Below are 224,372 nucleotides of genomic sequence, written 5' to 3' on the forward strand. Positions count from 1 at the left end.
CTGCGCAAGATCGCCCAGGAAGCCTGGTCCGATTTCGCCTCGCAGTCCGATCTCGCCAAGGAAGTCTACGACGCACACATCGCGTTCATGGAACAGGCCGGCCTGCTGTAAGGCCGCCATCGCCGCGCCCGGATCAACCGGGCGCGGCACCACCCGGCCGGGAGGAGGCCGGGCATCAAGGACCGACCCGGACCACCGGGCACGAGCAAACCACAACAGACAGACGAGGCGGACGCCGGAAACAATCCGCGCCGCGTGGGGGGAGAGGGGCCAGCTATGAGCCGCGAATACGAAGAGCGCCTGCAGGACGCACCGCTTGAAGTGGCGGGCGATGACCCAATTCACGAGGAAGAGGGCCTGTCGCGCGCCGATTACACGCCCGTGGATCACGTCAGCCACCTTGTCGGCATCATGATCTCGGTGTTCTACATGGCCGCCGCGCTGGCCACGCTGTACGAGGTCTTCTCGCGCTATCTGCTGAACGCGCCGACCTACTGGGCTTTCGAGACCGTGATGATGCTGTGCGCCGCGGCATGGATGCTGTCGTCGGGCTACATCACGATGAAACAACGCCACATCGGCATCACCGTCTTCCACAACATCGCGTCCGACAACACCCGCTGGTGGCTGGACCTGTTTGCGATGATCGTCGGGGTCGTCGCGCTGTACATGCTGCTGACCGACGCCGCGATCCGCGCCTATATCTCTGTCGAGCGGCTTGAGAAATCGGGCTCGGCGTTCAACTCGCCGCTGCCGATGATGCTGAAATCGCTGATGGTCGCGGGCGCGTTCCTGTATCTGACCCAGCTGATGGTGAACCTGCATCGTCACTTCGCCTCGCCCGTCGCGCGACTGGTTGTGAAGGCGGTCGGCGTCTACTTCGTGATCTACTTCGTCTCGGCCTTCCTTGCGGAAGCCTTTGGCGTGTCGATTGCCGAGACGATCTCGGGCTTCTTCAGCAATGTCGGCGCATCGCTGGATCCCTCGAAGGCGCTGAACATGCGCGCGATGGATCTTGGCACCGTGTCGATCATCATGGTCATCCTGCTGATCGCGCTGATGATGACCGGCATGCCGCTGGGCATCGTCACGCTGATCGTGTCGGTGATCATGGCCATCGGGTTCTTCGGGCCGCGTGGGCTTTTCCTTGTCTCGTCCAACGCGGCGGGTCTGCTAGAGCACTACACGCTGGTCGCGGTGCCGTTCTTCGTGCTGATGGCTTCGATCCTTGAACGCGCCGGCATCGCCGAGGACCTGTTCGACGCGATGTCGATCTTCGCCGGCAACCTTCGCGGCGGCGTCGCGGTGCAGACCACCGTCGTGGCCGTGATCCTTGCCGCCATGTCGGGCGTCATGGGCGGCGAGATCGTGATGCTGGGGCTTGTCGCCCTGCCGCAGATGTTCCGCCTTGGCTATGACCGCAAGCTGACTATCGGCCTGATCTGCGCCTCTGGCGCGCTGGCGACCCTGATCCCGCCGTCGATCATCATGATCGTCTACGGTCTGTCGGCCGAGGTCGGCATCGGCGACCTTTTCATGGCGGGCGCCACGCCGGGTGTCATGCTGGCCGTGTTCTATGCCGGCTATGTGCTGCTGCGGGTGAACCTGAACCACAGCCTTGCCCCGACCGCCGCCGAAGTGGCGCAGATGTCGGGCAAGGAACAGAAACTGTCCAAGGACCGTCTGACCGCGGTTATCCTCTGCATCCTGCTGATCGGCGCCGTGATGGGCTCGATCTATGGCGGCGTCGCCTCGGTGACCGAGGCCGCGGCGGTGGGCTGCATCGGCTCGCTGTTCGTGGCCGCGGTGCGCCACCAGTTCAAATGGGAGGTCATCTCGGCCGCCCTGATCGGGTCGATGACCACCGTCGGCACGATCATCTGGCTGGTGCTGGGCGCGGTCAGCTTCATCGGGATCTTCAACCTTGTGGGCGGCGGCGACTTCATGCGGTCACTGTTCCTTGATCTTGGCCTGTCGGCGATGGGCACGATCCTTGTGATGATGCTGATCCTGATGGTGCTGGGCACCTTCATGGAATGGATCGCGATCGTGTTCATCACCGTGCCGGTCTTCGCCCCCGTGGTGATGACCCTTGCGCCGGAACTGGGTCTGACCGAGGATCAGGCCAAGATCTGGTTCGGCATCCTGTTCGTGATGAACATCCAGATCTACTTCCTGTCGCCGCCCTTCGGACCCGCCTGTTTCTGGCTGAAATCGGTCGCGCCGAAGGACGTCACGCTGCAGGAGATCTTTCTGGCGGTGCTGCCCTTTATCGGGCTGCAGATCTGCGGCCTCATCCTTGTGATGATCTTCCCGCAAATCGCCCTGTGGCTGCCCGAACTTTTGAACTGAGGAGACTGACATGATCGGAAGAGACAGCCGCGATGACATCGACGGATACGGCAAGTGGCCCTGGATCGCCGGTGTCATCCTCACGGTGGTGCTGATCTACACCCTGCACCACTTCGCGACGCCGATTTCCTGAGGAAACACCATGAAAGACGACAAGACCGGCAAGCGCTACGAAGACCTGCGGTCCGCCCGCTTCTTCGCCGCGAACGACTTCCGCAGCTTCGGGCACCGGTCGCGGGCCATGCAGATGGGGCTGGGGCACGAAGACTGGGAAGGCAAGCCGGTCATCGGCATCATCAACACGTGGTCCGAGGCGCAGCCCTGTCACATGCACTTCAAGGACCGCGTGGAATGGGTAAAGCGCGGCATCCTTCAGGCGGGCGGCCTGCCGATGGAACTGCCGGTGCACTCGCACTCGGAACAGTTCCTGAAGCCAACGTCCATGCTGTACCGCAACATGGGCGCGATGGAGGTCGAAGAGACCCTGCGCGCCCATCCCTGCGACGGCGCGGTGCTTATGGGCGGCTGCGACAAGTCCACGCCGGCGCTTGTCATGGGCGCGCTTAGCTGGGGCTTCCCGTTCATCTACCTGCCCGCCGGACCGATGCTGCGCGGGAACTATGCGGGCAAGGTTCTGGGGTCCGGCTCTGACGCGTTCAAGTACTGGGACGAGCTGCGCGCGGGCACCATCACGGAAGAGGAATGGAAGGGCATCGAGGGCGGCATCGCGCGGTCCGACGGCCACTGCATGACGATGGGCACCGCGTCGACCATGACCGCGATTGCCGAGGGGTTCGGCCTGTGCCTGCCCGGCGCCTCGTCGATCCCGGCCAATGACGTCAACCACAAACGCATGTCCGCCGCCTGCGGCCGCCGCGCGGTCGAGATGGTGTGGGAAGACCTGACGCCGGACAAGATCGTCACTAAACAGGCGGCAGAGAACGCCACGACGGTCGCCATGGCGACGGGCTGTTCGACCAACGCAGTGATCCACCTGATCGCGATGGCGCGCCGCGCGGGCATCGACTGGGGTCTGCCCGACTTCGACCGGCTCAGCCGCGAGGTTCCGGTGATCGCCAACGTCCGCCCGTCCGGCAAGGAATATCTGATGGAGGATTTCTTCTACGCGGGCGGCCTGCGCGCGCTGATGAAGGAACTGGGCGACAAGCTGGACCTCAGCGCCATCACCGTCACCGGCAAGACGATGGGCGAAGGGCTGGAAGGCGCGGTGAACTACAACACCGATGTGATCCGCCCGCTGTCGAACCCGGTCTATGCCGAGGGCTCGCTGGCGCTGCTGAAAGGCAACCTTGCCCCCGATGGCGCGGTGATCAAGCCCGCCGCCTGCGATCCGAAGTTCCACAAGCACAGCGGCCCCGCGATCGTTGCGGACAGCTATCCGGAAATGAAGAAGATCATCGACGATCCCGACTACGACATGACCCCCGACCACGTGCTGATCCTGCGCAACGCGGGTCCGCAGGGCGGGCCGGGGATGCCGGAATGGGGCATGATCCCGATGCCCAAGGCGCTGCTGAAGCACGGCCACCGCGACATGGTGCGCCTGTCGGACGCGCGCATGTCCGGCACCAGCTTCGGCGCCTGCATCCTGCACGTCGCGCCCGAGGCCTATATCGGCGGTCCGCTTGCGTTGGTGAAGACCGGCGACATCATCGAACTGGACGTGCCGAACCGGTCGCTGAACGTGAAGATCAGCGACGAGGAGATGGCCGAACGTCGCGCCGCATGGACCCCGCCGCCGCCGCGCTATGAACGCGGATACGGCTGGATGTTCAGCCAGCACATCGAGCAGGCCGACAAGGGCTGCGACTTCGACTTCCTGAAAACGGAATTCGGCAAACCCGTAGACGAACCGGTGATCTTCTGATGGCTCTTGACCTGTCCACCCGCCGCATCGCGGCCCGACAACCTTTCGGCGGCGCTCCTAAAGGCAAGGCGACGCAGGACGCGATCAAGGGGATGACCCTGTCGCACATCGTCCTGCCGCTGGAAAACCCGCTGTCGGACGCCAAGGTTCTGACCGGCCGCCAGTCTCCGCTGGCCGCCGTCGACATCATCTCGTGCGAGATGGTGTCCGAGAACGGCCATCGCGGCATGGGCTTCGCCTATACGCTGCGCGCCGGCGGCTCTGGCATGTTCGCGCTGGCCTGCGAGATCGCCGACCGGATCATGGGCCACGACCCCAACGACATCGGCCGTCTTTGGGAACTGCTGCGCTGGCAGACCAACTCGCTGGGTCAGGGCGGCATGTCCTACCAGACCATCGGCGCATTCGACACCGCGCTGTGGGACATGAAGGCCAAGAAGGCGGGCCTGCCACTGGCCAAGCTGCTGGGCGCGCACCGGGATACCCTGCGGATTTACAATTCGCAGGGCCAGTACCTTCAGGCGTCGATTGACGAAATGAAGGCCGCCGCCGATCGCTCACTCGCCCTGGGCATCGGCGGCATCAAGATGAAGGTCGGCCAGCCGGACGGGCAGGAAGACCTGAAACGCATCATGGCGATGCGCGACCATCTGCCGGACAACATCGCGTTCATGATCGACGCGAACCAGCAATGGGACCGCGCCTATGCCCTGCAGTTCGGCAAGATCGTCGACGAGGTCGGGCTGGAGTTCATCGAGGAACCGCTGGACGCGCTGGATATCGAGGGCCACGCCGAACTGGCGCGCAATCTCGCCACGCCCATCGCGACAGGCGAGATGCTGACCTCGCCGACCGAGGCGATCCAGCTGGTGCAGAAGGGCGGCTGCGACGTCAGTCAGGTCGACGCGCTGCGGATCGGCGGCGTGACCCCGTTCCTGAAAGCGATGACCATGGCCGAGGCGCACCGCGTGCAGATCGCACCGCATTGGCTGATGGAACTGCACGTCCACCTTGCCGCCGCGTTCCCGGAAGAACCGTGGATCGAGCATTTCCACTGGTTAGAGCCGCTTTTCGACGAGCGCCTGGAAATCTCGGACGGTCGCGTCGCCGTGCCGGACCGGCCGGGCCTTGGCCTGACCCTGTCCAGCAAGGCGCGGGACTGGACGGTTTCGACGCAGGACATCGGCGAAAGAGGCCGGGAATGAGCGAAGTCCTCACAGACGCCCAAAAGGCGTTCTACGAGGAACAGGGGTACCTGATCCTCGAGGATCGGGTGCCCGCCACGATCATGGACCGGATCCGGCAAGAGATCGCCCGGTTCACCGAAGTCGCCCGGGGCATGACCGCCTCGGACGACAAGATCGACCTTGAAGACAGCCACACCCCCGACGATCCGCGCATCCGGCGGGTGAAGCTGCCGCACACCCAGTCCGAGGTGGTGAACGACCTGCTGCGGTCCGACCACATCCTTGCACCTGTCCGCGACCTGATCGGTCCCGACGTGCGGATGCAGACCACCAAGCTGAACATGAAGTCGGCGGGCTACGGCGCGGCGGTCGAATGGCACCAGGACTGGGCCTTTTACCCCTATACCAACGACGACGTGCTGGCCGTGGGCGTCATCATCGACGACATGACCGAAGCGAACGGCCCGCTGATGGTTCTTCCAGGCACGCATCGCGGCCCGGTTCTCGACCACCATCACAACGGCTATTTCGCGGGTGCGGTCGATCTGGCGGCCGAAGGCATCGACATGGCCGACGCTGTGCCGCTGATGGGGCCCGCCGGGTCGATCTCGATCCACCACGGGCGCATCCTGCACGGCTCGGCGCTGAACACGTCGACGCAGGACCGCCGGATCATCTTTTTCGAGATGATGGCCGCCGACGCGTTCCCGATCTTCGGGCAGAACACCTTCCCCGCATCGCTGGAAGAGTTCGATGCGCGGATGCTGTGCGGCGCGCCGACCCTGGAACCGCGCATGGCCAAGGTGCCGGTGCGCATTCCGCAGCCCCTGCCGCCGACCAAGGGCTCGATCTACGAAATCCAGAAAGCCATGGGCAAACGCTCCTTCGAGGTATTGAAATGACCGATCTGAAAACCGCCCTCACCGGGATTTCCGGAATTCTTGCAACCCCTTACGACGCCGACGGCAACATCGCCCCCGAAAAGCAGGGACCGATTGTCGAGCGTGCGCTGAAAGCGGGCGTGCACATCCTGACGGCCAACGGCAACACGGGCGAGTTCTACTCGCTGACCACGGAAGAGGCGATCGCGATGGTCACCGCCTCTGCCGGTCACATCCGCGGACGCTGCCCGCTGATCGCCGGTGTTGGCCGCGCGCTGCCCGACGCCTGCCGCCTGGCCAAAGCCTCTGCCGCCGCCGGCGCGTCGGCGTTGATGATCCATCAGCCGCCCGATCCCTTCGTCGCCCCGCGCGGCGTGGTCGACTACGTCAAGGCGGTGTCCGAGGCGGGGAACAACCTGCCCATGGTCCTGTACCTGCGCAACGACGGCATCGGCACCGACGCCATCGCCGCGCTGTGCTCGGTTCCGGGTGTCGTGGGCGTGAAGTGGGCCACCCCCAACCCGATGAAGCTGAAGGCGGCGATGGAAGCCTCGCCCGAGGAAATCATCTGGGTCGGCGGGCTGGCCGAGGTCTGGGCGCCCACTTTCTATGCCGTCGGCGCGCGCGGCTTCACCTCGGGGCTGATCAACGTGTGGCCGGAACGCTCGGTTGCGATCTCGGCTGCGCTGGAGGCGGGCGACTACGCCAAGGCGCGCGACCTGATCGCCGGGATGCAGGTGTTCGAGGACATCCGCGCCGAGGAACAGGGCGGCGCCAACGTGCCGGGCGTCAAGGCGGCACTGGCGATGATGGGCGAGGACTGCGGCGGCGTCCGTCCCCCGGCGGCATGGCCGCTGTCGGACGACCAGACGTCGCGGCTCAAGGCATTCATGGACGACGCGGGCCTTCTGTCCCGCGCTGCAAGCTGAGGAAGACAATGACCGACGTGAAACCCGAAACGCTGGAAAAGCTGAAGACCGTCAGCGTGGCGACCCTGTGCACCGCGCTGTACAAGCGCGGCCTGCGCAACCAGGTGATCCAGGACGTGCACCCGGTGAAAGCCAAGGGCGAGAACATGGTGGGCCCCGCTTTCACCCTGCGCTACATGCCCGCCCGCGAGGACCGCAACACGCTGGCCGAGTTCCGCAACCCCGAGCATCCGCAGCGCAAGGCGATCGAGGAATGCCCGCCGGGCCATGTCTTCGTGATGGACAGCCGCCGCGACGCTTATGCGGCATCTGCCGGTGACATCCTGATCACCCGTCTGATGGTGCGCGGCGGGGCCGGAGTCGTCACTGATGGCGGTTTTAGAGACGCAATGCGCATCGGCGAGCTGGATATGCCGTCGTATCACAACCGCCCGTCCAGCCCGACCAACCTGACCATCAACGAAGCCATCGACATCAACGTGCCGATCGGCTGCGGCGGTGCGCCCGTGTTCCCGGGCGACATCGTGGTCGGCGACGACGACAGCGTCATCATCATCCCCGCGCACATGGCCGACGAGGTCGCCGACGAGGCGGTCGAGATGACGGCTTACGAGGATTTCGTGGTCGAACAGGTCAAGGGTGGCGCAACCATCATCGGTCTGTACCCGGCGACGAAGGAAGAGAACCTCGAAAAGTTCGCAGAGTGGCGCAAGGCGAACGGTCGCTGAAGCCAAACGCAGGTCCGGGCATGACCCGGACCGATCCCAAGGACAGAACATGCCGACAGAAACGCTGACACGAAACCCGGTCATCCGGCTCGACCCCGCGGACAACGTGGTGGTCGCGCGCGATGACATCGCGGCCGGCGTCTCGATTCCGTCCGAGGGCGTCACGACAAACCACGACATTCCGATGGGCCACAAGGTCGCGACGCAGGCCATCTCCAAGGGCGACCCGGTGCGCAAGTACGACACGATCATCGGGTTCGCAGGCGAAGACATCGTCCCCGGCGACTGGCTGCATACGCACAACGTGCTGATGGACGATTTCCAGAAGGACTATCGCTACGCGCAGGACTACGTGGCTGCGGATGTGCTGCCCGAGGCCCAGCGCGCGACCTTCCTGGGCTACCCGCGCGCCGATGGCCGCTATGGCACGCGCAACATGATCGGCATCTTCATCACGGTGAACTGCGCGGCCACCGTGGCCCGCAAGATCAGCCGCTATTTCGACGAGGAACGGTTGGCCGAGTACCCCAACGTGGACGGCGTTGTCGCCTTTATCCACGAACAGGGCTGCGGGATGGAACAGTCCGGCGAACCGCTGGACCTTCTGCGGCGCACGCTGGCAGGCTATATCCGCCATCCGAACACGGCGGGCGCGCTGGTCTGCTCGCTGGGATGCGAGCGGAACAACCTGCAAAAGTTCATGGAGGCCGAAAGCCTTGCCACCGGCAAGATGCTGCGGACGGTCACCATGCAGCAGATCGGCGGTACGCTGAACGCGGTCGAGGAAGGCAAGGCCGTCATCCGCGAGATGCTGGAAGACGCCAACCGCATCGAACGCGAACCCGCCAGCGCCGAGCACATCATGATCGGTCTGCAGTGCGGTGGCTCGGACGGCTTTTCGGGCCTGTCCGCGAACCCCGCGCTGGGCAAGGCGGTCGACATCCTCGTGCGGAACGGCGGTACCGCGATCCTGTCGGAAACCTCCGAACTGTACGGCATCGAGCACACCCTGACGTCCCGCGCGAAATCCGAAGAGATCGGCCGCCAGTTCATCGCCCGGATCAACTGGTGGCTGGACTACAACAAGGGCCGCGACACCCAGATCAATGGCACCGTCAGCCCCGGCAATCAGGCGGGCGGGCTGGCGAACGTGATCGAGAAATCTCTGGGCGGGTCCAAGAAGGGCGGCTCGACCGGCATCAACGCGGTCTACGAATACGCCTATCCAGTGACTGAAAAGGGCCTTGTCCTGATGGACACACCCGGCTTCGACCCGGTCTCTGCCACTGGCCAGATCGCGGGCGGCGCGAACCTGATCTGTTTTACCACGGGCCGCGGTTCCTGCTTCGGCAGCTACCCCGCGCCGACGATCAAGCTGGCCTCGAACTCGACCATGTTCACCCGGATGGAAGGCGACATGGACATCAACTGCGGCAAGGTCATCGACGGCGAGTCGTCGCTGGACGAAATGGGAGAAGAGATCTTCGCCAAGATCCTCGCCATCGCCAGCGGCGAGGCGTCGAAGTCCGAATTGCTGGGCGTGGGCGAGGAAGAATTCGCCCCGTGGCAGATCGGGGTGCTGTCATGAAACGACCATGTGAGGTCGCCTTGCAGACACCTCCGCTATTTGAAAGGGTCCGCCCGAAATGCGGAGGAACGCAATGGAACTGAATGAAAAAGAACAGCGGGGCCTTTGGCTTGGCCGGGTCCAGCTGGACGTCGGCCCGGCGGTGGTCACGCTGCGCGACGGTCGCCTGATCGACATCACGTCGAAAGAAGCGCCGACCGTTCGCGACATCATGGAGATGGACGACCCCGCCGCCTATGTGCGCGGTGCGACCGGCACCGACGTCGGTGCGCCGGGGGACGTGACCCTGCTTGCGCCCTGCGACCTGCAGGCGATCAAGGCCTGCGGCGTGACCTTCGCGCAGTCGATGGTCGAACGTGTGATCGAGGAACAGGCCGCGGGCGATCCCGACAAGGCGTCCGAGATCCGCAAGCGCGTGTCCGAGATCATCGGCGACAGCCTTGACCAGATCGAAGCGGGCTCGCCCAAGGCGGCCAAGGTCAAGCAAGAGCTGATCGAGCTTGGCATGTGGTCGCAATACCTTGAGGTCGGCATCGGCCCGGACGCCGAGGTGTTTTCCAAGGCGCAAACGCTGTCCTCGGTCGGCACCGGCGCGGACGTGGGCCTGCACCCGATGTCGAACTGGAACAACCCCGAGCCCGAGGTCGTGCTGGCCGTGAACTCGCGCGGCGAGATCCTTGGCGCGACGCTGGGCAACGACGTCAACCTCCGCGACGTGGAAGGCCGCTCTGCCCTGCTGCTGTCCAAGGCAAAGGACAACAACGCGTCCTGCGCGATCGGGCCGATGATCCGGCTGTTCGACGATACCTTCAGCCTTGACGACGTGCGCAACGCCGAACTGGACCTGACGGTCGAGGGCGAAGACGGTTTCGTCCTGAACGGCCACTCGCTGATGTCCAAGATCAGCCGCGACCCGACCGACCTGGTGAAACAGACGGTTGGGCGGCACCACCAGTATCCCGACGGCTTCATGCTTTTCCTTGGCACGCTGTTCGCGCCGACCGAGGACCGCGACGAACCCGGACAGGGCTTCACCCACCATATCGGGGACCGTGTGACCATCGCCTGCGATGGCCTCGGCGCCCTTACCAACACCGTCCGGCTTTCCACTGAATGCCCGGAATGGACCTTCGGGCTGGCCGCGCTGATGCGCAATCTGGCCGGCCGCAATCTGCTTTAGGAGATGACGATGACACTGACAGGAAAACACCTTATCGCCGGCGACTGGGTCATGGGCGACGCGACGTTCACCAGCGAGCCCTCTTCGGGCGAGGCGAACACTTTCTCGGTCGGCACCCCCGCCCACGTCAACGCCGCCTGCGAAGCTGCGGAAGAGGCGTTCTGGGAGTACGGCTATTCCACGCGCGAGACCCGCGCCAAGTTCCTGAACGCCATCGCGGACGAGATCGAGGCCCGTGCCGAAGCGATCACCAAGATCGGCGTCGAGGAATCCGGCCTGCCCGAAGGCCGCCTGAACGGCGAGCGTGGCCGCACCACCGGCCAGCTGCGCCTGTTCGCGGACCACATCCTGAAGGGCGACTATCTGGACCGCCGCCATGACGAGGCCCTGCCCGACCGTCAGCCGCTGCCGCGTCCCGACCTGAAAATGGTGCAGCGCCCGATTGGCCCGGTCGCCGTCTTCGGCGCTTCGAACTTCCCGCTGGCCTTCTCGACCGCCGGGGGCGACACCGCCGCCGCGCTGGCCGCCGGTTGCCCCGTCGTCGTGAAAGGCCACTCGGCCCACCCCGGCACCGGCGAGATCGTGGCGCAGGCCATCGACGCCGCGATCAAGTCCTGCGGCCTGCATCCCGGCGTCTTCAGCCTGATCCAGGGCGGCAAGCGCGACGTGGGCACCACGCTGGTGCAGCACCCGCTGATCCGCGCCGTCGGCTTCACCGGCTCGCTTGGCGGTGGCCGGGCGCTGTTTGACCTGTGCGCCCAGCGCCCGGACCCGATCCCGTTCTTCGGCGAGCTGGGCTCGGTCAACCCGATGTTCATCCTGCCCGAGGCCGTGAAGTCGCGTGGCAAGGCCATCGGCGAAGGCTGGGCCGGGTCGCTGACCATGGGCGCGGGCCAGTTCTGCACCAACCCCGGCATCGCCGTGGTTCAGGAAGGCCCCGAGGGTGACGCCTTTGTCACCGCGGCGGCCGAGGCTTTGAAGGGTGTCGCAACCCAGTGCATGCTGACCGACGGCATCGCCGACGCCTATCGCAACGGCAAGTCGCGCTTCGACGGCCGCAATGCGGTGGAACCGGTGCTGGTCACCGACAGCGAAGGCCGCAACGCCAGCCCGAACCTGTACCAGACCCGCGTCGACGCCTACCTGCAGGATCACGCATTGGGCGAAGAAGTCTTCGGCCCGCTTGGTCTGGTCGTCCGCGTCGATGGCCCGGACGACATGGAAAAGCTGGCGCGCGGGTTCGAGGGTCAGCTGACCGCGACCCTGCACATGGACAATGGCGACACCGCGCTGGGCGCGCGCCTGATGCCGGTGCTGGAACGCAAGGCGGGCCGCATTCTGGTCAACGGTTTCCCGACCGGCGTGGAAGTCTGCGACGCGATGGTCCACGGCGGGCCCTTCCCGGCCTCGACCAACTTCGGCGCCACCTCGGTCGGCACCCTGTCGATCCGCCGGTTCCTGCGTCCGGTCTGTTACCAGAACATGCCTGACGACCTGCTGCCCGGCGACCTGAAGTAAGCCTTTACCGGCCCGCCCCACATCGGGGCGGGCTTTTCTTTACCCAAACAGAAAACGTCTCTAACAAACGGAAAAACCCATGATATCGCCCACCGAGCTGAAGGACATCATCCGCTCTGGTCTACTGTCCTTCCCCGTCACGCCTTTCGATGAGAACGATGAATTCAACCCGTCCGCCTTCCGCGCGCACCTCGAATGGCTGTCGGCGCACCCGGTGGCGGGCCTGATCGTGGCGGGCGGCACGGGCGAGATGTTCTCGCTGACGCCGTCCGAGATCGTCGACGTGGTAAAAACCGCGAAAGAGGCGCAGCCGAACGCGCCGATCCTTGCCGGGTGCGGCTATGGCACCAAGCTGGCCTGCGAACTGGCCCAGTCGATCGAAGCCGCGGGCGGCGACGGCATCCTGCTGCTGCCGCATTACCTGATCGGCGCGCCGCAGGACGGGATCGAGGCGCATATCCGCGCCGTCTGCAACGCGACCAACATGGGCGTCATCGTCTACAACCGCGGCTCGTCCGTGTGTTCCGCCGCGACCCTGAAGCGGCTGGCCGACGACTGCCCGAACCTCGTGGGCTTCAAGGACGGCACCGGCGACATCGACACCGTCAAGCGGATCACCGTCGGTCTTGGCGACCGCCTGTCCTACATCGGCGGCATGCCGACGCACGAACTGTTCGCGCAGGCCTTCCGCGGCGCGGGCGTCCACACCTATTCCTCGGCGGTTTTCAACTTCGTGCCCGAGACCGCGCTGAAGTTCCACGCCGCGTTTCAGGCCAACGATGACGCGACATGCGAGCAGATGCTGCGCGACTTCTACTATCCCTTCGCCAAGATCCGTGACCGCAAGACCGGTTATGCCGTCTCGGCGATCAAGGCGGGCGTCAAGCTGCGCGGCTTCGACACCGGCCCGGTGCGGACTCCGCTGACGTCTCTGACCGACGAAGAGATGGAGATAATGAAGGGCCTGATGGACGGCTATTCCTGATCCAAGCCCGACCAGCGCCGGACTGAACGAAACGTACGCCCCGCAGATGTCTGCGGGGCGTTTTTCGTGCCGCGGCTCTGCGCCAAACGGACCCTAAACAGCCGATTTCAACGCTTCGCCCAAGGGCGACAGACACGCGTCGGGGCAGAATTCTTCCAGATAGCCAAGCACCGTGTCCTTCTTCAGCGGCTTGGTCATGTATCGATCCAGCCCGCAGGCAAGGATCTTTTCCTCGTCCCCGGCCATCGCATGCGCGGTCATCGCGATGACGGGCACCGGCGCCGCGCCGCTGCCGTCTTCATGCGCGCGGATCATTTGCGTTGCCTGCCTGCCGTCGACCTCGGGCATCGAGATATCCATGAACACGATATCCGGCCGTTCGGCGATGAAAGCGTCGACCGCCTGCCGCCCGTTCTCGACGAACCGCAGGTCTATGTCGGCGGATTGCACCAGCTTCGAGAACACCAGCCGGTTGGTCCGATTGTCCTCGGCCGCCAGAACCCGCATCCTCCGGCGTTCCTGTGGGCCGAAGGCGCTGGTTGTCTGCCGGGCGGGGCGCGGGGCGCCGCGTGTCGCCAAGGCCCGCACCACGTCCAGCCGCCTTAGCGGTTTCGGAAGCGTGCCGTCGAATTCGGTCCCGACGCCGGGGCCGGACTGCGTGGCGCCTGCCGACAACAGGTAGATCGGCCCGGTAAAGCCGTCGCGACGCAGATCGCCCGCCAGCCCCCGCGCGCCCGGCGGTGGGACATCCTCGTCCAACAGCACCACGTCCCCGTCGCCCGGACCGGCGGCGGCAAGGTCATGCGCGGCGTCGCAAACCACCACGCGGACCCGCTGCGCCGCAAGCTGCCGCCGCAGGATGTCGCGCGCGTCAGCATCCGGGTCCAGAAACAGCACGCGGTCCAGCCAGCCCGGCGGCTCCGGCACCTTGGCGTCAGCATCCTCTGCAAGCTCCAGCTGAAGGTAGCACCCGAAACTCGACCCCTCGCCCACGACGGAATCGACCCAGATCTGGCCGCCCATCATCTCGACAAGCCGCTTTGTGATCGCAAGGCCAAGCCCCGTCCCCTCGAACCGGCGGTTTCGGTCGTCGTCCACCTGGTTGAACTCGCCGAATATGTGCTCTGCCAGATCCTCTGAAATGCCGATCCCGGTATCCTCGACCGTGACATGCACCCGCTGCGCGCCGCCGGTTCCGTCCGGCAGGCAAGAGACGCGGATCATGACATGCCCGGTCTCGGTGAACTTGACGGCGTTGCCGACAAGGTTGGTCAGGATCTGCCGAACCCGGCCCGGATCGCCCATGAACCGGGTCGGCATGAAAGTGTCGTAGTCGACCAGCAGCGACAGTTTCTTGGTCCCGACCGAGGGCCGCAAAAGCGTCACCACCTCGTACACGGCGACCTCCAGATCGAAGGGCTCGGGGTGCAGCGTCAGGCGCTCTGCCTCGATCTTGGAATAGTCGAGAACGTCGTTGATCAGCACCAGCAACGCTTCGCCCGACGATCGAATAGTCTCGACATAGAGACGCTGTTCTTCGTCCAAAGGCGAATCCGCCAGCAGTTGCGCCATACCGACGACGCCGTTCATCGGTGTCCGGATCTCGTGGCTCATGTTGGCAAGGAAAGCGGACTTGGCGCGGTTCGCCGCTTCGGCCTTGTGACGGGCCTGCTTCAGCTTCGCTTCGTTCCGGATGGTCGAGGTGATGTTCAGCGCCAGCGAGACGGTATCGCCCCCTTCGGTCCGCCGGTCGACCAGCCGCACGAAAACGTTGTTCCAGAACCTGACGACGCGCGGCGGGATCGTGGGCGACTGCCAGCGCCACATCATGTCTTCGACCCAATCCTCGCGGCTGGCGTCGTCTGTGTCCACCAGCCCCTCTTCCGCGGCGACCCGCAGCAGGTCCGGATAGGCGATCCCCGGCGCCACGCAGTCCAGCCCGTCGAACGGCGTGAGGAAGGCCGAGTTCGCCGCGACCATGACGCCGCTGCCATCGAACACCGCGAATCCGTCCTGTATCGTCTCGACCGATTCCCAAAGCCGACGCTCCGCGATCATCATCGCGCCGCGCGCGGTTTCCAGTTCGGTCCGCACCGCGTCAGTTTCCTGCCGAAGAACCTTAGTTTCCTCGCGTTTCTCGACGACCTCTTCCGACAGCGTACGCGCATGCGCCGACAGCTTGCGGTTCGCTTCGTGCAATTCGTCCTGCTTCAGTTTCAGCAGGCGTTCCGCCGCAAGACGGGCCCGCCTTTCGCGGACAAGGTCGTCTGAATTCGCCATCAGCCTGGCCTCCGGTCCGCTTTGTGCCGCCGTTCGATCTGCCCTGATGATGACCAATTCTTGATGAAAAGGTTGTTAACGCCCCAGCGAATCCGTTGCCTCCGCCGGTGCGCGCATGCGACGGTCCGGACAAGAGATTTTAGAAGGTGAGGAGCATGTTATGCGTTTCGGTCCGTTTCTGGCCATGGTCCCCCTGTTGCTTGCGACCATCGCTCATGCTGACAGCCCCATCCCGGAACGCCGGCTAAGCCTGATCCGCGACACCGACATTCCCGGCGGTGACATCCAGACGATATTCGACACCACGCTAAACGCCTGCGAGGCGGCATGTCTGGCCGAAGCCGACTGCATGGCCTTCACCTACAACGGCAAATCGCGCGCCTGTTTCCCCAAGTCCGAGATCGGCGAGCTGTCCATCTACGAAGGCGCCTTCTCGGGCCGCGTCCTTGTCACGCCGCCCGCGACGCTGGCGCTTGGCGAGACCCGCGCGACCGAGCTGGATTTCCTGAACGACGGCGACCTGGCCAACGCGCGTGAAATGGCGCTGGACCTGACGAACACCCACGTGCCGAATGACTGGACCATCGACGACCTGCTGCAATCCGCCGCCGAGGCGCGCGAGAACGGCAACATCGTCTCGGCCTACCGCTTCACCGGCGCCGCAACGGTCCTAAGCGACGCGCCCGACCACTGGACCGAGTACGCCCGCCTGGCGCTGGCGATCCAGACGGACAAATCCGGCGAGCGGCGCACCTACCGCAACCGCGCGATGTCCGCCGCGATCAACGCCTACCTGCGCGCCGACACGCCGCCGGTGCGGCACAACGCGCTGCTTGTGCTGGCCGAGGCGCTGGAGGCCACCGGACGGGGCCGCGACATGATCCCGGCGCTGCGGCTGGCGCAGGATGTGACGCCCCGCACCGACACCGCCGACTTGCTGGAGGACGCCATCGGCAAATACGGCTTCCGAGTCGTCGAGCATGACGTGGAAAGCGACAGCGCACGCCCCCGCGTCTGCGCCGAGTTCTCCGAGGATCTCGTGCAGGCCGGTGTCGATTACTCGATCTTCGTGCAGCTTCCGTCGTCCGGAATGACCGTCGAACCCGACCAGCGCCGCCTGTGCATCGAGGGTGTCGAGCATGGCGAACGCTATCAGGTCACTTTCCGCGAGGGCCTGCCCGCCGCGACGGGAGAGGAGCTGGCGAAGAACGTCACCTTGAACCTTTACGTCCGCGACCGGTCCCCCGCCGTCCGCTTCCCGGGCCGCGCCTATATCCTGCCCGCGACCGGAGAGGTGAACATCCCGGTCGAGACGGTGAACCTGACCGACCTCGAACTGACCCTGCGCCGGGTCAGCGAACGCTCGATCCTGCGCGCGATACAGGAAGGCTGGTTCGGCCGCCCGCTGTCGCCGTGGTCCGACGAACAGTTTGCGGACACCGTCGCCTCGACCGTCTGGACCGGCACCGGCGAGGTTGGGACCGAGCTGAATACCGCCGTCACCACCCGCCTGCCGCTGACCGAGGTGGTCGGCGATCTAGAGCCGGGCATCTATGCCCTCAAGGCCGCCATCCCCGGCGCCGATCCCTATGACGATCCGGCGGCGACCCAGTGGTTCGTGGTCTCTGACCTTGGACTTGCCACCATGCAGGGCGTCGACGGGCTGCACGTCTTCACCCGTTCTTTCGGCACGGCGGAGGCCTCGGAAGGCGTCGAACTGACCCTTCTGTCCCGTGCCAACGCCGAGTTGGGCACCGTCACCACCGACGCGCAGGGCTATGCGATGTTCGCGCCCGGCCTGATGAACGGCACCGGCGGCGCGACCCCCGCGATGGTGCTGGCCCGCGCCGGTGACGACCTGACCTTCCTGTCGCTGACCGACCCCGAGTTCGACCTCAGCGACCGCGGCGTCGAGGGGCGCGAGCCCGCCGGCGCCGTCGATGCCTTCCTGACCACCGACCGGGGCGCCTATCGCGCGGGCGAGACGATCAACGCGACCGTCCTGACCCGCGATGCAGAGGCCGAGGCGATCGAGGGGCTGCCGCTGGTCGCCGTCCTGATGCGGCCCGACGGCGTGGAATACGCGCGCGCGCTGTCCGTCGACCCGGTCGCCGGTGGCCACGTCTTCAGCTTCACCACCTCTGGCGAAGCGCCGCGTGGCGCGTGGCGGCTGGACATCCACAGCGACCCCGACCTGCCCGCCATCGCCTCGACCCGCGTACTGGTCGAGGATTTTCTGCCTGAACGCATCGACTTTGACCTGTCGCTGCCCGAGGCGCCGCTGGTGCCGGGGGACTACGCGCCGCTGTCGGTGCAGGCCGACTATCTGTTCGGTGCGCCCGCTGGCGATCTTGCGGTCGAAGGCGACCTGATGCTGCGGTCGACCCGCACGCTCGACGCCTTCCCCGGATATGAATTCGGGCGCTACGACACCGAAGTCCCGACCGAGGCTTGGTACTTCCCGTCCGACATCCGCACCGACCCCTCTGGCGCGGCGACCATCAGTCTTGAACTGCCGGAACTCGCCCCCAACTTCCGCCCGATGCAGGCCGACGTGACGGTTCGGATCGCCGAGGGTTCGGGCCGCCCGGTGGAACGCACCCTGTCGCATTCAGTGGTGCCAACTGGCGCCGTCATCGGCATCAAACCCGGCTTCGACGGCACCCTGTCCGAGAATTCCGAAGCGACGTTCACCGTCATCGCGCTGGACGAGTCGCAAGCCCGCACCGCGATGGACGTGCACTGGACCGTCAGCAAGGTCGAAACCCGCTATCAGTGGTACAGTTACGATGGCTATTGGGACTGGGAACCGGTCACGCGCCGCACCATCGTCGCCGAGGGCGACACGTCGCTTGGCGATGTCCCCGCCACCATCGCAGCGCCGGTCGAATGGGGCCGCTACGAGATCAAGGTAGAGGCCACCGGCGCCGACTATGTCGCTGCTTCGTCCGAGTTCTATGCGGGCTGGTACGGCGGTGCCGACGCCTCGGCCACGCCCGACCTGCTGGAACTGTCGCTGGACGCCGAAAGCTATACCCCCGGCGACACCGCCACCCTGCGCGTCGTGCCGCGCGCGCCGGGCAAGGGTCTGATCACCGTGGTCTCGAACAAACTGATCGACATGCAGGCCGTCGAGTTGGTCGAGGGCGAGAACACCTTCGACCTTCCCGTGACCGATGAATGGGGCGCGGGCGCTTATGTCACCGTGTCGGCGATCCGTCCGATGGACGTGGACGCGGGCCGCAATCCCGCCCGCGCGCTGGGCGTCGCCCATGCCGCCGTCGACCCCGGCCCGCACAAGCTAGACGTCGCGTTCGACATGGCCACCGAAGCCGATCCGCGCGGCACGATGGACGTCGCCGTCAAGGTCGACGGCGTGGCCGAGGGCGAAGACGCCTACGTCACCATCGCCGCCGTCGACGTGGGTATCCTGAACATCACCGGCTTCGATGCACCGGACGCGAGTGGTCACTATTTTGGGCAAAGAAAGCTGGGAATGGGCCTGCGCGACGTCTACGGCCGCCTGATCGACGGCATGGCGGGCAGCATGGGCAACGTCCGTTCGGGCGGCGACTTCAACGCCGCCGCCGGCAGCACCGCGCCGCCCCCGACCGAAGAACTGGTCGCCTTCTTCACCGGCCCGCTGAAGGTCGATGCCGACGGCTATGCCCGCACCGAATTCGAGCTTCCGTCCTTCAACGGCACCGTCAAGCTGATGGCCGTTGCGTGGTCGCCGACCGGCGTGGGCGAGGCGCAACAGGATGTGCTGGTTCGCGATCCCGTGGTCGTCACCGCCAGCCTGCCTCGGTTCATGGCCCCCGGCGACACCTCTCGGCTTCTGCTCGAAATCGTCCACGCCAGCGGCCCCGCCGGTCGCGTCGGGCTGGATGTCGCGGCGGACGGCCTGCGCCTGAACCGCGCCGTCCCCTCGGGCTTCGAGATCGAGGAAGAGGGCAAGGTGGTGATGGAATTCCCGGTGACTGCCGACGCGCCCGGCATCCACACCGTTGACGTCACGCTGTCCACACCGGGCGGGAAGGTCCTGACCAAGACACTGACCCTGCCCGTACAGGTCAACGACCCCGAGATCACCCAGACCAGCCGTTTCGAACTGGCCGCCGGCGATACCTTCACGCTGGACAAGGACGTGTTCACCGGCTTCCGCGCCGGCACCGCCTCGGCCACGCTCGCCGCCGGGCCGATTGCACGGATGGACGCGCCGGGCCTGCTGGCCGCGCTTGACCGCTATCCGTATGGCTGTACCGAGCAGACCACCAGCCGTGCGCTGCCGCTTCTGTACATGAACGCCGTGGCGCAGGCGATGGGACTGGACGAACGTCACGCTCTGGACGAGCGCATCACGCAGGCCATCGACCGGGTCCTGACCCGGCAGGCCCCGAACGGCGCCTTCGGCCTGTGGCGTGCAGAGTCGGGTGACTTCTGGCTGGACGCCTATGTCACCGACTTCCTGTCGCGCGCCAGGTCCGCCGGTCACGATGTGCCCGAGATCGCCTTCCGCAACGCCCTCGACAACCTGCGCAACCGCGTGAACTACGCCCCCGACTTCGACGACGGAGGCGAGGATGTGGCCTATGCGCTGTACGTGCTGGCCCGCGAAGGCGCGGCGTCCATCGGTGACCTGCGCTATTACGCCGACGTGAAATCCAGCGCCTTCGGCTCGCCGCTGGCCGTCGCACAGGTCGGTGCCGCGCTGGCCGCCTATGGCGATCCGACCCGCGCCGACCGCATGTTCGGGCTGGCCGCGAAGATGATCGCGGGCGAAAGCCCCGAACAACACGTCTGGCGCGCCGACTATGGCACTAATCTTCGGGATAGAGCCGCAGTTCTGACACTTGCCGTCGAATCCGGAAGCCGCGCGGTGGATGCCGAAACCATGCTGAACAGCATCGCCCCCGTCGCCACCGACCGTCACCTGTCGACACAGGAACAGGTCTGGTCGCTGCTGGCGACGCACGCGGTTCTCGACACCAACGCGCTGGGAACGCTGACGCTGAACGGCACGGCGCTTGAGGGTCCGCTGGTGCGGGTGGTCGAAGACGACACCGCCTTCACCTCGCTGGCCGTGAAGAACGAGGGCGCGAACGAGACCACGATCACGCTGACCACCTTCGGCGTCCCCGAGGTTCCTGCCGCTGCCTCTGGCAAAGGCTACTCGATCTCGCGACGCTACTTCGACATGGATGGCTCTCCCGTCGATCCCTCCGAGGTCGAACAGGGCACCCGGCTGGTCGCGGTGCTGACCGTCACCCCGCATGCCGAGGCCGAAGCTCGGCTGATCGTCGACGATCCCTTGCCCGCCGGGTTCGAGATCGACAACCCCAACCTGATGCGCGGCGGTGACGTGCAGGCGCTGAACTGGCTAGACCTCGAGGAAGACGTGCGCACCGCCGAATTCCGGCAGGACCGGTTCGTCGCCGCCATCGACTGGTTCACCGACGAACCCTTCCGCCTTGGCTATATCGTCCGCGCGGTGTCGCCGGGCGACTACCACCACCCCGCCGCCTCGGTCGAGGATATGTACCGCCCCGAGTACCGTGCGCACAGCGACGCGGGCCGCGTGACCGTCACGCAATGACACGGGCGGCGCCCTTCGTTCTGGCGCTGGCGCTGTTCCTGACGGCGCTTGGCCGGGACGCCTTCGACCAATGGGTTGACGCGACGGTGTTGCCGCCGCTGGTGGTCGAAACCTCGGTCGAGATGTTGGACCGCCACGGCACCCTGCTGCGCGCCTATACCGTGGCCGACGGGCGCTGGCGGCTGGACGTGTCGCTGGACGGCGTCGACGCGCGATACCTCGATATGCTGATCGCCTACGAAGACAAGCGGTTCTACCGCCATCACGGCGTCGATCCGGCGGCGATGCTGCGCGCGGTCGGGCAGGCCCTGCGGAACGGGCGCATCATTTCGGGCGGATCGACCCTGACAATGCAGGTCGCACGGCTGCTGGAAAACGGACCGACCGGTGAATGGCACGGAAAGCTGCGGCAGTTGCGTCTTGCGCTGGCGCTGGAACGGCACCTGACCAAGCAGCAGATCCTTGCGCTGTACGTCAACCGAGCGCCGTTCGGCGGCAACCTCGAAGGCGTCCGTGCCGCCACCTTCGCCTATTTCGGCAAGGAACCCCGGCGCCTGACTCCGGCCGAGGCCGCCTTGATGGTCGCGCTGCCCCAATCCCCCGAGCGGCGCCGCCCCGACCGCTATCACGGCGCCGCCCACGACGCCCGTGACCGGGTGCTGGCGCGCATGGTCGGTGACGGCGTTCTGACCGACGACACCCGCCGCGCCGCGATGACGGAACCCGTGCCGGACCGCCGCATCGACTTTCCACGGCTTGCCGCCCACCTGACCGACCGTCTTCGGTCCGAAGATCCGTCGACGCAGATCCACCGCCTGACGCTTGACGCCGCGCTTCAGGCGCGGCTGGAAACGCTTGCTGAACGCGCCGCCCACGACGCGGGCCGCCGCCAATCCATTGCCATCATGGTTGCCGACCACACCACCGGAGAGCTCCTCGCCTCGGTCGGCTCTGCCGGATACGCCGATGATGACCGCGAGGGCTTCGTCGACATGACCCGCGCCATGCGCTCGCCCGGGTCCACGCTGAAGCCGCTGATCTACGGGCTGGCCTTCGACCGGGGGCTGGCGCATCCCGAAACGCTGATCGAGGACCGGCCCACCGCGTTCGCCGGCTACAAGCCGCAGAACTTCGACGGCGCCTTTCGCGGTACGATCCGCATCCGCGACGCGCTGGCGATGTCGCTGAATATCCCGGTGGTGAAGCTGCTTGATGCGCTTGGCCCCGCCCGCCTGCTGGTCCACCTGCGCCGCGCGGGAACCCAGACCGAGTTTCCCGGCACCAACCCCGGCCTTGCCGTCGCACTGGGCGGGATCGGCGTCAGCCTCGACGGGCTGATCCGTCTTTACGCCAGCCTCGCGCACGACGGCGAAGCGGTTCCGATCCACGTCCGGCAGGATGCCCCGATCCCGGATCAGCCGCGCAAGGTGTTGTCACCCGAAAGCGCATGGATGGTCGCCGACATCCTGTCCGACATTCCGCCGCCCCCCGGCGCAGCCCGCAATGGGCTCGCCTACAAGACCGGCACCAGTTACGGCCACCGAGACGCCTGGGCGCTGGGGTTCGACGGGACCCATGTTGCCGGCGTGTGGATGGGCCGCCCGGATGGCACCCCCGTCCCCGGCGCCTTCGGCGGCGAGGTGGCGGCCCCCATTCTCTTCGAGGCTTTCGCGCTGCTGAAACCCCGGCTCGACCGCCTTCCCGCTCCGCCGCCGTCGACGCTTATCGTCGGCCACGCCGGTCTGCCCGAGCCGCTGAAACACTTCCGCACGCGCGACGCCGCGTTCGGCGACGATCCGGACGCACCGACCGTCGCCTTCCCCCCGGACGGAGCCAGAATAGAGACTGCGGACCACCTTCTGACGGTCAAGGTCCGCGACGGCATCCCGCCCTTCACATGGCTTGCCGACGGCCGACCGATCCTGACCCAAAGCCACGACCGCGACACGGTCATCGAACTCCCCGGCCCCGGGTTCTTCACCCTGTCGGTCATCGATGCGGAAGGTCGCGCGGCAAGGACGACGGTTCAGTTGGATTGAGCCAATCCGCGCTAAAACCCCGAGACAAGAAGGTCGACCGCTGCGACGATCTCATCCCGCCAAGCAGACGCGTCGCCGACAGCCGGGCCGATTTGCTTCGCCGGAATCGCGACCAGCTGCGACATGAGCAGAACATGCGCTTCACCCTGCAGTTGGATTGGGATGTGCAGCTTGGGAACCAAAGCGCCCCAGTCGGACCGGCGAACGACCGGAGCGCACAGGACATAGGCTGTCTCCACGCCCAGATCGGTCTGCACCCGGCACACGATCTCGTTTCCATCCCGCAGCCGATGCAGCGCGCCCTGCATTTCAGGTGCCTAGAACCGCCGGAACCGCGCCAGGCTGGGACCGTCGCGTTCCAGCCGCGACGCTTCTTCGGATAACCCCTGCTGCGCCGACGCGATCCACGCTTCCCGCTCGCGTTCAGCCTGCGCACGCGCGATGCCCTCGTCAATCCAGGCGCGGACGACATCCGCGATTGATCCGCCGGTGGCTTTCGCTTCCCGCTCCAACGCGGCCTTTCGATCCGCACCAATGTCGCGGATGTTCAGCGGAGATGGCATTGTGATGTTCCCGAGCTGGATGTGACGTACACTGTGCTACACATAGTGCAACACAGTGCATGCGTAAATGTCAGCCGACTTCCATGTGCCCGACGATCAAACCCGCTCCAACGCCAGCGCGATGCCTTGGCCGCCGCCGATGCACATGGTGACCAGAGCGCGCTTGCCGCCGATCCGTTCCAGTTCGTACAGCGCCTTGACGGTGATGATCGCGCCGGTCGCGCCGACCGGGTGGCCCAGCGCGATGGCGCCGCCGTTGGGGTTTACCTTCGCTGGGTCGAGGCCCAGTTCCTTCGACACGGCCAACGCCTGCGCCGCGAAGGCCTCATTCGACTCGATCACGTCGAAGTCAGAGGCCGACAATCCGGTCTTTTCCAGCAGAGCGCGCACCGCCGGGACCGGGCCGATGCCCATGACCTCGGGCCGGACGCCCGCGTGGGCATAGCCGGTGATCCGCGCCCGCGCCGTCAGTCCCGCCGCCTCTGCCGCGTCGGCGCGCGCCAGAACCAGCGCCGCCGCGCCGTCGTTGATGCCGGATGCATTGCCCGCCGTAACCGTGCCGTCCTTCTGGAACGCGGCCCGCAGACCGGCCAGTTTCTCGGCGCTGGTTGCCTTGGGGTGCTCGTCAGTGTCGAACGGCACCATGTCGCGCTTTATCTTCACTTCGACCGGCACGATCTGGTCTCTGAACCGCCCTTCAGAGATCGCTTTCGCGGCACGCTCCTGGCTTTCCAGCGCGAAGGCGTCCTGCTGCTCGCGGGTGATCTGGTGCTCTGCCGCGACGTTCTCGGCGGTCACGCCCATGTGCCCGGTGCCGAAGGGACAGTTCAGCGCCCCGAGCATCATGTCCTGCGCGCCGAAGTCACCCATCTTCTGACCCCAGCGCACCTGCGGCACGATATAGGGCGAGCGGCTCATGCTTTCGGCACCTCCGGCCAGCCCGAACTTTGCATCGCCCAGCGCCAAGGACTGCACGACCGACACGATGGCCTGCGCGCCAGAGCCGCACAGGCGGTTCACGTTCATCGCAGGGGTCGTGTCGGGAATGCCTGCCTCGATGGCTGCGGCGCGGGACAGGTACATGTCGCGCGGCTCGGTGTTGATGACGTGGCCATAGGCGACGTGACCGATCTGGCCCGGCTCGACCCCGGCGCGGGCCATGGCCTCGCGGGCGACCGTCGCGCCCAGCTGGATCGGCGGCGTCCCGGCGAGCGATCCGCCGAAGGTGCCGATGGCGGTCCGCGCGCCGCCCAGAATTACGATATCGTCCATAGTCTCCTCCCCCGGCCCTTGGATCCGTCGTCTGGGCCTGTCAGTCGTCCCGCGTTTCACCGGGATCGTGCAACAAGGCGCGCATTCCGGCAAGAAACGCCGCTGCGTCATCACCCAGTTGCGCCATCGCCCGCTGCTGAAAGGCGTCCGCGATCGGCGCCATCTCGTCCATCAACGCGCGACCCTTGTCGGTCAGCGCCAGCGACACAAGCCGCCGGTCCTGCGCGTTGGCGGTCTTCGTGACATAGCCTGCCGCCTCCAGCCGCGCCGCCGCCCGACTGACCTTGGACTTCTCCAGTTCGGCCCGCAGATGAATGTCGCGGACCGACACCTCGTTCGCCTGACTCAGATGCGCGATGACCCGCCATTCCGCACGGCTGATTCCAAACCGGCTGCGATAGTGCTGCGCGAAGTCGCGGCTGACCCGCTCGGACAGCACGGCAAGCTGGTACGGCAGGAAATCACCAAGGTCGAAATCGTTCATTTACAAGCTCCTCCGCACGCCCGGACCGCCGTCCGGCAAGGCGTCACCGTATCTTGTCTTGACATCGTTGCAATTGCAACGATAGATCTGCAGCCAAGCCACGGGCGCCGCCTTTTGCCGCCCGCCAAGCTTTCGGAGGAGCACATGAACAAGCAAGCGACCCCCCGCGAGATGCAGCGCGCCGCCACCACGGTCGGCACGCACGAGGGCTACATGCCCGGTTTCGGCAACGACTTCGAAACCGAAGCGCTGCCCGGCGCCCTGCCGCAAGGCATGAACAGCCCGCAGAAATGCGAATACGGCCTGTACGGCGAGCAGCTGTCCGGCACCGCCTTCACCGCGCCGAGCCACCAGAACGAGCGCACGTGGTGCTATCGCATCCGCCCGTCGGTGAAGCATTCGCACCGGTACGAAAAGATCGACGTCCCCTACTGGAAGTCCGCGCCGCACGTGCTTGAAGACGTCATCTCGCTGGGCCAGTACCGCTGGGACCCGGTCGAAATGACCGACGCGCCGCTGACCTGGATCACCGGCATGCGCACGATGACCACCGCCGGCGACGTGAACACGCAGGTCGGCATGGCGTCGCACATCTACCTTGTGACCGAGTCGATGGTGGATGAGTATTTCTTTTCTGCCGACAGCGAACTGCTGATCGTGCCGCAGGACGGCAGGCTGCGGTTCTATACGGAACTGGGGATCATCGACCTAGAACCGAAGGAAATCGCCATCATCCCGCGCGGCCTGCTGTACCGCGTCGAGCTGATCGACGGCCCTGCCCGCGGCTTCGTGTGCGAGAATTACGGCCAGAAGTTCGACCTGCCCGGCCGTGGCCCGATCGGTGCGAACTGCATGGCGAACCGCCGCGACTTCAAGACGCCGGTCGCCGCCTACGAAGACCGCGAAGAACCTTCGACCGTGACGGTGAAATGGTGCGGCCAGTTCCACGTGACCAAGATCGGCCACTCGCCGCTGGACGTGGTGGCGTGGCACGGCAACTACGCCCCGGTGAAGTACGACCTGCGCACCTACTGCCCGGTCGGTTCGATCCTGTTCGACCACCCGGACCCGTCGATCTTTACCGTGCTGACCGCGCCGTCGGGCGTCGAGGGCACCGCGAACATCGACTTCGTCCTGTTCCGCGAGCGCTGGATGGTGGCCGAGAACACCTTCCGCCCGCCGTGGTATCACAAGAACATCATGTCCGAGCTGATGGGCAACATCTATGGCCAGTACGACGCCAAGCCGCAGGGCTTCATCCCCGGCGGTATGAGCCTGCACAACATGATGCTGCCGCACGGTCCCGACCGGAACGCTTTCGAGGGCGCGTCGAACGCCGATCTGCAGGCCGAGAAGCTGGACAACACCATGTCCTTCATGTTCGAGACCCGCTTCCCGCAGCACCTGACCGCCTTCGCCGGCAATGAGGCGCCGCTTCAGGACGACTACATCGACTGCTGGACCTCTCTCGAGAAGAAGTTCGACGGGACGCCGGGCAAGAAATAGGCCTGTTCAGAGACTGAAATGACCTACCTGATCGTTCTTGGGGTTCTGGTCGCCATCGCCTTGATCGTCGTTCATGGCGCGCGGCAGGCGGCGGACCCTTGGGATGAACTGGACGACGAAGACTGAGGATCTGCATGCTCAAGACATCATGGGTCGCTTCGGCCAATACCGCCGAAACCGACTTTCCCCTGAACAACCTGCCCTACGGCGTCTTCTCTGTCGGCGACGCCGAACTGCGCTGCGGCGTGGCGATCGGCGACCGCATCATCGACGCGACGGGGCTGGAGGCTGCGGGCATCCTGCGCGCCGACGAGCATGCCGACGTGCTGGACGCGCCGTACTGGAACGACTTCATGGCGCTAGGCCCGCAGGTCTGGGCCGCGTACCGCGCGAAGCTGCAGGACATGCTGGCCGAGGATGCGCCGGAAGAGGTGCAGGACCAACTGACCACCTATTCGGTCCAGATGTCCGAGGCGACGCTGCACCTGCCGTTCAAGGTGGCCGAATACACCGACTTCTACGCGGGCAAGCACCATGCCACCAACGTCGGCACCATGTTCCGCGGCGCCGAGAATGCGCTGCCGCCGAACTGGCTGTCGATCCCCATCGGCTATAACGGCCGCGCGTCTTCGGTCGTGGTCAGCGGCACCGACGTGCGGCGGCCCTGGGGCCAGCTAAAGGGCCCGGACATGGACCTGCCGGTCTTCGCGCCGTGCAAGCGGTTCGACATCGAGCTGGAGATGGGCGCAATCGTCGGCATGCCCTCGGACGGGCCGGTGACGGTTCAGGAAGCCGACGACATGATCTTCGGCTACGTCCTGCTGAATGACTGGTCCGCGCGCGACATTCAGGCGTGGGAATACCAACCGCTTGGGCCGTTCCAGGCCAAGGCGACGGCCACTTCGATCTCTCCGTGGATTGTCACGAAAGCGGCGCTGGAACCTTTCCGCTGCTCGACGCCGCACCGGGAACGCGTGCTGCTGCCCTATCTCGAAGAACCGGGGCCGATGCTGTACGACATCCCGCTTTCTGTCTCTATTCAGCCGGAAAGTGCCGATCAGCGCGAGGTTCTGGCCAACACCAACTATCGCGAAATGTACTATTCCGCCGCACAGCAACTCGCGCATCACACCACGGCGGGCTCGCCGATGAACGTGGGCGATCTGCTTGGCTCCGGCACGATTTCCGGCCCCTCGAAGGACGAGCGCGGGTCGCTGCTGGAAATGAGCTGGGGCGGGAAAGAACCGCTGACGCTGGCCAACGGTTCGACCCGCAGCTTCATCGAGGACGGCGACACGCTGGTCCTGTCTGGCGCGGCGCAGGGCGACGGGTATCGCGTCGGCTTCGGGGATTGCACCGGCACGGTCATCCCGGCGCTGGACGATCCGTACAAAAGGGGCTGATGCGGCTGCCAAGGGCCAACAGATAAGGCGTGCGGCTGCACGTCACGGAACACACTCAGGTTAGAGGCGCTCCGGCGTCCGTGAATACGAAAGGAAATCGCATGGCCAAGGCCTTTGCATCGCAGGGCGACATGGCGGAGAAGACCGTCAGCTTCACCGAGATCGGGGACGGGCTGTACGCCTTCACCGCCGAGGGCGACCCGAACTCGGGCGTCATCATCGGCGACGACTCGGTGATGATCGTCGAGGCGCAGGCCACCCCGCGCCTTGCCAACAAGGTGATCGAGTGCGTGCGCTCGGTGACCGACAAGCCGATCACCCATCTCGTGCTGACCCACTATCACGCCGTGCGCGTGCTGGGCGCCTCGGCCTTCGGCGCGCCGCAGGTCATCATGTCCGAAAAAGCCCGCTCGATGGTCGTCGAGCGTGGCCAAGAAGACTGGGACAGCGAGTTCGCGCGCTTTCCGCGTCTGTTCCAGGGGCACGAAGACATCCCCGGCCTGACGTGGCCGACGACCACCTTCAACGGCCGCATGAGCGTCTACCTCGGCAACCGCCGCGTCGACATCATGCAGCTTGGCCGCGCCCACACCGCCGGCGACGCGGTGATCTACGTGCCGGACCAGAACGTGATGTTCACCGGCGACATCGTGGAATACAAATCCGCCTGCTACTGCGGCGACGGCCACTTCCATGACTGGCCCGGCACCATCGAGAACATCCGCGCATGGGATGTGGACGCCATCGCACCCGGCCGCGGCGATGCCCTTGTCGGCAAGAAGATGGTCAACGCGGCGCTGGACTCCACCACCGACTTCGTCAAGTCGACCTACGCTCCGGTGGCCAAGGTCGCGCTGCGCGGCGGGTCGCTGAAGGAAGCGTGGGACGCGGTGCGCGCCGAGTGCGATCCGAAGTTCAAGGACTACGCGATCTACGAGCACTGCCTGCCGTTCAACGTCGCCCGCGCCTATGACGAGGCCCGTGACATCGACACGCCCCGCATCTGGACCGCCGAGCGCGACGCCGAGATGTGGGAAATGCTGCAGGGTTAGAGACGGATGGAACCCTACCGCACCATGGCGCTTAACAACGCTTGGGCCAATGCGACGCTTTACGCCGCGCTGGCCGCGCTGCCCGAGGGCGCGTTCACGGCGCCGCGGCCGGGGTTCTTTCCCTCGATCTCGAAAACCCTGAATCACATCTACGAGGTGGACCTGTACTACATCGACGCGCTGGAGGAGGGCGGGCTGGGCCGTTCGGTCTATGACCGGGAAGACATCACCAACCCGCACGAACTTGGCGCGTTGCAGGCGGACGCCGATCTGCGGCTGACGCAATACTGCGCCGCGCTGGCGCCCGAGGATCTGGATCGCCGGGTGCGGACAGAGCGCGGGCACAACCCGGACGTGACCGAGAAAGTCGGCGCGCTGCTGCTGCACCTGTTCCAGCATCAGGTCCACCATCGCGGACAGGCGCACGTTCAGTTGCAGGACGCCGGTATCGCGCCGCCGCAGCTGGATGACTTCCATCTGGAAGACGGCCGCGTGCCTTCGGCGCGGGCCTATTTCGAATGAGGGGCCGATGCCTTTGCTGCGGATACGACAGCCGGAACTCGGCCACCCCGTTCCGCAGCTTCTACGGTTCCTGCGGCTTGTCGCCGTGTTCTACGCCGCCGGCCACGTGGTGCCCGGCATGCTGATCTGGCTGATCGGGAGGACAGCCCATGCCCTATGATTACCGACCCTTCGAATACACCGCCCCGGCGGGCCTGACCGCCCCCGAACCGCGCCACAAGGTCGTCATCGTCGGCGCCGGACCCATCGGCGTCGCCATGGCGCTGGAACTGGCCAACCATGGCATTCCGTCCGTGGTGCTGGACGACAACAACGTCGTCTCGGTCGGCAGCCGCGCGATCTGCTGGTCCAAGCGCAGCCTCGAGATCCTCGACCGTCTCGGCGTTGGGGATAAGTCCGTGGAGAAGGGGGTGACCTGGAAGGTCGGACGCACCTTCCACCGCGACACCGAGGTGTTCAACTTCGACCTGCTGCCCGAGGCGGGTCATAAAATGCCCGCCTTCGTGAACCTTCAGCAATATTATGTCGAAGAGTACCTCGTCGAGGCCGCGCTGGCCAACGAGATGATCGATCTTCGGTTCAAGAACAAGGTGGTGACGGTCCATCAGGACGCCGACGAAGCCCGTGTGGATATCGAGACGCCGGACGGCATCTATTCGCTGACCTGCGACTATCTGATCGCCTGCGACGGCGCCCGGTCTCCGGTTCGGCACATGATGGGTCTCGACTTCGACGGCGAGCTTTTTGAAGAGCGGTTCCTGATCGCCGACATCGAGATGACGGCGGACACACCTTCGGAACGCTGGTTCTGGTTCGAGCCGACCTTCCACCCCGGCCAGTCCGCCTTGCTGCACAAGCAGCCCGACAACATCTATCGCATCGACCTTCAGCTTGGCTGGGACACCGACCCCGAAGAGGAAAAGCAGCCCGAGAAAGTGATCCCCCGGATCGAGAAGGTCGTGGGCCATTCCGATTTCCGGCTGGACTGGGTCAGCGTCTACACCTTCCAGTGCCGGCGACTGAAGAACTTCGTTCACGACCGGGTGCTGTTCGTGGGCGACAGCGCGCATGTCGTGTCGCCTTTCGGTGCGCGTGGCGGCAATGGCGGGCTTCAGGACGTCGACAACCTTGGCTGGAAACTGGCCGCGGTGCTGGAGGGGCGCGCGGATCGCGATCTGCTGGCGACCTACGATACCGAGCGCACCTACGGCTCGGACGAGAACATCATGAACTCGACCCGCTCCACCCGCTTCATGACCCCCGCCGACGGGGCCGAACGGCTGTTCCGCGATCAGGTTCTGGCGCTTGCGTCCAAAGCGCCCTTCGCGCGGTCGTGGGTGAACTCGGGCCGCCTGTCGGTGCCCTGCGTCTATCCCGCGAACGGCCCTGATGCGCCATCGCTACCCAAGGGCACCAGGCCCGGCGCAGTGGCCGCGGATGCGCCCTTGGACAACGGCTGGCTGCTAGGCGCGTTGGGCGGCAAGGTCACCGTCCTGGCGCTTGGCTGCGATGCGCCACAGGTCGATGGCGCCGAGGTGCTGTCGGTCCCGCTGACCGACACGATCCGCGCCCGCTATCTTGGCGAGGCGTCGCAAGCGGTTTACCTGATCCGCCCCGATCAGGTCGTCGCGGCGCGCTGGCTATCGCCCGATGCAAACGCGATTTTGCGTGAAATAGAGACGATGTGGAAGGGGAAATGATGGCTTTGATCGACACGCCGAACCTTGCGGATCATGATGCCTTCTACGAAGAGCTTCTGGCCGCGCACAAGGGACTGACCGAGGCGGAAAGCCACGCGCTGAACGCGCAACTGGTACTGATCCTCGCCAACCATATCGGCGACCGGAAGGTCCTGACCGAGGCGCTTGCGCTGGCGAAGCGGTAAGCCTTTCCCCCGAGACCAAGGAAAAGGGCCCGGCGCATCTGCACCGGGCCCCGTTCATTTCAGGCTGTGGCTTTTATCAGGCCATCCACCAGCGTTCCGCGACGCGGCCGTTGTCGACCTTGTAGACGTTGCCGATGGTGCCCGAGTTGGTGACCTTCGACGACTTGGCGCCCACGAAGTTCGCGAACATCGGGATCATCGCGCCGCCTTCGTCGTGCACGATCTGCTGCATCTCGTGATAGATGTCGCGGCGCTTGTCGCTGTCGAACTCGACACGGCCCTTCACCAGCAGCTCCATGAAGCGCTCGTTCTCGAAGTGGGTGTCGTTCCACGGCACGCCGGTCGCGTAGGCGGACGAGAACATCAGGTCCTCGGTCGCGCGGCCCGACCAGTAGCAGGCGCACCACGGCTTCTTCAGCCACACGTTCGACCAGTAACCGTCCGCCGGTTCCTGCACGAGGTTGATGGTGATGCCGACGGCCTTCGCCGACGCCTGCAGAAGCTGCGCCGCGTCGGTCGCGCCGGTGAAGGCGGCGTTCGAGACGCTCAGGTCCACCGACAGGCCCTCGGCCCCGGCTTCCTTGAGGTAGAACTTGGCCTTGTCCGGGTCGTAGGCGTGCTGCTCCATGTCGGCGAAATAGTACTGGTTCGCCGGACCGATCGGGCTGTCGTTGCCGACGCGGCCGTGGCCAAGCAGGATCTTGTCGACCATTTCCTGACGGTTGACCGCGTGCTTCAGCGCCATCCGGACGTTGTTGTCGTCGAACGGAGCCACGTCGGTCAGCATCGGGAAGGTGAACTGCTGGTTGCCGGTGACCTCGAAGATGTCGGTCATCGGATTGGCTGCCAGCAGCGACTCGGTCTTGAAGTCGATGTCGTTGATGACGTCGACCTGACCGGTCAGCAGCGCGTTCATCCGCGCGGTGATGTCGTTGACCGCGATGATTTCGACCGAGTCGAACCAGCCGGCGGTGCCGTCCTTGTAGTGGCTGTCCACACGGGTGCCGACGAAGCGGACGCCCGGATCGAAGCTTTCAACCTGGTACAGGCCGGTGCCGATGCCTTTCGAGATGGCCTCGTCGATCTGGCCCGCCGGGTAGATCAGCAGGTGATAGTCGGCCAGCAGGTACGGGAAGTCGGCGTTGCCGTCGGCGAGGATGAACTGCACCTGGTGATCGGTGACTTTCTTCATCTCGGCGATTGCCTCGACGATCGGCTTGGCGGCGGATTTGACGCCTTCGCCGACGTGCATCTGCAGCGACTCGATCACATCGTCTGCGCCGAAAGGCTTGCCGTTGTGGAAGGTCACGCCCTGACGCAGGTTGAACGTCCAGGTCTTCGCGTCCGACGAGGTTTCCCAGCTTTCGGCCAGCTCGCCTTCAAGCGAACCGTCGGCGGCGACCACCGTCAGGGAATCGAACACCGCGCCCTGCGCAGCGGAGATCATGAAGATGTCGGAATGGGTGCGGCTGTCCCAGCTGTCCGAGGTATTGGCGCCGTTCAGGCCCATCCGCAGCCGGCCACCGCGCGTGGCTTGCGCCCGCAGCGGCAGACCCGTGGCCGCCAGCACACCGGCAGCAGCACCGGTCCGCAGCAGTCCGCGTCTCGTGAAACGTGTCATTTTCGAACTCCCTCTCTGTCGTTAGTTGGCGCCGGCAAGCCGATGCATCGGCCCTTTTGTGGCGCGGGTTTGTTACATCTTGTCTACGGCGGCATCGCCGATGTTCTCGACACCGCGTTCCGCCAGCAGATTCGTCAGCCAGTCCGGGTCCATCTCGGGCACCGAACTTAGCAGAAGATCGGTGTAGGGATGGTGCGGCGGCCTGAACATGTCGTCCTTGGGTCCGTGTTCTACCACGTGGCCGTCCTTCATAACCACCACTTCGTCCGCGATCGCCTTCACGGTGGCGAGATCGTGGGTGATGAACATGTAACTCAGGCCCAGCTCGTCCTGCAGCCGCGCCAGCAGTTTCAGGATGCCTTCCGCCACAAGCTGATCCAGCGCCGAGGTGACTTCGTCGCAGATGATGAACTCGGGCTCGGCGGCCAGCGCGCGGGCGATGCCGACGCGCTGTTTCTGACCACCCGACAACTCTGACGGCAGGCGGTGGATGAACTGGTCGGGCTCAAGCTCGATCTCGTTCAACAGCTCGCGCACGCGCTCGCGCTTCTTGCGGCCGCGCAGACCCATGTAGAATTCGACCGGACGCCCGATGATCTCGCCGATGGACTTGCGCGGGTTCAGCGCGGTGTCGGCCATCTGGTAGATCATCTGCGCCTGCCGCAGCTGGTTGCGGTCGCGCTTGCGATAGTCCGCGGGCAGCGGCTGGCCCCGGTACTCGATCACGCCATCGGTCTGCGGCAGCAGCCCGGTGATCACGCGCGCGGTCGTGGACTTGCCAGAGCCGGATTCGCCCACCACGGCCACCGTGCGGCCCGCGTGAATGTCAAAGCTGACGTCGTGCAAAACCGGCATCTTGCCGTAGGCGGCGGTGATGTTCTGGACAGAGATCACCGGCGTCGCATCTACCGCGGGCGCGGGCTTGGCCGGGCGCTGGAAGCTGCGGACCGCCCAAAGGCTTTTGGTATAGTCCTCTTTCGGCGCGCTCAGCATTTCGCGCGTTTCGGCGGTCTCGACCTCGTCGCCCTTCAGCAGGACCTTGATGCGGTCCGCCATCTGCGCGACGACGGCAAGGTCATGGGTGATGTAGATCGCGGCGGTGTCGAACTGTTCGACGATGTCCCGGATCGCGGCCAGCACCTCGATCTGAGTGGTCACGTCAAGCGCGGTGGTCGGTTCGTCGAAGATGATCAGGTCGGGACGGCAGGACATCGCCATCGCCGTCATCGCCCGCTGCAACTGCCCCCCGGACACCTGGTGCGGATAGCGAAAGCCGATCTCGTCAGGGTTCGGCAGGCGCAGGCGGCGATACAGTTCGATCCCGTCGGCCACGGCCTCGGACTTCGAGGACACATGATGCTGCACCGGCGCTTCGGTGTGCTGGTCGATCAGCTTGTGCGCGGGGTTGAAGCTGGCGGCGGCGGACTGCGCGACATAGGCGATGCGCTTGCCCAGCAGCGCACGCTTCTTCGCGGCCGAGGCGGTCGTCAGCTCGATCCCGTCGAACTTGACCGAGCCCTTCGAAATGCGCACGCCGTCGCGGGTGTAGCCCATGCTGGCAAGCCCCAGCGTCGACTTGCCCGCGCCGGATTCACCGATCAGACCCAGAACCTCGCCCTTGTGCAGGGTCAGGTCGACGCCGTTGATGATCGGGTTCCACTCTTCGTCGGACCGGCCTTCGATCCACAGGTCGCGGATCTCGACAAGGGTTTGTCTTTCGTCCGTCATTCCTTCAGCCCCGACGATTTCTGCAGCATCCAGTCGACCACGAAGTTGACCGACACCGTCAGTAGCGCGATGGCCCCGGCGGCCATCAGCGGCAGCGCGGCGGTCAGCGGCGAGAAGGCGGCGAAGTTGATGAACTGCGCAAGGTCACGGACCATGGTGCCCCAGTCGGCCAGCGGCGGCTGGATGCCCACACCGAGGAACGACAGGGACGCGATGGTCAGGAAGACGAAGCAGAACCGCAGCCCGAACTCGGCCAGAAGCGGCGCGTAGGCGTTCGGAAGGATTTCGCGGAAGATCAGGTAACCCAACCCTTCGCCGCGCAGTTTCGCCGCCTCGATATAATCCATCACGACGATGTTGATCCCGACGGCGCGGGCCAGCCGGAACACGCGGGTGGAATCGATCACCGCGATGATCACGATCATGTAGACGGTCAGCAGCCAGCCCTGATTGCCGGCCCACGCGCTGGCGATGGTCATCAGAAGCAGCGCGAAGATCAGCGACGGGATCGCCATCAGCACGTCCACCGCCCGCGACACCAGCTGGTCCAGCCAGCCGCCCAGCGTCGCGGCAAGAAAGCCCAGCGAGCCGCCCAGCAGGAAGGCGAGACAGGTCGTGACAAAGGCAATGCCCACGGTGTTCTGCGCGCCGTAGATCAGGCGGGACAGCAGGTCGCGCCCGATATTGTCGGTGCCCAGCGGATGCATCGGGTCGGTGCCCGGCAGCGTGTTCGCGGCGGCGAAGACCTCTTCCTGACCGTAGGGTGCGATGACCTGCGCGAAGATTGACAGGATCGCGTAGATGATGATGACAAGGATGCCGAAACTGGCCGTAAGGGGCATCGACCGGAACAGCTTGCGCGTGCCACCCGTCCCGACCAGCCGGCCCGCCGCGCGGAACAGCCACGCCGCGATGCCCGCGACGATCAGGCCCTCGACCGCGAAGATGAAGAAGAAATAGGGCGCGGCCGCCGTCTCATCGAGGATGAAGCGCGCCTTGATGAAGGTGTAGACCACCCAGATCAGGATCGCCGCGCCCAGTACGAAGCCGAAAGCGACGCCATAGCTCATATCCCTGAAATAGGGACGGTTTCCGGTGGCGGCCTGACCGGCGAACCGGAACACCCACGACAGGGCCGCGATCACGACCAGCGCGGCGACAATCCACATCAGGCCGCTCATTTCGGATGCCTCAGGCGCGGGTTCGAGATGATCGACAACACGTCCGCCATCAGGTTCAGCAGGATATAGGCGCCCGCGAAGATCAGGCAGCAGGCCTGCACCACAGGGATGTCACGGATCTTCACGCTGTCCACGAACAGCTGGCCGATGCCCGGATAGACGAAGACCACCTCGACCACGACGACGCCGGTGATCAGGTACGCGAGGTTCAGGGCGATCACGTTGATGATCGGCGCCAGCGCGTTCGGCAGCGCATGTTTCACGATCACCCGCATCGGCGACAGGCCCTTCAGCCGCGCCATCTCGATATAGGGCGACGCCAGCAGGTTGATGATCGCCGCCCGCGTCATCCGCATCATCTGCGCGGTCACCATCAGCGTCAGCGTCAGCGCCGGAAGCAGCGTGCGCAACAGCCGTTCGCCGAACCCCATGTCAGAATAGATGTTCGACAGCGACGGCAGTACCGGGTTCAGCACCGCAAGGAACAGGATCAGCACGTAGGCAAGAAAGAACTCGGGGCTCGACACGGCGCTCAGCGCGCCGACGTTGGCGACCTTGTCGAAGACAGAGTTTCGGAACAGCGCCGCGAGGATGCCCAGCAGCAACGACAGCGGCACCGCGATGACCGCCGTGACGCCCGCAAGGAACATGGTGTTCTGGAACCGTGGCGCGATCTGCTGCAGCACCGTCACCGGACCCGATCCGCTTTCCGCGCTGGTGCCGACGAAGCTGGCGAAGTTGGCCTGCGCGAAGCTGATCCCGAGGTTCCCGGTCACCATGTCGCCCAGCCATGTGAAATAGCGGGTGATGGCAGGTTGATCGAGGCCAAGGTCTTTGCGGATCGCGGCGACGGCCTCGGGGGTGGCGGACTGTCCAAGGATCGCCTGAGCGAAGTCGCCGGGAAGCGAATTGACCGCGATGAAGATCACGATCGAGACCACCAGAAGCGTCAGCAGACCCAGAAACAGCCGTTGAATTACAATCTTCAGAACGGGGTGCAAAACGCCCGGATCCCTGTCTTTGTTTTTGTTGACTGGCAGGTTAACAAAAAGGTGCCTTATGTAAACCCTTGCGTTACCGCGAACATCAGGCCGCGGTTTCGCGGATCACCGGATCGCGGCGAAGCCGGTCCATGATCGACACCAGTTCGGCACTAATCCCCGGTTCAGAGAGTGCATGACCGGCGTGTCCGATCATCCGGATCTCGGACCCCGGCCACGCCTTGTGCAGCGCATAGGCCGAGTGCGGCGGACAGATCATGTCGTACCGCCCCTGAACGATATAGCCGGGCGTGCCTTCCAGCCGTCCCACGTTCTTCAGGATATGCCCGTCCAGTTCGAGGAAACCGGCGTTGGTGAAATAGTGGTTCTCCAGCCGCGCGAAGGCCCGTGCATAGTCGGCAGGGCTGTCGCCCCCCATGCCGGCGCTGTCGATCGAGGCCAGCGCGTTTTCCCACGCGGTCCACGTGCGGGCGAACCGTGTCTCTTCGGCGATGTCGCCGCTGAACAGCCGGCGATGGTAGGCGGCGATCAGGTCGTCGCGTTCCTCGACCGGGACAAGTCCCGAGAACCGGTCCCACAGCTCGGGGAAGAATTTGCCCGCGCCGCCGCCGTAGAACCAGCTTAGCTCGGACTGGGTCATCAGGAACACACCGCGCAGCACCAGCGCCGCCGCGCGTTCGGGATGCGTCTCGCCATAGATCAGCGACAGCGTCGCGCCCCACGATCCGCCGAACACGATCCAGCGTTCGATATCCAGCGCGGTGCGGATCGCCTCGATATCGCGGACAAGGTGCCACGTGGTGTTGTCCTCGACCGAAGCATGCGGCCGCGACCGGCCACAGCCACGCTGATCGAACAGGATCACACGGTACGTCTCGGGGTCGAAATAGCGCCGCATCGCGGGGCTGCACCCGCCGCCGGGGCCGCCGTGCAGGACGATCACCGGGATGCCGGACGGGTTGCCGCACTGTTCCACGTAGATCTTGTGCCCCTCTCCGACTTCCATCATGCGCTGATCGAAGGGATCGAGGGGCGGGTACAAATGTTGGTTACCCTTTCGCTGGGTCGCGACCTTGTCCATATGTCCCCTATATAGTTTCGGAAACGCCCCTGCCATGGGGCAAATCCGTGGAAGCCAAGGTTATGACCATGAGTACCGCAACGTCGACAGTCGATCCGAGCGAAGTCGCCAAGTTCGAGGCGATGGCCGCCGAGTGGTGGGACACCCAGGGCAAGTTCAAGCCCCTGCACATGATGAACCCCTGCCGCCTTGGCTATATCACCTCTCAGATTGCCGCCGAGTTCGGGCGCGACCTGTCCGCGAAGACCCCGTTCGAGGGGTTGCGTATCCTTGATATCGGCTGCGGTGGCGGGCTTCTGTCGGAACCGATGGCCCGGCTGGGCGCAGAAGTGGTCGGCGCCGACGCGGCGGAACGCAACATCCCCGTCGCGCGCATCCATGCGGAACAGTCCGGGCTGGATATCGACTATCGCCACACCACCGCCGAAGTGCTGGCGGAGGCGGGTGAACAGTTCGACGCGGTGCTGAACATGGAAGTGGTCGAGCATGTCGCCGACCCGTTGTCCTATCTCAGCGCGTGCAAGACTCTGCTGAAGCCGGGCGGGCTGATGGTCTGTTCGACAATCAACCGGAACCCCAAAAGCTATGTGATGGCGATCATCGGGGCCGAGCACGTGATGCGCTGGCTGCCCAAGGGCACGCACGACTGGAACAAGTTCATCACGCCGGACGAGCTGTTCGACCTGCTGCGCAACGCCGGGCTGGATCCGGTCGACCGCAAGGGGTTCGTGTTCAACCCGCTGGGCTGGTCATGGTCGATCTCGGACAAGGATCTGTCCGTGAACTATGTCACGGCAAGCGTGCGACCGGCAGAGGGCTAGGCCCTAGTCCTCTTCGCCCAAACGCAGACGGATCTCGCGCAGGACCGGCAACGCCGCGCGCACCTTGTCGGACCCGATATCCTCGACCATCCCCGACACCGCGTCGGCGATCACCTGGAACGCCTCGTCACAGGCGCGGCGGCCCGCAGGGCTGATCGCGACGAACTTTCGCCGCGCGTCGTCCCAGTCGGGGCGGATGTGAACGTAGCCGGCCCACGCCAGCTTGTTCACCGTGTTGGTCATCGCGCCGCGCGTCACGTGGAACACGCGGGCCAGTTGGCCGGGCGTCTTTTCCTGCTTCGACTTCGACAGATGGTTCAAAACCGAGAAATGGCTAAGCTCCATTCCCTTCGGCAGAACACGCGCCAGCTTCACCCGCGCCATCTGGTCGGCCATGAAAATCTCGCTGAACAGCGCGACCGACAGGTTATCTTGCGCGTTGTCGTTCATGCCGGCGGCCCGAAGTCGCGGTCGTGCTGAAGCGACGGCACCTTGCCACGCGCTTCAGCCACAGCCGCAAGGTCGAGGTCGACATATCCGATGCCGGGCGCATCGCCGCCGTCGTACAAGACCTCGCCCCACGGCGACACCGCCAGCGAGTGTCCCCACGTGCGCCGCGCCTTGCCCTCGGTCGCCGGATGGGTACCGCACTGGGCCGCCGCCAGAACGTAGGCGCCGTTTTCGATGGCACGCGCGCGCAGCAGGCTTTCCCAATGCGCGGCACCTGTGACCGGCGAAAAAGCCGACGGCGCCAGCAGAATCTCGGCCCCCGCCTGCGAAAGCTGCCGGTACAGAGACGGAAACCGCATGTCGTAACAGACGGTCAGACCGATCGCGCCGATGTCGGTTTTTGCCACCACGGAACGGTCGCCCGGGCGATAGCCCGCGGATTCGCGATAGCTTTCGGTCTCAGAGATCACCACGTCGAACATGTGGATCTTGTCATACCACGCCGCGATGCGTCCGTCGGGTGCAATCAGGAAGGACCGGTTGGCAAACCGCCCGTCGGGGTCATCCGTCTTCAACGCAAGCGACCCGATGCTTAGCCAGATGCCAAGCTCTGCCGCAAGGTCGCGAAGCGCCGCCAGCGTCTGATCGTCGTCCTGCCGCTGAAGCACGGCCTGCTGCCGCGCACGGCTGGCGGACACGCAGTTCGTCACCTCTGGCGTCAGCACAAATCCAGCACCCTCGCCCGCGGCGGTGCGCACGTATTCGATAGTCGAAGCAAGATTGGCCCCGGGATCGTCCGAGGCCGTCATCTGGATCAGCGCGGCACGCACTAGTCCTTCAGCAGCGGGTCAAGCTTGCCCGCCCGGTCCAGCGCCATCAGGTCGTCGCAACCGCCCACGTGGATATCGCCCACGAAGATCTGCGGCACCGTGTAGCCGCCATTCGCCCGCTTCATCATTTGCTGGCGCTTGTCCGGGTCCCGCGACACGTCGATTTCGTTGAAATCCACGCCCTTGGAGCCAAGAAGACGTTTGGCCATCATGCAAAAACCGCATGTCGGCGTGGTGTAGATTTCGACAGTCTGCATGGATCCCGCTTTCTGATTTCAGGCGACTATAGGGATCTAGGCATCCTTCGCAACGCGTGCCAGTGCCACAACGCAGACCGACTGTGCACCTGCGGCATAAGTCGCCTCGGTTGCCGAAGAAAGCGTCGCGCCAGAGGTCATAACGTCATCGACCAGCAAAACCGGCCGCCCCGCCAGCCGCTCTGACGCGGCGGGCGCGGGCTGGATCGCGCCGGACAGGTTGGCGAACCGCGCATCGACGCTCATCCCGTCCTGCACCCGCGTTCCCCGGACCCGCCGCAGAAGGCCGGGCATATAGGGATGCCGGGTCCGGGCCGCCAGCGCCTGCGCCAGCATCGCCGCCTGATTATAGCGCCGCTTCACCAGCCGCGAGTAATGCGCCGGGACCGGGACGATCACCGTCTCCGTCTCGATACAGGGGTCCGCCACACCTTCCAGCCAGCGGGACGCCGGGCGCACAAGGTCCAGCCGGTCGCCATGCTTCAACGCCAGCACCATGCGGCGGCCATTGTCGCGATACAGCATCGCCGTCCGCCCCCGTGCCCATGGCCGTTCGATCCGCATGCAGTCGTCGCATAGCACCGCCGCGCCCCCAGCCTCGCCCGGCAGGGGCACACCGCAGGCGTCGCAGACCAGCCCGGTGATGAACGGCGTCTCGCGCCAGCAGGGGCCGCACAGGCTGAAGGCTTCTTCGACCAGCGCGCCGCATCCGACGCATTGTGGCGGATAGGCAAGGCGAAGAAGGCTTTGCATTCCCACGGCACACTCCTAGATAGGCGGCCTGACCCGAGGGGCCTGCATGACCACCGAGCTGACAGACCGATCCGCACTGACCCGCGCCCGCCGAAGGGCCGCCACCGGCGAGCCCGCGCTGTTCCTGCAAGAGGACGCGGCGGACGACATTCAGGAAAGGCTGGAACTGGTTAACAGGGCGTTTACGGCGCCGGCCGTCGTCACGCCGTGGCCCGATCTCTGGCGCGCCCGCCTGCCCGGCGCGAAGGTTATCGCCGATGACGAGGTGCTGGCGCTGGACGAAGGCGCGCATGACCTCGTCATCCATTCCCTGTCTCTACACTGGGCGAATGATCCGGTTGGCCAGCTTGTTCAGGCCCGCCGCGCGCTGAAGCCCGACGGCCTGTTCCTTGGCGCGCTGTTCGGCGGCCGGACCCTGCACGAGTTGCGCGCCGCGCTGGCCGAGGCCGAGGCCGCGGTGACCGGCGGCCTGTCGCCTCGCGTACTACCAATGGGGGAAATCCGCGATGTCGGCGCATTGATGCAGCGCGCGGGCTTCGCCTTGCCCGTCGCCGACAACATGGCCCGGACCGTCACCTATGCCGACCCGCTGCGGCTGATGCTGGATCTCCGCGCGATGGGCGAGGCGAACGCGATGCAGGCCCGCCCGCGCGGCTTCACCCGTCGCGCCGTGCTGCTGGACGCAGCCCGCCGCTATGCCGAGGCCTACGCAGACGAAGATGGCCGCATCCCCGCGACGTTCGAGACGATCTTCCTGACCGGCTGGGCGCCCGATGCCAGCCAGCCACAGCCGTTGCGTCCGGGATCGGCCGCCCAGCGCCTGGCCGACGCGCTGGACACGACCGAACAGACGCTGGACGATCCTGCGACGCCGCGGCGCAATTGACCTGACGGCCCCCGTCTTTATCTGCCGGGGGAAAGAACAAGGGAAACGGGACGATGAAAGACGACACCTTCGGCGCTGTGCGCCCGGAACATGCGCCCTCTGATCACCCCGCCATCGTGCCGGAAAAGGTGGGTGTGCTGCTGGCCAACCTCGGCACACCGGACGGCTATGACTATTGGTCGATGCGCCGGTACCTGAACGAATTCCTGTCGGACCAGCGGGTCATCGACTATCCGAAATGGAAATGGCAGCCGATCCTGCAGACGGTTGTGCTTGGCAAACGGCCCTTCACCTCGGGCGCGGCGTACAAGACGATCTGGAACGAAGACGCGGGCGAAAGCCCCCTGATGACGATCACCAAGCAGCAGGCGGCGGGGATCACTGCCGCGATGAAGGCGCGGTTCGGTGACAACGTCGTGGTCGATTACTGCATGCGCTACGGCAACCCGTCGACCGAATCGCGGCTGAAAGCGCTGCTGGAACAGGGCTGCCGCCGCATCCTGTTTTTCCCGCTGTATCCGCAATACGCCGGCGCCACGACCGCAACCGCGAACGACCAGTTCTTCCGGGCGCTGATGAAAGAGAAATGGCAGCCCGCCTCGCGCACCGTGCCGCCGTATTTCGACCGCCCGGATTACATCGCCGCGCTCGCCGGTTCGGTCGAACGGGCCTATGCCGCGCTGGATCATGAACCTGACGTTCTGGTCGCTTCCTACCACGGCCTGCCGCTGCGCTATCTGACCGAGGAAGGCGACCCCTACCACTGTCAGTGCCAGAAGACGACGCGCCTGCTGCGCGAGAAGCTGGGCTGGGACAAGGACAAGGCGATCACGACCTTCCAGTCCAGATTCGGCCCCGAGGAATGGCTGCAGCCCTATACCGTTGAACAGGTCGCGCGGCTGGCCGAGGCCGGAAAAAAGCGGATCGCGGTGATCGCGCCCGCCTTCTCGGCCGACTGCATCGAGACGCTGGAAGAGATCAACGAAGAGATCCGTGAAAGCTTCGAACACGCGGGCGGCGAAAGCTTTACCTACATCCCCTGCCTGAACGACGACGCGGCCCATATCGACGCGCTGTCGAACATCATCGCCGAGAACCTGGGCGGCTGGGTCGGCTGAGCCCAATAAAAAAGGCGGTGGAAACCCACCGCCTTTTTGAAACCGTACAAGACGGTATCTATTAGTCGGCCGAAGAAACGGCAGCCGCGATGATCAGCAGAGCCATCAGCGGAACGAGCAGGCCGGCGTTCGAGGACGAAGCAGCTTCTTCGACAACGATTTCGGGCTCGACGATCACGACTTCGCCGTAGGAACCGGCGAAAGCGGACGACGCGGCGACTGCGAATGCAGCGGCGAGTGCGACTTTTTTCATTTCAAAATCCTCCAGGATTTGGATCTGGCTACGATTGGATACACGTGGAACGTAGACTGTACCCCGCATTTCCGTCTAACCACCAATGGTTAAGCAAGGCAAATCCATAGCGCCGCGCCTTGGCGCGAAGCCCTGTCGTATCGTCAAATAAGCAACACTTGGGAGCCGACTTTGGCCAGCCCGAACAGCTCGCGGATATGCTCGTTGTACAGGCCGATGCATCCGTTGGACGATCTCCGGCCGATCTTCCTCGTGTCGTGGGTGCCATGGATTCGGTAGTATGTCCATGACAGATACAGAGCGAACGGCCCAAGCGGATTGTCCGGCGCGCCACCTTCGACCACCGCTGGCCACTCTGGATTGCGCTTGCGCATGTTGGGCGTCGGCCGCCACGTCGGGTTGACCACCTTCTGCACAACGCTGGTACGGCCCAGCCGGGTCAGCTCGTCGCTGATCGGCACCGAGGTCGGGTACAGCTTGTACACCGACTGGTCCTCGGACCAGTAGTGCAGAGCGCGGGACTTGGTATCCACAAGCATCGCGCCGTTGCGCGTGTTGCTGAAAAAGGGACGCCAGTCGAGGGCACGGAAGACCGAGATGTTCCGGCTGCTGGCGGTGCTGACCGAGGTCTCGTACTCGGTCGTGCTTTGCGCGATCGCCGGCGCGGCAAGTCCGGTCAGCGCGGCCGCGCCGGTGCCGAGAAACAGACGGCGATCGAGAGTGCGATTCGTTTTGGATGCCATGCCGCATCTCCAATGCATGTATGTTGCTGCGGCTGCATCATATGGCTACAAAGCCGCAGTCGCAATTCTAACGAGCGTAAGCACGCCTTGACGCGAGGGTTCGATTTGAACACTCCGAGGGGGCGAGCTAGGTGGTTCGTGTACCAATTCTAGGGGTGCTGACAATGATCCGTCCAATTCTTTCACTGCTGGCGTGCGTGGTTCTGCTGGCCGCGTGTGGCGCGCCTGCCATCGAAACAAACTCGAGCGGTGAAAGGATTTATCGTCTCTCCAACGGTAATCAGGGCTCTGTTCAGCTGAGCATGCTCGATTCGGTCAACGCGCTTCGGACGGCCAGCGGGCTGCGTCCCTTGCAGCTTGACGCGTCACTGAACGCCGCTGCGCTTACACATTCGCGTGACATGTCGCGCCAGAACCGGCCGTGGCACTTTGGCGCCGACGGATCGTCGCCGGTCGAGCGCGTGGTCGACGCGGGCTACAACAAGCGCATGCTGGGCGAGAACATTTCGGAGACTTACGAGACCGAGACCGAAACGCTGGCCGCCTGGATGCAGGATCCGCTGACGCGCGGCACCATCATGGCGCCCGAGGGCGAGGATATGGGCTTTGCCTTCCAGCAGGATGGGAACGGCAAGATCTGGTACACCCTCGTCGTGGGTGGCGGTCCGGTCCTGTCGGTGCTGTCTCCCGCGCCGCGCGCCAACACGGCCCCGCCGTCAGCAGTCCCGACCGTGCCGGTGCCGACAACGGAAGCGCCCGGCGTCTGAACCAAAAAGCCCGGCCGCAACCGCAGCCGGGCTTTTTCATGCGAATTCAGTCCCTGTGTCAGGGATAGATGTCGATCACGGTCCCATCGCGGACCATCGCATAGATCTTTTCCATCTCGCGCTTCTTCACGGCGATGCAGCCCGCCGTCCAGTCGAGGTTCTTGCGCTGGTCGCGGTTCACCTCGCCATGAATGAAGATATCACCGCCCGGACTGCGCCCGTTCTTCGCGGCGAATGCCACGTCATCGACGTTCGGATACGAGATCCCAAGCGAGAGGTGAAACTTGCTGTCGGGGTTGCGGCGGTTGATATAGTACCGCCCCTCGGGCGTCTTGCCATCGCCCTCGAACTGCTTGTGCCCGGCGGGGGCGAAGCCCAGATCGATGTCATGCGCCGCCAGCACCGAATTATAGTGCAGCAGGTACATCTTCCGCTCGCCCTTGTGGACAACGATTCGCGTAACCTCCGGACCGTTGTAGGTCCGGAACTTTGAACAGGCGCCCAGCGCCAACAGGACACAAAGCGCCAATACGACGCGGGTGTTTCTCATGATACTGCCTCTTGGTGTTTTTTGGTTAAGATACCAAGAATTCAAACACCGGAAAATAGCGCAGTATCAGCTGTCCCGATCGCTCAGCCGCTTTTCGATCGCCGTCAGCCGCGCCAGCACCTCGTCGCGATAGCTGCCCGTGGCTGCCTGATCCTCTTCGTGGTGGGCGTCCTGCATAGAGTTGACGATCAGACCGACGATCAGGTTCGCCACGGCGAAGGTGGTCACGATGATGAATGGCACGAAGAACAGCCACGCCTGCGGATAGACCTCCATCACCGGACGCACGATGCCCATGGACCAGCTTTCCAGCGTCATGATCTGGAACAGCGAATAGCCCGACCGGCCCAGCGTGCCGAACCACTCGGGGAAGGCGTCGCCGAACAGCTTCGTCGACATCACCGCGCCGATGTAAAAGATCAGGCCCATCAGGAAAAAGACCGAGGCCATGCCCGGCAGCGCGGTCAGGAAGCCTTCGATCACCCGCCGCAGACGCGGCACGCCGGACACCACGCGCAGCACCCGCAGAATTCGCAGCGCGCGAAGCACAGACAGCGTCTGCGCGCCCGGCACCAGCGAGATGCCGACGATCACGAAATCGAACAGATTCCAGCCGTTACGGAAGAACCGTGGCCCGTGGGCGAAGATCTTCAGCGCAAGCTCGATGACGAAGATCACCAGACAGGCCCGGTCCAGCGCGACGATCAGGCCGCCCATGCGGGCCATGACCGGGTCATAGGTCTCGAGCCCCAGAATGATGGCGTTGAACACGATCACCCCGGTAATGAAATTGCGCACGTCGTCCCGTGCGAGCCAGCCCGCCAGCCGTTCCCGAACCGTCATAGAACCCTCTTGCCCTGTCCCTGCCCGCGATATGCTATCTGACAAACCGCGCGGCAAGTTCGACATGGGTGGACCAGCGGAACTGGTCAACGACCCGCAGCCATTCCAGCCGGTATCCGCCAGCGATCAGCACCGCCGCATCGCGCGCGAACGTCACCGGATTGCACGACACCGCGCCGATCACAGGCACTGAACTGGCGGCGATTTCTTCCGACTGCGCCTCGGCCCCGGCGCGCGGCGGGTCGATCACGATCGCGTCATAGCCCGCCAGCTCGCTGCGCAGCAGCGGCCGCCGGAACAGGTCACGCGCCTCGGTCGTCACCCGCTTCAGCCCGGCGCCGCGACGCCACGCCGTATCCAGCGCCTTCAGCATGTCGGCGCCGCTTTCGACCGCATGCACCTCGGCGGTCTTCGCCAACGGCAAAGAGAAGGTACCGCAGCCCGCGAACAGATCGGCGATCTTCTTCGCCCCGCCGACCGCGTCGCGCAGCGATGCCAGCAGCGACGCCTCGCCATGCCGGGTCGCCTGAAGGAACGCGCCGGGGGGCGGAACGGTCTCTATTCCGTCGAAAGACTGCGCCGGAGGATGCCGTTCTACCACGGTCTCGCCATCCCAGCTTAGCCGCGCCAGCCCGTGCTGTTCCGCGAAACCGGCCAGTTCGATCCGAAAGGGCCCATCCAGTTCGCGCCCGCCGGTGACAGAGATATCCGGCCCGGCGCCGGACCATGTCACCGTCAAGGAAAGCTCACCCCGACGCGACGCACCGGTCTGCGTCAGCTTTTCCAGCATTGGAAGCAACGCCGCGATCTCGGGCAGCGCCAGCTGGCAGTCGGGCACCTCGACGATGGTATCCGACGCCCGCGCGTGGAAGCCGACCAGCGCGCCCTTCTTGGTGCGCCGTCCCGACAACACCGCCCGCCGCCGCGATTGCGCGGGCGAGGTCGCGACGCCAAGCACCGGCGCCTCGATCCCGTGCGCGGCAAGGGCCGACGTCACCAGCCCCGCCTTCCACTGTTCGACGAACCCGTCGCTTGCATGTTGCAACGCGCAACCGCCGCAGGCCTTGTAGTGCCGACACGGCGCTTTCACCCGGTCCGCCGACGGCGTCACGATCCGCGGCGCGGGCATGCGGTCGCCCTCGACCTCGCCGTCCACCACCTCGCCCGGCAGGGTCAGCGGCACGAAGACGGGCGCGCCGCCGTCGCCATGCGCGATGCCGTCCCCGCGATGGCCAAGTCGTTCGATGGTCAGTGTCACTCGGCGGCCTCTGAATACCCCATGAAGCCGCCAGACTGCCGCTTCCAGAACCGCGCGTACAGGCCTTCATGTTCCAGCAATTCGCGGTGCGTGCCACTCTCGGCGATCTCGCCCGCGTCCAGCACCACGATCCGGTCCATCTGGGCGATGGTCGACAGCCGGTGCGCAATAGCCAGCACCGTCTTGCCCTTCATCACCTCGTCCAGCGCGTCCTGAATCTCGGCCTCGACCTCGCTGTCCAAGGCAGAGGTCGCCTCGTCCAGCACAAGGATCGGCGCGTCCTTCAGGATCGCACGGGCCAAAGCGATACGCTGCCGCTGTCCGCCGGACAGTTTCACGCCGCGTTCCCCAAGGTGCGCGTCATAGCCGGTGCGGCCTTTGAAATCCTCGAGTTCGAGAATGAAATCATGCGCTCGTGCGCGTTTTGCGGCGGCGATCATTTCATCCTCGGTCGCGTCCGGCCGGCCATACATGATATTGTCGCGGGCCGAGCGATTGAACATCGCGGTTTCCTGCGTGACCATGCCGATCTGCTGGCGCAGACTTTCCTGCGTCACCTCACGGACATCCGCGCCGCCGACCCGAACCGCACCCGCCTCGGCATCGTAAAGGCGCATCAGCAGGGCCACGAGCGTCGACTTCCCGGCACCCGACGCACCGACGATGGCCAACTTCTCGGCCTGATGCACGGTCAGGTCGATGCCCTGCACGCCGCCCGACTGCCGCCCGTAGGCGAAATCGACGTTGTCGAACTCGATGACCGGGGGCCCCTCGACCGCAACGGCGTCCGGCGCGTCGGCCAGTTCGTGCGGCGGGGTCAGCGTGTGCATGCCGTCCTCGATCTCGCCGACGTGGGCGTACATCATCAGCATCGCGTTGCTGATCCAGCCGGTCATCTGCGCCAGCCGGATCGCCACCGCCCCGGTCGCCGTGATCTCGCCTGCTGTCGCCGCCCCGTTCGACCACAGAACAAGCGTGGCGCCGACCAGCAGCACCGGCAGCAGCCCCGACAGCGTCATCAGCATGAAACGGAAGCTGGCGGTCACCGTGCCGAAGCCGAAAGCCGCCAGCCGGAACCGCCGCATCTCTTCCAGCGCCGCGCGATCCTCAAATGACTGATGCGCGAACAGCTTCACCGTCTTGATGTTGGTGATCGTGTCGACGACCTGCCCCGACACCATCGCCCGCGCCGCCGCACGGGCGCGTGATTTTTCCCGGATGCGGGGCAAAAAATAGCGGATCAGCCCGGCATAGGCACACATCCACACAAGCAGCAGAAGCGCCAACTGCCATCCGATGAACAGCATCAGAACGATAGAGCCCACGACCGAAGCAAGCCCGAACAGCACCGCGCCCAGCATTTCGGTGACGACATCTGTCACGGCCCGCGCGGTCTGCATCTGTTTCTGTGCGATGCGACCGGCAAAGTCGTTGTCGAAGAACGTCACCGACTGACCGAGGGTGTACCGGTGCAGACGCGACAGAACGAGGTTGTTGATGTTCGGTCCGATGGTCAGCGACGCCAGCGCGGTGTTCGCGCCAAAGATCAGGGGGCGCAGGACCACAAAGAAGCACAGTGCGCCCAGCAGCAACCACAGGTTCGAGCCGAAGAACCCGGCGGGCGAGTCGGCCACGGCGGCGTCGACGACCGAGCCAAGGATGACGGCGGTCATCACCTCCATCGTTCCCGCGATCACGGCGACCATCGCGGCAAGGCCGATCGCCTTCCACGTGCCTTCCAACAGCCAGCCCATGAACGCCATCAGCGTCCGGGGCGGAGCGCCCTTGGCATTACGCTCGGCGTCGATCAGTCCCGCGAACCATCCAAGTATCGCCTGCCTGTTCATTCAGCCGCCTGCTCCGTTCCGATGAACCCGCCCGATTGCCGGTCCCAGAACTTCGCATATAGGCCTTCCGCAGCCAAAAGCTCGGCATGGGTGCCGTCTTCGACGATGCGTCCGTCTTCCAGCACGATGATGCGGTCAAGTTGGGCGATGGTCGACAGGCGGTGGGCGATGGCGATCACCGTCTTGCCCTCCATCATCCCGTACAGCGTCTGCTGGATCGCCGCCTCGACCTCGCTGTCCAGCGCGCTGGTGGCTTCGTCCAGAACGAGGATCGGCGCGTCCTTCAGGATCACCCGCGCCAGCGCGATCCGCTGCCGCTGGCCGCCCGACAGCTTCACGCCGCGTTCGCCGACATGAACATCATAGCCCGTGCGCCCGTCCGGATCGACAAGATCGCGGATGAACCCATCCGCCTCGGCCCTCTGCGCCGCCTCGATCATCTCGGCCTCGGTCGCGTCGGGGCGGCCGTACAGGATGTTCTCGCGCACCGACCGGTGCAGCAGCGAACTGTCCTGCTGAACCATCCCTATTTCGCTGCGCAGGCTCTCTTGCGTGACATCCGTCACGGGCTTGCCGTCGATGGTGATCCGCCCCGCTTCGGTGTCGTAGAACCGCAGCAGCAGCTTCACCAAGGTCGATTTCCCGGCGCCGGAGCGACCGATCAGACCGATCTTCTCGCCCGGCTTCACCGTCAGCGAGACCCGGTCCAGCCCGCCGGCGCCACGTCCGTAGTGGTGCGATACTTCCTCGAACCGGATCTCTCCGGGCCCGACCTGAAGCACCTTGGCGCCGGGCGAATCCGTCAGCGTGATCGGCTGGGCGATCGTCTCCATCCCCTCGGCCACGACACCAAGCGAGCGGAAGAAGGTCGACAGCGCCCACATGATCCAGCCAGTCATCGCGTTCAGCCGCAAGGTCAGCGCCGTCGCCGCCGCCACGATCCCGACCGAGGCCGAGCCGTTCATCCAAAGAACGAAGGCCCAGCCAACGACGCCGACGATCAGCAGGCCGTTCAGGAACACCAGCGCGACGTCCATGATCGTATACAGCCGCATCTCGGCGGCGAACGTCGTCCGCGCGTCCTCGATCGCCTCTTTCGCATAGTCCAGTTCGCTGTCGTGATGCGCGAACAGCTTGACCGAATGGATGTTGCTGTAACTATCGACCACCCGGCCGGTCACCTTGCTGCGCGCGTCCGACGCCGCCTTCGATGCGGGGGCCACGCGTTTCATCGTCCAGCGCACCAGCAACCCGTACAGCACCAGCCAGCCGACCAGCGGAATCACCAGCCGCACATCGGCGCCCCACAGCAGGACCGCCGCGCCGACAAGATAGGCGAGCGCAAAGGTGATGGCGTCGAAGACCTGAAAAATCGCCTCGCCCGCAGACATTGGCGTCTGCATGATCCGGTTCGCGATCCGCCCGGCAAAGTCGTTCTCGAACCAGCCGACCGACTGCCGCATCACCTGACTGTGCGCCCGCCAGCGCACCAGCGTCCCGAAGTTCGGCAGGATCGCGTTGTTCAGCAGCAGCACGTCCAGCATCTGGATCGCGGGACGGATCAGCAGAATGAACAGCGCCGCCAGGATGAACTCGACGCCATACCTGTCCCATACCTGCGCCGCATCGCCAGTGTTCAGCAGGTCGACGATACGTCCCATGTACGAGATCAGTCCGACCTCGACCGCCGCCACAACGATAGACATCAGGCCCGCCGCCCAGAACACCCGCTTGAACGGCTGCGCGTAGGTCAGCAGGAACGGCAGCAGCTTGCGCGGCGGCGCATCGGTTGACGCGTAAGGACCGTATGGGTCCACGAGGTTTTCGAAATAGCGGAACATGAAACCGGCTTTCGGGGGCAACATCCGGGACAGAGGCGAAGCTATAACCCCGGGTGACGCACTTTGGAACCTGTACCGGGTGCGAAGTTATCGTGACAGCAGCGCGTCGCGGTCCAGCACAAAGCCCGAGTCGATCCACGCCCGTTCCAGCACCCGCAGCCGTTTGCCGATTGCGGGCCCTTTCATCTCCGGCATCAGATCCTTGGCCACAACCGGAAAGACCGCGCTGGCGCCTTTCTGAACAGCGTCGGCCAAGTCCTCCGCCGGCGGCATCTCTGACAGTGCGGCGCGCAGCAGCATCGCGTCCAACGCGTCGCCGGCCCCCATGCGATAGCCAAGCTCTCCGGAACCGCTTGTGCCCAGCGCCGCCTCGCGCAACGCGTCCAGCCGCCGGGCGTCTTTCTTCGACAGCCGAAGCAGATCGCCCTGCCCCTCGCCGCCCAGCGCAGCCAGCCGCCGCAGCCCGTCCGGCCGGACCTTCAGCCGGTGCTCGAAGTCGACCAGCAGCGGCAGCCACCGCGCATCGGCACCCGGCAACACGCGGGTCAGACACCCGGCCTGCTGCATCGCCGCCGTGGCGGGCGCGGGGTCGGGCGCGGACAGGAGTTTTAGCAATTCAGTGCCGACACGTTCCTTGGAAAGTGTCTCTAATCCCTCGTTCAGCGACGCACAGGCGGCATATCCCTCGGGATCCAGACCACCCAACGGGTCGCCGTACCACGCATGAAAGCGGAAGAACCGGAGGATGCGCAGATAGTCTTCGCGGATACGTGCCTCGGGGTCCTCGATGAACCGGACACGACGCGCCAGAAGGTCCGGCAAGCCATGCAACGGATCGACAACCTCGCCATCCGGGCGGGCGTAAAGCGCGTTCATGGTCAGGTCGCGCCGCAAGGCGTCTTCTTCGATCCGGTCCGTGAAGGCCACGACCGCGCGCCGTCCATCGGTCTCGACATCACGGCGAAACGTGGTGACCTCGTGCGGCATGCCCTTGGACACGACCGTCACCGTGCCATGCTCGATGCCCGTCGGCACCGGCTTCAGTCCGGCGGCGGCGGTCAGTTCGCTGACGGTTTCGGGCAGGGCGTCGGTCGAAAGGTCGATATCGCCCACCGGCTCTCCCAGCAGCGAATTGCGGACACACCCGCCAACGAACAGCGCCTGATACCCGGCGTCGGTCAGCGCCTTGCACACCCGCTGCGTCCGGGCGTCCGTGATCCAGTCGCCCGACACCCGCATCAGGCCAGCCGCTCTGCCAGAACGCGCAGCATCCGCGCCGTCGCACCCCAGATGTAATAGGGGCCGTAGGGCACCACAAAATACGACCGCGACCGTCCTTGCCAGCGCCGCGACTGGATCTGAAAGCGGGACGGATCGGTCACGTGCGCGAACGGCACGCGGAACACTTCCTCGACCTCGCCGGGTTCGGGGATCTCGGTGAATTCGTCGCGGATGCGGGCCAGCACCGGGGTGACCCGGAAGCTCGTCACCGTCTCATGCGGCGGCAGGGTTCCCAGCACCTCGACATTGGCCGGGTCCAGCCCGATCTCTTCATGTGCCTCGCGCAAGGCGGCGCCAACCGGCCCGTCGTCGCCCGGATCGACCTTGCCACCCGGAAACGCGATCTGCCCCGGATGGTGCTTCAGCGCCGAGGACCGCTTGGTCAGGATCACCTCGGCGCCGTTCGGCCCGGCTATCACCGGGACAAGAACGCCGGCGGGGCGCAGTTTCACGCCCGCCGGCCGGAACTCGGGGTTCAGGTCGAAATCCGAAGACTCGGCCCCCGCGGCGCCGGCGGCGGCACGCAGGCGGCCAAAGACGTCAGGTATCGTCACCCGGCGACTCCTCGGCTTCGAATCCCAACGTCTTCGGGTCGAACTCGTAATGCGCGCCGCAGAACTGGCAGTCCGCGGTCACGATACCGTCGTCCGTCGTCATGTGACCGATATCCTTTGCCGAGTAGATCGACAGGCTTTGGCGCACACGGTCGGCCGAACAGGTGCAACCGAACTTCACCGGCTGCGGATCGAAGACGCGGGGACGCTCTTCGTGGAACAGCCGGACCAGAAGCTCGGGCGTATCGACCTGCGGGCCGATCAGTTCGAACTCCTCGACCGTGTCCAACAGCAGGTTGGCGCGGTTCCAGTTCTCTTCCTCGTCGCCGTCCATGATGTCGGTCGCGTTCAGCAGACCGCCCTCGCCCGACCCGCCCTCGGTGGCGAAGGGCGACGCCTCGGGCATCGCTTGCAGCATCACGCCACCGGCGCGCCAGCGGATACCCTGCCGGGGCTGCTGCGATTCACCGAAGCCCAGCGAGAAGCGGGTTGGCAACTGCTCGGACTGCGCGAAATACGTCTCTGCACAGGCGCTCAGAGACCCACCGGCAATCGGCGTGATCCCCTGATACGGCACCATTCCGGTACCCTGGTCGATCAGGATGGCGAAGTAGCCCTTGCCGATCTGCGGGAAGGGGTCGCCGGTCGGGTCCAGCCGGTCCTCGTCAAAGCTGGCGTAGGCACGGATGCGCGCCGGCTCGCCTTCCTTGGTCGGACCGTAGTAATCTGTTGCGATCAGACGCGCGGGGCCGTCGCCGCGTACCTGAAGCGAAAGCTTCCAGCGCAGCTTGATGGTCTGGCCGATCAGCGCGGTCAGCAGGGCCATCTCGGCCACCAGCGCTTCGATCGCGGGCGGATAGTCGTGTTGCGCCAGGACCTCGTCCAGCACCCCGTCCAGCCGAGCGACCCGTCCGCGGATGTCCGAGCGGTCGAGTTGGAAGGGCAGGATGGTGTCATCCCAGGCGATTTGCGATCCAATGGTCATGGGGTTTCCTTGCGGCTCGCTTTGGCATACCGCGTCCATATAGGTACAGCAACACGACACAAAAGGCGGGGCAGGTATGATCCGGCGATTTGGCGAACCGGTAAAGGGTGGAATCCAGTACAGGAAACGGCCCGGCGTCTATGCGCTTCTGCCGTTGAACGGCGCGGTGTTGCTGACTCATCAGGCCGAACCGATCCCCGAGTTTCAGCTTCCCGGCGGTGGCATAGACCCCGGCGAGTCGCCCGTCGTCGCCCTGCACCGGGAAGTGTTCGAGGAAACCGGCTGGCGCATCGCATCGCCCCTGCACATCGGTACCTACCGGCGGTTCACCTACATGCCCGAATACGACCTGTGGGCCGAGAAGATTTGCCACATCTACACCGCACGCCCGGTCCGCCGCTATGGCCCGCCGTCCGAGGCCGGGCACACCGCGATCTGGGCCGACACCGAGGCCGCCGTCGAGCTTTTGACAAACGAGGGCGACCGCAGTTTTGCCGAGCTGCTGCTTTAGGGGGCACTGAAGTCCAGCAGCACACCCGACACGTCGTCCGAAAACTCCGCGCCGCCGGTATGCGCGCGCAGATCTTCCAGCAACCGTGTCAGAAAGCCTTCGCCGCGGGCAAAGCGGTGACGGCCGAGAATCTCGATCAGCCCCTGTTCTTCCAGCATGTCGCCGTCGGGGGTCATGCACTCGCTGATGCCGTCAGAGCCGAAGAACAGCCGGTCTCCGGGACGAAGCCAAACCTCGACATCCGTGAACCGCGCCCCCGGCAACAGCCCCACCGGCAACCCGCCGGACCCGACCGTTTCGACGCAGCCGTCCGCGCGCTGGATCAGCGGATGCGGGTGCCCGGCCTGCGTCAGCACCACACGCCCCGTCGCAGTCTCGACCAGCGCCAGCACCAAGGTCAGGTACTGCTCTGTCCCCATCTCGTTCAGCACCATGTCGTTCAGCCGCGCCGCGGTCTCTGACGGGGTGCGCATCACCGGCCGCTTCCGGGCGTCCCGACCGATGGCGATATTGCGCCCCGGTATGCTGCCCGCGAACTGCGCCGCAAGCTGCGCCGTCATCAGCGCGGACGCAATGCCGTGCCCGGACACATCCAGCGCATAGACGCCGATCTGGTCCTCGTTCACTTCGAACAGCCCGACAAGATCGCCGCCGATCCGTCCCGCCGGCCGCAGCAAAAGCGAGACGTCGACACCGGCAAAACTGCGGTGCCGGTCGCGGACAAGGGACTGTTGCAGTTTCTGCGCCTCGACCAGATCGCGATCGATCACCGCGTGAAGCTGCCGCATCTCTTGCAACGTCGCCGTCAGGGTCCGTTCCATCGCAAGGATGCGCTGCCCAGCGCGCACCCGCGCCCGCAGTTCGGCGGCGTTCACCGGCTTGGTCAAAAAATCGTCGGCCCCCGCATCCAGTCCCGCCGCAACCTCGTGCTTTTCGTCTTTCGAGGTCAGCAGGATGAAGTACCCGTACCGGTCTTCCCGCATCTCGCGGAATCTGCGGCACAGTTCCAGCCCGTCCATCCCCGGCATGACCCAGTCGCTGACGATCAGGTCCGGCTGTTCGAACTGGCAGATCGCCAGCGCGACCTCGCCCGACTGCGCCTCTAGCACCCGGTGACCCATCTTGCGCAGGTAGGTGTGCAGAAGCCGCCGCTGGGCACGGCTGTCATCGACAACCAGCACGGTCTGCGGCGCGGTCGCATCCGCGCCGACGCCAGGCATCAGGCTGTGAATATTCAAACCGGGGCGGCCTTCGGGGTTTTCCACGAACGACGCCCTAGCCACCTGATGCTTAACGTCCCGATAAATTTCGGATTTTAGGTAACTCGGACGGCCATTTACGCCCTGATCATCCGTTTGCGCTAGGGTCCCGACGATGCACCGGGGCCGGAGCCTGCGATGATCGACTGGACGCGCGTTGAAGAACTGAAGGCAGAGATCGGCACTGACGAGTTTCTCGAAGTCGCGGACCTGTTCCTTGAAGAAACGGACGAGGCCATCGTCACCCTGCCCGTCCCGGCGCCCGATACCGTGGTGCGTGAACGGCTGCACTTTCTGAAGGGCAGCGCCCTGAACCTTGGGTTCGAGGTGATGGCCGACCTGTGCAGCCGGGGCGAACGCCTTGCCGCGGCCGGGCAGTCGGCGGAGATCGACATGGGGCAGATCGTCTCTGTTTACGGGGAATCGAAGGCACTTCTGCTGTCACGCCTTCCCGGCTGACCCCGTCAGGACACCACTTCGTGCATCGCCAGCTTGGCGCGGACCTCTGGCGGGATCTCGGCGGACGACCGGGTTTCCGGGTCGAAGAACACCTCGACCAGATCGTAGGTCGCGTGCAGGTCGCCGGTATCGGCGTGGAACATGCGCAGGTGGAAGGTGACGCTTTTGCCGCCGATCCGCGACACCGCGCCATCGATCCGGATAAGGTCGCCCGCCACCAGTTCCTTGATGAACTTGGTCGTTGCAGTGCCCGACACCGTATGAACCCCGTGATCGCGCTGCATCTCGGAATAGGGCAGACCCAGCATCGTCCACATGTGATAGGTAGCGTCGTCGAAGAACGGCGCATAGTGCCGGACGTTCATGTGTCCGAAGTGATCGTGATGCCACGGGTGAACCACCCCGCGAAACAGTTCCAGCCTGTCGGCCACGGCAACCTCCTGTAATTTCCGCCCCAAGCCAACCATCGCCGTCCCGTCACCGCAACCCCACACACCTTGCCGCCCGCTCACGCCCGCGTTAAAGGGCGCAGACACCATGAAAACGGAGCATTTGATGTCCGACGCGCCAAAGAAAGTCGTGCTCGCCTACTCCGGCGGCCTCGACACCTCGATCATCCTGAAATGGCTGCAGACCGAATACGGCTGCGAGGTGGTTACCTTTACCGCCGATCTCGGCCAGGGAGAGGAGCTCGAGCCGGCGCGACGTAAGGCCGAGATGCTGGGGATCAAGCCGGAGAACATCTATATCGAAGACGTGCGGGAAGAGTTCGTGCGCGACTTCGTGTTCCCGATGTTCCGGGCCAACGCGCTGTACGAAGGGCTGTACCTGCTGGGCACCTCGATCGCGCGGCCGCTGATCTCGAAGCACCTTGTCGACATCGCCGAGAAGACCGGCGCCGACGCCGTGGCCCACGGCGCCACCGGCAAGGGCAACGATCAGGTCCGGTTCGAGCTGTGCGCCTATGCGCTGAACCCCGACATCAAAGTCATCGCGCCGTGGCGTGAATGGGACCTGTCCTCGCGGACCAGGCTTCTTGAGTTCGCCGAGCAGAACCAGATCCCGATCGCCAAGGACAAGCGCGGCGAAGCGCCGTTCTCGGTCGACGCGAACCTGCTGCACACCTCGTCCGAAGGCCGCGTGCTGGAAGACCCGGCGGTGGATGCGCCCGACTACGTCTATCAGCGCACCGTGAACCCCGAGGACGCCCCGAACGAACCCGAGTTCATCGAGATCGGGTTCGAGAAGGGTGACGCCGTGTCGATCAACGGCGAGGCGATGTCGCCCGCCACGATCCTGACCAAGCTGAACGAGCTGGGCGGCAAGCACGGCATCGGCCGTCTTGACCTTGTCGAGGGCCGCTTCGTCGGCATGAAGTCCCGCGGTATCTACGAAACCCCGGGTGGCACAATCCTTCTGGAAGCCCACCGCGGTATCGAGCAGATCACGCTAGACCGTGGCGCGGCCCATCTGAAGGACGAGCTGATGCCGAAATACGCCGAACTGATCTACAACGGTTTCTGGTACTCGCCTGAACGCGTGATGCTTCAGGCGCTGATCGACAAGTCGCAGGAACACGTTACCGGCACCGTTCGGCTGAAGCTGTACAAGGGCCTTGCCCGCACCGTCGGCCGCTGGTCCGAGCACTCGCTGTATTCCGAGGCCCACGTGACCTTCGAGGACGATGCCGGCGCATACGATCAGAAGGACGCTGCGGGCTTCATCAAGCTGAACGCCCTGCGCCTGCGCCTGCTGGCGATGCGGGAACGCCGTCTGAAATAAGCACGGACCGGTCGGAAAGGAGCATCCCGGATGACCGAGTTTCTGCTGCATGACGTGACACGAACGGTCGCGCCGGAGGGGATCCGGCGCGACCGTGCCGTTTCAAAGCGCGGCATGGGCGACGGGTCGGAGGCGAAGTACGACTTCGACACCCTGTTCTACGAGGTGATCCGGCAAGGCACGGACCTGCACATCGTCGCGCCGCGGCTGCTGAACTTCGGCAGACTGGTGAAGCGCACGCGGTTCTCGGTCGGCGGCAGGGATATCGGGCGTCCCAAGGTCCGCAACTTCTACCGCCACTCGATCCTGCGCTTTGCCAATGTGCCTGTCGGACCGTCTCTGACACTGGGCTTTCCCGATGGTCAGACAGCGGAAACCCCGATCCGCGACGCGCGGCTCGATTTCCTTGAAGGGCTGGATTGCGAGCTGATCCTGTCGAAGAACGACGACCTGAACTGGATCGCCGATCACCTACGGTTTCACGTGGCGACGCAGGGGGTCGAGGGGCTGGTTTTCATCGACAACGGGTCCACGCGTCACAGCGTGGATGACCTGCGCACGGCACTAAGCGACATCGGGCTGAAAAAGGTCGCGCTGGTTTCGATGCCCTACCCGTTCGGCCCGCTGAACCGGCGGCCCCGCAACATCGAGCTGTATCTTCAGACCGCCGCCTACAACCTTGCACGGTTGATGTTCCTGCAACGGGCGGGCGGCGCGTTGTGCATGGATGTCGATGAGATCCTCGTGCCCGATGGGACAAGCATCTTCGACAGGGCGCGCGCCAGCCGGTTCGGGTTCGTGACCTTCGGTGGCCTGAACCGCTATCCCGACCCGCATGCCGAACCGCCCTTCCGGTTCACGGATCATGCGTGGTCTACCACCCCGCCCAAGGACGCGCCGGACGATTGGTGTATCGTTCCCACCGGTCCGCTTGGGAGTATGCAATGGCGGTGCCACAACCTTGAAAACAACCTGCTTCGCCCTTTTCAGAGACTGAAACAGACGAAGTTCTACCACTGTCTTGGCATCACGACCGGCTGGAAGAACGCCACCCGGTTCCGTCCTGACGCGCCGCTGCAAAAGGACGAGCATGCCGCGCGGTTCTGGGAAGACACTTTTGGGCCAACCGCCAAAAAAATAGACCCGGCCGTCCGAAGACAGCCGGGCCGAAATACCGCGGTGAAGGGACTTACTCCGCGGTGATAACCGTCATGACAAGATCGCCGTCCATCCGGACAGGACCGTCTTCCTTGGCGCCAAGCGTGTACTCGAAGATGCCGGTCTGCATGCCGCCATCTTCACCGTGAAGCATGAGCATCAGCATTTCACCCGACTCGACCGGTTCCGTAAGGATCGCGGCGATGTCGGTGTTCTCGCCCATTTTCAGCGGCGCATGGCCGACGACGGGGCCCGGCTTCATCTCGGCGTCGGTGCGGTGCACGACCAGCCAGCCATTTGCCGGTGCGACGATCTTCGACGCGGTCACGGTGCCACCCGACACGTCCTGATCCATACCTTCGACCATCGGCGCGGCGTGCGAAGCGGCCAGCGCGGCCCCGGCAATGAGGCTCAGTCCAAGCGTGGATGCGATAAGGCGTTTCATAATCAATCTCTCCCTGGTTACTAGGTACACGGGGTGATCCCCGTTGCCCTGAGTCACGCAGGGAAGCGGCAGGGGTTTCAGGTGTTCACGAATTCGTGTGAAACCGCCCGCATCGGTTCGTACCAGACCATCGCCTCTTCGACGATCCCGGCGTATTTCGCCGGAAGGGCGGGCAGCGGGCCTTCTGCCCCGGCGAACCCCGTTGACGCATGCACCGCGCCGTACCAGACCGGCGCCCACACGCCATCCTCGGCACGCCCGCCTTCGGGCCACGACAACATCGCCGGATCGAACTCAAGGCCCAGCGCCATGCACAGCCCGCGCAACGCGGCTTCCGGGTTGGCCCGGATATCGTGGCTATCGATCACGACGGGCGTCTGACCGAAGGACTTCGCGAGTTCGTACAGTTCGAACTGCTGGCGAAAGCCGATCTCGTCCAGCGTCAGGTCTTCCAGCTTGGCGCTAAAGCTGGCCACCACCCGCGCGGGGTGGCGGATCAGGAACACGTTGGTCACGTCGCGCAGCCAGTCCCTGTCGATGCCGGGCAGCATGTGCTGCGTCATGTGCTTCTGATAGAAATGCGCCTTGCCGCCGGGCACCGGACCACGGAGCCGCGCGATCACCTTGTCCGGGTCCGGTTCTCCGGCCGCGATCACCTTCTCTCCCATCGGGTGAACGATGCCAGTCTGTGTGAGGTAGGCCGAATAGAACGGCTCGTCCCACACGAAACAGTCACTACGCTGGCCGAAAGCGTACATCATCGCGGTCGAAAGGTTTCGCGGGCCGGACCACATGGCGATATGCATCAGGCGCACTCCCTTGCGACCAGATCCTTGTAAAGACCCCGAAGCCGTTCGGTCATCGGACCCATCTGCCCGGTGCCGATCATCCGTCCGTCGATCTCGCCCACCGGTGTCTGGGCGCCGAAGGTGCCGGTCAGAAATGCCTCGTCCGCGCCGTAGGTATCCACCAGCGAATAGTTCCGCTCGAACACCGGGATGCCGTTGTCGCGGCACAGGTCGATGACCTTCTGCCGCGTGATCCCGTTCATGCAGTAATCGCCGGTCGAGGTCCAAACCTCGCCCTTTCGCACGATGAAGAAGTTGCAGGCGTTGGTCGTATTCACGAAGCCATTCACGTCCAGCATCAGCCCCTCATCCGCGCCCGCCTTCTCGGCGGCGATACAGGCAAGGATGCAGTTCAGCTTGGAATGCGAGTTCAGCTTCGGATCCTGGCTCATCGGCAGACCCCGGACGTGCGGCACCGTGGCAAGACGGATCGGGCGCGGGATCGACGGCTTGGAATGTTCCATGATGATCGCGACAGTCGGCCCGCTTTGAGACAGCGACGGGTGCTGGAACGGGCGCACCTTCGGCCCGCGCGTCACCATCAACCGGGCATGGGCGTCAGTGGTCATGCCATTGGCCTTTTGCGTCTCGAACAAGGCGTTTTTGACGCCTTCCCGGTCCAGCCCAATGTCCAGATCGATGGCTTTCGCGGCTTCGAACAGCCGGTCTAGATGTTCGTCCAGAAACGCCCAGCAGCCGTCATACAGCCGCAGCCCTTCCCACACGCCGTCGCCCAGCATGAAGCCGCTGTCGTACACACTGACGACCGCCTCGGCCTTGGGCACCGGGCGACCGTTCAGCCAGATCAGGATCTGTTCGTTCCGGGCGTCTTCCTCGGCCTGGTGCGTCGTCACGTGTTCGGTCATCGGCGTCTCCTTCCGGCGCAGGCTAGGCCCGCGCCGGGAGAAGGCCAAGACCTACCCGACCTCTGCGGCCGCGAAGATCGCCATGTTCAGGATGTCGTTCACGGTCGATTGCGTCTGGCAGATCTGGATCGGCCGCCCGACACCCGCAAGGATCGGCCCGATCACGGTGGCGCCCGCCATTTCCTGCATCAGTTTCACAGAGATCGAAGCCGAGTGCCGCGCCGGAACGACAAGGATGTTCGCCGGACCGGTCAGCCGCTGGAACGGATAATTCGCCTGCGCGCGGGTGTTCAAAGCCACGTCGACGGTCATCTCGCCCTCGTACTCGAAGTCCACGCCACGGCGATCCAGAACCTCGGCCGCGATGTGCATCTTCTCGGCCCGCTCGGACACAGGATAACCGAAGGTCGAGAAGCTGACGAAGGCAACCCGCGGTTCCAGCCCCAACCCCCGCGCAACGGCGGCGGCACGTTCGGCGATGGTGGCAAGGTCTTCCTCGTCCGGCCATTCATGCACTAGCGTATCCGCGATGAACACGATCCGCCCGCGATGCAAAAGAGCCGTGACGCCAACCGCGTCGTCGCTGTCGGACACGTCGAAAACGTGGTTGATCAGCTGCAACACATGCGCAGACTTCCGCGTCGCCCCGGTGATCATCCCGTCGGCGTGGCCATGCGCCACCATAAGCGAGGCGAACACGTGACGGTCGCGCGCGGCAAGCCGGTGAATATCCTGCTGGTCCATGCCCTTGCGCTGAAGCCGCTTGTACAGGAATTCCTTGTACGCCTCGAGATGCTGGGTATTCGCCGCGTTGACCACGCGGATTTCACGCACCGCGTCGCCCAGCCCCTCGGCCTCTAGCTTCTCCTTCACGTCGGATTCGCGCCCGACCACCAGCGCCCGGCCAAAGCCGTTCCGCTGATAGGCGACGGCGGCGCGCAGCACGCGCGGGTCGTCGCCCTCGGCAAACACCATCGTCGCCTGCGCCGCGCGGGCGCGGGTGTTGATGCCGTTCAGGATCGAAGCGGTCGGATCCATCCGTTCCAGCAAGGTCTGCCGGTACGCTTCGAGATCCGCGATCTCTTTCCGCGCCACGCCGGTCTTCATCCCCGCTTCGGCCACCGCCGGCGGCACCACGTGGATCAGGCGCGGATCGAACGGCGTCGGGATGATATAGTCTCGCCCGAAGTTCAGCCGCCGCCCGTAGGCCAGCGCCACCTCGTCCGGCACCTCCATCCGCGCAAGTTCGGCCAAAGCCTGCGCGCAGGCGATCTTCATCTCGTCGTTGATCGCGCGGGCATGGACGTCCAGCGCACCGCGGAACAGGTACGGGAAGCCCAGCACGTTGTTCACCTGGTTCGGATAGTCCGACCGACCGGTCGCGACGATGGCGTCGGGCCGCACCTCGTGCGCCTCTTCCGGCGTGATCTCGGGGTCGGGGTTGGCCATCGCGAAGATGACCGGCTTGTCCGCCATCCCCTGCACCATCTCCTGAGTCACCGCGCCCTTGGCAGAGACGCCAAGGAACACGTCCGCCCCCACCATCGCCTCTTCCAGCGTGCGCAGCTTGGTGGCGACCGCATGCGCCGACTTCCACTGGTTCATCCCCTCGGTCCGGCCTTGGTAGATGACGCCCTTGGTGTCGCACATCACGCAATTCTCGTGCCGCGCGCCCATGCTTTTCAACAGCTCAAGACAGGCGATCCCCGCCGCCCCCGCGCCGTTCAGCACGATCTTCACGTCTTCGATCTTTTTGCCGCTGAGATGCAGCGCGTTGATCAGACCCGCCGCGCAGATCACCGCCGTGCCGTGCTGGTCGTCGTGGAACACGGGGATATCGCATTCCTCCTTCAACCGCTGCTCGATGATGAAACACTCGGGCGCCTTGATGTCCTCAAGGTTGATGCCCCCGAAAGTCGGGGCCATCAGCTTCACCGCGTTGCAGAAGGCGTCGACGTCCTCGGTGTCCAGCTCGATGTCGATCGAGTTCACGTCGGCGAAACGCTTGAACAGCACCGCCTTGCCTTCCATCACCGGCTTCGACGCCAGCGCGCCAAGGTTGCCCAGCCCCAGAACCGCCGTCCCGTTCGAGATTACGGCGACCATGTTGCCCTTGGCGGTGTATTCATAGGCGGTGCCCGGATCCTCGGCGATCACTTCGCAGGGAACGGCAACGCCCGGCGAATACGCCAGCGACAGGTCGCGCTGGGTGGCCATCGGCACCGTGGCATGGATCGCCAGCTTGCCCGGCGTGGGCTCAAGGTGAAACGTAAGCGCATCCTGCCGCGTATGCTTCTGCATCGCCATCGGGCATCTCCTCCATCTGCGGACCTTCGTGTTAGCGCCCTACACCGCGCCACTCAACAGAAGATCGAATTGCGGCTGCCGGGGCCTGTTTGTAAGGTCCGCCAAAGCTCGACCCGGGGGACAGACGTGACCGCAGCACCAGCCGCGATGACGCCGATGATGGCGCAGTATCTCGACATCAAGGGCCAGTATCCGGATGCGCTGCTGTTCTACCGGATGGGTGACTTTTACGAGATGTTCTTCGAGGACGCCGCGAACGCGGCCTCGGCGCTGGACATCGCGCTGACCAAGCGCGGCAAGCATCAGGGCGACGACATTCCCATGTGCGGCGTGCCGGTCCACGCGGCCGAAGGCTATCTGCTGACGCTGATCCGAAAGGGCTTTCGGGTGGCCGTCTGCGAACAGCTGGAAGACCCGGCCGAGGCGAAGAAACGCGGCTCTAAATCAGTGGTAAAGCGCGATGTGGTGCGCCTTGTCACCCCCGGCACCCTGACCGAAGAGTCGCTGCTGGAAGCCCGCCGCCACAACTTCCTTGCGGCCTTTGCCGAGGTTCGCGACGAAGGCGCGCTGGCGTGGGTCGACATCTCGACCGGCGCCTTCCGCGTCATGCCGTGTTCGCGCGCGCGCCTGTCGCCAGAACTCGCCCGCATCTCTCCGCGCGAGGTGGTGATGTCAGAGTCCACCGAACTGGAACTCGCCGGCCTCGTCGCGGACCTCGGCGGCGTCTCGACCCCGCTGTCGCGCGCCAGTTTCGACAGCACCGGGGGCGAGAAGCGCTTGCTGTCGTTGTTCGGCGTCGGCTCGCTTGACGCGTATGGCAGCTTCACCCGCGCCGAGACCGCCGCGATGGGCGCCATCGTCGACTATCTCGACATCACGCAGAAAGGAAACCTGCCGCTGCTGCGCCCGCCGGTCCGCGAGGCCGCCAGCCAGTCCGTGCAGATCGACGCCGCCACGCGCCGCAACCTTGAACTGACGCATTCCCTGTCGGGCGGACGCGACGGCTCGCTGCTCAGCGCCATCGACCGCACCGTGACCTCGGGCGGCGCGCGACTTCTGGAACGGCGCCTGTCCAGCCCGTCCCGTGTGCTCGACACGATCCGCGCCCGCCATCAGGCGGTCGCCGCGCTTGCCGACAACACCCGGCTTGCCGACGCCCTGCGCGACGACCTGCGCAAGTTCCCGGACCTCGACCGTGCGCTGTCGCGTCTTGCCCTCGACCGCGCCGGACCACGCGATCTGGCCGCGATCCGCAATGCGCTGACACAGGCCATCGCGGTGGCCGAAAAACTGGCGGGTCACGACCTGCCGACCCTTCTGACCGACGCGTCCGGCGACCTGCTGGGTCATGACGAACTGCTCGACCTGCTGGATCAGGCGCTGGTCGCCGAACCCCCGCTTCTGGTCCGCGACGGCGGCTTCATCGCGGAAGGCTATGACGAGGACCTCGACGAGGCCCGCACCCTGCGCGACGAAGGGCGCGGCGTCATCGCCGCGATGCAGGCGGAATACGCGAAAGACACCGGCATCTCGTCGCTGAAGGTTAAGCACAACAACGTGCTGGGCTACTTCATCGAATGCACCGCGACCCACGCCGAAAAGATGCTGAACCCGCCGCTGTCGGAACGGTTCATCCACCGCCAGACCACCGCCAACGCCGTGCGTTTCACGACGGTCGAGCTCAGCGAGATGGAAACCAAGATCCTGAACGCATCGGGCCGCGCCGGAGAGATCGAAAAACGTCTCTACGAAGGGCTTCGGTCCCGCATTCTCGACGTCTCCGCCCACCTTGGCACCCTTGCGCGTGCCGTCTCTGAAATAGACCTTGCCGCCGCGCTCGCCGACCTTGCAAGGGCCGAGGACTGGTGCCGCCCCACCGTCGACGACAGCCGCGCCTTCGCCATCGAGGGCGGCCGCCACCCGGTCGTGGAACGCGCCCTGCGCGCGCAGGGCGGCGCGCCCTTCATCGCCAACGACTGCGACCTGTCCGGCGGCGAGGATCAAAGCGCGGTCTGGTTGCTGACCGGCCCCAACATGGCCGGTAAGTCGACCTTCCTGCGCCAGAACGCGCTGATCGCCCTGCTGGCGCAGATGGGCAGCTATGTCCCCGCACGGTCGGCCCACATCGGCCTTGTGTCGCAACTGTTCAGCCGCGTCGGCGCGTCGGACGATCTTGCCCGGGGCCGGTCCACCTTCATGGTCGAGATGGTCGAGACCGCCGCCATCCTGAACCAGGCCGACGACCGCGCGCTTGTGATCCTCGACGAGATCGGGCGCGGCACCGCCACGTATGACGGCCTGTCCATCGCGTGGGCCACGCTGGAACACCTGCACGATGTGAACCGCTGCCGCGCCCTGTTCGCGACCCACTACCACGAACTCACGCAACTCGCCGACCGCCTGTCCGGCGTCGAGAACGCGACGGTCGCGGTCAAGGAATGGGACGGCGAGGTGATCTTCCTGCACGAAGTCCGTCGCGGCGCCGCCGACCGCAGCTATGGCGTACAGGTCGCCCGCCTTGCCGGCCTTCCCGCCAGCGTCGTCGACCGCGCGCGCGATGTGCTGTCGCAACTCGAGGAAGGCGCGCGCGAGGGAAAGTCCGGATCGAAGATGCTGCTCGACGATCTGCCGCTGTTCTCTGCAGCGCCGCCGCCGCCGGCTCCGAAGCCACAAGGCCCTTCGCCGGTCGAAGAAAAGCTCGCCGGAATTCATCCCGACGAGCTCACGCCCCGCGAGGCGCTGGATCTTCTTTACGACCTGAAGGCCCTGGGTAAACCCTAAGCCCTTCTTCGGACTACAAATATCCCGGGGGGAGGCCGCAGGCCGGGGGGCAGAGCCCCCTTACGACGCCGGGGTCGAGGACACGCCCACCTGCGCAGGGCGCAGCAGACGGTCGTGGATCATGAACCCAACCTGGCTGACCTGGATGATCTCGCCCTGCTTGGTACCCGGCACCGGGGCCTCGAACATCGCCTGGTGATGCTGCGGGTCGAACTTGTCGCCCACCTGCGGTTCCACGATCTCGATGCCGTGCTTCTTGAACACGTTAAGCAGCTCGCGCATCGTCAGCTCGATGCCCTCGATCAGCGCCTTCTTGCCCTCGCGCACTTCCTCGTCCGCCGCTTCCAGCGCACGCGCAAGGTTGTCGTAGACGGGCAGCATGTCGCGGGCCAGCTTCGACCCGCCATAGTTCTCGGCCTCGCGCCGGTCGCGGTCCGCACGCTTGCGCATGTTCTCGGCGTCCGCCAGCGCCCGCATGAAACGGTCGCGCATGTCGTCGCGTTCGGCGCGAAGCTGTTCCACCTCGTCGGCCGCCGCCAGTTCGGCTTCCGTAGGCTCTTCCGCCGCCAGCTCTTCCAGCGTGCTCAGGTCGATATCCGGCATTTCGTCACGCTTCTGCTCTGCCATCTCAATCCTCTCAGCCTCGGTCGGAGATCAGTCGTCCGACAAGTTGCGCCGTGTAGTCCACGATCGGCACGATACGTCCATAGTTCAGTCGCGTCGGCCCGATGACACCCACGGCGCCGATGATCTTTCGGTCAGCGTTCATATAAGGAGAGACCACCAAAGAGGAACCCGAAAGTGAGAAAAGCTTGTTCTCCGAACCGATAAAAATGCGCACACCCTCGCCTTCGTCGGTCAGTTCCAGGAACTCGGCGATATCGCGCTTGCGTTCCAGATCGTCGAACAGGTTCCGGATCCGCTCCAGGTCTTCGGCCTCGCTCTCCAGCCCCAGCAGATTCGCCCGGCCCCGCACGATCAGCCGCTCATAGCGGTCGCCTTCGTTTTCCCAGATCGCGGCGCCGGTCTCGACGAATTCGCGCGCAAGGTCGTTCAGCTCTTGCCGCCGCTTCTTCACCTCGGCCTCGAACCGCTCGCGCAGTTCCGACACCGTGCGCCCCTCGGCGATGGCGTTCAGGAAATTCGCCGCCTCCCGAAGCGAGGACGGTGTCTGCCCCATCGGCGGATTGAACACGCGGTTTTCCACGTGACCGTCGGCGAAGACCAACACCACCAGCGCCCGGTCCGGCGACAGCGACACGAACTCGACATGCTTGATCGGCGCCTCGTGCTTCGGCGCCAGCACAAGGCTCGCCCCCGCCGTGAGCCCCGAAAGCGCAGAGCCCACGCGATCCAGCATCGACCCCACGTCGCGGCGGTTGTTGCCCAGCGTTGCGTCGATCTTCTCGCGGTCCCCCGCGTCCAGTTCGGTGACCTCCAGAAGACCGTCCACGAACATCCGCAGCCCCTGCTGCGTCGGAATGCGCCCCGCCGACACATGCGGGCTGTCCAGCAGCCCAAGATATTCGAGATCCTGCATAACGTTGCGGATCGTCGCCGCCGACACCTTTTCGGACATTGTCCGGGTCAGGGTGCGCGACCCTACCGGCTCGCCGCTTTCAAGGTAGCCTTCGACAACCCGCCGGAAAACCTCGCGGCTCCGGTCGTTCAACTCTGTCAGGATTTTCGATGTGTCCGTCATCTCGGTCATCTGCGAAAGCCCTCGGTATTAAAAGGCATAGGCCGCCAGCGTCAATCATGCTTGCGTCCCGCCTTGGGGCGCAGGTAAGCATCCGGCAACCGGATAGGAAGGACCCCGAATGCGACCCTCTGGCCGCGCGCTCGATCAGATGCGCGAGATCTCCATCGAAACCGATTTCACCCGCCACGCCGAAGGCTCCTGCCTGATCAAGTGCGGCGAGACCCACGTTCTGTGCACCGCCTCGCTGGAAGAGCGCGTGCCCCCGTTCCTGAAGAACACCGGGCTGGGCTGGGTCACCGCCGAATACGGCATGCTGCCCCGCGCCACCAACACCCGGATGCGCCGCGAGGCGAAGAACGGCCAGTCGGGCCGCACCCAGGAAATCCAGCGCCTGATCGGCCGTGCCCTGCGCGCCGGCGTCGACCGCGTGGCGCTGGGCGAGCGCCAGATCACCATCGACTGCGACGTGATCCAGGCCGACGGCGGCACCCGCTGCGCCTCGATCACCGGCGGCTGGATCGCGCTGCGGCTTGCGGTCAACAAGCTGATGAAGGCCGGGGACATCATCACCGATCCTCTGGTCGACCCCATCGCCGCGGTGTCATGCGGTGTCTACGCAGGGCAACCGGTGCTGGATCTCGACTATCCCGAGGACAGCGAAGCAGGCGTTGACGGCAACTTCGTCCTCACTGGCTCGGGCCGTCTGGTCGAGGTTCAGATGTCCGCCGAGGGCGCGACCTTCTCGATGGACGAGATGAACGAACTGCTTGGCCTCGCCCAGAAAGGCGTCGGTGAACTGGTCGCGGCGCAGAAGGCCGCGGTGTCCTGATGCGGCGCTTCGACGGCGACAAGCTGGTGATCGCCTCGCACAACGCGGGCAAGATCCGCGAGATCCGGGCGCTGTTGGAGCCCTTCGGCGTGTCGGTGGCTTCTGCCGCCGACTACGGCCTCGAAGAACCCGCCGAGACCGAGGATACCTTCGCCGGCAACGCCCGCATCAAGGCGCATTTCGCCGCCAAGGGCACCGGCCTTCCGGCGCTTAGCGACGACAGCGGGATCACCGTGGACGCGCTGGGCGGCCAGCCCGGCGTCTACACCGCCGATTGGGCCGAAACCCCGAACGGGCGCGACTTTCCGATGGCGATGACGAAGGTCTGGACCATGCTGGAAGAACGCGACGCCGAGACGCCGCGCACCGCCGCGTTCAACTGCACCCTCTGCCTTGCATGGCCCGATGGCCACGACGAGATCTTCGAGGGCAAGGTCGCCGGTCAGGTCGTCTGGCCCATGCGCGGCAGCGAAGGCTTCGGGTTCGATCCGATCTTCCTGCCCGATGGCGAGACCGAAACCTTCGGCGAGATGGACCCGCAGAAGAAACACGGAATGTCGCACCGCGCCGACGCTTTCGCGAAACTGGTCGCGGGCTGCTTTGCCTGAAAACTGGCAGGCGGGCGGCTTCGGCCTGTACGTTCACTGGCCCTTCTGCCAGTCGAAATGCCCCTACTGCGACTTCAACTCTCACGTCGCCGAGCACATTGATCAGGCCCGGTGGCGTGACGCCTACCTGACCGACCTTGCCCGCTCTGCCGCTGAAACACCCGACCGCGTGGTGTCGACGGTGTTCTTCGGTGGCGGCACCCCCAGCCTGATGGACCCGGAAACGGTCGACGCGATCCTCGATGCGGTGGGCCGGCACTGGACGCTCGCCAACGATCTCGAGGTTACGCTGGAAGCCAACCCCGGTTCGGTGGAAGCGGGCCGGTTTGCGGGCTACCGCGATGCCGGGGTGAACCGTGTGTCGATGGGCGTGCAGGCGCTGAACGATGCGGACCTGAAGGCGCTTGGCCGCCTGCATTCCGTGGCCGAGGCCCGCGCCGCCTTCGACATCGCCCGCAATACCTTCGACCGCGTCAGTTTCGACCTGATCTACGCCCGCCAGAACCAGACTCTCGGCGCCTGGCGCGCCGAACTGACCCAGGCGCTGTCGATGGCGCTCGATCACCTGTCGCTGTACCAACTGACCATCGAGGACGGCACCGCCTTCGGCGCCCGGCACCAGCGCGGATTGCTGCGCGGCCTGCCTGACGACGACAGCGCCGCCGATATGTACTTCGCCACGCAGGAGATCGCCGAAGCCCACGGGCTTCCGGCCTACGAGATCTCGAACCACGCCCGCCCCGGCGCCGAATCCCGGCACAACAAGATCTATTGGCAATCCGGCGACTGGATCGGCCTTGGCCCCGGCGCGCATGGGCGGCTGAGCCTTGACGGCACGCGGATCGCGACGGACACGCCGCTTGCCCCCGGCAAATGGCTGGACCTGGTGGAAACGAAAGGCAGTGGCGAACAGTCCCGCACGCCCGTCCCACCTGAAGAACAGGCCACGGAATACCTCATGATGGGGTTAAGGCTTTCAGAAGGTATAGATCTGGTACGGTACGCAGAAATCGGCGGCACTCTGCCCGATCTGTCGAACCTCATCGACCTTGGTCTGATCGAGACAAGCGGCGATACACTCCGCGTCACGCGCGAAGGCCGGCCCCTGCTCAACGCAATCCTGCGAGAGCTAATACTCTAGCTTCTTTGGTCAAAAAAAATCCCGGGGGAAAGCCCGAAGGGCTTGGGGGCAGAGCCCCCTGCCCGCTCAGCGTCCGCGCGACAGCACCTGACAAAGTTCGTCCAGTTCCTCAAGCGTCGCATATTCGATGGTCACGCGTCCGGCCTCGCCGCCCGGCTTGTGGTCGATCCGCGTCTTCATCCCGATCGCTGCCGACAGGTCCGATTCCAGCGCCCGTGTGTCGGCATCCTTCTCGGACACCGACGGCGCGCTTTGCCGCTTCGGCGCGGGAGGCTCCGAAGCCTTCTTAACCAGCCGCTCGGTCTCGCGGACAGACAGCCCCTTCGACACGACCTGCCGCGCCAGTTCCAACGGGTTCTCGGTGGTGATCAGCGCCCGCGCGTGACCGGCGGACAGCGTACCGTCCGACAGCATGTCCTGCACTTCGATCGGCAGGTTCAGCAGGCGCATCGAGTTCGCGATATGGCTGCGGCTTTTCCCCAGCGCCTCGGCGATCTTTTCCTGCGTATGACCGAACCGCTCCATCAGCTGCCGATAGCCCGCGGCTTCTTCCACGGGATCCAGATCGGCACGCTGGATGTTCTCGATAATCGCGACTTCCAGCACCTCGGTGTCGTTGTACTGGCGCACGATGGCCGGAACCTCGTGCAGCCGCGCGATCTGCGAGGCGCGCCAGCGGCGTTCACCGGCGACGATCTCGTACATGCCATCCTCGACGGCACGCAGGATCAGCGGCTGGATCACACCGCGCTCCTCGATGGACTTCGCCAGCTCGTGCAGCTGTTCCTCGGTGAACTTGCGACGCGGCTGGTCGGGGTTGGGGCGGATCTGTTCGATCGGGATCATCCGCTCGGCGGCAGGCGCCTTCGCGTTTCCGTCCGCCGTGGCCGTCGTCGCGGGCACGTCCGCCATCAGCGCCGACAGCCCGCGTCCCAGACCTCTCGGTTTTTTCTCTGCCATGACGTTGCCCCTTATTTCGCGACGGCCTGATGCCGGGATACCAGTTCTTGTGCCAGCGCGCGATAGGCTTGGCTGCCTTTCGAGCTTGGATCGTACTCCAGAACTGGAATTGCGAAGGACGGCGCCTCGCTGACGCGGACGTTCCGAGGCACCACGGTGTCGAACACCAACTCGCCCAGGTTCGACCGCGCGTCGTTCTCGACCTGCTGCGACAGGTTGTTGCGCCCGTCGTACATGGTCAGCACAACGCCCTCGATCCGCAGGTTCGGGTTTGCCGAGCCTCGGACTTCGCGGATCGTCAGCATCAATTGAGACAGGCCTTCCAACGCGAAGAACTCTGACTGAAGCGGCACAAGCACCGAATGCGCCGCGACCATCGCGTTGACGGTCAGCAGGCTTAGCGACGGCGGGCAGTCGATCAGGATGTAATCCAGGTTATAGCGGTCAATCGCGGGCTGTCTCAGCGCATCGTGCAGCAAGAAGGAACGCTTTTCATTCGCGACCATCTCGATATCCGCCGAACTTAGATCGGTGGTCGCCGGCGCAATCCAAAGCCCATCTATGTCGGTCTTCAGGATCACATCCTCAAGATCGGAATCTTCCAGCAGCAGATCGTAGGTCGTATGCGTCCGCTCGTCGGGTTCGATCCCCAGTCCGGTCGAGGCGTTGCCCTGCGGATCAAGGTCGACCAGCAGGACGTTGTATCCGTCATCGACCAGCGCGGCGCCAAGGTTGATGGCTGTGGTGGTCTTGCCAACGCCGCCTTTTTGGTTGGCGATGGCGATAATTTTGGGGGTCTTCGGGCGAATGGCGTCAAGCACGCGAGATGTCTCCGACAACGAGAATCGCAGATCCGGGATGGGTGGGGCTCGGCCTGTTGTCGACCGAGAACCGGAAGGTTTCAAGCGCTTCGTCGACCTCTTGCCGCCAGCTTTCCCCTTTCAGGAATACGCCGCGTCCTTCGGGCGACAGGTGGCGTTCGCAATGGGCCAGAAGAAGCTTCAGCGGCGACAGCGCGCGGGCCGAAAGAAAGTCCGCGTTCTGCGGTGGCGTGTCCTCGATCCGGCGGGACAGAACGCCAAGCGGGATCTGCAACTGCGTTGCCAGCGTGCGCAGAAACGATGCCTTGCGGACGTCGGACTCGATGCAGGTAACCTGAAGGTCAGGCGCAAGTTCAGCGGCAAGGATCGCGACCACGGCTCCGGGGAAGCCTCCGCCGCTGCCCATGTCGACCCAGCGGCCGGATTTGGGGTTGGCAGCGGTGAACGCAGCGGCTGAATCTAGGAAATGGCGGTCCCACACGTCATCCAGCGTGGATTTTGCCACCAGATTGATCGTCGGGTTCCATTTGCGGATCAGCTCGGCATAAGCGCCCAGCCGATCCAATGTTTCACGTGAAACATCCACATGCGCCAGAAGCGCCGCTTCCTCGCTGCTCATGCCGATTTCTTACGATCTGCCTGCCGCAGCTTAGCAAGAAGCAAGGTCAAGGCGGCCGGGGTCATTCCCTCAACGCGGCCAGCTTGCGCGATTGTCTCCGGTCGAACGCGCTGAAGCTTTGCCGAAAGCTCGTTGGACAGGCCTTGCAGCCCTTCATACCGGAAATCATCGGGAATCCGCGTTTCCTCGTCCCGGCGCATTGCCTGAACGTCCTGCGCCTGCCGAGCGACGTAGTTGGCGTAAAGCGCATCGCGAGCGATCTGTTCGCGGATATCAGGGGTAATCGCATACACCCCCTCGCTTAGCCCATCAAGCTGATCGAAGGTGATATCGGGGAAGGCCAGCAGTTCGAACCCGTTTCGGCGACGGCCATCCTGACCGACCGGCATCCCATGCTCTGCCGCCTCGCGCGGTGAAAGCGAAAGAGCTTCCAGCGCCGCCCTGCCCGCTTGCAACGCGTCGCGCTTTTCCTCGAACGCCACACGGCGGGTTTCGCCAACACAGCCGACCTCTACGCCCAAAGGCGTCAGGCGCTGATCCGCGTTGTCCGCCCGCAGAGAAAGACGGAACTCGGCCCGCGACGTGAACATGCGGTACGGCTCTGACACGCCACGCGTTACCAGATCGTCGATCATCACTCCAATATACGAGCGATCCCGCGTGAAGATCACCGGGTCTTCGCGGCGCACAGACCGCGCGGCATTCAGACCAGCGACAAGCCCTTGTGCGGCAGCCTCTTCATAGCCCGTTGTCCCGTTGATCTGCCCGGCAAGGAATAGCCCCGGCACGTCCATCAATTCCAGCGAGGACCGAAGCGCGCGGGGATCGACGTAGTCGTATTCGATGGCATAGCCCGGCTGCAGGATCATGACCTGCTCGAGCCCGGTGATCGAATGAACGTAGTCTTCCTGAACATCGACCGGTAGCGAGGTCGAGATTCCGTTCGGATAAACGGTCGGATCGTCCACGCCTTCGGGTTCAAGGAAGATCTGGTGCGAATCCTTGTCCGCGAAGCGCACGACCTTGTCTTCGATAGACGGGCAATAGCGCGGTCCCACGCCCTCGATATGGCCACCGTACATGGCGGACCGGTCGAGATTTGCGCGGATGACGTCGTGCGTGCGGGCATTGGTGTGGGTGATGCCACAGGATACCTGCGGCGCGACAAGCTCTTTCGACAGGAAAGAGAACATCACCGGATCGTCGTCGCCCGGTTGCGATTCAAGCCCGTCCCAGTTGATCGTCCGGCCGTCGAGGCGCGGCGGCGTGCCCGTTTTCAACCGCCCCAGCGGCAGGCCGAAGGAATCGATACGCTCCGCCAGCTTGACCGAGGGCTTGTCGCCCATCCGGCCACCAGGACGCGAGACGTCGCCGATGTGGATGACACCGCGCAGGAATGTGCCCGTTGTCAGGATAACCGCACCTGTCCGAAGCTCGGACCCATCGGCAAGTACAACACCGCAAACGCGACCGCCGTCCATCAATAGATCGGTCGCTTCGCCATACACGAGGTCAAGGTTCGGGGCTGCATCGACTGCGGTATGGATCGCGGCGCGGTACAGCTTGCGGTCTGCCTGCGCACGCGGGCCCTGCACCGCAGGACCCTTGCGGCGGTTCAGCAAGCGGAACTGGATGCCCGCCTGATCCGCAGCCCATCCCATCACACCGTCCATCGCGTCGATCTCTCTGACAAGGTGACCCTTGCCGAGACCGCCGATGGCCGGATTACAGGACATCACGCCGATCCCGTCGCGGGTCAGCGAGATCAGGACCGTACGCGCACCCATCCGGGCCGAGGCCAATGCAGCCTCGACACCAGCATGTCCGCCGCCGATCACGGCCACATCGAACTCAGAATGTTTCACGTGAAACACTCCTCACTTTCCCAGACAGAAACTCGCGAAGATTTCGTCGAGTATATGTTCAACATCAACACGTCCGACAAGGGCATCCAACGCCGCGATACCGCGCCGCAACGCCTCTGCCGCCAGTTCGGACCGCTCGATCCCATAGCGCAGCTCTTGCCCTGCAAGATCGATGAACCCGATGGCTTCCTTCAACGCAACCCGGTGCCGTTCGCGGATCGCGACCCCGACGCCAGAGGCCCGCTTTTCCAGTATCCCGGCGATTCGGTCAACCAGCGCATCGACCCCCTGCCCGGTCTTCCCGGAAACGTCGCCATCGCCAAGGTCGGCCTTGCCGGTCAGGACGATGTCTTCGGCTGCGACGTCAAGAAGCGGCGCTTCGTCGCGCGATGCCAGAAGGAAAACCCGCAGGTCGGCATGGGCCGCGCGCTTGCGGGCCAGTTCGATACCCAGCGTTTCGACCACATCGTCGCTGTCGCGCAAACCGGCAGTATCCAAGACCGTGACCGGAAGCCCCCGCAGGTCCATGCGAACCTCGATCACATCCCGCGTGGTTCCCGCGATCTCCGAGGTGATCGCGGCTTCGCGCCCGGCAAGACGGTTCAGAAGCGTCGACTTGCCCGCGTTCGCGGGACCGACGATGGCAACCTCGAACCCGTCGCGCACGCGTTCTGCGACTTCGGCGCCGGCAGCTTCGGCGGCCAGCTCGGCCCGGACGCCGGACAGAAGCCCGGCGACTTCGGGCGTCACATCTTCGGGCACCTCTTCGTCTGCGAAGTCGATGGTGGCTTCCAAAAGCGCGGCGGCGCGGATCAGACGGATCCGCCAGCTTTCGACCTTCTCGCCCAGCGCGCCCGAGAACACGCGCATCGCCTGAACGCGCTGCGCTTCTGTCTCGGCTTCGATCAGATCCCCAAGCCCTTCGACCTCGGCAAGGTCCAGTCGCTCGTTCTCCAGCGCGCGCCGGGTGAACTCTCCGGGGTCGGCCAGACGCAGTCCGATGTCGGACAGACGCCGCTGAACCGCGGCCACGATGGCCGGGCTTCCATGCAGGTGAAACTCGGCGACTGCCTCGCCGGTGAAGCTGCGCCCTTCGTCGAACACAAGCACCAGCGCCTGGTCGATCAGCGCGCCGTCGCCATCGCGCACAGGGCGCACCGAAGACACCCGCGCCTCAGGCACGCCGCCGCACAAATCCCGGACCGCGTCATGCGCACGCGGACCCGAGACCCGTATAACGGCAACGCCCGCTTTTCCGCGGGCGCTGGCAAGGGCATAGATCGTGTCCATTCGGATCAACTCATTGTTTTAGAACAACAAGTCAGGTGTTCATCGAGTCGAAGAACTCACCGTTGGTCTTGGTCTGCTTCAGCTTCGACAACAGGAACTCGATGGCGTCGGTCGTGCCCATCGGGTTCAGGATACGGCGCAGAACATAGGTCTTTTGCAGATCCTTGCTGTCGACCAGCAGATCCTCTTTCCGGGTGCCGGACTTGAGGATGTCCATCGCCGGGTAGACGCGTTTGTCGGCGACCTTGCGGTCCAGCACGATCTCAGAGTTACCCGTACCCTTGAATTCTTCGAAGATAACCTCGTCCATCCGCGAGCCGGTGTCGATCAGCGCGGTAGCGATGATGGTCAGCGAACCGCCTTCTTCGATGTTCCGCGCAGCGCCGAAGAAGCGCTTGGGGCGCTGCAGGGCGTTCGCGTCGACACCACCGGTCAGCACCTTGCCCGAGGACGGGACGACGGTGTTGAACGCGCGGCCCAGACGGGTGATCGAGTCCAGCAGGATGACGACGTCGCGCTTGTGCTCGACCAGGCGCTTGGCCTTTTCGATCACCATGTCCGACACGGCGACGTGACGGGTCGCGGGTTCGTCGAAGGTCGAGGAAATGACCTCGCCCTTCACGGACCGCTGCATGTCGGTGACTTCCTCGGGACGTTCGTCGATCAGCAGGACGATCAGGTAGCACTCGGGGTGGTTCGCCTCGATCGAGTGGGCGATGTTCTGCAGCAGAACGGTCTTACCGGTCCGCGGCGGCGCCACGATCAGCGAACGCTGGCCTTTCCCGATCGGCGCGACCAGATCGATGATACGCGCGGAGCGGTCCTTGATGGTGGGATCCTCGATCTCCATCTTCAGGCGCTCGTCGGGATACAGCGGGGTGAGGTTGTCGAAGGCGACCTTGTGGCGCGCCTTCTCGGGGTCTTCGAAGTTGATCGTCTCGCAGTTCGTAAGCGCGAAGTAGCGCTCGTTCTCGGACGGGCCGCGGATCACGCCGCTGACGGTATCGCCGGTCCGCAGCGAATACTGGCGGATCATGTCGGGCGAGACGTAGATGTCATCGGGACCGGGAAGATAGTTCGCTTCGGGCGAACGCAGGAAACCGAAGCCATCCTGCAGAACCTCCAGCACGCCGTCGCCACCGATTTCCCAGCCCTCTTCCGCCTGTTCGCGGAGGATCTGGAACATCATGTCGCCCTTGCGCATGGTCGAGGCGTTCTCGATCTCCAGCTCTTCCGCCATGGACAGCAGGTCCTTGGGGCTTTTCGCCTTGAGATCGGACAGGTTCAGTCGTTCAACATTCATCGGGATACATCCATAGGACCGGCCGGATGCGGCACGCGGTCATATTCGGGTCGGGAAACTCGGAACAGCCGGACGGCTGCGATGGCGGACAGATAAGGGTCCGCGTGCCACGAGTCAATCTGTCTTGGGTTGAAGCCCTTTCGTGCGCGGTCAGAAGCGCACGATGACCGAGAACACGATGACGATCATCAGAAGCGTCGGAACCTCGTTCATCATCCGGTATGTCCGGCCGGCGCGGGTGTTCGTCCCGTTCATGAAATCCTTGCGCCTGTATCCAAGCCAGTGATGGAACCAGGTCATCGCAAGAACCGAGGCCGCCTTGGTCCAGGGCCAGACGTCGCCCCAGTAGACGACACCCGGAGTGAACACGAGCATGAGGCCGAAGACCCACGTTGCGATCATCGCCGGGTTCATGATCGCTCTGAGCAAGCGACGTTCCATGACCTGGAACATCTCATCGGTTTGGCTTCCCTGCTCGACCTGTTCAACGTGGTAGACGTACAGCCTTGGCAGATAGAACAGCCCTGCCATCCATGCGATCACCGAGATCACATGCAGGCTTTTGGTCCATGGATAGAACGACGACAGGAAATCCTGGATCATGGGTGCATCCCTCTCCGCGATCCCCTCTCTCTTAAATAAATATATAAGAAAGAAAAGTTGATGGTTTTGTAGGGGCAGTGGACAATGTGGATTAACGATTTGTCCGGTGTCTTATCCCCTGCGGAGAACTTTCGGTCGTTCACTTTTCAACGACTGTGGATCATCAGAAAAATCATTTTTTATCAGATGTTTGAGAGAATCCTTCCGCCACGGAATTCTGTGGACAACCGCGCGTATAAATGTCGCAGATCAACGGTTTTCACAGCACGGGATCGTTAATTTTCCAGCCGGGATAATTGGTTGAGGAAAGTCGGAAGACTCGCGATCCATCCCGTGACAGGCTGTCATGGCCCTGTTACCCAGATGCCATCCCCTGAGCCACACAGGCTTCATCCACAGACTTGCCCTCATGACCCATCCCATCGTCCTTGCGTCGGGCTCCGAGATCCGCGCCGAACTGCTTCGCAACGCCGGTGTTCCATTCACCATCGACCCCGTCCGCGTGGATGAGGAGATGATCCGCGAAGGCATGTTGGCCGAAGGAGCGACCCCGCGCGAGATCGCGGATGCGCTGGCCGAAGCCAAGGCCCGTCGCGGCAGTGCGCGTCACCCCGGCGCGCTGGTGATCGGATGCGATCAGGTGCTGGATTTCGAAGGTACGGTGATTTCCAAGCCCGCGTCCGAGGACGAGGTGCGCGCCCAGCTTGCCGAGCTGAACGGCAAGCGCCACGCGCTGTTGTCGGCCGCGGTGATCTACCTTGATGGACAACCCCAGTGGCGCAACATCGGGACGGTGCGCATGCAGATGCGACAGTGTTCGGACGCGTGGCTTGATGACTATGTGTCGCGAAACTGGCACAGCATCCAGCATTCCGTGGGGGGATACAAACTCGAGGAAGAGGGCGCGCGGCTGTTCAATCGCGTCGAAGGCGATTATTTCAACGTTCTGGGACTGCCCCTTCTGGAACTGCTGGGGTATCTGACGCTCAGGGAGGCCCTGCCTGGATGACCGAACTTCCTAGAATTCCGCTGGCCGGTGTCATTGGCTCGCCGGTCGCTCACAGCCGCTCGCCGATGTTGCACGAACACTGGCTGCGCCGTTACGGGCTGGCGGGGCACTATGTGCCGATGGATATCGCCCATGCCGATCTGGCCGAGGCGATCCGCCTGTTGCCGCGACTTGGTTTCGTCGGTGTGAACGTGACGATCCCGCATAAAGAGCTGATGCTTTCGCTTGCCGATCTGGTGACCGACCGCGCGGCGCTGATCGGTGCGGCGAATACGCTGATCTTCCGGCAGGACGGCAAGATTCACGCCGACAACACCGACGGCTATGGTTTCATCGAGAACCTGCGCCAGAACGCGCCGCATTGGGTTCCGTCCAGCGGTCCGGCTGCCGTGATCGGGGCCGGCGGCGCGGCGCGCGCGGTCGTTGCTTCGCTGATCGAGGCTGGCGTGCCCGAGATCCGGCTGACCAACCGCTCTCGCTCGCGCGCGGATGCGTTGCGCAGCGATCTGGGCAACAAGATCACCGTGTATGAATGGGTGCAGGCCGGCAATATCCTTGAGGATGCCGTGACGGTGGTGAACACCACCTCGCTTGGCATGGTCGGCAAGCCCGAATTCCGGGTGCCGCTGGATGGCCTGTCGCCGAATGCCGTGGTCAACGATCTTGTCTACACGCCGCTTGAAACCGGCTTTCTGAGACAGGCCGCCGCGATGGGCTGCACCACGGTCGACGGGTTGGGGATGCTCTTGCATCAGGCCGCGCCCGCGTTCGAGCGGTTCTTCGGCGTGCGTCCGGTCGTTGACGAGGAACTGCGGCAGGCCGTTCTGGGGTGACCCGCCCCTTCATCATCGGCCTCACCGGCTCGATCGGCATGGGGAAATCCACCACGGCGAAGATGTTCGCGGACGAAGGCGTTCCGGTCTGGGATGCCGACGCTGCGGTTCATCGTCTGTATGCGGCGGGCGGCGCGGCGGTAGACCCGATCCGCGCCCTGCGGCCGCAGGCAATTGCCGACGGCGCGGTGGATCGCGGCGCGCTGAAGGACTGGATCGGCGAAGATCCCGGCGCGCTGAAACGGATCGAAGCTGTCGTGCATCCACTGGTCGCCGAGGATCGTGAACGATTCCTGCGGGAAACCGATGCGCCTGTCGTCCTGCTGGATATCCCTCTGCTGTTCGAGAACGGCGCGGCGGGCGTCGACACGACGGTCGTCGTCTCTGTTCCCGCGGAAATACAGCGCGAACGGGTGCTGGCGCGCGGCACAATGACCGAGCCGCAATTCGAGGCGATCCGCGCCAAGCAGATGCCCGACGCCGAAAAGCGGGCCCGTGCGGATTATGTGATCGAGACGCTGACCCTTGAAGAGGCGCGGGCTCAGGTGCAAACCTGCCTCGAAGATATCAGAAGGCGGGCCGATGCGTGAAATCGTGATGGATACGGAAACCACCGGGTTCGAGCCTGAATCCGGCGACCGCATCGTCGAAATCGGCGGCGTCGAGCTGTGGAACCACATGCCGACCGGCCGCACTTATCACCAGTATATCAACCCGGAACGCGACATGCCGGAAGAGGCGTTTCAGGTTCACGGGCTGTCGGAGGAATTCCTGTCCGACAAACCGAAGTTTGCCGAGATCGGCGACGCGTTCCTCGAGTTTGTCGGCGACGCGACGCTGGTGATCCACAACGCGACCTTCGACATGAAGTTCCTCAACGCCGAACTGCGGTGGATGGGTCGCCGGACCCTGCCCGACAGTCAGGCGCTGGACACGCTGGCCATCGCGCGGAAGAAATTCCCCGGCTCGCCCGCCTCGTTGGACGCCCTGTGCCGCCGGTTTGGCATCGACAACTCTGCCCGTACCCTGCACGGCGCGCTTCTCGACTCCGAAATCCTCGCCGACGTCTATCTTGAACTGATCGGCGGCCGTCAGCCCGGGCTGGTGCTGGACACATCCGCGACGTCAGGCAGCTCTGGCGGCGGCAGCGAATGGCGGCCCCGCCCGAGGCCAGAGCCCCTGCCCGCACGGATCCACGCGGACGAAGCCGAGGCCCACGCGAAATTCGTGGAAGCGCTGGGGCCGGAATGCGTGTGGGCGAAGTACGCGACGAAGTAAGGTCGCGTCGCCGCTACCTTGACAATCTTTGCCAATCTTTGCCAACATCGGTGGCGATGGAGGTGCCAATGGCAACGATGAACGTCTCTTTGCCCGGCTCTATGAAAGATTGGGTCGAAGGTCAGGCCCGAAGTGGCCGATACAGTAATGCCAGTGATTATGTACGCGATCTGATCCGCCGTGATCAGGATCGGCAGATGGCGGTCGCGGAATTGCAGAAACTTGTCGATGACGGTCTTGCAAGCGGGCCAGCGACAGAGTTCAGCATGGATACCTTCCTGACGCGTATGCGCAAAGAGCATGGCTCGGAAGACGGCTGATCGGTATCGTCTCTCGCCGGCGGCAGAGAATGACCTTGCCGGGATCTGGAGATATTCTGCTGAAACCTGGTCGGTTGATCAGGCCGATACCTATCTTCGCGACCTCGACAAGCGCTTGCATGACCTGTGCCGCAATCCGGAAGTCGCTCGCGAACGGACCGAAGTTTCCCCGGCGGTGCGGCTTTACCCCTACCGGTCCCACCTGATTATCTACCGGGTCGAAGGCGATTGGGTGTCAGTGCTTCGCGTGGTGCACAACCGGCGAAACTGGGAAGCGCTTCTGGGTGATTAGTGGGGGATGTCGAACAAAAAAAGGCGCGCCTGAAGGCGCGCCCTACGGTGTTCGGGTCATCCTGTGATCAGGAGGGTTTCTGTTCAGCGGCGGCGCCTGCGGCGGCTTGCTGCTGCATCCGCTGGGCGATTTGCTGGCGGTAGATCGCGACGAAGTCGACATTGTCGAGGTTCACCGGCGGGAAGCCACCGTCGCGGGTCATGTCGGACACGATGCGGCGCGCGAACGGGAACAGCATGCGCGGGCACTCGATCATCAGGAACGGGTGCATCTGTTCGTCCGGCACGTTCTCGATGTGGAACAGACCGGCATAGTCCAGTTCCATCACGAACAGCGTGTCATCGGTGCCCTCGTTCTTCGAGGTCACGGTGTACTTGGTGGTCACCTCGTACTGGCCGTCCGCCGGGCGGCGTTTGGCGTCCAGTCCGACCTGCACCGAGATCTGCGGCTTCACTTCGCCCGACAGACCCTTCTGCGAGAGGATGTTCTCGAACGACAGGTCGCGGATGAACTGGGCAAGGATCCGCATCTGCGGCGCCTTGGGCTGTGCTTGTGCGGCTTCGCCATTGGCGGCCGGCGTCTGTGTTTCGCCGTTCTCGGCCATGACTGTCTCCCCTCGGATCAAAAATCTGTTGGCATGCCATTTACCAGCAAGCCGTCAGGGCCTCAATGCCGAGTCCAGCCCGAGTCGCCCGGTTTGCCGCTGCCCTGAGGCGGAGTCACATCGGTATAATCGCCGTCGATGACGTTGCCGCGCGGGCCGGACGGGCCGGAACGATAGGTGGTGTGGGTCGTCCGCGTCTCGAAATGCTGAACCTTCACCCGCTTGCGGATGTAGTCGAAGACCACCGAACGCACGGCGGGCACCAGCAGAAGGAAACCCACGGCATCGGTGAAGAAACCCGGCGTCAGAAGCAGCGCGCCCGAGAACAGGATCATCGCGCCATGGGCCAGCGGCTCGGACGGATCATTGAGTTCATTGAACGATCGCTTGACGTTGGACAAAGCCAGCGCGCCCTGCTGGCGGACCAGCCAGGTGCCAAGGATCGCGGTCACCAGAACGATGGCCAGCGTCGGCCAAAGACCGATCAGACCGCCGACCTGAATGAACAGCGCGATCTCGATCAAGGGAACCGCGACGAAAAGCGCGAAAAGCCACATGATATCCTCGTGTAACGACTTCCTCCTGCGGTGGACTTGCCGACCACCAGTGCTTACATATGTGCGGCAGGTGGCAAATGCCACCAAGAGCACCCCGAAAGCGCGTCTGGATGGCGCCGTCAGAAAGAGGTCCGATGAGCTCCGCGATCATTCAGTTGTTGGTTCTGGCCGGTATTGCGGTCTTTCTCATCCTGCGCCTGCGCAGCGTACTCGGAACCCGCGAAGGGTTCGAGAAACCGCGCGTTCAGGCCCCGGAACAGCAGCGCCGCGAAGCCCCGGAGTTCGAGGTGATCGAAGGCGGTCCCGACCGCGACATCACCGACCACGTTGACGACGGATCCGACGACGCGCATGCGCTGGCCGCGATGAAGCTGATCGAGCCCGGATTCTCGGTGACCGAGTTCCTGCAAGGCGCGCGCGGCGCGTACGAGATGATCCTGATGGCGTTCGAGAAGGGGGACATCGACGACATCGCCGGTTTCCTCGGCGACGACGTCCACCAGACCTTCGTCGACGTGATCGGCACGCGCGAGGATCAGGGCCTGACGATCGAGGCGAATTTCATCGGTGTGCGTGAGACGACGCTGACCAATGCCGAGTTCGACCGCGACACGCAGGAAGCCGAGATCACCGTCCGCTTCGTGGGCGAACTGACCTCTGCCGTCCGCAACAAGGCGGGCGAGATCATCGAGGGCGACCCGAACCAGATCAAGCGCCAGAAGGACATCTGGACCTTCGCGCGCGTGATGGGGTCCAACGACCCGAACTGGAAACTGGTCGCGACCGGGGAATGATCCGGCGTGCCCTGGCATTCGCACTCGGCGCGGTTCTGACCGTGTCGGGTCCCGCCGGGGCGCAGGAGAATACCACCTACACTGTGCTGTCCTTCGACGAGTTGAAGGGCTGGGAGTTCGACGACCATTCCGCCGCGCTTGAGGTGTTCAAGGAAACCTGCACCGACATGCGCGACCCGGATTGGCTGTCGCTGTGCGCGCTGGCGACCAATCAGAAGAATGCACGCACCTTTTTCGAGCTGTTCTTCCGCCCCGTCCTGATCGAAGACGGCGAACCGGCGCTGTTCACTGGCTATTTCGAGCCGGAACTGCACGGATCGCGGGAGAAGACCGACAAATACCGCTATCCGATCTACAGCAAGCCGGCTGACCTGAACGGCCAGCTTTACTACACCCGACGCCAGATCGAGGAAGATGGCGTACTGGCGGGCAAGGGGCTGGAAATCGCGTGGGTCGACGACCCGGTCGCGCTGTTCTTCCTGCACGTTCAGGGATCGGGCCGTGTGAAGTTCGAGGACGGCAGCTATCTTCGGGTGGGCTATGCCGACAAGAACGGGCACGACTACAAATCCATCGGGCAGGAACTGGTCCGGCGCGGCATTTACAACGTGCATCAGGTTTCGGCGCAGGTGATCTCTAACTGGGTCAAACGCAATCCCCAAGACGGGCAGGAGCTGCTGTGGCACAATCCGTCCTTCGTTTTCTTCCGCGAGGTGACGCAGGTTCCGCCGGAACGTGGTCCGCTGGGTGCGATGAACCGGTCGATTACCGCGATGCGGTCGATCGCGGTCGACCCGTCCATCGTGAAACTCGGCTCGCCGGTGTGGATCGAGAAGGCGGGGGCGACGCCGATGCGGCGATTGATGATCGCGCAGGATACCGGCTCTGCCATCAAGGGCGCCCAACGCGCCGACATCTTCTTTGGTACCGGCACCCGCGCTGGTGTCACCGCCGGTAAGGCGCGCGATCCGGGCCGGATGGTGGTGCTGATGCCGATCCAGCGCGCCTATGCCCTGATCCCCGAGGGCCGCGGATGACGAAACGACGCCCGCGCTCGCTTTCCGCGGACGAAGAAGCCCTTTGGGAGCGGATCGCGAAGCAGACCGACCCCCTGCACCCCAAGCGCAAGACCGCTCCCGCCAAGACACCGACAACGCCCAAGCCGCAGCCCGAGCCGTCGAAGAACGGCGCCCCGGTCCCACCGTTCCGGCTGGGCGAGAAACGGACGGACACCGCGCCGCGCCATGACTTCGCGCCGTCCATCGGCGAAAGCCTTGCGGGCGCGCCGATCAACATGGATCGGAAGAAGCACGCGCGGATGACGCGTGGCAAACTGAAGCCCGAGGGCAAGATCGACCTGCACGGCATGACGTTGGCGCAGGCGCATCCGGCGCTGACGCGGTTCCTCTTCGACAGCCACGCCCGTGACCGGCGGCTGGTTCTGGTGATTACCGGCAAGGGGCGCGACCGTGACGACGACGGCCCGATCCCCCAGCGGCGCGGCATCCTGAAGCATCAGGTGCCGCACTGGCTGAACACCGCGCCGTTGAACTCGGTGGTGCTACAGGTCTCAGAGGCGCATCTCAAACACGGCGGGACCGGCGCTTATTACGTCTATCTACGCCGCCGCCGGTAGACTGCGCCGCGCCTGTTCTACTGCGAACCAGACCACGATCGATGTCACGATGAGATAGGCCGCTATTCCCCACATTTGCGCGGGGAACGGGATGCCCCGGTCGATCAGCCACCCACTTAGTCCCGGCCCGATGGCAGAGCCCAGCACCATGATCGCCGTTACCGCCGACTTGATCGCGCCGATGTGGCGCGAGCCGTAGAACTCGGCGCTGAAGCCGGTGACGATGGGGTTCTGCGAGCCCTGCATGATACCGAACAGGATCAGCGGCACGATCATCCAGATCGGTTCGGACACCAGCGGGATCAGCAGAAAGCTTGCCGCCAGTGGCAGTTGGTAGAACGGCAACAGCCGCCCTGCCCCGATCCGGTCCATCAGCCAGCCCGTAGCGAACAGCGAACAGATCGCGCTGACGGTATAGAACGGGAACATCGCGACAAGCTCGACGTGGCTCCAGCCTTTTACTTCGGCCAGATGGACCTGTTGGAAGAAGAACGCGGTGCCGAAGGCGGGCGGGCCCAGCAACGCGGGAACAAGCAGCCAGAACAACGGATGCCGCAATGCTTCGGCGCGGGTCCAGTAGCGGCCCGCCATTCCGGGTGACGGATCCTCGGCGGCGATGGATTGCGGTGTGCGTTCCAGCTTTAGAAGGTGACGGATCAGCGGGATCGCGGCCAGCGGCAAAAGCGCCGCGACGACCCAAAGCCAGCGCCAGTCGACCACGCCCATCAGCGCCACGAAACTTACCGGCAGGATCGCCTCGCCCACCGAAAAGCCCAGCGCCGCCAGCGCCACCGCCCTGCCCCGCGTGGCGACGAACCAGCGCGCCATCGCGACATAGGCGATGTGCGACATCATCCCCTGACCGAGAAACCGCAAAAGGAAGATCGTCAGCGCCAATGTCACCGCCACCGGAGAGACCGCCATCGCCAGACAGGCCAGCACCAGAAGGCCCAGCATCCACGGCCCCAGCGCACGTACCCGAAACCGGTCGGTCAGCGTTCCGGCCCACAGCATCACCCCGGCGCTTGCCATGGTGGACACGGCATAGATCGCGCCCCACGCCCCGTGGCTCAGGCCATAGTCCGCGCGGATTTCTCCCGCGAAGATCGAGATAAAGAACGTCTGGCCGAAACTGGAGCAGAACGTCAGGATCGCGCCTGCGGACAGGAAGGGCGCGTTCTGACGCAGAAATGCAATCAAACCCATGCCGCATTGCTTTCAGCCGCCGCGGCAAAAGGAAAGCGCTAAACTACTCGACCAGTTCGGTGACTGGGGACAGGATGATCTCTGTCGCGTTGCGCACGGTCAGGATCGTGCCCGGAAGCAGGCCGGTGCGTCCGGAACTGTCGCCCGAGAACGCCTGCTCGAAATCGGCAACGCGCGAGAACAGGCTGATCAGCAGCGGCGACGTAGCAGCGGTGAAATGGCCGCTGCCCTCCGAGAAACTGGTGACGTCGATCAACGTGACCTCTAGGTCCGACACCGCGTTCGCGTCGGCGGTGCCAAGCCGGTTCTCCTGTCCCGTCAGACGCGCCGACAGGTTCAGCGCCCGGTCGCGTTTGGACACGAAGATCCCGAAGGGATGCGGCAGCCGCTGAAGCCTGCGGGCCTGCGAGCGGAACACGTCTACGTCAATGTCGGGCGACATGAGCACCACGCCGGCAACGTCGCGCCCGACCGATCCGGGCCGGGCGATGTCACGCTGGCGAAGCGTTTCCATCACCAGTTGCGAGCCCATCGAGTGCGCGACGATCACGATGGTCCGCGCGCCGGACAGCTGCACCTCGGTGATCAGGCGGTCCAGCCCGTCGCGGGCGAACAGCGCGCTGTCGCGGTCATAGGCATAGCCGAACAACTTGCCCGCGCTGGGCCAGGAATAATGGACCGGCACGGCATGGATGTTGAAATCGGCCGCCAGCTGCGCCAGCCGCAGCACGCCTTCGTCGAAGGTGTTGTTGAACCCGTGGACATAGATGATCGCCTCGCGCGAGCCGCCGGGTACACGCGCCAACGCGGCGCTGAGATCCGACCGGAACGCGGCCGCGCTGTCATAAACGCGGCGTCCCTTGGCAAGGTACTGCGTCTCGGCGTCGATCTCGTCGGTCGCAAAAGGCACATCGCCCAGCCGCCGTTTCGGAGGCACAGTGACGTCGAAACGCAGGTAGTACGGGTCTTCGGACCGCTTGCCCTTGAACCGCCCGGCCTCGACCGCGCGGGTCGTGGCCACGAACAGCGAACGTGACGGCAGATCGGCCACTTCGGGTACGTCCGTGAACACGATCTGCGCCCGTGGCGCGCAGCCGACAACGAAAAGAACGATGATCAGAACCGCGATCCGCCGCATGGCCGGGACTCCACCAAAGGATGTGTCCCTCTTACCTTGCGACAATCAGCTTGGACAGGCCACGGCTGTCTAACGCCGCGGCCCTTTGCCGATCACAGCACGTAGCGGCTCATGTCGACCGATTGCGTCAACTCGCCAAGGTTCTTGTCGACGAACGCGGCGTCCACGGTCACCGTATCCCCGGCGCGGTCGGGCGCGGTGAAGGACAGTTCCTCGAACACCCGTTCCATCACGGTATAGAGACGCCGCGCGCCGATGTTCTCGACCGACTGGTTCACGTCGGCGGCGATCTTTGCCAGCGCCGCGATGCCGTCGTCGGTGAAGTCGACGGCCACTTCCTCGGTGCCCATCAGCGCGGTGTATTGCCGGGTCAGCGCGTTGTCCGTCTCGGTCAGGATGCGCACGAAATCCTCTTCGGTCAGCGCCCGCAGTTCGACGCGGATCGGCAGACGGCCCTGAAGTTCCGGCAGCAGGTCCGACGGCTTGGCGATGTGGAAAGCGCCCGAAGCGATGAACAGGATATGGTCCGTCTTCACCGGCCCGTGCTTGGTCGAAACCGTCGTGCCCTCGATCAGCGGAAGCAGGTCGCGCTGCACGCCCTCGCGGGACACGTCGCCGCCGCGGGCTTCCTGCCGGGCGCAAACCTTGTCGATCTCGTCGAGGAAAACGATGCCGTTCTGTTCCACCGCCTGCAGCGCGGCCTGTTTCACGACCTCGTCGTCCAGCAGCTTGTCGGCTTCCTCGCCGATCAGGATCTCGTAGCTTTCGGCGACGGTCATCTTCTTGCGGACGGTACGCCCGCCGAAGGCCTTGCCGAAGATATCGCCAAGGTTCATCGCGCCCATGTTCATGCCGGGCTGGCCGGGGATCTCGAACTGGCTCATCGGGTTCGCGGTATCGGCGATATCCAGCTCGATCATCGTGTCGTCCAGCTCGCCGCGCTTAAGCTTGCCGCGGAACATCTCGCGCGTCTGCTCGCGGGCGTTCTCGCCTGCAATCGCCTCGATCACCCGATCTTCGGCCTTCTGGTGGGCCGAGGCCTTCACCTCGTCCCGCATGAACTCGCGCACCTGCACCATCGCGGTGTCCATCAGGTCGCGGATGATCTGTTCCACGTCCCGCCCGACATAGCCGACCTCGGTGAATTTCGTCGCCTCGACCTTGATGAACGGTGCGCGGGCCAGCTTGGCCAGGCGGCGGCTGATCTCGGTCTTGCCGACGCCGGTGGGGCCGATCATCAGGATGTTCTTCGGATAGACCTCGTCCCGCAGCTCGTCCGAAAGCTGCTTGCGCCGCCAGCGGTTCCGCAGCGCAACGGCCACGGCGCGCTTCGCGTCCTTCTGGCCGATGATGAAGCGATCGAGCTCGCTGACGATCTCGCGAGGGGTCAGGTCAGTCATGGTGCGTCCTTTTTCCGTCTCGGGGCATCTAGGTCATGCGGCGCGGCAATCCAAGGGGCGGCGGTGTCGCCGGGTCGACCCACCCTGCGTCGCAGCCCGGTCAAATACCCGAAAAGACTGATCACTTGCCTGTTGGCATGGAACCATCCGCGCCCTGACCGCTTGACCTTCCAAGCGACGGGATCCTTGGGAGAAGATGATGGGCGAGCCGACGATGAAACCCCTGGTGTTGATGACCGGGGCCGGGGGCAACATCGGCAAGCGGCTGTGCCGCGCGCTGGAAAACGACTATCGCATCGTGGGCTTCGACCGGAAGTTCGATGGCGACGAGGTCTGCGACATCATCGAAGCCGACCTGACCGACGACAATTCGATGACCCTTGCCGTGCAGAAACTGCGCGAGCAGCACGGCGACCGGATCGCCTCGGTCATCCACCTTGCCGCCTACTTCGATTTCTCGGGCAAGGACCGCCCGATGTACGAAGACGTCAACGTGCAGGGGTCGCGCCGGCTGTTGGAGCATCTGCAGGACTTCCATGTCGAACAGCTGGTCTATTCCGGCACCATGCTGGTCCATCGCCCAGGCACCCCCGGCGAGACCATCGACGAAGATACGCCCATCGACCCCGGCTGGGCCTATCCGCAATCGAAGGCCCGCGCCGAAAAGGCGATCCGCAACGCGGCTGGCGACGAGACCAAGCTGACCTTCCTGCATCTGGCCGGCCTCTACGACGAAGACACCGCCGTCCCCACCCTATCGCATCAACTGGCGCGGATCTACGAACGGGGTCTGAAATCGCGCTTCTACGCAGGCGATCCGAATGCCGGGCAGGCGTTCATCCATATCGAGGACATGACCGACGCCATCAAGCGCGCGGTCGACCGGCGCGCGGATCTTGCGACCGACGAGACGATCCTTGTCGGCGAACCGCACGCGATGTCCTACAACGCGCTGCAGCATCGGCTGGGCAACCTGATCCACGGCGAGCGAAAGTGGTTCACGCTGAACCTGCCGAAACCCTTCGCCAAAACCGCCGCATGGGTCGAAACGGAAAGCGAACCGCTGGTGCCCGATGCGCTGGATGAAGGCGAAAAGCCCTTTATCAGACCCTTCATGATCGACCTGTCCAGCGATCACTATGCGCTGGACATCGCCAAGGCGCAGAAGCTTCTGGGCTGGACGCCGAAACACCGGATCGAGGACAGGCTTGAAAGCCTTGTCGCCACGCTGAAGGACGACCCCTTGGCGTGGTACCATGCCAACGGCATTACCCCGCCCGCGTGGATGCGCTCCGCCGAGGCGCGCGGCCGCGACCCGGAAAAGATTCGCCAGACGCACGAGTCCGACTATCGCAAACGCCACCGCGCCGCGTTGTGGGCGCCTTGGGCGAACATGGGTCTTGGCGTCTGGATGCTGTTCTCGCCGCCGCTGCTTGGCTACGACTCGCTGGGCATGACGATCAGCGATGTCCTGTCCGGCGTGGCGTTGCTGGTCGCGGCCTTCCTGTCGCTGTCGTGGCGGATGAACATGGCGCGCTGGGCCTGCGCCGTCATCGGCATCTGGATCTTGTTCGCGCCTCTGGTGTTCTGGACCGAAAGCGGCGCGGCCTATCTGAACTCGACACTCGTGGGGATGCTGGTGACGGGCTTCGCGCTTGCGGTCGGGCCACCCCCCGGCGTGTCCCCGATGGCGGCGCAGACCGGGCCGACGGTGCCAAAGGGCTGGGACTATTCGCCGTCCGACTGGTTCCAGCGCTTGCCGGTGATCCTGCTGGCGGTCGTCGGCCTGATCGCCTCGCGCTACATGACCGCCTACCAGCTTGGCGCCATCGACGCCGTCTGGGACCCGTTCTTCAGCGGCACCGTGCCGGGCAAGAACGGCACCGAGGACATCATCACCTCCTCCGTGTCCGAAGCCTGGCCGATCCCCGATGCCGGACTGGGCGCCCTGACCTACGCGCTGGAAATCGTGGTGGGCCTGATCGGGTCGTCGCGCCGCTGGCGGACGATGCCGTGGCTGGTGGTGCTGTTCGGGATCATGATCATCCCGCTGGGTGCGGTGTCGATCTTCTTCATCATCATCCAGCCGATCCTGATCGGCACATACTGCACGATCTGCCTGATCGCGGCGGCGGCGATGCTGTTCCAGATCCCCTATTCCATCGACGAGATCATCGCGACCTACCAGTTCCTGAAACGCCGCCACAAGGCGGGCCAGCCATGGCTGCTGGTGTTCTTCACCGGCGACACCGATGAAGGCCCGGACGAGAAGATCGTCGACGACTTCGAGCGCAGCCCGAAAGCCATCGTGCACGAGATGGTCGATGGCGGCATGACCTATCCCTGGAGCCTCTGGGCCTCGATGGCGGTGGGCGCGGTGCTGATGCTGTCGCCGATCCTGATCACATGGGACAACGGAATGGCCGGGGTGAACCACGTGGTCGGCGCGCTGGTCCTGACCTTCTCGGTCACGGCGCTGGCCATCGCGGCGCGCCCGGTCCGGTTCATGAATGCGCTCTTGGGCGTGGTGCTGATGTTCGCGCCGTTCATGACCGGCGCCAGCCTGTGGCTGATGGGCTTCAGCTTCGTCGCCGGCGCGGCGCTGATCGCGCTGTCGATCCCGAAGGGCGACGTCGATCAGAACTACGACGACTGGAACCGCCTTATCGTCTGAGCCGAAGAACGAAACAGGGCGGCCCGCAATGGAACCGCCCTGTCTTCTTCTCTTCTGAAATACCTCGGGGGAGACTCCGAAGGAGACGGGGGCAGCGCCCCCTACTTCCGGATCGTCTCGACCGTCAGGTTGCCGTTGGTGAACACGCAGATGTCCGAGGCGATCGCCATCGATTTCCGCGCCACGTCTTCCGCCGACAGCTCGGTGTCCATCAGCGCACGACCGGCGGCGAGCGCATAGTTGCCGCCCGACCCGATCGCGGTGACGTCATGTTCCGGCTCCAGCACGTCACCCGCACCGGTGATCACGTACAGCTCGGCGCCGTCGGATACGATCAGCATCGCTTCCAGCTTTTGCAGGTACTTGTCGGTGCGCCAGTCCTTCGCCAATTCCACCGCAGCGCGCTGAAGCTGGCCGGGCGTCGCCTCCAGCTTCGCCTCCAGCCGTTCCAGCAGCGCGAAGGCGTCCGCGGTCGAGCCGGCGAACCCGGCGACGATGTCGTACCCGCCCGGCGACAGCCGCCGCACCTTGCGGGCGGTGCCCTTGATCACGGTATTGCCAAGGCTCACCTGCCCGTCGCCCGCGATCACCACCTCGCCGCCTTTCTTGACGCCGATGATGGTCGTGCCGTGCCAGCCCGGAAACTCGTTCTCCGCCATGAAGGCCTCCTTCTTCGTTCGGCCTGATATGGAACCGGGGCGGCGCGTGGGCAACCCCGCCAAAGCAAAGGGCGCCCGAAGGCGCCCTGGCTAATCGTGTGGTCGCGCGGGTCAGACGGCGTCGTCGATCCAGCCCTTCAGCGCGGCTTTCGGCGCGGCGCCGGTCTTGTTCGACACGACCTGGCCGTCCTTGAACAGGAACAGGGCCGGAATGCCGCGAACACCCAGCTGGGCCGGCATCGACGGGTTCTCGTCGACGTTCACCTTGGCGATCTTGATCTTGCCAGCGTACTCGTCCGACAGCTCTTCAAGCGCCGGGCCGATCTGCTTGCAGGGGCCGCACCATTCGGCCCAGAAGTCCACCACGACGGGGACATCAGAGTTGACGACTTCGGTTTCGAAGGTGTCGTCGGTGACTGCTACGGTGGCCATGGTACATCTCCTTGGCATCAATTCGGTCGAGGGCGAACGTAAGTAGCGCCCCCCGCATGGTCAAGATGTTGGCCAGTTTTGCAACGAAGCCCTCACGATGTCGTGGGGAAGACGCATCAGCGCGGGAACCGTTGTCCAAAGAATCGCCGTTTCGACCCAGTGCTGTGGATAGATCTGACGAAGCGCCAGGTCATAGGCCGCCATCTGCCGCAACACGCCAAGCGGCACCTGTTCCGCGCTGTCGGGCACGATGCGGTTGGTCTTGAAGTCGACGGCCAGCACGGTGTCATCCGTCACCAGCAGCTTGTCGACCGTGCCGTGAATGCGCGCCTCGCCCAGCTCGGCCAGCGTGGCGGACAGATCGACCTCGGACAGCACCTCGGGTGCGAACAGGAAGCCGAGCGACCTGTCTTGCAGGATACGGCCGACGTCGCCGACGATCATCTCGACCTCGCCGGGCGCGGGCAGGTCCGTCCCCTGCTCCAACAGCTGCTGTCCGATCCGCGCGCGGTCCGCCTCGGGCACCAGCGGCAGGTGTTCCAGCAGCAGGTGCGCCATCCGCCCGCGCCGCAGCGCGGTGTCCAGATCGCCCTCGTCCGGTTCCGCGCCGACGACCTTCGCACCGCCCAGATCGCTGGGCGACAGGGTGCGCACCGCCTCGGTCTGAGGAAGATGCCGGTCGATCCACACGGGCAGCGCCGGCGTCTCGCGGGTGTACGGCAGCGTGTCGACCAGCGCGCCCGCGTCCCAGTTGCCGTGCTTCGCACGAAGCCCCTCGCCCACAGGCGTTTCGATCGGCACCGGGCCCATCTTCTCGACCGCTTGTTCGATCATCCCGTGCCAGCAATCGTCCGGCTCGCCGGTGTCACCGGCGGCGGCCACGATCAGCCACGTCTCGGCGCGGGTGATCGCGACGTACAGCAGGCGCAGCGCCTCGGCTGCTTGCGCCGCTTTCTTGTCGTCCAGCGCGTCCTTCATCACCTCGGGCTGCATGCCGGACGGCGTTTTCCAGACCGTCTCGCCCCCCTCCAGCGTCACCAGTTCGTCCAGCATCGGCGAACGGCGCTTGTTGGTGTCGGGCAGGATCACGATGGGGGCTTCCAGGCCCTTGGACCCATGCACCGTCATCACGCGGATCTGGTCGCCCGCGTTGTCCATCTGGCGTTTGACCTCGACATCGTCGGTTTCCAGCCACGTCAGGAACCCGGTGAGGCTGGGCACCTCCATCCGCTCGTAGGCCAGCGCCTGATTCAGAAGCGAGTCGATGCCGTCCTCGGCCTCGGACCCCAGCCGTGCCAACAGCTTCCGGCGTCCGTCATGCCGGGCAAGGATGCGTTCGATCAGATCGTAGGGCCGCAAAAAGTCGGTCTGTCCGCGCAGGTCGTCCAGAACCGTCATCGTCTCGGGATACTCGGCGGCGCGGTCCCGCAGCGCGTTCCACAGATAGGCGCGGCCACGTCCGGCGGCGAGGCGGAACAGCGCGTCCTCGGACCAGCCGAACAGCGGAGATCGCAGCGCGGCGGCAAGCGACAGGTCGTCTTCGGGCGTGGCGAGGAAGGACAGGACTGCGGCGAGATCCTTCACCGCCAGTTCGCCGCCCAGCTTCAGGCGGTCGGCCCCGGCCACCGGAAGACCTTCGGCCTTGCAGGCGCGGATCAGTTCCGTGAACAGCGTCGACCGGCGGCGCACGAGGATCAGGAAGTCGCCCGCCTTCACCCTGCGGCGCGTGCCGTTGGGGGCCGGAATCGTCTCTGATGCGATGGTTTCGCGGATATTCCTGGCGATGGCATGGGCCAGAACCACGTCGTGATGGTTCTCAGCCAGCACGTCGACGGGGTCGTACCAATGCACCGGTTCCGCCGCCTCTGCCACCGGCACGGCGGGCCACAGATCGACCCGCCCCGGAAGGTCGGCATGAAACGCGCGGTGGCGGGCGTCCATTTCCATCAGCGCGCCGGGAACCTCGGTGAACAGCGTGTCGACCAGACGCAGGACCGCGGCGCTCGACCGGAACGAGAATTCCAGTTCGCGCCGTTGCAGCGGGTGGCCGACGCCCTCCAGCCGCTCGCGGAAATGGTCGCGCATGCGGTCGAATTCTTCGGGATCGGCGCCTTGGAAGGAATATATCGACTGCTTTTTGTCCCCGACGACGAAGATCGTGCGCAGCTTCTCGTCCCGCGCGCCTTTGCCCGAGGTGAATTCCTGCGCCAGCTTTTCGATCACCTGCCATTGAACCGGGCTGGTGTCCTGCGCTTCGTCCACAAGGATGTGGTCCAGCCCGCCGTCGAGCCGGTACAGCACCCAGTCCGCCACCGCCGGATCGGAAAGCAGGTGGCGGGTTTTCAGGATCAGGTCGTCGAAGTCCAGCCAGCCATGCGCCAGCTTGCGGGCTTCGTAGGCAGGAAGGAACGCGGCGGCGAAACGGTGCAGCGCGTCGGCGCGCTCGACCGCCTGCAACGCGACGAACAGCGGGCGGGCGTCCTGCACCCGCTCCATCAGCGCGCCCAGGTCGTCGGCCAGCGATCCCATCGCCGCTTTGCAGTCTTTGGTCGGGAACCTGTCGGTCTTGGCAGCGAAGGGGTTCTTCGTTTTCTCGCCATACAGGAACCGATCGAAACAAGCCTCTAACAAGGCCATGTTGGGCATGTTCCAGTTCAGCGCCGCCAGTTTCAGGGCGTCGCCCTGATCGGTCTTCTTACTGCTTTCCCGCAAGCGCTGGATCACGCTTGTCATCAGGTCCGCCTCGTTGCCGTCGAACACGTCGTCCAGCAATCTCTCGGGCGTCAGGTTGCCCGGGCAGTCGAACAGCCGCATCAGCGCGGCGCGGTCCAGCGGGCGTGCGAAGCTTTCCTGCCGCCCGACGATGTCCTGTGTCAGCCCGTCCAGATCCTCGCCGGTGTACAGCGCGGCGACGGCATCCACTGCGTCGACCTGCGGGCCGGACGCCATCGCTTCGACCACGTCCTGCCGCAACCGCTGGGCCGAGCGGTCGTCCATCTCGACAAACGACGGCGACACCCCGGCTTCCAGCGGGAAGCGGCGCAGCAGCGAGGCGCAGAACGAGTGGATCGTCTGGATGCGCAGGCCGCCCGGCGTCTCGATGGCACGGGCGAACAGGCGGCGTGCCTCGGCCAGCCGGTCGGGCGAAGTGACGTCGGTCGCGCCCATCCGGTGCAGTTCCTGCGCCAGAGCGCCATCAGGTTTCAGCGCCCAGTCGCCCAGCCGTTTGAACAGCCGGTTCTGCATCTCGGACGCGGCGGCCTTGGTGTAGGTCAGGCACAGGATATTCTGCGGCGGCACCTTGTTCAGCAACAGCCGCGCCACGCGGTCGGTCAGCACGCGGGTCTTGCCGGACCCCGCGTTGGCCGACAGCCACGTCGCCATGTCCGGATCGGCGGCGCGGTTCTGGCTCAGGGTGGCTTCGTCGAGTGTCATTCTCCGACCTCCCGCGTCCGCGGCGGATCGCTTTCATCCCACTCGCCGAAACGGGCGAGGTGGTCGTAGGGCAATTCGCTGCGTTGCTTGTCGACGGCGCGGCGCGAGACATAGCCCCGCTCGCGCGACCGGTAGGCCGAGATCAATCGTACGAACCCTTCGTAGATCTCCGCCGTTTCGCCCGCGCTCCATGGTCGGCTTTCGACCTTCGGGTTCGAGCCGAGGCCGATGTAGGAAAGCTCTCCCACCTCGGCGGCGTCCAGATTGTCGATCGCGCCGCGTTCGGCCATGACGGCAGCAAGACCAAGCTGCTTGTCGAAGTGGTTCTGCACGTTCTTGTTGGGCGGATTGCCGGTCTTGTAGTCGTAGATCGCCAGCCGTCCGTCGGGCAGACGGTCGACCCGGTCGATCTTGCCTTTCAGCAGCAGATCGAGATGCGGCAGTTCCAGCCCGCCCTTGTGTTCCAGCGCCGCAACCTCGCGCGAAGACTGGCGTTCGATCTCGCCGGTCAGGAACCAGTCGGCGAACCGCGCCACGCGGGCGCGCCACATGCGCTGGGCGGCGGGCCAGGGCGCGTGTTCCTCCAGAACCTCGTCGGTCAGCGCGAATAGGCGTTGGCGGGCGGCGTCGATATCGTCGACCGGTCCCGCCTTGATGAAACGGTCGAGCAACTCATGCAGAACGGTCCCGCGCAGGGGCGCGTCCGGCTGTTGCCGCAGCGGGTCAAGCCGGTTCAGCCCCAGCACCCGCCGCGCGTAGACGGCATAGGGATCGCGGATCAGCGTCTGGATTTCAGTGATCGACAGTTCCTTGGGCCGCGCATCGACGGGCGGGCTGGGCGCGGGGCGCCGGGCCGGCGGGTTGGCCGCGATCATCTGCGGTGTCGGCGCGTCAAGCGCTTCGGCGAGAGAAAGCCACGCGGCGCCACGGGCGCGCATCGTGGCCAGCGCGCGGGCGCTTTCGTCGCTGAGACCCGCCATCAGGTTGGCAAGCCGGTTAAGCCAGCGCGACGGGACCGTCTGCGCCTCGGCGTCGCGAATGGCGCGGGTGATGACGACCTCGGGCGCGGCGGCGGCTTGCTGGAAGTCATGCGCGGCAAGCCCGATACGGCGTTCGGGCAGCAACAGACCGGCCTCGTGCCGCATGGCGCGGTTCAGCCACGGATCGGGTCGCGGTGCTTCCGGCCAGACGCCTTCGTTCAGGCCCCCAAGCACCACCACGTCTGCGCCCTGCACACGGGCCTCCAGGGTGCCCCAGATCATGATGCCGGGATGGGTGCCCACGGCCTCGCGGACCTCGCCTCGCTGCAAAACCGCCTGAAACAGAGACTGATAATCGCGCGGACCCAGGTTTCCCCCGTGCGCCGCCTCTTGCCGCAACGCCTCGACCCAGTGCAGCGCTTGGCGGCCGGCTTCCTTCAGCCAAAGCTCGCCGGATCCTTCGCCCGAAGGACCGGCGGCAAGGCGTTCGGCAAGCGTGATATGGGCGTCGAGATGATCCGTCAGACTGCGGGTGCCGACGTGCTCTAGACCGGCGACGCACCCAGCCAGCCAGTTCGCCCAGGCGACGCGGGTCTCGTCCCCCTTCGCGGCCCAGTCCAGCAGGTCGGCGGGCGTCGGGAAGGGCGGACCCCAGCGGCGCAGCTTCAGCTCCAGCTCGCGGGTGTGCAGCAGATGCGGACCGCGCTGTTCCGATCCGGAGTTCGTCAGCGGGTGCTTCAGCAGGGTCAGCAACGCCTCGGAGGTCAGCTTTTCACCGGCCAGCCCGGCGACGTGGCGCAGGAACCGGCCCGGTGCGGTCAGCGGAAGCGGTCGACCGGCACTGTCGTCCGGCTCGATGCCCCAACGGTCAAGCGCGGCGGTCACCTGCCGCGACAGAACCCGGTCGGGCGTGATCAGCGCGGCGGTTTTCCCGCGTTCGGCAGCATCGCGCAGCACCAGCGCGATCGCCCCCGCTTCGGCCCGGGACGAGTTGGCTTCGATCAGCGTCACGTCGGCGGTGGCGTCGGTCAGCGCGCCGTCCAGTTCCTGCCCCTCGTTCATCCACTGGTCGGTGACCGGCGCGGGTCGCAGAGCCAGCGACAAAAGGCGGTTGCGCGGAGCGTTCGGCGCGGTGTCCGGCTGCCATTCGCGCACGTCGGAATGGTGGGAGTCCACGCCGGCCAGCAGCTTCGAAAAGCGGAACTGCGGATGATCTTCGGACGCCATCGCGTCGTCCAGCATATCCCAGACGGGCGAGGGCAGGTCGAAGTCGAAACCGGGCAGGATCAGCGCGCCCTGCGGCAAGGCGGCGACGGCGCGCATGAAGGTGGCGGTAGCCCCGCGCGAGCCGGTAGAGCCGGCGACGATCACGGGATGTTCGCGTGGCTGGGTCGCCCAGCGTTTCACCAGCGCGTCCACAACCCGCCGCTGCCGCGCCTCGGCGTCGGGGGCGTCGTGATCGTCGCGAAGGAACTGTTCCACCAAGGTGACGAAGGACAGGCTGCGCTGCCAGTGGCCGGACTGATCCTCGACGTTCAGGTTGGCAAGGGTGTCGGGCGACACGCCTTCGCCCTGCATCTCGTCCATCAGTCCCGCAAGGCTGTCGGCCAGATCGAACAGCGAGGCGCGGGGGGCAAGATCGGGTTGCCGTTCCAGCAGCGCGGCGACGAGTTGCGTCAGTTCCAGCCGCCGACGCAGGGGGGGCACGGCGGGCGGAATGTCGGCAAAGGCCGCCTCGGTCGCCAGATCGGTGACCAGCCGGATGCGGGGCAGCAGGCGGGCAGGGCCGTTGTCGAACAGCTCTTTCATCCGGCGCTGCATGCGGCGGGTGTTCACGAAGATCTCGACCCGCGCCAGCGCTTCGGGCGGTTGGCCCGCCATGCGGGCCAGCAGGCCATCGACCACCGCGCGCGGGAAGTCGGCGCCGGGGGGCAGGCCAAAGATGCGGGGGCCGGGGGTCGGGTCAAACATGGGCATCGCTCAGCATCGTCTCGGCCATCGGGATCGCTTCGGGGTAACCGACATCGCACCATCGGCCGTCATGGGACATGCCGAACAGACGGTTGTCGGCAAGCAGCGCCTTCCAGACGGCGTGCATACTGAAAACAGTCTCTGACATGACCCGAAACGGCTCTGTCTTGATGATCTGCAGGCCGGAATAGATCTGTCCCGGGCCGTAGGTCAGCCGCCCGTCGTCCGCGACAAGGAAATCGCCCTTGCCCTTGTGGCCCACTGCGCGATCACGGTCGATCAGCATCATCAGCGCGTCCATCCGGGTCGGGTCCCACTGGTCCAGCAGCGCCTTGACCGGGTTGCCGCCGGTCCAGACGGCATCGGTGTTAAGCGTCAGCACGGCCTGGCCGGGCATCAGGGGAAGCGCGGCCTTCAGGCCGCCGCCGGTGTCCAGGATCTCGGGCTCGTGGCTTTGGGTCACGCCGGCCTGTTCCAGATGCGCGGCCATCTGCGGGGCAAGGTAGTGGGTGTTGGCGACCACCGTCCCGATCCCCGCGTCGCGCACCAGCGACAGGGCATGGTCGAACAGCGGGCGTCCAGCGACCTTGACCAGCGGCTTCGGCAGCGCGTCGGTCAATGGGCGCATACGGGTTCCGAAACCGGCGGCGAACAGAAGGGCGGCGTCAGGCTTCGGCATGGGACCTCAGGCGATCCAGCGCCATGGGTTCCGGCACAACCTGCAACACGGCGGCGCGCAGGTCCTCCAGCCCCGGAGTGCCCAGACAGGTCATCAGGTGCTGCCAGACACGGGGCACGAAGTCGATGTAATGCGGTTTGCCGAAATGCAGCGACAGGCGCCCGAATACCCCGAGAATCCGAAGGTGGCGCTGGGCGCCGATGGCGGAATAGGCGCAGCGGAAGGCGTGCGGGTCGTCCCCGGTAAGCGAGACGTAATGCGCGATGATCTCGGGTTCGAGCGCGGGCGAAAGATCGCGCCGGGCGTCCTGCAGCAACGAGACCATATCATAGGCCGGATGCGCCGCGACGGCGTCCTGAAAGTCGAGAAGACCGACCCGGGCCAGCCCCGTGCGGTCGGGCAGCCACAGCAAGTTCTCGGCATGGCAGTCACGCAGACAAAACGCGAAGGTCTCGCCGATGGTCTGGTCGAGAACAGTCTCGAACACGGTGAAAAGCGCCTGTTGATCGGCTGTCTCGACGGGTCGGCCAAGCGGCTTGGCGAACCAGTCGAAGGCGGGTTCGATCATCTGCGCCATGTGCTTGGGAGTGAAGACCGGCAAATCTTCCGGCACCGGCATTTTCCGAAGCGCGACAAGCGTCTCGGCGGCGGCACGGTATAGGCCGGTCTCGCGCGCGGGGTCCTTTTCGATCAGCCGGGCGAACAGGGCGTCGCCGAGGTCTTCCAGTAGAAGGAACCCGGCGTCGGCGTCCTGCGCCAGAACATCCGGAGCCGACAGACCCTGCGCCGAAAGCAGCGCCGCGATCCGAACGAAGGGCCGGACGTCCTGCCCCTGATCCGCCGGAGCGTCCATCAGAACGGCGGTCCGGTCGCCCAGCGACAGCCGTTCGTAGCGGCGGGCCGAGGCATCGCCCGCCAGCGGCGCGCGGGTGGCGTCGCCCCATCCCGCTTGGGACAGGAAGTCCGAACACAGCGCCGCGCGATCAGACATCGGCCATGTCCGGCACGATGGCCTGCCAGCGGGCGTCCTCGCTGGACAAACGCGCGACGCGCTCGCCCTCGCGGTCGGTCATCGCCAGTTCAAGCGTCAGGGCGCCCGAGGGCGTCATGTCGTCCAGCCGGTCGGGCCATTCCACAAGGCAGATCGCGTCGGCAAAGGCGTCCCCCAGCCCCAGTTCGGCAACTTCGTCGGGGCTTGTCAGCCGGTACAGGTCGCTGTGCCAGATTTCGGTCGCGCCGTCGGAATAGACCTGAACCAGCGTGAAGGTCGGCGATGGTACATCCTCGGACAGACCCACGGCGGCGAGCCGCGACTGGATAAGCGACCGCGCGAAATGGGTCTTTCCGGCGCCAAGCCCGCCTTGCAGCAGGATCACATCGCCGGGACCCAGACGCGCGGCAAGACCCGCGGCAAATGCCGCGGTCTCTGTGTCTGATGAGAATGTCAGCGTCTGCTCGAAAGCCGTCATGCCGCCACTGTGGCCAAGCCGTAAGGCCGCCGCAAGCGCGTCAGTTGCTGCAGCGCTGCGCCGCCTCGTCGACTGCCGCGGTGAACCCGAACAGCGAGAACGTGTCCTCGGTCTGGGTCCCGCGCGACGAGCGTCCGGTCAGGACCGCTTCGGCCCCGGCCTTCATCGCCTCGACGATGCGGGTGTCTTCCGCCGGGTCTTTCGCCCACGCCATTTCGCCCCGCGTGAACAGGTCGAAGCTTTCGTCGCCGACCTGAAGCGTGACGGTCGAGCCGTCAGCAAAGGGATAGCCGCCGGTGAAGGACACCTGGCCCGCCACGTTCGAGTTCGGGATGTACGATACGAACAGCAGGATGTCGCCGCGGCGCACAGCCACGACACGCCCGTCACGCGTGTTCACCGTTTCCTTGGGGCTGGATACACTCCAGCATTGCGCCGGGTCCTGAGCCTCGAACACGCTCCAGTCCGTGTGAGCGGCCACACGATTTCGGGATTCCTGCGCATCGACACTCAGCGGCGTCATCAGAATCGCGGCGCACAGTGCGCCGAGACCAAGACCTGATTGCATTCGTCTCACAGCCTCCAGCCGTTTCATACTGCCTCTCGCTGCCGCCGGCAGTCCGTCTCGCGTGACCTTCATGGGCGGGCATGCGATATTCAATCAACTGGCAGGACGATAACGGAAAACTGCCGATCTGTGAAAGGGCTGGCAGCGGAAAATCGCGCAGGCTTGAAGGAAAAATGATGAAAGAAGCAGAAGCCCTCGTCGAAGTCTGGCGTGGCGAGTTGTTGGAATCGTCTCATTTGGGGCATGCGGTGGTCTGTGATTCCACCGGCGCGATCGTCGAAGCGTGGGGCGATCCAGACCGGATCATCTATCCGCGGTCCTCGGCGAAGATGATCCAGGGCCTGCCGCTGGTCGAAAGCGGCGCCGCCGATGCGGCCGGTCTGACCACCGAACACCTTGCGCTGGCCTGCGCGTCGCACCAAGGCGCGCCCGAACACACCGAACGGGTCGAGCGTTGGCTGTCGGACCTTGGCATGACCGACGCCGACCTGCGGTGCGGCGAGGAATTTCCCCGCGACGAAGAGACGGGCCACGCGATGATCCGGGCGCACGGGCAGCCTTGCCAGTGGCACAACAACTGTTCCGGCAAGCATTCCGGCTTCCTCACATTGAACCGTCATCTTGGCGGCGGGACCGAGTATGTCGAGATCGACCACCCGGTGCAGAAAGCCGCGCGCGAGGCGTTCGAGGAAGTCACCGGGATGGACTCGCCATGCTACGGCATCGACGGCTGCGCCGCGCCGAATTTCGCAACCTCTGTGCATGGTCTGGCGCGGGCGATGGCGCGGTTTGCGGCGGCGGGGCAGGGCGGTGGCGGGCGTGATGCGGCGGCGGCCCGTTTGCGGGATGCGATGATGGCGCATCCAAGCCTTGTCGCCGGAGAGGGGCGCGCCTGTACCGAACTGATGCGGGCGCTTGACGGTCGCGGTGCGTTGAAGACCGGGGCAGAGGGTGTTTTCGTGGGCATCCTGCCGGAACTGGGCATGGGACTTGCGCTGAAGATCGCCGACGGTGCGACCCGTGCGAGCGAATGCGCGCTGGCGGCGATTCTCGTCCGGCTGGGGGTGCTTGACCGCAACCATCCGGCGACGATCAAGCGGATGAACCCGCCGATCCCGAACCGCCGGGGCATGACCACCGGAGAGATCAGGCCCGCGCCTGCACTGGTTTAGAGACGATTATTCCGCGTGACGGGCTGGATCAGTCCGTCACGAAGGCGTCGCGGGCGTATCCCTGAAGGAACAGCAGCGCGGTCAGGTCGCCATGGTTGATGCGCAGGTCGCATTCGGCCTGCACCGCGGGCTTGGCGTGCAGGGCGACACCGGTTCCTGCAAGCGTCAGCATGCCAAGATCGTTCGCCCCGTCGCCCACCGCCAGTACGTCGCTTTCGGAAATCCCAAGCTGCGCTGTGCGTTCCTTGAGCGCCTGCACCTTGGCGTCGCGGCCGAGGATCGGCTCGGCCACGGTTCCGGCCAGCGTGTCTTTGTCGACGATCAGGGTGTTGGCGCGGTGTGCGTCCATGCCCAGCGCCTCGGCCACCTGCGCGGCGAAGGCGGTGAAGCCGCCCGAGACCAGCATCGCGAAAGCGCCGTTCGCCTTCATCGTGGCAACCAGTGTGCGACCGCCGGGCATATAGGTAATCCGCTCGGACAGGACCTTGTCGATGATCGACACCGGCAGACCCTTCAGCAGCGCGACCCGTTCCTTCAGCGCGCCCTCGAATTCCAGTTCACCGTTCATCGCGCGGGCGGTGATCCCGGCAACTTGCTCTCCGACGCCGGCCTCGGCGGCCAGTTCGTCGATGCATTCCTGCTGGATCAGGGTCGAGTCCATGTCGGCCAACAGCATCTTGCGGCGCAGGTCGCCTGCGGGCTGAACCAGAAGATCGACACCCTGCTGCTGGAAGCTGTCCCAGACATCCCAGCGATTCGCGGGGATTTCGGGAATGTCGAACGCGGCGGCCTCGGTGGAGGACAGAACGCGGATCTCGCCGCCGCCCCATGCGTTGCGCAGGGCCGAGACGGCGGCGCCGTCCAGCCCGCCGGGGGCGGAGATCAGGGTTACGGTCTGCATGTCGGCGCCTCCGGTTCGGGAACGGGCGCCATTAATCACGGCGCGGGGCGACAACCAAGCCCCTTAGTGAAGCGAGGCTTCCAGAAGAATGCGGCGGATGAACAGCGCCTTTTCCTCTGCATACTCGGTCCGGCTGGCGCGCTGGGCGATGCCGTATTTCAGCGCGGCGTAGGCGTGAGCGACCTTGGGATCGCGCCGCAGAACGTCGCGGAACACGATCTGATCGCGCATCGCCGGATCGTCGGGGTGGTAAAGATGCAGGTTGTGGGTGCGGACGTCCTCGTCCCGCAGGCGGATGAACAACCGCCCGCTACGATGCCCGCGATCGACATAGCCCAGGTCTTCCAGCGAACCGGCGGTGTCGTCGTGATCGGCCTCGGGAACGGCGACCGCGATGTCGATGATCGGTTTCGCCATGAGGCCGGGGACCGAGGTACTGCCGATATGCTCGATTTCCGCCTCGGGCGACGGGATGGCCTCGCGCAGCATCTCGCGCTCGGCCTGGAACAGCTCCGGCCAGCGTTCGCGATACGGTACATGCACCAAGGTGCCATGGCGCAGGCCGATGGCGCTGTGTTGCGTCTCGATCATGTTCAACCCATTGCGCCCGTGGAAGGCGCCCCAAGGCCCACTTAACGCAAATTTCCCGGGTGTGAAGCAGAAGGAGGCTTGTCGGCGAAGTTACGTCACTGTAAATCCGGCCGTGGGACACCCCTCCCCAACGAGGGGCGTATATCTGGAAGGATATCCATTGATGGATACGAATCACCCGGCAACGCGGCCGGCTAACCCGCGTTTCTCTTCTGGCCCCTGTGCCAAGATCCCCCACTTCGAACTGAATATGCTGTCGGACGCCGCGCTTGGCCGTTCGCATCGCGCCAAGGTCGGCAAGGAAAAGCTGAAGGCCGCGATCGAAGGCACGCGCCAGATTCTCGGCATTCCGGACGATTACCGCATCGGTATCGTCCCCGCCTCTGACACCGGCGCCGTCGAGATGGCGATGTGGTCGCTGCTGGGCGAGCGCAAGGCGACCATGGTTGCATGGGAAAGCTTCGGCGCAGGCTGGGTGACCGACGTGGTCAAACAGCTGAAGATCGACGCCGAGGTGAAAACCGCCGACTACGGCAAGATCGTCGACTTCGCCGAAATCGACTTTGACACCGACGTCGTCTTTACCTGGAACGGCACGACTTCGGGCGTGCGTCTGCCGAATGGCGACGCGATCCCCGCCGACCGCGCCGGCCTGACCATCTGCGACGCCACCAGCGCCGCCTTCGCGCAAGACCTGCCGTGGGACAAGCTGGATGTGACCACCTTCTCTTGGCAGAAGGTGATGGGCGGCGAGGCCGCGCACGGGATGCTGATCCTGTCGCCGCGCGCCGTCGAGCGTCTCGAGTCCTATACCCCCGCTTGGCCGCTGCCGAAGATCTTCCGCCTGACCAAGGGCGGCAAGCTGATCGAGGGCGTCTTCGTGGGCGAGACGATCAACACCCCGTCGATGCTGGCGGTCGAGGATTACCTCGTCGCGCTGGAATGGGCGAAGAAGATCGGCGGTCTGCCCGAGCTGATGAAGCGCGCGACGACCAACGCGAAGATCCTGTGGGACTTCTGCGACCGGCACGACTGGCTGGCCAACCTTGCCGAGGATCCGGCGACGCGGTCGAACACCAGCGTTTGCCTGAAGTTCACCGACGACCGCATCAAGGACGGCGCGGCCTTCGCCAAGGCGGTGGCCAAGAAGCTGGACGACTACAACGCGGCCTACGACATCGGCGCCTATCGCGATGCGCCCGCGGGTCTGCGGGTTTGGTGTGGCGCCACGATCGAGGCGGCCGACGTCGAGAAGCTGACGCTGTGGCTGAAATGGGCCTTCGAGGCCTGCCTCGAGGCGCAGGACTGATCGGGGGGATGGGGTCGAACCCCATCCTACCTGTCCCGGCCCGCGTCGGGACCTTGTGCTGACTTCCAAGAATACAAAGGCCCCGGATCCGGTCCGGGGCATGTTACCTCACTCATCAAAGGACCACGAAAATGGCTCCCAAGGTACTCGTATCCGACAAGCTGTCGGAAACCGCCGTTCAGATCTTCCGCGATCGCGGCATCGACGTCGACTTCATGCCCGAACTCGGCAAGGACAAGGACAAGCTGGCCGAGGTGATCGGCAAGTATGACGGCCTTGCCATCCGCTCGGCCACCAAGGTGACCGCGAAGCTGCTGGAAACCGCCGACAACCTGAAAGTCGTCGGCCGCGCCGGTATCGGCACCGACAACGTCGACAAGGAAGCGGCGTCGAAGAAGGGCGTGATCGTCATGAACACGCCGTTCGGCAACATGATCACGACGGCCGAGCACGCCATCGCGATGATGTTCGCGGTCGCGCGTCAGATCCCCGAGGCCAGCGCCTCGACCCACGCCGGCAAGTGGGAGAAGTCGAAGTTCATGGGTGTCGAGCTGACCGGCAAGACGCTGGGCGTCATCGGCGCCGGCAACATCGGCGGCATCGTCTGCGACCGCGCCCGTGGCCTGAAGATGAAGGTCATCGCCTACGATCCCTTCCTCGGTCAGGAGAAGGCCGACAAGATGGGCGTCGAAAAGGTCGAGCTGGAAGAGCTGCTGAAGCGGTCCGACTTCATCACCCTGCACGTCCCGCTGACCGACCAGACCCGCAACATCCTGTCGAAGGAAAACCTTGAGAAGACCAAGAAAGGCGTGCGGATCATCAACTGTGCCCGCGGCGGCCTGGTCGACGAGGAAGCGCTGGCCGAACTGCTGAAATCCGGCCACGTCGCTGGCGCCGCCTTCGACGTTTTCAAGGAAGAACCCGCGACCGAGAACCCGCTGTTCAACCTGCCCAACGTCGTCTGCACCCCGCACCTTGGTGCGTCGACCACTGAAGCGCAGGAGAACGTGGCGCTGCAGGTGGCCGAGCAGATGTCGAACTACCTGCTGACCGGCGCCGTCGAGAACGCGCTGAACATGCCGTCGGTGACCGCCGAGGAAGCCAAGGTCATGGGTCCGTGGATCAAGCTGGCCAGCCATCTTGGCGGCTTCGCCGGGCAGCTGACCGACGAGCCGATCGAGGCGATCAACATCCTGTTCGACGGCAACGCGTCGGAACTGAACGTCGCCGCGCTGACCACCGCCGTTCTGGCGGGGATCATGAAGTCCACGAACCCCGATGCGAACATGGTCTCGGCCCCGGTCGTCGCCAAGGAACGCGGCATCGACATCGCGACCACGACGCAGACCAAGTCGGGCATCTTCGACGGCTACATGAAGCTGACCGTCGTTACCCCGACCCGCGAACGGTCGATTGCCGGGACGGTGTTCAGCGACGGCAAGCCGCGCTTCATCCAGATCAAGGGCATCAACATCGACGCCGAGGTGGGCGAGCACATGCTGTACACCACCAACAAGGACGTGCCGGGCATCATCGGTACGCTGGGCGGCACTCTGGGCTCTAACGGTGTGAACATCGCGAACTTCACGCTGGGCCGCTCGCATCTGGGCGAGGATGCCATCGCGCTTCTGTACCTTGACGAGCAGCCGCCGGAAGACGTCCTGCAAAAGCTGAAAGACACCGGCCTGTTCCTGCAGGTGCGTCCGCTTCAGTTCGACGTGGCCTGATGCGTCTTTACGCCATCGGCGACATTCACGGGCAGCGCGAGATGCTTCGCGCTGCCCACTCCCGGATCGAGGCGGACCGCGCCGCCTGCGGCGATGCCGACGCGCCGCTGATCCACCTGGGCGATCACACCGACCGCGGGCCCGACTCGCGCGGGGTGATCGACGACCTGCTGGCCGGAATGGGGGCGGGGCGACCGTGGCGCTCGATCCGTGGCAACCATGACCAGCTGTTTCTCGACTTCCTGTCCGTGCCCGATGCGGACGATCCGCGCTTTGGCAAGGCGGACTGGTGGCTGCAACCCAACCTTGGGGGCGACACCACGCTGGGGTCGTACGGGGTCGAGGTGACGGCGGATTACGACTTCTTCCATCTTCAGGCGCAGGCCCGCGCCGCGGTGCCGGAGGCGCATGTGCGATTTCTCGACACGCTGCCGCTGACCTACGAGACGCCGGATCTGTTCTGCGTGCATGCGGGTGTCCGGCCGGGTGTGCCGTTCGACCGGCAGAAGAAGGAAGACCTGATCTGGATCCGCGAGGATTTTCTGTGGGACGAACGGGATCACGGCAAGCTGGTGGTCCACGGGCACACCCCCGCCGACGTGCCCGAGAACCACGGCAACCGGGTCGATCTGGACACGGGCGCCGGCTATGGACGGCCGCTGACCGCCGCGGTGTTCGAGGGGCGCAACGTGTGGGTTCTGACCGACGATGGCAGGGTTCCGCTGCCCCCGGTTTAGTCCGGGGCAGCCTTCCCCCTTGCAGACTCGGGGTCCGCGGCGTATATGCCCCTCAACAGCGGCGCTTCGGCTTCCACCCCCGAGGCTCCACCGGACAAGTATGAACGGGCCGCGCGCCCGTTTTTTCGTATCTGGAACCTGAATGTCTGACCTTATCGCCAAAGCCCCCATCGACCGCCGGCTGGCCGAAATCCTGACCCCGATCATCGAGGGGATGGGATTCGAGCTGGTGCGCGTGCGTCTGCTGGGCGGCAAGACGAAGACGGTGCAGGTGATGGCCGAACGTCCCGACGGCGGGATCGAGGTCGACGAATGCGCCGACATCTCGAATGCGATCAGCGCGGTTCTCGATGTCGAGGACCCGATCGACGACAACTATACGCTTGAGGTGTCGAGCCCCGGCATCGACCGCCCGCTGACCCGGCTGAAGGACTTCGACACCTTCGAGGGTTACGAGGCCAAGCTGGAAACGACCGAACTGATCGACGGCCGCCGCCGATTCAAGGGCGTGCTGGCGGGAACCGAGGGCGACGAGGTTCTGGTGAGCCTCGAAGACCAGGGCGAAGAGGTCACCATCGGGCTGAAATTCGACTGGCTGAGCGACGCGAAGCTGGTGCTGACCGACGAACTGATCCGCGAGATGCTGAAACAGCGCAAGGACGCCGGCATCGTGGACGAGAGCAAATTCGACGAGATCGAGACCGATAGCGGGTCCGAAGAGGAGTAAGAAGACATGGCCATTACTTCCGCCAACCAGCTTGAGCTGCTGCAGACCGCAGAGGCCGTCGCGCGCGAGAAGATGATCGACCCCGGCCTTGTGGTCGAGGCGATGGAAGAGTCGCTCGCCCGTGCCGCCAAGTCGCGCTACGGCTCGGAGATGGACATCCGCGTGTCGATCGACCGCAAGACGGGCAAGGCCACCTTCACCCGCGTCCGCACCGTGGTCGAGGATGAGGAGCTGGAGAACTACCAAGCCGAGCTGACCGTCGAACAGGCAAAGCAGTACCTCGACAACCCGCAGGTCGGTGACACCATCGTGGACGAGGTTCCCCCCGTCGACATGGGCCGGATCGCGGCGCAGTCGGCCAAGCAGGTGATCCTGCAGAAGGTCCGCGAGGCCGAGCGGGATCGCCAGTTCGAGGAATTCAAGGACCGCGCCGGCACCATCATCAACGGTGTCGTCAAGCGCGAGGAATACGGCAACGTCATCGTCGACGTGGGCCGTGGCGAAGCCATTCTGCGCCGGAACGAGAAGATCGGCCGCGAAAGCTATCGCCCGAACGACCGTATCCGCTGCTACATCAAGGATGTCCGCCGCGAACCGCGCGGCCCGCAGATCTTCCTGTCGCGCACCGCGCCGGAATTCATGGCCGAGCTGTTCAAGATGGAAGTGCCGGAAATCTACGACGGCATCATCGAGATCAAGGCCGTGGCCCGCGACCCGGGTTCGCGCGCGAAGATCGCCGTGATCAGCTATGACAACTCGATCGACCCCGTCGGCGCCTGTGTCGGTATGCGCGGTTCGCGCGTGCAGGCCGTGGTGAACGAACTGCAGGGCGAAAAGATCGACATCATCCCGTGGAACGAAGACCAGCCGACCTTCCTTGTGAACGCGCTGCAGCCGGCCGAAGTGTCGAAGGTGGTTCTGGACGAGGAAGCCGAGCGCATCGAGGTCGTCGTGCCCGAGGATCAACTGTCGCTGGCCATCGGCCGCCGCGGTCAGAACGTGCGTCTGGCGTCGCAGCTGACCAATCTCGACATCGACATCATGACCGAGGCCGAGGAATCGGCGCGCCGTCAGGCCGAGTTCGAGGAACGCACCAAGCTGTTCGTCGACACGCTGGACCTGGACGAGTTCTTCGCCCAGCTGCTGGTGTCGGAAGGCTTCACCAACCTTGAAGAAGTGGCCTATGTCGAGCTGGACGAACTGACCGTCATCGACGGTGTCGACGACGACACCGCGAACGAGCTTCAGGCCCGCGCCCGCGACTTCATCGACGAACAGAACCGCAAGGCGCTGGAACACGCTCGCGAACTGGGTGTCGAGGACAGTCTTGTGAACTTCGAGGGTCTGACCCCGCAGATGGTCGAGGCTCTGGCACTGGACGATGTGAAGACACTGGAAGACTTCGCGACCTGCGCCGACTGGGAACTGGCCGGTGGCTGGACCACCGAGAACGGCGAGCGCAAGAAGGACGACGGTATCCTCGAAAAGTTCGACGTCTCGCTGGAAGAAGCTCAGGACATGGTCATGACCGCCCGCATTCAGCTGGGCTGGGTCGATCCGGCAGAACTGGAAGCCGACGAGGAAGAGCTCGAGGACGAGCTGGGTGAAGACGCCGACGAAGATGGCGAAACCGCTCAGGAGGCCGGGGCCTGATCTCAGGCCCCGGAGGCGCCGGATGGCTCGAGGCGGCCAACCGAAAGACCGCGATGCGGGGCCCGAGCGGCGCTGCATCGCCACGGGAGAGGGTCAGCCCAAGGATGGGCTGGTCCGCTTTGTTGTTGGGCCGGAAGGGCAAATTGTCCCCGACGTCCTTGAAAAACTGCCCGGACGGGGTATCTGGGTAAAGTCTGACCGGTCCGCCCTGGACCACGCCGTGAAGAAACGGCTGTTTGCCCGGGCCGCCAGACAGGCTGTTACCGTTCCGGACACGTTGGCCGACGAGGTCGAACGACAGGTCACCCAGCGGGTGATCGACCTGATCGCGATGGCGCGCAAGGCGGGCCGGGCCGTGGCGGGCTACGAGAAGGTCAAGAGCTGGCTCGATACCGGAGAGGCCGTGGTGCTGATCCAGGCCTCCGACGGATCCGAGCGGGGCAAGAGCAAGCTGAAGGCGCCGGAGGGCGAAGAGTCCTTTGTGGGTGTGCTTTCGGCGCATGAATTGGGTTTGGCTTTCGGGCGCGAACATGTGATACATGGCGCGCTTGCGACTGGCGGACTCACGAGACGTGTAGTAGAGGAAGCCGCGCGGCTCTCTGGCCTGCGCAGGACGAACGGGGGTAACGACGCCTCCGGAAAGGATTTGAAGACGCGATGAGCGATACTGACGGCAAGAAACCTCTTGGTCTGCGTGGTGGCCCGCGTTCTGGCAACGTGAAGCAAAGCTTCAGCCACGGACGGACCAAGAACGTGGTGGTGGAAACGAAACGCAAGCGCGTTGTCGTGCCGAAGCCCGGTGCCGCAGGCAAATCGTCGGGTGGCGGCAAGGACGGGGGTGATCCCTCGCGCCGTCCCGCGGGTATTTCGGATGCGGAACTCGAACGCCGCATGAAGGCGCTTGCCGCCGCGAAGGCCCGCGAGGCTGACGAGGCTAAGCAGCGCGAAGAAGACGAACGGCAGCGCGCGGAAGAGCGCGAGCGCCGGCGTGCCGAGATCGAGGCCAAGGAGCGCGAAGAGCGCGAGCGCGAGGAAGCTGCCAAGCGCAAGGCCGAGGAAGACGAGCGCCGCCAGCGCGAGGCCGAGGAAGCCAAGGCGAAAGCCGCGGCCGAACGCGCCAAGCCGAAGGCCGACAAGCCGGCCGCCGCTGCGCCCACACCCGATCCCGCAGGCGAGGAAGCCCGTGCCGCGAAAGGCCCGAGCGGTCCCCGCAAGCCCGACCGCGAGCGCACGGAAAGCCGCGAGCGTCCGGCCAAGCGTGGCCGCGACGACGGCAACCGCCGGTCCGGCAAGCTGACGCTGAACCAAGCTCTGTCCGGTGGCGAAGGTGGCCGGCAGAAATCGCTCGCCGCGATGAAGCGCAAGCAAGAGCGTGCGCGTCAGAAGGCGATGGGCGGCGGCGACAGCCGCGAGAAGGTCGTCCGCGACGTGCAGGTGCCCGAGACCATCGTGGTGTCGGAACTTGCCAACCGCATGGCCGAACGCGTCGCTGACGTGGTGAAAGCCCTTATGCAGAACGGCATGATGGTCACCCAGAACCAGTCGATCGACGCCGATACGGCGGAACTGATCGTCGAGGAATTCGGCCACAAGGTCGTCCGCGTGTCGGATGCCGACGTGGAACAGGTGATCGACACCGTCGAGGACAAGGCCGAGGACCTCAAGTCGCGTCCGCCGGTCATCACGATCATGGGCCACGTCGACCACGGCAAGACCTCGCTTCTGGACGCGATCCGGAACGCAAAGGTCGTCGCCGGCGAAGCGGGTGGCATCACGCAGCACATCGGCGCCTATCAGGTGAAGACGGACAGCGGCTCGCTGCTGACTTTCCTCGACACCCCGGGCCACGCCGCCTTTACCTCGATGCGTTCGCGCGGGGCTCAGGTGACGGACATCGTCGTTCTTGTGGTTGCCGCCGACGACGCGGTGATGCCGCAGACGATCGAGGCCATCAACCACGCCAAGGCGGCGGGTGTTCCGATGATCATCGCGATCAACAAGACCGATCTGCCGGCTGCCAACCCCGACAAGGTTCGGACCGATCTGCTTCAGCATGAAGTGATCGTCGAGAAGATGTCGGGCGAGGTGCAGGACGTCGAAGTCTCGGCGCACACCGGCAAGGGTCTGGACGAACTGCTTGAAGCCATCGCGCTGCAGGCCGAGATCCTGGAACTGAAGGCCAACCCGAGCCGCGCCGCCCAAGGCGCCGTGATCGAAGCGCAGCTTGACGTGGGCCGCGGCCCCGTCGCCACCGTTCTGGTTCAGAACGGGACCCTGAAGCAGGGCGACATCTTCGTCGTCGGCGAACAGTGGGGCAAGGTGCGCGCGCTGATCAACGACAAGGGCGACCGCGTCAAGGAAGCCGGTCCGTCGGTTCCGGTCGAGGTTCTCGGTCTGAACGGCACGCCCGAAGCGGGCGACGTGCTGAACGTCGTCGAAACGGAATCGCAGGCTCGGGAAATCGCCGAGTACCGCGAGGACGCCGCGAAGGAAAAACGTGCCGCTGCCGGTGCCGCGACCACGCTGGACCAGCTTCTTGCGAAGGCCAAGGAAGACGAGAACGTGGCCGAGTTGCCGATTCTCGTGAAGGCCGACGTGCAGGGCTCTGCCGAAGCCATCGTTCAGGCGATGGAAAAGATCGGCAACGACGAGGTTCGCGTGCGGGTGCTTCACTATGGTGTGGGCGCCATCACCGAAACCGACGTTGGTCTTGCTGAAGCCTCGGGTGCTCCGGTCATCGGCTTCAACGTCCGTGCGAACGCACCGGCGCGGAACGCCGCGAACCAGAAGGGCGTCGAGATCCGCTATTACAGCGTGATCTACGACCTCGTGGACGACGTGAAGAAAGCGGCCTCGGGCCTGCTGGGCGCCGAGATCCGCGAGAACTTCATCGGCTACGCGCAGATCAAGGAGGTCTTCAAGGTCTCCAAGGTCGGCAACGTCGCCGGCTGCCTTGTCACCGAAGGTGTGGCCCGCCGCTCTGCCGGCGTCCGCCTTCTGCGCGACGATGTGGTGATCCACGAAGGCACGCTGAAGACGCTGAAGCGCTTCAAGGACGAAGTGGCCGAGGTTCAGTCGGGCCAGGAATGCGGTATGGCCTTCGAGAACTACGAAGACATTCGTCCCAACGATGTCATCGAGATCTTCGAGCGCGAGGAAGTCGAACGCTCGCTGGCCTGATCGGCCACAGCGTTCAGGAATTCGGACGGGCCGGGGAAAACCTCGGCCCGTTTTGCTTTGCGAGATGCAGGGGCGTCGCCGTGGCCGCCCGCACCCCGTTCCCGTGGCTGACGCGGCAACTTGATTTCTCGCCTTGGTCAAATCAGTGCTACCATCGTTCAGGGAACCACGAGGAGGAGCGGGGTTTTGCTTGAACATGCGCTTGTTCTGGATGCGCTTGGGACGCCGATCCAGCATGGGTCCAAGACACGCTCGGCCGACTGGGACGAGGTTCAGGCTTTTTGCCGGTCCGTCTACATGCCCTATCGCGTGCGTCCGCTGGACCGGCTGTCGCGCCCGGACGCCACGATGATCTCGGCCAAGGCCGGTCAGGTGACGATGACGCGCTTTTCCTACGGCACCGGAATCTACCTTGATCAGTTCGATCCCGACGCGGGCAACATCCTTGTGCTGAACACCCTGCGCGGCGCTTTGGACCACCAGACCGACGGCGGCTCTGTCGAGACGGGCGCCGGAGAAAGTTTTGTCGTGGATTGCTCGCGCGCAGAGTATTGGCTGGAAGGCGATCCGGACCACATGCAGCTGAACCTGACGATCCCCCATCAGGTGATGGCGGACACTGCGGAACGCTGGTTCGGCTACGTTCCGGATGACCGCCTTTGGACCTCGCGGGTGAAGATCGGCGGCCCGCAATCGGCGTGGTCGTCGTTGCTGGACTATGCGGCGCGGGCGATGACGCGGGCGGGGGCGGTTTCGGCCGACGCCGTGTTGGCGCGTCACATCGAGGAAATTCTCTGCGTTGAACTTCTGCGGCACTGGGCCAGCGCGGCCGGGCTGAAGCTGGAAGACGGCGCCCGAAGCGCCGCGCCCGGCTATGTTCGCCGCGCCGAAGAGATCATGGAAGCCGAGGCCCGCGAGGGGCCCACGATCGGAGAGATCGCGCAGCGGGTCGGCGTCTCGGCCCGGACGCTGTCGGGCGGATTCCGGCGGTTCCGCGGCCTGTCGCCCCGCGACTTTCTGGCGGCGCGCCGGTTGGAGGGTTTCCGTGCCGATCTGGAACAGCTTCCGCCCGACCGGACAGTGACCGGGATCGCGGCTGATTGGGGCTTTGCCAACTTCGGCGCGTTGGCGGGCCGCTATCGCGACAGGTTCGGCGAGTTGCCGTCGCAGACGCGGGCCAACAGCGTCGGCACGGCCCGGCCACACTGACTCTGCTTCCGAAACGGAACAGACCCTTCCGATTGCGGACGGCGCGACCCGCCCGACAGCGGCATCTTTCCTTCCACCTGTTCAAGGGAGGAAAACATGAAAGACATCATCACATCCGATATCCAGTCCCGCTGCGACGCCGTGCTGAAAGAGGTGACACGCGGCGCGTCCCGCGTGCCGGGCGTTGTCGCCATGGTGACGGACCGCCGTCAGGATATTTACGCGGGCAGCTTCGGCGAGCGGCGTCTGGGTGGGGACCCGATGACCGAGGATACGGTCTTTGCCATCTTCTCGACCACCAAGGCCATTGCCGGAACCACCGCCCTGCAATGCGTAGAAGAGGGGTTGCTGGATCTGGACGCCCCGGCGCGGACCTACGCTCCCGCCATCGGAGAGCTTCAGGTGATAGAGGGTTTCGATGCCGACGGCACGCCCCGGCTGCGCGCGCCGAAGACCGACGTCACGACCCGGCAGTTGATGCTGCACACGGCGGGCTTTGGCTATGACTTCTTCAACGAGGTCTACAAGCGCATGGCCGAGGAACACCGCCAGCCCTCTGTCGTCACGGCCAGCCGCGCCTCGATCGAAACGCCCCTGCTGTTCGATCCGGGGACCAAGTGGGAATACGGGACCAACATTGATTGGGTCGGTCAGGTCGTCGAGGGAATTCGCGGCAAGCGACTGGGAGAGGTGATGCGCGAGCGTGTGTTCGACCCCCTTGGAATGGACGAGATCGCCTTTACCCGCACCCCGGCCATGAAACAGCGCACCGCGACGATACACGCACGTGAAGACGATGGCGGCCTGACGCCCATGGACGGTTTCGCGCTGCCGGATAACCCGGATGTCGATATGGGCGGTCACGGCCTGTACGGCACGGTGCCCGAGTACATGAAGTTCATCCGCATGTGGTTGAACGACGGGGATGGTCCGCAGGGCCGTGTTCTGAAGCCGGAAACGGTGGACTGGGCCGTGAAAGGAGCGTTGGTTCCACCACAGAAGGTGACGATGCTGCCGGGCGTGATCCCGTCCCTGTCGAACGACGCCGAGTTCTTTCCCGGGCTGGAAAAGGACTGGTCCTACACATTCATGGTCAACAACGCCGAGGCGCCCACGGGCCGGCCCGCAGGCTCGATCGGCTGGGCGGGGCTGGCCAACAGCTATTACTGGATCGACCGGGAGAACGGGATCGGCGGCTATTGGGCGACGCAGATCCTGCCATTCGGCGACGGGGTCTCGTTCCCCGGCTACATGGATTTTGAAAGCGCGGTCTATGCGGCGATGAAAAGCGCCTAGGCGTCCCACGAAATCCGCGATGCGTTGAAAAGAAAAGGGGCGGATGAACCGCCCCTTGTTCCGTCGCCGATGTTTACACCAGCTTGAGCTGTTTCTTCTTCGGCGCGCTGCCCTGTTCGGCCTTCCATTCCCGGAAGGCGTCCCAGTGTTCCAGAAGCATCGTCAGGGTCTCGCCCCGGGTCAGGCCGCCGCGGCGGCCCTTGGCGATGTTGCGCAGCGACAGGATCGGGTTGTCCTTGTCGAGGTTGGCACCGTATTCGATGCCGTCGAGGAACTCTTCACCCAGCGCGGCGTGTTCGCGCATCACGCGGTAGATGAAGTAGGTCATCACACCGGACGATCCGATTTCGGTCATGCCGCGACGGCGCGAGCGGGCGAAGCCCTTGGAAATGTCCGGATGCTTGTCCAGCGTCGCAAGGATCTCGGTCGCCGAGGGGCTGTTGCCGCTGCCGGTCAGGGGCAGGTTGTTGTCCTCTTTCCACTGCAGTTTGGCGGCGGCGGCAAGAACGCGGTCATCGACGCGGTTGCCGGCACGGCGCACGGTGCGCTTGGCGTGGGTATCGAAGGTCGCGAAGGCCTCTTCCGGGATGCCGGTCGCGATCGGAACCTCAATCGGCGCATCCGCCGCGATGATCGCGTGCAGACGGTGCTGACCATTCAGAAGACGCGGCGCGTCGTCGTTGGCGGCAGCCATCGGATCGCCGGTAAAGCAGATCGGCTGCGCGTTCAGCATCCAGTTGCCGTTGAGGATGTCGCGTTTGATGACGTCGATGTGGTTCTTCTGGACCTTGCGGTTGCCCGAGTTGAACTGCATCCACTCGCGCGCCAGATCCGGGGTCACGGTCATCATGCGGACGCGTTCGCGGCCTTCGTCGCTTTGGGCGCCCTTCAGGATCTCCTCGTCGGTGCGGCCGCCGAATTCATCGGTGGCAGACGACGTGTCGAACCGGCCTTCGCGCAGGCCCGGATACCCGTCGACCAGCGGCAGGCCAAGGTTGGCGGGCGCATGTTCGCGCAGCGCCGCGCGCGAGATGGGGTGCCCCTCGTCATCCATCGGAGTGGCGCCGAAATCTTCTTTCCATGCGTAGTGCTGGGTGATCTTGCGGCCGCTGACGTGGTCGTTGAAGGCAAGGATCGACAGCGCCAGAGCATTGTCTACGGGCAGGGGCAGGCCGTTCTGTTCCAGAACGTTGACCTGCATGCAGAACATGCCCGCCGGGGTGTCGAGGCCAGACGACCGGTCCGGCCCGATTTCGCGCAGGAAGGTCAGCAATTCGGCCCGCAGACCGGCCCGCAGCGCCATGAAGGCCAGCACGGGCCGCGCCGTCGAGTGCAGGCGGCTGCCGCGGGTGTTCTCGGCGATGTCACAGGCTTCTTCAAGCTCGGGGTTGGCCGACAGGACGCGGTCGTAACGCGACCAGCTGATCGGAAGGTTCTCGCGTCCGAGGCTGCCGTTCTCGATCCGGATCAGCTTGGACATGGTGCGGACCACCTTGCCCGCGTTGCGCACGCCGCGGCTTTCAAGCACGCCCTGATAGGACCGGCGGCGATGCTGGTCGATGGTATGAAGCGTGTCGGCCCGGACGTTGCGGGCGACAATGGTCTGGAACGCTACGCCGGCCTTGATGCAGGCGTTCAGGCGCTGGATGCCGTCGATGACGCGGCCGGCCTCATCCAGAATGATCGGCTGGCCGTTCAGGATCCACGCGCCGTTGGTCATTGCCTGCGCGTAGGTCGAGATGGCCTTCTTGTCCTCGACGGGGTTCACCGCCGTTTCAAGCAGACGAGAGGCGCGTTCCGGCGTGATCTCTTCAACGTCGAAGGTCAGGCGGGCCGCTTCCTTCGTTGTCGGAGCGGTGGCGCGGCGTTCGGCGCTTGCGGGGCCTTTGACTGTCGTCATGCCGTTGCCCTTTCGATCATGTCGGCCGTGTGGGGCCGCTTGCAGAGCCTCGTGTCAGACGCGCCGGGCAGGACCGCGAGGGCCATGTGCGACGGGCGTCGTTTGAAATTGCACGTGTTCCGGATCATTGCGTTCAGTACCATTGAAAAACTCACACCACGATATTCGCATACCATACAGCAACGTGCTGCACATGATTAATAGTATTTCGCATTTCGCGTCCTCGCAAGCCAAATTTCTGCCTTATTTGAAATTCTCGCAGAATTCGCGTGGTGCTTCGTCCGTTGGATTCCCGCAAAGGTAGCGCGAAATGATTCATGTTACCTGAGTGATTTCTCCGATCGGCAGTTTTTCGCCATTCCGGATACAACCAGAGGTTTCCGGACCGATCATCTCCCCTCGGAAACGGACCGGAAAATTTTTCGCACATCAATCGTTCGATCAAACGCGTTCACCGAACACAATCCGGACACAATCTAGGGGTTGCTGCGGCTTTGACCACACAACTGTGGTTAATGCGCCGATCTGTGGATAAAATCCGAGAAATGCACAGGGATACTGATTTGAGCTTCAAGCATGTCATGCGAGAGTCGATTTCGGAGACACACTTTAAAAGCGAATCCGGAGCTCGCCAAAAAGAGCGAGACGCCGGGTTCCTCAAAGACCGAGATGACAGTGACACAAACACAGACGGAAGAACTCCGCACCGCCCAGCTATTTGCGATTAACCGGGATTGTTCCCCTCGCAATGCCAGCCTGGGCACCGATGACCTCAAGGGCGCACGCCTGTTGAAGGTCGGCCACCACATCAGGGAATTCTGCCAGCCGCTTTCCAATTTTCTCAACCGCGGGCTGCCCGTGGGCCAGGTTCCGCTGCCGGCGATCGACCTTACATTCCTTGCGCTCGATGCGCTGACGGAAGCCGAGGCGCGTCGCGACGGGCCCAGTTGGAAAGCCGTTTCCGGGCGTGTCACCGTCGCGGAAGGAACCGGCGCGCTCTACCGGCGCGGGTTCTGGCTTGAAAGTGCCGACGGCCGCATTCTTGACCTCAACCGTGCGGACGCGCCGGACGGTGTTCGTGTCGCCCGCGCCCAACGCAGCCTTATTTCCGAATACCGGACCGAGGCGCCGCTGTCCGCGCGCAAGACCAGCGTCCTGCTGGACATCTGGCGTGGGACGGCGCCGGGCTACACCGAATTCGCCTCGCAGGACGATATGAAGCGCGGCTATGCGAGAATGAAACGCGAAGTTTCCGATATCCTGATCTTGGGATCCGTCCGGACAGCTTGCTGATCCGGGCTTACCCGAACCAGACCCGCTGATCGCCGGAATCGATGTGCACGAACCGTCCGCGGTAGTGCCCGGTCCCGCCGATCTGCAACCACTGGGCATAGCGCGCCACGTTCGCGACGTCGCCACCCTTCACCACGAAATCGATCGCACGGGCGCGCGTGTGGAACGAGTTGACCGCCGCGCCGTAGCCTTCCGCCCGCAGCAGGTCGTTCGTCCGCTTGCTGCGATAGCCGGAATTCACCTGAATCTCGCCGGTCAGACCGTCGCGCAGGGCGGCGGTGCGCATCGCGGCAAGCGCCCAGTACAGCCGGACGTCCATCTGAACCACCTGCTTCTGCCGCCAGTCGCGCAGAAGGTAGTTGATCGTCTGCAACCCTTTCAGGTCGTACCCCGAGGTGCCGAAGAACATGACCCGTTCCCGTTCATCGGTGTTGGGGTTGTAGAGGTCGAGGTACGGTTCGATGAACGGCACAAGTTTGTCGAGGCGACTGTCGGTGCGGACCGGTGCGGGAATGTCCAGTCCGGCGGCAAGGGCGGGGATGCCCGGCGCCAGACCGAAGGCCGCGGTGGCGGCGACCTTGCCGATGAAACTGCGTCGTGAGAGATTCATAACGTTTTTCGCACTCTATCCGCCGTGAAGTGGCCGATCTACTCGATCATCACGATGTCGCCGCTGCTGGCCATGGTGCCATCGGCAAGGTTCAGGATCTGCTGACCGCCGACGTAGGACACCGAGTTGACCGTGTCGCGGACATAGGTGTTGTACCCGCCGGTCGCGTCGGTAGCGGTCAGGGAAATCTGGTAGGTCCCGACGGGGGCGAGGTCGCCGTTGGCGTCGTAGCCGTCCCAAACCACATCGTTGATCACGCCGGTCGCGGTCGACAGGTCGCCGATGGTGCGCACGACGTTGCCGCTGGCGTCGGTGATGACCGCGCTGACCGCGCTTGCGGTTCCTTCAAGTTCATAGCCGAAGGCAAGCGGCATCCCTTCCGAGTGCAACGTGATGGTGTCGGATGGCACGGAAACGGTGCGGCCGATCAGCGAGGCTTCGGACATGGATGCGGTCAGCGCAAGGCTGGATCGAAGCTGCTCGAGCTGGGCGTTCATGTTCACCGACTGCTCGACCTGCGTCAGCGTCGCGATCTGCGAGACGAACTGGGTCGCGTCCATCGGTTCCAGAGGATCCTGGTTCTGAACCTGCGCGACCAGCAGGCCAAGGAAGGTTTCGTAGTCCTCGCCAAGCTGGGACAATGTCGATTCCGAGGTGGTGGTTACGGTCGCGGCAGAGACGGTGCTGATGCTCATTGTCGGGTCCTCATGTCAGGATATCGAGGCCGCTCGAGACCCGTGTCGGGGTCGCGGCGGCGGCAGTTTCGACCGGCTCTTCGCCCGCGTCGTCGGCAAGGGGTTCGGACGTCTGATCGGACGTGTCGCCCGGCGCGTCCTGCCCGTTCCGCCCGGCACCGGGCTGGAACAGGTCCATCGAAAGCGATCCGTTGGCGCCGTTGCCTTGAAACAGATGGGACAGCGCGCCGCGCTCGTTGCGCATCGCGTCCAGCACCAGCGGGTTCTGCACCCGCATGTCCACGTCCAGCCGTCCGTCCTTGGTGCGCTCGACCGAGATCTCGACGATCCCCATGCCGTGCGGTTTCAGGCGGATGGTGGTGGTTCCGGGCTCGGTCGGAAGCTGCGCGACCTGATCGACGACCTTCTGCACGATGGGCGATTTCGGTTGCGGCGCGGGTTGCGGGGTTTCCTGCGTGGGCGCCGGCGTCAGCTGCGCGACGGCGGCGCGGATCTGCGCGGTCGACAGCGTCTGTTCCACCGGTTGCGTGGTGGTGGACTGCACCTGCGGTGCTGGCGTTGCTGTGCGGGGGCGCGGTATCTCGGCGGCCTCGCCCGAGTCTTGCGTGGCTTCGGTGACGAGATCCGCGAAGGTGGCTTCGGCGCGGGCCGCTGCCTTTGGCTGCGCGGTCTCGGCGGAGGTCGTGATCTGCTGCACGATCTGCACCGGCTCCGAGGTCTTGGCGGCGCTGACCGGTGTCGCGGTCTTCTCGGCGGCTGCCCGCAGCGGCGCGATCTCTGGCATCTCGGCATCAAGAACCGGAAGCTCTGCATCGGCGTCTTCGGGAACGGGCTGTGGGCCGGGGGCGATCGGTGCGTCCGTGGTTTCGGGCAAGACGGATTCTGGCGATATCGCCTGCGCCGGTTGCTGCGGGGCAGGGGTTTCCACCGTGTCCGCCTGCAACTCCGGCGTGATGTCCGGCACCGGTTCGGGTGCCTCTTCCTTTGCCTGCGCCGGTCGGGACCGGAATTCACCGGACATGTCTATGTCGGTCCCGACCGGCCTGCTCGCCTCAAGTCCGTCTTCGCTCCGGACCTCTTTGGCCGCGCCGTCCTTTGCTGACCCGTCTTCCGCGGGGGACTGCGTACCGGCTTCGTCTTCGATCTGCTCGTCGTCGCCTGTCTGTTCTGTTTCCTCGGATGCTTTCGCAGGCCCGGCCGCGGGTTTGTCCGCGGCGGGCTCTTCGCCAAGCAGCCGGCTGAAGCCGTCCGCGCCCGTTCCATCAGCCGAGCGGTCGCCAGCCGCCGCACGAGGCGGGGCAGAGGTCGGCAGGGTCGGAAGCGAAATGTCCATCAGGTCCCCGAATTCATGAAGTCGGCCGTGATCCCGCGACGCAAAAGGAAGGTCCGCATCCGCATCAAAGCCCTTTGTTCAATTTTTCGCATCTTACCGGCCAAACTGTCAAGCATCGCTTCGCCTGTACTGGTGTTCCGGTCGGCGGACAGCCGGTCACGGATCACCTGCGCTTCGGCCTCTGTCAGCGAGGACAGCGCAAGATCCAGCAACGCGCGCATCGCGTCGTCGGTTTCCTGCCGGACCAGCCCGGTGTCGGCGGCGGCCTGCGGTGACGCAAGTTCGTCCTGCATGTCGGTTATGTCGGTCGCCCGCATCGCCCCGCGCACCAGCGCGGCTTCATCCTCGGCCATCCGACCGGACCGCGCATCGCGGGACTTGCGCTCGGGAATGCTGACCGAGCGGGCAATAAATGCGGCTTCGCGCGCCATGGCGGACCGCACGTAGCGCGTGGCGTAGGCAAAGAAGGGCACGTCCGGCTGCGGCACATAGTTGGGAAGACAGCGGATCATCGCCTCGACCCCGGCGGATACAAGATCGGCCTGATCCTGCGGATCGCGGGTCCGGCGGCGGGCCATCGCCTGAACGATGGGCAGGTTGTCTTCGACGACCTGACGCACTTCGTCATCAACGAGACCGGGCCAGACCGGCGCGACCGGTCCGTTCGGCGTGTGGATCGTGGAGCTGTCAAGCATCGGCGTCCCCGAAACAATCGGCGCCACGGCGCAGGATGGTCCACGGTTCCGGGTGGCCCAAACCCGTTCGCCCAGGACTCGGGCTGAACAGGGAATTGGCGTTTGCCACCAAGAACGGCGTTATGATCCTGATTCCGCGGCTCATGCGATAATCATTGCCAAGTTTTACTTTTTTCGCAAGTTCGACGTGCTAAGGTCAGGCAAGTTGTCTTGGTTGAGTCCGGCCGCCTTGGTCCGAATCCGGAAAGTTTGAGTAACATGTACCTGAAGAACGAACCGCACGTCGTCATCAAGCGACCGAAGAAGGTGACCAAGGGCCACCATGGAGGCAACTGGAAGGTTGCCTATGCTGATTTCATGACGGCGTTGATGGCGTTCTTCCTGCTGCTTTGGATCCTGTCCGGGTCCGACGAGGAACAGCTTCGCGGTCTGGCCGAGTATTTCACCCCGTCCGAGGTTCCGCTGGTCGAGATCAGCGGTCTTGGCGTCGTGATCGACGCGATAAAGGCACCGGAAAGCGAACCGACCCCAGACGCCGAATCGATGCCGAAGGGCCCGGACGAGGTAGGTCAGCAAGAGGCCGACATCGCAGAAACCCGGACCGGTGCGGTGAACCCGTGGCTGGAGCTGGACAACGGATCGACCGAAGAGCCCCGCGTGGACGAACCGACCACGATGCTGACGGACCGTCTGGCAGAGGCGCTGGACCAGATCGAGGAAAGCTTCGCCGAGAAGATGGAACTGTCGGATCTGGCGGCGAACCTGCAGGTGACGGTGCTGGACGAAAGCATGATCGTCGAGGTTGTCGATCTTGGCGATCACCCGATGTTCCCGACCGGAAGCGCGAATCCCAGCGAAGACCTGCGCCTGATCCTGGCCGAGGTCGTGCCTGCGATCAAAGGGCTGCCGATGGACATCACCATCACCGGCCACACCGATGCTCACCCGTTCCGGGACGGCACCGAGTATGGCAACTGGGAACTGTCCGCCGACCGCGCCAACGCAACGCGGCGGCTTCTGCTGGACGAGGGGATCGCCGCCGCGCGGATCAAAAGCGTGACCGGCATGGCGGCTGTCGAGCCCCTGTACGCCGACGACCCCAACGACGCCCGGAACCGCCGCGTCACCATCGAGCTTCGCCTGCCCGGCACCGAGGAAGGGCCCGCGTCGAACTGACGGCGCGGTCGTTGTCCTGCGTGGCGGTAGGGATTGTTCCGGCACGCCCACGACCTGCCGAGCAATTCCGTCATGCCACGAGGGCGTCCCGGTCCAGAAAGACCGGGTGCAGCGCCGCGCGATACCAGGCAGCGTCTTCGTAAGACTGATGTTGGGAAGTCCGGTCAGATCCCGGTGGCGAACAGCGCGGCGTCTTCCAGTTCGATGGTCTCGAACCCATGCCCCGGCGCGATGGTGCTGACCGCACGGTTCATCGCCGGAATGACCTTGTCGCTTTGCCGGACAATGGGCATCGCGCCCGCGGTGGTCGCCAGCATAAGAGCAGCGTCGCGCAGCGCCTTGCCGTCAACGGACGACCCATCGTTCGGCACCGCAACGCGGGCGTTGAACGTCATCGTGCCGCGTCCGGGGATGTTGACCGTCAGCGACTCCAGCAGGATCGAGGTTGTGGGAACGACGCGGTCGGGCGCCTCGGGGGGAAACAGGGTTTCGCCCGCCTTCTGGCCAACGGCGAAACCGCCCCCCGCGCACCCCAACAGCAGGACCGCGACGAACGCGGTCCGCTTTGTCGGGCGTTTGAACACGGACGCCTTCAGACTGCCGGCACGGCTCATCTTGCCACCTGTCCCGGATCAGTAAGGCAGGACCACGTCCAGCATATCCTCGCCATAGCGGGGGGTCTGGACGCGGGTCAGCTGACCCTTGCCGCCATAGCTGATGCGCGCTTCGGCGATCTTGTCGTAGGGAATGGCGTTGGTCATGTCGACGTCGACCGGACGGATGATGCCCGCGACGCGCAACTCGCGCAGTTCGCTGTTCACCTTCACTTCCTGCCGGCCCGCGATCACGAGGTTGCCGTTGCCCAGACGCCGGATGATCATCACGGCGACCTTCAGCTTGATCTTCTCGTTCCGGGCGATGCTGCCGCGACCGCGCGACGAGCTTTCGCCGGACAGGTCGATGATCGAGCCCGACGGCAGGTCATCGGCGTTGATGCCGGGCAGGATCGCGTCCAGCTTGCTTTCGTAGCCAAGGAAGGTGGACCCGTCGATCTCGTTCCCCGAAGACCGCGACCGGCGGGATTCGTTCTCTAGCTCGGCCTCGTCGTCGATATCGATCGTCACCGTCAGGATGTCCCCCACGCGCGAGGCGCGGTGGTCGCCGAAGAAGCCTGTAGACCCCGTGCGCCACAGCGATGTCGCCTCGGCCCGGTCGGGCATGCGGACGGGCTCGGGTTCCGGCTGCGGAACATAGACGGTGTTCACCTCGGGCATCGTGGTCTCGTCCAGCACCATCGAGGTCAGTTCGGGGTCGCGGTGTTCCTTGTAGGCGGCGCAGGCGCTCAGGGTGAACGCGGCCAGCGTCAGGGTCATCGCGGGTTTGGGGGATTTCATACGCATGAGATTCTCTCAGATTTTCGCAATACTTGCGTGTGCGGTTGAAGTGCGGTGCCAAGGGGTCGGGTGCTGGGTCATTTGGCAGCCACCTCGACGACTCCCTCGCCGATGACGGTGGCCGACAGTGTGACGTGCGAGCCAAGGTTCACGACGCGCACAGCGTCACCGCGCGCCCCGTCTTCCAGCGCCTTGCCGGGCGCGCTTAGATCCAGCCCGCCGTTGGACAGGATGATCGTGACCTTCTCGCCGCGCGTGACGACGCGCGGCTCCGAGATCGACCCTGCCAGGATCGGCCTGTCTTGCAGAAGCACGCGGCGCGATTCCATGCCAAGGATATCCTCGGCATGACGCACGGCCCCGGCGGGCAGGGCGACCACGTTCATATGCACCAGCCGGAAATCCTGTTCCGTCAGCTTGACGCCCGCCGGAATGCGTCGGCGCGGCACGTAGGTCGGTACGGTCACCATGGCCTGACCCCGGAAGGTCAGGGTCAGCCCGTCGACACCGATCACACGGGCGGCGAACAGACCGGACCGCGGATCGAAGGTGAAATCCTCTAGCCGAAGCGCGGTTTCCGGCAGGCCTTCGGGCAGACGAAGGTCGATCCGGCCGTCAGCGGGGATCTCGCGTTCGTCCGAGGACAGCAGTTCCTCTTCGACAAGCACGGAAACGGGCGCGCCTTCGACAAGGTCGGTGACGGCCTGCGCGGTGCTGCCGGCGCAAAGCGCCAGCGCGGCGATGGCGGTGCGGAGGAGCGACGCGATCATGATCAGCGGATCTGGTTGGCCGTCTGCATCATTTCGTCCGCGGCCTTCAGGGCCTTGGCGCCCATTTCATAGGTGCGCTGGGCGGTGATGAGATCGGTCATCTGCTTGATCGGATCGACGTTCGAATTCTCGAGATAGCCCTGGCGGACGATGCCCACGGCTTCCTCGCCCGGAGGACCGACGAAAGGCTCGCCGGACGCGACGGTCTCAAGCAGCAGGTTGTTCCCAATGGGCTTCAGGCCCGCGTCGTTGATGAAGGTGGCAAGGTTCAGCTGGCCGATTTCCTCGGGCTCGATCGCGTCGGGGGTGTAGGCCAGCACAAGACCGTCCTGCGTAACCTCGACATCGGTCGTGTTCTCGGGGACCACCATCGCGGGCTCGATCAGGTTGCCGTCCAGCGTGACGATCTCGCCCTCGGGCGACAGCATCAGGCTGCCCGCGCGGGTATAGGCCTCGGTCCCGTCGGCGCGGGTCACGATGAAATAGCCGTCACCCTCGATGGCAAGGTCCAGCTGGTTGTCGGTCTGCAGCATGCCGCCTTGCGTGTTCAGCCGAACGACGCCTGCCGCCTGCACGCCAAGGCCGATGTCGACGCCGACCGGCCGTACCGTGCCGTCGGCGTTCGGTACGCCTTCGCGCTGCATCGTCTGATAGATCAGGTCCTGAAACACCGCGCGGCCGACCTTGAAGCCGGTCGTGTTGGCGTTGGCGATGTTGTTGGCGATGACATCCACGTTGACCTGCTGGGCCTGCATGCCGGTGGCGGCGATACCGAGAGTCTTCATCTACGTCTCCTTTATACTTTTTCGCAAATTGATGGGCGAAAAGGCATCATTCGGGGGCCAGCCGGCCAAGCGTCGTTTTCCGAAGCTCGTCAGTGGCAGAGGCAAGGTTCATGGCGCTTTCATACTGGCGCTGGAATTCGATCAGCCGCGTCATCTCGCGGATCGGGTTCACGTTCGACTGTTCGACGAAACCCTGTGCCATGGTGGGTTCAAGCACCGGCATCAGGTCAACGACACCGCCGCGCGGGGCCAGCATGGCGCCGCCAAGCTGGTTCCAGTTGCCGATGTCGGTCGCTTCGAACACGCCGATCCGGGCGATCCGATCGCCGCGTTCGTCGGTGATCGTGCCGTCTTCGCCGATCTCGATATTGCCGGAGCCGGGCGGGATGTTGATCGGCGCACCGCCTTCGTCCAGCACGAAATCGCCTGCAACAGTGACCAGATCGCCCTGTGCAGACAGGGTGAAGCTGCCGCCACGGCCCAGCGCCGTCTGGCCGTTGGTGGTCATGAAGCCGAACCACCCGTCGCCGACCAGCGCCACGTCGAGCGGATTCGAGGTCTGCACCAGCGCGCCTTCGGTCAGGTCGGCATAGGTTCCCCGGTCGATGGCATAGGCCATGTCACGCATGTCGGTCTTCGAGTCGGTCTGGTGAACCATGCTTTCAAAGACCGGACCGACAGCACGAAAGCCGTAAGTGTTGGCGTTCGCGATGTTGTTCGCGGTCACGTCGGTCGCGCGCTGCAGCATCGCCGCACGTGAGATCGCGAGGTATCCGATGTTATCCATTGCGTCCCGTTCCTTTGGCCGAGTTCCCCGACCTGTTTTCAACGGCTGGTTGATTTGTGTTGATCAAAGCCGATGATGTGGACTATACATGATCTTGATTTTTCGCATAGCCCTGAAATGCGAAAAACTGAACATCGAGATACGAAGGCTCGGAATACGTTGAAGCAGATCGGTCTTTCCCTTGTTTCCTTGCGTGCGCGCTGCATCGTTGGCGGTGTGGCTCTTTTGTCGGCGGCGCTTGTCTGCGGCCCGGCGCATGCGGAAAGCCCCGATTCGCACGCCATGGTTCCGCCCGAGCCCGGCCTGACCCGCCTGGCGGGGTCTGACTTCTCTGCCGACCGCGCGGCGTCCGAGCAGGCTTTCGTTGACGCCCTGCCGGGCGCACGTGGCCGCGCCGCGCTGGATCACGCCCAGTTCCTGATTTCATGGATGATGCTGCCCGAGGCGCGCGGCTACATCGACTTTGCCGCCGGCACGCTGGAAGGGAAGGGCGACCTGCGGGACCGCATTCAGGCGTACCGCGCGCTGGTGTCGCTGCTGTCCGAAACTGATCCGCAGGCCGAGACGGTGGCGCTTCCGGAAAGCTGGCAGAACGATCTTGTCTGGCCGATCGTGGCCGAGATCCGAAACGGCGTGCCGGTAGATGCGAACCGTATATTGCAGGCGCTGGTCGGTCTGGAACGCCACAGCGGCCCGGTTGTGGCGCAGATCGTGCCGATGCTGTTCGACGCGGCGCTAAGCGTCGAGGATTACCGGCTGGCGCGTGACATTCTGGACGTCGCCCGCCTGCGCACCGACCTTGTCGGAACGCCGCAGATGCTGTTCATGCGCGGCCGTCTCGCGCGCGCGGAAGGAGAGCGGCAGACCGCTTTCGACCTGTTCGCATGGGCCGCCGAAGGCCGGGATCGTTCCGCCGCGCAGGCTCGGCTTGCCCTTGCCGAGCTTGCGCTGGAAGAGCCCGGCCAGGCGATCCGTGAACACGTGCGCGACCTGCTGGTCGAGGGCATTCGCCACTGGCGCGGCGACGCGCTTGCGCTGGCGCTGCTGACCCGGCTTGCGCAGGTGGCGGAAGAGATTGGCGACCTCGAGACCGCGATCGTCACGATGTCCTTTATCGAAGAGGATCATCCCGGCACCCGCGAGGCCGATCTTGCGGCGGAACGCATCGCCGTGATCCTGAACCACCTTTCGGACGCCATCGGAAGCGACGCGCTTTCGCTGGGCCGGTCGCTGCCCATCGTGCGGCGCATCGAGCCCTACATGAGCCGCCACGTCGAACGCGCCATCGTGCGTGGCGCGCTGGCGGCGCAATTGGAAAGGGCCGGACTGACGCTGGCGGCGCAGGCGGAATACGCCGAGATCTGGGACACCCTGCTTGGGCCGGACCGCCGCGCCCTGCCGCCCGCGCTGCTGGACCGGCTGGTGCTGGAACAGGCCAAGCGGCTGATGCGCGACAGCAACCCGGCCGCTGCGGTAGCGATCATCGCGCAGCGTCCGGTGCAGATGGACGCCTCGCTTGATCCTGAATTTGCGAAAATTGAAATGGTCGTGACCGGTAGCCTTGAACGCATCACCGCCACGGTGCCCGGCGTTTCGCTGGAAGTCGCGCGCGAGGCGCTGGAACGCGGCATGGACGACCGCGCCCTTATCGAATTCGAGCGCGCGGGCATCCTGCCGGCTGTCGACGGCATCGACGCCGCCCGGCTGGCCGCCGAACAGGGCGACCCGGACACGGCGGCCTTCCTGCGGGTGCTGCCCGAGGAACGTCGCGCGCTGCTGCTGCGTCTGGCCGCGGCACGGGTCGCGAAAGCGCCCGTCGTCTCGCCCCTGTCGGTCGAGGCAGCCGAGAAGACACTTGAACAGGCCGGTGAAACGCTGACGGCGGTCACCGAGCTGATGAAGACAGAAAACACGGGACAGTAAGAAAACCGGCAGACCGCGGTCCGCCATACGAGCCGAAAGGGAAAGACAGAAATGGCCATTCAGAATGCAATGCAGGCCGGCGTCGCGGGTCTGAAGACGAACTCCCAGGCCGTTGGGCGGATCTCGGAGAACATCGCGAACTCCGGCACCATCGGCTACAAGCGCAGCTTCACCCAGATGGTCACGCAGGTGGTGGGCGACTCTGCCTCGGTGCGGGGTGTCGACCGGTCGAACATCGAACTGGCCGGTGCGATCATCGGGACCAGCTCGGCCACCGATCTTGCGATTGATGGCGACGGTTTCTTCGTCGTGATGAAGGATCCCGAGAGCACCGATGAATCGAACTTCCTGCTGACGCGCGCCGGTTCGTTCGAGGTGGACAAGGACGGTTATCTGGTGAACTCGGCCGGCTACTACCTTGCCGGTTACGCCTATGACGACGATGGCACCGTCGCCGGGGTCGACCGTAACGGGTTCGGGTCGCTTGAAGCGGTGAACACGAAGACGGCGTCGCTGACGGCCGAGGCGTCGACGGAAAGCACCATCGCCGGCAACCTGCCGTCAAGCCTGACCGGCACCGGCGTCGCGCAGGATCCGTTCATCTCTAGCATGACCTACTACAACGCGCTGGGCGCGCAGGAAGGGCTGACCTTCAGCTGGACGCCCTCGGACGCCGTGGACAACCTGTGGACCATGGAAGTCAGTGGCGACGACGGTACCGTCTATGGCACGGTCGACGTCACCTTCGCCGACTCGGGCGCCACCGCAGGCGCGCCGCTGACTTATGTCGGCACGCCCGACGCCGGTCTGGTCGCACCCGCCGCCTTCGCGGTGGACGCTGACGGCAATATCACCCTGACGATCGACAACGCCGCCGTTCCGCAGACGCTGGACATCGCGCTGGGCGCGGTCGGCACCTACGACGGCATCACCCAGTTCGACGGCGATTACGAACCGCAAAGCATCACCGTCGACGGCACCTCGACCGCCGCGCTGGAGAAGACCGAGATCGACGAGCAGGGCAACCTTGTCGGCGTGTTCGAGAACGGCAACCGGCTGTCGCTGTACCAGATCCCGGTCGCCACGGTGGACGCGCCCGCCGGGCTGGAGGCCGAGACCGGCAACGCCTATTCGCTGTCGCTTGCGTCGGGGAACGCTGTGATGAACGTCGCCGGGTCCGGCGCCGGGTCTATCGAATCCGGTGCAACCGAAGCCTCGAACGTGGATATCGCGCAGGAAATGACCGACCTGATCCAGGTTCAGCGCGCCTATTCCTCGAACGCGAAGATCATCAGCACCTCGGATGAGATGCTGCAGGAAATCAACAACCTGAAACGCTGAGGCTGATCCGGAATGTCGCTAACCCAAGCCTTGAACGTTGCGCGGTCCGGCCTTTCGGTCACCGCTTTGCAGACCGATCTGGTCTCGCGCAACATCGCCAACTCGACGACCGAGGGCTTCGCACGCAAGTCGGCGGACCTCATCACGACGAAATACGGAAGCGTCGCCGTGTCGTCGGTGGATCGCAGCGTCAGCACGATGCTTCAGCGGCTGGACCGCGAGAACGAGTCGAAGCTGACCAAAGACTCGACGGTCTCGGACGGGCTAAGCGCCTTTACCGATTTCCTTGGCCAGCCAAGCGACGAGACCTCGCCCGCCGCGATGATCGCCGGTCTGCACGACGCGGTGGTCACGCTTGCCGGCATGCCCAGTGAAGAGGCCGCCCAGATCCAGGTTGTGACCGTCGCCAAGCAGGTGGCGGAGAACCTGAACGACCTGTCGGCGAACCTTTCGGACATCCAGCAAGAGGTCGAACGGAACATCCGCTACGACGTGGTCTCGGTGAACGAGGCTTTGCAGAACATCGCGACCTTCAACCAGAAGATCCTGCGGTCGGAAGAAGGGTCGGCGGTACAGGCCGAATACATGGACCAGATGGACCTGCTGCTGGACGAAGTGGCCGGTTACATGGACATCCAGATCGTCAGCACCGAGGACGGGACGGTCAACCTGTACACCGGCGGCGGCACCGAGCTTGTCGTGGGGACGCGGACCAAGACGATCACCTACGACTCGGTCGCCGGGACACTGGCCGCGGGCGGGATCGACATCACGCCGGGCGGAGCCACGCGCGGCATCTCGCAAGGCAGCCTGAGCGGGCTGTTCGAGCTGAAGCTTGAACGGCTGCCCGAAATTGGCGCGCAGCTGGATTCGCTGGCGGCGAACCTGATCTCGAGCATGGAGACGGCGAACCCGTTCGGCGCCACCGGAACCGGCCTGTTCACCGATGCGGGCGCGGTCTTCGACGCCGCCGCCGTTGACGGGCTTGCCGCGCGGATTCAGGTGAACGCCGAGGCCGACAGTTCTGCCGGCGGAGACGCCGCCATCCTGCAAAGCGGCGGCATCGCCACCACGCCCGCCGGGGATTCGACCTTCGTCGATGCGATGCTGGACGCCTTCACGCAGCCCGTCACCGTCGCAACCGCCGGTCTGGGCACGGGCCTGACGCTGATCGATCTGGCGCCGACGATGGTGACCTATCAGCAGTCCGCCCGCGCCGCCGCCGAGGCCGACACGCTGGCCACCCAGACCGCGGGCGAGACGATCTCTGCCTCGCGCGAGAACTACGAGGGCGTCAGCATCGACGACGAGATGCAGAAGCTGCTTGTCATCGAACAAAGCTACGCCGCCAACGCCCGCGTCATGACGTCGGTCAACGAAATGCTCGACACGCTCATGGCGGCGTTCGGCTAAGAGGGACAGCGAAGATGCCTACCATCTCCACCATTTCCACCGCGCAACAGTCTCTGGACATGCGTTTGGTGATCGCCCGCAACAACGCCGAGCAGGCCAAGCTGGCGCAAGAAGCCGCGTCCGGTGTGAAGCAGGACGTCTATGCCGACAACCCCGGCGCGGCGACCAAGACGCTGCAGATCCGCACCCGGATGTCGGCGACCGAGTCCTACAAGACCTCGAACGAGCTTCTCGCAGGCAAGCTTGAGAATATGTACGACTCGCTGTCTCAGATCACCGAAACCGCCCGCGAGTTTCAGGATATGTCGCTGGCTGGCGGCCTGACCTCGCAGAACCGCGACGAGTACCGCCAGCAGGCCGAGATCACGCTGCAAGGCATCGTGTCGATGTTGAACACGACCTACGGAGGCGAGTTCCTGTTCTCGGGCCTCGCGACCGACACCGCTCCGGTCGAGATCGACGGCACGGGGAACGCGGTGAACTATCTGGGCGACACCACCGGCAATCTCGCGATGAAGATCGACGACACGACGCAGATGAACTACGGGATCCGCGCCGACGATGCCGCGTTCCAGAACGTGTTCGACGCGCTGGAAATCGTGCTGACCACCAACCTCGATGCGCTGGACGACGCCGGGTTCGAAGCGATGCGCGACACAGTGACCACGCTGATGAACGACGGCCTGACCCAGCTGACCTCGCTTGGTGCGCGGCTGGGCAACAACCAGTCGGTTCTCGAACAGAAGATCGACGACCAGTACTCGCGCCTCAGCATCTACAACGCGGCCATTTCGGACATCGAGACCGCCGAGCCCGAGGAAACCGCGCTGCGGCTGAACCAGGTGATGAACCAGCTGGAGGTCAGCTACCAGATTACCGCCCGCATTTCGGGCATGACCCTGCTCGATTACCTCTGACAAGCGTCGACAGGGTCGGAAAGCGCCCCGCCTTGTGCGGGGCGTTTTCTTTTGGGAGGACAGAAACCGAGGGAAGGCGGCGGGTGTCTTAGCGGAACATCTCGGACCGCAGGGCCTCGACCGGGGTGTCCGCATGGGCCACGGTGTCGAACCGCTCCATCACGAAGACCGCCGTCACCGCCAGCGAGGCGGCGACGAAGGCAGAGACCCCAAGCGCCGCGAACAGTCGGCCGCGCGGGCTGCGCCGCTTTGCCGGGGTCGCGGTGTAGGACACCTGAAGCATGTCATCGACCATCGACACGATGGGCCGCGACTTGCTGCGGCGTTGCGCGACCGGGGCGGGGACCAGATCCGCCGGAAGTTCCACGCAGGACGCAAGCTTGTTGTCGACCACGCAGGAATAGGCGGGCAACGCGAATCCGGTACGGTCCCAGCGGACAAGCAGTTCGTCGGGATTGCAGGTGATCCGCGGGCCGTCGGCGTCGAACCGCAGCAGCACCTCGCCCGAGGCAGTGGTTTCCAACGTGGCCGTTTCCAGCAGCGGCAGGGTCGGGTCGGAGGGCGAGAAATAATGATAGCCAAGGAAGGCATAGGCCTGATGCGCATCCTGCGGCGGCTGGTCCGGCGTGGCCTCGGGTTCGGACAACGGCGCGGCATCGGGCAGCGCGGCAGGCTCCTTGACCGCTGGCTGCATCGCCCGCGCGGCGATGGGCGCAGGGGTATAGTCCATCCCCATGTCCTGCGCGAACCGGATGTTGATCGCCAGCGTCTCGGCCTCTTCAAGCAGTTGCTCGTCCTCGACGATACGGTCTTCGAGAATTTTCAGAAGCTCGCGGTCGAAGGAAAAGGCGTGGCGGCCATAGTGGTCCTCGGCGGTGACCGAATGGATGCCATAGTCCGTCAGATCGCCGATCTGTTCCTCGATCCGGTCCAGAACGGCAGAGGATGATTCGTTCTCGTGAAACGGATGCAACTGTTGCGGCACACCATCGGCGACGACGAAAGCCAGCCCGATATCATCAGGCCAGTCAGGATTCGCGATGAATTCGGACCGTCCGAACAGTCTGACGAACGATCCAGTCAGGCGATGTGTCATCGAGGCCTCCGAGCCTTAACGCTGTTATGCGAAAAAGTATAAAAATTCGCAGAGAATCGCAACTCCCACTTGTGCGAAAAAATGTATTGATGTAGGGTGATCGGGAAATGGAGATTCCGGAGACTTCACCATGATGATCCCCTTGGGGCTGCTTGTCGTAATGGGGCTCGTGTTCGGCGGCTTCACGCTGTCGGGTGGCAAGTTCGACGTCTTGCTGCACGCGCTGCCATTCGAAGGCATGATGATCGCCGGCGCTTCCATCGGCGCACTGATCATCGCCAGCGACATGTCCCGCCTGAAACTGACGCTGGGCGGACTGAAACGCGCCATGGCTGGCCCGCGCTGGAAGGCGTCCGACTACAGCGACCTTCTTCTGCTGCTGTTCGAACTGACACGGCTTCAGCGCAACTCGACCCCTGTCGAGATGGAACAGCACATCGAAAGCCCGGAAGATTCCGACATCTTCGCCAAGTACCCGCGCATCATGAAGGACAAGTCGACGGTCAACCTGATCGCCGACAGCTTCCGCATGATCATGCTGAACTTCGACAACCCGCATCAGATGGAAGACGTGATCGAGAAACGGATCGAGACCACGCTGGAAGAACGGATGATCGCGGGCCATTCGTTGACCGTCATGGCCGACGGCCTGCCCGCCATCGGCATCGTCGCCGCCGTGCTGGGCGTGATCAAGACGATGTCGTCGGTCGACCAGCCTCCCGAGATCCTTGGCGTCATGATCGGCGGCGCGCTGGTCGGCACCTTCCTTGGCGTGTTCCTTGCCTATTGCGTCGTGCAGCCCATCGCCGAGCGCGCACGGTCGATCGAGGAACTGGACTTCAGCTTTTCCAAGGTGATCCGCGACACGCTGGTCGCGATGACCCAGCAGCATCCGCCCAACATCTGTGTCGAGATCGGGCGCGGCAACATTCCCGAGCGTCTGCGTCCCAGCTTCGACCAGATCGACGAACAGCAGCGCAACATCACGCGGGCCGCGGCATGACCCGGCGCGACAAGACCTATGCGCTGCTGGCGCGTCTGCACAATCAGCAGATGGAGGCGCAGGCGGGGCAGCTGGTGTCGCTTCAGGGCACTGCCGCCCAGCTTGAGGCCGAGCGCGCCGCGCTGGAGGAAAGCCGCCGCGCGGGGGCTTCGGTCACCATGATCGAGGCGATGCCGTATCGCGGCCAGTTCCTGACGACGATCCGGCGTGAGAACTTGCGAATTTCGAATCAGTTGCACGACATCGAGAAGCGCATCGAAGCCCAGCGCGACAAGGTGCTGGAGTGCTACCGCGACGCCCGGTCCGCCGAACTGCTAGGGGAAGAGGCACGTTCCGTCGCGCAACTTGCCGCGCAAGAGACAGCGCAGGCCGAGGCCGACGAAATGGTCCTGCTGCGGCGGATCGCCGGCGAGCGCTAGGCCGGCATCACCTGTTGCGGCGCCTGCTGCGGCAGATCCACATCCACCCCGGCTTCGGCCAGCAGACCGTACAGCGTGGCGAAGGCTTCTTCGCTGGTGTGTGGATCGCGGGTGCCCTGACTCAGGAAACCATAGGCCAGCTTGGCAAATCGGATCGCCGCGTCGGTATCGCGGTCGGTGCCGTGACGATACGCGCCGATGCGGGCCAGATCCTCGATATCCGAATGCCGGGCCAACGCGCGGCGGGCGGCGTTCATGATCGCCTGTTCCAGCTTGATGTGACAGTCCGGCAGCGCGCGCGATACCGAGCGCCCGATGTCGATGGCCGGATAGCGCCCCGATTCCGCGATCTTGCGGTCCAGCACGATATGCCCGTCGAGGATACCGCGCACCGTGTCGGCAATCGGTTCCGACATGTTGTCGCCGTCGACCAGCACCGTGTAGAGCGCGGTGATGTCACCGCTTGTTGAACTGGCAGAGCCGGGTCCGGACCGTTCCAACAGGCGCGGAAGCTCGGTGAAGACCGTGGGCGTGTAACCGCGCGTGGCGGGCGGTTCACCGGCTGCAAGGCCGATCTCGCGCTGGGCGGTGGCGAAGCGGGTGACGCTGTCGATCATCAGCAGCACCTGCTTGCCCTGATCGCGGTAGTATTCGGCGATCGCCGTCGCGGTATAGGCCGCCTGACGGCGCACAAGGGGCGGCTGGTCCGAGGTGGCGACCACGACGGCGGACCGCGCCATACCCTCGGGACCAAGGTCGCGGGTGATGAAATCCTGCACCTCGCGGCCCCGTTCCCCGACAAGGCCCATCACGATGACATCGGCGTTGGTCTGGCGCGCCAGCATCGCCATCAGCGTCGATTTCCCGACACCGGAGCCCGCGAAGATGCCAAGCCGCTGGCCACGACAGATTGGGGTGAACAGGTCGATGGCGCGAATCCCGGTTTCCAGCTTCTCGCCCATAACGCGGCGGTCGAAGGCGTCGGGCGGGGCGCTGCGCAGCGGATAGGCGCAGGGGCCGTCCGGCAGCTCCACACCGTCAAGCGGTTCGCCGAAGGCATCCACCACGCGCCCCACCCATTCGGGGCCGGGGAACACATCGGCGGCCCCAGCGCGCAGGTCGACCTTGTCACCGCGCCCGATCCCGTCCCAGGTGCCGAACGGCAGCAGGCGCACGCCCTCGGGGCTGGTGGCGACCACCTCGGCAGGGATTCGGCCGGCAACGCAGGCGCGATCACCGATTTTCGCACTTTCGCCCAACCCGGACGCCACAAGCCCCAGACCGCCCACAGTTGTGACCTTTCCGGACACGATTGGGCCCGGAAGCTTGCGCATTGCGCTACGCAATTGCGAAAATTTTTGTGGTCGGTCCATGCTCGGGCTTCCAATTCCGCGAAACTTCCGTAGTATAACAACGCATGATTGAATTTTTCGCAAGGTGAATCATGGATAATGCGTCGACTTCCTGGCTGCGGACAGCCAGTCAGAAGATGACCTGGCTTGCCGAGCGGCAGAAGGTCATCTCGGAAAACATCGCGAACGCGGACACGCCGAACTATACCGCGCGCGATGTCGAGGAGTTCGGAGACTTCCTCACCCGCCCCGCCGGGCGTTCTGTCGAGGTGCGAAATGCGAAAAGTGAATGGGGCACCTCGTTCGACGGCAACGGCGTCGTGCTTGAGGAACAGTCGATCCTCGCCGCCGAGACCTCGGGCCAGTACCGCCTTGCGTCGCGGCTTTATGGCAAGGCGCACCAGATGATCGCCATGGTCAACGGCAAGTAAGGACGGACCCGATGGACAACCTAAGCGCAGTCTCCCGCACCGCCGGATCCGCCCTTCGGGCACAATCCGAACGGCTGCGGATCATTTCCGAGAACATGGCGAACGCCGATTCGACCGGCTTGCCGGGGACCGACCCCTATCGCCGCAAGGTCGTGACCTTCTCCGAGATGCTGGATCGCGAAAGCGGCGCCAACATGGTGCGCGTGTCGGGGGTGTCCGAAGACCCCGCGCCGATGCGCCTGCATTACGACCCGTCCCACCCTTCGGCGAACGAAGAGGGCTTCGTCGCCCGTTCGAACGTCGAACCGCTGGTCGAGATGGTGAACATGCGCGAGGCCGCCCGTAGCTACGAGGCGAACCTGAACATGATGTCCGCCGGACGCGAGATGCGCCGGATGATGATCGACATTCTCGGCTGACGGAAAGGCTGACGCATGGATTCCCTGACTTCCGCGGGCGCGCTGCGCGCCTACAAGGCCGCGCAAACCGCCGCCATCGGTGAAACCGCCGGCGAGTTCTCGACCGACGGCCCAAGCTTTTCCGAGGTTCTGGAACGCACCGCGCGTGACACCATCGAGACGGTCCGCGAAGGCGACCGCGCCGCGATTGCCGGCCTGAAGGGCGAGATCTCGACCCAAGAGGTCGTGGAGGCGACGATGGCGATGGAAGCGGCGATCGACACCGCCGTCGCGGTGCGGGACAAGGTCGTTTCGGCCTATCAGGAAGTACTGAGGATGTCGGTCTGATATGGGCGCCGAGGACATCCACCAGGTCATCACCGACACGATCTGGACGATCCTCATAGCCTCCGGGCCCGCGCTTGCCGTCGCCATGTTCGTCGGCCTCGCCATCGCGCTGTTTCAGGCGCTGACGTCCGTGCAGGAAATCACGCTGACCTTCGTGCCGAAGGTCGCGGCGATCTTCGTCGCCATCGCCCTGTCGCTGCCGCTTATGTACACCGCGCTGACCGCGCTCAGCGACCAGTCCTTCGACCTGATCATCAGTGACGGCAGGTGACGAAAATGCGAAAAAAGATTCTGTTGCCAGTTCTCCTCGGTCTTCCGGTCATGGCCAGCGCGCAGGGGTTCGGCGGTCTTTACAGCTTCCCGGACGCGGTCGAAGAACCCGCGCCGCCCGCACAGGCGACCCCGGTACAGCCGCACCTGACAGAGATCCCGGCGCTGGACGGGCCTTACGGCTACCAGCTTCCCAGCCTCGAAGAACTCGCGAGCATGGACGGCAACGCCGAGATGCCGTCCGGCCCGCCCTCTGCGCCGCCGCCGTCGACCGTGACGCCGCCGCCCGCCTATACGAGCAGCCCGACCACGACACCGCCGCCGGCCCAGACCACGCGGGTGTTCCATCCGCTGCATGCGCCGGTGCGCGTCGCGGGCGCGGGCCGGCCCTTTACCCGAACCTTCGGACAGCCGGCCCCGCCGCCCGCGACCCCCACCGCCGAACCGCCGACCGAAACCGCCGAGGCGCCGCCCGCCCCGGTCATGTCGGCCAACCCTTTCGCGCTTGGCAGGCCCGAGCCGCTGATCCCCGGCTATAGCCTCAATCCCGACCGCAGCGGCCTGCTGCAGGAGCCCTGACACATGGCACAAGCAGCTCGGCAGAAGCCGACAGCCATCACCTCGTTCTCGCAGCGGTTCGACCTTATGGCCCGCAACCGGGACGTTGTCTTCGCACTGGCGATCTGCGCCGTTCTGGCGATCCTCTTCGTGCCGCTTCCGGCGGTCCTGCTGGACATCGGCCTTGCGCTGTCGATGTCGGTGTCGGTCCTTGTGCTGATGGTAGCCCTGTGGGTGCGGCAACCGCTGGAGTTCAGCAGTTTCCCGACGCTTCTTCTGGTCGTCACGATGATGCGTCTGTCGCTGAACGTCGCCTCGTCCCGGCTGATCCTGTCCGATGGCCAGACCGGCACCGACGCGGCGGGCAACGTGATTCAGGGCATCGCCGACTTCGTGATCGGCGGCGACTACGTGATCGGCGCGGTGATGTTCATCATCCTTGTCGCGATCAACTTCATCGTCATCACCAAGGGGTCCACCCGCATCGCCGAGGTGTCCGCGCGGTTCTCGCTGGACGCGATGCCCGGCAAGCAGATGGCCATCGACGCCGACCTTGGCGCAGGCATGATCGACGAGGCCGAGGCGCGCCGCCGCCGCAAGACCGTCGAGGACGAAAGCAGCTTTTTCGGCGCGATGGACGGTGCCGCCAAGTTCGTGCGGGGCGACGCTGTCGCCGGTATCATCATCACCCTGATCAACGTGGTGGGCGGTATCCTGATCGGCATCGTCCGCCACGGCATGAACGTGTCCGACGCGCTTCACAACTTTACCGTCCTGACCATCGGTGACGGCCTTGTCACCCAGATCCCCGCGCTGATCGTGTCGATCGCGGCGGGCATCATCGTCACCAAGGGCTCGAACGAGGGCGCCGCGAACGAGGCCGTCACGTCTCAGCTGTCGGCCAGCCCCAAGGCGATCTTCGTCGCCGCCGGGCTGGTGTTCGTGATGGGCCTGCTGCCGGGCTTCCCCTTCCTGCTGTTCACCTCCGTCGCCGCCGTGCTGGCCGGCATCGGTGTCTATTCACGCGACGCGCAGAAAGCCGAAGAGCGGAAAGCCGTCGAGGAACAGGTGAAGGCCGAGAAGAAGAAGACGGAAGAACCGGCAGAAACGGGCGGTGTAGACACTGTTCTGCTGGAAATGGGCCGCAGCCTGATCGTGATGTTGAACAAGGACGACGCCGCGCTTCCGGGCAAGATCAAAAGCCTGCGCGAGATGTTCCAGTCCGAATACGGCTTTGCCTTGCCGCCGGTGCGGATCAAGGACGGCGACTTCGACAACACCAAGGCCTACCGGGTGCTGGTGCAGGGGGTCGAGGTCGCCGCTGGCGAACTGCGTCCCAGCGGCCGTCTGGTGATCGACCCGGCGGGCGAGGCGACTATGCTGGTGGGCGAACGCGTCAAAGAGCCGACCTTCGGGCTGAACGCGGTCTGGATCGAGAACGGCGCGGCGGCCTCGGCCGAGGCGGCGGGCTTTACCGTGGTCGACCCGGAAAGCGTCATCGTCACCCACATGACCGAGGCGCTGAAGGAAAACCTGCCCGAGATGATGACCTACGGCGCGGCGCGGGCGCAGATGAACACGCTGGACCCGGCCTATCGCAAGCTGATCCAGGATCTGAACTGCGCCTCGCCGGTGATCCTGCTGCGAAACGTGCTGCGCAAGCTGCTGGCCGAGCGCATCTCGATCCGGAATATGTCGCTGATCGCGGAATCCATCGCCGAGGCGTCGGTGATCTCGACCAACGCCGCCCTTGTCGCCGAACACGTGCGCAAGGCCCTGTCGGCTCAGATCTGCAAATCGCTGGAAGGCGCGGACGGTTTCATCCAGTCGGTGACGCTGGGCGGGACGTGGGAACAAGAGTTCGCCAGCGCCGTGAAGGTGCAGGGCGACGACACGATCTGCACCATGCCGCCCGCCAAGGTGCAAGAGTTCGGCCGTGCCGCCCGCGCGGTGTTGCAGGGCTATGCCGCCAAGGACGAATGGCCTGCGCTGGTGGTCAGCCCGGAATACCGCCCGGTGATCCGGTCGATGCTGGAGCGCGTCGCACCGATGACGCCGATCCTGTCCTTCTCGGAAATCCACTGGAAGACCAAGATGAAGACCGTCGCCACGATCGGAGAGTAAGGGATGGGCGGCGGCATTCTTGCCCAGCTGGCCGAGCAGTGGATCTATGCCGTCGCGCTGATCTTCGCGCGGATCGGAACGGCGACGATCCTGCTGCCGGGCTTCGGCGACCAAAGCGTGCCGCCGCGCGCCAAGATCACATGCGGGCTGGCGCTGGCCATCGGGCTGATGCCCGCGCTGCCGCCGCCGCAAGTGCCCGACAACACCAGCCTTCTGATCCTGCTGATCGCGATCGAGGCGACCATCGGCGCTTTCATCGGCCTTGGCGCCCGCGCCATCATGGCGGCGCTGCACATCCTTGGCGCACAGATCGGTTTCGCCTCGGGTCTCAGCAACTCGCTGACCCCGAACCAGGCGAACGCCGAAAGCGCCTCGGCCATCGCGAGCCTGCTGACGATGGGTGCGATTGCCGCGATCTTCCTCAGCAACACGCACCATGTGATCCTGATGGGTCTGATGCGGTCCTATGCCATCCTGCCGCCGGGCCAAATCATGCTGGGCGACCTTGCCGAGCAGATGGCGCGGCTGGGTGGTTCGGCCTTCTATATCGCCGTCGCAGTCGGCGCGCCGTTTTACGTGCTTAGCCTGCTTTTGAACCTTGGCATGGGCCTTGCGAACCGGGTGATGCCCGCGATGCAGGTCTTTTTCGTCGCCGCGCCCGGTCTGATCGTCGCCGGTCTCGCGCTGCTGGCCCTCGCGGTGCCGGCCATCCTCAGCTACCACAACGCCGAGTTGGCGAACTGGTTCGAGACACTGGTGCGCTAACCGATGTCCCAGACCGATACCGACGACAGCTCGAAGACCGAAGAGCCAACAGAGCGAAAGCTGAAGAAGGCGCGCGAGAAAGGTGATGTGCCGACGTCCAAAGAGGTCGGCCATCTGCTGATCTACGGCGCGCTGCTGGTGTTCGTGGGTCTGTATCTGCCGCTGAAGGCCGCGATCGGGGCCAGTTCGCTGGGATCCCTGTTCGATATCGCGGGCGCGGTCGACATCGGCACCGGACAGGCGGGGCTGGACGACCTGCGCGGTGTCCTTGCGCCACAGGTTTTTCAGGTCGGCAGCATCGTGGCGGGTTCGCTGGGTATCCTTCTGGTCGCGGCGATGATCTCGGGGGCGTTGCAGGGTCCATTCGTCGTCTCGAAGGAGCGGATCACGCCGAAGCTGGACAAGATCTCTCCCGGCAAGGGGATCAAGCGGATCGCCTCGGCCAACAACCTTGTGGAATTCGCCAAGAGTTTCGTGAAGCTGACGCTGTTCGGCGGGCTTGCGGTCTGGGTCTCGTGGGTGGCGATCAGAAAGCTGCTGCCGGGCACGATCATGCTGCCAGAGTTCGTGCCGTCGATGATCGCGGAGAACGCCGTGCTGATGCTGGCGTGGATCGTGCTGCTGATGTTCCCGATCACCGCCGCCGACATCGCGTGGAAGCGGTACAGCCACCACAAGAAACAGCGCATGTCGCTGAAGGAACTGCGCGACGATCACAAGGACGCCGAGGGTGATCCGCAGATCAAGGGCAAGCGCGACCAGCTGCGGCGCGCAAGGGCGCGGCAGCGGATGCAGAAGGCGGTGCCGACCGCGACACTGGTGGTCACCAACCCCACGCACTTTGCCGTGGCGCTGCGGTACGAGCGTGGCCGCGACGCCTCGCCCGTCTGCGTTGCGAAAGGGACCGACCAGATCGCGGGGCGCATCCGGCAGCTTGCGCATGAAAACGAGATTCCGGTGATCGAAAGCCGTGCGCTGGCCCGCGCGCTGCACGCCACCTGCGAAATCGACCACCCGATCCCCAAGGCGCACTGGGCCGAGGTGGCGGAACTCGTCGCCTTCGTCTTCGACCTGAGAAACAAGATCCGCCGCAAGCTTCCGTCCGGCGCCAGCCATCGGCGGCAAGAAGATGAAGAGGCGTAGACTGGTCCTTGGCCCCTCCGGCGGCGGTCTCAGGCCATGCTGTCGAAGGTGATCTCGAAGCTGGCGCCGTCGCCGACCGGCCGCGCGGCGATCCGGCCCCCGACTGTTCCAAGCAAGGCCGCGACGATCGCCAGCCCCATGCCGGTTCCACCCGTCTCTCGGCGGGTGGTGTAGAACGCATCGAAGATCTTGCCGAGGTTTGCGGCGGGGATGCCGGCGCCGTCGTCCGTGACCCGCAGGACGGCTTGATCCTCTGACATCTCTGCCGTGATGATGACCTGTTCCGCGCCATGGGCCTGCGCGTTGTCGACAAGCTGTTCAAGAACCAGCACCAACCCTTCGAAAGAGATCGGAAGCGGCACCGCGTCTCCGGCAAAACTCAGCGACAGATCGGCACGCATCGCCCGCAGCTTTGCGGCACTTTCCCCAAGGTTAGTGACACCGCGATAGTTGGCCTCGCGCGTGCGGGCCATGCGGCGCAGGGCGTTCAGCTGCTGTTCGATCTCTCGCGCGGCGCCGTCGATCTGGCTGACCAGCCGCCGGTCTTCGGCCCCCAGCCCGTGGCTGTCGCCCAACAGTTCCGCCGCCGCCAGAATGGTGCTGGCGGGGGTCTTCAGCTGATGCGTGACGTGATCGGAATAGCTGCGGATCGTCGTCTCGCGCCGGCGCAGCGTATCGGCCATGTCGATCACCGCCGCGCCCAGCCCGTGCAGTTCGCGGGTGCCGAACCGGGCCGGGGGCGTCGCGTCGTCGGACGGCGACGACCGGACGTGACGGGCATAGCCCGACATCGCGCGAATGGGCCGCAACAGAAGCCGCACCAGCAACAGCGCAAGAACCGCGGTCAGCAGGCAGATCACGATGGCCAGAAAGACAGCCGACCGCCGGAAGCCGAACTCGGGCCCGAGATAGCGCAGCAGCACAAGGCCCGCCAGTGACAGCGCCAGCGTCGTCGCAAGCGCGCCGCCAAGGACCAGCGTCAGAGACGGACGCCACTTGCGCGTCATGCCCGCGCGCGGCCCATGCGGACGCCGACGCCATGCACCGTTTCGATGGCGTCGTCGCAGCCCGCATCGACCAGCTTCTGCCGGATGTTGCGGATATGGCTGTCCAGCGTGCGGTCCGACACCTGCGTTCCCGCTCCCCAGACGCCTTCGACCAGTCTTGGGCGGGTGTGAACCGTCTCTGGCGCGCGCATCAGGGCTTCGAGGATCGACAGTTCCATCCCGGTCAGCCGAACCTCGACCTGCCCGACCGAACAGTGGTGCGCCGCGGGATCGAGTGCGATGTCTCGATGCCGCAGAACCCGGTTGCGGGAAGGGCCAGCCGTCCGCTTCAGGATGGCGCGGATCCGGGCCAGCAGTTCCCGGGGGCTGAAGGGCTTGGTGACATAGTCGTCTGCGCCCAGTTCCAACCCAAGGATGCGGTCGACCTCGTCGTCCAGCGCGGTGAGGAACAGGATCGGCACGTCCGACCGGGTGCGGATGGCGCGGCAGACCTCGAACCCGTCCATGTCGGGAAGACCGACGTCCAGCACCACCAGCGCGGGCTGCTCGCGCGCGGTATGCGTCAGGGCGGACTGCCCGTCCGCAGCGGCGACAACGCCATAGCCGCCGCGTTCCAGCGAAATGCTCACGATCTCGCGCAGACGCGGATCGTCGTCGACTACCAGTATCTTCATTGCGCCGGGTCGTTCTGGATCATTCGGGCCATATTGCGGGCAACCCGCCAGCGGCGAAAGCCCCAATCCCGCCAGCCTTCGGTGACCGGGTAGGGCGCGGCGACATAGTCCATTCCCGGCACGCCATCGAGACGCGCGGCGGCGATCTCGGCGCTCGCGGTGTCGGGCAGCGCGGCGATATAGTCCCAGTCCACCGGACGGTCGTTGCGCAGGTTCTGGTGCGCGATGATGGCGGCGAAGTTCACGAAGGCGGACGCGTACAGCACGCCGACCGCAAGCGCCGCGCAGCGCACCAGCAGCCAGCCGTTCGGCCGACGCCACCAGATCTGCCATGCCGTCAGGCACAGCCCGACCGCGACAAGCCCGATCCAGATCATCACGTAAATCCGAAGGTAGGTAAGGCCATACGCCGTTACATACAGTTCGAGACGCAGCGCGCTGGACACGCACAGGGCCACGTTCTGCAGAAGCCAGAGCATCATCAGCGGTCGCAGCCAGCGGTTCTCGTCCAGAAACGGGCGCGCGGCCAGTGCGAAGGCGCCCGCCAGAAGCGCGGTGATCACCAGCGGATAAGCGCCGCGATGGGCGTATTCGGCATAGCTCATCCCGTCGGGCATCGCGGCGCCGCCCCAAAGCAGGGTCGCGTCCATGATTGTTTGCACGGCCAGCAGCCCGTTGAACAGGACAAGCGCGCGCAGAACAGAGGCCGGGTTCAGGCCAAGCCCCGGCCGCCGCGACATTGCCGGCAGGCGCAGCTTTGCGGGGTCCCCCGAGGGCGGCGCGATGAACGGCCACACGATCAACGCGGTGCCGCACCAGAACAGGACCGTCTCGGTGCCCTCCAGCCAGTCCACCTGCAGATCGAGGGCCTGCACAAGCCAGTCTTCCAGCACCGGGTTTGCGTCGGTCAGCAGCGTGAGCAGCACAAGCGTACCGCCCAAAGGGAACCCCCACGCCAGCCAGACGTCGCGCAGCGGCAGCCCGCGCCGCAATGCCAGGCCGTCGCTTCGCGAGCATTGGACAAGGTCGCGAAGGCCCCTGACCGGCAGCGACAGGGCCAGCGTGACCATCCGGGCCCCGATCGACGCCACGCCGGTCGTCGTCGCGGGATGAAGCCACGCAACCGCCGCGACCAGCCCCGCGAACAAGAAAACGACCGACAGCGGTTGCGCGTAGTCGATGACGGGAAGTGCGGCCAGCGCGACAAGAACCGCGGGCCGCCACACGTCGCGGATCGGGCGGCCTATCGCGACTGCGGCGAACACGGCGAAGGCGAACAGGGCAAGCGAGACACCGGGCGCGTGCCGCCAGAACAGCACGTCTGCCAGGACCACCAGCGCCAGCAGTACGATCAAGCGCCTGCGCGCGCCGGGCGTCGCCAAGGTGCCACCATTCGGCAAGACCGGGCCGTCGGATGAAACCTCGTTGCCGAACCACCACGCATCAAGTGCAAGACCCCGCGGCACCCCACGGATCACCAGTTCCCTGCTCATCCCCATCTCCTGTGCAAGCTTCCGCCGCAGCATCGGAAAACGCCGCGCAGACGGGGCGCACGGGTTGTGCAGAAGTTGTGCAGGGACCGGGCGTCACCCGAAGATGCCCGTTGCCACGAGCCTTCAACGAAAAAGCCGGACCATCTTGGATGGCCCGGCTTTTCCTGTCCCTCGGTGCGCGACTCGCTAATCGAGCCTTATGTTCACGAGGTTCTGGTCGCCCGGCAGTCGCGAACGTTCCAGAATGATTTTCGAGATCGCCCGGGCGCGGACGGGTTGCATCAGCGCCAGGATCGGTCCCGAGTTGCGGGGTTGCATCGCGGCAAGCACCAGAACCGAAACCTCGATATCGGCCTCGTTCATGATCGCCGCCGCCTGCGTCGGTTTCATCGCCTTGTAGATCTCGACCAGACGGCTGACGTCCGAGGTGTTCTCGCGGTCGGCGCGCTCCAGCAGGTGTTCCAGTTCCGCCTTCAGCGCGGCAAGCTCGGCGTGCTTCGCGTCCAGCGCGCTTTGGGCAAAGACGATCTCGGCCTCTTTCTGCTCCAGCTTCTCGCGCCAGTTCTCAAGCTCTTCGCGCTCGGCCTGCAAGGCGACCAGCAGTTCGGGCAGCACGTCGGGGGTTTCATCCTGCGTCTCTTCCGGGACGGCGGCGGGTGTTTCCGCCATGCAGCCCTCGGCATCTTCTTCGCAGGGGTCGGTGGCCTCGGACGCTGCGAATGCGGGGGCGGCGAGGATCGAGGCTATCGGCCCGACCACCGAAGCGCCCTTGAAGGCGGCCAGCCCGGCAAGGCCCAGAACGGCGACCGTCATGATCCGGGCCATCAGACGGCCTCCTTCCCGAACTTGCGGTAGAACATCGCCGACAGGTCTTCTTCGACCGGGTCCGGTTCTGGCGCGGGTTCGGGTTTCGGTTCGGCCTTCGGCTGGGGCCGGAATTCAACGACCGGATCGGCGCGTTTGGCCTCTAGCTTCTCGTTGAAGGCGGACATGCTGTCGCGATGGGCGCGGATGGCGTTTTCGTAGGTCTCGAACATCGGCCCGGCTTCGACCAGCGCGGCGCGCAGCCGGTCGATCTTGCGGTTCAGGCGCACGATGTAGACGCCGACTGCGATCAGCAGCACCACGATACCGGCGTCGATCACGTCGACTGCGTTCAGGATCTCTGCGATCATTCCGCTGCCTCCTGCGTTTGGTCGTCTTCGGGCTTGGTCTCGGCCGCGTCCTCGGCGGCCTCGTCCTCAAGATCCTCGGCATTCATCTCGCGCTCGACGCGGAAGCCGAACCGCCCCCCCTTACGTTGGCCGGCATAGCCGAAGAACACCGGGATGCCCTCGCACATCAGCGAGATTTCCTTGTCGTCCGAGATGCCAAGGTCGATGGTCGTTCCCGGCTGCCAGGACAGGATGTCCAGCAGCGGCACCTCAAGCTGATGCACGCGCGCCGTCACCTTCACGGACGAGCCGTTGATGTTGCTCAGGATGTGGTCGCGCCACGACAGGTCGCCGCCCAGTTTCTCGCCAAGGAACATCTTCGACAGCTTGTCCTGCGCGGGTTCCAGCGTGGCCATCGGGATGACGATCATGAAGGTGCCGACGCAATCGCCGATGGTCACGGACATCCGCGCGACGGCGCAGGGCGTCTTTCCGCCCTGAAGCGCCGGCATCTGCTGCGGCACCTCCATCGAATCGACGATAAAGGTCGCTTCGGTCAGGCGGGACACGTTGTCGGACAGTTCGTCGAGGATCAGGTCGATCAGGTCGCGCGAGATCTGGCGTTCGATCACCGACACGGCGCGCTTCGGCGCGGTGCCAGGGCGGGGGCGGCCGCCAAGCTGGGTTTCAAGCGCCGAGAAGATCAGTTCGCTATCCAGCACCACGGCCATGGTGCCGCCCCACGACCGCGCTTCGACCGCGGCGCAGATGCCGAACTTGTCGACCTGCGCGACGGTGTCTTCCCACGACTGGTATTCCACCGACTTGAAGCCGATGTCGCACAGGAACGCGGCCTTGGTCTTGAAGGTCGACACCAGCGACACGGCCATGCGCGAAAAGATGATGTCCAGCATCGGCAGTTGCGTGATGCCGGCGGACGCCTGCGAGATCAGTTCTTCCTCGACCGAGCGGGTCATGCCGCGGGCGTCAGAGGATTGGGTTGCGGTAGCTTCCATGTCGGCGTCCTTGGATTACTGGACCACGAAGTCCTGAAACAGCACTTCAGAGACGGAATGATCGCCAAGATGGGCGACCGCGCGGCGTTTCAGTTCATGGCGCACAAGGCTCATGCCCGCGCTGCCCGTGACGTCGCGCACCGAAAGCTGCGACAGGTATTCAATGAAGGCGTCGCGCAGGATCGCGCGGGTGTCCGACGTATCGAGCGGTGCGCCGTGCGAGCCTGCGTCTTCCTCTTCAAGCTCAAGCACGACGACGGGATTCACCAGAAGATGGCGCGTGTCGGTCGCTTCGCCGGTTTGCAGGACCAGCGTGATGCGGCCCACGTCGACCTGAACGTGGTGCGTTTCTGCAACTTCGTGATCATCATTTTTCGCATCGTGATCGTCAGAAGCCGCGTCGACGCTCATGTTCGACCACGCAAGCACGCCCGCGCCAGCGCCGCCCAGGAACGACACCAGCACCAGAATCAGAAGCAATTTGTACTTCGGGCCGCTTTTCTTGGGGGCCGGAGCCTCTTCAGCCATGAAAGGATCCTCTGACTTCAATTTTTCGCATTCATGCTAGCCGACCTTCTTTCGAAAGGGAAGAACACAGTCATCCGAAATTTGCGAAAAATTTTCTTGTGCGCCGCGCGCCGAGCATCTACGGTTTTCCAGAATTCGCAAAAATGTCCATCACCGGCAAGACAGCAAGCAAGTGAACGATCTCATCGAGAACCTTAAGGGGCTGGGTCGCCGGCGTCTGATCCTGATGGGCGCTACGGCGGTCGGCCTGACCCTTGCGCTTGTCATCGGACTGTCGGTCGCGATCTCGCCGAAGTATCGGCCCCTTGCGATGGACATCCCCGCCTCTGACGCGTCGCGCATGATGACCGAGCTTGAACAGGCCGGGTTCGCGCCGCGCATCTCGGCGGATGGCACCATGCTCAGCCTGCCCGAAGACGAAATCGCCCGCGCCCGCATGGCGCTGGCCGAGGCTGGACTGCCCGCAGAGGGCAACGCCGGATGGGAGCTGTTCGACCAAAGCTCGGGTCTGGGCATGAACAGCTTCCTGCAGCAGATCAATCGGCTGCGCGCGCTGGAAGGCGAGCTGGCCCGGTCGATCGAGACCATCGACAACGTCGAAAGCGCCCGCGTTCACCTTGTTTTGCCGGACCGCGAGACCTTTTCGCAGGAACGGCCGGAACCTTCGGCCTCGGTCGTCATCCACTCGCGCCGCAGCGCGCCGATGGAACGTAGTCAGGCTCTGGCGATCCGCAGCCTAGTCGCCGCCGCCGTGCCGCGCCTGTCGGCGGATCGGGTCACCATCCTTGACGGCGCCGGTCAGGCAATCCTCAGCGAAGAGGACCTGTCCGAGGGCAACGGTCTGAACTCGGCCCGCGCCGAGATCGAGGAACGGCTGCGCCAGAACGTCGAAAGCATCCTTGCCGCCCATGTCGGCACCGGCAACGTCCGGGTGCGGGTGACCGCCGATCTCGACACCTCGCGCGAGGTGGTGGTGCAGGAAAGCTTCGACCCGGACCAGCAGGTGCCGCGTTCCATCGTTTCGGTCACCGAGCAATCGGAAAGCGCAGACGATTCGAGCAGCACCGTCGACGTCGCCAACAACCTGCCGGGCATCGATAACGGCGGTGGCGGCAATGGCCGGTCCGAGAACAATACCTCTAGCCGGGACGAATCAGTTTTCGAAATTGGAAACACCCGGTCCGAGTTGATCCGCGAACCCGGTGCGATCACGCGGCTGTCGGTTGCGGTCGTGGTGAACGGTACGTGGGACGAGAACGGCGTCTACACGCCCCGCACCCCCGAGGATCTGGAACGGCTGACGGCGCTGGTGCGGTCGGCGGCTGGCATCAGCGACACGCGCGGCGACACCGTAACGGTCGAGAACCTGCGCTTTGTCGCGGGTGATCCGACCGTGTCGACACGTGAGCGCAGCGGTTTCCTTGATGTCGTCGCGATGAACTTCGGCGCCATCGTCCGCGCGCTTGCCGCGGTGCTGGTCGTCGCGCTGACACTGTTCTTCGGAGTCCGCCCGCTGGTGCGGTCGTTCAACGCCACGGTTGAAGGCGCAGAGGACGCATCGGCGGCCCTTGTTCCCGCCGACGCCGTCGGGACCGAGCAGGTCGAGGGCGACAAACCCGCGACCCCGGGCGAAGAGGCCAAGCCCAAGCCGCTGCCGGAATCGCTGCGGATCGACGACGAGGAAGAAGAATTCGTCTCGCTCGCTTCGGTTTCGGGCAACGTCATGCGCCGCCATATCGACGACCTGAACAAGCTGATCGAGGTCGAACCGGAAAGCTCGCTGCGCATCATCCGCAGCTGGATCAACCAGAAGGGCTGATCGATGGCGAGCAAAAGCATCCTCACCCCTCCGGATTTCGACGTGGAAGACCGCGCCGAGGCGGCGCGCACGCAGGTGAAGGCTGTCAGCTTTTCGCGGGCCGAGATGGACGCGGCCATTGCCGAGGCGGTCGAGGCCGCGCGGGCAGAAGCCTATGCCGAGGGGCACACCGCAGGCGAGACCGCGATGCGGGAAAGCATCGCGCAGCAGCAGGCGACGACGCTGGAAATGTTGCTGCCCCGGATCGACGAACTGCTGGCCGGGCAGCAGACCTATTGCGACGAACTCGAGCTTGAGATGCTCGCTTTCATGCGGGATTTTTGCGAAAAACTATTCCCCGAAATGGTCGGGGAATACGGCCGGGACCAACTGGCCACGGAACTGCGCCACATCGCGCGGCGCGCGCTGGGCAGCCCGTGGCTGGATGTGAAGGTGCCGGAAGGCTTCGGGGCGCTTGCCCGGTCGCTGGCCCGGCCCGAGGGCGAGGGCACCGAACTCAAGGTGACCGAAGACCCAGACCTGCTGGCCTGCGCCGTCACCGCCAACTGGCAAAACGGCCGCTCTGCCTATGACTTCGACGCACTTTGCGGGGACATCCTTTCGCTGTTCAGGGCCCCCTCTCTCTCGTTCAACAGACAGCCGGGAAATGTGACATGACGGACGATTCCAACAGCCTCCTCAAGGACATCGCCGCAGAGGAGATCAAGAAAGCCGATGTGAAGACGGACGGGCAGGGCGTCAACGCCATGCTGAACGTGTCGCTGTCGGTTCAGGTGGTGCTGGGCGAGGCCCGGATGCCGGTGTCGCAGCTTCTGTCGCTGTCGCGCGGGTCCGTGGTCGAACTGGACCGCCGCATCGGTCAGCCGCTGGACGTGATGATCAACGACCGCCTCGTGGCGCGCGGCGATCTGGTGAAGGTCGGCGAGGACGGTCTGGGCATCACCCTGACCGAGATCGTCAAGGATTACGTGATGGGCGCGCACTGATGCCCACGGGCACCCTTCTGCGCGGTCCGGGCCGGTTCGCCCTTGCCGCCCTGCTGGCGGGACTCATCCTCGTGGCGGGCGCCGCGACGGCATGGGCCCAACAGTCGGGGCTGGGCGAACTGATCGGCGGGCTGTCAGAGGTGCTCGACCCCGAAAGCGAAGGCAGCGGCGAACTGTCGGGCCGCCTAATCCAGGTCTTCGGCCTGCTGACCCTGCTGTCCATCGCGCCGGGTCTGCTGATCGTGATGACCTCGTTCACGCGCTTCGTCGTCGTCCTGTCGATCATGCGTATGGCGCTGGGCCTGAACCAGTCGCCGCCGAACATGGTGATCACCTCGCTGGCGCTGTTCCTGACGTTCTACGTGATGCAGCCGGTGTTTCAGGATAGCTGGGACAACGGCCTTGCTCCGCTGATCGACGGTGCAATCACCGAAGAGCAAGCCGTCGAACGCATCGCCGAGCCGTTCCACGCCTTCATGGCCAGCAACACCCGCGACAAGGATCTTGCCCTGTTTAAGGGCTTCGCCGCGCAGGCTGACGCCGCCATACCCGACGAGACCGTCGAGGGCGTGACCGAGGACGGTGTCGAAACGCTGCCCGAAGACCGCACCCAGATCGCTTGGTCGGTGCTGGTTCCGGCCTTCATGATCTCGGAACTTCAGCGGGCCTTCACCATCGGCTTCCTGATTTTCGTACCCTTTCTCGCCATCGACCTGATCGTTTCGGCGATCCTGATGGGCGCCGGCATGATGATGCTGTCGCCGGTCATGATTTCGCTTCCTTTCAAGGTCATCTTCTTCGTCGCGATCGACGGTTGGTACCGTCTCGCGGGGTCGCTGATCCAATCCTACGCCGGAGGATAGCCACGTGAACGTTCTCAATCCCCACGCCACCAGCTTCCCGCTGCAACTGGCCGCCGAAGAGATCCCGCTGACCGGGGTCGAGAAGGCCGCGGTTCTGTTCCTCTGCATCGGCGAGGAACGCGGATCGGTGATGATGAAGAAGATGGCCCGATCCGAGATACAGGCGGTCATTCAGGCGATGTCGCGGCTGGGCACGATCCCGGCGACCACCGTCGAGTCGGTGATCCGCGAGTTCTCGCAGACCGTGTCCGGCGGCGCCGGTGTCGAGGGTTCGGTGCAGATCGCCGAGCGGATGCTGTCGGGCTTTATGTCCGACGACGCGATTTCCGAGATCATGGGCGACCTGCGCGCGCCGACGCACGGCCAGAATGTCTGGGACGCCTTCGCCGCCGTGAACGAGCAGACCATCGCGAACTGGCTGATGGGCGAGCACGACCAGACCGTCGCCGCGATCCTGTCGCGGATGAAGCCCACCGTATCGGCGCGCGTGCTGCCGCTGTTCGGGGCCGAGCGGATGGCCGAGATCGCGACGCGGATGATCGGCCTTGGCACCCTGTCGCGGAACGTGATCGACAACCTCGAGCAGGTGATCGTGAGCGATTTCCTCAGCGCGGCCACCCGCAAGTCGACCGTCGATCCGCAGCAGCGGATGGCCGACATGTTCAACAAGATGGACGGCAGCGTGTTCGAAAGCCTGTCCAGCGATCTCGAAGAGCGCGTGCCGCAGGAACTCGACGAGATCCGGAAGAAGATGTTCACCTTCGACGACATGGTGAAGCTGGAAAGCGCCTCGCTTCAGCGGATCATGCGGATGGCCGAGGGCAACACGCTGGCGCTGGCCCTGCGCGGTGCCAAGTCCGAGATCCGCAGCGCCTTCATGTCGGCGCTGACCCAGCGCATGCGCGAGATGCTGGAAATGGAAATGAAAGAGATGGGCCCGGTCCGCGCACGCGAAAGCCGCGAGGCGCAGGCGACGCTTATCGACATCACCAACGATCTTGTCCGGCAGGAGATCATCCGCCTGCCCAGCACCGAAGACGAGATGGTCTGAGGCCAACAAAAAAGCCGCGGCCCGGGATCACCGGGCCGCGGCTTTTTCATGTCTGCCGGTCAGCGTGTGCCGTAGCCAGAGAACCCCTGGATCGCGTCGATGTCGATCGTCACCATGTTGTAGGAACTGCCCTGCGTCAGCAGCGTCAGCGCCGCGTTCTGGCTGGTGTCGGTTTCGGTGGCGGCCGCGAAGGCCGAGTACTGGCGGATCAGCTTTTCCTGAACCTCGGGGTCTTGCAGGTCCTCGATGTCCATCCGCTTTTCAAGCATCTTCTTCAGGGAATCGACGCTTGCGTTGTCAGAGCTTTCGGGCATCCCGAAAGCGGTCATGATGAAGTCCTTCATCTCGGTGTTGGCCAGCACCTTGTACCAGCTTGTCAGTCCCGACACCTTCTGCTCGAAGGCCAGCGCTATGCCGACGCTTTCGTTCACATCGGTCTGGGTGTCGATCAGCCGCTGCGTGGTGTAGCGGTCGACCATTTCCTCGATCCAGTCGGGGTCGGAGAAGTTGCTGCCGGCGGTGCCGTCGGCATTGAAGCCAAGCTCTTCATTCGCCTTGGTGTACTTGTCGTCGGTCAGGCGGTTGATCAACGAGGTGTCATCCTCGGGATCGGAGGTGAAGATCTCTTTCATCATGGCCTTGGCATAGATTTCCTCTTCCATGCCGAAGGCTTTCATGACGAAGCTGAAGACCTCGTAGTCGTTCACAAGGTCTTCGACCGTCTCGACGCTGCCGATCCGTTCGCGGAACGATTCGATCTCGCGCTTGGACATCGGATCGCGCTGGACATCGGCCTCGAAGGTCTCGCGGTTCTCGCGGACCAGGGTGATGCCGATGAAAGGGGACAGACCGGCCGTCGAGATCATGCGTGCGATTCCTTTGCGGGATCGGACAGCCCGGCAGAGATCGCCAGCAGCTTGTCCTCGTAGCGGATGACGGGCCCCAGCACACGGTAGGCTCCGTACAGGTTGCCCTGATCGACATGGGTGCGGACGCGGTCCAGAACCTTGCCATGGCTTTTCTGCATGACCTGCATCAGGTCCGTGATGCCTTCATGGATGCGCGGCAGGATCTCGGCCCGCGATTCACGGCTGACCATGGCGACCTGGATCAGCTGGCACAGCCGCCGCACGGGGGTCTGGGCCTTGTCCTCGGCCAGGATCTCTTCGCCGCGCAGGACGTCGGAACGGTTCTCGACCTCGACGAACATCTGGCCCTTGCCCGCGTTGCGCAGGACGGCGCCGTTGATGACGATGCGGTCTCCGGTTTTGACTTTCAGGATCAGTCCCATCACGCGGCCTCGACAGTCTGGCCCTGAAGGGCCTGGATGATCGGCTTGTTCACGGCGATCAGGGATTCGATGGTGCCGCGGCCGTTCATGATCTGGCCGCTCTGGCGCTCGACGAAACCGGCCAGCGACAGAAGACCGGCGCGGGTTTCTGGGGGAAGCTCGTTGCCCGGCGTCAGCAGGTCGGCCTTGAAGCCAAGCCACAGGCGGACGTTGTCGTGCACTGCGGACCGCAGCGGTCCGGCAAGGATGCCCAGCCGCGACGGGCCTTCGGCGGCGGCGTCGTATTCGGCCTGATGCGCATCGAGGCGCGACGTGATCTGGGTCAGGATCCGGCGCTCCATCGCGCGCGGCGTTTCGGTGGTCTTGAGTGATTTCTTGTATGCGTCGAGGCTCATCTGATGTCACCTTCTGGTGCGGGCCCGGGGGCTTTAAAGAACGAAGCCCGACCTCGGTCATCCGAGGCCGGGCGATACGCTTCAGCGACTGCTGACAATCATTACGTGAACACTGGCAAGCATTACTGGAACAGGCTCAGAACGCTCGACGGGCCTTGGTTGGCGATCGCGAGCGACTGGGTGGCCAGCTGCTGCTGGGTCTGCAGCGCCTGAAGACGCGCGGCTTCTTCTTCCATATCCGCGTCGATCATCGAGGACACACCGCTGTCGATGTTGTCGACCATCTGGTTCAGGAACTCCTGCTGGCCTTCGATCGAGCTTTCCGCCTGGCCCAGCTGGGTGGCGATGTCGGTCACGTCGGTCAGCACCGTCTCGACCGAGGCAAGAGCGCCGGCCAGGAAGGCTTCGCCGGTGGCGACGACTTCGGCGTTGGTGGCAAAGCCCGTTGCGATCGCTTTGAAGTCGCTGACCAGTTCGGCCATGTCGTGCGTCTTCACAACGATGTCGGTGGTGGCGAAAGTGCCGCCAGCACGGGTGATGCCGGTAACCACGTTGCGATCAACGCCGACAGTTGCGTCGCCGTTGGCGCCCCGGGTCAGTGCGCCGGTCGCACCGTCGATGGCAGAGCCGGCCACCGAGCCCGCAGCGTAAGAGCCGGCACCCAGCATGTCGTCGCCGTTGAAGGTCGACTGGCTGAGCGTCGTTTCCATGCGCTTGACGATCTCGTTGAGGTCGTTCTCGATTTCACCTTGGCCGCCTTCGGCGCCCTGGGCGAATGCCACCTTGTCGAGGAATTCCTGAGCCAGGTCCTGGATCGTCTCGGCACCGAGGCGAGCCGTGGCGACCGAGTTCTTGGTCAGGGTCAGACCTTCGTTGATCGAAGCGTAGGACGAGCTGTCGCCCTTCATCGTCTCGGAGATCTGGAAGTAGGCCGCGTTATCCTTGGCCGAGCCAACTTTCAGGCCGGTCGAAATGCGGTCCTGAGTGGTGGCGAGGTTGTTGTTGACCGACCGCAGAGCCTGCAGGGCGTTCATCGCGGAGGTGTTGGTAATGATGGAAGTCATGGGGGCTAGTTCCTTTTGCTTTCTTGCTGCACGTCCGGGCCTTCTGGCGGGACGGCCGGGCATCGCCCGACATGAGAGGAAAGCGGCAGGGAGGTTTCCGGAAGGTTTCCGTTTTCGCAAAACCTCAAAAATCTTTTTCGAAGCCCTTCTTCACCGGTTTCGGCGCCACGTCGCCACGCAGTTGACCGGACTTGTCATAGACGCCTTTCAGGCTTTGACGCGTGCGTAGATGCTCTACTTCGGCCAGAATCGTGCGTGAAGCGTCCGCCATCCCGCGCAGAAGCCGTTCGTTGGTTTCCAGCTGATCGGCGAGGTCTCGGATTAATTTTCGCAATTGTGCGACCGCCGGAACATCGACCGAAAGAAACGGCTCGACCGCGGGCTGGCGGCGTTCCAGCGTTTCCAGCAGCCGCGCCTTCTCGTCGAAGTAGGACGCGACGCGGTCCACATCCTTCGCCTCTAGCGCGCCGTTCTCCTTGCGCAGGAAATCCAGCGTCGAGGACAGGACCCTTTCGAACTCGGCGATGTTGCCCTCGTCCTCGTCGGTCAATCCCGTGCCGTCTTCGCCGTCGCGGGCTTTGCGTTCACCAAGGCGGATGCCAAGCCGCGACAGGGCAGAGGTTTTCGGGACACCGATCATTCCATGTAGTCCTTCAACTGCGCCGCGACCGAGCGGGCGATACCGACGCCGCCGGCCTCTGCCACTTCGCGGGCGAAAGCCTTGGTCAGCTGGCTGCGGAACATCTCCTCGCCAAAGCCGCCGGCAGGTGCGGGGATCGCGTCCTCCATCATCGTGGCGAAGGCGATTTCCAGGAACGAGGCCTCGAAATCCATCGCGGCCTCTTCGATGCTCGTCGGCTGGCTGGCCGGCCGGGGGCCGGACAGGGGATGCAGGACGGGCTTGGAATCGATGTCCATCAGATAACCTCCAGATCCGCGTGAAGTGCACCTGCGGCCTTGATGGCCTGCAGGATGGAAATGATCTCTTGCGCGCCGATGCCGATGGCGTTCAGTCCATCGACCAATTCGCGCAGGCTGACCTGCCCGCCGACCACGGCAAACCCCGAGTCGCGCTCGTAGACTTCGATATCGGTCTGCGGAACGATGACGGTCTCGCCGATGCTGAAGGGCTCGGGCTGGCTGACCTCGGCGCTTTCGCTGATGCTGACGGTCAGACCGCCCTGGCTGATCGCGACCTCGTCGATGCGCACGTCGGCGCCGATCACGATGGTCCCGGACTTTGCGTCGATCACCACCTTCGCAGGCGTATCGGGTTCGACTTGCAGGTTCTCGATGGTCGCTAGCGCTTCCATCACGTCGCCCTTGTCCAGCACCCGAACCTCGACGGTGCCGGGGTCCAGCGGCTCGGCATGGGCGATGCCCACCTGCGCGTTGATGACCTCGGCGATGCGGGCGGCGGTGGTGAAATCGGGATTGCGCAGGGCCAGCCGGATACTGGTCATCTTGCGCAGGTCAAAGTCGATCTCCTGTTCCACCGTCGCGCCGTTCTCGATCCGCGCGACGGTCGGAACGCCACGGGTCACGTTGGCCGCGACACCTTCAAAGCTGAACCCGCCCACCGCGACAGGACCTTGCCCCACCGCGTAAATCTGGCCGTCCGCGCCGGAAAGCGGGGTCACCAGAAGCGTGCCGCCGCGCAACGAGGTGGCGTCACCAAGCGAGGACACCTCGATGTCGATCTCGCTGCCGCGACGGGCATAGGGGGGCAGCTTGGCCGTCACCATCACCGCTGCGGTGTTCTTGGTGTTCAGACCCTCGCCCGTCAGGTTGCCGACGCCGAGACGCGACAGCATCCCCTCGATGGACTTCCGGGTGAAGGGAGAGTTCCGCATGCTGTCGCCGGTGCCGTCCAGACCCACGACAAGGCCATACCCGATCAGCTGGTTCGAACGGACGCCCTCGAAGTTCACGATATCCTTGAGGCGGACCTGCGCCTGTGCGTCGACCGCCGCCAGCGTCAGCGGCAGGGCAAGCGACAGGGCAAGAAGAACTCGTTTGAGCATCGCAAGGCATCCAATCCTAAACCCGCACATCGCGGGTAAATTACGTTATTCGCAACATCGCCGCACTGCGCCGATTGCCTGTTCCTGCGCCGCTTCGTCAGATTCCTTCCCCTGATCGAAGGTTTTTCGTTGAACCGGCTCCGGACTGCAATGTACCCTACTTTAAGTTTTTCGCAAGTTTCTCGGGAGCACCCATGCGGGTAATTTTGCACGATCAGGACTTCAGCCGCGCGGAACGGCTGTTTTCTGCCCTGCCGAGACAAGGGCTTACGGTCGAAGATCTGCCGAAAGCGGCCATCGAATCGGGGATGGCCGGGTTGGACGAAGGCGCGGCGAGTCTGCTGCCCGTCCTGCTGGGCCTGATGCCGGAACGCGACGCGGCGGGGCAGGTGCGCCGGATGCGCGCCGCCGGCGTGGCGAATCCTCTGGTGGTCTTGCAGGACGAACTGGACCCGGACGAGGTTGCGCGCATTCTGGATGATGGGGCGGACGATGTCGTCGGCCCGCCCTTCGCGGCGGTCGAGATCGCGGCGCGGCTGCGCTCGGTTACGCGCCGCCACCACGGCCTGCGCTCGCAAGAGGTGCGCTCGGGCGGGCTGACGGTTTATCTCGACGGCCGTCACCCCGAATTCGACGGCCAGCCGATCCGTCTGTCGTCCAGCGAAAACACGATCCTTCGGATCCTTGCGCTGAATTCCGGGAAGGTGGTGCGACGCGACGCGCTGTTCGACGCGCTGTACGCGCTGGCGGACTATCAGCCCTATATGAAGGCGCTGGATGTCCACATCTGCAAGCTGCGCAAGAAGATCGAGGCCCATTCGGGCGACGGCGCAAGCATGATCCGGACCTACACCGGAAAGGGCTATGCGCTGGAAGGAGAGGGGGCGGCGGCGGGCTAGGCGCCCGCGTCAGGCAAAGGCGCGTTCGGCCGGCAGGGCCGACGCGGCCGCCGCATAGCCCTGCAACATCGGGAAGGTGCCCGACGTATCGGACAGGCGCAGCGTTTCGCCATCGCGCATCCGAAGCCGAAAGCTGGTCCACGTGACACGGCGGCCATCGTGCAGCGCCGTCATGACCGAAGTGATCCGCGTCTCGTCGTCCGGATGATAGTGACCACGCAGCGAGATCGGCGTTCCAGCCGGGCAGGCGCGCAGAATGAAGGCGTCCAGCGCCTCGGTCTCGGCCTCGATCCCGAAGTCTTCCATCAGGTAGCCGGTGACATCCATGCCCGTCACCGCCATCGAAACCATGTCCGTGCCCTGCGCGGTAAGCCGGATCGCGTCATCCGCGCCGGTCGTCAGCCCGAGGTTGGACAGCAGATCGACGATCGACTGTGCGTCCGTCCTGTGTATCGGGCCGATATGAAGGACGCCGTCGTCAGTTGCCGCATCAAGAACCGAATGGCGAAAGGGTGTCAGGTCGACCAGCTGCATGGACTGCAATCCTTCTCTATTCGCGAAACGCCGTATTCACGGCGCGCGGACTCTCTCTGCGATCGTCAGACCGCGAACACGAACAGGCAAAAGCCCGTTTCCATTACGGAAATTCAAGTGTTTCCCATCGTCTCGGACCAGAGACAATTGATGGTTAACGGGCGGATTCCTGCCCAGCTACAGATATTTTGATCGTTTTACCCAATAGGGGACCGTTGCCCCGAAGAAGCCTTAAACTGCCTAAACTAGGCTATGAGAAAGCGCGATCGACACCACATGTGTGGCGTTTCGCGCCCCAATCTTCTTCCGGATCCGCTCGATACGTTTTTTCACGGTATCGCGCGAGGTGTGCATCTGCTTGGCGATCTCGTCCTGCGAATACCCAAGCGCCAGCGTCTGTATTGTCTGGATGTCCACGTCCGACAGGCCAAGCCGCCCGTCGTGGACCGTCACGATATGGTCAAGGATCTCGGCGACCCGTGCGATTTCCTCTGACGTCAATTCGCGGTCGGGCCGCGAGACCGCCAGCAGGCATTTCTTGTTCCGAAGGTGCTTGCTGCGGGTGACCGCGACGGCGCCGTAGGCCAGTCCGAAATCCTTGGCGCGGGTCATGACGTAGTCGGCTGTCACGCGCTGCACGTTGTCCAGACCGCTCCACCGCGTCGTGCCGGTGTTCACCATGCCCCAAAGCACCACGGGATCCAGCACCACAAGATTGTGGGTGTCGTAATGATCGCGCCAGGCTTCGGGGTAAGTGCTGTAGACGAACTTTGTCTTCCAGACGTGCGCATGAAGGACAAGACAATATCCCGAAGGCGCGATGGCGGAGAGTTCTTTGTCACAGTCCTCGTAGTTCGGAATGATCTCGAAGGGATTGTCTTCGAACATGTGACACGTAACCTCGGTCGCACCTCTGCCGCAGCAGGTGGTTCCAGTGGCGGACCGTTCCGCACTCTTCATGATTGCACCAAACCGGCGTCCCCCGACGGCTGGTAACGAGAGAGGCAAGTGCCAATCTCAACGACAAGTTGTGGTAGCGTCGTTCGGTTGTCAATGGTGACGCGAAGTTTTGAATTTCGTTAATTAACGTCTGAACGTATTCGGAGTTAAGAATGATAAATATTCGGCGCATGTCGCCGGGCGCGGCGCAGTTCTGACCCCGGGATCACCTGAGGATGCGGCGATCTGAGCCCGGCACAAAAGCAAAGGGGGAAGGCACTGCCTTCCCCCTTCGTATTTCCGCGAGTGTAGTTCGTTTGGCGGATCAGGCCGCCAGTGCGTCGACCGGGCTTCCCGAGAAGATCTTGTCGCCGACCCGAACGGTAATCTGACCGTTCGGCAGTGCGCCGACGAAGAAGCCCTGAACCGAAACGCAACTTCCGATAACGATTGTCCTAAGCATGCTCACCATCCCCTGTGTCATCCTATCGACACAATATGTGATCTGCGTTCTCAAATCACTAACAAAGTGAGCCAAAAAATAAGCCTAATGCGCCAAGTTTACGCATTTCTGGTACAAATCGGCGGATTCTGGGCCGGATTCCGGCAACAATACGGCGAGCCGGCCTAAAGCCAATCACGCAGAATCGGAATCAGCGGAACGTCCGCCGGAGGCATCGGATACTCGCGCAGGTTGTGCGGCGCCACCCATTTCAGGGCCTGCCCCTCTCGCGACTGGGGGATACCGTCCCATTTTCTGCAAGCAAACAAAGGCATTAGCAGGTGAAAGTCGTCGTAGGCGTGGCTTGCGAAGGTCAGCGGGGCAAGGCAACTCTGCCATGTTCCAATGCCAAGCTCCTCGTCCAGCTCGCGAATCAGGGCCGTTTCCGGGGATTCCCCGGTTTCAACCTTGCCTCCGGGAAATTCCCACAGCCCCGCCATCGACTTGCCCTCGGGCCGCTGTGCCAGAAGCACGCGGCCGTCGGGATCGATCAGGGCGACGGCCGCGACCAGCACGATCTTCCGGTTGGTCATGAACGATAGTCGGCGTTGATCGAGATATAGGCGTGGGTCAGGTCGCAGGTCCACACGGTCGCGGCGCCATCGCCAAGCCCCATGTCGACGCCGACGACAAGATCGGACTGCTTCATGTAAGACGCACCGGCGTCTTCCTTGTAATCCGGGTCGACCCAGCCATCGCGCGCCACCTGAATGTCGCCGAAACGGATCGCCAGCTTGTCGCGGTCCGCCTGCGCGCCCGACTTGCCGATCGCCATGACGATACGGCCCCAGTTCGGGTCCTCGCCCGCGATGGCGGTCTTCACCAGCGGCGAGTTCGCAATGGCAAGCCCGGCCTTCTTGGCGTCGGCGTCATCCGCTGCGCCGGTTACCCGGATCTCGACGAACTTCGTCGCACCCTCGCCGTCGCGCACCACCTGATGCGCGAGGTCCAGCATGACGCCGGACAGCGCCTCGCGGAACGGCGCGACACCGTCGCCCGCGACCTCGACGCCCGAGGCGCCGGTTGCCGCCAGCAACAGCGTGTCCGAGGTCGAGGTGTCGCTGTCGACCGTGATGCAGTTGAAGCTGCGGTCGGTCAGCGACGAAAGCATGCCCTGCAAATCCGCCTGACCGATCTTCGCGTCGGTGAAGATGTAGACCAGCATCGTCGCCATGTCCGGCGCGATCATGCCCGAACCCTTGGCGATACCGGCGATCTTCACCGGCTTGCCGCCGATCTTCACAGTGGCGAACGCGCCCTTGGGATAGGTGTCGGTCGTCATGATCGCCCGCGCCGCCGAGGCGATGCCAGCGGACGAAAGCCCGGCCTTCAGCTCTTCGAGCTTGGCGATGATCCGGTCATGCGGCAGCGGTTCGCCGATCACCCCGGTGGACGAGGTGAACACCCGCTGTTCCGGCACGCCGACGATGCGCGACACGCCGGCCACCAGTTCCCGCACCGAGGCCATGCCATGACTGCCGGTGAAGGCGTTTGCGTTGCCCGAGTTCACGACGATGGCGGCACCGCCCTCGGCGCTGCCCCCGATTTTGTCCTGACAGTCCAGCACCGGGGCCGACCGCGTCGCCGAGCGGGTGAACACCCCGGCGATCTCGGTCCCCGGCGCCAGTTCGGCCAGCATCACGTCGGTCCGGTTGGCATAGCGCACCCCGGCTTCCACCGTGGCGAACCGCACCCCCGCGATCTCTGGCAGGTTCGGGAACCCGCCGACGGGCGCGAGGGGCGAGACGGGAAGCGGCTTCTTCGTCCGCGGTGCGGCCTCGGGCGTGGCGCCCGACGCATCAAGATATGCCTGCAGCTCTTTCAGCTTCTGCTTGAGCTTGCGGATCTTCTTTTTCTTCCCGGCCATGGCCCAAGGACCTTCTTATTCGGTGATCAGGGAGGTGTCTTTGAGAACCGCCGGGTCGATGCCCGACAGGTCCGGACGGTCGATCTCGGTCGCGTCGACCAGACCCGCGATCTCGTCGCGCAGGCGGGTCTCCCACAGCTCGGCTTCGATGGTGTCGCGCACCTCGTCCAGCGCCGGGGCTTCCGGCAGGCGGGTCTCGTTCAGCTTGATGACGTGCCAGCCGAACTGCGTCTGCACCGGCTCGGACACCGCGCCGTCTTCCAAAGCCATGACCGCCTGTTCGAATTCGGGCACCATCATGCCGGCGCCGAACCAGCCAAGGTTGCCGCCGTTCGGACCGGTCGGGCCGGTGGATTTCTCTTTCGCCAGTTCGGCAAAGTCGGCGCCGCCGTCCAGTTCCTCGATCAGCGCCTGGGCTTCTTCCTCGGTCGCGACAAGGATGTGGCTGGCGTTGAATTCCTTCACCGGCTCGTAGTCGGCGTATTTCGACGCATAGGCTTCCTGCAGATCCTCGTCGGTGATCTCGATGGACTCGGCGATTTCGGTGACCTTCGTGCTGGCCAGGATCGCGCTTTCCTCGTTCTCGATCGCCAGTTCGGCGGCAAGGCTCGGCTCGGTGACCGACCCGCCCACGGCGCGCTGTTGAACCAGACGCTCAAGCAGGCCTTCGAAGATGACGTCGTCGGGCAGCGTCTTGTTCTGATCCGACAGGGCTTCACGCATGACGATCATGTGGCCGATGGTGATGTCCACGCCGCCCACGGTGGCGACGACGGTATCTGCGGTGACCTCTGCCGGCGTCTCGGCATCCTGCGCGGCGACGGGGGCCGCGAGGCTCAGCGCAAATGCCGCCGAGGCCAGAAGGGTCTTCGAATATGCCATAAGGTGATCCTTTTTGAACTAAGCCGCGAAACCTCGCGACGTTGACACCATACCAACCGACCCTTACATCGCCACAAGGCGCGCAGGGCCGCTTTCTCCCCGCATTTCCTATGGGTTCGGGCGAGGGCGGGCAAGCACTCCTCTTACACGTTGGTTTGAAAACAGACTTCCAGGCGGAGTAGACATGCTGGGTATCGGAACAATCGCCAAGAAGGTCTTTGGCACGCCAAACGACCGCAAAGTGAAGGCGACCCGACCGATCGTCGAAAAGATCAACGCCCTGGAACCCGAGTTCGAGGCGCTGTCCGACGAGGGCCTGAAGGAAAAGACGGCCGAGTTTGTCGAGCGCGTCGCGAATGGCGAAAGCCTGGACAAGCTGCTTCCCGAAGCCTTCGCCAACTGCCGCGAAGCCGCAAAGCGCGCGCTGGGCCTTCGGGCGTTCGACGTGCAGCTGATGGGCGGGATGTTCCTGCATCAGGGCAACATCGCAGAGATGAAGACGGGCGAGGGCAAGACGCTGGTCGCCACCTTCCCGGCCTATCTGAACGCGCTGACCAAGCGCGGCGTCCACGTGGTGACGGTGAACGACTACCTCGCCAAGCGTGACGCGGAATGGATGAGCAAGGTGTACAACGCGCTGGGCATGACCTGCGGCGTCGTCTACCCGCAGCAGCCCGAGGCCGAGAAAAAAGAGGCCTACGCCTGCGACATCACCTATGCCACGAACAACGAGCTTGGCTTCGACTACCTTCGTGACAACATGAAGTCCGAGCTGTCGGACATGAACCAGCGCGACCACTACTTCGCCATCGTCGACGAGGTGGACTCGATCCTGATCGACGAAGCGCGGACGCCGCTGATCATCTCGGGCCCCTCGCAGGACCGTTCTGAACTTTACATGACCATCGACAAGGTGATCCCCGAACTGACCGAGGATCACTACAACATGGACGAGAAGTCGCGGAACGTGACCTATACCGAGGAAGGCAACGAATTCCTCGAACAGCGGCTGCACGCGGCAGGCATCCTGCCCGAAGAGCACACGCTGTATGACCCGGAATCCACCACCATCGTCCACCACGTGAACCAGGGCCTGCGGGCGCACAAGCTGTTCACCAAGGACAAGGACTATATCGTCCGCAACGGCGAGATCGTCCTGATCGACGAATTTACCGGTCGCATGATGGCCGGCCGCCGCCTGTCGGACGGTCTGCATCAGGCGATCGAGGCGAAGGAAGGCTGCAAGATCCAGCCCGAGAACGTCACGCTGGCCTCGGTGACCTTCCAGAACTACTTCCGTCTCTACGACAAGCTGTCCGGCATGACCGGCACCGCGTCGACCGAGGCCGAGGAATTCGCCGAGATCTACAAGCTGGGCGTGGTCGAGGTTCCGACGAACCTTCCCATCGCGCGGAAGGACGAACATGACGCCGTCTACCGCACCGCGAAGGAAAAGTTCGACGCCATCGTGGAAGAGATCAAGACCGCGCACGAGACCGGGCAGCCGGTCCTTGTGGGCACCACCTCGATCGAGAAGTCGGAATTCCTGTCGCAGCTTCTGACCGCCGCGAAGATCCCGCACAACGTCCTGAACGCGCGCCAGCACGAGCAGGAAGCGCAGATCGTCGCCGACGCCGGCAAGCTGGGCGCGGTGACCATCGCGACGAACATGGCCGGCCGCGGCACCGACATCAAACTGGGCGGCAACTTCGAGTTTCAGGTGATGGAGGCGATCGCCGCCAGCCCGGACCGCGACCCCGAAGAGATCCGCCAGGAGATCGAGGCAAGCCACGACGCCGCAGAGGAAGCGGTGAAGAAGGCGGGCGGCCTGTTCGTTCTGGCGACCGAACGCCACGAAAGCCGCCGGATCGACAACCAGCTGCGCGGCCGCTCTGGCCGTCAGGGCGACCCGGGCCGGTCGGCCTTCTTCCTGTCGCTGGAAGACGACCTGATGCGGATCTTCGGGTCCGAGCGTCTGGACAACATGCTGAAAAAGCTTGGGATGAAGGAAGGCGAAGCCATCGTTCACCCGTGGGTCAACAAGTCTCTGGAACGCGCGCAGGCGAAGGTCGAAGGCCGCAACTTCGACATCCGCAAACAGCTGCTGAAGTTTGACGACGTGATGAACGACCAGCGGAAGGCCATCTTCGGCCAGCGCCGCGAGATCATGGAAGCCGAGGACCTGTCCGAGATCGTGCAGGACATGCGGCATCAGGTGGTCGACGATCTGGTCGACGAGTACATCCCGCCGAAAACCTACTCTGACCAGTGGGATACCGAAGGTCTGTACGCCGCCGCGCTGGAAAAGCTGGGCGTGAACGAGAAGGTCATCGCCTGGGGCGAGGAAGAGGGCGTCGACGCCGAGGTGTTCAAGGAACGTCTCGCCGCCGCGTCGGACGAACTGATGGCCTCGAAGGCCGCGCAGTTCGGGCCCGAGAACATGCGGTCGATCGAAAAGCAGATCCTGCTTCAGACCATCGACGGCAAGTGGCGCGAACACCTTCTGACGCTGGAACACCTGCGCTCGGTCGTGGGCTTCCGTGGCTACGCGCAGCGCGACCCGCTGAACGAGTACAAGACGGAATCCTTCGAGCTGTTCCACGGCCTGCTGGATTCGCTGCGTATCGAGGTGACCCAGAAACTGTCGCAGATCCGTCCGCTTAGCGAAGAAGAGCGCGAGCAGATGATGAAGGACATCATGGCCCAGCAGCAGTCGCTGCAGAAAGCCGCCGAATCCGCGACCGCCAAGCAGCCCGAGCCGGTCGGCGCAGGCGGCGAGGTTGCCGAAACGGAAACAGCGGCGGTCGCCGGTTTCGACGAGAACGATCCGTCGACCTGGGGCAATCCGGGCCGCAACGCGCCCTGTCCCTGCGGGTCGGGCAAGAAGTTCAAGCACTGCCACGGCGCGTTGTAATCTGACGCGTCCGGCACGGCTGCGCCGGCTTATCCACAGTCCGGCGCGGCCCCGTTCCGCCCACGGAACCCTTAATTTGTTTCCATTTTACAACACAATTTAGGCAGGCCGCCTTACTGTTTCCTCATTTCTGTGCCACTTATCCACACAGTGGATTGGGCAGGGGCAGAACCATGCAAATGGTCTTTATTCAGAAATACCGGAAGTATCTGACAAGCGGCGCGACCATCGCAGCCGTCGTCGCGACCGCGCACATGATGCAGCGGAACGGCGACGCCAACGCCCGCGACGCCCTGCCGGAACCCGAGATTGCCGCCGAAACGATCGCCGCCCCGATGACCGCTGGAGTGCTGGGCGTTCCCGCACCCGAGGTTGGCCCCGACGCCGCACCCGACGTTGGCCCCGACGTTGGCCCAGACGCTGCTCCGATGATCGTTGCCGAAGCGCCCGCACCGGATGTTGTCGTGCCCGAAGTCACCGCGCCCGAAGCCGACATGCCCGAAGCCATCATGCCCGTCGTTGACGTGGCAAAGCCCGAACCGGCCGACGCGGCTGATCCTGTCTCTAAGATGGAGATGCTGGCCGAGCTGGACGCCGCGGACCCGGAGACCCCCGATCTCGTCGACATCGCCAGCCTCGACATCCAGCCCGACGACGATGCGCCCGCCGCCGTCGTGGTCGAGATCCCGGACATGCCCTCTGACAGTGCGATCCCCGAGCCGCTGGAACTGAAGCAGCCCACGCCGCTGGACCGGATGGCGCCGGTGGAAGAAGCCGCGCCCGAGGAACTGCCCGAGGAGCCCGGCCGCAATGAATACGGTCTTGCCTGCGACGTGATCCTGTCCGCATCGGCCCAGACCGCCGGAATGGTGCGCCTGATGCTGACCGCACCCTGCGCCGCGGACGAACGTCTGACCGTTCGCCACGAAGGCCTGATCTTCTCGGACGAGACCGACGCGCTGGGCATGTACACCGTCGACGTGCCCGCCCTGTCGATCGACGCGTCCTTCTCTGTCACGCTGGCCAGCGGCGAGACCGCCGAGACCGCCGTCGACGTGCCGGAAGCGATGCGAACCGAACGCGTCGTGCTTCAGTACAACGGCGACAACGGCCTGCAGATCCACGCGCTGGAATTCGGCGCCGACTATGGCGATGCCGGCCATATCTGGTCCGGCAACCCTGGCTCGGTCGAGGCCGCGACCCGGACCGGCGGCGGCTTCCTGACGATGCTGGGCGACCGCAGTCAGCCCGATGCCTTTCTTGCAGAGGTCTACACCCTGCCCGAGGATGCGCGCGGACAGGACGGCGTCGTCCGCCTGAGCGTCGAGGCCGAGGTAACCGCCGCCAACTGCAACCGCGACATCGCGGGCCAGACGATCCAGCGCACCGCAGCCGGTGGAATGCGCCCTGTGTCCCTGACGCTATCCATGCCGGACTGCGACGCGGCGGGCGAGTTTCTGGTGTTGAAAAACCTCCTTCGAGACCTGAAGATCGCCTCGTACTGAGGCAGTCGCGGTAATCGGACATGAGCTATCGACGTGCGGCAGTCCTTGCCGCACTGTTTCTTTGGAGCCTCGGCGGAGCCGCGCGCGGCGACGATGTCACCCTGACCTCTCGCGATGGCAGCGTCGAAGTCACCGGCGACCTGCTGGGCTATGACGGCGAATTCTACCGCGTAGACACTGTTTATGGCGTCCTCACGCTGGATGGCAGCGGCGTCGTCTGCGAGGGTCCCGGCTGTCCCGACCTGACTGCATTTGTCGCCCGTTTCACCTTCTCCGGCGCCCGCACCATGGGCGAGGTTCTGATGCCCTCGCTGGTCGAGGCCTTCGCGGCAAGGTCCGGTTATGGTGTTGAACGGCGCATCGTTGACGACACTCATTTCGACTATGTCCTGACCGACCTTGCGTCGGGCGCGCTGGCCGCCGAAATCGGGTTCCGCGTAACCTCGACCGAGGAAGGCTTTGCCGACCTGCTGGCGAACGAGACGGACCTTGTGCTGTCCACCCGCCCCGCGAACGCGACAGAGATCACGCTGGCGCAAGAGGCGGGTCTGGGCGACCTGTCGGATCCGCGCCGCAGCCGGATTCTTGCGCTCGACGCCATGGCGGTGATCGTGTCGGCGGACAATCCGATGAAGGGCCTGACGCTTGACCAGATCACCCGCATCTTCGCCGGAGAGATCACCAACTGGTCGGCGCTGGGCGGCCCTGACGCACCGATATTCGTGCATATGCGGGGTGAACGGTCGGGCCTGTCTCAGGCTTTCGCCGACCGCCTTCTGACCCCGCGCGATCTTGCGCCCGCCGCTGCCACGATCCGCCACCCGGACAACGCCGCGCTGGCCGACGCTGTGGCCGGCGATCCGCTGGCCATCGGCGTTGCGCCCTATTCAGAGACTGGCAACGCGCAGGTGCTGGAACTGTACGGCAAGTGCGGCATGGTCTCTGTCCTCGACGACCTGACGGTGAAGACCGAAGATTATCCGCTGACGCTGCCGCTGTTTCTGTACACGCCGGTCCGCCGCCTGCCGCTTCTGGCGCGCGAATTTCTGTCCTTCGCCCGCTCGCCCGCCGCGCAGCTTGTCGTCGCACGCTCGGGCTTCGTCGACCTGCGGCTTTACAACGTGCCGGTCGCCGAGCAGGGGTTGCGGCTGGTCAACGCGATCACCGAAGCGGGCGACGAGGTCTTGCTGGACGAACTGCAACGGCTTGCGATGACGATGGACGGGACCGAGCGGCTGACGCTTGGGTTCCGCTTTGAACAGGGCGGGGCGCAGCTTGATCCGCAGTCCCGCTCGAACGTCGAGATATTGGCGCAGCAGATCGAGGCGGGCGCCTTCGACGGTCGACCGCTGATCTTCGTTGGCTTTTCCGACAGCGAGGGCCCCGCTGACGGCAACATTCGCCTTGCCACCCGCCGCGCGGAAGAGGTGCGCGACGCGGTGCTGAAAGCCGCGCCGACCGCCGACCGCGAGCGGCTGTCGATCTCGGTCGAGGCCTTTGGCGAGGCGATGCCGATGGCCTGCGATGACGAGGAATGGGGCCGTCAGGTCAACCGCCGGGTCGAGGTCTGGGCCACTCAAAGATAGCCTTCGGCCCGAAAGCTGAGTTCGGCGGATTTGCCGACGATCAGATGGTCGTGCAGGGTCAGGCCCAAAGCCCGCGACGCCTCTTCGACCTGGCGGGTCATGTCGATGTCCTGCTGCGAGGGGCTGGGGTCGCCCGATGGGTGGTTGTGTACCAGGATCAGCGCGCTGGCGTTCAGTTCCAACGCCCGTTTCACGACCTCGCGCGGATAGACGGGCACGTGGTCGACGGTGCCCTGCGCCTGCGCCTCGTCCGCGATCAGAACGTTCTTACGATCAAGGTACAGCACGCGAAACTGCTCGGTCTCGCGGTGGGCCATGGTGGTGTGGCAATAGTCCAGAACCGCATCCCAGCTCGAGATCACCGGCCGTTGCAAGACCCGCGACCGCGCCAGTCGGTGCGCCGCCGCTTCGACCAGCTTCAGTTCCCTTACCACAGCCTCTCCGACCCCGCTGACCGAAGTCAGGCGGGCGGGATCGGCGGACAGTACGCGGTTGAAATCGCCGAACGTGTCGATCAGCAGCCGCGCCAGCGGCTTGACATCCTGCCGTTCGATGGCGCGGAACAGGATGAGTTCCAACACCTCGTAATCCGGCATCGCCGCTGCGCCGCCCTCCATGAACCGGGCGCGCAGGCGTTTGCGGTGGTCCTTGATGTAGGACGGCAGGCGCTTTGGTGGAACCGCGGCCGCCGCCTCATCATCGGGGCTGAACAGGGGCAGGGGGGCTTCGGCCATCTCGCTCGTCATGCCGCCAGCCTTGCCGCATCCCGGTTAATGCCGGGTTAAGGCCAACGTTCCGGTTCCTGCGCAACCGGGCGCCGGACGACTGCATGGCGCAGGAACCGGATCGCTTGGCTGATCCTGGCACGGCACCAGACGTCTCGTGCAACAAGGAGATATCGCATGATCCTCAAGGACAAGACCGTCATCGTCACCGGCGCTTCCTCTGGCATCGGCGCCGCAAGCACCCGCCTGTTCGCGCAGGAGGGCGCGAACGTGGTTATCGGCGCGCGCCGGGAAACGCGCTTGCGCGACCTTGCCGACGACATCTCTGGCAGCGGCGGACGCGTGGCGTATCTGGCGGGGGACGTTCGAGACGAGGCTTTCGCCCGCGCGCTGGTCGCCCTTGCCAAAGATCGCTTCGGGGGTCTTCACGCGGCTATGAACAACGCGGGCACCACCGGCCCGGCCGTGCCGATCCCCGAGTTGTCCGCCGACGACTGGCACGCGGTTCTGGATACGAACCTGACCAGCGCCTTCTACGGCGCCCGGTATCAGGTGCCTGCGATCCTCGAAAGCGGCGGAGGTTCCGTCGTGTTCACTTCGTCCTTCGTCGGCCAGACCGTCGGCTTGCCGGGCATGGGCGCCTATGCCGCCGCCAAGGCAGGGCTTGTGGGGTTGGCGCAGGTACTGGCGGTAGAGCACGGAGCGCAGGGACTGCGGGCGAACACGTTGATGCCGGGCGGAACGATGACCGAAATGGCAGGCGACGACGCGGGCTTTCACGAATTCGTCCGGGGGCTTCATGCGCTTAAACGGATGGCCGCGCCGGAAGAGATCGCAGAGGCCGCGCTGTTCCTGATCTCGGATCGTGGGTCCTTCGTCACCGGCACATCGCTTTACGCGGACGGCGGCAACTCGGTCTGCAAGACCTAGCTTTGCTTCCCCTGCCGCCGGTCGAATGTGATGACGCGCCAGACGTAGACGCCAAGCAGTCCCACCACCACGATGGTCGAAATCGGGTCCAGCCATGCGGCGACAAGGTCGTAGCCGCTTTCCAGCCAATAGCCGAGCATCGCCAAAGGCGTCGTCCACAGAAAGCTGCCGACCGCGCTAAGCAGAAGGAACCGCGCCTGCGACATGCGCTCGATCCCCGCGGGTACCGAGATCAGGGTTCGGATCGCGGGGATCAGGCGGCCGATCACCACGGCGCGACCCTCGTGGCGGGAAAACCAGTCCGCCGCGCGGTCCAGTTCCTCGGGCGCCAGCGACAGCCAGCGGCCGTGGCGTTCGGCCAACCTGCGCAGGCGGGCCTTTCCGTAGGTCCGGCCGATCCAGTACCACATCCACGCCCCGGCCAGCGTACCGACGGTTCCCCAGAAGATCACGATGGCCAAAGACATATCCCCCCGCGCGGCGTTGAAGCCCGCAAGCGGCATGATCAGTTCCGACGGGATCGGCGGGAACACGTTCTCGAGAAACATAAGCAGCCCCACGCCAAAGCCGCCCATCGCGTCGATCATTCCGGTGATCCAGTCGAACAAGTGTCTCTCCTGAAAAGAAAATCGCCCCGGGGGTTAACCCGGGGCGACGTGTCATTGTTCCGTCGGGATCACGGTCAGTTCTTCATCCCGTCCCAGAAGCTTTTCACCTTGGTGAAGAAGCTCGAGGACTCGGGGTTGTTGTCCTCGCCGATCTTCTCGAACTCTTTAAGCAGCTCTTTCTGGCGCGAGGTCAGGTTCACCGGGGTCTCGACCGCCAGTTCGATGAACATATCGCCGGTCCCACCGCCACGGAGGGCGGGCATGCCCTTGCCGCGCAGACGCATCTGGCGCCCCGACTGCGAGCCTGCGGGGATCTTCACCCGGCTGCGGCCGCCGTCGATCGTCGGCACCTCGATATCACCGCCCAGCGCGGCTGCTGTCATCGACACCGGGACAAGGCAGAACAGGCTTTGTCCGTCGCGCTGGAACAGCTGATGCTCTTCCACCTCGATGAAGATGTACAGGTCGCCTGTCGGACCGCCGCGCAGCCCGGCCTCGCCCTCTCCGGCAAGGCGGATGCGGGTGCCCGTCTCGACGCCCGCCGGGATGTTCACCGACAGCGAGCGGTCTTTCTCGACCCGGCCCGAACCGCCACAGGCGCGGCAGGGGTTCTTGATGATCTGCCCCATGCCCGAGCAGGTCGGACAGGTGCGTTCGACGGTGAAGAAGCCCTGCTGCGCACGGACCTTGCCCATGCCCGAACAGGTCGGACACATGGCGGGTTCCGCGCCGCCCTCGGCGCCGGTGCCCGAACAGGTCGAACACTGGACAGAGGTGGGAACCTTGATCGTCTTCTGCAGACCCTGATGCGCTTCTTCAAGCGTGACGCGCAGGTTATAGCGAAGGTCGGACCCGCGCGTCGCGCGCTGGCGTCCGGCGCCGCCGGCCCCGCCGCGGCCGCCCATGAAGTCACCGAACAGGTCGTCGAACACGTCCGAGAATGCAGAGGCGAAGTCACCTTGGCCTGCGCCGCCGGGACGCGGGCCACCGCCCATGCCGCCGTCGAACGCCGCGTGACCGAACCGGTCATAGGCGGCTTTCTTCTGCGGGTCTTTCAGCGCGTCGTACGCCTCGTTCACTTCCTTGAACTGGCTTTCGGCATCCGGGTTGTCGCTGTTGCGGTCGGGGTGAAGCTCTTTCGCCTTCTTGCGATAGGCCTTCTTCAGCTCTTCCGCCGTCGCACCCTTCTGGACGCCGAGAACATCGTAATAGTCGCGTTTTGCCATGGATGTACTCTCCTAACGCAAGGACCGGCCCCAGTAGTGACGAGGCCGGTCCAAACGCATCTGGCGACGCTTACGAGGCGCGCTTGTTGTCGTCGAGATCCTCGAAATCGGCATCCACGATGTCGTCGTCGACACCGCGCGGTTCGTCGTCGTCATCGGAACCACCGTCGCCCGATTCCGCTTTGGCTTGCTCGGCCTTGTAGATGGCCTCGCCCAGCTTCATCGCGGCTTCGGTGACGTTCTGGATGCCGCCCTTGATCTTGCCGGCGTCTTCCGTCTCGATCTGTTCCTTCAGGTTGGCAATCGCCAGCTCGATGGCTTCGATCGTGGTCGGGTCGACCTTGTCCGAATGCTCTTCCATCGACTTCTCGGTCGAGTGGATGAGGCTTTCGGCCTGGTTCTTGGCTTCGACCAGCTCGCGGCGGCCCTTGTCGGCCTCGGCATTCGCCTCGGCGTCGCGGACCATGTTGTCGATCTCTTCATCCGACAGACCGCCAGAGGCCTGGATGGTGATCTTCTGTTCCTTGTTGGTGCCCTTGTCCTTGGCAGCAACGTGGACGATGCCGTTGGCGTCGATGTCGAAGGTCACCTCGATCTGCGGCAGACCGCGCGGCGCGGGCGGAATGTCTTCCAGGTTGAACTGGCCCAGAAGCTTGTTGTCCGCCGCCATTTCCCGCTCGCCCTGGAACACGCGGATCGTCACCGCGTTCTGGTTGTCCTCGGCGGTCGAGAAGATCTGCGACTTCTTGGTCGGGATCGTGGTGTTGCGGTCGATCAGGCGGGTGAACACGCCACCCAGCGTCTCGATCCCCAGCGACAGCGGGGTCACGTCGAGAAGGACCACGTCCTTCACGTCACCCTGCAGCACGCCGGCCTGGATCGCGGCGCCCATGGCGACCACTTCGTCCGGGTTCACACCCTTGTGCGGCTCTTTGCCGAAGAAGGTCGAGACTTCCTCGATGACCTTCGGCATGCGGGTCATACCGCCGACCAGAACCACTTCGTCGATGTCGCTGGTGCTGAGGCCGGCGTCTTTCAGCGCGTCCTTGCAGGGCTTCATCGACTTCTTGATCAGGTCACCCACCAGGCTTTCCAGCTTGGCGCGGGTCAGCTTCATGACCATGTGCAGCGGCGTGCCGTCCTTGCCCATCGAGATGAACGGCTGGTTGATCTCGGTCTGCGACGAGGACGAAAGCTCGATCTTCGCTTTCTCGGCCGCTTCCTTGAGACGCTGCAGCGCCATCTTGTCCTTGGTCAGGTCGACGCCGTGCTCTTTCTTGAACTCGTCGGCGAGGTAGTTGACGATCCGCATATCGAAGTCTTCACCGCCAAGGAACGTGTCCCCGTTGGTGGATTTCACTTCGAACAGGCCGTCGTCGATCTCAAGGATCGTGATGTCGAAGGTACCGCCGCCAAGGTCGTAGACGGCGATCGTCTTCGAGTCCTTCTTGTCGAGGCCATAGGCCAGCGCGGCCGCGGTCGGCTCGTTGATGATACGCAGGACTTCGAGACCGGCGATCTTGCCGGCGTCCTTGGTCGCCTGACGCTGAGCGTCGTTGAAGTACGCGGGAACGGTGATGACCGCCTGCGTCACGTCTTCGCCAAGATAGTTCTCGGCGGTTTCCTTCATTTTCTGAAGGATGAAGGCAGAGATCTGCGACGGCGAGTAAGTCTCGCCCTTCACTTCGACCCATGCGTCGCCGTTGCCGCCGTCAACGATCGAGTAGGGGACAAGGTTCTTGTCCTTCTCGACCTCGGCGTCGCCCAGACGGCGCCCGATCAGGCGCTTCACGGCGAAAACGGTGTTCGACGGGTTGGTGACGGCCTGCCGCTTGGCGGGCTGACCGACAAGACGCTCGTCGTCAGTGAAACCGACGATGGACGGCGTCGTCCGTGCGCCTTCGGAGTTCTCGATCACCCGGGGTTGCGAACCATCCATGATGGCGACGCAGCTGTTGGTCGTCCCGAGGTCGATACCGATGACTTTGGCCATGCTCAATATCCTCTCTTTCGGCGATGTTGCGGGGCTCGGCCCTGTGAGGCACCGTGCCCCTATCCCATGAATTGCAAAGGGCGATTGGCCTACCCCTTGCGGCTTCTGGGCGTATATAGGGAGGGGGGAAATACGCTGCAAGCGAGTCCGCCCAGTTAAAATGACGGTTTTTGACAGTTCCGTGATGAAGTGACCGATACACCGCTGACAGTTCGGGGATTCAGGATTTTCAAAGGGTTTCTAGACGCCCCGGCGCAATCCGGCATGGCGTCAGATATCCGCCGCGTGGTGGCCGAAGCGCCGCTTTTCTCGCCAATGACGCCCTACGGGAAACCGATGTCCGTCCGCATGACCTCGGCGGGGAAATACGGCTGGTTCTCGGACCGGAAAGGCTATCGGTACGAGCCGCGGCATCCGTCCGGCGTGGCGTGGCCCGAGATTCCGGACAGTGTTCTGGACCTGTGGCGCACTGTGACCGGGCTGGGCCGTCAGCCGGACTGCTGCCTGATCAACTTCTATCCGCCCGGCGCCCGCATGGGGATGCATCAGGACAAGGACGAGGCGGACTTCTCGTTCCCTGTCGTGTCCGTGTCGCTGGGCGACGACGGGCTGTTCCGCATCGGTAACGACACCCGCGGCGGCAAGACGGAATCCATTTGGCTCAATTCGGGTGACGTTGTGGTGATGGGGGACGAGGCGCGGCTGACCTACCACGGCGTCGACCGCATTCGTCCGGGCACATCAACGCTGCTGGAAGCCGAGGGGCGGCTGAACCTGACGCTGCGCGTCGTCGACTGAAGGCCGTCCTAGTTCGCCGTGCCGGGGCCGTTCGGGCCGTACCGGTTAGAGATGTCGGCGGACAGGCTGTAGCGGATCGTATCCAGCGCCGTCCCCCGGCAGTCTGGGCAGACCGTGAAGGGCCCGCGCATCCACATCTGGTCGCCCGTGCGATAGGGATCGATCCAAGCATCCCCGACCTGATACCGGCAGCAGACCGAGCATCGGGCGGAACTGTCCTGTCCGTCATGCAGGCTGAACTGCGGCGGGTTCGGCGCGGTGATCCGTTGCAGCAGCCGGTGCTTCACGCCAACCTCGTCATCACCCGCGCGGCGAACCGACATGCGGTAATAGCGTTCTTCCTCCGGCGTGTCGCATCGGTAGGACATATGCAGCGTGATGTCGTGGCCGTGCGCCCAGTGAAAGATCGCCTGAAGATAGTCACGCGTGTCCCGCCCCGAGACGAAGTCCCAAAGAAGCCGTCCGATCACGCTGGATGAGGTCAACTGTGACGCGCCGTTGCGCGTCGTGCTCGCGTCCCAGTTTCCGCAGACCCAGGTGATGCGGGAATTCCGGTCGATGCGGTATTCCGTGAACATCACCCTCCTCCGGGGATACGTTCATTTGCAACGACTATACGGCGTGGGGCGGTCACGCGTAAATGTGTAGCTGCGATGCAGCAAATACCGCGCCGCTACTTCCCGGCGCCCCAGCTGCGAGAGGCATTCTTGCGGGTATAGAATTCGCCCATCATGCCGATCATGATCAGCACCAGCGACAGGATGACCGGGTAGGTCACGCTGCTGTAGTGCGGGTTGTAGTTCAGGAACACGAACCCCCGCGCCTGATCGATGCAGTGGAACAGCGGGTTCCAGTCGAACATCGCCAGCATGTAGGTCGGCATCGAGTTGGCCACGAACATCTTGCCGGACGCGACCATGTTGGCGCGGGTATAGATCTGCGACGCGATGTTCACGAAGTTCGGCGCCCACGGCTTCATCGCAAGGAAGACAAGCCCGACGGCGCAGCCCGAGAACCACGACAGCAGCACCATGCCATAGGCGGCGGCGGGATGCAGGATCTCGATCCGGGTAAAGGCCACGTGGTAGACGAACAGAACCACCACCAGCGCAAGTGTCTGAATGTAAAGCGTTCCCAGCGCGGCAGAAGAGATGGCGATGGTCGTGTTCATCGGGCCATGCTGCATCATCGGCGACGTCGGCCCTTCGGACCCGAGCACCGCGCTGACCGCCTTGTTGTGGGTCAGGAACAGGAAGATCCCCGACATGATGTACAGCAGGAAATCGCCCCGGATTGCGTTGCCGCGCAGGCCGAGGATCGCGAACATCACCCAGAACACCGCGACAAGGATCACGGTCTGCATGATCGACATCAGCAGGCCGACCACCGCGTTGCCGTGGCTTTTGCGGATATTGCGGACGGTTGCGTGATAGATCAGCTCGACAATGGCGATCGCCGACTGAAGCGTCGTCTGCCTTGTGCGTTGCTGGAACATCCCGGCCTTCCGCTGCCTGCCCGACGGCGCTTTCCCGGTCTTTTTCGCAGGGAATTGTTGCCGTTCCGTTGTCGGGGAAGCATAAGAGGCGCCGAGTTGTTTATCAATCGCAAGCTGCCGCCAGTGCAGCGAAGGAGAGGCCTTTGGACTTCGACAAACTCGTACCCGTGATGCGGCGCCTTGCGCTCGAGGCGGGGGACGCCATCCTCGAGATTTACCATTCCGACGACTTCGAGGTTCGGTCGAAATCCGACGAAAGCCCGGTGACCGAAGCGGACGAGAAGGCCGACGCGCTGATCTCGGCCGGTCTGCGCGCGGCGTTTCCGGACGTGGCTCTGGTGACTGAGGAACAGGCAGCCTCGCACGGGCAAGAGGTCTCGACCTTCCTGATCGTCGACCCGCTGGACGGCACCAAGGAATTCGTGAAGCGCCGTGGCGATTTCACCGTCAACATCGCCTATGTCGAGGATGGCGTGCCGCTGCGTGGCGTCGTCTACGCCCCGGCCCGCGAGCGGCTGTTCTACACGCTGGCCGACGGCACCACCGTTGAAGAGACCGGCACTTTCGACAAAGAGACCCCCGGCGCGACGACGCCGCTGAGCGTCTCTGATCCGGACAATTCGGCCCTGATGGTCGTCGCCTCGAAGTCGCACCGCGATCAGGCGACCGACGATTACATCGCCAAGTACGGCGTGAAGGACATGACCTCGGCCGGTTCGTCGCTGAAGTTCTGCCTTGTCGCCACGGGCGAGGCGGACATCTACCCGCGCCTTGGCCGCACGATGGAATGGGATACCGCCGCCGGCGACGCCGTGCTGCGCGGGGCGGGCGGCAAGGTGGTGCGCTTCGACGACCACAGCGTCTTCACCTATGGCAAGGAAGGCTTCGCCAACCCGTTCTTCATCGCCTACGCTCCGGGAGTAGAGTTGAAGGCTGCCGAATGAAGGTCCTGATCGTCATCCCCGCGCGCTATCCGTCGACGCGTTATCCGGGCAAGCCGCTGGTCGGTCTGCGCGGCGCTACGGGGGAATCCCGCAGCCTGATCCAGCGCACGTGGGAAGCCGGGATGGCGGTCAAAAGCGCCGACCGCGTCGTGGTCGCCACTGATGACGACCGCGTCCGCGAGGCCGCCGAAGCCTTTGGCGCCGAGGTCGTGCTGACCTCTGACAAGGCCCGCAACGGCACCGAGCGCTGTTCCGAGGCGCTGGCGGTTCTGGGTGGCGGCTACGACATCATCGTGAACCTTCAGGGCGACGCGCCGCTGACGCCGCCGTGGTTCATCGAGGAACTAGTGACCCAGCTGGAAGGGCATCCGACGGCAGAAGTCGCAACGCCGGTGCTGCGCTGCGATGGCCGGGCACTGAAGGACTTCCTGTCGGACCGGAAAGAGGGGCGTGTCGGCGGCACCACCGCCGTCTTCTCGCGCGACCGCCGGGCGCTGTATTTCTCGAAAGAGGTCATTCCCTATACCTCCGAGGAATACGGCGACGACGATCCGACCCCGGTGTTCCACCACGTTGGCGTTTACGCCTACAAACCCTCGGCGCTGGCATCCTATCCGCTGCTGAAGATGGGGCCGCTTGAACAGCTCGAAGGGCTGGAGCAGCTTCGGTTCCTTGAACACGAACACCCGATGCTGTGCGTTCAGGTCGAGGCGCGCGGGCACAAGTTCTGGGAGCTGAACAACCCCGGTGACGTCGCCCGGATCGAGGCGATGCTGCTGGCGATGGGGATCGAATGACGGCGACGGCAAGTGTCATCGTCGTCAGCCGAAACCGTCCCGATTACCTGCTGCGCTGCCTGACCGGCATCGAGCAACTGTCTCATCCCGCCTTCGAGGTCATCGTCGTCGCAGACCCCGCCGGTCTTGCCACGCTGCGCGATGCGGGCTTCGCCGACCGTGTGACCATGGCCGGGTACGACGAGGCCAACATCTCTGCCGCCCGGAATATCGGTCTGGGCCTTGCCGCTGGCGAGATCGTCGCGTTCATCGACGATGACGCGGTGCCCGAACCGACGTGGCTGGCCCACTTGACGCAGCCCTTCGAGGGCAGCGACATCGCGGCCGCCGGTGGTTATGTCATCGGGCGGAACGGCATCAGCTTTCAGCACCGCGCGCGCCGGGTCGACGGGACCGGAGCGCACGCGGACCTGCAATTGAACGGGACCGCCCCCGAGGTGTTCACCGCCGCGCCGGGGCAGGGGATCAAGACCGAAGGAACGAACTGCGCCTTCCGCAGCGGGCTGCTGCGCAAGATCGGCGGCTTCGATCCGGCCTATCGTTTCTATCTCGACGAAACCGACGTGAACCTCCGGCTTGCCGCGCTGGGCCACCGCACGGCGATCGTGCCGCTGGCGCAGGTTCACCACGGCGTCGCGCCCTCTGCCTATCGCCGCGCCGACCGGATGCCGCGCAGCTTGTCCGAAATCGGCGCCAGTCAGGTCGTCTTCCTGCGCCGCCATGCGCCCGACGTGCCGCAAGAGCCCGTCCTCGACGACATGCGCCGGGATCAGCGCGCACGCTTGCTGCGGCACATGGTGGCCGGGACCTGCGAGCCGCGCGACGTTTCGCGCCTGTTGGACACGCTGGAGACCGGCCTTGCCGAGGGGCGCGCCCGCGATCTGTCGCGGCTGCCGCCGCTGCCTGCGCCCAACCGCACCTTCGCGCCCTTCGTTCCCCGCACCCGCTTTGGCGGCACCGCGACCCTGTCCGGCCGGATCTGGACAGCGGGCCGCGCGCGCCGCGCCGCGATGGAATCGGTCAGGGGCGGCGCGCGGACGACTCTATACCTGTTCAGTTACACGACCCTACGTCACTCTGTGCGTTTCCGGGATGAGGGTTTCTGGGAACAGTCCGGCGGATTGTTTGGCAAATCGAAACGATCCGAACACAGCTTTCGCCTAATAAATTTCACGAATCGCCTTCAGAAGGAGCACGATCGAACGCACCTTGTCAGGATTGTGGCCTGAGCCCGGCGATTTATTGCAGCCTTCGGACATTTTCCGGCTCGGCGGTCGAAATCCCGGAAAATCGCGCCATCATGTCCCGAGACAATCTGGCACTCTCGTGCTAGGCAACCACGACAACAATTCTGAGGTGAGGTTATGTCTCGCAAAGTAACCAAGGCCGTATTTCCGGTCGCAGGCATGGGGACCCGCTTTCTCCCCGCGACGAAATCGATTCCTAAAGAAATCATGACGTTGGTGGACCGCCCGCTGATCCAGTATGCGATCGACGAGGCCCGCGCCGCCGGCATCAAAGAGTTCATCTTCGTGACCTCGCGCGGCAAAAGCGCGCTTGAGGATTACTTCGACCACGCACCGGAGCTTGAGTCCTCGCTGCGCAAGAAGGGCAAGAACGACCTTCTCGACGTGCTTGAGACGACCAACATGGATTCCGGCGCCATCGCCTATGTCCGCCAGCACAAGGCGCTCGGCCTTGGCCACGCCGTCTGGTGTGCCAACCGCCTGATCGCGCCCGACGAGCCCTTCGCGGTCCTGCTGCCCGATGACGTCATCGCCGCCGAGAAACCCTGCCTTCAGCAGATGACCGAAGCCTACGAGGAAACCGGCGGTTGCATGGTCGCCGCGATGGAAGTTCCGCCCGAGAAGGCGAAAGCCTACGGCGTGCTCGATGTTCAGGAAGACATGGGCTCGATGGTCAAGGTGAAGGGGATGGTCGAGAAGCCCGAAACGGGCAAGGCGCCGTCGAACCTTGCCGTGATCGGCCGCTACATCCTGAGCAACAAGGTTCTGCAGAACCTGTCCAGGAAGCAGACCGGTGCCGGGGGCGAGATTCAGCTGACCGACGCCATCGCGTCCGAGATCGGCTCTGATCCCGGTGTCTACGGCTACCGCTTCCGTGGCCAGCGCTTTGACTGCGGCTCCAAGGCCGGCTTCCTGCAGGCCACCGTGGCCTTCGGTCTGGCGCGCGACGAGCTTCGCGACGAGTTCGCCGACTATCTGAAGCACATGGTCGCGCTGCCCAAGGCCGCTCAGTAAACGAAAGACGGACACCGCCCGATGAAGCATGTTCTTGTCACGGGCGGTGCCGGCTATATCGGCTCTCACGCCTGCAAGGCGCTTGCTGCCGCAGGCTATGTGCCTGTCACGTATGACAATCTCTGCACCGGCTGGTCGGACGCCGTGAAGTTCGGCCCGCTGGAGCAGGGCGACCTGACCGACCGCGATGCGCTGGACAAGGTCTTCGCCAAGTATCAACCCATCGCCGTCATGCACTTCGCCGCCCTCAGTCAGGTCGGTGAATCCATGCGCGAGCCGGGGATGTACTGGCGCAACAACGTGATGGGGTCGCTGACGCTGGTCGAGGCCGCCATCGCCGCCGGGTGCCTTGATTTCGTGTTCTCCTCGACCTGCGCCACCTATGGCGACCACGACGGTGTCGTGCTGGACGAGGACACGCCGCAGCACCCGATCAATGCCTACGGTGCCTCGAAACGCGCGGTCGAGGATATCCTTGCGAACTTCGGCGAAAGCCACGGGCTGCGGTCGGTGATCTTCCGCTACTTCAACGTCGCGGGCGCCGACCCGGATGGCGAGGTCGGGGAATTCCACCAGCCCGAAACCCACCTGATCCCGCTGATGCTGGACGCCATCGACGGCAAGCGCCCCGCGCTGACCGTGTTCGGCACCGACTACGACACGCCCGACGGCACCTGCATCCGCGACTACGTGCACGTGATGGACCTTGTCGACGCCCACGTTTCTGGCCTGAAATGGCTGGAAGGCGGCAAAGGCTCGCGCGTGTTCAACCTTGGCACCGGCAAGGGCTTCTCGGTCCTTGAAGTGATCGAGCACAGCCGCGACGTCACCAACCGCGACGTGCCCTATCAGACCGGCGACCGCCGTCCGGGCGACTGCGTGAAGCTGGTGTCGGGCAGCACCCGCGCCGAAAGCGATCTTGGCTGGACGCCGCACCGGTCGACGCTGAAAAGCATGATCACCGACGCGTGGCGGTGGCACCAGAACGGTCACTACGACAAGTAAACCGCGCGGGATTCCCGGATCGGTCCCGCCGCGCTAATCTCGCGCAACGCCATCCGCAGAGTCCGCCACATGCCGCCCCCCGCCCGCTGTCTTGACCTGACCCGGCTTGTCTCGCGCCAAGGGCGCGGACCGCTGACCGGCGTCGACCGGGTGGAACTGGCCTACCTTCGCCACCTTCTGCGCGCGCCGCAGCCGCTGTTCGCACTGGTGCGGACCCGGTTCGGGTTCCTGCTGCTGGACGAGGACGGTGCGCGCGCGGCGCTGGAGCGGTTCGAGGGGCGTGCGCGTTGGGCAAAGGCCGACCTGCTTGGCAAGCTGTCCCGGCGCGCGCATCCGATGAAGCGCCGGGCCGAGGCGGACCTGCGCCGCCGCGCGGTCGGACGTTGCCGCCACAGTGCGCTGGCCCGGCTTCTGCGGGCGGAACTGCCGCCCGGAACGGTGTATTTCAACACCGGTCACTCCAACCTTGCCGAAGATACGCTGAGCGCATGGCGCGCTTTGCCCGACGCCCGCATCGCCGTTCTGATCCACGACACGATCCCGTTGGACCATCCGCAGTTCCAGCGCCCCGGCACCGTCGACAGTTTCCGCGGCAAGCTGAGCCGTACCGCCGCTCACGCCGACGTGGTGATCTGCACCGCCGAAGCCACGAAGACCGCTGTCACCCGCTGGATGAACGCGCTGGGCGGCGCACCGAAGACGCTGGTCGCGCAGCTTGGCATCGAACGGCCGTCGCCAGACCCGGCGCGGATACCGGGCGATCTGCACCTGACGCGGCCGTATTTCATCGCGCTGGGCACCATCGAGCCGCGCAAGAACCACGCGCTGCTGCTGGATGTCTGGGACCAGCTTGGCGCCGACGCACCGACGCTGCTGATTGCGGGGCGGCGGGGCTGGCGAAGTGAACAAGTGTTCAGCCGCCTCGACAAAATCGCCGCATCCGGTGGCCCGGTGATCGAGCGCGACGACCTTGACGACGCCGCCCTCGCGGCCCTTTTAGGCCAATCGAATGGCCTGCTTTTCCCAAGTATCGCAGAGGGTTACGGGTTGCCTCCGCTGGAAGCCGCCGCGCTGGGCATGCCCGTTGTCTGTTCCGACCTTCCCGTGACCCGCGAATTGCTTGGGGACAAGGTCGTTTACCTGCCACATGACGATGTGTATCTGTGGAAAAAAATCGTAACGGATTTGGCGGAAGATCGAGCGGATCACGAAAAGGCGGGCGTATCGGTGACGCTTCCAAGCTGGGAAGCACACTTCAATCGAGTGTTAAGCATCGCGTGATACCGGGGACATGATCGGGCCGGGATCCTGTCGGAGGGATTTGTTTGGGTGCCTGGATGTCATATCGGCTGCGGCTGCAGCGCAAACGCTGGCGGATCCGTGCGTTCCGCAAGCGGCGCGAGCTGTCCGAGGTGGCGAACCGTACCGCCCAGATCAAGCCCGGTGACATCGTCGCCTTCACCACCCTGCGGAACGAGAAGGTGCGGCTTGAGTACTTTCTGAAGTACTACCGCCGCCTTGGCGTCGATCACTTCGTCATGGTGGACAATGCTTCCGACGATGGCAGTCGCGAATACCTTGCCGATCAGCCGGACGTGTCTTTGTGGGGATCTGCCGGCAGCTACAAACGGTCGCGCTTCGGGGTCGACTGGCTGAACTGGCTGCAATGGCAATACGGGCACGGCCACTGGTGCCTGACGGTCGATCCGGACGAATTCCTTGTCTACCCGTTCTGCGACACCCGCCCGATCCGCGCACTGACCGACTGGCTGGATGCCTCGTCGATCAAGTCCTTCTCGGCGATGCTGCTTGATATGTATCCGAAGGGGCCGATCGACGCCTTCCCCTACAACTCGGGGCAGGACCCGTTCGAGATCGCCAGCTGGTTTGACAGCGGCAACTACACCACGATGCGGAACCACAAGTTCGGCAATCTCTGGATTCAGGGCGGCCCCCGTGCGCGCGCCTTTTTCCCGGACCGGCCCGAACGCGCGCCCGCGCTGAACAAGATCCCGCTGGTGAAATGGCACCGGCAGTACACCTACGTCAGCTCGACCCACATGCTGCTGCCACGCGGTTTGAACGCCGTCTATGACGAGTGGGGCGGAGAGAAGGCGTCGGGCATCCTGCTGCACGCCAAGTTCCTAGACACCTTCAGCCAGAAATCGGCGGAAGAACTGGAACGGCGCCAGCACTATGCCAACAGCCACGAATACCGCGCCTACCACGAGCGGCTGAAGGACAACCCGGACCTGTGGTGCAAATGGTCCGAACGCTACATCAACTGGCGCCAGCTAGAGATCCTGGGCCTCATGTCCAAGGGGAACTGGGCATGACCGTCGGCATCGTCATGCTGGTCCACAACGCGTTCGACCGGGCCGAGCAGGTCGCGCGGCACTGGTCGGCGGGCGGCTGCCCGGTGGTGATCCACGTCGACCGCAAGGTACCGCAGCCGGCCTATCAGGATTTCGTCAAGGCGCTGTCCAAGCTGGACAACGTCCGCTTCTCGAAACGCCATCGGTGCGAGTGGGGGACGTGGTCGCTGGTTGCCGCCTCGCAGACCGCGTCCGAGCAGATGCTGGCCGAGTTCCCGGACGTGACGCATGTCTACCTTGCCTCTGGTTCGTGCCTGCCGCTGCGCCCGGTCGAAGAGTTGCAGCAGTACCTTGCCGACCGGCCGCACACCAATTTCATCGAGTCCGTGACGACCGAGGACGTGCCGTGGACGGTGGGCGGCCTGAGCCTTGAACGCTTCACCCTGCGTTTCCCGTTCTCGTGGAAGAAACAGCGAAAGCTGTTCGACACCTACGTGAAACTGCAGCGCCGGTTCGGCTATCGCCGGCGTATCCCGCAGGGGCTGGAGCCGCACCTTGGCAGCCAGTGGTGGTGCCTGACGCGACAGACGCTGTCGGCGATCCTCGAAGACCCCGACCGCGCGGTTTACGAACGCTACTTCAAGCGCGTGTGGATCCCCGACGAAAGCTATTACCAGACGCTTGTCCGTTTGTACTCTGGCATGGTCGAAAGCCGGTCTCTGACGCTGTCCAAGTTCGACTTTCAGGGCAAGCCGCACATCTTCTACGACGATCACCTGCAGCTCCTGCGGCGGTCCAACTGCTTTGTCGCCCGCAAGATCTGGCCGCGCGCCAACCGCCTGTACGACGCCTTCCTTGCCACCGGAGAAGAAGCGCAGTCGTTGGCGGAACCGAACCCGGGCAAGATCGACCGTATCTTCGCCAAGGCGGTCGAACGCCGGACGCGGGGGCGCGCCGGGCTGTACATGCAGTCCCGCTTTCCCAACCCCGACTGGGAGAACGGCAAGACCTGCGCGCCCTATTCGGTCTTCGAAGGCTTCTCGGACCTGTTCGACGATTTCGAAGGGTGGCTGGGCAAGATGGTCGGCGCCCGCGTCCACGGTCCGCTGTTCGCCCCCGATCGTGTACATTTCTCGTCGCGCCAACGGATCTACGCAGGCGCCCTGTGCGACAGCGCGGCGCTGCGCGATTACAACCCCGTGGCGTTTCTGACCAACCTCGTCTGGAACACCCGTGGCGAACGCCAGTGCTTCCAGTTCGGCCCGCGCGACAACCAGGAACCGGCGTGGTTCATGGCGACAGACAGCAACGCGCAGATCTCGGTGATCACCGGCGCATGGGCGGTGCCGCTGTTCCACTCGAACCTGAATTTCAAGGACATCCGGCGCGAGGCTGCGCGGCTTCAAAAGATCGAGGCGGAACACCTGCACGTCCTGCGTTCGCCCCACACCAAGGCCCGCGTCCGCATCTGGTCGATGGCGGATTTCGTCGAAAGCCCGATGGAGCCTTTGCAGACCATCATCGACGAGATCGGCGTGCGCCACCCGCGCCGCCTGACCGAAGCGCCGCGCATGGTTGACCTTCAGGGCTTTGGCCACTTCCTGCAAAATCTCAAGAACCAGGGGATGCAGCCGCACCTGATGGGCGATTTCCCCGCCAGCGACCGTCAGGGGCAGGTCCCCGCCAGCCCGCGCAAACCGTACCTAGTGAAGAAGTGAGCCGATGGCGCAGTTCGACTATTTCATCGTCTTCGCCGAGATGCGCACCGGGTCGAACTTTCTTGAAGAGAACATCAACGACTATCCCGGCCTGACCTGCCACGGAGAGCTGTTCAACCCGCACTTCATCGGCAAGGCGGACCGGTTCTCGTATCTCGATGTCTCGATGGCCGAGCGGGAAGAAGACCCGAACCGCCTGCTGGCGCGCATCCGTGATCGCACAGAGGGGCTGGCCGGCTTCCGGTTCTTCCACGACCACGACCCGCGCATTCTGACACAGGCGCTGGCCGACCCGCGCTGCGCCAAGGTGATCCTCACCCGCAATCCGGTCGACAGCTACGTGTCCTACAAGATCGCGCAGGCCACCGGTCAGTGGCGGCTGGGTGACATGAAGAAGGCCAAGACCGCGCAGGCGCAGTTCGATGCCGAGGATTTCGTTGCCCATGTCGAACGCTTGCAGGCGTTCCAGTTGAAGCTGCTGCACGGGCTGCAGACCTCTGGGCAGACGGCGTTCTACATCGCTTACGAGGATCTACAGGATCTCGAGGTGCTGGACGGGCTGGCGAAGTTCCTTGGCGTCGACCACCAGAAGCAACGGACCTCGAAGGCGACCAAGGTGCAGAACCCGCAGCCCTTGCAGGACAAGGTCGCGAATTTCGACGACATGCAGGCAGCCTTGGCGCGGCTTGACCGCTTTGACCTGAACCGCACGCCGAATTTCGAGCCCCGGCGCAGTCGCGCGGTGCCCTCTTACGTCGCCGCCGTGAAAGCGCCGTTGATGTACCAGCCGATCCCCAGCGGACCCGAGGCGCAGGTGCTTCCGTGGCTTGCCGCGCTGGACGGGGCAGAGCCGGAACAGTTGTTGACCGGATTCTTCCAGAAGTCGCTGCGCCAGTGGAAACGCCAGCACAAGGGCCACCGCGTGTTCACCGTGCTGCGTCACCCGGTCCTGCGCCTGCACACGGCCTTCGCGCGCCACATCCTGCCGGTCGAGGGACCGGGCGTGTTCCACGAGATCCGCGAGACGCTGCGCAAGCACTACGGCGTGCCGTTGCCAGAGGACGGACCGGGCCGCGACTATGACGCCGCTGCCCAACGCGCCGCCTTCCTTGGGTTCGCGAAGTTCATCGCGGGTAACCTTGGCGGCCAGACCAGCATCCGGGTGGACGAGGCGTGGGCCTCGCAATTCGAGATCCTGCGCGGCATGGCAGAGGTGCAGTTGCCCGACATGATCTTGCGGGAAGAGACGCTGGCCGAGGGCCTCGCCCAGCTTGCCGTGCAGACCGGAGTGGACGCGCCCGCGCCGCCGCCGTTCTTCGACGACGCCCCGGTTCCACTGGCCGACTACTATGACGACGAGGTCGAGGCCGCGGTGCGCGCGGCCTATCAGCGGGATTACATGATGTACGGGTTTCGCGCCTGGCAGCGGGGCTGAACCGCCCCGCCTTGTCTCAGGCGGCTTCGCTGGTCGGCAGTTCGGTCAGAACCGCATGCAGCGTCGCGGCGTCGTCGTTTGCCCGCAGCTTGGCGCAGATGTCGGGATCGCGCAGCGTGCGCGACACCAACGCCAGTGCGCGCAGGTGATCGACACCAGACGCGGACGGCGCAAGCAGCGCGAAGACAAGGTCGACCGGCTGACGGTCGACCGAGTCGAAGTCCAAGGGCTTCTCGATCCGCAGGAACACGCCGCGAACCTGTTCCAGACCTTCCAGACGGGCATGGGGCAGGGCAATGCCGTGCCCCACGCCTGTAGGTCCAAGCGACTCGCGCTCCATCAGGCTTTCGACCGTGTCGGATTGCGGAAGATGGTAAACGGCCGCAGCAATCTCGCCCAGTTCATGGAACAGGCGTTTCTTGCTGGTCAGGCTGTTCAGTACCCGAACCGCTTCCGGCTGCAGAATGCTCGAAAGTTCCATTGACCTCTAGAATGTCTGTCCAAGACCGTTGGTCGATCCGTCGCTTAGCTTGCGTTGGCAGGATCGATCCAGCCTATGTTCCCATCATCCCGACGATAAACCACGTTCACGCCGGAGTTTCCTTCGTTGCGGAAAACCAGCACGGGCGCGCCCGCCAGTTCCATCTGCATCACCGCTTCCCCAACTGAAAGCGACGGGATCTTCGTCTGCATCTCTGCGACGATGATCGGCTGCAGGCTGTCAGGCTCTTCGCTGTGCTCGTCTTCCGATGCGGCGAGGATATACGAATTTGCCTCAAATAGTTCAACAGGCTGTGCACGGTCCTTGTGATGGTCTTTCAACCGGCGCTTGTAGCGGCGCAGTTGCTTGTCCATCTTCTCGGCGCAGCCCTCGAATGCTGCATAGATTTCGGTCGCATGTGCGCGCGCCTGAGCGGTCAGGCCGGTCGAAAGATGCACCACCGTCTCGCAGACATACTCGTGCGCGTTCTTCGAGAACGTCACCAGCGCGTCGGTCGGACGCTGAGAGTATTTTTCGACGATCTCGCCAAGTCCGTTCTGCACATGGATTTGCAGCGCTTCGCCGATGTCGATCTGTTTTCCGGTGATCTGGTAGCGCATGGTACCTCCTCGACTAATAGGCCATCAGGCCGCGCGCGCCAGTCGCGTGCGGATACAGATGGCAGGGATGATGTTCGTATTGCATCGTCCGTCGCTTCCGGCAGGGCCGGGCGTCTTCCGTGCAGGGCGTGTAAGCCCCTGCAAGAAGGGGAATTCCTGAGTCACGCATCATATCTATTGGCGCCGTCCACGACCTTCAAGTCAACAGGCCAGAAACTGCGGAACGCCGGAAAACGGCGAAAATGCCGGACATTTCGACGCATTTTCTCAGGTGATGCGGAAGGACTGGCCAAGATAGACCCGGCGCACGTTCTCGTCTTTCACGACCTCGTCGGTTGTGCCGCTCATCAACACCTTGCCGTCGTGCAGGATATATGCGCGATCCACGATCTCGAGAGTCTCGCGCACGTTGTGGTCGGTGATCAGCACCCCGATGCCGCGCGTCTTCAGGTCCGCCACCAGCCCGCGGATCTCGCCCACGGCGATCGGGTCGACGCCTGCGAAGGGCTCGTCAAGCAGCAGATACTTGGGATCGGCAGCCAGACAGCGCGCGATTTCGACCCGCCTGCGCTCGCCCCCAGATAGAGAAAGGGCGCTGGCGCGACGGATATGCGTGATCGAAAATTCCGACAGAAGCTCTTCCAGACGGTCCTGCCGGCGTTTCCGGTTGGGGATAGAAATCTCGAGAATCGCCAGAATGTTGTCTTCGACCGTCAGGCCGCGGAAGATCGAAACCTCCTGCGGCAGATAGCCGATCCCCAGCTTCGCGCGGCGATACATCGGCAGATACGTGACGTCGCGTCCGTCGATCAGCACCTGCCCGCCCTCGGGGCTGATCAGCCCGGCGATGGCGTAAAAGCTTGTGGTCTTGCCCGACCCGTTCGGACCCAGCAGCGCGACGACCTCGCCGCGGCCAAGCTCCAGGCTGACGTCCCGGATCACCGTTTTCTTGCGATAGCTCTTGCGCAGGTTCACCACCCGCAGCCCGGCGGCGCCCTCGGTCACGCTGAACGGCGTCACGGAGTCCATCAGTTGCTGCCCGGGTTCAGGATCGTCTTCACCCGCCCTTCCATCTGCCCGGCGCCGGACGCCAGGTTATAGGTCAGCCGGTCCGAAGACAGCGCCGTCGCGCCCTGGGTCACCAGCACGTTGCCGGTCAGCACGATGGTCTCGTCTGCAAGCGTATAGACCGCCTCGTCGGATTCCGCGGCCTCGGTCGGGCCGGCGAAGGTCACGCCGCCGAACATGCGGATGATCCGGATCTCGTTGCCGCCGGTATCGCCGGATCCGTATTCCACCACCATGCGCTCGCAGGTCATCACAAGATCGCCCTGTCCGACGATGACGCCGCCGGTGAAGGTCGCGGTGCCGCCCTGCTGGTTCAGCGAAAGCTCTTCCGAGGTGATCTCGACCGGCTGCGCGCTGTCGTGGTTCTCGACCCCCAGCCGGACCGTCGCCTGCCCGAAAGCCGGCGCCGCGGCGAGGAACGTAATAGCCCAGAGGGCTGCAAGAAAACGCTTTGCCGAAATCATCGGGGCCTCACTGTTTGGGATCGTATAGCAGCTTCACGCCGTCCTTGAAAACCAGCACGTAGGGGCCAGACCCGTCACCTTCGCTCACCAGTTCGGCACGTCCGGCGTCCAGCGTCATCTCCGGCCCGGTCAGCGCGACGGCGCTGTCGGTCCAAAGCCGAAGCGCGTCGAAGTCGATGGTCAGATCGCCAGAAGTCAGCGTCATGCCGTTGGACGACGCCACCTCGACATTCCCGGTCATCCCGGCGGTCCGCGCGTCGTTGTCGATCTCGGCGGTGTCCGAAGCGACGTCGACGCGGATGCCTTCCGGCAGATCGATCGCGGCGCGCACGTCGCTGCCCGACAGCCGGCCCGTGTTCTCGGGGTCGGGCACCGCGCGGTCGGCCGACAGCGAGAAGGCCGCGCCGCCCTCGGTCATCCCGGAAAACGTCGGCGCGCCGATGCGCGGTTCGTTCATCAACTCGTCGATGTCGATGTCCGAAAACGGGATGTCCTGCGCCGGGTCGATGGTGCGCGCGACAAGAAACAGCGTCGACAGGATCGCCAGCGCCAACAGCGGCAGCAGCACCTTCAGCCACGACACGATACGGGAATAGGCGTTGTCGTAGGCGCGCATGGCTTAGCCCACGCCGGCGCGAAGACAGTCGTGCAGGTGCAGAAGTCCGACCGCGTTCCGGCTGCCCTCGGGCTCGACCACGAAGAGCGAGGTGATACGGGCACCGTTCATCTCGGCCACCGCCTGCTCGGCCAGCGCGCCGGGGGCGATGGTGCGCGGGCCGACCGTCATGACATCCGCGGCGACGTGGTCCAGCAGCCCGGCCATATGCCGCCGCAGGTCGCCGTCGGTGATGATCCCGGCAAGCGTTCCGTCCGGGTCGGTTACCCCGATCACGCCGAAGCCCTTGCGGCTCATCTCGATCAGCGCCTCACCCATCGAGGTGTCGCGCGCGACAAGCGGCATGTCGGCATGCATCAGGTCGCGCACCTTCGTCAGCCGCGCGCCCAGCTTGCCGCCGGGGTGGAACTCGCGGAAGTTCTCGGGCGTGAAATGGCGGTGCTTCATCAAGGCCACGGCCAGCGCGTCGCCCAATGCCAGCGTCATTGTGGTCGAGGTCGTCGGCACGACGCCGGTGTCACAGGCCTCCTCGGCGGCGGGCAGAACAAGCTGCACGTCACACTGACGCATCAGCGTGCTTTCGGCGCGGCTTGCCACGCCGATCAGCGCGATGCCGAAACGGCGGGTGTAGGCGATAAGATCGGCAAGCTCGGGCGTTTCGCCGGAATTGGACAGCACCAGCACCACGTCGCCCCGCGCAATCATCCCGAGATCGCCGTGGCTGGCCTCTGCCGGATGCACGAACTGCGCAGGTGTGCCGGTCGAGGCGAAGGTCGCCGCGATCTTCCGCGCCACGTGCCCCGACTTGCCCATGCCGGACACGATCACCCGGCCCGGCGCGGTCAGGATGGTCTCGACCGCATCCGCGAACCGGTCGTCCAGCGCATCGGACAGCACCTTCAGCGCGTCGGCCTCGCGGCCGATCACCCGGCGTCCGGTGTTCAGAAAGGTGGTCTTGTCCATTCGGTCCAGCATCCGACCTATCTAGTGTGCGAAGACGTCGATTTCAGGCCACCCGGCAAGATCCAGCCGCGCGCGGGTCGGAAGAAAGTCGAAACAGGCCTGCGCCAGGTCCATCCGTCCCTCGCGGTGCAGCCGCTCGTTCAGCTTCTCGCGCAGCGCATGCAGGTACAGAACATCCGAAGCGGCGTATTCCAGCTGCGCCTTGGTCAGCTCGGCAGCGCCCCAGTCGCTCATCTGCTGCTGCTTCGAAACATCGACGTCCAGCAGCTCTTGCAGCAGGTTCTTCAGCCCGTGCCGGTCGGTGTAGGTGCGGATCAGCTTGCTGGCGATCTTGGTGCAATAGACCGGCGCGGCCAGCGCGCCGAAGGCGTGGTACATTGCGGCGATGTCGAAGCGGCCAAAGTGGAACAGCTTCAGCACGTCCGGATTCTCCAGCATCCGTGCAAGGTTCGGCGCCTCGGTCTGGCCTTTCTCGACCTGCACCAGATGCGCGTCGCCATCGCCGCCGGACATCTGCACCACGCACAGCCGGTCTCGGTGCGGGTTCAGTCCCATCGTCTCGCAGTCGATGGCCACGACGGGGCCAAGGTCCAGCCCGTCGGGCAGATCGTTCTTGTAGAGGTGGTTCGTCATGAAGGGCTCCGCGCGTCTCGCTGGCGTTTCCCGACGCGAATAGGCCTTTCCGCACGGCCTGTAAACGTATCGCCTGTGATGGGCGTGGCGCGGCGAGGGGCCAGCCCCTCGCGCTCCCCGGGATATTTGCCGACCAAAGAAGCGCGAAGCGTTGTCGACTTCTTTGGTCCGGAAATATCCCGGGGGAGTCACACGCAGTGTGACGGGGGCAGAGCCCCCTACAACGACGCGGTAATCCCGCCGTCGACATACAGCACGTGTCCGTTGACGAAGCTCGATGCGTCCGAGGCAAGGAAGACGCAGGCGCCGGTCAGTTCCTCGACCCGGCCCCAGCGACCCGCAGGGGTGCGCTTTTCCAGCCATGCGCTGAACTCGGGGTCGGCCACCAGCGCGGCGTTCAGCGGGGTGTCGAAGTAGCCCGGCGCGATCGCGTTGCAGTTCAAGCCGTGCCGCGCCCAGTCGGTCGCCATGCCCTTGGTCAGGTTCGCGACCGCCCCCTTGGTGGCCGTGTAGGGCGCGATGCCGGGGCGGGCGAGTGCGGACTGGACGCTGGCGATATTGATGATCCGGCCCCGGCCCCGGGCGATCATGTGCCGCGCGGCGGCTTGCCCGGCGTGGAAGACGCTGGCGACGTTGGTCTGCAAAAGCGCCTCGAACCGGTCGGCGGGGTAGTCCTCCAGCGGACCGCGAAACTGCATCCCGGCGTTGTTGACAAGGATGTCGATGGGGCCGGTATGCGCCTCGAACCCGTCGATGGCGCGGCGGACGGCGTCGTGGTCGGTGACGTCGAAGGCCAGTTCGTGCGGCACGTGGCCCTCGTTCCGAAGCTCTTCCGCCGCGTCACCCACCTTGTTCGGATCGCGCCCGCTCAGCACGACCTCGGCGCCCGCCTCGGCCAGCCCCCGCGCCAGCGCAAAGCCGATGCCCTGGCTGGAGCCGGTGACGAGCGCGCGCCGCCCGGTCAGGTCGAACAGCGCGGTTCCGGTCTTCATGATCTCTCCTCCCCGCCCGTCAGGGGCGTTCCCTTGCGGGAAACACACTCCGGAACGAAGCGGAGTTCAAGCCTGCGCCGGTCCGCCCAGCCCTTCGAGGATCGGGCAGTCGGGCCGGTCGTCCCCGTGGCAGCAGGCGACGAGGTGCGACAGGGTCGCGCGCATCGCCTCGAGGTCCGCGATCTTCTGGTTGATCTGGTCGAGATGGCCTTCGGCGATCCGCTTGACGTCGCCGCTGGCGCGGTCGTCGTCCTCGTACAGCGCCAGCAGGGCGCGGCAGTCCTCGATGGTGAAGCCCAGCGCCCGGGCGCGGCCAAGGAACACCAGCTTGTGCAATTCCGTCTCGCCAAAGTCGCGGTAGCCGTTTTCGCTGCGGGCGGGGCGGACCAGCCCGATGTCCTCGTAGTAGCGGATCGTCTTGGCGGGCAGGCCGCTGCGGTCGGCGGCGTCCGAGATGTTCATGCAGCGTCTCTCGTGTTGGCCCGGCGCAGGCGCAGGGCGTTGGACAGGACGAAGACGCTGGACAGCGCCATCGCGCCCGCTGCCAGCATCGGCGACAGTTGCAGCCCGAAGGCCGGGTACAGCACACCCGCCGCCACCGGGATCAGGGCGACGTTGTAGCCGAAGGCCCACATCAGGTTCTGGCGGATGTTTCGCATCACCGCGTGAGAGACGCCGAAGGCCCGTGCCACGCCGCCAAGGTCGCCGGACATCAGCACCACGTCCGCCGTTTCGATTGCCACGTCGGTGCCGGTGCCGATTGCGATGCCCACGTCGGCGGCGGCCAGCGCCGGGGCGTCGTTGATGCCGTCGCCGACGAAGGCAAGCTTCGCGCCGTCCTTGCGCAGCGTTTCGACCGCGGCGACCTTTCCGTCGGGAAGCACCTCGGCCACCACCTTGTCGATGCCGACCTCGGCGGCGATGGCCTCGGCGGTGGACTGCGCGTCGCCGGTGATCATCGCGACCTTCAGGCCCATGTCGTGCAGCGCGGCGATGGCGGCGCGGCTGGTGGGTTTCACCGGGTCAGAGACTGCGATGGCGGCGGCGAGTGTCCCGTCGACGGCGACATAAAGTGGTGTCTTGCCGGCGCCTTCGATGATCGCGTCGCCGACGGCGATGCCGTCACGCTCCATCAGGCGGCGAGCGCCGACGATGACCTTGCGCCCCGCGACCGTGCCTTCCACGCCGTAGCCGGTGATCGAGCGGAAGCCTTCGACCGTGGGCAGGTCCAGCCCGCGCGTCTCGGCCGCGCGCAGCAGCGCCTGCGCCACCGGGTGTTCGGACTGACCCTCGACAGCGGCGGCGAACCGCAGCACGTCGTCCTCGGACATCTCGCCGGTCACGGCGATATCGGTCAGTTCGGGGTGCCCCTCGGTCACGGTGCCGGTCTTGTCCAGCGCGACGACACCAACCCCTTGCAGCGCCTGCAGCGCATCGCCCTTTCGGAACAGCACGCCAAGTTCGGCGGCGCGACCGGTGCCGACCATGATCGAGGTGGGCACGGCCAGACCCATCGCGCAGGGGCAGGCGATGATAAGAACCGCGACGGCGGCGACTAGCGCGTGGCCGACGCCGGGGCCGAACACCAGCCAAGCGGCCAGCGTCAGCAGCGCGGCGGCGATCACGGCGGGAACGAACCACGCGGTGATGCGGTCGACGACGCTTTGGATCGGAAGCTTGGCGCCTTGCGCCTGTTCGACCATCGCGACGATGCGCGACAGAGTGGTATCGGCGCCGACATGGGTGGCGCGGAACACCAGCGCACCCGCGCCGTTCACCGTGCCGCCGGTGACGGGATCGCCGTCGCTCTTGTGAACGGGCAGGGGCTCGCCGCTGATCATGCTTTCGTCGACGTGGCTATCGCCGGACACGACCGCGCCGTCCACCGCGATCCGTTCGCCGGGGCGGACATGGATCATGTCGCCGGTCACGATCTCGGCGATGGGGCGGTCGACGGTCTTGCCGTCCCGTTCGACGCGGGCGGTGTCGGGTTGCAGCGCGATCAGCTTGCGGATCGCCGCGCCGGTGCGGCCCTTGGCGCGGGCCTCAAGCCAGCGGCCCAGCAGGATCAGCACCACGATGACGGCGGCGGATTCGAAATAGACGTTGGCCGCGCCCTCGGGAAAGATCCCCGGCGCGAAGGTGGCGGCGACGGAATAGAGATAGGCTGCCGCCGTGCCCAGAGCGACAAGCGAGTTCATCTCGGGCGCGCCGCGCAGCAGGGCGGGGATGCCGATGCGATAGAATTCGCGGCCCGGACCGACAAGGATGATGGTGGTCAGGACGAACTGAAGGATACGGCTGGTCTGCATGCCGATGGTGTTCATCACCAGCTCGTGCATCCCCGGGATCACGTGGCTGCCCATCTCGATCACGAAGACCGGCGCGGCCAGCACCGCCGCCAGCAGCGTCGCGCGCTTCAGGCGGGCCGCATCCTCGGCCTTGGCATGCGCCATGTGGTCGTGGTGCGAATGATCGTCACCGGCCCGCACCTTCGTCTCGTATCCGCTGTCCGACCCGAAGCCCGCCAGCGCCTGAGGCGTCACGGCACCGGGGAGATAGCGCACCAGCGCGGACTCGGTGGCGAGGTTCACGTTGGCCTCGACCACGCCGGGAGCGGCGCGCAGGGCCTTCTCGACCCGGCCCACGCAAGACGCACAGTGCATCCCGCCGATGTCCAGCGTCACTTCTTCGACCGAGGCGGGGTTTCCCGTCTTGATCAGCGCGGACAGGATGTCGTCCGCCGTCGCGGGGTCGTCGAAGCTGACGCGCCCCTGTTCCGTGGCTAGGTTGACGTTCGCCTCGCGCACACCGGGCACGGCGCGCAGCGTCTTCTCGACGCGTCCGACGCATGAGGCGCAATGCAGGCCCTGAATGTTGAGTGTGAGATCGGTCATGACGCCCTGCCGTTTTCTGTTCCGGCTAGGCACATAAGGTTTCCAGTGACTGGAAGGTCAAGAGGTCATGACAAGATTCGGCCTCTCTTGCCTACTCGGTCGCCAAGCGCTCTGCTTGCGACCGTTCCGCCTGCGCGTCCTGAATGCGTTCGGGCCACGTTGACTTGATGAAGGCGAGGATGTCCCAAATCTCCGCCTCGGTCAGCGTGTCGCCGAACGCAGGCATCGCGCTGGGCACGCCTTCGATCCCCATACGGCGCAGCGATTCCTCGCCGCCCAGCAGCGTGTAGGCGAACAGGTGGATGTCGCCGTGATGCCATGTGTGCCCGGTCTCGTCGTGCGGCGGGGCGGGCAGGGTGCCGTCCTCTTTGGCGGTGCGCCAGTCGGGCGCCTCGCCTTCCAGTTCGGCGCCATGGCAGCTGGCGCAGTTCTCGGCGTAAAGGGCTTCGCCCCGCTCCGGGTCGGCGTCGTCGGGCATGCGGGGCGCCTGTGCATGGCCCGCGAGCGGTATGCAGATCAGGGCGACGGGAACGATACGAAAAAGCTTGCCGGGCATCGGAGCCTCTGGTCGGTGACGGGTCCGACATGGCGTAAGGCTTCCAGCAGGGGGAAGGTCAACGGTGAAGCGCTGACAAGGGCGTGACCCCCGCCCGGCGGGCAGGGGTCGCGGGATGGCTCAGACGCCGCCCCAGATCGCTTCGGCGGTCTTCACGACCAGTTCCAGCTTGCGCTTCTGGTCGTCCGGCGTGATCGCGTTGCCTTCCTCGGTCGAGGCGAAGCCGCACTGGGGCGCGATGCCCAGCTGGTCGATGTCGACGTATTTGGACGCCTCGTCGAACTTGGACTTCAGCCAGTCGATGTCTTCCAGCTCGGCCGTCTTGGTGGTGATGAAGCCCGGCAGAACGCGCTGGTTGCCCTTCGGCAGCAGCTTGAGCGGTTCCAGCCCGCCGGCGCGATCGGTGTCATACTCCATGAAGAAGATATCGACGCCGGTCGAGAAGATCGACTCGGCCGCAAGGTCATAGGCGCCCTCGGCGGCATGGGTCGACCGGAAGTTGCCGCGGCACATGTGCATGCCGATGTACATGTCGGACGGTCGGTCCTTGATCGCTTCGCGCAGCATCCACGAATAGCGCTCGATCAGCCAGTCGGGGTCCTGCCCGTTGGCCTTTTTCTCGGCGCGGTGCTTGGGGTCGCAGAGGTAGGCGAAGAAGATGTCGTCCATCTGCAGATAGCGGCAGCCGGCCTTGTAGAAGGTGTCGACCGCTTTCTTGTACGTCGCGGCAAGATCCGCGAACAGCGCCTGCGGGTCTTCCTTGTACTCGGGGACGTGGATGTCTTCGAGAGCGGTGCGGAAGTGACAGCAGGACGGACCCGGGATCGAGATCTTCGGCACGACCTTGGTGTTGGCGGCGACGAACTTGAAGTGCTCGATCATCGGGTGATCTTCCGGGAAGTCGAGCTTTCCGGTGATCGTCGGGAAGATCGGGCGCAGCTTGACGCCGGCGAACTGCACGCCTTCGTCGCGTTCGTCCAGATCGAGGCCGGTCAGCATCCCCATGAAGTCATAGTGCCAGAACGACCGGCGCGCCTCGCCGTCGGTCACGGCTTTCAGGCCCACGTCTTCCTGCATCTTGATCAGGTCGGGGATCGCGGCGTCTTCGACGGCCTTCAGTTCGGCGGCGTCGATGGATTTCTCTTCATAGAATTTCTTGCGCGCGGCGACGATGGACGCGGGGCGCAGAAGGCTGCCCACGTGGTCGGCGCGGAAAGGCGGTTTGAGATCGGTCATTGAATGCTCCGTTGCGGTTCGTGCCGGGACCGGCACAGGCTCTGCGCACCCATTCAGCGACACATGCGCAGAAGACCGGCGGCACGCAGGACGCGCGCCGCCGGCAATTTCGTCACCAGGCGCCGATGACTTGCGGCAGCCACAGGGTGATGGCGGGGAAGGCGAACAGGATGGTCACGCGGACCAGTTCGGCCCCGAAGAAGGGCAGGACGCCCTTGAACGTCTCGGACATGGGCGTGTCCTTCGCCAGTGCCGAGATGACGAACACGTTCATCCCCACAGGTGGCGTGATCAATCCGAGTTCCACGACGATCAACGCCAGGATCCCGAACCAGATCTTCAGATCCTCGGTCGACATGCCAAAGCCAGAGCCTTCGGCCCCCATGTAGAGGCCGCCGTTGATCTCGACCAGCACCGGCCAGAAGAACGGGATCACCAGCAGGATCATCGACAGCGAGTCCATCAGGCAGCCCAGCAGGATCAGCGCCACCAGCAGGATCGCCACGACCACGAAGGGCGCAAGCCCCGAGTTGGCGATCCATTCGGCGGTGGCCTGCGGCAGACCGATGCGCGACATGAAGATCTTCATCAGCTCGGCGCCGATGAGGATCAGGTAGATCATGCCGGTGGTGCCCGCGGTTTCCTTCAGCGAGTCGAACAGAGCCGCAAGGTTCAGACGGCCTTTGATGGTGCCGTAGATCCAGACCAGCGCCGCACCGACTGCGGCGGCGGGGGTCGGGTTGAAGAACCCGCCATAGATGCCGCCGAGGACAAGGCCGAAGATCACCGCGACCGGGATCATCCCGATGGTGGCGTCGCGCCATTCCTTGAGGTCGACGCCGCTGTGGCGCGGACCCGCTTCGGGTTTGATCCAGACGTAGATCGCGATGGTCAGGATGAACAGGACCACGGCAAGCAGGCCGGGGATCATCGCGGCGGCGAACATCGTGACGATGTTTGCCTCGACGATGATGGCATAGATGATCAGCACGACCGACGGCGGAATCAGGATGCCCAGCACGCCGCCCGCGGCCAGCGAGCCCGTCGCCAGCGCGCCCGAGTAATTGTACCGCTTCAGTTCCGGCAGGGCGACCTTGCCCATGGTCGACGCGGTGGCCAGCGAGGAACCGCAGACGGCGCCGAAGCCCGCACAGCCGGCGATGGCCGCCATGGCGGTGCCGCCGCGCATCCAGCCCAGCCACGCATTCGCGCCCCGGAACAGCGCCTGACTTAGCCCCGCGCGCGAGGCCAGGGCGCCCATCAGGATGAACATCGGCACGACCGACAGGCCGTAGTTCGAGAACACGCCCCAGCCCAGCGTCTTGAGCTGGGACATCAGGATCAGCGGCCCGTTCACGATCATGATGCCGACGCCGCCGACAACGATCATCGAATAGCCGATTGGAATCCGGATCGCGATCAGCGCGACAAGGATGACAAGGCTGAGGACGCCAAGGGTGATCGGATCCATGTCAGCGCGCCCCTTTGGTCATGGCGTGAAGAGAGTCGACGACAGACGCGAAGCTGGCGACGACAAGCAGGGCGAGCGACAGCAGGCAGCCGGCGTAACCCCACCACATCGGGATCGAGAGGATCGCGGTGGTCGAGTCGTAGGTGCGCTGGTCGATCATGCCGTAATACATGCGCCACAAAAGGACGGCGCCGAAGCCAAGCGCGATCAGGGCGCCCAGCAGGGAAAACACGGAAAGCCAGAATTTCGAAGCGCGGGCGGTGAAGATGTCGGCCGACACGTTCAGCCCAGCGATCTGGCAGTAGGGGAGGAAGGAGAAGGCGGCGATGGCGACGCCCAGCTCGGTCAGTTCGAAGTCGCCGGGCACCGCTGCGTTGAACGCCATGGCTCCGACCACCGAGGCGACGTTAACCGCCACCACGGCCAAAAGCACCACACCGCCCAGGATCGCCCAGCCGGTGCAGATGCGGAGGACGAGGCCGTGAAGCCTCGTCCCGGATGCGTAATCGTCCGCCATTACTTGTCGGTATTCTCGGCGATCATGTCCTTGGCCGTCTGGACAAGGCCTGCACCGTCGATGCCTTTGGCGGTGACTTCTTCGATCCAGCGATCCTGCACCGGCTCGAGCGCGGTGATGAAGGCCGCCGTCTCGTCTTCGCTCAGCATAACGTGGGTCTTGCCCGCGTCTTCGGCCATCTTGATGCCGAAGTCGTCGCCGGCGCGCCAGACGTTACCGACTTCGTCCCACCAGTCACGGCCCGAGGCGTCCTTGAAGGCGGCCTTGATGTCGTCCGGCAGGCTGTCCCACTTGGCCTGGTTCATCGAAACCTGGAAGGTGGTGGTGCCGAAACGGGTCTCGTTGGCGCCTTCGATGAAGTATTCGATCTGGTTCTGCAGCTTGAGCGGCGGAATGATCTCCCACGGCAGGAAGGTGGCTTCGACGACCTTCTTCGACAGAGCGGCGGGAACTTCCGGCACCGGCATGGCCAGCGGCGACGCGCCCAGGGCTTCGATGACCCAGCCGCCGGTCCGCGACGGGATACGGACCTTCATGCCCGACATGTCGTCGGGGCTGCGGATCTCGGTGTCGACAGACATGATCGCCTGACCGGCGTGCACGTGCAGCCACATCACCTCGAGACCTTTGTAGTCCTCGGCGAGGTAGTCGTCGAACATGTCATACATCGCCTTGTTGGCGGCCGAGATGTCGTTCAGGTAGACGCCCGGCAGTTCGAACACTTCGGTGCGCGGGAACTGACCCGGGGTATAGCCGTTGACGGTCCAGATGATGTCGACCACGCCGTCACGGGCCTGCTGCACCAGTTCGGGCGGGGTGCCGCCGAGGGTCATCGCCGGGAAGATCTCGATCTTCACGCGGCCGCCGGAGTTCTCTTCGACCTGCTTGGCCCAGGGCTCGAGCATGTTGGTCTGTGCCGGGGCCTGAGCGCCCAGCATGTGGTGCAGTTTGAACGTGTATTCCTGCGCGGCGACCGAGCCGGCCATCGCGACCGACACGGCGCTGGCCGCGATCGTGGTAAGCAGAGTCTTGAGTCTCATGGTAACCTCCCTTGATGAGACAGAGCTAAACCGCCGGAGTAGCTTCCGCGGCGGCGATCATGGCAAAGCCGGGCGCGTTTTCAACGGACGCGCGTTCTTCGTACATTACGGCTTCGTAATCTTCCCAGGCCAGCCGGGCGTGTTCCCGGGCCAGCGCTTCGACCCGCGATCCCTCGCCGGCGCGGACTGCGCCGATCATGGCGCGGTGCTGTTCCTGCGCCCGGTGGAACGTGTTGCGGACCTTTGGGGTGTTGTAGCGGTGCGGAGGGAACGCGCCCGGAGACGCGAAAGGCAGGCGGATCGCCCGGTGCAGTTCCCGTTGCAGCGTGTCGGAACCGGCGACGCGCGACAGTTCGACGTGGAATTCCTTGTTCAGGCGCGCGTAGTCCTCGAAGACCCGCGTGGTGTCCCGGCTGTTCAGAGCGGTGTCGATCCGGCACAGGATCGTCTCGCAGCGCTCCAGCACCATCGCGTCGGGCCCGCGCTCGACCGCCAGCCGCAGCACGGTGCCTTCCAGCACGCCGCGCAGCACGATCGCGTCCTTCGCGTCATCGCGGGTGAACAGACGAACGGTGCAGCGGCCCGACGGGCTGCGCAGCATCAGCCCCTCGTCGACGAGGATGGCCAGCGCCTCGCGCGCGGGGGTGCGGGACACGCCCATCATCTCGGCCGCGGCGGCTTCGGAAATATGAGTATCCGGCTTCAACTCGCCCGCGAGTATGCGTGCGCGTAGCTCGCGCACCGCGCGGTCCACCAGTTGCATTTTGCCAGAATCACCCATCACTCCTCCCAAAGCTGCAGGCCTGGTGAGGGTTAACCGGTATACTGTTCGCGGTCAAATGAATTGCTGGGCCCTTCTGCGACGCCGCAACCGTATACAGATTGACCTCTCGTCAATCCTCCTGCTGGACTTCGGACAGGGCAAGAGAGACCGGCACCGATGCAAGGCTCATCGCTGCGAAGATCGCCAGCACCACCGAAGGTCCGGCGACGTCGGCGACCAGCCCGAAGGCGCCACCCGCAAGAAGCAGTACTCCGATCAACGTGTTAGACAGCGCGGTATAGGCGGCTTTGCGGCCGTGCGTATCCATATCGGCAAGATGCGTGCTGCGGCCCGCGCGAACGCCCTGATACCCAATCTGGGCGAAAAAGATGAACACCGCCGCCAGCCATCCCGGCCCGATACCGCCATAGAAAAAGCCCGTCGCCGCGACCGCGCCAAGCGCGACGGCGGCCGAGATCCCGGACAGGGCCAGCGTCCAGCGGCTCGACCGATCCGACAAGCGGCCCCAGATATAGGACGACGCGATTGCGGCAGCAGAGGATCCGATGATCAGGACGCCAAGGTTTCCAAGCCCGCCATCGTCTGTTTCGTGGCTGAGCATAACGATGAACGGCGGCGCAAGCGCGGTGGCGATCAGCAGCGCGCGCGACGCCACATAACGCCGGAACTCGGGATCGCCGCGCAGGGGACGCGTGATCTGGGACAACGAGAACCCTGCATCTTCCGACGTATCGGCATCCGGTTCCTTCAGCGTCAAAAAGACCAGCGCCGCGATGGTCCACAGGATGCCGGCGACGGCGACGGCCAGCGCAATCGCCCATGGCTCCAATGGGATGATCCCAACCGCAACAGAGACTGCAAAGGCGAAAACCACCACGGAAGCAATACTTCCGGCGGCGCCCTTGACGGTGCCGCGCGTGCCTTTCTCGACCGTGCGGGCCAGAACATCCTTGTAACTGGCGCTGCAGGCCGAGCGGGCGACGGCGAGAACGGCAAGCAGCGCAAGCACGACGACCCCGGCCGCAACACCCTGAAGCCAGACGGCGGCGGCGGCGATGCCAAGGGCCGCGATGCCCTGAATCAGAGAGCCGACGACCCAGAACCACCGACGCTGGCGGCTGCGCTGGATCCACTCGGCCAGCGCAACCTGCGGCAACAGCGCTCCGGATTCCCGCACCGGCACCAGCGCGCCGACAAGGTAGCCGGGCGCACCGGCCGCCGACAGCAGCCACGCCAGCACCAGCTTCGGATCCAATAGTCCGTCCGCCGTTTTCGTTGCGCCAAGCGACAGGAAGTGGATCGCGAAGTTGCGTTTGCGGCCCGCGTCGACAGTGTCGGCGTCGTCGTCCGTCACGGTGTCGTAGATACGCTCGCTGATCATCCCGCGTCCTCCGTCGCCCGTCCGCTTGGCGCGAGTTCCTCTTTCACCTGCCCCCATGCGAGGGCGGCGAAGATCGCGGTGCCGCCAAAGACGTTCCCGGCAAGCACCGGAAGGAAGAAATGGGTCAGCGCATGACCAGGTGTGATCTCACCCGAAAGCAGGACCATCCACATCTCGACCGAGCCGACGATGATGTGTGTGAAATCCCCGGCGGCGATCAGCCAGGTGAAGGTGAAGATCAGCAGAAAGCCCGACTTCTCCGCCTGCGGCAGCATCCACACGATTGCGGCGACAAGGATGCCCGCGGGGATCGCGCGGGCGAAGGCCACGAGCGGGTCGAAGCTCATCGCGTGCTCGGAAATCTCCAGCGCGGCGGCCAGAACCTGATCGGGCAGGGCGCTTGTCAGACTGAAAAACAGCGCGGCGGCCAGCGCGCCCACCACGTTCGCCGCCAGCACGATCGACCACAGGGTCGCGGTGCGGCGGAACTTGAACTTGGTCGGGTTCGCAAGGATCGGCAGCACGGTGGTGATGGTGTTCTCGGTGAACAGCTGCATCTTGCCCATGATCACGACAAGGAAGCCGAAGGAATAGCCGAGGTTCTCGATCAGATAGCGGCCCTGAAACCCGCGCAACTCGCTGCGCAGGATGGCTTCGGCGATCAATGAGAAGCTGATCAGCGAACCGGCGGCGAGACCCGACCAGATCAACGAGCTTTTCGGACGTTCAAGCTCTTCCTCGCCGTCGCGGCGGATCACCTCGTAGATCAGGCGTGGCGCCAGCGGGGTGGCTTCCTCGACCGCGATCTTGTCGGCCTCTTCTTCGGCCAGTTCTTCCTCGTGCCTGTTCATAGCCTTGCGATACCCTTACCCAACCACGAAAGGCGGCGCGCACCTCGCGCCACCCTTCTCCCGACGGATTAGAATAGTTCGAAGGTAGGCGTCGGCCAGAGCGGCGGGTTCGGGACTGGTCTTTGCCGCGCGTTTGTCGGAGTGTCGGCGCGCCGCAACCAAGGAGATCCCGGTATGGCTTTCGTGTTCGACCCCGCCCCCACACCTTCGGCCGCCGTGGCCGGCACCGCAGACCGCTTCCCGGTGCGGCGCATCTTTTGCGTGGGACGTAACTATGCCGAGCACGCGCGCGAAATGGGCAACGACCCCGACCGCGAGCCGCCGTTCTTCTTCACCAAGGCCCCCGACTCGGTCGTGGATGATGGCGCGACGGTGCCCTACCCGCCCGAAACCGAGGACCTGCATTTCGAGGGCGAGTTCATCGTCGCCATCGGCAAGGCCGGCTTCAACGTGTCCGAGACCGATGCGCTGGATTACATCTGGGGCTACGGCACCGGCAACGACCTGACCCGCCGCGACCTGCAATGGGCCGCGAAGAAGGCGGGGCGTCCGTGGGACTGGTCGAAGGGCTTCGACCGCGCCGCCGTCATCGGTGCGCTGTACCCGGCGTCCGAGGTCGGGCACCCGTCGAAGGGTTTCATCCGGACCGAGGTGAACGGCGAGGTCCGGCAGGACGCCGACCTGTCCGACATGATCTGGGCCGTGCCCGAGATCATCGCGTATCTGACCAAGTCCATCGAGATCCGCCCCGGCGACCTGATCATGACCGGCACGCCCGCCGGAGTCGGCGCGCTTCAGGTGGGCGACACCTGCACGGTCAGCATCGAAGGTCTGGGCGCGGTGACCACGAAAATAGGCCCTAAGGCCTGAATTAGGGACGCTGGACGGTCAGACGACCACGTCCAGCGCTTCTTGCTGGCCGACACCGAACACGCGCTTGTAGCGCTCGATCTCGTCCGCCGGTCCCATCGCCTTGCGCGGGTTGTCCGACAGTTTGACCGTCGGGCGCCCGTCCGCCGAGGTGGCCTTGCACACCAGCGAGAACGGCGCCAGCGCGTCGTCTGGCACCAGCCCGCGAAAATCGTTGGTCAGCAGGGTGCCCCAGCCGAAGGACACCCGGACGCGACCGGCGAACTGCGCGTGCAGCTCTTCGATCTTCTGCTCATCCAGCCCGTCCGAGAAGATCACCAGCTTCTTGCGGGGATCCTCGCCGCGCGACTTCCACCACGCGATTGCGGTCTCGGCCCCTTCGGCCGGATCGCCCGAGTCGATGCGGATGCCGGTCCAGTTCGCCAGCCAGTCCGGTGCGTTCTTAAGAAACCCCTTGGTGCCATAGGTGTCGGGCAGGATGATCAGCAGGTTGCCCTCGTGCTCTTCCTGCCAGTCCTCCAGCACCCGGTAAGGCGCGCGGCGCAGGTCTTCGTCGCTGTCGGCCAGCGCGGAATAGACCATCGGCAGTTCGTGCGCGTTGGTGCCCACGGCTTCAAGGTCGCGGCGCATGGCGATCAGGCAGTTCGACGTGCCGCTGAAGCTGTCGCCCAGCCCTTCCAGCATCGCCTGCACGCACCAGTCCTGCCACAGGAAGCTGTGGCGTCGGCGGGTGCCGAAATCGGCGATCTTCAGGCCGTCGATCTTTTGAAGCCGCTCGATCTTCTCCCACAGCTTCGCCATCGCGCGGGCGTACAGCACCTCAAGCTCGAACCGCTTCATCTGCGCCAGCACCGCGCGGCCGCGCAGTTCCATGAGCACGGCCAGCGCCGGGATCTCCCACAGCATGACCTCGGGCCACTTGCCCTTGAAGGTCAGCTCGTACTGGCCGTCCTTCTTTTCCAACTCGTAGGGCGGCAGGCGCAGGTTCTCGAACCACTCCATGAAGTCCGGACGGAACATCTGGCGCTTGCCGTAGAACGTGTTGCCCCGCATCCACGTGCTTTCGCCGCGGGTCAGAGACAGCGATCGGATGTGGTCAAGCTGCTGGCGCAACTCGCCCTCGTCGATCAGTTCCGCCAGTTTAATGTCCTTGCTGCGGTTGATCAGCGAGAACGTCACCTCTGTGTCCCGGTTGTTGCGGAACACCGACTGGCACATGAGAAGCTTGTAAAAATCGGTATCGATCAGCGAACGGACGATCGGGTCGATCTTCCATTTGTGATTGTAGACCCGCGTGGCGATGTCGACCATGTCCGGCTCCCTGTTCGGCATCCCGTTAGAGCAAGCGGGACCATGGATGTCAAAGACTAGGCCGCCGACGGGCCCGGAACAGGCGCGACGCCGCGATCAGGCAAGCGTGACGCCCGCCTCGGTCATGCCGTCGCAGGCCGCGGTCAGCGATCCGGCATGGTCGATGGCGCGGCACAGGTCCAGCCGGACGGTCACGCCGAAGCCAAGCCGCGCGGCGTCAACGGCCGAGAAGTTGACGCAGAAATCGGTGGCCAGCCCGACCATCGTGACCGTGTCGATGCCTCGGGTCCGCAGATAGCCCTCTAGGCCGGTGGGCGTAGAGTGATCATTCTCGAACAAGGCGGAATAGCTGTCGATCGCCGGGTTATAGCCCTTGCGGATGATCAGGTCGGCGCGGTCGGTTTCAAGGTCGGGGTGAAACGCGGCGCCGGGGCTGCCCTGAATGCAGTGATCGGGCCACAGGACCTGCGGGCCATAGGGCATCTCGATCAGTTCCAGCGGCGCACGGCCCTCGTGCTGGGACGCGAAAGAGGAATGCCCCGCCGGGTGCCAGTCCTGCGTCAGGATCACCGCGTCGAACTCGGTCATCAGCGTGTTGATGCCGGGCACGATCTCGTCGCCGCCCGCCACCGCCAGCGCGCCGCCGGGGCAAAAATCGTTCTGCACGTCGATGACGATCAGGGCTTCGGTCATGCGGTTCTCCGTAGGTTTCGGCTGAACAGTAGCGATGCACCGGCAAGAATCAATCGGACCCGACGCGCTGAATCCCGGACTTTTCCGCCGCTTGGCGGATCATGGGGCGAACCGCGTCGGTTTCGCCCCTTGTGCTGCGCCCGTCCCGGCCCTTAATGCGCCCCATGCTGATCGTTGCCGCACTGTACAAATTCACGTCCTTCCCCGACCCCGCCGCCCTGAAGCCGGGGCTGGCGAAGCTGTGTTGCCAGAACGGCGTGCGCGGCTCGCTTCTGCTGGCGCGCGAGGGGATCAACGGCACCATCGCGGGCACCCGCGAAGGGATCGACGCGGTGCTGGGCCACATCCGCGGCCTGCCGGGCTGTGCCGATCTTGAATGGAAGGAAAGCACCGCCGACGAGATGCCCTTTGGCCGCATGAAGGTACGGCTGAAGAAAGAGATCGTGACGATGGGCCAGCCCGACGTCGACCCGACCGCCTCGGTCGGGCGCTATGTCGATCCGTCCGAGTGGAACGACCTGATCTCGGCCCCCGACGTCGCCGTCATCGACACTCGAAACGACTATGAGGTCGAAATCGGGACGTTCGAGAATGCCGTCGACCCTGAAACCACCAGCTTCGGAGAGTTCCCCGCGTGGTGGGAAGCCAACAAGCACCGGTTCCACAACAAGCGCCTTGCGATGTTCTGCACCGGCGGCATCCGCTGCGAGAAGGCGACAAGCTGGCTGGTCGAGCAGGGCGTGGATGAGGTCTATCACCTGAAGGGCGGCATCCTGAAATACCTCGAAGAGGTGCCCGAGCAGGACAGCAAGTGGCACGGCGCCTGTTTCGTGTTCGACCAGCGGGTCAGTCTGGAACACGGGCTGCGCGAGGGCGGGCACGTTTTGTGCCACGCCTGCCGCCGCCCGCTTTTGCCAGAGGATACACAGCGGCCCGAGTACGAACCCGGCGTGTCCTGCCATCGGTGTATCTCAGAGATCAGCGACGCCGACCGCGCGCGGTTCCGGGAACGTCAGAAGCAGATCGCGCTGGCGCGTGCACGAGGCGAAGAGCACCTTGGCGCCCGCGAGCCGTCCAAGTGATCAGGCGGCGCGGTCGGCTTCGTCGGCCTCGGCGCGGATGAACACCGGCTGATCGGGCGTGCTGCGTTCGGCGTCGAAGCGGTAGCCGCCGGTGTCGAAATCGGCCAGCCCCTCGGCCCGGTCGATGCGGCGTTCCATCACGAACCGCGCCATCGCCCCGCGCGCCTTCTTGGCGAAGAAGCTGACGATCTTCGGCTCGCCCTTCTTCAGTTCGAAGAACGTCGGCGTCACCACCCGCAGTTTCAGCGCCTTGCGGTCGACCGCGCCGAAATATTCCTGACTGGCGCAGTTCACCAGCATGTCGGTCCCCGCCTCTTCCGCCGCCTCGTTCAGCGCCTTCGCGGGCAGGTCGCGCCAGAAGTCGTAAAGGTTGCCGCCGCGCCGGGTCTTCAGGCGGCTGCCCATCTCCAGACGGTGCGGCTGAATCGCATCCATCGGGCGCAGCAAGCCATACAGACCGCTGAGGATGCGCAGGTGGCGCTGGGCATAGTCCAGCGCGTCGGCGTCCAGCGTCGCGGCCTCCAGCCCGGTGTAGGTGTCGCCCGAGTACAGGAAGACGGCGGGCTTGGTCACTTGCGGTTCCGGCGCGGCGGCAAAGTCGCGAAAGCGGTCGCGGTTCAGTCGGGCAAGATCGTCGGACAGGTCCATCAGCCCCTTGAGATCGCCCAGCGTCAACTGCCGCATGTGGCTTGCCAGCCGGGCCGCTTCCTTGGGGAACATCGGACTTGTCGCGCCGGTCAGGTCCATCGGCGTTTCGTCGAGACGCTTTGCGGGAGAGATCACAGCAAGCATGGCAGGTCCTTTCGTTTGAAACGTCTCTATCGGCTGGCGCAGGGCCATTCAATCGCACTCAGGCGTCGTGCAGCACCGTCAGGAAGGCAGAGCCGAAGCGTTCCGCGCGGCGTTCGCCAAGGATGCCTTCCAGCGCGCGGAGGTCGGGCGACCGCAACGCCGCCACCTTCGCCAGAAGCGAGGCAGAGCAGCTCATTGGCTTGTCGGTGCCTTCCTCGCCATAGGCAAGCTCGGCCTGCACCTGCAACAGACGGTCATACACCTCGCCCTCTGCCCGGCCCGCCAGCTTCATGCGGGCTGGATGGACGGGGGCGGCGGCCTCTCCGGCGATGATCTGCAGGAAGTCGTTGCCGTATCGGTCCAGCTTCTTCGCGCCGACGCCACTGATGCGGGCCATCTGGTCCAGCGTTTCGGGGCGCTTCTCGGCCATCTCGATCAGGGTGCGATCGGTGAAGATCACGTATGCGGGCACGCGCGCGTCTTCGGCCAGCGCGCGGCGCTTGGCTTTCAGGGCCGACAACAGCGGCGCGTCTTCCTCGCTGACCAGCGTCTTGACGGTCGGGCGCGTGGTCGCGGTCTGGATGGTATCGCGGCGCAGGTCGATCGAGGCTTCGCCCCGAAGGATCGGTCGCGCGGCCTCGGTCATGCGGAAGGCGCCGTGGCGGGTGGGGTCGGGGCGGACAAGGTCGCGCCCCATCATCTGCCGGTACACCGCCTGCCACTGGCCCTTGGACAGATCGCGGCCGACGCCGAAGGTCGGCAGGTCCTGATGCCCGCGCTGGCGGACCTTGTCGGTCTCGTTCCCGGTAAGAATGTCGATCAGGTGCCCTGCGCCAAAGCTCTCGCCGGTGCGCAGCATCGCCGACAACGCCTTGCGCACCGACTCGGTCCCGTCGAACACCTCGGGCGGGGTGTCGCACAGGTCGCAGTATCCGCAAGGCTCTGCGGTTTCACCGAAATAGCCAAGCAGCTGCTGCCGCCGGCATTTCAGCGCCTCGGCCAGACCCAAAAGCGCGTTCAGCCGGGCGTGGTCGGCGGCTTTCCGGTCCTCGGGCGCAAGGCTTTCGTCGATCTGCGCGCGGCGCAGGCGGATGTCGTCGGCGCCATACAGCGTCAACGTTTCGGCGGGGGCCCCGTCGCGACCGGCGCGGCCGATTTCCTGATAATACGCCTCGATCGACTTGGGCAGGTCGGCATGTGCGACCCAGCGGATGTCGGGCTTGTCGATGCCCATCCCGAAGGCTACCGTCGCAACGACGATCAGCCCGTCTTCGCGGCTGAACCGGGTCTCGACCGCGCGCCGCGCGTCAGGGTCCATGCCGCCGTGATAGTGACAGGCGGTGTGCCCGGCCCCGTTCAGCGCGCCGGACAGGGTTTCCGTCTTGGCACGGGTGCCGCAATAGACGATGCCCGACTGCCCTTTGCGCGCGGCGGCAAACGACAGAATCTGCTGGCGCGGGCCGTTCTTGGGCGTGAAGGCAAGGTGGATGTTCGGGCGGTCGAACCCGCGCAGGAAGCTTTGCGGCGCTTCGCCATCAAACAGGCGCGCGACGATCTCGGTGCGCGTTTCCTCGTCCGCGGTGGCGGTGAAGGCGGCCAGCGGCACGTTCAGGCTGCGGCGCAATTCACCGATGGCAAGGTAGTCGGGGCGGAAATCGTGACCCCACTGGCTGACGCAATGCGCCTCGTCCACCGCGATCATCGACGTTCCGATCCGCCGCAGCAGAGACTGCGTTCCGCCCGAGGCCAGCCGTTCCGGCGCCATGTACAGAAGCTTCAGCCGCCCCTCGTCCAGCGCGCGGAGCACCTCGTCGTTCTCGTCCTGCGTATTGCCCGAGGTCAGCGCGCCGGCTTCGACGCCCGCCTCGCGCAGCGCGCGGACCTGATCACGCATCAGGGCGATAAGCGGAGAGATGACGACGGTCACGCCGTCGCGGCACAGGGCGGGAAGCTGATAGCACAGCGACTTGCCGCCGCCGGTGGGCATGATCGCCAGAACATTGCGGCCCTCGGTGACCGCCTGCACGATTTCTGCCTGCCCGGGGCGGAAATCATCGAATCCGAAAACGGTGCCGAGAAGCTGTGCCGCGCGGTCCATGTGTGTGCCGATTATTCTTCAAACTGCTCGTTTCACCAGAAACATCGCAGATGAAAATCGGCTTAACAACCCGGAAGCCGGGTCAGAAGGCGTACATGTTGTTCCGGATGATGATCCGCAGGGCATATATCGCGATCAGTGCCACCAACGGCGCCAGGTCCAGCGGGCGCGTGTCCGGCATGATCCGGCGGATCGGCCCATAGATCGGTTCCAGCAAACGGTTCAGCCCGACCCAGATCTGGTCAACGATCGGCTGTCGGCGGTTCAGGACCTCGAAACTCAGAAGCCACGACATGATGATGTGGAGGATCATGATGAACCAGACCACGTCGAGGATCAGAAGAAGGATTTGAAAGATCGAGGTCATTGCAGGCCGCTCTCCCTGTGCAGGTACGCAGGCTAGTTATGGCCTCGGACGGGGCCTGACAAGAAGAAGCAGCCCCGCCGCGACATGATGCGTGGGTTGAATTCCACTGTCCTGCCCTATTGCACGTTGCACTGTTAAGCTGTCATATCGCCCGTGAAAGCGGGGATGACAGGCATGGCGGACGTCAGCGCGCGCAAGCGGATTTGGGGCTGGATGATGTTCGACTGGGCAAGCCAGCCGTACAACACGCTGCTTCTCACTTTCATTTTCGGTCCCTATTTCGCGGAAATCACCGCCGGCCGCCTGCTGGACAGCGGGCTGGCGCCCGAGGCCGCGCGGGCAGAGGCGCAGGCTCTGTGGGGCTACGGGCTGACCTTCGCGGGCGTCATCATCGCCGTCTTGGCCCCGGTGCTTGGCGCCATCGCCGACAGCCGTGGCCGCCGGCTGCCCTATGTCTGGCTGTTCTCGGCGCTGTACGTGATCGGCGCGGCGGGTCTTTGGCTGGCCGACCCGGTCAGCTTCAGCATCCCGCTGCTGCTGGTGTTCTTCGGGATCGGCCTGATCGGCACCGAATTCGCCACGATCTTCACCAACGCCATGCTGCCCAGCCTTGGCTCGCGCGACCAGATCGGCGCGATCTCCGGCTCTGGCTGGGCGTGGGGCTATGTCGGCGGCGTCGTCGCGCTTGCGCTGATGCTTCTGCTGTTCGCCGAGAACGCGACCGGCGTGACCCTGATCGGGATCCAGCCCGTACTGGGCCTTGATCCCGTGGCGCGCGAAGGCACCCGCTTTGTCGGGCCGTTCACAGCGCTGTGGTTCATCGTCTTCATGATCCCGTTCTTCCTGTGGGTCCGCGAACCCAAAGACGCCGTCGTGCGCGGCGCATCGGTGCGCGAAGGGCTGCGCGATCTCGTGCAGACCGTCCGCGCGCTGCCGGGGAACACCTCTTTGTCGTCGTACCTCGGGTCGTCGATGCTGTACCGCGACGCGCTGAACGGGATGTATACCTTCGGCGGTGTCTATGCGCTGGGCGTGCTGGGCTGGTCGGTGGTCGACATCGGGGTCTTCGGTATCGTCGCCGCGATCACCGGCGCGATCTTCGCGTGGTTCGGCGGTCGGGCTGACCGCAAGTTCGGCCCGAAACCGGTGATCAGGGTCTGCATCGTGGTCCTGCTGCTGGTTGCCGTGACCATCGCCACGATCTCGCGCACGTCGGTTCTGGGCATCGTCGTGGCCGAGGGTTCGGCGCTGCCCGATATCGCCTATTACATCTGCGGCGCGCTGATCGGCGCTGCCGGCGGCGCGCTGCAATCCGCCAGTCGCACGATGATGGTGCGGCAGGCCAACCCCGCCCGCATGACCGAGGCGTTCGGCCTGTTCGCGCTGGCCGGGAAGGCCACTACGTTCCTCGCCCCCGCGCTGATCGCCATTGTCACCGACCTGACGGGAAGCCAGCAACTTGGCGTGACCCCGCTTATCGGCCTTTTTCTGGCCGGGCTTGTGCTGTTAGCATGGGTCAAACCGGATGGAGACCGCGCCGAATGGTCCGAAAGCTCGCCCTCGCTGGCCTGATCCTGTCGCTTGCCGCCTGCGGCGACCGCGTCGACAGCAACGAAGGTAATTCCGCCGACGCCGCGCTGACCTTCGCGGCGGCCAACCTTGATCCGAATTCCATCGCCAAGCGCGTTTTCGGGGCGGCCAAGGTCGCGTCGGCCCAGTCGCCGGCGCCCTATGGAAGTTATGCCAAGGGGTGCATGGCCGGCGGCGTACAACTGCCCGAGACCGGCCCGACTTGGCAGGCAATGCGCCTTAGCCGGAACCGCAACTGGGCGCAGCCCGAGACCGTGGCCTTTATCAAACGGTTGTCCGCCTTTGCCGCGACACAGCCGGGCTGGGCAGGGCTGTATGTCGGCGACCTGTCGCAACCGCGCGGCGGGCCGATGCTGACCGGGCATTCCAGCCACCAGATCGGGCTGGACGCCGATATCTGGATGCTGCCGCCCAAGCGGCTGGAGCTATCGGTGACGCAGCGCGAGAACATCTCGTCCATCTCGATGCAGCGCGACGCGGGCGTCGCGGTAAACTCCAGCTGGACGCCGCAGCACATGGCCGTTCTGAAAGCGGCGGCCAGTGATCCGGCGGTTGCGCGGATCTTCGTCTTTGCCGGTGCGAAGGTGCAGATGTGCAAGGACGCCACGGGCGACCGCGACTGGCTGCGCAAGATCCGTCCGTGGTACGGCCACCACTATCACTTCCACGTGCGCCTGAATTGCCCGAAGGGCGCGAATGGCTGCGTCGATCAAGCGCCGCCGCCTGCTGGCGACGGGTGCGCAGAGGCGGAGCAGTGGGTGCGCAACATCCAGAACCCGCCGCCGCCCGACCCCAACGCGCCCCCGCCCATCCCGAAGCGTGAAACCGTTCTGGCTGATCTGCCCGCTCAATGCGCCTCCGTCATCGCGTCGCAGTAGCCCTGTTTGCGCTCGCGGCCTGCGGTCCCGGCACGTTCGGGCCGACACGCGCGGCCGAGTTGATGGGCGAATACACATGGACCATGCCCGAAGCCCGGTTCGGCGGCTTTTCGGGGCTTGAGGTCTATGACGACGGCGCCGCCTTCATCGCGGTGTCAGATCGCGGCGGGGTGATACAAGGCCGGTTTCTGCGCGAAGACGACCTGATCACGGGGGTAGAGGCCGCGCCGGTGTTCCGCTTGCGCGACACCGACGGCAAACCGGTCGGCCGCTACATGAACGACGCCGAAGGGCTGGCGCTGGCGCAGGACGGGCAGATCTTCGTGTCGTTTGAGAACCGGCACGAGGTGCTTGCCTATCGGTTTCCTTCCGAAACGCCCGTGGCGCTGCCGCAGCACCCGGACTTTCCGGAAATGCAGATCAATTCCTCGCTTGAAGCGTTGGCGATCGGTGGGGACGGCGCGCTGTACACGATGCCAGAGCGGTCCGGCCTCAAATCGCGCCCCTTCCCGGTCTACCGATGGAAAGACGGCGCGTGGTCGATCCCGTTCAGCATTCCGCGCCGGGGCGAGTTCCTGATGGTCGGCGCCGATTTCGGGCCCGACGACCGGCTTTATGTCCTTGAACGCTACCTGACCGGCATCTTCGGCTTCCGCAGCCGCGTCCGAAGCTTCGCCCTGTCCGGCGACATCCTGTCCGACGAGCGGTTGGAGCTTGAGACGCCCACGGGCCGGCACGACAACCTGGAAGGGCTGTCCGTGTGGCGCGATGCGGACGGCTACGTCCGGCTGACGATGATCTCGGACGACAATTTCCGCCCGTTCCAGATTACCGAATTCGTGGAATACCGCCTGTCCGACGGGCTTGACGGGCCGCGCGCGCGGCGGTAGTGCCCCGCGTCCCCGATGGTCGGGGGCCAAGTCTCCGCTACCTTGTCAAAACGGACCATATACATGACCCGTCTTCTTCCCGGCGTAATCGCCATGGCCATCGTCGTGGTGGCCTCGAACATCCTGGTGCAGTTCCTTCTGGGCGACTGGCTGACCTGGGGTGCCTTCACCTATCCCTTCGCCTTCCTCGTCACCGACGTGATGAACCGCGTCTATGGCGTCGCGACCGCGCGCAAGGTCGTCTTCGCGGGCTTCCTGACCGGCGTCGTCTGCTCGCTGATCGGCACCCAGATCATGCTGCAGGGCGACGGCTATACCTATCCCGCCGTGACGCTGCGCGTCGCCATCGGCTCGGGGTTCGCCTTCCTGACGGCGCAGCTTCTGGACGTTGCGATCTTCGACCGCCTGCGCGGTGGCCAGTGGTGGCGCGCCCCGCTGGCGTCCACACTGGTCGGCTCGGCCGTCGATACCGTGCTGTTCTTCTCGATCGCGTTCTCGACCGGCCTGTCCTTCATCGAACCCGCCAACGACGTCTCGTGGGCGAACGAGGCGGTGCCGCTTCTGGGCGCCGGCCCGGTGGTGCCGCTGTGGGTCTCGCTGGCTGTCGCCGACTGGGGTGTGAAGCTGGCGCTGGCGCTGGTCGCGTTGATCCCCTTCCGCATGGTGGTCTCCAGCCTTCTGGGACGCCAGCCGGCATAGGGTTGGAACGGTCGGATTCACGCTCCGACCAATTTACGGGCAGTTTTGGCACACATCCCCAAGCGCTGGCGAAAAACGCCAGTGCTTGAGGAAAAGTTTTTGACATACACAAAATCTGTGCAACGCTGACCCTATCGAAACCCAGTGAAAGGAGGTGATCCAGTGTCTAGAGCGATGTTGGAGAGAGGTGTCGGAACAGTCGGAGGGAATTCCGTCTGAGGGCAGCCCCACAGGGGAATCCTCCTTTCGATTGGGCCGCGGAAGGTCCTAACCGAACTAATCTCCAAAGGACTCGAGGGGCCGCCGCAAGGGCGGCCCTTTTCGTGTTCCGCAACCCGAGGCGGGCGTTGCTTGACGTTCCGATCTGCGGCATCAGTTGGCCCATCATGCTGAGGATCAACGACTCCATCACCATCGAGGACTGGGAGCTGACGGAACAGTTCGTCCGCTCCAGCGGTCCGGGGGGCCAGAACGTCAACAAGGTGGCGACGGCGGTCGAACTGCGGTTCGAGGCGCAGCGCTCGCCGAACCTGCCCGACGCTGTGAAATCCCGGCTGAAACGGCTCGCCGGGCGCCGCTGGACTACGGACGGCGCCCTCGTGCTGAAGGTGGACGAGACGCGGCACCAGTCGCGCAACCGCGAGATCGCCAAAGAGCGTCTGGCGGACCTGATCCGCAAGGCGCTGGAACGCCCCCGCCGCCGCATCCCCACGCGGCCGACGCTGGGCTCGAAACGCCGCCGTCTCGACGCGAAAAAGCAGCGCGGCGAGGTCAAGGCGCTGCGCGGCCCGGTCGACCGCGACAGCTGACGTTACGTTTCAGGCGCGACGCGACCTGAAGCGGCGCTGGCCCACAAGCAGGAACAACCCAGCCCCAAGCAGCGCGTAGGACGCAGGCAGCGGCACCGCCTGAACCTCGACGCTTGTCAGGTTGAAGTGCTCGCAGTCGTTGTTGAAGGTGAAGATCACGCAGGTCGCACCAGGGAAGAAATTCGCCTGTGCCGTCTTCGTCATGATCGAGACCTTGTCGACGCCTTCCAGCCCGACGTTGATCGTCTTCGGCCCCAGACCCGCGGCATAGGCCAGATCGGCGATCAAAGACCCGTTCCGGTAGCCCAGAATGTGCACGTTCGGAAAGTCGATCCGCTGGAAGGTTTTGTCCACATAATGGCCGAACTGATTATTGTCGTCGTAAATGCCAAAGTATGTTTCAATTCCGTAAACAACGATTTGCGACAGGTTGAACAGCCCGTTTCGAGAAATCGTGACGACATCCGGTTGGTCAAGGTGGACACCCACCGAAGTTGAAACCGGGGCACGGACGTCCACATCAAATCCGGCTTGGGTCTGGGTAACCGGCGGAAATGAAACCGGATAGTCCCGAAAGTCTATCGTCGTGGCCTGTGCATAAGTTTGTGAGTAAAGCAGAAACACCAAAGTCGCGAGTATTGTCCGCACGGTTCCATCCCCCCTATTCCGGTACCAGATCGCAGCAAGCTATACTCAAATTCTAGCAAGGAAGGCGGGCGCAGATAAGCAAATTCACCCGTTTTCAAACGGCGTTACTTTTCCACAGATGGCGTGATGGTCGGGCAGGAAAAGGTGGCGATCCAGCCCAGACTCGCCCGCACGGGCGTCTCCCACGAAGCGTCGCCGTTGGCAGATCAACCGGCCAGGCAGACGCCATTCGCCTGTTGCGACAGGGGTGATACCGATGTCTAGGGAATGGTGCCCAGGAGAGGACTCGAAGTAATCGTCCAGTCAACACTAGGCTAGCAGCTAGTTCGCTACCAGTTATCCGCCTGATCACTATGGGTTAAACCCACGGTCTTCTTCGCTGTAGCGGGTGCTACGAGTCCCACCATTACTGTAATGGCGAATCGCTGGTCAACCCTTACATGTTCATGCAGCGCCCAAGGCGCAAAAGATTGAGCGCCTGCACCTGATGATATGAGGCACAGGATGGAATAGGTGTTTTGCGTAGTTCAGTGGATGAAGCCAAATTGCTTAGTAGCCTTGAATGAGTGCTACTACGATGAAAGCAAGGAGGACGACTGTTGCTGCGATCAAGACGATCTTTAACAGCCACGCAAAAAAACTTCCGAAAGCTGGCGCAATTATTGTGCCAGCATCCAAGGCGGCGTTGGCCACTTTCCGTTTTCGATTTGCCTTAATTTGTTCGACACGCAGCGATATATATTTGTATCGAATGAGACTCTCGTCGCCCTCGGCAATGACTTTGGCCTTGGCGAGTAGGTTTCGGTCAATTTTGCCATGCTCATACTCCTTTGTGGCAGTATGGAAGAGGTTCTCATCACCCATTTTTTGCCCAAGAACCTGCTATGATCACAATCCAGCCCCCTCGTCCGCCATCACTGTCGATGTGTCGTGACGCTCATAGAAGCAAAAAAACACATTCCTGCAAGTGAAGCTTCGGACGAGGGTGGTTGCCTCATGGGCGCTGTTCGGCTTGGGCGAAGCGAGTGATCTACAAGTGGCTATCGCAGCCGTCGATCACTCTATTCTGGCCCTCGCCGCACTCAGGATCGACCCGGCGTCCTCAGGGCGCATCTGACCATCCACCACCATCTTCGACAACCTACGGAGGCGAGCAACCTCTTCCGCTTGGAGACGGCTTCCATAAAGCGAGAGGAAGTCGTTGATGGCGATGAGTGCCCTCACGGGATTGCCGCCGGTCACACCTTCACCGGCCATTCTAGGTCGGCCTCGGGAATACCGTTGGCGTAACTGATGGTCCCCCTAGGTTCCTCGGGTTGCACCCGGTTGGAGATGATGACCTTCACCGCGTTGCCGATATCCGTTGCGGTGGCTTCGTCGGCTTCCAGCTTCTTGATCAGAGCGCGGACAAGGAGGCCGTTAAGGCGCTCCAAGTCATCGCGGGTTGCGTTGTGGCGGTCGTCTTCCTCGCTCACGAGCGGCCCTCATAGGGCTTGTGAAGCTGCGTGAAGTAGCCTTGCAGTTCGTCTTGGCTTAGCTTTCCCAAGGCCGCTGCGGTCCACATCTGGCGAACCAAACGTTGTTCGTCGGGGTGTCCATTCTGGTGACGTTCCACAAGGAAGTTCACCCGCTCAAGGCCGAGACCGTCCCCCGCATCAAGCGCTTCCATCAACCGCTCGCCGCCGAAGCGCTGCATGGCGGAGAATCGTTCCTCAACGGACTTCTCACCCATCCCAAGTTCCTTGGCTGCATACCGCATACCATCGTCACTAATTGTCCCGTTAGTTACGATATCGGAGGCGAAGGTGTTGAGAACCGCGTCGGAGTTTCCACCCGATGCCATGTCGAGTTGCGCCCTAAGAAGGTCGGCACCTTCTAGCGGACCATCGGTGGCCTCTTGAGCATTCTCAGCGTCGGCCATGAAATCCGCGTGGGGTGAGGAATGAGGTTCACCATCGGATGCAATGAGGCCCAGCGAGACCGCCGTTTCACAACCGACTTCCATTCCGTCGATCATGATCAGGTCGCCCGGTTGATAGGTCCCGTCGCTGTAGACGCGAGAGCCGTTGTGGATGACGGCGTTCGGATTGGATTGCATCTCCGAATCGGAGATCCAATTCGTGTGTTTGGTGAAGTGCCCCTTGGCGGCTTTCTCGTTCGCGTAATCGCGAGCGGTGAAGCCCATCTCATTGTCGGGCGCTAGGTTGTCGTGGGGCATGGCGACGTAATCGCCGTTGGCGTCAATAGCCTTGGTCATTTCTAATTCCTTGTTGTCTGTGAATGCTGGGGGTCAGTTCGGGAGGCCCGGCGCCTCCGCAGTTCTGGAAAGTAGGCGATGGTCGGAAGCCCAGCTTGAACCCATCGCTCTATCGACGGCTTCTCTGAGTTCCTTGCCTATGGCGCGGACAATCGGTCCCGCCTTGTAGTGCGAGAGCGTAACCGTCTTCTCGGTCGTCTCGGTGATAGGTATCGGTTGGTTGTGACGCGGATCGTCGGAGACGTACCACGGTTTCTGCCAACCAATGATTCGTTCCTCGGTCTTGGTCTTGGAGAACCCTGAGTTCCGAAGGACGAAGTATCCTGCCCAGGTATCCACGAAGTGGTTCCGCTCACGGCGAAACCCACGTCTACCCTCGGGCATCTGCCAGTGAAACTCAGCCCACAAGCGGCAAGCCATCTGCCGAAGCATGGCGTTCGAGAGGGAATTTCCTTGGCGGTGGAAGTAGTGGCTGAGGATCACCCAGCCCTTGGCCTGTCTGGTGAACCCCTCGTGCCCCTCTAAGCGGAAGAAGGGGAGCGCGAAGGAGGGTTGGTTGCGGATGGTCTGCTGAGCCGATCCCCACGCTGCCTTGAAGCCCTTGCGGTCACTCTCGGTGGAGAGGTGGTCATGCTCAAGCCAATCGCGGATAGCGCCTTCGATGGCCCTGAGTTCGCGTTGGGTCGGCAGGTCGCCGGTCGGGCGGCCGTAGATGCGGTGCCGCTTTCGGTGCTTGAGGCAGTAGGTGGAGAGGTTGTGTCGGGGATTGTCGCAACCCGTGATGGCGCAGGGCTTGTCACGGTTCACGGCTGCATAGGCGATACGCCGTTGTGAGCGATAGGCGCGGGAAGCAGCGCTTCGACCCCCGAAGGTACGCGGAAGGTCAGACTGTCGGTTCGCCTTGGGTGGCCTTGGTGAAGCGCGAGAGCCGCAGGTGTCTCCCGTTCGGCATGGACCGATCAGGTCCGTTGCTGGTGATGGTGACCCCGATCTTTGCCAGTTCCTTCCTCGCTAGGGACCCCTCGGGGTATAGCGCGTCACGGGCATAGCAGCGCCAGTCGTAGGTAGAGATTGCCAATTCGTGGCGGACAAATCTGGGGTTGTAGTCGCCGTCTGGATGATCAGCGAAGAAAGCGCAGAGCGCTGCCGTGGTGTATTTGTAATTCATGATCGTTCTTGTTCTGTCTCACGTTGGAACCTGTGGCTAAACAGGTGGTCGCTTAGCGTCCGAAACAGACGGACGGAGCGGGAGAGGAACCACGTAATCAGTGGTCCTGATAGGGCCGCTAGGTCCACTTCAGGTGAACCTTGGGTTGGTGCTTTTGATGGTAATCATCATCGTCGCTTCCTTCTCTTTCCTATTAAGGATGATCTCTGTAATACATTGATTTATATGTATAAATAGCAAACTTGAGGCCCCAACTGAGCCTCAAGCCTGTCGGATAACCCAAGCGGTCAGCGGGTTAACGTGAGTTCTTCGCCGGGAAGCGCGTCTTGGTTCACCCACTCCAAGAACAGGTTTCTCATCCGCTCCGAAGGGAGGAAGAGGGTGATGGTGGGGTAGTCGATCGAAGACCGGCAACGGATGCGGGAGCGGTAGATGAACTGCAGCAGTTCCGAAACGGCGTAGCGATCCTTGAAGTCGTTGTCCGCTTCTTTGCCAAGCCATTCGAGGATGGCGGGGTGAAGGTGGTAGTCATAAAGCGATATGACCACGCTGCAGTGGCGATACTTGTTCACGCCACGGACACCGGGTGCCACCCAGTTTGCTTCGAACATCTTCGAGTTCCGGGCAAACTTTCCCGGTCGCTTCTTCTTCGCTCCATGTCCGCCTTCCTCGATCCAGTTATCCTTGGCGCAGCCGATCATGATCTTGTCCAAGGCCGTTCCACGTAGCTGTCGTCCGCGAAGGTTCTTCAAGGCGTTCTGGACACGGCGGGTCGCGGAAGGTGCCATTTTGATCTGCTTGCTGTAGGACCACCGCATCCCCTTCAAGGCCGGAATGTCCCTCAGTTCCACCCAGCGTCGAATCTCGTTTCGCAGCTTGGCTTCCTCAAGAATGTCCCGGTTGACCACGTAGTCCACGCCAAGTCGATCAAGGTATCCCGTAAGAGTGGACCCTTGGGCCATGTAGGTCATGACCGTGGTGGAGTTTCCGCAGGTCAGGAGTTCGACGGGGATTGGAAGAATGAACATGTGGCGCTTCTGCGTCACGTAAAGGCGGCCAGACAAAGCGGCGGCCAGCAGTTCGGGCGTCAGGCTGTCATCCACGTCTTTCGGGTCATCTATCCACTTTGAAGTCGGAACGACCCTGCCGGTGTCCTCTACAGTGGCCCAGCCGTCATTGACGAGGGACTGCCATGTCCCCTTGTTTGGTCCGCTTGGCGTTTTGAGGGGGTCAAGCGTCTCATCAATGACGATTGCATACTCCGCGAGCCAGCCCTCCCTTGCCAGATCGACAAGACGCGGGAAGAGGGCGTGGGTTGTGACCACGTTCTTGCCCTGTCGGATCAGCGTTTCCAGGTGGCCCCCACGGGTTCGACCGTAAGCCTCCTTGGGCGTCTCGAAAGGCACCCCTGCGGCATTCTCAAGGACTTCATCGACCTGCGATAGGAACTCGTGGACAACGAGGTATTTGGTGTTCGGGTCGAACCCTCGGAGAAGTCTTTGCGTCTTTCCGGTTCCCATAGGGCGGTCGTAGAACACGACACGCTTATGAGGGGAATTTGTGTGCTTCGGTGGGAAGAAAAAATCTTGTTGTTTCATATCGTTATTGTCAATCAAAGGATGATAGGGACGCATGGTCCCGTGGTCCGACCAAGGGCCGGAACTCAGGCGAACGAATCGCCGTCGGAGCGAGGATCAGCGGATGTGGTGCTGTCGTCGCAGGTGTTGGTGGTGCGGGTGCCGGTCAGGGAAAAACTGAGAGCGCCCAAGCGCGGCAGACGGTGAACTCTGGGTTCAGCTTGGGTGGCCGTGTGTGGCGTGGTCTGTTCTATATGCGCAATCAATACCGCGGCTGACCGAATAGTCGCGAGAGATGGCTTATTCTCAATATGGCAATTTAATTCAAATCGCCACACAGCGACTCAGAGGGCACCCACGGCGCACCTAGGCCAAACCCTCTGTTCCCCATCGGAAAAGACCTAGACCCTCTCAGAGGCCGCCACATCGCTCCTAGCGGCTCATTGGCTGTCGTCTGTGATCACCCGTCGCATCGAAGGGCAGCGAGCGAGCGGCGCGGTAAGTTCTATATGACCAATCAATTCCGCGACCGACCGGAATGTCGTGAAAGGCGGATGCTCTATATGACGACCTTATCGGAACAGAGCGCGAACCCATCCCCTGAACACGTACATCACACGTACATCCCCACGGCCAACCCTCTGTAATCCCTAGGTCAACTGCGAGTACATCCACACGCACCATCGGTTTTCAGGTGTGGAGGGGGTGCCCTTCGCGCTACCAGCGGAGAGGCGAACGGACTTTGCATTGCCCTCGCTGTGATAGGAGGGTGGGCTGTCTGTGTGCCGTGGGTGAAGGAGGGGGCATGGGG

General features: G+C 64.5%; 218 protein-coding genes and 1 pseudogene (1 of these 219 cut by a window edge). 96 read left to right on the forward strand and 123 right to left on the reverse strand.

The features are described from left to right. From ACP156_RS08855 to ACP156_RS08910, 12 genes are all read left to right on the forward strand, one after another. A protein-coding gene (locus ACP156_RS08855) for a TRAP transporter substrate-binding protein (RefSeq protein WP_425050950.1) crosses the window boundary here: on the forward strand, positions 1-111 show its 3' end. It extends 921 nt beyond the left edge of the window; the window shows 111 of its 1,032 coding nt (coding positions 922-1,032); its start codon lies beyond the left edge, outside the window; it ends in the stop codon at positions 109-111. Between the two features lie 165 nt (positions 112-276). Next, a complete protein-coding gene (locus tag ACP156_RS08860) occupies positions 277-2,352 on the forward strand; it encodes a TRAP transporter large permease subunit (protein WP_425050951.1) in 2,076 nt (691 codons plus the stop codon). Between the two features lie 10 nt (positions 2,353-2,362). Then, complete coding sequence (locus ACP156_RS08865; RefSeq protein ID WP_425050952.1) at positions 2,363-2,485, forward strand: dihydroxy-acid dehydratase; 123 nt, start codon at positions 2,363-2,365, stop codon at positions 2,483-2,485. 9 nt (positions 2,486-2,494) lie between these two features. Next, positions 2,495-4,240, forward strand: a complete 1,746-nt coding sequence (gene araD, locus ACP156_RS08870; RefSeq protein WP_425050953.1) for an L-arabinonate dehydratase — start codon at positions 2,495-2,497, stop codon at positions 4,238-4,240. Further along, a complete protein-coding gene (locus ACP156_RS08875) occupies positions 4,240-5,445 on the forward strand; it encodes an L-talarate/galactarate dehydratase (RefSeq protein WP_425050954.1) in 1,206 nt (401 codons plus the stop codon). Before araD ends, ACP156_RS08875 begins: the two co-directional genes overlap by 1 nt. Continuing rightward, positions 5,442-6,329 carry a phytanoyl-CoA dioxygenase family protein gene (locus ACP156_RS08880; RefSeq protein ID WP_425050955.1) on the forward strand — a complete coding sequence of 296 codons (888 nt, stop codon included), beginning with the start codon at positions 5,442-5,444 and terminating at the stop codon, positions 6,327-6,329. The genes ACP156_RS08875 and ACP156_RS08880 overlap by 4 nt, the downstream gene beginning before the upstream one ends. Further along, a complete protein-coding gene (locus ACP156_RS08885) occupies positions 6,326-7,237 on the forward strand; it encodes a dihydrodipicolinate synthase family protein (RefSeq protein WP_425050956.1) in 912 nt (303 codons plus the stop codon). Before ACP156_RS08880 ends, ACP156_RS08885 begins: the two co-directional genes overlap by 4 nt. Before the next feature lie 8 nt (positions 7,238-7,245). Then, complete coding sequence (locus ACP156_RS08890; protein WP_425050957.1) at positions 7,246-7,965, forward strand: ribonuclease activity regulator RraA; 720 nt, start codon at positions 7,246-7,248, stop codon at positions 7,963-7,965. Positions 7,966-8,014: 49 nt separating this feature from the next. After that, positions 8,015-9,553 carry a UxaA family hydrolase gene (locus ACP156_RS08895; protein WP_425050959.1) on the forward strand — a complete coding sequence of 513 codons (1,539 nt, stop codon included), beginning with the start codon at positions 8,015-8,017 and terminating at the stop codon, positions 9,551-9,553. A 73-nt stretch (positions 9,554-9,626) separates the two neighbouring features. Then, positions 9,627-10,733, forward strand: coding sequence for a fumarylacetoacetate hydrolase family protein (locus ACP156_RS08900; RefSeq protein WP_425050960.1), 1,107 nt, complete (start codon positions 9,627-9,629; stop codon positions 10,731-10,733). Between the two features lie 3 nt (positions 10,734-10,736). Continuing rightward, complete coding sequence (locus ACP156_RS08905) at positions 10,737-12,251, forward strand: aldehyde dehydrogenase (NADP(+)) (protein WP_425050961.1); 1,515 nt, start codon at positions 10,737-10,739, stop codon at positions 12,249-12,251. 82 nt (positions 12,252-12,333) lie between these two features. Beyond that, positions 12,334-13,236: a 5-dehydro-4-deoxyglucarate dehydratase gene (locus tag ACP156_RS08910; RefSeq protein WP_425051889.1), complete on the forward strand. Its 903-nt coding sequence runs from the start codon at positions 12,334-12,336 to the stop codon at positions 13,234-13,236. 93 nt (positions 13,237-13,329) lie between these two features. Here the strand turns inward: ACP156_RS08910 and ACP156_RS08915 are convergent, their stop codons facing one another. Further along, entirely contained in the window at positions 13,330-15,516 is a 2,187-nt protein-coding gene (locus ACP156_RS08915) for an ATP-binding protein (RefSeq protein WP_425050962.1), read from the reverse strand. A 160-nt stretch (positions 15,517-15,676) separates the two neighbouring features. Here ACP156_RS08915 and ACP156_RS08920 point away from each other — a divergent pair, with 160 nt between their 5' ends. After that, positions 15,677-21,112, forward strand: coding sequence for an alpha-2-macroglobulin family protein (locus ACP156_RS08920; protein WP_425050963.1), 5,436 nt, complete (start codon positions 15,677-15,679; stop codon positions 21,110-21,112). Further along, positions 21,109-23,151: a penicillin-binding protein 1C gene (gene pbpC / locus ACP156_RS08925; protein ID WP_425050964.1), complete on the forward strand. Its 2,043-nt coding sequence runs from the start codon at positions 21,109-21,111 to the stop codon at positions 23,149-23,151. The genes ACP156_RS08920 and pbpC overlap by 4 nt, the downstream gene beginning before the upstream one ends. 11 nt (positions 23,152-23,162) lie before the next feature. Here the strand turns inward: pbpC and ACP156_RS08930 are convergent, their stop codons facing one another. The 4 genes from ACP156_RS08930 to ACP156_RS08945 form a co-directional block, all read right to left on the reverse strand. After that, the gene (locus tag ACP156_RS08930) at positions 23,163-23,459 is read right to left on the reverse strand and encodes a CcdB family protein (protein ID WP_425050965.1); all 297 of its coding nucleotides are present in this window, start codon (positions 23,457-23,459) and stop codon (positions 23,163-23,165) included. A gap of 9 nt (positions 23,460-23,468) precedes the next feature. Beyond that, entirely contained in the window at positions 23,469-23,714 is a 246-nt protein-coding gene (locus tag ACP156_RS08935) for a hypothetical protein (protein WP_425050966.1), read from the reverse strand. Positions 23,715-23,810: 96 nt separating this feature from the next. Continuing rightward, positions 23,811-24,986, reverse strand: a complete 1,176-nt coding sequence (locus ACP156_RS08940) for an acetyl-CoA C-acyltransferase family protein (RefSeq protein ID WP_425050967.1) — start codon at positions 24,984-24,986, stop codon at positions 23,811-23,813. 40 nt (positions 24,987-25,026) lie between these two features. Further along, on the reverse strand, positions 25,027-25,470 hold the full coding sequence (locus ACP156_RS08945; protein ID WP_425050968.1) for a MarR family winged helix-turn-helix transcriptional regulator: 444 nt from the start codon (positions 25,468-25,470) through the stop codon (positions 25,027-25,029). 144 nt (positions 25,471-25,614) lie between these two features. Between ACP156_RS08945 and hmgA the strand changes: the two genes are divergently transcribed. The 7 genes from hmgA to ACP156_RS08980 all read left to right on the forward strand — a co-directional run bounded on the left by hmgA (position 25,615) and on the right by ACP156_RS08980 (position 31,838). Continuing rightward, on the forward strand, positions 25,615-26,976 hold the full coding sequence (hmgA, locus tag ACP156_RS08950; protein WP_425050969.1) for a homogentisate 1,2-dioxygenase: 1,362 nt from the start codon (positions 25,615-25,617) through the stop codon (positions 26,974-26,976). 134 nt (positions 26,977-27,110) lie between these two features. Further along, positions 27,111-28,379, forward strand: coding sequence for a fumarylacetoacetase (fahA, locus tag ACP156_RS08955; RefSeq protein WP_425050970.1), 1,269 nt, complete (start codon positions 27,111-27,113; stop codon positions 28,377-28,379). Positions 28,380-28,480: 101 nt separating this feature from the next. Then, positions 28,481-29,431, forward strand: coding sequence for an MBL fold metallo-hydrolase (locus ACP156_RS08960; protein ID WP_425050971.1), 951 nt, complete (start codon positions 28,481-28,483; stop codon positions 29,429-29,431). Between the two features lie 6 nt (positions 29,432-29,437). Then, the gene (locus ACP156_RS08965; protein ID WP_425050972.1) at positions 29,438-29,953 is read left to right on the forward strand and encodes a DinB family protein; all 516 of its coding nucleotides are present in this window, start codon (positions 29,438-29,440) and stop codon (positions 29,951-29,953) included. 7 nt (positions 29,954-29,960) lie between these two features. Beyond that, positions 29,961-30,113 (forward strand): hypothetical protein, encoded by a 153-nt coding sequence (locus ACP156_RS08970; RefSeq protein WP_425050973.1) that lies wholly within the window; start codon positions 29,961-29,963, stop codon positions 30,111-30,113. Then, a complete protein-coding gene (locus tag ACP156_RS08975) occupies positions 30,103-31,653 on the forward strand; it encodes an FAD-dependent oxidoreductase (protein ID WP_425050974.1) in 1,551 nt (516 codons plus the stop codon). The genes ACP156_RS08970 and ACP156_RS08975 overlap by 11 nt, the downstream gene beginning before the upstream one ends. After that, entirely contained in the window at positions 31,650-31,838 is a 189-nt protein-coding gene (locus ACP156_RS08980; protein WP_425050975.1) for a DUF2783 domain-containing protein, read from the forward strand. The genes ACP156_RS08975 and ACP156_RS08980 overlap by 4 nt, the downstream gene beginning before the upstream one ends. Positions 31,839-31,914: 76 nt before the next feature. Here the strand turns inward: ACP156_RS08980 and ACP156_RS08985 are convergent, their stop codons facing one another. From ACP156_RS08985 to pip, 5 genes are all read right to left on the reverse strand, one after another. Next, positions 31,915-33,459 carry an ABC transporter substrate-binding protein gene (locus ACP156_RS08985; protein ID WP_425050976.1) on the reverse strand — a complete coding sequence of 515 codons (1,545 nt, stop codon included), beginning with the start codon at positions 33,457-33,459 and terminating at the stop codon, positions 31,915-31,917. Positions 33,460-33,531: 72 nt separating this feature from the next. After that, positions 33,532-35,187: an ABC transporter ATP-binding protein gene (locus ACP156_RS08990; RefSeq protein ID WP_425050977.1), complete on the reverse strand. Its 1,656-nt coding sequence runs from the start codon at positions 35,185-35,187 to the stop codon at positions 33,532-33,534. Further along, positions 35,184-36,368: an ABC transporter permease gene (locus ACP156_RS08995; protein WP_425050978.1), complete on the reverse strand. Its 1,185-nt coding sequence runs from the start codon at positions 36,366-36,368 to the stop codon at positions 35,184-35,186. Before ACP156_RS08995 ends, ACP156_RS08990 begins: the two co-directional genes overlap by 4 nt. Continuing rightward, a complete protein-coding gene (locus ACP156_RS09000; protein ID WP_425050979.1) occupies positions 36,365-37,369 on the reverse strand; it encodes an ABC transporter permease in 1,005 nt (334 codons plus the stop codon). Before ACP156_RS09000 ends, ACP156_RS08995 begins: the two co-directional genes overlap by 4 nt. Positions 37,370-37,454: 85 nt before the next feature. After that, on the reverse strand, positions 37,455-38,450 hold the full coding sequence (gene pip, locus ACP156_RS09005; protein WP_425050980.1) for a prolyl aminopeptidase: 996 nt from the start codon (positions 38,448-38,450) through the stop codon (positions 37,455-37,457). Positions 38,451-38,518: 68 nt separating this feature from the next. On the opposite strand from pip, the gene ubiG reads away from it, so the two are divergent. Further along, on the forward strand, positions 38,519-39,271 hold the full coding sequence (gene ubiG / locus ACP156_RS09010) for a bifunctional 2-polyprenyl-6-hydroxyphenol methylase/3-demethylubiquinol 3-O-methyltransferase UbiG (protein ID WP_425050981.1): 753 nt from the start codon (positions 38,519-38,521) through the stop codon (positions 39,269-39,271). 3 nt (positions 39,272-39,274) lie between these two features. On the opposite strand, the gene ACP156_RS09015 is transcribed toward ubiG, so the two are convergent. The 4 genes from ACP156_RS09015 to ACP156_RS09030 are packed head-to-tail and all read right to left on the reverse strand — an operon-like array spanning position 39,275 to position 41,567. Beyond that, complete coding sequence (locus tag ACP156_RS09015; protein WP_425050982.1) at positions 39,275-39,721, reverse strand: MarR family winged helix-turn-helix transcriptional regulator; 447 nt, start codon at positions 39,719-39,721, stop codon at positions 39,275-39,277. Then, positions 39,718-40,551 (reverse strand): carbon-nitrogen hydrolase family protein, encoded by an 834-nt coding sequence (locus ACP156_RS09020; protein WP_425050983.1) that lies wholly within the window; start codon positions 40,549-40,551, stop codon positions 39,718-39,720. Before ACP156_RS09020 ends, ACP156_RS09015 begins: the two co-directional genes overlap by 4 nt. Then, positions 40,551-40,808, reverse strand: a complete 258-nt coding sequence (gene grxC / locus ACP156_RS09025) for a glutaredoxin 3 (RefSeq protein WP_425050984.1) — start codon at positions 40,806-40,808, stop codon at positions 40,551-40,553. Before grxC ends, ACP156_RS09020 begins: the two co-directional genes overlap by 1 nt. Before the next feature lie 36 nt (positions 40,809-40,844). Next, complete coding sequence (locus ACP156_RS09030; protein ID WP_425050985.1) at positions 40,845-41,567, reverse strand: ComF family protein; 723 nt, start codon at positions 41,565-41,567, stop codon at positions 40,845-40,847. Between the two features lie 40 nt (positions 41,568-41,607). Here ACP156_RS09030 and ACP156_RS09035 point away from each other — a divergent pair, with 40 nt between their 5' ends. Together ACP156_RS09035 and hemH are read left to right on the forward strand one after the other, a co-directional pair. Continuing rightward, entirely contained in the window at positions 41,608-42,447 is an 840-nt protein-coding gene (locus tag ACP156_RS09035) for a methyltransferase domain-containing protein (RefSeq protein ID WP_425050986.1), read from the forward strand. A gap of 53 nt (positions 42,448-42,500) precedes the next feature. Further along, the gene (hemH, locus tag ACP156_RS09040; protein ID WP_425050987.1) at positions 42,501-43,565 is read left to right on the forward strand and encodes a ferrochelatase; all 1,065 of its coding nucleotides are present in this window, start codon (positions 42,501-42,503) and stop codon (positions 43,563-43,565) included. A 61-nt stretch (positions 43,566-43,626) separates the two neighbouring features. Here hemH and ACP156_RS09045 read toward each other — a convergent pair whose 3' ends face one another. After that, complete coding sequence (locus ACP156_RS09045; RefSeq protein WP_425050988.1) at positions 43,627-43,818, reverse strand: hypothetical protein; 192 nt, start codon at positions 43,816-43,818, stop codon at positions 43,627-43,629. Between the two features lie 143 nt (positions 43,819-43,961). Further along, positions 43,962-44,561 (reverse strand): L,D-transpeptidase, encoded by a 600-nt coding sequence (locus ACP156_RS09050; RefSeq protein ID WP_425050989.1) that lies wholly within the window; start codon positions 44,559-44,561, stop codon positions 43,962-43,964. Between the two features lie 302 nt (positions 44,562-44,863). Between ACP156_RS09050 and ACP156_RS09055 the strand changes: the two genes are divergently transcribed. Beyond that, positions 44,864-45,328 carry a CAP domain-containing protein gene (locus ACP156_RS09055; RefSeq protein WP_425050990.1) on the forward strand — a complete coding sequence of 155 codons (465 nt, stop codon included), beginning with the start codon at positions 44,864-44,866 and terminating at the stop codon, positions 45,326-45,328. Between the two features lie 58 nt (positions 45,329-45,386). Here the strand turns inward: ACP156_RS09055 and ACP156_RS09060 are convergent, their stop codons facing one another. The 9 genes and pseudogenes from ACP156_RS09060 to ACP156_RS09100 form a co-directional block, all read right to left on the reverse strand. Continuing rightward, positions 45,387-45,878, reverse strand: a complete 492-nt coding sequence (locus ACP156_RS09060) for a L,D-transpeptidase family protein (protein ID WP_425050991.1) — start codon at positions 45,876-45,878, stop codon at positions 45,387-45,389. A gap of 66 nt (positions 45,879-45,944) precedes the next feature. Beyond that, the gene (locus ACP156_RS09065) at positions 45,945-46,721 is read right to left on the reverse strand and encodes an ion transporter (protein WP_425050992.1); all 777 of its coding nucleotides are present in this window, start codon (positions 46,719-46,721) and stop codon (positions 45,945-45,947) included. A gap of 34 nt (positions 46,722-46,755) precedes the next feature. After that, on the reverse strand, positions 46,756-47,979 hold the full coding sequence (locus tag ACP156_RS09070) for a class I SAM-dependent RNA methyltransferase (RefSeq protein ID WP_425050993.1): 1,224 nt from the start codon (positions 47,977-47,979) through the stop codon (positions 46,756-46,758). Further along, positions 47,976-49,826 (reverse strand): ABC transporter ATP-binding protein, encoded by a 1,851-nt coding sequence (locus ACP156_RS09075; RefSeq protein WP_425050994.1) that lies wholly within the window; start codon positions 49,824-49,826, stop codon positions 47,976-47,978. The genes ACP156_RS09070 and ACP156_RS09075 overlap by 4 nt, the downstream gene beginning before the upstream one ends. After that, positions 49,823-50,584, reverse strand: a complete 762-nt coding sequence (locus tag ACP156_RS09080) for an ABC transporter ATP-binding protein (RefSeq protein ID WP_425051890.1) — start codon at positions 50,582-50,584, stop codon at positions 49,823-49,825. The genes ACP156_RS09075 and ACP156_RS09080 overlap by 4 nt, the downstream gene beginning before the upstream one ends. A 168-nt stretch (positions 50,585-50,752) precedes the next feature. Next, positions 50,753-51,691, reverse strand: a pseudogene (locus tag ACP156_RS09085) (ABC transporter transmembrane domain-containing protein); the annotation flags it as partial. Positions 51,692-51,754: 63 nt separating this feature from the next. Continuing rightward, positions 51,755-52,906: a CCA tRNA nucleotidyltransferase gene (locus ACP156_RS09090; protein WP_425050995.1), complete on the reverse strand. Its 1,152-nt coding sequence runs from the start codon at positions 52,904-52,906 to the stop codon at positions 51,755-51,757. Continuing rightward, complete coding sequence (locus ACP156_RS09095) at positions 52,906-53,502, reverse strand: CoA pyrophosphatase (RefSeq protein WP_425050996.1); 597 nt, start codon at positions 53,500-53,502, stop codon at positions 52,906-52,908. The genes ACP156_RS09090 and ACP156_RS09095 overlap by 1 nt, the downstream gene beginning before the upstream one ends. Continuing rightward, positions 53,489-54,487 (reverse strand): Hsp33 family molecular chaperone HslO, encoded by a 999-nt coding sequence (locus ACP156_RS09100; RefSeq protein ID WP_425050998.1) that lies wholly within the window; start codon positions 54,485-54,487, stop codon positions 53,489-53,491. Before ACP156_RS09100 ends, ACP156_RS09095 begins: the two co-directional genes overlap by 14 nt. Before the next feature lie 76 nt (positions 54,488-54,563). Between ACP156_RS09100 and ACP156_RS09105 the strand changes: the two genes are divergently transcribed. Continuing rightward, the gene (locus ACP156_RS09105) at positions 54,564-54,998 is read left to right on the forward strand and encodes an NUDIX domain-containing protein (RefSeq protein ID WP_425050999.1); all 435 of its coding nucleotides are present in this window, start codon (positions 54,564-54,566) and stop codon (positions 54,996-54,998) included. Here ACP156_RS09105 and ACP156_RS09110 read toward each other — a convergent pair. Further along, positions 54,995-56,218: a PP2C family protein-serine/threonine phosphatase gene (locus ACP156_RS09110; protein WP_425051000.1), complete on the reverse strand. Its 1,224-nt coding sequence runs from the start codon at positions 56,216-56,218 to the stop codon at positions 54,995-54,997. The two genes, ACP156_RS09105 and ACP156_RS09110, sit on opposite strands and share 4 nt — an antisense overlap. Before the next feature lie 177 nt (positions 56,219-56,395). On the opposite strand from ACP156_RS09110, the gene ACP156_RS09115 reads away from it, so the two are divergent. Further along, positions 56,396-56,716 (forward strand): Hpt domain-containing protein, encoded by a 321-nt coding sequence (locus tag ACP156_RS09115; RefSeq protein WP_425051001.1) that lies wholly within the window; start codon positions 56,396-56,398, stop codon positions 56,714-56,716. A gap of 5 nt (positions 56,717-56,721) precedes the next feature. Here ACP156_RS09115 and ACP156_RS09120 read toward each other — a convergent pair whose 3' ends face one another. Next, positions 56,722-57,147, reverse strand: a complete 426-nt coding sequence (locus tag ACP156_RS09120) for an acyl-CoA thioesterase (RefSeq protein WP_425051002.1) — start codon at positions 57,145-57,147, stop codon at positions 56,722-56,724. Positions 57,148-57,271: 124 nt separating this feature from the next. On the opposite strand from ACP156_RS09120, the gene ACP156_RS09125 reads away from it, so the two are divergent. Both ACP156_RS09125 and ACP156_RS09130 read left to right on the forward strand, forming a co-directional pair. Next, the gene (locus ACP156_RS09125; protein ID WP_425051003.1) at positions 57,272-58,498 is read left to right on the forward strand and encodes an argininosuccinate synthase; all 1,227 of its coding nucleotides are present in this window, start codon (positions 57,272-57,274) and stop codon (positions 58,496-58,498) included. A gap of 30 nt (positions 58,499-58,528) precedes the next feature. Continuing rightward, positions 58,529-59,701: a hypothetical protein gene (locus ACP156_RS09130; protein ID WP_425051004.1), complete on the forward strand. Its 1,173-nt coding sequence runs from the start codon at positions 58,529-58,531 to the stop codon at positions 59,699-59,701. Here the strand turns inward: ACP156_RS09130 and ACP156_RS09135 are convergent. The 4 genes from ACP156_RS09135 to ACP156_RS09150 form a co-directional block, all read right to left on the reverse strand. Then, the gene (locus tag ACP156_RS09135) at positions 59,688-60,101 is read right to left on the reverse strand and encodes a DUF7282 domain-containing protein (RefSeq protein WP_425051005.1); all 414 of its coding nucleotides are present in this window, start codon (positions 60,099-60,101) and stop codon (positions 59,688-59,690) included. The genes ACP156_RS09130 and ACP156_RS09135 overlap by 14 nt on opposite strands. 77 nt (positions 60,102-60,178) lie before the next feature. Continuing rightward, complete coding sequence (locus tag ACP156_RS09140) at positions 60,179-60,907, reverse strand: HAD family hydrolase (RefSeq protein WP_425051006.1); 729 nt, start codon at positions 60,905-60,907, stop codon at positions 60,179-60,181. Then, on the reverse strand, positions 60,907-61,815 hold the full coding sequence (locus tag ACP156_RS09145; RefSeq protein WP_425051007.1) for a D-amino acid aminotransferase: 909 nt from the start codon (positions 61,813-61,815) through the stop codon (positions 60,907-60,909). The genes ACP156_RS09140 and ACP156_RS09145 overlap by 1 nt, the downstream gene beginning before the upstream one ends. A 51-nt stretch (positions 61,816-61,866) precedes the next feature. Further along, complete coding sequence (locus ACP156_RS09150; RefSeq protein WP_425051008.1) at positions 61,867-64,122, reverse strand: NADP-dependent malic enzyme; 2,256 nt, start codon at positions 64,120-64,122, stop codon at positions 61,867-61,869. A gap of 156 nt (positions 64,123-64,278) precedes the next feature. On the opposite strand from ACP156_RS09150, the gene mutS reads away from it, so the two are divergent. Further along, on the forward strand, positions 64,279-66,903 hold the full coding sequence (gene mutS / locus ACP156_RS09155; protein ID WP_425051891.1) for a DNA mismatch repair protein MutS: 2,625 nt from the start codon (positions 64,279-64,281) through the stop codon (positions 66,901-66,903). Between the two features lie 60 nt (positions 66,904-66,963). On the opposite strand, the gene ACP156_RS09160 is transcribed toward mutS, so the two are convergent. Both ACP156_RS09160 and hrcA read right to left on the reverse strand, forming a co-directional pair. Beyond that, positions 66,964-67,530 (reverse strand): nucleotide exchange factor GrpE, encoded by a 567-nt coding sequence (locus ACP156_RS09160; protein ID WP_425051009.1) that lies wholly within the window; start codon positions 67,528-67,530, stop codon positions 66,964-66,966. A 10-nt stretch (positions 67,531-67,540) separates the two neighbouring features. Beyond that, positions 67,541-68,605 (reverse strand): heat-inducible transcriptional repressor HrcA, encoded by a 1,065-nt coding sequence (gene hrcA / locus ACP156_RS09165; protein ID WP_425051892.1) that lies wholly within the window; start codon positions 68,603-68,605, stop codon positions 67,541-67,543. Between the two features lie 118 nt (positions 68,606-68,723). On the opposite strand from hrcA, the gene rph reads away from it, so the two are divergent. Genes rph through hemW form a run of 3 tightly spaced genes read left to right on the forward strand, consistent with a single transcriptional unit; the run spans position 68,724 to position 71,183 of the window. Next, entirely contained in the window at positions 68,724-69,434 is a 711-nt protein-coding gene (gene rph / locus ACP156_RS09170; RefSeq protein WP_425051010.1) for a ribonuclease PH, read from the forward strand. Continuing rightward, complete coding sequence (rdgB, locus tag ACP156_RS09175) at positions 69,434-70,042, forward strand: RdgB/HAM1 family non-canonical purine NTP pyrophosphatase (RefSeq protein WP_425051011.1); 609 nt, start codon at positions 69,434-69,436, stop codon at positions 70,040-70,042. Before rph ends, rdgB begins: the two co-directional genes overlap by 1 nt. Continuing rightward, entirely contained in the window at positions 70,035-71,183 is a 1,149-nt protein-coding gene (hemW, locus tag ACP156_RS09180; RefSeq protein ID WP_425051012.1) for a radical SAM family heme chaperone HemW, read from the forward strand. The genes rdgB and hemW overlap by 8 nt, the downstream gene beginning before the upstream one ends. A gap of 66 nt (positions 71,184-71,249) precedes the next feature. Here hemW and ACP156_RS09185 read toward each other — a convergent pair whose 3' ends face one another. The 7 genes from ACP156_RS09185 to hemJ all read right to left on the reverse strand — a co-directional run bounded on the left by ACP156_RS09185 (position 71,250) and on the right by hemJ (position 78,644). Continuing rightward, complete coding sequence (locus ACP156_RS09185) at positions 71,250-72,143, reverse strand: ParB/RepB/Spo0J family partition protein (RefSeq protein ID WP_425051013.1); 894 nt, start codon at positions 72,141-72,143, stop codon at positions 71,250-71,252. A gap of 11 nt (positions 72,144-72,154) precedes the next feature. Next, complete coding sequence (locus ACP156_RS09190) at positions 72,155-72,964, reverse strand: ParA family protein (RefSeq protein WP_425051014.1); 810 nt, start codon at positions 72,962-72,964, stop codon at positions 72,155-72,157. Beyond that, positions 72,957-73,583 carry a 16S rRNA (guanine(527)-N(7))-methyltransferase RsmG gene (gene rsmG, locus ACP156_RS09195; protein ID WP_425051015.1) on the reverse strand — a complete coding sequence of 209 codons (627 nt, stop codon included), beginning with the start codon at positions 73,581-73,583 and terminating at the stop codon, positions 72,957-72,959. Before rsmG ends, ACP156_RS09190 begins: the two co-directional genes overlap by 8 nt. After that, positions 73,580-75,457: a tRNA uridine-5-carboxymethylaminomethyl(34) synthesis enzyme MnmG gene (mnmG, locus tag ACP156_RS09200; protein ID WP_425051016.1), complete on the reverse strand. Its 1,878-nt coding sequence runs from the start codon at positions 75,455-75,457 to the stop codon at positions 73,580-73,582. Before mnmG ends, rsmG begins: the two co-directional genes overlap by 4 nt. A gap of 3 nt (positions 75,458-75,460) precedes the next feature. Next, the gene (gene mnmE, locus ACP156_RS09205; RefSeq protein ID WP_425051017.1) at positions 75,461-76,738 is read right to left on the reverse strand and encodes a tRNA uridine-5-carboxymethylaminomethyl(34) synthesis GTPase MnmE; all 1,278 of its coding nucleotides are present in this window, start codon (positions 76,736-76,738) and stop codon (positions 75,461-75,463) included. 31 nt (positions 76,739-76,769) lie between these two features. Then, positions 76,770-78,041, reverse strand: coding sequence for a transcription termination factor Rho (gene rho, locus ACP156_RS09210; protein WP_425051018.1), 1,272 nt, complete (start codon positions 78,039-78,041; stop codon positions 76,770-76,772). A 150-nt stretch (positions 78,042-78,191) separates the two neighbouring features. Continuing rightward, a complete protein-coding gene (gene hemJ, locus ACP156_RS09215) occupies positions 78,192-78,644 on the reverse strand; it encodes a protoporphyrinogen oxidase HemJ (RefSeq protein ID WP_425051019.1) in 453 nt (150 codons plus the stop codon). Between the two features lie 409 nt (positions 78,645-79,053). Between hemJ and ACP156_RS09220 the strand changes: the two genes are divergently transcribed. From ACP156_RS09220 to ACP156_RS09245, 6 genes are all read left to right on the forward strand, one after another. Further along, entirely contained in the window at positions 79,054-79,653 is a 600-nt protein-coding gene (locus ACP156_RS09220) for a Maf family protein (protein WP_425051020.1), read from the forward strand. Next, positions 79,650-80,486: a shikimate dehydrogenase gene (locus tag ACP156_RS09225; RefSeq protein WP_425051021.1), complete on the forward strand. Its 837-nt coding sequence runs from the start codon at positions 79,650-79,652 to the stop codon at positions 80,484-80,486. Before ACP156_RS09220 ends, ACP156_RS09225 begins: the two co-directional genes overlap by 4 nt. Further along, on the forward strand, positions 80,483-81,076 hold the full coding sequence (coaE, locus tag ACP156_RS09230; protein WP_425051022.1) for a dephospho-CoA kinase: 594 nt from the start codon (positions 80,483-80,485) through the stop codon (positions 81,074-81,076). The genes ACP156_RS09225 and coaE overlap by 4 nt, the downstream gene beginning before the upstream one ends. Then, entirely contained in the window at positions 81,069-81,764 is a 696-nt protein-coding gene (gene dnaQ, locus ACP156_RS09235; protein ID WP_425051023.1) for a DNA polymerase III subunit epsilon, read from the forward strand. Before coaE ends, dnaQ begins: the two co-directional genes overlap by 8 nt. A 68-nt stretch (positions 81,765-81,832) precedes the next feature. After that, positions 81,833-82,084 carry a type II toxin-antitoxin system ParD family antitoxin gene (locus ACP156_RS09240; protein WP_425051024.1) on the forward strand — a complete coding sequence of 84 codons (252 nt, stop codon included), beginning with the start codon at positions 81,833-81,835 and terminating at the stop codon, positions 82,082-82,084. Then, positions 82,065-82,376, forward strand: a complete 312-nt coding sequence (locus tag ACP156_RS09245) for a type II toxin-antitoxin system RelE/ParE family toxin (RefSeq protein WP_425051025.1) — start codon at positions 82,065-82,067, stop codon at positions 82,374-82,376. The genes ACP156_RS09240 and ACP156_RS09245 overlap by 20 nt, the downstream gene beginning before the upstream one ends. Positions 82,377-82,443: 67 nt before the next feature. On the opposite strand, the gene secB is transcribed toward ACP156_RS09245, so the two are convergent. Both secB and ACP156_RS09255 read right to left on the reverse strand, forming a co-directional pair. Beyond that, entirely contained in the window at positions 82,444-82,980 is a 537-nt protein-coding gene (gene secB, locus ACP156_RS09250) for a protein-export chaperone SecB (RefSeq protein ID WP_425051026.1), read from the reverse strand. A 62-nt stretch (positions 82,981-83,042) separates the two neighbouring features. Next, the gene (locus ACP156_RS09255) at positions 83,043-83,537 is read right to left on the reverse strand and encodes an FxsA family protein (protein ID WP_425051027.1); all 495 of its coding nucleotides are present in this window, start codon (positions 83,535-83,537) and stop codon (positions 83,043-83,045) included. A 134-nt stretch (positions 83,538-83,671) separates the two neighbouring features. Here ACP156_RS09255 and ACP156_RS09260 point away from each other — a divergent pair, with 134 nt between their 5' ends. The 3 genes from ACP156_RS09260 to ACP156_RS09270 are packed head-to-tail and all read left to right on the forward strand — an operon-like array spanning position 83,672 to position 85,967. Next, the gene (locus ACP156_RS09260; RefSeq protein WP_425051028.1) at positions 83,672-84,331 is read left to right on the forward strand and encodes a Tim44/TimA family putative adaptor protein; all 660 of its coding nucleotides are present in this window, start codon (positions 83,672-83,674) and stop codon (positions 84,329-84,331) included. After that, complete coding sequence (locus tag ACP156_RS09265; protein WP_425051029.1) at positions 84,328-85,368, forward strand: murein transglycosylase A; 1,041 nt, start codon at positions 84,328-84,330, stop codon at positions 85,366-85,368. The genes ACP156_RS09260 and ACP156_RS09265 overlap by 4 nt, the downstream gene beginning before the upstream one ends. Further along, on the forward strand, positions 85,365-85,967 hold the full coding sequence (locus ACP156_RS09270; RefSeq protein WP_425051030.1) for a Smr/MutS family protein: 603 nt from the start codon (positions 85,365-85,367) through the stop codon (positions 85,965-85,967). Before ACP156_RS09265 ends, ACP156_RS09270 begins: the two co-directional genes overlap by 4 nt. Here the strand turns inward: ACP156_RS09270 and ACP156_RS09275 are convergent. The 3 genes from ACP156_RS09275 to hslU all read right to left on the reverse strand — a co-directional run bounded on the left by ACP156_RS09275 (position 85,950) and on the right by hslU (position 89,711). Then, entirely contained in the window at positions 85,950-87,173 is a 1,224-nt protein-coding gene (locus ACP156_RS09275; RefSeq protein ID WP_425051031.1) for an MFS transporter, read from the reverse strand. The two genes, ACP156_RS09270 and ACP156_RS09275, sit on opposite strands and share 18 nt — an antisense overlap. A 43-nt stretch (positions 87,174-87,216) precedes the next feature. Continuing rightward, the gene (locus tag ACP156_RS09280; RefSeq protein ID WP_425051032.1) at positions 87,217-88,311 is read right to left on the reverse strand and encodes an alpha/beta hydrolase; all 1,095 of its coding nucleotides are present in this window, start codon (positions 88,309-88,311) and stop codon (positions 87,217-87,219) included. Positions 88,312-88,403: 92 nt separating this feature from the next. After that, a complete protein-coding gene (gene hslU, locus ACP156_RS09285) occupies positions 88,404-89,711 on the reverse strand; it encodes an ATP-dependent protease ATPase subunit HslU (RefSeq protein ID WP_425051033.1) in 1,308 nt (435 codons plus the stop codon). A gap of 199 nt (positions 89,712-89,910) precedes the next feature. Between hslU and ACP156_RS09290 the strand changes: the two genes are divergently transcribed. Beyond that, the gene (locus ACP156_RS09290; RefSeq protein ID WP_425051034.1) at positions 89,911-92,385 is read left to right on the forward strand and encodes an NAD-dependent epimerase/dehydratase family protein; all 2,475 of its coding nucleotides are present in this window, start codon (positions 89,911-89,913) and stop codon (positions 92,383-92,385) included. A 101-nt stretch (positions 92,386-92,486) separates the two neighbouring features. Here the strand turns inward: ACP156_RS09290 and hslV are convergent, their stop codons facing one another. The 8 genes from hslV to ACP156_RS09330 all read right to left on the reverse strand — a co-directional run bounded on the left by hslV (position 92,487) and on the right by ACP156_RS09330 (position 102,578). Next, a complete protein-coding gene (gene hslV, locus ACP156_RS09295; protein ID WP_425051035.1) occupies positions 92,487-93,044 on the reverse strand; it encodes an ATP-dependent protease subunit HslV in 558 nt (185 codons plus the stop codon). Positions 93,045-93,155: 111 nt separating this feature from the next. Beyond that, positions 93,156-93,476 carry a thioredoxin gene (gene trxA / locus ACP156_RS09300; RefSeq protein ID WP_275632053.1) on the reverse strand — a complete coding sequence of 107 codons (321 nt, stop codon included), beginning with the start codon at positions 93,474-93,476 and terminating at the stop codon, positions 93,156-93,158. A 60-nt stretch (positions 93,477-93,536) separates the two neighbouring features. Next, positions 93,537-96,911: a double-strand break repair helicase AddA gene (gene addA / locus ACP156_RS09305; RefSeq protein WP_425051036.1), complete on the reverse strand. Its 3,375-nt coding sequence runs from the start codon at positions 96,909-96,911 to the stop codon at positions 93,537-93,539. Further along, positions 96,908-99,862 carry a double-strand break repair protein AddB gene (gene addB / locus ACP156_RS09310; RefSeq protein WP_425051037.1) on the reverse strand — a complete coding sequence of 985 codons (2,955 nt, stop codon included), beginning with the start codon at positions 99,860-99,862 and terminating at the stop codon, positions 96,908-96,910. Before addB ends, addA begins: the two co-directional genes overlap by 4 nt. Further along, positions 99,855-100,541: a nucleotidyltransferase family protein gene (locus ACP156_RS09315; RefSeq protein WP_425051038.1), complete on the reverse strand. Its 687-nt coding sequence runs from the start codon at positions 100,539-100,541 to the stop codon at positions 99,855-99,857. The genes addB and ACP156_RS09315 overlap by 8 nt, the downstream gene beginning before the upstream one ends. Beyond that, positions 100,528-101,532 (reverse strand): aminoglycoside phosphotransferase family protein, encoded by a 1,005-nt coding sequence (locus ACP156_RS09320; RefSeq protein ID WP_425051039.1) that lies wholly within the window; start codon positions 101,530-101,532, stop codon positions 100,528-100,530. Before ACP156_RS09320 ends, ACP156_RS09315 begins: the two co-directional genes overlap by 14 nt. After that, a complete protein-coding gene (gene tsaE / locus ACP156_RS09325) occupies positions 101,525-102,010 on the reverse strand; it encodes a tRNA (adenosine(37)-N6)-threonylcarbamoyltransferase complex ATPase subunit type 1 TsaE (protein WP_425051041.1) in 486 nt (161 codons plus the stop codon). Before tsaE ends, ACP156_RS09320 begins: the two co-directional genes overlap by 8 nt. 40 nt (positions 102,011-102,050) lie before the next feature. Then, on the reverse strand, positions 102,051-102,578 hold the full coding sequence (locus ACP156_RS09330; RefSeq protein ID WP_425051042.1) for an invasion associated locus B family protein: 528 nt from the start codon (positions 102,576-102,578) through the stop codon (positions 102,051-102,053). 176 nt (positions 102,579-102,754) lie between these two features. On the opposite strand from ACP156_RS09330, the gene ACP156_RS09335 reads away from it, so the two are divergent. After that, on the forward strand, positions 102,755-103,750 hold the full coding sequence (locus ACP156_RS09335) for an asparaginase (protein WP_425051893.1): 996 nt from the start codon (positions 102,755-102,757) through the stop codon (positions 103,748-103,750). A gap of 28 nt (positions 103,751-103,778) precedes the next feature. On the opposite strand, the gene serB is transcribed toward ACP156_RS09335, so the two are convergent. Together serB and ACP156_RS09345 are read right to left on the reverse strand one after the other, a co-directional pair. Further along, the gene (gene serB, locus ACP156_RS09340; protein WP_425051043.1) at positions 103,779-104,651 is read right to left on the reverse strand and encodes a phosphoserine phosphatase SerB; all 873 of its coding nucleotides are present in this window, start codon (positions 104,649-104,651) and stop codon (positions 103,779-103,781) included. Positions 104,652-104,714: 63 nt separating this feature from the next. Continuing rightward, positions 104,715-105,242, reverse strand: coding sequence for a GrpB family protein (locus ACP156_RS09345; protein ID WP_425051044.1), 528 nt, complete (start codon positions 105,240-105,242; stop codon positions 104,715-104,717). Positions 105,243-105,405: 163 nt separating this feature from the next. Here ACP156_RS09345 and ACP156_RS09350 point away from each other — a divergent pair, with 163 nt between their 5' ends. The 9 genes from ACP156_RS09350 to ACP156_RS09390 all read left to right on the forward strand — a co-directional run bounded on the left by ACP156_RS09350 (position 105,406) and on the right by ACP156_RS09390 (position 117,080). Continuing rightward, positions 105,406-106,551, forward strand: a complete 1,146-nt coding sequence (locus ACP156_RS09350) for a phosphoserine transaminase (RefSeq protein WP_425051045.1) — start codon at positions 105,406-105,408, stop codon at positions 106,549-106,551. Between the two features lie 131 nt (positions 106,552-106,682). After that, positions 106,683-108,278: a phosphoglycerate dehydrogenase gene (gene serA / locus ACP156_RS09355; protein ID WP_425051046.1), complete on the forward strand. Its 1,596-nt coding sequence runs from the start codon at positions 106,683-106,685 to the stop codon at positions 108,276-108,278. After that, positions 108,278-109,015, forward strand: a complete 738-nt coding sequence (locus tag ACP156_RS09360) for a metallophosphoesterase (protein ID WP_425051047.1) — start codon at positions 108,278-108,280, stop codon at positions 109,013-109,015. Before serA ends, ACP156_RS09360 begins: the two co-directional genes overlap by 1 nt. 142 nt (positions 109,016-109,157) lie before the next feature. After that, positions 109,158-109,742 carry a ribosome maturation factor RimP gene (gene rimP, locus ACP156_RS09365; RefSeq protein ID WP_425051048.1) on the forward strand — a complete coding sequence of 195 codons (585 nt, stop codon included), beginning with the start codon at positions 109,158-109,160 and terminating at the stop codon, positions 109,740-109,742. A 6-nt stretch (positions 109,743-109,748) separates the two neighbouring features. After that, positions 109,749-111,395 carry a transcription termination factor NusA gene (nusA, locus tag ACP156_RS09370; protein ID WP_425051049.1) on the forward strand — a complete coding sequence of 549 codons (1,647 nt, stop codon included), beginning with the start codon at positions 109,749-109,751 and terminating at the stop codon, positions 111,393-111,395. Positions 111,396-111,417: 22 nt separating this feature from the next. Further along, complete coding sequence (locus tag ACP156_RS09375; RefSeq protein ID WP_425051050.1) at positions 111,418-112,056, forward strand: RNA-binding protein; 639 nt, start codon at positions 111,418-111,420, stop codon at positions 112,054-112,056. Then, positions 112,053-114,575, forward strand: coding sequence for a translation initiation factor IF-2 (gene infB / locus ACP156_RS09380; protein WP_425051051.1), 2,523 nt, complete (start codon positions 112,053-112,055; stop codon positions 114,573-114,575). The genes ACP156_RS09375 and infB overlap by 4 nt, the downstream gene beginning before the upstream one ends. 186 nt (positions 114,576-114,761) lie before the next feature. Next, positions 114,762-115,784, forward strand: coding sequence for an AraC family transcriptional regulator (locus tag ACP156_RS09385; RefSeq protein WP_425051052.1), 1,023 nt, complete (start codon positions 114,762-114,764; stop codon positions 115,782-115,784). Positions 115,785-115,880: 96 nt separating this feature from the next. Then, a complete protein-coding gene (locus ACP156_RS09390) occupies positions 115,881-117,080 on the forward strand; it encodes a serine hydrolase domain-containing protein (protein WP_425051053.1) in 1,200 nt (399 codons plus the stop codon). Between the two features lie 73 nt (positions 117,081-117,153). Here ACP156_RS09390 and ACP156_RS09395 read toward each other — a convergent pair whose 3' ends face one another. Then, complete coding sequence (locus tag ACP156_RS09395) at positions 117,154-118,980, reverse strand: hypothetical protein (protein WP_425051054.1); 1,827 nt, start codon at positions 118,978-118,980, stop codon at positions 117,154-117,156. A 675-nt stretch (positions 118,981-119,655) separates the two neighbouring features. On the opposite strand from ACP156_RS09395, the gene ACP156_RS09400 reads away from it, so the two are divergent. Next, complete coding sequence (locus ACP156_RS09400) at positions 119,656-120,273, forward strand: hypothetical protein (RefSeq protein ID WP_425051055.1); 618 nt, start codon at positions 119,656-119,658, stop codon at positions 120,271-120,273. A gap of 7 nt (positions 120,274-120,280) precedes the next feature. Here ACP156_RS09400 and ACP156_RS09405 read toward each other — a convergent pair whose 3' ends face one another. Genes ACP156_RS09405 through ACP156_RS09420 form a run of 4 tightly spaced genes read right to left on the reverse strand, consistent with a single transcriptional unit; the run spans position 120,281 to position 123,606 of the window. Beyond that, positions 120,281-120,883 carry a YcbK family protein gene (locus ACP156_RS09405; RefSeq protein WP_425051056.1) on the reverse strand — a complete coding sequence of 201 codons (603 nt, stop codon included), beginning with the start codon at positions 120,881-120,883 and terminating at the stop codon, positions 120,281-120,283. A 38-nt stretch (positions 120,884-120,921) separates the two neighbouring features. Continuing rightward, positions 120,922-121,578, reverse strand: a complete 657-nt coding sequence (locus tag ACP156_RS09410; protein ID WP_425051057.1) for a flagellar hook assembly protein FlgD — start codon at positions 121,576-121,578, stop codon at positions 120,922-120,924. A 10-nt stretch (positions 121,579-121,588) separates the two neighbouring features. Further along, entirely contained in the window at positions 121,589-122,911 is a 1,323-nt protein-coding gene (locus ACP156_RS09415; RefSeq protein WP_425051058.1) for a hypothetical protein, read from the reverse strand. After that, entirely contained in the window at positions 122,911-123,606 is a 696-nt protein-coding gene (locus ACP156_RS09420; RefSeq protein WP_425051059.1) for a sigma-70 family RNA polymerase sigma factor, read from the reverse strand. Before ACP156_RS09420 ends, ACP156_RS09415 begins: the two co-directional genes overlap by 1 nt. A gap of 258 nt (positions 123,607-123,864) precedes the next feature. Between ACP156_RS09420 and ACP156_RS09425 the strand changes: the two genes are divergently transcribed. Further along, positions 123,865-124,782: a flagellar motor protein MotB gene (locus ACP156_RS09425; protein ID WP_425051060.1), complete on the forward strand. Its 918-nt coding sequence runs from the start codon at positions 123,865-123,867 to the stop codon at positions 124,780-124,782. A 164-nt stretch (positions 124,783-124,946) separates the two neighbouring features. On the opposite strand, the gene ACP156_RS09430 is transcribed toward ACP156_RS09425, so the two are convergent. The 5 genes from ACP156_RS09430 to ACP156_RS09450 form a co-directional block, all read right to left on the reverse strand. After that, complete coding sequence (locus ACP156_RS09430; RefSeq protein ID WP_425051061.1) at positions 124,947-125,396, reverse strand: hypothetical protein; 450 nt, start codon at positions 125,394-125,396, stop codon at positions 124,947-124,949. Between the two features lie 18 nt (positions 125,397-125,414). Next, entirely contained in the window at positions 125,415-126,182 is a 768-nt protein-coding gene (gene flgH, locus ACP156_RS09435; protein WP_425051062.1) for a flagellar basal body L-ring protein FlgH, read from the reverse strand. A 71-nt stretch (positions 126,183-126,253) separates the two neighbouring features. Continuing rightward, positions 126,254-126,946 (reverse strand): flagellar basal body P-ring formation chaperone FlgA, encoded by a 693-nt coding sequence (flgA, locus tag ACP156_RS09440; protein WP_425051063.1) that lies wholly within the window; start codon positions 126,944-126,946, stop codon positions 126,254-126,256. A 2-nt stretch (positions 126,947-126,948) separates the two neighbouring features. Further along, entirely contained in the window at positions 126,949-127,731 is a 783-nt protein-coding gene (flgG, locus tag ACP156_RS09445) for a flagellar basal-body rod protein FlgG (RefSeq protein ID WP_425051064.1), read from the reverse strand. 46 nt (positions 127,732-127,777) lie between these two features. Beyond that, complete coding sequence (locus ACP156_RS09450) at positions 127,778-128,518, reverse strand: flagellar hook-basal body complex protein (protein WP_425051065.1); 741 nt, start codon at positions 128,516-128,518, stop codon at positions 127,778-127,780. Positions 128,519-128,734: 216 nt separating this feature from the next. Here ACP156_RS09450 and ACP156_RS09455 point away from each other — a divergent pair, with 216 nt between their 5' ends. From ACP156_RS09455 to ACP156_RS09470, 4 genes are read left to right on the forward strand one after another with little or no spacing between them, the layout of a single operon-like run. Further along, the gene (locus ACP156_RS09455; protein ID WP_425051066.1) at positions 128,735-130,441 is read left to right on the forward strand and encodes a hypothetical protein; all 1,707 of its coding nucleotides are present in this window, start codon (positions 128,735-128,737) and stop codon (positions 130,439-130,441) included. Positions 130,442-130,492: 51 nt separating this feature from the next. After that, positions 130,493-131,782: a flagellar hook protein FlgE gene (locus ACP156_RS09460; RefSeq protein ID WP_425051067.1), complete on the forward strand. Its 1,290-nt coding sequence runs from the start codon at positions 130,493-130,495 to the stop codon at positions 131,780-131,782. A gap of 12 nt (positions 131,783-131,794) precedes the next feature. Beyond that, a complete protein-coding gene (gene flgK / locus ACP156_RS09465) occupies positions 131,795-133,195 on the forward strand; it encodes a flagellar hook-associated protein FlgK (RefSeq protein ID WP_425051068.1) in 1,401 nt (466 codons plus the stop codon). 14 nt (positions 133,196-133,209) lie between these two features. Next, the gene (locus tag ACP156_RS09470) at positions 133,210-134,112 is read left to right on the forward strand and encodes a flagellin (RefSeq protein ID WP_425051069.1); all 903 of its coding nucleotides are present in this window, start codon (positions 133,210-133,212) and stop codon (positions 134,110-134,112) included. Between the two features lie 88 nt (positions 134,113-134,200). Here ACP156_RS09470 and ACP156_RS09475 read toward each other — a convergent pair whose 3' ends face one another. Then, positions 134,201-135,208: a hypothetical protein gene (locus ACP156_RS09475; RefSeq protein ID WP_425051070.1), complete on the reverse strand. Its 1,008-nt coding sequence runs from the start codon at positions 135,206-135,208 to the stop codon at positions 134,201-134,203. A gap of 130 nt (positions 135,209-135,338) precedes the next feature. Here ACP156_RS09475 and motA point away from each other — a divergent pair, with 130 nt between their 5' ends. Further along, complete coding sequence (motA, locus tag ACP156_RS09480; RefSeq protein WP_425051071.1) at positions 135,339-136,211, forward strand: flagellar motor stator protein MotA; 873 nt, start codon at positions 135,339-135,341, stop codon at positions 136,209-136,211. After that, positions 136,208-136,630, forward strand: coding sequence for a hypothetical protein (locus tag ACP156_RS09485; protein WP_425051072.1), 423 nt, complete (start codon positions 136,208-136,210; stop codon positions 136,628-136,630). The genes motA and ACP156_RS09485 overlap by 4 nt, the downstream gene beginning before the upstream one ends. Here ACP156_RS09485 and ACP156_RS09490 read toward each other — a convergent pair. Further along, positions 136,627-138,003 carry a FliI/YscN family ATPase gene (locus tag ACP156_RS09490; RefSeq protein WP_425051073.1) on the reverse strand — a complete coding sequence of 459 codons (1,377 nt, stop codon included), beginning with the start codon at positions 138,001-138,003 and terminating at the stop codon, positions 136,627-136,629. The two genes, ACP156_RS09485 and ACP156_RS09490, sit on opposite strands and share 4 nt — an antisense overlap. 71 nt (positions 138,004-138,074) lie before the next feature. On the opposite strand from ACP156_RS09490, the gene ACP156_RS09495 reads away from it, so the two are divergent. The 8 genes from ACP156_RS09495 to ACP156_RS09530 are packed head-to-tail and all read left to right on the forward strand — an operon-like array spanning position 138,075 to position 144,019. Continuing rightward, positions 138,075-138,413 (forward strand): flagellar basal body rod protein FlgB, encoded by a 339-nt coding sequence (locus ACP156_RS09495; RefSeq protein WP_425051074.1) that lies wholly within the window; start codon positions 138,075-138,077, stop codon positions 138,411-138,413. Positions 138,414-138,424: 11 nt separating this feature from the next. Beyond that, positions 138,425-138,832, forward strand: coding sequence for a flagellar basal body rod protein FlgC (flgC, locus tag ACP156_RS09500; protein ID WP_425051075.1), 408 nt, complete (start codon positions 138,425-138,427; stop codon positions 138,830-138,832). A gap of 15 nt (positions 138,833-138,847) precedes the next feature. Then, complete coding sequence (locus ACP156_RS09505; protein ID WP_425051076.1) at positions 138,848-139,159, forward strand: flagellar hook-basal body complex protein FliE; 312 nt, start codon at positions 138,848-138,850, stop codon at positions 139,157-139,159. A 1-nt stretch (position 139,160) separates the two neighbouring features. After that, positions 139,161-139,430, forward strand: coding sequence for a flagellar biosynthetic protein FliQ (locus tag ACP156_RS09510; RefSeq protein WP_425051077.1), 270 nt, complete (start codon positions 139,161-139,163; stop codon positions 139,428-139,430). A gap of 50 nt (positions 139,431-139,480) precedes the next feature. Next, the gene (locus ACP156_RS09515) at positions 139,481-140,008 is read left to right on the forward strand and encodes a hypothetical protein (RefSeq protein ID WP_425051078.1); all 528 of its coding nucleotides are present in this window, start codon (positions 139,481-139,483) and stop codon (positions 140,006-140,008) included. 3 nt (positions 140,009-140,011) lie between these two features. Continuing rightward, positions 140,012-142,111 carry a flagellar biosynthesis protein FlhA gene (gene flhA / locus ACP156_RS09520; RefSeq protein ID WP_425051079.1) on the forward strand — a complete coding sequence of 700 codons (2,100 nt, stop codon included), beginning with the start codon at positions 140,012-140,014 and terminating at the stop codon, positions 142,109-142,111. 3 nt (positions 142,112-142,114) lie between these two features. Further along, positions 142,115-142,876, forward strand: a complete 762-nt coding sequence (locus ACP156_RS09525) for a flagellar biosynthetic protein FliR (RefSeq protein WP_425051080.1) — start codon at positions 142,115-142,117, stop codon at positions 142,874-142,876. A gap of 3 nt (positions 142,877-142,879) precedes the next feature. Further along, positions 142,880-144,019 carry an EscU/YscU/HrcU family type III secretion system export apparatus switch protein gene (locus ACP156_RS09530; protein ID WP_425051081.1) on the forward strand — a complete coding sequence of 380 codons (1,140 nt, stop codon included), beginning with the start codon at positions 142,880-142,882 and terminating at the stop codon, positions 144,017-144,019. 29 nt (positions 144,020-144,048) lie between these two features. On the opposite strand, the gene ACP156_RS09535 is transcribed toward ACP156_RS09530, so the two are convergent. The 7 genes from ACP156_RS09535 to ACP156_RS09565 all read right to left on the reverse strand — a co-directional run bounded on the left by ACP156_RS09535 (position 144,049) and on the right by ACP156_RS09565 (position 149,891). Next, on the reverse strand, positions 144,049-145,026 hold the full coding sequence (locus tag ACP156_RS09535; RefSeq protein WP_425051082.1) for a sensor histidine kinase: 978 nt from the start codon (positions 145,024-145,026) through the stop codon (positions 144,049-144,051). Next, positions 145,023-145,700, reverse strand: coding sequence for a response regulator transcription factor (locus ACP156_RS09540; protein WP_425051083.1), 678 nt, complete (start codon positions 145,698-145,700; stop codon positions 145,023-145,025). The genes ACP156_RS09535 and ACP156_RS09540 overlap by 4 nt, the downstream gene beginning before the upstream one ends. Beyond that, positions 145,697-147,193: a DUF4173 domain-containing protein gene (locus tag ACP156_RS09545; protein WP_425051084.1), complete on the reverse strand. Its 1,497-nt coding sequence runs from the start codon at positions 147,191-147,193 to the stop codon at positions 145,697-145,699. Before ACP156_RS09545 ends, ACP156_RS09540 begins: the two co-directional genes overlap by 4 nt. 186 nt (positions 147,194-147,379) lie before the next feature. Further along, positions 147,380-148,018 carry a MotE family protein gene (locus ACP156_RS09550; RefSeq protein ID WP_425051085.1) on the reverse strand — a complete coding sequence of 213 codons (639 nt, stop codon included), beginning with the start codon at positions 148,016-148,018 and terminating at the stop codon, positions 147,380-147,382. Then, the gene (locus ACP156_RS09555) at positions 148,018-148,368 is read right to left on the reverse strand and encodes a hypothetical protein (RefSeq protein ID WP_425051086.1); all 351 of its coding nucleotides are present in this window, start codon (positions 148,366-148,368) and stop codon (positions 148,018-148,020) included. The genes ACP156_RS09550 and ACP156_RS09555 overlap by 1 nt, the downstream gene beginning before the upstream one ends. Next, a complete protein-coding gene (locus tag ACP156_RS09560) occupies positions 148,365-149,363 on the reverse strand; it encodes a flagellar motor switch protein FliM (protein WP_425051087.1) in 999 nt (332 codons plus the stop codon). Before ACP156_RS09560 ends, ACP156_RS09555 begins: the two co-directional genes overlap by 4 nt. Positions 149,364-149,378: 15 nt before the next feature. Then, positions 149,379-149,891 carry a flagellar basal body-associated FliL family protein gene (locus ACP156_RS09565; protein ID WP_425051088.1) on the reverse strand — a complete coding sequence of 171 codons (513 nt, stop codon included), beginning with the start codon at positions 149,889-149,891 and terminating at the stop codon, positions 149,379-149,381. Between the two features lie 172 nt (positions 149,892-150,063). On the opposite strand from ACP156_RS09565, the gene fliF reads away from it, so the two are divergent. Genes fliF through ACP156_RS09590 form a run of 5 tightly spaced genes read left to right on the forward strand, consistent with a single transcriptional unit; the run spans position 150,064 to position 154,610 of the window. Beyond that, positions 150,064-151,710: a flagellar basal-body MS-ring/collar protein FliF gene (fliF, locus tag ACP156_RS09570; protein ID WP_425051089.1), complete on the forward strand. Its 1,647-nt coding sequence runs from the start codon at positions 150,064-150,066 to the stop codon at positions 151,708-151,710. A gap of 3 nt (positions 151,711-151,713) precedes the next feature. After that, on the forward strand, positions 151,714-152,367 hold the full coding sequence (locus ACP156_RS09575) for a hypothetical protein (RefSeq protein WP_425051090.1): 654 nt from the start codon (positions 151,714-151,716) through the stop codon (positions 152,365-152,367). Continuing rightward, a complete protein-coding gene (locus ACP156_RS09580; protein WP_425051091.1) occupies positions 152,364-152,696 on the forward strand; it encodes a FliM/FliN family flagellar motor switch protein in 333 nt (110 codons plus the stop codon). Before ACP156_RS09575 ends, ACP156_RS09580 begins: the two co-directional genes overlap by 4 nt. Then, positions 152,696-153,559 carry a flagellar type III secretion system pore protein FliP gene (gene fliP, locus ACP156_RS09585; protein ID WP_425051092.1) on the forward strand — a complete coding sequence of 288 codons (864 nt, stop codon included), beginning with the start codon at positions 152,696-152,698 and terminating at the stop codon, positions 153,557-153,559. Before ACP156_RS09580 ends, fliP begins: the two co-directional genes overlap by 1 nt. A gap of 4 nt (positions 153,560-153,563) precedes the next feature. Further along, a complete protein-coding gene (locus ACP156_RS09590) occupies positions 153,564-154,610 on the forward strand; it encodes a flagellar motor switch protein FliG (protein WP_425051093.1) in 1,047 nt (348 codons plus the stop codon). Between the two features lie 59 nt (positions 154,611-154,669). On the opposite strand, the gene ACP156_RS09595 is transcribed toward ACP156_RS09590, so the two are convergent. From ACP156_RS09595 to ACP156_RS09625, 7 genes are all read right to left on the reverse strand, one after another. Next, positions 154,670-155,476 (reverse strand): DUF1217 domain-containing protein, encoded by an 807-nt coding sequence (locus tag ACP156_RS09595; protein ID WP_425051094.1) that lies wholly within the window; start codon positions 155,474-155,476, stop codon positions 154,670-154,672. Beyond that, positions 155,473-155,901: a flagellar biosynthesis repressor FlbT gene (locus ACP156_RS09600; protein WP_425051095.1), complete on the reverse strand. Its 429-nt coding sequence runs from the start codon at positions 155,899-155,901 to the stop codon at positions 155,473-155,475. The genes ACP156_RS09595 and ACP156_RS09600 overlap by 4 nt, the downstream gene beginning before the upstream one ends. Continuing rightward, complete coding sequence (locus ACP156_RS09605) at positions 155,901-156,296, reverse strand: flagellar biosynthesis regulator FlaF (RefSeq protein ID WP_425051096.1); 396 nt, start codon at positions 156,294-156,296, stop codon at positions 155,901-155,903. Before ACP156_RS09605 ends, ACP156_RS09600 begins: the two co-directional genes overlap by 1 nt. A gap of 122 nt (positions 156,297-156,418) precedes the next feature. Next, positions 156,419-157,360, reverse strand: coding sequence for a flagellin (locus ACP156_RS09610; protein ID WP_425051097.1), 942 nt, complete (start codon positions 157,358-157,360; stop codon positions 156,419-156,421). Between the two features lie 124 nt (positions 157,361-157,484). Then, entirely contained in the window at positions 157,485-158,000 is a 516-nt protein-coding gene (locus ACP156_RS09615) for a hypothetical protein (protein WP_425051098.1), read from the reverse strand. After that, positions 157,997-158,278 (reverse strand): rod-binding protein, encoded by a 282-nt coding sequence (locus ACP156_RS09620; RefSeq protein ID WP_425051099.1) that lies wholly within the window; start codon positions 158,276-158,278, stop codon positions 157,997-157,999. The genes ACP156_RS09615 and ACP156_RS09620 overlap by 4 nt, the downstream gene beginning before the upstream one ends. Next, complete coding sequence (locus tag ACP156_RS09625) at positions 158,278-159,384, reverse strand: flagellar basal body P-ring protein FlgI (RefSeq protein ID WP_425051100.1); 1,107 nt, start codon at positions 159,382-159,384, stop codon at positions 158,278-158,280. Before ACP156_RS09625 ends, ACP156_RS09620 begins: the two co-directional genes overlap by 1 nt. A 194-nt stretch (positions 159,385-159,578) precedes the next feature. Here ACP156_RS09625 and ACP156_RS09630 point away from each other — a divergent pair, with 194 nt between their 5' ends. After that, a complete protein-coding gene (locus tag ACP156_RS09630) occupies positions 159,579-160,283 on the forward strand; it encodes a winged helix-turn-helix domain-containing protein (RefSeq protein ID WP_425051101.1) in 705 nt (234 codons plus the stop codon). 9 nt (positions 160,284-160,292) lie between these two features. On the opposite strand, the gene ACP156_RS09635 is transcribed toward ACP156_RS09630, so the two are convergent. The 6 genes from ACP156_RS09635 to ACP156_RS09660 form a co-directional block, all read right to left on the reverse strand. Then, on the reverse strand, positions 160,293-160,817 hold the full coding sequence (locus ACP156_RS09635) for a hypothetical protein (RefSeq protein WP_425051102.1): 525 nt from the start codon (positions 160,815-160,817) through the stop codon (positions 160,293-160,295). Positions 160,818-161,057: 240 nt separating this feature from the next. Continuing rightward, positions 161,058-161,705 carry an autoinducer binding domain-containing protein gene (locus ACP156_RS09640; protein WP_425051103.1) on the reverse strand — a complete coding sequence of 216 codons (648 nt, stop codon included), beginning with the start codon at positions 161,703-161,705 and terminating at the stop codon, positions 161,058-161,060. Between the two features lie 376 nt (positions 161,706-162,081). After that, positions 162,082-162,219 carry a hypothetical protein gene (locus ACP156_RS09645; RefSeq protein ID WP_425051104.1) on the reverse strand — a complete coding sequence of 46 codons (138 nt, stop codon included), beginning with the start codon at positions 162,217-162,219 and terminating at the stop codon, positions 162,082-162,084. A 164-nt stretch (positions 162,220-162,383) separates the two neighbouring features. Beyond that, complete coding sequence (gene mutT / locus ACP156_RS09650) at positions 162,384-162,791, reverse strand: 8-oxo-dGTP diphosphatase MutT (protein ID WP_425051105.1); 408 nt, start codon at positions 162,789-162,791, stop codon at positions 162,384-162,386. After that, a complete protein-coding gene (argJ, locus tag ACP156_RS09655) occupies positions 162,788-164,125 on the reverse strand; it encodes a bifunctional glutamate N-acetyltransferase/amino-acid acetyltransferase ArgJ (RefSeq protein ID WP_425051106.1) in 1,338 nt (445 codons plus the stop codon). Before argJ ends, mutT begins: the two co-directional genes overlap by 4 nt. 15 nt (positions 164,126-164,140) lie before the next feature. Further along, positions 164,141-165,007 (reverse strand): peptidylprolyl isomerase, encoded by an 867-nt coding sequence (locus tag ACP156_RS09660; protein ID WP_425051107.1) that lies wholly within the window; start codon positions 165,005-165,007, stop codon positions 164,141-164,143. Positions 165,008-165,191: 184 nt separating this feature from the next. Here ACP156_RS09660 and secA point away from each other — a divergent pair, with 184 nt between their 5' ends. The 3 genes from secA (at position 165,192) to ACP156_RS09675 (ending at position 171,012) form a co-directional block, all read left to right on the forward strand. Next, on the forward strand, positions 165,192-167,921 hold the full coding sequence (gene secA, locus ACP156_RS09665; protein ID WP_425051108.1) for a preprotein translocase subunit SecA: 2,730 nt from the start codon (positions 165,192-165,194) through the stop codon (positions 167,919-167,921). 173 nt (positions 167,922-168,094) lie between these two features. After that, complete coding sequence (locus ACP156_RS09670) at positions 168,095-169,426, forward strand: hypothetical protein (RefSeq protein WP_425051109.1); 1,332 nt, start codon at positions 168,095-168,097, stop codon at positions 169,424-169,426. Between the two features lie 20 nt (positions 169,427-169,446). Then, positions 169,447-171,012, forward strand: coding sequence for a phosphate ABC transporter substrate-binding/OmpA family protein (locus tag ACP156_RS09675; protein WP_425051110.1), 1,566 nt, complete (start codon positions 169,447-169,449; stop codon positions 171,010-171,012). Here ACP156_RS09675 and radC read toward each other — a convergent pair. Continuing rightward, positions 171,003-171,758 carry a RadC family protein gene (gene radC / locus ACP156_RS09680; protein WP_425051111.1) on the reverse strand — a complete coding sequence of 252 codons (756 nt, stop codon included), beginning with the start codon at positions 171,756-171,758 and terminating at the stop codon, positions 171,003-171,005. The two genes, ACP156_RS09675 and radC, sit on opposite strands and share 10 nt — an antisense overlap. A gap of 156 nt (positions 171,759-171,914) precedes the next feature. On the opposite strand from radC, the gene ACP156_RS09685 reads away from it, so the two are divergent. Then, a complete protein-coding gene (locus ACP156_RS09685; protein WP_425051112.1) occupies positions 171,915-172,667 on the forward strand; it encodes an SDR family oxidoreductase in 753 nt (250 codons plus the stop codon). Here the strand turns inward: ACP156_RS09685 and ACP156_RS09690 are convergent. From ACP156_RS09690 to dnaK, 3 genes are all read right to left on the reverse strand, one after another. Beyond that, the gene (locus ACP156_RS09690; RefSeq protein ID WP_425051113.1) at positions 172,664-173,275 is read right to left on the reverse strand and encodes a DedA family protein; all 612 of its coding nucleotides are present in this window, start codon (positions 173,273-173,275) and stop codon (positions 172,664-172,666) included. The genes ACP156_RS09685 and ACP156_RS09690 overlap by 4 nt on opposite strands. A gap of 74 nt (positions 173,276-173,349) precedes the next feature. Then, positions 173,350-174,501: a molecular chaperone DnaJ gene (gene dnaJ, locus ACP156_RS09695; RefSeq protein WP_425051114.1), complete on the reverse strand. Its 1,152-nt coding sequence runs from the start codon at positions 174,499-174,501 to the stop codon at positions 173,350-173,352. A gap of 70 nt (positions 174,502-174,571) precedes the next feature. Further along, positions 174,572-176,494: a molecular chaperone DnaK gene (dnaK, locus tag ACP156_RS09700; protein WP_425051115.1), complete on the reverse strand. Its 1,923-nt coding sequence runs from the start codon at positions 176,492-176,494 to the stop codon at positions 174,572-174,574. 189 nt (positions 176,495-176,683) lie between these two features. Between dnaK and ACP156_RS09705 the strand changes: the two genes are divergently transcribed. Next, positions 176,684-177,292: an alpha-ketoglutarate-dependent dioxygenase AlkB family protein gene (locus ACP156_RS09705; RefSeq protein ID WP_425051116.1), complete on the forward strand. Its 609-nt coding sequence runs from the start codon at positions 176,684-176,686 to the stop codon at positions 177,290-177,292. A gap of 8 nt (positions 177,293-177,300) precedes the next feature. On the opposite strand, the gene ACP156_RS09710 is transcribed toward ACP156_RS09705, so the two are convergent. Together ACP156_RS09710 and ACP156_RS09715 are read right to left on the reverse strand one after the other, a co-directional pair. Then, a complete protein-coding gene (locus ACP156_RS09710; RefSeq protein WP_425051117.1) occupies positions 177,301-177,870 on the reverse strand; it encodes a hypothetical protein in 570 nt (189 codons plus the stop codon). A gap of 95 nt (positions 177,871-177,965) precedes the next feature. After that, the gene (locus tag ACP156_RS09715; protein WP_425051118.1) at positions 177,966-178,787 is read right to left on the reverse strand and encodes an ABC transporter permease; all 822 of its coding nucleotides are present in this window, start codon (positions 178,785-178,787) and stop codon (positions 177,966-177,968) included. A gap of 170 nt (positions 178,788-178,957) precedes the next feature. Between ACP156_RS09715 and cysQ the strand changes: the two genes are divergently transcribed. The 9 genes from cysQ to ACP156_RS09760 all read left to right on the forward strand — a co-directional run bounded on the left by cysQ (position 178,958) and on the right by ACP156_RS09760 (position 189,262). Continuing rightward, positions 178,958-179,731 carry a 3'(2'),5'-bisphosphate nucleotidase CysQ gene (gene cysQ / locus ACP156_RS09720; RefSeq protein ID WP_425051894.1) on the forward strand — a complete coding sequence of 258 codons (774 nt, stop codon included), beginning with the start codon at positions 178,958-178,960 and terminating at the stop codon, positions 179,729-179,731. Continuing rightward, complete coding sequence (locus tag ACP156_RS09725; RefSeq protein WP_425051119.1) at positions 179,728-180,528, forward strand: 3-deoxy-manno-octulosonate cytidylyltransferase; 801 nt, start codon at positions 179,728-179,730, stop codon at positions 180,526-180,528. Before cysQ ends, ACP156_RS09725 begins: the two co-directional genes overlap by 4 nt. Next, a complete protein-coding gene (locus ACP156_RS09730; protein WP_425051120.1) occupies positions 180,525-181,757 on the forward strand; it encodes a glycosyltransferase family 2 protein in 1,233 nt (410 codons plus the stop codon). The genes ACP156_RS09725 and ACP156_RS09730 overlap by 4 nt, the downstream gene beginning before the upstream one ends. A gap of 135 nt (positions 181,758-181,892) precedes the next feature. Then, entirely contained in the window at positions 181,893-182,789 is an 897-nt protein-coding gene (locus tag ACP156_RS09735; RefSeq protein WP_425051121.1) for a UTP--glucose-1-phosphate uridylyltransferase, read from the forward strand. Positions 182,790-182,810: 21 nt separating this feature from the next. Beyond that, positions 182,811-183,794 (forward strand): UDP-glucose 4-epimerase GalE, encoded by a 984-nt coding sequence (gene galE, locus ACP156_RS09740; protein WP_425051122.1) that lies wholly within the window; start codon positions 182,811-182,813, stop codon positions 183,792-183,794. 69 nt (positions 183,795-183,863) lie between these two features. Further along, positions 183,864-185,075, forward strand: a complete 1,212-nt coding sequence (locus ACP156_RS09745; RefSeq protein ID WP_425051123.1) for a glycosyltransferase — start codon at positions 183,864-183,866, stop codon at positions 185,073-185,075. A gap of 56 nt (positions 185,076-185,131) precedes the next feature. After that, entirely contained in the window at positions 185,132-186,130 is a 999-nt protein-coding gene (locus ACP156_RS09750) for a glycosyltransferase family 2 protein (protein WP_425051124.1), read from the forward strand. Then, the gene (locus ACP156_RS09755; RefSeq protein ID WP_425051125.1) at positions 186,127-187,827 is read left to right on the forward strand and encodes a beta-1,6-N-acetylglucosaminyltransferase; all 1,701 of its coding nucleotides are present in this window, start codon (positions 186,127-186,129) and stop codon (positions 187,825-187,827) included. Before ACP156_RS09750 ends, ACP156_RS09755 begins: the two co-directional genes overlap by 4 nt. A gap of 4 nt (positions 187,828-187,831) precedes the next feature. Then, positions 187,832-189,262 (forward strand): sulfotransferase domain-containing protein, encoded by a 1,431-nt coding sequence (locus ACP156_RS09760; RefSeq protein WP_425051126.1) that lies wholly within the window; start codon positions 187,832-187,834, stop codon positions 189,260-189,262. Between the two features lie 16 nt (positions 189,263-189,278). On the opposite strand, the gene ACP156_RS09765 is transcribed toward ACP156_RS09760, so the two are convergent. The 18 genes from ACP156_RS09765 to ACP156_RS09850 form a co-directional block, all read right to left on the reverse strand. Continuing rightward, on the reverse strand, positions 189,279-189,743 hold the full coding sequence (locus ACP156_RS09765) for a PTS sugar transporter subunit IIA (RefSeq protein WP_425051127.1): 465 nt from the start codon (positions 189,741-189,743) through the stop codon (positions 189,279-189,281). 44 nt (positions 189,744-189,787) lie between these two features. Then, positions 189,788-190,363, reverse strand: coding sequence for a ribosome hibernation-promoting factor, HPF/YfiA family (gene hpf, locus ACP156_RS09770; RefSeq protein WP_425051128.1), 576 nt, complete (start codon positions 190,361-190,363; stop codon positions 189,788-189,790). Positions 190,364-190,630: 267 nt separating this feature from the next. Then, entirely contained in the window at positions 190,631-191,392 is a 762-nt protein-coding gene (gene lptB / locus ACP156_RS09775; protein WP_425051129.1) for an LPS export ABC transporter ATP-binding protein, read from the reverse strand. Then, complete coding sequence (lptA, locus tag ACP156_RS09780; RefSeq protein WP_425051130.1) at positions 191,392-191,895, reverse strand: lipopolysaccharide transport periplasmic protein LptA; 504 nt, start codon at positions 191,893-191,895, stop codon at positions 191,392-191,394. The genes lptB and lptA overlap by 1 nt, the downstream gene beginning before the upstream one ends. 7 nt (positions 191,896-191,902) lie before the next feature. Continuing rightward, positions 191,903-192,511: an LPS export ABC transporter periplasmic protein LptC gene (gene lptC, locus ACP156_RS09785; protein ID WP_425051131.1), complete on the reverse strand. Its 609-nt coding sequence runs from the start codon at positions 192,509-192,511 to the stop codon at positions 191,903-191,905. Between the two features lie 3 nt (positions 192,512-192,514). Continuing rightward, entirely contained in the window at positions 192,515-193,474 is a 960-nt protein-coding gene (locus ACP156_RS09790) for a KpsF/GutQ family sugar-phosphate isomerase (RefSeq protein WP_425051132.1), read from the reverse strand. A 21-nt stretch (positions 193,475-193,495) separates the two neighbouring features. Next, positions 193,496-194,107, reverse strand: coding sequence for a ribonuclease D (locus ACP156_RS09795; protein WP_425051133.1), 612 nt, complete (start codon positions 194,105-194,107; stop codon positions 193,496-193,498). 218 nt (positions 194,108-194,325) lie between these two features. Continuing rightward, positions 194,326-195,099, reverse strand: coding sequence for an SDR family oxidoreductase (locus tag ACP156_RS09800; RefSeq protein ID WP_425051134.1), 774 nt, complete (start codon positions 195,097-195,099; stop codon positions 194,326-194,328). A gap of 66 nt (positions 195,100-195,165) precedes the next feature. Continuing rightward, positions 195,166-195,561: a Cu(I)-responsive transcriptional regulator gene (gene cueR, locus ACP156_RS09805; RefSeq protein ID WP_425051135.1), complete on the reverse strand. Its 396-nt coding sequence runs from the start codon at positions 195,559-195,561 to the stop codon at positions 195,166-195,168. Then, positions 195,558-197,996 carry a heavy metal translocating P-type ATPase gene (locus ACP156_RS09810; protein ID WP_425051136.1) on the reverse strand — a complete coding sequence of 813 codons (2,439 nt, stop codon included), beginning with the start codon at positions 197,994-197,996 and terminating at the stop codon, positions 195,558-195,560. The genes cueR and ACP156_RS09810 overlap by 4 nt, the downstream gene beginning before the upstream one ends. 91 nt (positions 197,997-198,087) lie before the next feature. Continuing rightward, entirely contained in the window at positions 198,088-198,552 is a 465-nt protein-coding gene (locus tag ACP156_RS09815; protein ID WP_425051137.1) for a c-type cytochrome, read from the reverse strand. Positions 198,553-198,672: 120 nt separating this feature from the next. Next, a complete protein-coding gene (locus tag ACP156_RS09820) occupies positions 198,673-199,788 on the reverse strand; it encodes a 5-methyltetrahydropteroyltriglutamate--homocysteine S-methyltransferase (RefSeq protein WP_425051138.1) in 1,116 nt (371 codons plus the stop codon). A 112-nt stretch (positions 199,789-199,900) separates the two neighbouring features. Continuing rightward, entirely contained in the window at positions 199,901-201,259 is a 1,359-nt protein-coding gene (locus ACP156_RS09825; RefSeq protein WP_425051139.1) for a TRAP transporter large permease, read from the reverse strand. Between the two features lies 1 nt (position 201,260). Further along, positions 201,261-201,776 carry a TRAP transporter small permease gene (locus tag ACP156_RS09830; RefSeq protein WP_425051140.1) on the reverse strand — a complete coding sequence of 172 codons (516 nt, stop codon included), beginning with the start codon at positions 201,774-201,776 and terminating at the stop codon, positions 201,261-201,263. Beyond that, positions 201,776-202,816: a TRAP transporter substrate-binding protein gene (locus ACP156_RS09835; RefSeq protein WP_425051141.1), complete on the reverse strand. Its 1,041-nt coding sequence runs from the start codon at positions 202,814-202,816 to the stop codon at positions 201,776-201,778. Before ACP156_RS09835 ends, ACP156_RS09830 begins: the two co-directional genes overlap by 1 nt. 25 nt (positions 202,817-202,841) lie before the next feature. Continuing rightward, the gene (locus tag ACP156_RS09840) at positions 202,842-203,597 is read right to left on the reverse strand and encodes a GntR family transcriptional regulator (protein WP_425051142.1); all 756 of its coding nucleotides are present in this window, start codon (positions 203,595-203,597) and stop codon (positions 202,842-202,844) included. Between the two features lie 112 nt (positions 203,598-203,709). Then, positions 203,710-204,981: an MFS transporter gene (locus tag ACP156_RS09845; protein ID WP_425051143.1), complete on the reverse strand. Its 1,272-nt coding sequence runs from the start codon at positions 204,979-204,981 to the stop codon at positions 203,710-203,712. Then, the gene (locus tag ACP156_RS09850; protein ID WP_425051144.1) at positions 204,978-205,832 is read right to left on the reverse strand and encodes a formate/nitrite transporter family protein; all 855 of its coding nucleotides are present in this window, start codon (positions 205,830-205,832) and stop codon (positions 204,978-204,980) included. Before ACP156_RS09850 ends, ACP156_RS09845 begins: the two co-directional genes overlap by 4 nt. A gap of 174 nt (positions 205,833-206,006) precedes the next feature. Here ACP156_RS09850 and ACP156_RS09855 point away from each other — a divergent pair, with 174 nt between their 5' ends. Beyond that, positions 206,007-206,702, forward strand: a complete 696-nt coding sequence (locus tag ACP156_RS09855; RefSeq protein WP_425051145.1) for a fumarylacetoacetate hydrolase family protein — start codon at positions 206,007-206,009, stop codon at positions 206,700-206,702. An 18-nt stretch (positions 206,703-206,720) separates the two neighbouring features. Here the strand turns inward: ACP156_RS09855 and pncB are convergent, their stop codons facing one another. Together pncB and pncA are read right to left on the reverse strand one after the other, a co-directional pair. Continuing rightward, positions 206,721-208,013 (reverse strand): nicotinate phosphoribosyltransferase, encoded by a 1,293-nt coding sequence (gene pncB, locus ACP156_RS09860; protein ID WP_425051146.1) that lies wholly within the window; start codon positions 208,011-208,013, stop codon positions 206,721-206,723. A gap of 96 nt (positions 208,014-208,109) precedes the next feature. Continuing rightward, complete coding sequence (gene pncA / locus ACP156_RS09865; protein WP_425051147.1) at positions 208,110-208,706, reverse strand: bifunctional nicotinamidase/pyrazinamidase; 597 nt, start codon at positions 208,704-208,706, stop codon at positions 208,110-208,112. Between the two features lie 164 nt (positions 208,707-208,870). Here pncA and ACP156_RS09870 point away from each other — a divergent pair, with 164 nt between their 5' ends. Continuing rightward, positions 208,871-209,788, forward strand: a complete 918-nt coding sequence (locus tag ACP156_RS09870; RefSeq protein ID WP_425051148.1) for a rhodanese-related sulfurtransferase — start codon at positions 208,871-208,873, stop codon at positions 209,786-209,788. Here the strand turns inward: ACP156_RS09870 and yaaA are convergent, their stop codons facing one another. The 3 genes from yaaA to ACP156_RS09885 form a co-directional block, all read right to left on the reverse strand. Further along, the gene (yaaA, locus tag ACP156_RS09875) at positions 209,789-210,580 is read right to left on the reverse strand and encodes a peroxide stress protein YaaA (RefSeq protein WP_425051149.1); all 792 of its coding nucleotides are present in this window, start codon (positions 210,578-210,580) and stop codon (positions 209,789-209,791) included. A gap of 58 nt (positions 210,581-210,638) precedes the next feature. Then, on the reverse strand, positions 210,639-212,678 hold the full coding sequence (recQ, locus tag ACP156_RS09880; protein WP_425051150.1) for a DNA helicase RecQ: 2,040 nt from the start codon (positions 212,676-212,678) through the stop codon (positions 210,639-210,641). An 82-nt stretch (positions 212,679-212,760) separates the two neighbouring features. Further along, positions 212,761-213,045, reverse strand: a complete 285-nt coding sequence (locus ACP156_RS09885) for a YggT family protein (protein ID WP_425051151.1) — start codon at positions 213,043-213,045, stop codon at positions 212,761-212,763. Between the two features lie 174 nt (positions 213,046-213,219). Here ACP156_RS09885 and ACP156_RS09890 point away from each other — a divergent pair, with 174 nt between their 5' ends. From ACP156_RS09890 to arfB, 5 genes are all read left to right on the forward strand, one after another. Then, entirely contained in the window at positions 213,220-214,617 is a 1,398-nt protein-coding gene (locus ACP156_RS09890; protein WP_425051152.1) for an MFS transporter, read from the forward strand. After that, positions 214,587-215,513 carry a penicillin-insensitive murein endopeptidase gene (gene mepA, locus ACP156_RS09895; RefSeq protein ID WP_425051153.1) on the forward strand — a complete coding sequence of 309 codons (927 nt, stop codon included), beginning with the start codon at positions 214,587-214,589 and terminating at the stop codon, positions 215,511-215,513. The genes ACP156_RS09890 and mepA overlap by 31 nt, the downstream gene beginning before the upstream one ends. Then, complete coding sequence (locus tag ACP156_RS09900; protein WP_425051154.1) at positions 215,486-216,403, forward strand: esterase-like activity of phytase family protein; 918 nt, start codon at positions 215,486-215,488, stop codon at positions 216,401-216,403. Before mepA ends, ACP156_RS09900 begins: the two co-directional genes overlap by 28 nt. A gap of 63 nt (positions 216,404-216,466) precedes the next feature. Beyond that, on the forward strand, positions 216,467-217,102 hold the full coding sequence (locus ACP156_RS09905) for a queuosine precursor transporter (protein WP_425051155.1): 636 nt from the start codon (positions 216,467-216,469) through the stop codon (positions 217,100-217,102). Between the two features lie 386 nt (positions 217,103-217,488). Continuing rightward, positions 217,489-217,911 carry an alternative ribosome rescue aminoacyl-tRNA hydrolase ArfB gene (gene arfB, locus ACP156_RS09910; RefSeq protein ID WP_425051156.1) on the forward strand — a complete coding sequence of 141 codons (423 nt, stop codon included), beginning with the start codon at positions 217,489-217,491 and terminating at the stop codon, positions 217,909-217,911. Between the two features lie 9 nt (positions 217,912-217,920). Here arfB and ACP156_RS09915 read toward each other — a convergent pair whose 3' ends face one another. From ACP156_RS09915 to ACP156_RS09945, 7 genes are all read right to left on the reverse strand, one after another. Then, positions 217,921-218,535 (reverse strand): hypothetical protein, encoded by a 615-nt coding sequence (locus tag ACP156_RS09915; RefSeq protein WP_425051157.1) that lies wholly within the window; start codon positions 218,533-218,535, stop codon positions 217,921-217,923. 573 nt (positions 218,536-219,108) lie between these two features. After that, positions 219,109-219,423 (reverse strand): hypothetical protein, encoded by a 315-nt coding sequence (locus tag ACP156_RS09920; protein WP_425051158.1) that lies wholly within the window; start codon positions 219,421-219,423, stop codon positions 219,109-219,111. Between the two features lie 374 nt (positions 219,424-219,797). After that, a complete protein-coding gene (locus tag ACP156_RS09925; protein ID WP_425051159.1) occupies positions 219,798-220,034 on the reverse strand; it encodes a hypothetical protein in 237 nt (78 codons plus the stop codon). Beyond that, positions 220,031-220,816, reverse strand: a complete 786-nt coding sequence (locus ACP156_RS09930) for a hypothetical protein (RefSeq protein ID WP_425051160.1) — start codon at positions 220,814-220,816, stop codon at positions 220,031-220,033. The genes ACP156_RS09925 and ACP156_RS09930 overlap by 4 nt, the downstream gene beginning before the upstream one ends. 33 nt (positions 220,817-220,849) lie before the next feature. Then, positions 220,850-221,623, reverse strand: coding sequence for a hypothetical protein (locus ACP156_RS09935; protein ID WP_425051161.1), 774 nt, complete (start codon positions 221,621-221,623; stop codon positions 220,850-220,852). Positions 221,624-221,699: 76 nt separating this feature from the next. Then, positions 221,700-221,984, reverse strand: coding sequence for a hypothetical protein (locus ACP156_RS09940; RefSeq protein ID WP_425051162.1), 285 nt, complete (start codon positions 221,982-221,984; stop codon positions 221,700-221,702). A gap of 287 nt (positions 221,985-222,271) precedes the next feature. Then, positions 222,272-223,582, reverse strand: a complete 1,311-nt coding sequence (locus tag ACP156_RS09945; protein WP_425051163.1) for a hypothetical protein — start codon at positions 223,580-223,582, stop codon at positions 222,272-222,274. Positions 223,583-224,372: the final 790 nt, after the last annotated feature.

The sequence above is a fragment of the Psychromarinibacter sp. S121 genome (assembly GCF_049801035.1).
In the GTDB taxonomy this organism is placed as follows: Bacteria; Pseudomonadota; Alphaproteobacteria; order Rhodobacterales; family Rhodobacteraceae; genus Psychromarinibacter.

Excerpts from the sequence above, each read along its gene's own strand:
- ACP156_RS09135 (WP_425051005.1), bottom strand. The coding sequence starts at position 60,101 with ATGAAACGCCTTATCGCATCCACGCTTGGACTGAGCCTCATTGCCGGG.
- fliP (WP_425051092.1), top strand. The coding sequence starts at position 152,696 with ATGCCCACGGGCACCCTTCTGCGCGGTCCGGGCCGGTTCGCCCTTGCC.
- mepA (WP_425051153.1), top strand. The coding sequence starts at position 214,587 with ATGGTCCGAAAGCTCGCCCTCGCTGGCCTGATCCTGTCGCTTGCCGCC.
- ACP156_RS09430 (WP_425051061.1), bottom strand. The coding sequence starts at position 125,396 with ATGAGCCGTGCCGGCAGTCTGAAGGCGTCCGTGTTCAAACGCCCGACA.
- ACP156_RS09620 (WP_425051099.1), bottom strand. The coding sequence starts at position 158,278 with ATGGACATCGATTCCAAGCCCGTCCTGCATCCCCTGTCCGGCCCCCGG.
- ACP156_RS09930 (WP_425051160.1), bottom strand. The coding sequence starts at position 220,816 with ATGACCAAGGCTATTGACGCCAACGGCGATTACGTCGCCATGCCCCAC.
- ACP156_RS09745 (WP_425051123.1), top strand. The coding sequence starts at position 183,864 with ATGCCGCCCCCCGCCCGCTGTCTTGACCTGACCCGGCTTGTCTCGCGC.
- ACP156_RS08985 (WP_425050976.1), bottom strand. The coding sequence starts at position 33,459 with ATGACACGTTTCACGAGACGCGGACTGCTGCGGACCGGTGCTGCTGCC.
- ACP156_RS08940 (WP_425050967.1), bottom strand. The coding sequence starts at position 24,986 with ATGGACGATATCGTAATTCTGGGCGGCGCGCGGACCGCCATCGGCACC.
- ACP156_RS09850 (WP_425051144.1), bottom strand. The coding sequence starts at position 205,832 with ATGAACAGGCACGAGGAAGAACTGGCCGAAGAAGAGGCCGACAAGATC.
- ACP156_RS09390 (WP_425051053.1), top strand. The coding sequence starts at position 115,881 with ATGAAAGACATCATCACATCCGATATCCAGTCCCGCTGCGACGCCGTG.
- ACP156_RS09255 (WP_425051027.1), bottom strand. The coding sequence starts at position 83,537 with ATGTGGCTTTTCGCGCTTTTCGTCGCGGTTCCCTTGATCGAGATCGCG.
- ACP156_RS09885 (WP_425051151.1), bottom strand. The coding sequence starts at position 213,045 with ATGACCTCGATCTTTCAAATCCTTCTTCTGATCCTCGACGTGGTCTGG.
- ACP156_RS09830 (WP_425051140.1), bottom strand. The coding sequence starts at position 201,776 with ATGGCGGACGATTACGCATCCGGGACGAGGCTTCACGGCCTCGTCCTC.
- pbpC (WP_425050964.1), top strand. The coding sequence starts at position 21,109 with ATGACACGGGCGGCGCCCTTCGTTCTGGCGCTGGCGCTGTTCCTGACG.
- ACP156_RS09125 (WP_425051003.1), top strand. The coding sequence starts at position 57,272 with ATGTCCGACGCGCCAAAGAAAGTCGTGCTCGCCTACTCCGGCGGCCTC.
- ACP156_RS09450 (WP_425051065.1), bottom strand. The coding sequence starts at position 128,518 with ATGGATAACATCGGATACCTCGCGATCTCACGTGCGGCGATGCTGCAG.
- ACP156_RS08945 (WP_425050968.1), bottom strand. The coding sequence starts at position 25,470 with ATGAACGATTTCGACCTTGGTGATTTCCTGCCGTACCAGCTTGCCGTG.
- ACP156_RS09460 (WP_425051067.1), top strand. The coding sequence starts at position 130,493 with ATGGCCATTCAGAATGCAATGCAGGCCGGCGTCGCGGGTCTGAAGACG.
- addB (WP_425051037.1), bottom strand. The coding sequence starts at position 99,862 with ATGTTTGACCCGACCCCCGGCCCCCGCATCTTTGGCCTGCCCCCCGGC.
- lptC (WP_425051131.1), bottom strand. The coding sequence starts at position 192,511 with ATGCGCGCCTACGACAACGCCTATTCCCGTATCGTGTCGTGGCTGAAG.
- ACP156_RS09580 (WP_425051091.1), top strand. The coding sequence starts at position 152,364 with ATGACGGACGATTCCAACAGCCTCCTCAAGGACATCGCCGCAGAGGAG.
- dnaQ (WP_425051023.1), top strand. The coding sequence starts at position 81,069 with ATGCGTGAAATCGTGATGGATACGGAAACCACCGGGTTCGAGCCTGAA.
- ACP156_RS09945 (WP_425051163.1), bottom strand. The coding sequence starts at position 223,582 with ATGAAACAACAAGATTTTTTCTTCCCACCGAAGCACACAAATTCCCCT.
- ACP156_RS09075 (WP_425050994.1), bottom strand. The coding sequence starts at position 49,826 with ATGAACAGGCAGGCGATACTTGGATGGTTCGCGGGACTGATCGACGCC.
- flgH (WP_425051062.1), bottom strand. The coding sequence starts at position 126,182 with ATGCGTATGAAATCCCCCAAACCCGCGATGACCCTGACGCTGGCCGCG.
- ACP156_RS09615 (WP_425051098.1), bottom strand. The coding sequence starts at position 158,000 with ATGATCGGTGTCCCGAAAACCTCTGCCCTGTCGCGGCTTGGCATCCGC.
- ACP156_RS09260 (WP_425051028.1), top strand. The coding sequence starts at position 83,672 with ATGAGCTCCGCGATCATTCAGTTGTTGGTTCTGGCCGGTATTGCGGTC.
- ACP156_RS09225 (WP_425051021.1), top strand. The coding sequence starts at position 79,650 with ATGACCGAACTTCCTAGAATTCCGCTGGCCGGTGTCATTGGCTCGCCG.
- lptB (WP_425051129.1), bottom strand. The coding sequence starts at position 191,392 with ATGGACTCCGTGACGCCGTTCAGCGTGACCGAGGGCGCCGCCGGGCTG.
- rsmG (WP_425051015.1), bottom strand. The coding sequence starts at position 73,583 with ATGAGCAGCGAGGAAGCGGCGCTTCTGGCGCATGTGGATGTTTCACGT.
- ACP156_RS09715 (WP_425051118.1), bottom strand. The coding sequence starts at position 178,787 with ATGTTCCAGCAACGCACAAGGCAGACGACGCTTCAGTCGGCGATCGCC.
- ACP156_RS09315 (WP_425051038.1), bottom strand. The coding sequence starts at position 100,541 with ATGCCGAAGCCTGACGCCGCCCTTCTGTTCGCCGCCGGTTTCGGAACC.
- ACP156_RS09730 (WP_425051120.1), top strand. The coding sequence starts at position 180,525 with ATGACGGCGACGGCAAGTGTCATCGTCGTCAGCCGAAACCGTCCCGAT.
- ACP156_RS09755 (WP_425051125.1), top strand. The coding sequence starts at position 186,127 with ATGACCGTCGGCATCGTCATGCTGGTCCACAACGCGTTCGACCGGGCC.
- rph (WP_425051010.1), top strand. The coding sequence starts at position 68,724 with ATGCGACCCTCTGGCCGCGCGCTCGATCAGATGCGCGAGATCTCCATC.
- galE (WP_425051122.1), top strand. The coding sequence starts at position 182,811 with ATGAAGCATGTTCTTGTCACGGGCGGTGCCGGCTATATCGGCTCTCAC.
- ACP156_RS09060 (WP_425050991.1), bottom strand. The coding sequence starts at position 45,878 with ATGAGAAACACCCGCGTCGTATTGGCGCTTTGTGTCCTGTTGGCGCTG.
- ACP156_RS09185 (WP_425051013.1), bottom strand. The coding sequence starts at position 72,143 with ATGGCAGAGAAAAAACCGAGAGGTCTGGGACGCGGGCTGTCGGCGCTG.
- ACP156_RS08860 (WP_425050951.1), top strand. The coding sequence starts at position 277 with ATGAGCCGCGAATACGAAGAGCGCCTGCAGGACGCACCGCTTGAAGTG.
- ACP156_RS08980 (WP_425050975.1), top strand. The coding sequence starts at position 31,650 with ATGATGGCTTTGATCGACACGCCGAACCTTGCGGATCATGATGCCTTC.
- ACP156_RS09345 (WP_425051044.1), bottom strand. The coding sequence starts at position 105,242 with ATGATCGAGACGCAACACAGCGCCATCGGCCTGCGCCATGGCACCTTG.
- ACP156_RS09350 (WP_425051045.1), top strand. The coding sequence starts at position 105,406 with ATGGATACGAATCACCCGGCAACGCGGCCGGCTAACCCGCGTTTCTCT.
- ACP156_RS09045 (WP_425050988.1), bottom strand. The coding sequence starts at position 43,818 with ATGAAAAAAGTCGCACTCGCCGCTGCATTCGCAGTCGCCGCGTCGTCC.
- ACP156_RS08900 (WP_425050960.1), top strand. The coding sequence starts at position 9,627 with ATGGAACTGAATGAAAAAGAACAGCGGGGCCTTTGGCTTGGCCGGGTC.
- ACP156_RS09485 (WP_425051072.1), top strand. The coding sequence starts at position 136,208 with ATGACCCGGCGCGACAAGACCTATGCGCTGCTGGCGCGTCTGCACAAT.
- secB (WP_425051026.1), bottom strand. The coding sequence starts at position 82,980 with ATGGCCGAGAACGGCGAAACACAGACGCCGGCCGCCAATGGCGAAGCC.
- trxA (WP_275632053.1), bottom strand. The coding sequence starts at position 93,476 with ATGGCCACCGTAGCAGTCACCGACGACACCTTCGAAACCGAAGTCGTC.
- ACP156_RS09725 (WP_425051119.1), top strand. The coding sequence starts at position 179,728 with ATGAAGGTCCTGATCGTCATCCCCGCGCGCTATCCGTCGACGCGTTAT.
- ACP156_RS09890 (WP_425051152.1), top strand. The coding sequence starts at position 213,220 with ATGGCGGACGTCAGCGCGCGCAAGCGGATTTGGGGCTGGATGATGTTC.
- ACP156_RS09265 (WP_425051029.1), top strand. The coding sequence starts at position 84,328 with ATGATCCGGCGTGCCCTGGCATTCGCACTCGGCGCGGTTCTGACCGTG.
- ACP156_RS09810 (WP_425051136.1), bottom strand. The coding sequence starts at position 197,996 with ATGACCGATCTCACACTCAACATTCAGGGCCTGCATTGCGCCTCATGC.
- ACP156_RS08895 (WP_425050959.1), top strand. The coding sequence starts at position 8,015 with ATGCCGACAGAAACGCTGACACGAAACCCGGTCATCCGGCTCGACCCC.
- ACP156_RS09275 (WP_425051031.1), bottom strand. The coding sequence starts at position 87,173 with ATGGGTTTGATTGCATTTCTGCGTCAGAACGCGCCCTTCCTGTCCGCA.
- ACP156_RS09490 (WP_425051073.1), bottom strand. The coding sequence starts at position 138,003 with ATGGACCGACCACAAAAATTTTCGCAATTGCGTAGCGCAATGCGCAAG.
- ubiG (WP_425050981.1), top strand. The coding sequence starts at position 38,519 with ATGAGTACCGCAACGTCGACAGTCGATCCGAGCGAAGTCGCCAAGTTC.
- ACP156_RS09765 (WP_425051127.1), bottom strand. The coding sequence starts at position 189,743 with ATGGAACTTTCGAGCATTCTGCAGCCGGAAGCGGTTCGGGTACTGAAC.
- ACP156_RS09530 (WP_425051081.1), top strand. The coding sequence starts at position 142,880 with ATGTCCCAGACCGATACCGACGACAGCTCGAAGACCGAAGAGCCAACA.
- ACP156_RS09270 (WP_425051030.1), top strand. The coding sequence starts at position 85,365 with ATGACGAAACGACGCCCGCGCTCGCTTTCCGCGGACGAAGAAGCCCTT.
- serA (WP_425051046.1), top strand. The coding sequence starts at position 106,683 with ATGGCTCCCAAGGTACTCGTATCCGACAAGCTGTCGGAAACCGCCGTT.
- ACP156_RS09055 (WP_425050990.1), top strand. The coding sequence starts at position 44,864 with ATGCTCGATTCGGTCAACGCGCTTCGGACGGCCAGCGGGCTGCGTCCC.
- hemJ (WP_425051019.1), bottom strand. The coding sequence starts at position 78,644 with ATGATCCAGGATTTCCTGTCGTCGTTCTATCCATGGACCAAAAGCCTG.
- pncA (WP_425051147.1), bottom strand. The coding sequence starts at position 208,706 with ATGACCGAAGCCCTGATCGTCATCGACGTGCAGAACGATTTTTGCCCC.
- pip (WP_425050980.1), bottom strand. The coding sequence starts at position 38,450 with ATGGACAAGGTCGCGACCCAGCGAAAGGGTAACCAACATTTGTACCCG.
- ACP156_RS09470 (WP_425051069.1), top strand. The coding sequence starts at position 133,210 with ATGCCTACCATCTCCACCATTTCCACCGCGCAACAGTCTCTGGACATG.
- hmgA (WP_425050969.1), top strand. The coding sequence starts at position 25,615 with ATGAACAAGCAAGCGACCCCCCGCGAGATGCAGCGCGCCGCCACCACG.
- ACP156_RS08965 (WP_425050972.1), top strand. The coding sequence starts at position 29,438 with ATGGAACCCTACCGCACCATGGCGCTTAACAACGCTTGGGCCAATGCG.
- ACP156_RS08915 (WP_425050962.1), bottom strand. The coding sequence starts at position 15,516 with ATGGCGAATTCAGACGACCTTGTCCGCGAAAGGCGGGCCCGTCTTGCG.
- cueR (WP_425051135.1), bottom strand. The coding sequence starts at position 195,561 with ATGAACATCTCGGACGCCGCCGACCGCAGCGGCCTGCCCGCCAAGACG.
- ACP156_RS09330 (WP_425051042.1), bottom strand. The coding sequence starts at position 102,578 with ATGCAATCAGGTCTTGGTCTCGGCGCACTGTGCGCCGCGATTCTGATG.
- ACP156_RS09110 (WP_425051000.1), bottom strand. The coding sequence starts at position 56,218 with ATGCCTGGCGTCGGCGCGGATGCGACCGCGCCGCAGACCGTGCTGGTT.
- ACP156_RS09220 (WP_425051020.1), top strand. The coding sequence starts at position 79,054 with ATGACCCATCCCATCGTCCTTGCGTCGGGCTCCGAGATCCGCGCCGAA.
- ACP156_RS08875 (WP_425050954.1), top strand. The coding sequence starts at position 4,240 with ATGGCTCTTGACCTGTCCACCCGCCGCATCGCGGCCCGACAACCTTTC.
- ACP156_RS08885 (WP_425050956.1), top strand. The coding sequence starts at position 6,326 with ATGACCGATCTGAAAACCGCCCTCACCGGGATTTCCGGAATTCTTGCA.
- ACP156_RS08975 (WP_425050974.1), top strand. The coding sequence starts at position 30,103 with ATGCCCTATGATTACCGACCCTTCGAATACACCGCCCCGGCGGGCCTG.
- ACP156_RS09240 (WP_425051024.1), top strand. The coding sequence starts at position 81,833 with ATGGCAACGATGAACGTCTCTTTGCCCGGCTCTATGAAAGATTGGGTC.
- recQ (WP_425051150.1), bottom strand. The coding sequence starts at position 212,678 with ATGGACCGCGCGGCACAGCTTCTCGGCACCGTTTTCGGATTCGATGAT.
- flgK (WP_425051068.1), top strand. The coding sequence starts at position 131,795 with ATGTCGCTAACCCAAGCCTTGAACGTTGCGCGGTCCGGCCTTTCGGTC.
- ACP156_RS09820 (WP_425051138.1), bottom strand. The coding sequence starts at position 199,788 with ATGACCGATCTCAAACCGCCTTTCCGCGCCGACCACGTGGGCAGCCTT.
- dnaK (WP_425051115.1), bottom strand. The coding sequence starts at position 176,494 with ATGGCCAAAGTCATCGGTATCGACCTCGGGACGACCAACAGCTGCGTC.
- ACP156_RS09600 (WP_425051095.1), bottom strand. The coding sequence starts at position 155,901 with ATGGGACTGATCCTGAAAGTCAAAACCGGAGACCGCATCGTCATCAAC.
- ACP156_RS09760 (WP_425051126.1), top strand. The coding sequence starts at position 187,832 with ATGGCGCAGTTCGACTATTTCATCGTCTTCGCCGAGATGCGCACCGGG.
- ACP156_RS09790 (WP_425051132.1), bottom strand. The coding sequence starts at position 193,474 with ATGGACAAGACCACCTTTCTGAACACCGGACGCCGGGTGATCGGCCGC.
- ACP156_RS09535 (WP_425051082.1), bottom strand. The coding sequence starts at position 145,026 with ATGACGCGCAAGTGGCGTCCGTCTCTGACGCTGGTCCTTGGCGGCGCG.
- ACP156_RS09575 (WP_425051090.1), top strand. The coding sequence starts at position 151,714 with ATGGCGAGCAAAAGCATCCTCACCCCTCCGGATTTCGACGTGGAAGAC.
- dnaJ (WP_425051114.1), bottom strand. The coding sequence starts at position 174,501 with ATGGCAAAACGCGACTATTACGATGTTCTCGGCGTCCAGAAGGGTGCG.
- ACP156_RS09280 (WP_425051032.1), bottom strand. The coding sequence starts at position 88,311 with ATGCGGCGGATCGCGGTTCTGATCATCGTTCTTTTCGTTGTCGGCTGC.
- ACP156_RS08905 (WP_425050961.1), top strand. The coding sequence starts at position 10,737 with ATGACGATGACACTGACAGGAAAACACCTTATCGCCGGCGACTGGGTC.
- ACP156_RS09090 (WP_425050995.1), bottom strand. The coding sequence starts at position 52,906 with ATGCGGGTGTCGGGCGACTGGATCACGGACGCCCGGACGCAGCGGGTG.
- ACP156_RS09845 (WP_425051143.1), bottom strand. The coding sequence starts at position 204,981 with ATGATCAGCGAGCGTATCTACGACACCGTGACGGACGACGACGCCGAC.
- ACP156_RS09920 (WP_425051158.1), bottom strand. The coding sequence starts at position 219,423 with ATGGGTGATGAGAACCTCTTCCATACTGCCACAAAGGAGTATGAGCAT.
- flgC (WP_425051075.1), top strand. The coding sequence starts at position 138,425 with ATGGACAACCTAAGCGCAGTCTCCCGCACCGCCGGATCCGCCCTTCGG.
- ACP156_RS08865 (WP_425050952.1), top strand. The coding sequence starts at position 2,363 with ATGATCGGAAGAGACAGCCGCGATGACATCGACGGATACGGCAAGTGG.
- ACP156_RS08995 (WP_425050978.1), bottom strand. The coding sequence starts at position 36,368 with ATGAGCGGCCTGATGTGGATTGTCGCCGCGCTGGTCGTGATCGCGGCC.
- ACP156_RS08930 (WP_425050965.1), bottom strand. The coding sequence starts at position 23,459 with ATGCAGGGCGCGCTGCATCGGCTGCGGGATGGAAACGAGATCGTGTGC.
- ACP156_RS09130 (WP_425051004.1), top strand. The coding sequence starts at position 58,529 with ATGACCGAGTTTCTGCTGCATGACGTGACACGAACGGTCGCGCCGGAG.
- ACP156_RS09625 (WP_425051100.1), bottom strand. The coding sequence starts at position 159,384 with ATGCTCAAACGAGTTCTTCTTGCCCTGTCGCTTGCCCTGCCGCTGACG.
- ACP156_RS09290 (WP_425051034.1), top strand. The coding sequence starts at position 89,911 with ATGGGCGAGCCGACGATGAAACCCCTGGTGTTGATGACCGGGGCCGGG.
- pncB (WP_425051146.1), bottom strand. The coding sequence starts at position 208,013 with ATGGTCGACATCGCCACGCGGGTCTACAATCACAAATGGAAGATCGAC.
- ACP156_RS09035 (WP_425050986.1), top strand. The coding sequence starts at position 41,608 with ATGACCACCGAGCTGACAGACCGATCCGCACTGACCCGCGCCCGCCGA.
- rho (WP_425051018.1), bottom strand. The coding sequence starts at position 78,041 with ATGAATGTTGAACGACTGAACCTGTCCGATCTCAAGGCGAAAAGCCCC.
- ACP156_RS09555 (WP_425051086.1), bottom strand. The coding sequence starts at position 148,368 with ATGATCGCAGAGATCCTGAACGCAGTCGACGTGATCGACGCCGGTATC.
- ACP156_RS08935 (WP_425050966.1), bottom strand. The coding sequence starts at position 23,714 with ATGCCATCTCCGCTGAACATCCGCGACATTGGTGCGGATCGAAAGGCC.
- ACP156_RS09510 (WP_425051077.1), top strand. The coding sequence starts at position 139,161 with ATGGGCGCCGAGGACATCCACCAGGTCATCACCGACACGATCTGGACG.
- ACP156_RS09605 (WP_425051096.1), bottom strand. The coding sequence starts at position 156,296 with ATGAGCCTCGACGCATACAAGAAATCACTCAAGACCACCGAAACGCCG.
- ACP156_RS09735 (WP_425051121.1), top strand. The coding sequence starts at position 181,893 with ATGTCTCGCAAAGTAACCAAGGCCGTATTTCCGGTCGCAGGCATGGGG.
- ACP156_RS09545 (WP_425051084.1), bottom strand. The coding sequence starts at position 147,193 with ATGAGCAGGGAACTGGTGATCCGTGGGGTGCCGCGGGGTCTTGCACTT.
- ACP156_RS08990 (WP_425050977.1), bottom strand. The coding sequence starts at position 35,187 with ATGACGGACGAAAGACAAACCCTTGTCGAGATCCGCGACCTGTGGATC.
- ACP156_RS09050 (WP_425050989.1), bottom strand. The coding sequence starts at position 44,561 with ATGGCATCCAAAACGAATCGCACTCTCGATCGCCGTCTGTTTCTCGGC.
- ACP156_RS09475 (WP_425051070.1), bottom strand. The coding sequence starts at position 135,208 with ATGACACATCGCCTGACTGGATCGTTCGTCAGACTGTTCGGACGGTCC.
- lptA (WP_425051130.1), bottom strand. The coding sequence starts at position 191,895 with ATGATTTCGGCAAAGCGTTTTCTTGCAGCCCTCTGGGCTATTACGTTC.
- hslU (WP_425051033.1), bottom strand. The coding sequence starts at position 89,711 with ATGACTGACCTGACCCCTCGCGAGATCGTCAGCGAGCTCGATCGCTTC.
- ACP156_RS09630 (WP_425051101.1), top strand. The coding sequence starts at position 159,579 with ATGCGGGTAATTTTGCACGATCAGGACTTCAGCCGCGCGGAACGGCTG.
- ACP156_RS09420 (WP_425051059.1), bottom strand. The coding sequence starts at position 123,606 with ATGCTTGACAGCTCCACGATCCACACGCCGAACGGACCGGTCGCGCCG.
- ACP156_RS08960 (WP_425050971.1), top strand. The coding sequence starts at position 28,481 with ATGGCCAAGGCCTTTGCATCGCAGGGCGACATGGCGGAGAAGACCGTC.
- ACP156_RS09940 (WP_425051162.1), bottom strand. The coding sequence starts at position 221,984 with ATGAATTACAAATACACCACGGCAGCGCTCTGCGCTTTCTTCGCTGAT.
- ACP156_RS09140 (WP_425051006.1), bottom strand. The coding sequence starts at position 60,907 with ATGCATATCGCCATGTGGTCCGGCCCGCGAAACCTTTCGACCGCGATG.
- ACP156_RS09065 (WP_425050992.1), bottom strand. The coding sequence starts at position 46,721 with ATGACGGTTCGGGAACGGCTGGCGGGCTGGCTCGCACGGGACGACGTG.
- ACP156_RS09855 (WP_425051145.1), top strand. The coding sequence starts at position 206,007 with ATGGCTTTCGTGTTCGACCCCGCCCCCACACCTTCGGCCGCCGTGGCC.
- ACP156_RS09415 (WP_425051058.1), bottom strand. The coding sequence starts at position 122,911 with ATGGACATTTCGCTTCCGACCCTGCCGACCTCTGCCCCGCCTCGTGCG.
- radC (WP_425051111.1), bottom strand. The coding sequence starts at position 171,758 with ATGACGAGCGAGATGGCCGAAGCCCCCCTGCCCCTGTTCAGCCCCGAT.
- ACP156_RS09375 (WP_425051050.1), top strand. The coding sequence starts at position 111,418 with ATGGCTCGAGGCGGCCAACCGAAAGACCGCGATGCGGGGCCCGAGCGG.
- infB (WP_425051051.1), top strand. The coding sequence starts at position 112,053 with ATGAGCGATACTGACGGCAAGAAACCTCTTGGTCTGCGTGGTGGCCCG.
- flgA (WP_425051063.1), bottom strand. The coding sequence starts at position 126,946 with ATGATCGCGTCGCTCCTCCGCACCGCCATCGCCGCGCTGGCGCTTTGC.
- fahA (WP_425050970.1), top strand. The coding sequence starts at position 27,111 with ATGCTCAAGACATCATGGGTCGCTTCGGCCAATACCGCCGAAACCGAC.
- ACP156_RS09405 (WP_425051056.1), bottom strand. The coding sequence starts at position 120,883 with ATGAATCTCTCACGACGCAGTTTCATCGGCAAGGTCGCCGCCACCGCG.
- serB (WP_425051043.1), bottom strand. The coding sequence starts at position 104,651 with ATGCAGACCGTAACCCTGATCTCCGCCCCCGGCGGGCTGGACGGCGCC.
- mutS (WP_425051891.1), top strand. The coding sequence starts at position 64,279 with ATGATGGCGCAGTATCTCGACATCAAGGGCCAGTATCCGGATGCGCTG.
- ACP156_RS09645 (WP_425051104.1), bottom strand. The coding sequence starts at position 162,219 with ATGCTTAGGACAATCGTTATCGGAAGTTGCGTTTCGGTTCAGGGCTTC.
- hemH (WP_425050987.1), top strand. The coding sequence starts at position 42,501 with ATGAAAGACGACACCTTCGGCGCTGTGCGCCCGGAACATGCGCCCTCT.
- ACP156_RS09640 (WP_425051103.1), bottom strand. The coding sequence starts at position 161,705 with ATGTTCGAAGACAATCCCTTCGAGATCATTCCGAACTACGAGGACTGT.
- ACP156_RS09360 (WP_425051047.1), top strand. The coding sequence starts at position 108,278 with ATGCGTCTTTACGCCATCGGCGACATTCACGGGCAGCGCGAGATGCTT.
- cysQ (WP_425051894.1), top strand. The coding sequence starts at position 178,958 with ATGCGGCGCCTTGCGCTCGAGGCGGGGGACGCCATCCTCGAGATTTAC.
- ACP156_RS09660 (WP_425051107.1), bottom strand. The coding sequence starts at position 165,007 with ATGGCATATTCGAAGACCCTTCTGGCCTCGGCGGCATTTGCGCTGAGC.
- ACP156_RS09635 (WP_425051102.1), bottom strand. The coding sequence starts at position 160,817 with ATGCAGCTGGTCGACCTGACACCCTTTCGCCATTCGGTTCTTGATGCG.
- ACP156_RS09335 (WP_425051893.1), top strand. The coding sequence starts at position 102,755 with ATGAAAGAAGCAGAAGCCCTCGTCGAAGTCTGGCGTGGCGAGTTGTTG.
- rimP (WP_425051048.1), top strand. The coding sequence starts at position 109,158 with ATGTCTGACCTTATCGCCAAAGCCCCCATCGACCGCCGGCTGGCCGAA.
- ACP156_RS09145 (WP_425051007.1), bottom strand. The coding sequence starts at position 61,815 with ATGACCGAACACGTGACGACGCACCAGGCCGAGGAAGACGCCCGGAAC.
- ACP156_RS09540 (WP_425051083.1), bottom strand. The coding sequence starts at position 145,700 with ATGAAGATACTGGTAGTCGACGACGATCCGCGTCTGCGCGAGATCGTG.
- rdgB (WP_425051011.1), top strand. The coding sequence starts at position 69,434 with ATGCGGCGCTTCGACGGCGACAAGCTGGTGATCGCCTCGCACAACGCG.
- flhA (WP_425051079.1), top strand. The coding sequence starts at position 140,012 with ATGGCACAAGCAGCTCGGCAGAAGCCGACAGCCATCACCTCGTTCTCG.
- ACP156_RS09710 (WP_425051117.1), bottom strand. The coding sequence starts at position 177,870 with ATGTTCACGGAATACCGCATCGACCGGAATTCCCGCATCACCTGGGTC.
- ACP156_RS09245 (WP_425051025.1), top strand. The coding sequence starts at position 82,065 with ATGGCTCGGAAGACGGCTGATCGGTATCGTCTCTCGCCGGCGGCAGAG.
- ACP156_RS09425 (WP_425051060.1), top strand. The coding sequence starts at position 123,865 with ATGTACCTGAAGAACGAACCGCACGTCGTCATCAAGCGACCGAAGAAG.
- ACP156_RS09815 (WP_425051137.1), bottom strand. The coding sequence starts at position 198,552 with ATGCCCGGCAAGCTTTTTCGTATCGTTCCCGTCGCCCTGATCTGCATA.
- ACP156_RS09015 (WP_425050982.1), bottom strand. The coding sequence starts at position 39,721 with ATGAACGACAACGCGCAAGATAACCTGTCGGTCGCGCTGTTCAGCGAG.
- ACP156_RS09825 (WP_425051139.1), bottom strand. The coding sequence starts at position 201,259 with ATGGATCCGATCACCCTTGGCGTCCTCAGCCTTGTCATCCTTGTCGCG.
- ACP156_RS09900 (WP_425051154.1), top strand. The coding sequence starts at position 215,486 with ATGCGCCTCCGTCATCGCGTCGCAGTAGCCCTGTTTGCGCTCGCGGCC.
- ACP156_RS09610 (WP_425051097.1), bottom strand. The coding sequence starts at position 157,360 with ATGACTTCCATCATTACCAACACCTCCGCGATGAACGCCCTGCAGGCT.
- ACP156_RS09560 (WP_425051087.1), bottom strand. The coding sequence starts at position 149,363 with ATGGAAGCTACCGCAACCCAATCCTCTGACGCCCGCGGCATGACCCGC.
- ACP156_RS08970 (WP_425050973.1), top strand. The coding sequence starts at position 29,961 with ATGCCTTTGCTGCGGATACGACAGCCGGAACTCGGCCACCCCGTTCCG.
- ACP156_RS09595 (WP_425051094.1), bottom strand. The coding sequence starts at position 155,476 with ATGATCTCGACGGCCGGTCTGTCCCCTTTCATCGGCATCACCCTGGTC.
- ACP156_RS09395 (WP_425051054.1), bottom strand. The coding sequence starts at position 118,980 with ATGACGACAGTCAAAGGCCCCGCAAGCGCCGAACGCCGCGCCACCGCT.
- ACP156_RS09795 (WP_425051133.1), bottom strand. The coding sequence starts at position 194,107 with ATGACGAACCACCTCTACAAGAACGATCTGCCCGACGGGCTGGACCTT.
- ACP156_RS09505 (WP_425051076.1), top strand. The coding sequence starts at position 138,848 with ATGGATTCCCTGACTTCCGCGGGCGCGCTGCGCGCCTACAAGGCCGCG.
- mutT (WP_425051105.1), bottom strand. The coding sequence starts at position 162,791 with ATGACCAACCGGAAGATCGTGCTGGTCGCGGCCGTCGCCCTGATCGAT.
- ACP156_RS09685 (WP_425051112.1), top strand. The coding sequence starts at position 171,915 with ATGATCCTCAAGGACAAGACCGTCATCGTCACCGGCGCTTCCTCTGGC.
- hslV (WP_425051035.1), bottom strand. The coding sequence starts at position 93,044 with ATGGCGGAGAACGAGTTTCCGGGCTGGCACGGCACGACCATCATCGGC.
- ACP156_RS09525 (WP_425051080.1), top strand. The coding sequence starts at position 142,115 with ATGGGCGGCGGCATTCTTGCCCAGCTGGCCGAGCAGTGGATCTATGCC.
- ACP156_RS08880 (WP_425050955.1), top strand. The coding sequence starts at position 5,442 with ATGAGCGAAGTCCTCACAGACGCCCAAAAGGCGTTCTACGAGGAACAG.
- ACP156_RS08890 (WP_425050957.1), top strand. The coding sequence starts at position 7,246 with ATGACCGACGTGAAACCCGAAACGCTGGAAAAGCTGAAGACCGTCAGC.
- ACP156_RS09840 (WP_425051142.1), bottom strand. The coding sequence starts at position 203,597 with ATGGGTGATTCTGGCAAAATGCAACTGGTGGACCGCGCGGTGCGCGAG.
- secA (WP_425051108.1), top strand. The coding sequence starts at position 165,192 with ATGCTGGGTATCGGAACAATCGCCAAGAAGGTCTTTGGCACGCCAAAC.
- ACP156_RS09160 (WP_425051009.1), bottom strand. The coding sequence starts at position 67,530 with ATGGCAGAGCAGAAGCGTGACGAAATGCCGGATATCGACCTGAGCACG.
- hpf (WP_425051128.1), bottom strand. The coding sequence starts at position 190,363 with ATGCGCTACCAGATCACCGGAAAACAGATCGACATCGGCGAAGCGCTG.
- flgG (WP_425051064.1), bottom strand. The coding sequence starts at position 127,731 with ATGAAGACTCTCGGTATCGCCGCCACCGGCATGCAGGCCCAGCAGGTC.
- motA (WP_425051071.1), top strand. The coding sequence starts at position 135,339 with ATGATGATCCCCTTGGGGCTGCTTGTCGTAATGGGGCTCGTGTTCGGC.
- mnmE (WP_425051017.1), bottom strand. The coding sequence starts at position 76,738 with ATGGACACGATCTATGCCCTTGCCAGCGCCCGCGGAAAAGCGGGCGTT.
- ACP156_RS09410 (WP_425051057.1), bottom strand. The coding sequence starts at position 121,578 with ATGAGCATCAGCACCGTCTCTGCCGCGACCGTAACCACCACCTCGGAA.
- arfB (WP_425051156.1), top strand. The coding sequence starts at position 217,489 with ATGCTGAGGATCAACGACTCCATCACCATCGAGGACTGGGAGCTGACG.
- ACP156_RS09565 (WP_425051088.1), bottom strand. The coding sequence starts at position 149,891 with ATGGCTGAAGAGGCTCCGGCCCCCAAGAAAAGCGGCCCGAAGTACAAA.
- hrcA (WP_425051892.1), bottom strand. The coding sequence starts at position 68,605 with ATGACGGACACATCGAAAATCCTGACAGAGTTGAACGACCGGAGCCGC.
- ACP156_RS09550 (WP_425051085.1), bottom strand. The coding sequence starts at position 148,018 with ATGGCCCGGATCATGACGGTCGCCGTTCTGGGCCTTGCCGGGCTGGCC.
- nusA (WP_425051049.1), top strand. The coding sequence starts at position 109,749 with ATGGCCATTACTTCCGCCAACCAGCTTGAGCTGCTGCAGACCGCAGAG.
- argJ (WP_425051106.1), bottom strand. The coding sequence starts at position 164,125 with ATGGCCGGGAAGAAAAAGAAGATCCGCAAGCTCAAGCAGAAGCTGAAA.
- yaaA (WP_425051149.1), bottom strand. The coding sequence starts at position 210,580 with ATGCTTGCTGTGATCTCTCCCGCAAAGCGTCTCGACGAAACGCCGATG.
- araD (WP_425050953.1), top strand. The coding sequence starts at position 2,495 with ATGAAAGACGACAAGACCGGCAAGCGCTACGAAGACCTGCGGTCCGCC.
- ACP156_RS09515 (WP_425051078.1), top strand. The coding sequence starts at position 139,481 with ATGGCCAGCGCGCAGGGGTTCGGCGGTCTTTACAGCTTCCCGGACGCG.
- ACP156_RS09870 (WP_425051148.1), top strand. The coding sequence starts at position 208,871 with ATGCTGATCGTTGCCGCACTGTACAAATTCACGTCCTTCCCCGACCCC.
- ACP156_RS09675 (WP_425051110.1), top strand. The coding sequence starts at position 169,447 with ATGAGCTATCGACGTGCGGCAGTCCTTGCCGCACTGTTTCTTTGGAGC.
- ACP156_RS09800 (WP_425051134.1), bottom strand. The coding sequence starts at position 195,099 with ATGAAGACCGGAACCGCGCTGTTCGACCTGACCGGGCGGCGCGCGCTC.
- ACP156_RS09115 (WP_425051001.1), top strand. The coding sequence starts at position 56,396 with ATGATCGACTGGACGCGCGTTGAAGAACTGAAGGCAGAGATCGGCACT.
- ACP156_RS09105 (WP_425050999.1), top strand. The coding sequence starts at position 54,564 with ATGATCCGGCGATTTGGCGAACCGGTAAAGGGTGGAATCCAGTACAGG.
- ACP156_RS09150 (WP_425051008.1), bottom strand. The coding sequence starts at position 64,122 with ATGGCGATGCAGAAGCATACGCGGCAGGATGCGCTTACGTTTCACCTT.
- addA (WP_425051036.1), bottom strand. The coding sequence starts at position 96,911 with ATGACACTCGACGAAGCCACCCTGAGCCAGAACCGCGCCGCCGATCCG.
- ACP156_RS09670 (WP_425051109.1), top strand. The coding sequence starts at position 168,095 with ATGCAAATGGTCTTTATTCAGAAATACCGGAAGTATCTGACAAGCGGC.
- ACP156_RS08920 (WP_425050963.1), top strand. The coding sequence starts at position 15,677 with ATGCGTTTCGGTCCGTTTCTGGCCATGGTCCCCCTGTTGCTTGCGACC.
- ACP156_RS09750 (WP_425051124.1), top strand. The coding sequence starts at position 185,132 with ATGTCATATCGGCTGCGGCTGCAGCGCAAACGCTGGCGGATCCGTGCG.
- ACP156_RS09100 (WP_425050998.1), bottom strand. The coding sequence starts at position 54,487 with ATGACCATTGGATCGCAAATCGCCTGGGATGACACCATCCTGCCCTTC.
- ACP156_RS09905 (WP_425051155.1), top strand. The coding sequence starts at position 216,467 with ATGACCCGTCTTCTTCCCGGCGTAATCGCCATGGCCATCGTCGTGGTG.
- ACP156_RS09835 (WP_425051141.1), bottom strand. The coding sequence starts at position 202,816 with ATGAGACTCAAGACTCTGCTTACCACGATCGCGGCCAGCGCCGTGTCG.
- grxC (WP_425050984.1), bottom strand. The coding sequence starts at position 40,808 with ATGCAGACTGTCGAAATCTACACCACGCCGACATGCGGTTTTTGCATG.
- ACP156_RS09320 (WP_425051039.1), bottom strand. The coding sequence starts at position 101,532 with ATGTCTGATCGCGCGGCGCTGTGTTCGGACTTCCTGTCCCAAGCGGGA.
- ACP156_RS09495 (WP_425051074.1), top strand. The coding sequence starts at position 138,075 with ATGGATAATGCGTCGACTTCCTGGCTGCGGACAGCCAGTCAGAAGATG.
- tsaE (WP_425051041.1), bottom strand. The coding sequence starts at position 102,010 with ATGACGGCTTTCGAGCAGACGCTGACATTCTCATCAGACACAGAGACC.